This window comes from Streptomyces sp. SCSIO ZS0520, assembly GCF_025643355.1.
In the GTDB taxonomy this organism is placed as follows: domain Bacteria; phylum Actinomycetota; class Actinomycetes; order Streptomycetales; family Streptomycetaceae; genus Streptomyces; species Streptomyces physcomitrii.
Genome location: NZ_CP092644.1, coordinates 4,640,497 through 4,871,182, shown reverse-complemented (window position 1 = coordinate 4,871,182; position 230,686 = coordinate 4,640,497). Strand labels below are relative to the sequence as shown.

The following is a 230,686-nucleotide window of genomic DNA, read 5'->3' as shown; positions in this document are numbered from 1 at the left end:
CGGGCCAGGGCGATCGCGGTGCCGAGGACCTCCTCGGCGGGGGCGGCCGCCTCGACGATGCCCGCGGTGAGGGCGTCCTGGCCGCCGTAGCGGCGGCCGGTGGTCATCGCCTCGTGGGCGGTCGCGGGGCTGAGGCGGGCGCGGATCAGGTCGGACATGCCGCGCTGGAAGGGCAGGCCGAGGTCCACCTCGGGCAGGCAGAAGTAGCCCCGGTCGGCGCGCATCACCCGCAGGTCGTGGGCGAGGGCGAACATCGCCCCGGCGGCGAAGGTGTGGCCGTTGAGGGCGGCGACGGTGACCACCGGGGAGACGAGGGTGCGCGAGAGCAGGGCGTGCACGCGGTCGAGGTAGGCGGTGGCCTGATCGCCGTGGGCGCCCATCCAGTCCAGGTCGAGGCCGTTGGACCAGAACTTGCCGCTGCCCGCCGTGACCAGCGCCTTCGGCCCCTCGGCGGCCTCCACCTCGTCGAGCGCCGACTCCACCTCGGCCAGCCAGTCGGGGTGGAAGCGGTTCTCGTCGTCGGGGGTGAGGTGGAGGACGTAGACCTCGCCGTCCCGCTCCAGTTTCGGCATCGTGTGTGCTCCTTGTGAGTTGCGGCTCCGGGCCTCGTGCAGGGGGCGCGCCGTCAGGCCCCCGGAGTCAGTGTCAGGCCTTCGAGCTCGCCCTGCTCGTATGCCTGCACGATCGCCCGGCGCTGGAGCTTTCCGCTGCTGGTGCGCGGGAGTTGGCCGGGGCGCAGATAGTGGACGTGGGCGGCCTCGACGGTGACGCCGACCGTGTGCACCAGGTGCTCGACGATCTGCGCCCGGCTGCCCTCGATGTCCTCGCGTGCCTCGCGGTCCACCTCGGTGAGGACGATGATGTCCGGGCCGATCTGGGCGACCGCGCTGCGGCCCTCGCGGACGAACGGCAGCTGTTCCACGGCCTGTTCGAAGTCGGCGGCGAAGTAGCTCTGCCCGCCGACCTTGATCCGGTCGCTGATCCGGCCGGTGACGAAGAGTTCGCCGTCGTCGAGGAAGCCGATGTCCCCGGTGGCGTAGAAGCCGTCCGCGTCGCCGAGCGGTTCCCCGCGGTCGAAGTAGCCCGCCGCGAGGCTGCCGCCGGACAGCTCGATCTCGCCCAACTCCCCCTCCGCGCACGGCCGTCCGTCCTCGTCCCGCAGCCGTACGGTGAACTCCGGCATCGGGCGGCCCACCGAGATCGACGGGAGGCCGGAGGGGGACGGCACGGTGCGGATCTCGCTGCCGACCGGGCGGCTGGCGACGAGCAGCACCGCCTCGGCCATGCCGTAGCAGGGCATGAAGACGTCCCGGCGCAGGCCCGCCGGGGCCATCAGGTCGAGGAAGGCCCCCAGATTGGGCAGGTTGATGGGTTCGCTGCCGAGGTAGATCGAGCGGACGGTGGACAGGTCCATGTCCGCGAGGTCCTCGGGGTCGAGGTCCTGCATCAGCTTCAGCGAGTAGTCGACCGCGAAGTTCGGGATCACCGTGCCGATGGCGCGCTCCTGGCCCATGTGCTCCCACCAGCCGCGCGCGTCGAAGAGGAAGGTGATCGGCTCGGCGAGCAGCAGGTCGCAGCCGATGGAGAAGCAGGAGAGCATGCCGCCGACCAGGCCCATGTCGTGGTAGAGCGGCAGCCAGCTGCTGACCCGCTCCTCGGGCGTGCGGCCGTCGGTGCGGGTGATCATCTCCAGGTTGGCGCGCAGGGCGCCCTGGCGGACCGGGACCCCCTTGGGGAAGCTGGTCGAGCCGGAGGAGAACTGGACGAAGGCCAGCTCCTCGTCGCCGGGCGTACGCAGCCGGGCGCCGGGCTTGCGCAGCCCCGCGGGCGGCAGCGGGAGCCCCTGCGCGGGCAGGTCCAGCGGGGCCAGGCTCGGCACCTGCAGGACCCGCTCGGCGGCGAAGTCGCGGGCGACCCGGCCGAGGAACTCCTGGTACGCCTCCCGGGGGGTGTTCATCACCAGCGGCTTCACGGACAGCGGCAGCGCGCCGATCTCCATCAGGCCGAGGAAGGCGAGGATGACCGGGGTGGAGGTCTCGAAGGGGAAGAGCACCCGGGTGCCGGGGCCGACGCCCTGCTCGCGGAAGAAGTCGGCCGAGGCGGCGACCTGTTCGGGGAAGTCGCGGTAGGCGAGGAACTCCGGCGGGTCGCTGTACTTCTCGTACAGGTAGAGGCCGCGCTCGGGCGGACACTGCTGGTTGCGCTGGATGTGTTCGAGCACCGGGCCCCTCCGGTAGGTGTGTGCCGCTGGACGCGGGTGCGGCGGTGGGTGTGTGCCGCGGGGATGGGTGCGTGCCGCGCGGTGGCCGGCGGCAGCGGTTTCAGTGCGCGGCGGCGGCCGCGAGGAAGTCCTGCAGGGAGACCAGGGAGCGCTGCCGCGCGTCCAGGAAGGCCACGGTGACCAGGGCGTCGACCGCCGGGTCCGGGGCGCCGGGCAGGTGGACGCGCTGCCGGAAGCGGGCCCGGAAGGTGATGCTGTCCTCGTCGTACTCTTCGGCGTCCGGGGAGTCGAGGACGGTACGGACCTCGACCCGGCCGCGCGGGATCTCCGCCCGGTAGTCGATCTCGGTGCGGGCGACGACCGAGATGAGGCGGTCGCCGTGCACCAGGTCGTGCTGGGCGAGCCAGTCCCAGCGGCCGGCTTCGAGGTATTCGAGCGCGACGGCGTTGTTCACATGGCCGAGGGCGTCGAGGTCATTGGGGCGCACCGGAAGTGTGAGCCGGGTTTCGCTGAAGTACACGTCCAACCGCCCGTGAGAGGGAGCCGATGAGGGTGCCGAGAGGGGTGTCGCCGCCGGGAGGCCGGGCCGTGACGAGGACCACGGCGGAGACGAAGCCGCCGCTGTGCGAGAGGGAGACAGCCACCCGCAGCCGGTGCCGGTCCAGGTGGGCGGCGAGGGTGCCGTGGGCGCGGAAGCGGGGTGCGCCGCGGGGGTCGTGGACCAGTTCGGCCTCGGTCCAGAACCAGGTGGTCTCCGCCGGGGGGAGAGCCTTGAACAGGGCCTCCTTGGCGGCGAATCCACCGGCCAGGCTCTCCAGGGGCGAGACGGCCGCCGCGAAGCGGGCGAGTTCGCCGGGGGTGAAGAAGACGCCGGGCTCGCGCAGGGCCGGGGCGACCTCCAGTTCGCTGATCAACTGGAGGTCGTGGCCCAGCCCGGTCAGCTCCCGACCAGGTCCATCCAAGTGTCCTCGACCTCTTCCCTCGAGTTCACCTCGATGCCCGTGATCTTCTTCAGGGCGCCGCAGATCAGCTGCTCCTTCTTCTCCAGCGCCTCGGGGCGGAAGTCGCCCTCGCCGGTCTCCAGGTGGTCCCACCAGTTGACGTGGGTGCCGCGCTCCTCGACCTTCTCGCGGGCGCTGCCGCCGAGTTCGCCGTCCTCGCGCAGGAAGAGGTGGCCCACCGCGAAGGCGTCCTTGGCGTGGTACTCACCGCTGTCCACCAGCGCCTTGGCGAAGGCGACGAAGTAGTTGCGGTGCTGGATCTCGTCGGCGGCGACCTGCTTGAAGATGCGGCGCAGGCCGGGGTCCTGGATGACGTGCTGGCAGGCGCCGTAGTTCACCGCCGCGGTGATCTCCGAGAAGGCGAGCAGCACCAGGGTGCGCAGCATGTCGTCGTCGGGGAAGACCTGGCGGAAGTCGATGAAGGTCTCGTCGGCGACGGTCTCCATGCCGGTGACCTCGGCGAGGCGCAGGAAGACGGTCTCGTGGTGCGCCTCCTCCTCGTTCCAGTACCGGCTCCAGGTGCCGCAGGCCTCCATGATGTTGGCGACCACCGGGTTCTTGTCCCGCCAGCGGTCGACCTCGTTGCGGGACTGGCGCTCCAGGCGGTCGGCGCCCGGCTTGGTGGTCAGCTCGGCGCGGCCCGCGTTCCAGACCAGGTTGCGGTCGGTCGGGGTCAGCGCGTCCAGGTCCACGGCGGAGAGCATGTCCACGACGCTCCAGCGGCGGGACTCGTGCAGCCGCTGCTGCTCCCAGGTCACCTGGACCAGCGACATGTTCCGCTGGGCGAAGGCGTCGTAGAGGTCGGTGATGATCGCGGGCGCCCCGGCGGGTACGGCGGAGCGGCGGGTGGTCGTCTCGGCGTCGGTGACGCTCATCCGGTTGCCTCTTTCTGCCGTTCGAATTCCTCGAGGAAGGTCTTCAGCACGGTGGACGTGGGCGTGTCCAGCGGCAGGGCGGGCAGGCGGACCCGCACGCCGTAGTCCTTGCGGAGCGCGTTGGCCGTCTTGGCGAACGCCTCCATCAGGTCGATGCTGTTGGTCATTTTCGGGCTGCGGCTGATCACCGCGGCCAATGTCACGTCGTCGGCGAACAGTTGCTCGTCACTCAGACCTGCATGCTCGGCGAATTTCTGCCGGATGTAGGAATCCACCCCAGGCGTCGTCATGGGCGGGATCGTACAAGCCGTGGACACCCGGGGCCAAGTGACCATTGCCACAGGGGAAGTTGTCAGGCGGACAAGGCCCGGGCGGGTCCCCGGAAAGGACGCACAGCGGAAAGACGAAAACAGGTCCCGCCGGGTTAACTCTGTGGAGAAACGGGCCCGGTCGCGTTAACCGCGTGTGAAACCGTACGGGCCCGGGCCCACCCCGGGACGGCCCGCGCGGCGCCCGGCCGACCGGCTCAACTCCCCTGCTGGCGACGGGTGTTAGGCCCCGCGCGACCAGGACCGGAGGGCTCGTACGGCAGCCTCCGACCAGGCACGGAATGATCCCCCGCCGCCCGGGCCCCGCGCGTACGGCCCTCCGGCCAAACGGAGTTGGATATTCCCTTCGGGCAAGCGGAACGACATATTCCTTATGTGGGGCGGAAGACGCACCGGAACGCGCCCCGGCATCCGAATGCGGGGCGGGCCGGTATGTCGGACGAATTCACGGCCGGGGCACACAGGGGAGAGGTGGCCGATCGACGATCGATCATTTTCCGCGTACCGCGGTGCACTCCGGCACCACATTTCCCGGTGGTGCCGGAGTGGGTGCCGGAAGTGGGTGCCGGAGTTCTCCGCGGGCGCCGTTCTCAGGGGGCCGCGGAGGCCTCCGTACGCCGGATGGTGAGGGCGGCGAGCACCGCGACCGAGGCGGCGAAGCTGATCGACAGCCACCAGGTGTTGCGCGCCCCGCCGAGCGGGTCCCCGGCCGAGGAGGTCACGATCGACACCGCGAGGGCGGTGCCGAGGACCGCGCCCAGCTGCCGGAAGGCGGAGTTGGCGGCGCTCGCGGTGGCGAGCCGGGCGGGCTCGACCCCGGCCAGGGCGACCCCGCCGAGCACCGGCCAGACCAGGCCCGCGCCGGTGCCCATGACCGCGGCGCCGGGCAGCCAGTGCCGCACGAAGTCCGGGTCCTTGCCGCCGCCCCAGAACAGCAGCAGGGTGCCGCCGATGTAGATCAGGCAGCCCGCGACGACGACCGGCAGATCGCCGAACTTCTCGGCGAGGCGGGCGGCGGGCCGGGCCACCACGGCGGTGGCCAGCGGCGGCGGGGTGGTGGCGAGGCCCGCGGTGATCAGGGACCAGTGCCAGTACGTGGTCAGGAAGAGGATGTTGTTGAGGATGACCGCGAAGAAGGTGACCGAGAAGAGCATCGAACCGAGGTTGCCGCCGAGCGCGTTGCGCGAGCGCAGCAGGTCGAGCTCGATGACCGGCGCCGGGTGGCGCGCGCTGCGCAGGGCCACCGCCACCAGGAGCAGCGCGCCCGCCGCGAGCGCGCCGAGGGTGCGTGCGCTCTCCCACTCCCAGTCCGGGCCCTTGACCAGGCCGAGCGCGATCAGTCCGAGCGAGGCGGCGAGCAGCACCACGCCCAGGATGTCGGGGGTGGGGCCGCTGCGGTCGCGCTGTTCGGTCAGGCGGCGGGAGGCCCACAGGGCGAGGACGCCGATCGGGATGTTGACCAGGAACACCGCCCGCCAGGTCCAGTGCTCGGCGAGGATGCCGCCGAGGCCGGGGCCGATCCCGGCGGCCAGCGCCGCCGCCGCGCTCCACAGGGTGATGGCGACCAGGCGCCGCGCCATCGGGAACATCGGCATCAGCAGGGCGAGCGAGGTCGGGATCAGGATGGCGGCGCCGACGGCCTGCACCACCCGTGCCCCGATGAGGAGTTCGGCCGAGTTGGCGGCCCCGCAGACCGCGGAGGCGAGGGTGAAGAGCACGAGCCCGCCCGCGAAGGAGCGGCGGCAGCCGAGCCGGTCGGCGGCGCGGCCCGCGGGCAGCAGGAGGGCGGCGATCACCACGTTGTAGCCGTTGAGCACCCAGGACAGGGTCGGCAGGTCCGAGTCGTCGAAGGTCTCGGCGATGTTCGGGAAGGCCACGTTCACGATGGTGCTGTCCAGGAAGGCCATGAAGGCGCCGAGGCAGCACAGCAGGACCAGGGCGGCGGGCGGCTTGGCGCCCGCCTCGGCGCCCGGGGCGCCACGGGCGTCCCCGCGAGCGACCGGTGTCTTCGCCATGGACGCGTCTCCCAACTTGGCGCGCGGCAAGCCGCGTTGGGCGGCCCGGACCCGCCGGGGGTGGGCGGATGCGGGGGATCACCCTGCTGCTTGTTACCCGCCAGTGTCAATACCAGGCCCGACCTGCGGCACCCACCCGCGCAGATGATCATTGACCCTCCCGCAATGTTGCTGCAACACTGCGGCCCTTGCGTCAAGTGCGGGGGAGGCACGGGGGGTTGGAGGCTTCACTGGAGCGCGGAGCGGAGAGCTTCGCGCAGTTGCTGCGGGAGCGGGCCGGGCAGACGCCCGAGGCCCTGGCCTACCGCTTCGTCGCCGAGGACGAGTCGGCCGAGGAGATCAGCTACGCCGAACTCGACCGCCGGGCACGGGCGGTGGCCGCCCGGATCCTGGAGACCACCGGCGGCCGGCCGGTCCCGGCGCTGCTGCTCTTCGCGCCGGGCCCGGACTACCTGGCCGGTCTCTTCGGCTGCTTCTACGCGGGCGTGCCCGCGGTCCCGGCCTTCCCGCCGGACCCGACCCGGCTGGCCCGTACGCTGCCCCGGCTCGCCGCCATCATCGAGGACGCCGGCACCGACCTCGTCCTCACCACCTCGGACATCGCGCCGCTGATGGCGGACTGGCTCGCCACCGCGCTGGACGGCCGCGCCCCGCGGCTGCTCACCACCGACGACGCGGTCGGCGGCGGCGAGGACCTCGTGCCGCGGCCGCAGGCGCTCGCGCTGCTCCAGTACACCTCCGGCTCGACCGCGCTGCCCCGCGGCGTGATGCTCAGCCACGCCCAACTGCGCGACAACTGCCGGGACATCACCCGCGGCTTCGGCATGCACTCCGGCAGCGTGGGCGGCCTGTGGCTGCCGCCGTACCACGACATGGGGCTCATCGGCGGCATCCTCACCCCGCTGGCCGTCGGCATCGAGGTGTCCCTGATGTCGCCGGTGAGCTTCCTGCGCCGCCCGCTGTCCTGGCTGCGCATGGTCTCCCGCTACGGCGCGACCATCACCGGCGGCCCCAACTTCGCCTTCGACCTGTGCGTACGCCGCGCCAAGGACGCCGACCTCGACGGGCTCGACCTGTCCGCGGTCGAGGTGGCCTTCACCGGCGCCGAACCGGTCCGCGCCGAGACCATGGCCCGCTTCGCCGAGCGCTTCGCCCCCTGCGGCTTCCGGGCCGCGTCCTTCTACCCCTGCTACGGCCTCGCCGAGGCCACCCTCTTCGTCACCGGCGGCGCCCCGCTCGGCGGCTGGCGCGCGGTGGACGTGGCCCGCGAGCCGCTGGAGCGGGACAACACCGTACGGGCGGCCGAGCCGGGCGAAGCCGCGCGCTCCCTGGTGAGTTGCGGCCCGCCGGGACCCCGTACCCGGATCCGGATCGCCGACCCGGAGACCGGCGCGGAGCTGCCCGAGGACACCGTCGGCGAGATCTGGATCGACTCGCCCGGCGTGGCCGAGGGCTACTGGCGCCGCCCCGAGGAGAGCGCGGCGGCCTTCGGGGTGAAGACCGCGGACGGCGAGGGGCCCTTCCTGCGCTCCGGCGACCTCGGCTTCCTGCGCGGGGGCGAGCTGTTCGTGGCGGGCCGGATGAAGGACCTCGTGGTCGTCAACGGCCGCAACCACCACCCGGTCGACATCGAGCGGGTCTGCGAGGCCGCCGTCCCGGGCGTCCGCCGCAACTGCGGTGCCGCCTTCGCCGTCGAGGACGCCTCGGGCGCCACCGAACGCCTGGTCCTCGTCTACGAGGCCGACCCCGCCGCGGAGACGGACCCCGAACACGCCGCGGAGCACTACCGGGAGGTCCTCGAAGCGCTGCGCCGTGCGGTCTCCCTGGAGCTGAGCATCCCGCCCGGCGCCCTGGTCCTGATCCGGCCCCGCACCATCCCCAAGACGTCCAGCGGCAAGGTCCAGCGCTGGCTCACCCGCAAGCAGTACCTCGGCGGAGAGCTCGACGAGCTCGCCCGCTGGCAGGCCCCCGCGCGGTAGCGGCACCGTGCCCCGGCACGGGCACACCACCGCGCGGGGAAGCACGACCTGGCATCCACGAAGCGACGAAGGGTCCTGGCGATGATCGTCAAGGTCAGGGGCGTCCTGCTCCGGTTCACCAACTACGAGAACGACATCGAGGTCGGCGGCGAGACCGTGCGCGCCGGCCTGAACGAACTGACCGAGCGCTACCCGAACCTCAGCGAGGTCCTCCTCGACCGGGAGGGCGCGGTGCGCGCCACCCATCTGATCGCCCTCAACGGCGAGCAGCTCTCCCCCGCCGAGCTGGACCGCGAGGCCACCGAGGACGACCGGGTGGACATCATCACCGCGGTGTCGGGAGGTTAGTCCCCGTGCCCCGCAGCTCCACCTACGAAGTCGTCCTGGACGCAGGCCTGTTCACCCCCACCCAGCTGCAGCCCACCGCCGTGGGGCGGCTCGCCTTCCAGGCCGGCACCCGCTGGCTGCGCGACCATCTGCACAGCCACCGCAGGCTGGTCACCGAGCACCGGGTGGGCCTCGTCCTGTGGGCCTGGCAGCTGGAGTACGAGCAGCCGCTGCGCTTCGAGGACGCCGACGAGGCCGAGGTCGACGTCCGGATGCGGGTGCGCGGACCGCGCGCCTCCCAGCTGGAGGCGGAGCTGACCGTCACCGGTCCGGCCGGGGTCGCGGTCCGCGCCCGCGCCGCCTCGGTGCCGCTCGCGCTCAGCGGCGACCTCGCCCTCTCCGGGGCGCCGACCACCCTGCCCGAGGCCGTGGTGGCCGCCTTCCGGGAGGACGAGATCGAGCGCACGCCCTACCTCTCGCAGGTGCGGGCGCTGCGGGGCTCCTTCGACCGCGAGGGCGAGGAGATCGCCTCGGACACCACCACCTTCCGGGTCCACCGGCACCACTGCGAGGTGGCCGACCAGTGGTACTGGGCCGAGTCGCTCGGCTTCGCGGGCGGCGCCCGGGAGGAGTTCGTGATGCGGCACGGCAGGAAGGCGCCCGAGCTGCGCCGTTCGCTCAGCGAGGGGGTGCGGCGCCTGGACGTGACCTGGCTGCGCGCGGGCCAGCTCTGGGACCTCCTCCAGGTGCGCACCACGGCCTACCGCCACGGCGGCGGCCTCGCCTTCGTCCATGAACTGGGGCTCGCCGAGGACGACGACGGCGGCGGCCCGTACGCGATCGTCGTGGAGCGGATATGACCGGGCCGACCGCCCCACCGGAGGCCGCACCCGGGACCGGGCCCGCCGCCGCAGCCGAGGACGGGCTCCCCTCCTTCGCCCCGGCCGCCCGCCTGGAACAGGAACTCGGCTGCCCCTTCGACCCGGACACCGGGATGTCGCTCGCCCGCGGCGTCCGCGCGGACGACCGGGAGGCCGAGCCCACCGAGGCCTACGAGGCGGCCTGGGCGGCCGGGCTGCACGCCCGGTTGGTGCCCGCCGAGGAGGGCGGGAGCCTGACCTCCTTCGAGTCGCTGCTCGCCCTGGTGCGCGCCGCCTCGCGCCGGGACGCGGCGGTCTCCGTCGGCCTCGGCTCGACGCTGCTCGCCACCCTCCCGGTGTGGATCTGGGGCGAGGAGGCCCAGCGCCGCCGGGTCGCCGAGCTGGCCCTCGGCCGGGCCTGGGGCACCGCGGGCATCAGCGAGGAGGCGGCCGGCAGCGATCTGCTCGCCACCGGCACCCGGGCCGTCCCGGTCGACGGCGGCTACCTCCTGAACGGCGAGAAGTGGCTGGTCGGCAACGGCCGCCGGTCCTCCTTCGCCACCGTGCTCGCCGCCTCCGAACCCTCCTTCGGTCTCTTCCTCCTCGACTTCGAGGACCCGGCCGTCACCGGCGTACGGCGGCTCGCCAAGGTGCCCACCCACGGGCTGCGCGGCCACGATCTGAGCGGCTTCGCGCTGAGCGGCTGCCGGGTCGGCGAGGAGGCGGTGATCGGGCGCCGGGGCCGCGGTATCGAAATGGTCTCCGGGATGCTGCAGTTCACCCGGACCCTGGTCGGCGGCAGCGCCCTCGGCTCGGCGGACACGGCCCTGCGGATCGCCCTCAGGCACGCCCGCGGCCGGATCCTGTACGGGGCGCCCGCCACCCACCTCGCGCCGGTGCGCGGGCTGCTCGCGCGCGGCTTCGCCGACCTCCTGGTCGCCGAGTGCACCGCCCTCGCCGCCGCCCGCGGACTCGACGTGGCCCGGCAGCGGATGCCGCTCTGGTCGGCGGTGGCCAAGTACGTGGTCCCGCAGTTCGCGGTGGACTCCGTCGCCGCCTGCGGTGAGGTGCTCAGCGCCCGCGCCTATCTGCGCGAGGGCGCCGGGGCCGGAGCCTTCCAGAAGATCGTGCGCGACCTGGCGATCACCCCGGTCTTCGAGGGCACCCAGCTGGTCCAGCTCGACACCGTGCGCGCCCAGCTCGCCAGCGCCGCCCGCAGAAGGAGCCCCGCCCGCGCCGAACTGCCGCTGCCGCTGCTCTTCGGCTTCGGCGAGGAGCCGGCCTCGCCCAGCCTGCGCGCCCAGCGCCCCGCCCTCACCCACGGCGGCGCCGACGAGGTGACCGGCTGCCTCGACGAAGCCGTGGACGCCCTGCACGAGGAGCCTCGACTCGCCGCCCTGGCACACACCTTGCGCACCGTACGGGACCAGGTCCGCGCCGAGTTCGCCGCGCTCGGCACCGACCGCGGCGCCCCGGCCTACGAGGCGGCCCGCCGCCACTGCCTGGTGCACGCCGGTGCCTGCTGCCTGCACACCTGGCTCCAGCGCCGCCGGGCACTCGGCCCGCTCGCGGCCGATCCCGCCTGGCTCTCGGTGGCCCTGCGGCGGGTCCTCGAACGGCTCGGCCGGCCCGCCGGGGCCGACCTCGAAGCCGAGGACCGCCTGGTGCGCCACCTCACCGAACTCGACGACGACGACCGGGCCCTGTCCCTGATCCCGCTGCGGCTCGCCCCGCAGCACCGGGAGGCCGGGCCCGTACGAACCAAGGAGCGCCCATGACCGCCACCTCCCCCGACAGCACAGGACAGGCCGCCACCGCCGCCTGGCTCGCCGACCTCATCGCCGAACTGCTCGGCCTCGCCGCGGAGGACATCCCCGGGGACCGGCCGGTCGGCGAGATCGGCATCGACTCGCTCACCGCCGCACAGCTCTCCGTCGAGGTCGAGGAGCGCACCGGCGCCACCATCCCGCTGGAACGCTTCCTCGGCACCGAGACCCTCGACGAGCTGGTGCGCGAGGCCGAGGAGCAGGGCACGGAGGCCGGGGCGTGACGGCCCGCGCGCACGCCGCCGATGTCATGAACCGGGCGGTCGCCCCCGGCCACCGCACCCTGGACGCGGAGGTCGAGCAGGTCCGCCGCGAGGCCCGCCGCCGGTTCGCCTCCTTCGTCCTGGACCGGGCCAACCCGGGCGCGCACTTCCGCAACCAGGCCTCCCGGCCGCTGGACAACAGCGTCTTCGAGAGGGCCGGCGACCTCGGCCTGATGCGGTTCTCGCTGCCCGCCTCGATCGGCGGCGAGGGCCGCGACAAGCTGGCCTGGGGCGTGGTGGTCGAGGAGATCGCCCGCCTCTCCCGCGACCCCGGCTTCGCCGTCCTGCTCGACATCAGCGTCGAGATCTGCGAGCTGATCCTCTCCAGCGGCCGGCCCGAACTCATCGAGCGGTACGTCCCCGACCTGGTCGCAGGCCGCCGCTTCGGCGTCCAGGGCGCCTACGAGAGCCTGGACCCCTACGACTACCGGTCCACCGCCCGCCTGGAGGACGGCGAGTGGGTCCTCAACGGCGCCAAGCGCTTCCTCGCGGGCGCCCGCTTCGCCGACCTCTTCCTGCTCTTCGTGCGCGACGAGGCCTCCAACGACATGCTGGCCTTCCTGGTCGAGAAGGACGACCCGGGCGTCACGCCGATCCATATGGACACCATGGGCATGCACACCATGGGCCTCGGCCAGGTCGTCCTGGACCGGGTGCGGCTGCCCGAATGGCGCCTGGTCTGGCGCGCCGACGCGCTGAGCGAGCTGAACACCTACGCCCGCATCCGCCGCACCATGAGCGCCTGCGGGGTGCTCGGCGCCCTGGACGGCGTCATCGAGAACTGCGTGGAGGCGCTCGCCACCCGGCGCCGCGCGGGCCGCCGCGTCCTCGACTACGCCAATGTCGAGCGCACCGTCGGCGAGATGCGCGCCCTGCTCATGCAGGCCAGGGCCAGCGTCTACCGGGCGCTCGACGGCACCCGGGACACGGATCGCGACCCGCACTTCGACGAGTTCGCCACCGTCGCCAAGCACCACGCCTCCGAATGCGCCCTGCGCATCGGCCAGTTGGTGATGGGCCTGATGGGCGGCGAGGCCTATATGTCGGCGTTCCCCTGGGAGCGCTTCATGCGCGACATCCTCGGCCTCATCTCCGGACAGGGCTCGCAGGAGACCCTGCTCATGCAGCTCGGCCAGCGCACCATCGTCGGCATCGAGGGCACCCGGGTCCGCGAGGAGGCCGCCGAGCGCACCGTCGCCAAGCTCGCCGACTCCTGGTGGGCGCTGCACGCCGCCGAGGCCGCCGCGGACGGCGCTCCCGGGCAACTCGCCGACGCGGTGGCCGAGATGGCGACCGCGGCCAAGCTCGACCCCGTCCCCGCCGCGCAGCGGGCCGAACTGACCGCCTTCCTCGACGGGGCCCACGCCGCCCTGGCCGCCGCCCGCTCGGGACAGCCGCCCGGCGCGCTGCCCGAGGTCCCCGGCGGCTTCGCCGGACGGCTCGCCGAACGCGCCGCCGGTGCCCGCTCCTTCCTCGCCTGCGCCCTCGCCCGGGAGAGCGGGCTCCTCGCCCGCCTCCTCGAACCCTGCACCCCGAAGGAGGCGGCGGCCGCAGTCGAGGGCCTGGACGAGGACACCACCGCGCGGCTCCTGGAGACCCTGGTGTCCGCCTCCCTGGTACGCCGCGACGCCGAGGGCCGCCTCGCCGCCGAGGAAGGCCTCGAACGCGTCCTCGTCGGCGGCCCCCGCACCACCGCCTTCGCGGCCCGCCTCCGCCGCCTGGTGACCGGTGCCGGGCGGCTGCGCACCGGCGAACAGGCCGCCGGGCGGGCGGAGTTCACCGGCTGCGGCGCCGAGTCGGCCCCGCTCGCGGACGCGCTGGTCAACGAACTGCTCGGCAGGCTGGAAGGGCTGCCCGAGCGCCTGGACCGGCCCGGGGCCAAGGTGGGCTGCGCGGCCGGCGACGGCGGGGCGAGCGCCGCCGAACTGGCCCGCCACATCCCCTTCGTACCGGTGCTCGCCCTGGAGCCGGAGGCCGCGGCCGACACGGCGCGGGCCGCGCGGGACCCGCACACCCCGGCCGGGGAGAGCCTGGTCGAGGTCCGCACCGGCGGCCCGGACTCCTTCACCGCCGAGGACCGCCTCGCGCTCGCCTGGCTGCCGACTGCCGGACGCAGCACGCAGGAGATCCGGCGCGCGGCCGGCTCCGCCGCCGGTGCCCTGCTCCCCGGCGGCTGGCTCCTCCTGGTGGCCCCGCTGCCCCCGAAGCGCCCGGCGGGCGCCGCCGCCCTGCGCCTCGAACTCGCCCTGACCGGGGCCCCGGCCCCCGCCGAGGGCGCCCTGGAGGAGGTGCTGACCGAGGCGGGCCTCACCCACCTCAGGACCGCCTGGGAGGACCCCGCCCTCGGCATCCGCCTGCTCGCGGCCCGGCGGCCGTAGCACCGGGCCCGCTCGGCACGGGAGTCGGCCACCGGCGTGCGACTGGTGACCGGCTCCTGTGTCCAGTCGGGGACTTGGGGCTGGCGATACTGAACTCAGGTCTGGCGGTACGGGACTTGAGGCTGATGTCACTGAACTCAGAACTGCCAGTACGGCACTTGGAGCTGGCAGCGCGGAACTCCCCAGTGCCGCTAGGGGACTTGCGCCGTCCGTACGGGAATCGGCCGCGCCCTGCCGCGTGTGCTCAGCCCGCCTCGCGGTAGGCGAGACCGGTGGCGTTGGGTGTGGTCCCGTCGTAGAGGCCGGTCGGTGCGGTCCCGGTGGAGAGCGTGAACCAGGCGTACCGCTCCACGAACGGCAGTTGCCCCAGCATCTCGGCGGAGCCCCGCGCGAAGTCGGTCTGCTCCTGCTCGCTCGGGTAGCGGGGCGTGGGTCCGGAGAAGTCGGTCAGGGCGTACTCGGTGAGCCAGACGGGCTTGTGGTAGCGGTCGTACACCGCCTGCAGATAGCCGCGCAGCTGGTCGACGGCGGCCGGGCCGAAGTCGCCGCCGTACCAGTGCAGCGGGATGAAGTCGACGCGCAGCCCGCGTTCGGCGGCGCCGGTCATGAAGCGGTCGAGCCAGCCGCCCGGGGTGTCCCCGCCGAAGGCGACGGCGGGCGCGCCGAGCCGCAGCCCGGTGTCCTGGAGCCGGGGCCACAGATCGAGCGCCTGCTCCACCGGCATGTCCGCCTGGCCCGCCATGTCCGGCTCGTTGAAGCCGAGCAGTTGCTGCCCCTCCTCCTTGGCGCGGGCCAGATCGGCGTCGTTGACCGCGCCCGCGCCCCAGATCATCGGCACGAACTCGGCGCCCTCGGGCCGCGCGATCTCACCGGTGGACGGGGACCAGTCGTAGTACCAGGACGCCCCGACATCGGCCAGCGCCGCACCGGCCCCATCGACCGGCGTCACGCTGACTCCCTTGCCTCCGGCGGCAGTTGGGCCCGCCGCCGGGGAGGCATCCGGTACGGGGGCGGTGGCGCCGGTGGCGCAGAGCACGGCGAGGGCCGCGGCGAACAGGGGCAGCAGCCACCGCGGACGGCGCCGTGCACGGCGGTTCCGCCAAGAGGGCACGGTCATCTCGATCTCCCGGTCTGTGTGGGGGCCAGTAGGAGCAGCGGGTCTCGACTCTGTGCGGGTGCCAGTAGGGGGCGGGGGTCTCGACGCGGCGCTGTGCGCCCCGTGTTGACGTCCTCAGCCGAGGCCGAGGGCGAAGACATGCAGCTTGTCGTTCTCGGGCAGGGTGACGCTCTTCAGGTGCTTGCCCGCCGGGACCCGGAAGGGCTCGGTGGCGTAGACGAAGGCCGAAGGCCCTTGCCCCGAGGCCTGGTTGCGGTAGGCGGTGTGCGCCACCACGGTGTTGCCGAAGACCGGGTCCCGGCCGCCGCCCGGCTCGGTCCAGTCGCCGAAGGAGAGGTCCGCCTTCGCGGTGCTGCCGTCGGTGAATGTCACGGTGGCGGTGCCCCGCTGGTCGCCGTGGGTCGCGGAGCCGACGAAGAGCAGCCGCCCGGCGTCCGCCGCCTCCTCGCCGAGGCCGAGGGTCTGCCCCTTGGCGCGCGCGTGGTCGGGGCGGCCCTGCGGCGCGTCCGGCCAGGTGAAGCGGGTTCCCGAGGCCTCGACGCGGGCCCCGCCCCGCAGCCCCTCGGCCGCGAGCGCCTGCCGGGAGTAGCTGTTGCCGTCCCCGTCGTAGTCGCCCTGCCCCCGGTCGCCGTCGTCGGAGGCCCCGGTGCCCTCGTAGGCGGCGGCGAGTCCGCCTTCCCGGGCGACCAGGACGATCGCCGCCCCGCGCACCGGCTTCCCCGAAGCCCCGCGCACACTCACCGGGATCTCGTAGTACCCCTCGGGCGTCCCGGCCGCCGCGCTGACCTCAAGTTCCGTACTCCCGCTGCCGGTTGCCGGATCGAGCCGCAGACTCCCGCCGCCCGGAGCCACCTTGAGCCCCGCGGGCGCCTCGGCCCGCACCCGCAGCGACCGGTCCTTGCCGCCCAGCCGCTGCCCCCGCACCCGCAACTCCGCCGTCCCGCGCCCCGGTCGGACCTTCACCAGGTTCGGCGTCACCGAGGCGAGGAAGGGCTTCTCCCCGGTGCGGTACGAGGGCGGCGCGGCCTGCGCCGAGGTGGCCCAGCTCCGGTCGGGCTCGCCGCCCAGGTCGAAGTCGAGCCGCCCGCCGCGGTCGAGGATCCCGCGCGGCAGCGACGTACGCTCCCAGTCCCGGCCGTCGATCCGCAGCCCGTGCACATACGGCGTCTTCGCGGAGGCCTTCGGCGCCCGGATGTCCAACTCCCCCGCCCTGCCCGGCAGATCGAGCACCGCACGCTCGAACAGCGGGCCGTGCAGGGTCAGATCGCTGGTGCCGGGCGTCGAGGGATACAGGCCGAGCGCGGCCCAGACGTACCAGGAGGACTGGGCACCGAGGTCGTCGTTGCCGGGCTCCCCGTCCGGTGTCGGGCTGAACAGCGTGGTGGCGATCTCCCGTACCCGCTGCTGCGTCTTCCAGGGCTGCCCGAGGTGGTTGTAGACCCAGGGCACCGAGAAGTCGACCTCGTTGCCGGCCCACATGTACGGCTCGTTGGGGCCCGCGTTGAGCTTGCCGAAGAAGGTGTCGAGGCGTTCGGCGGCGGCCTCGCGCCCGCCCATCGCGGCGGTCAGCCCGGCGGTGTTCTGCGGAACCAGCCAGTTGTACTGCGCCGCGTTGCCCTCGTCGTAGCCGTCCTGCCCGAACTTCCCCGGGGGCGGCGGCTGGAAGGGCGGCCCGTCGGGGAAGCGCCCGTCCTGGCCGCGCGGCTGGAGGTAGCCGGTGGCCGGGTTCAGGAGGTGCTGCCAGTTCTGCCCGCGCCGGGTGAAGTCCCGGGCGGTCTCCTTCTGCCCTGCCGCTGCGGCGAGTCGGGCGATCGCGAAGTCGTCGATCGCCCACTCCAGGGTGACCGAGCCGCCGACCCGCTGGTGATCGCCGCGCGAGGCGTCGTTGTTGGGCATGTAGCCGCGCTCGACATAGCTGCGCACCCCGGGCCGCTCCTGATAGGCGCCCGGCCGCTCGTCCACCGAAGTGGCGCCCTTCACCAGGTACTCGAGGGCGATGGGCAGATCGAAGTCCCGGGCGCCGAAGGCGTACAGATTGGCGATCAGCGGCACCGAGTTGTCGCCGGTCATCTGCCCCGTGTAGTCGTTGGCCAGCGGCCAGCGCGGCCACCACCCGCCCTGCACCGCGTCGTTGACCAGCGACTGCGCCATGTCGCTCGCCCGCTCGGGCCACAGCATCGCCTGCAGCGGGGCCAGGCTGCGGTAGGTGTCCCAGTCGGAGAAGTTGGCGTACTGGGTGCGGCCCTCGGGCAGGGTGCGCACCTTGTCGTCGAAGCCCGGGTAGCGGCCGTCGGCGTCGTTGAAGGTGTTGGGGTGCATCAGCGCGTGGTAGAGCGCCGTGTAGAAGGTCCGCAGCTCGCCCTCCTCGCGGCCCGCGACCCGGATCCTGCCGAGCGCCTCGGACCACTCGGCGCGCGTCTTCTCCCGCAGCGCCTCCAGGTCCCAACCACCCGCCTCCGCCGCCATATTGGCCTTCGCCCCGGCCACCGAGACATACGACATGGACACCTTGGCCCGCACCGTGCGCGCCCCGCCGAAGGTCAGATAGGCGCCCGCCTTCGGCGCGTCCACCGCGTCGGCGCCCTCGGACACCGAGGAGCCGTCCCAGGTGCCGTGCGCGGTGAACGGCCGGTCGAAGGTGAGCGCGTAGTGGACCGTGTACTCATTGCCCTTGCCGCAGAAGTTCCCGGTCGTCGCGGAGCCGGTGACCGTGCGGTCCCCCTCGATCCGCAGCGCCGCCCGCTTGTTCCCGGCCAGGCTGGCCCCGCCCTTCACCAGGACCTGCGCCGCCCGCTCGCCCTCCGGGAAGGTGAACCGGGCCAGTCCGGTGCGCGTGGTGGCCGCGAGCTCGGCCCGCACCTTCGCGTCCCCGAGGGTCACCGCGTAGTACCCGGGCTCCGCCTTCTCCCCGTCGTGCGAGAACCGCTCGGTCCGCTCCCAGGGCTTCGCGCCGATCTCCCCGGCCACCGGCAGGATCGGCACGTCCCCGAAGGCCGTGCAGCCGACCGAGGCGTGATCGAGGCTGAACCCCCGGATCCGCTCGCTGTGGTACTGGTACCCCGCGTACGAGCCCTCGGTGTCCGGCGAGAACTGCATCATCCCGAACGGCGCCGCGGGCCCCGGGAAGTTGTTGATCTCCCCGACGGACTCCCCGCCGCGTCCGGTGCCGATCAGCGGGTCCACATAGTCGGCCGGATCCTCCACCAACTGCGCCGCCGCACGCGGACCTTGCCCGCCTGACATCGTTGTCGACCCCTGCGCCGACCCGGCCGGATCCCCCGAGGCCACCGAGGACGCCGCCAGCAGCATCCCACTGGCCAGCACACCGACGAGGACACTGCGGCCCCTGCGACTTCTCACACTTGCCTCCGCGAAACGGGGAGCGACCCGGCCACCACACAGTCAGGGAGATGACCGCCCACGGTCAAGAGGGCCGCAGGCACCGCCTCCTCCGGCCAAAGGCATCCCGCCCCAACAACCGCACCGCCACCGGGACTTGCCAGCCTCCCGCACACAGCACACGCCCACTCAGAGCCCCACTCCGAGCTCAAGGGAATGCACCAGCAGAGGACCGCTTCCCGGGGCACGTAAGACCCCAAACCCAACCAACAGCCGCAACCGACGAAGAAGGCCGACCGACAACAGCAACCCAAGCCCGAAAGCCAACCGCCAGCCGAAACCCGCCCCGATGGGGGTGCGGGTGGCGAAGCCCCCGCCCCGCGCGGCGAAAGCCCGCGCAAAAACAACGAAAGCGACCCGATCCACGCTTTCCGTGGATACAGATCGCCATCGCTTTCGTGGACCTGAGGGGATTCGAACCCCTGACCCCCTCGATGCGAACGAGGTGCGCTACCGGACTGCGCCACAGGCCCTTGCAACGAGGAAGACTCTAGCACCCCGGCCGCGGTGCTCGGAAATCCGTTACCGGCGGCCTGACGGGCTGGTCAGGGGCCGGGTGCGGGGCCCGTGGTGGCGGGCCCTGCACCGGCTACTCGTTCGCCGCCCGGGGGCGGCCGTCCTCGTCGAACTGGTCGAAGAGGGGGGTACGGCCGCGTTCCCGGGCCCGGCGGGCCGAGGCGGCGCGGCGGGCGTCGCTGCGCTCACCGGAGGCCTCGGCTGCACCGGCGGCGTCCGTGCCGTCCGCCTCGCCCTCCGCGGCACCGGCCGGGGTGGATCCGGCGCGCCCGCCCTTCTCGCCCGGCTCGGCCGCGCTGGAGCGGGCCGCGCTCCAGGTGTCCGGGGCGCCGAGGTCGGTGCTGCCGGTGGCGCGGGGGGCGACGGGGGCGGTGACATAGGTGGGCAGCGGGACCGGGACGGGGTCCCAGCTCTCGCCCCGGGCCGGGCCGCCGCGGCGCTCGCGCTGCTGGTCGACCCACTCCGCGTGGTCGGTCTGCTCGACCAGGGCGCGGCGGTCCGCGGCCAGGTCGGGCAGCTCGGGACCGGTGGACTCGCCCGCGCCGGGCGGCAGTTCACCGCCGCGCCGCTCGCCCGTGCCGCGCCGGGAGGCCTGCCGTTCGCGCAGGCGCTGCGCCGCCTCCTCCGCCCTGCGGCGGTCCATGACGTACGCGAACCGGCGCCGCTCCTGGACGCGCAGGTACACGATGTACACGCTCAGCAGCAGGGCGGGGGCCACCGGTGCCCAGAGGAAGGCGAGACCGCCGATCGCGGCCACCACCGCACCGGCGGTGAAGAGCACGAAGAGCAGCACGGTGGTGCGCCGACGGCGCGCGAGGACCTGGGTGCGCCGGGCGCGGGCAGCCTCCTGCGCGCTCCGCGGGCGCCGCTCCACCGCGCGCCCCGCCGGGGCACTCTCGCGGGCGGCCTCGCGTTTCTCGTACTCGGGTTCGCGCGGGGCGGCGTCCCGGGCCTCCTCGCGCGCCGCCGACCGCCGGTTCTCCGCGCGGGAGACCTCGGCCGCCTCGGCGCGGGAGGACTGCTTCGGGGGCACGGCGAAGGCCCGGACGTCCACCGAGTCGGTGACATCGCCCGGGAGGGCGGGCGGTTCGGGGTTCTCCTCCGACCGCGCCTTCAGGTCCTTGGCGTACCGGCGTTCCATTCCCGCCCGGCCGGACAGAAGCCTTATGGCGGTGCTGAAACGTTCTGTTGGACGGGCCTCGTTGAGCTCGTCCTGCCTACGGAGCCACATCGGCACCAGGTAGGCGGCCCAGGCCCCGACAATGACTGCGTAGATGAGGCCGCTGCTGCTCACCCGCTACACGGTAGAGGGGATTGCGTGAGGCCATCTGCCAATTCGGCCGGTGTGTCGCACGATCTGGCTGATATTTTCAAGTTTTCTTCCGAACGATGTGATCAACAGCCGTCGACGGAAGGGAAGGAAAGCCCCGAGCGGGACCTTTCCGGGCCATGTATTCGAACACCTATTCCCTTTTCGGGGAACTGCCCTTTCGGGCAGGGGAAGTTGCCCGGGGCATGCTCACCGGCTCCGCGGCGCCCCGGAGTGCGTTCCGGCCATGGAGAACCGTTCCGGCAGGAGGGGTACGAGGCGTGGGGCGGCCCGTTCAGCCGCTGTCCTCGGGGCCGTTCCAGGGGCCGCGGACCGGACCGCGGCCCGGCTCCGTCCAGGTGTCCCGGTGCGTGCCGGGGCGCGGGGCCTCGCGGTGCGAGCCGGTGTGCGGGGGCTCGTGCGGGGCGCGCGGCGCGAGACCGGGCGCGGTGGGGCGCTGGCCCGGGGCGGCGCCGCGGGTGCGGTGCCAGCGGTTGAGGAGCCCCTCGGCGGCCTCCTCGGCGGTGAGCGCGAAGACCAGGTGGTCGCGCCAGTCCCCGTCGATGTGCAGGAAGCGGGGGCGCAGGCCCTCCTCGCGGAAGCCGAGCTTCTCCACCACCCGGCGGCTCGGCAGGTTCTCGGGGCGGATGCACACCTCGATGCGGTGCAGGCCGAGGGTGCGGAAGCAGTGGTCCACGGCGAGGGCGACCGCGGTCGGCATCACGCCGCGGCCCGCCACCGACTGGTCCACCCAGTAGCCGACGTGGCCCGAGCACATCGACCCCCAGGAGATCCCGGCGACCGTCAACTGCCCGGCGAGCGCGCCCCGGTACTCGATCACGAAGGGCAGCATCCGCCCGGCGTTCGCCTCGGCGCGCAGGTGCCGGACCATCTGCCGGTAGGTGGGCCGGTGGGCGACGGGCCCGGTCGGGGTGGGCGGCGGGACGGTGGCCTCCCAGGGGCGCAGCCATTCGCGGTTGCGCCGGTTGACCTCCCGCCAGGCGCGCTGGTCCCGCAGTCTTATCGGCCGCAGGGTGATGTCGCCGTCGACCAGCTCGACGGGCCAGGCGAGGCTGTTCAGCGTGACCTCCCCGCCCCGCCCTCGTCCGCGACCGGGGCCGCGGGCCCGGTGGACGGGGCGTGGTCGCCGCCGCGCAGCTGGTCGACGGCGTGCCGCAGCAGGGGTTCCAGGACGGCGAGCCCGTCGCGTACGCCGCCGGTGGAGCCCGGCAGGTTCACGATCAGGGTGCGCCGGGCCACGCCCGCGAGGCCCCGCGAGAGCGCGGCGGTGGGCACCTTGCGGTTGCCGTGGGCGCGGATCGCCTCGGGGATGCCGGGGATCTCGCAGCCGTGGGCGCCGAGGACCTTCCGGGTGGCCTCGGGGGTGCGGTCGGTGGGCGAGATGCCGGTGCCGCCGGTGGTGAGGACGACGTCGTAGCCGGTGTCGACCGCGGCGCGCAGGGCGGTCTCGACCGGGTCGCCGTCCGGGACCACCTGCGGGCCGTCCACCGCGAAGCCGAGCGCGCGCAGCGCCTCGGCGATCACCGGGCCGCCGCGGTCCTCGTACACCCCGGAGGCCGCCCGGTTCGAGGCGGTGACCACCAGGGCGCGGTAGGGCGGACCGGCCGGACGGGCGTCGGCGGACCGCACGGCGTGCGGATCGGCGGACTGCGCGGCGTGCGGGCCGGTGGCGTGCGGGGTGCGGTCGCCCTCCGGCGGAGTGAGGTCGCTCACCGGCGGCGTGGGGTCGCCCGTCTGCGGGGTGGGGTCGGTCACCGGGGCTCCTCCGGGCGGTTCCAGTCGCCGGACTTGCCGCCGGTCTTCTCCTCCACCCGTACGTCGGTGATGACGGCGCCCTTGTCGACGGCCTTGACCATGTCGACGACGGTGAGCGCGGCGACCGAGACCGCGGTCAGCGCCTCCATCTCGACGCCGGTGCGGTCGGTGGTCCTGACCTCGGCGCGGATCTCCACGGCCGCCTCGGTGACCGCGAGGTCGAGGCGGACCTTGGACAGGGCGAGCGGATGGCAGAGCGGGATGAGCTCGGGGGTGCGTTTGGCGCCCATGATCCCGGCGATGCGGGCGGTGGCGAGCGCGTCGCCCTTCGGGACGCCCTCGCCCCGCAGCAGGGCCACCACGGCGGGGGCGACCAGGACCCGGCCGCTGGCCCGGGCGGTGCGCGCGGTGACGTCCTTCTCCGAGACGTCGACCATGTGCGCGGCGCCCGCCTCGTCGAGATGGGTGAGGCGGTGCTGCTCGGGGCCGCTGCCCCGGTCCGTCGCTGTCATGTGCCCTGGCGCTCCCGGTCCGGGCCGCGCCGCCGCCGGTGGCTGACCGCCGCGTGCGGGCCCTGTGTGCGCGACACCGTACCGCGCGCGGCACGGCCCGCACCGCGCGGGCGGTTCAGCCGAGCAGCAGCACCTCGACCTCGGCGCCCGGCTTCAGCCCGGTCGTCTCCTCCGGGACCACGATCAGGGCGTCGGCCTTGGCGAGCGCGGCCACCAGATGCGAACCGGAGCCGCCGACGGGCGTGACCTCGCCGCGCCGCGCGTCGTAGCGGCCGCGCAGGAACTGCCGCCTGCCCTCCGGCGAACCGAGCGGCTTCTTGCTGCGCAGCACGGCCCGGGTGGACTCCCGGTGGATGTCCTGCACGCCCATCAGGGTGCGGATCGCGGGTCTGGCGAAGAGTTCGAAGGAGACGTACGAGGAGACCGGGTTGCCCGGCAGGGCGAGCAGCGGGGTGTGGTCGGGGCCGATGGAGCCGAAGCCCTGCGGTTTGCCGGGCTGCATGGCGAGCCGGCGGAACTCGACGCCGCTGCCGTCCTCCTCGGCGTCCCGGGTGAAGGAGAGCGCCTCCTTGACCACGTCGTAGGCGCCGACGCTGACCCCGCCGGTGGTGACCAGGAGATCGGCGCGGATGAGCTGGTCCTCGATGGTGGCGCGCAGGGTCTCGGGGTCGTCGGCGACCGCGCCGACCCGGTAGGCGATCGCGCCCGCCTCCCGGGCGGCGGCGGTCAGGGCGTAGGAGTTGGAGTCGTAGATCTGGCCGGGGCCGAGCGGGACGCCGGGCTGGACCAGTTCGCTTCCGGTGGAGAGCACCACGACGCGCGGGCGGGGGCGGACCCGGACGGTCTTCGTGCCGATCGCGGCGAGCAGGGCGATCTGCGGGGCGCCGAGCACGCTGCCGGCGCGCAGCGCCCGCTCCCCGGCGCGCACATCGCTGCCCGCCCTGCGGACGTGGGCGCCCGCGGGGGCCGGGCGGAAGACGCGGACCTCGCCGTCCGCGCCCCCGGCGGCCGGGCCGCTCGGCATCGAGTCGACGGGGCCCTCGCCGAGCCCGCCGTCGGTCCACTCGACGGGGACCACGGTCTCGGCGCCGGGCGGCAGCGGGGCCCCGGTCATGATCCGGGCGGCCTGCCCGGGGCCCACGGTCAGCTCCGCGTCCTGCCCCGCCGCGACGTCGCCGATCACCTCCAGGGCGGCCGGGTACTCCCGGCCCGCCTCCGAGATGTCGGTGACCCGTACCGCGTACCCGTCCATCGCGCTGTTGTCGAAGGGGGGCAGCGAGACGTCGACCTGGACGTCCTCGACCAGGACGCAGCCCTGGGCGTCGAGCAGCTGGAGGTCGATGGGCTCCAGCGGACGGACGGTGGCGAGGATGTCGTCCAGGTGCTCGCCGACCGACCAGAGGTGGTCGGGGCCCGCGAGGCGCGTCGTGGTGCTGCTCAAGTGGTTACATCTCCTCGGTGACGTACCTGCGTAGCCAGGTCCTGAAGTCCGGTCCCAGGTCCTCACGTTCGCACGCGAGGCGGACAATGGCACGCAGGTAGTCTCCCCGGTCGCCGGTGTCATAGCGGCGGCCCTTGAAGACCACGCCGTGCACCGGGCCGCCGACCTTCTCGTCCTCGGCGAGCTGCTGGAGGGCGTCGGTGAGCTGGATCTCGCCGCCGCGGCCGGGCTCGGTCTTGCGCAGTATGTCGAAGACGGCGGGGTCGAGGACATAGCGGCCGATGATGGCGAAGTTGGACGGCGCGTCCGCCGGGTCGGGCTTCTCGACCAGGCCGGTCACCTTGACCACGTCGGACTCCTCGGTGGCCTCGACCGCCGCGCAGCCGTACATGTGGATCTGCTGGGGGTCGACCTCCATCAGGGCGACGACGGTGCCGCCGCGCTGCTCCTGGATGTCGGTCATCCGGGCGAGCAGCGGGTCGCGCGGGTCGATCAGGTCGTCGCCGAGCAGGACGGCGAAGGGTTCGTGGCCGACGTGGGGGGCGGCGCACAGGACGGCATGACCGAGTCCGCGGGGGTCGCCCTGGCGTACGTAGTGCATCGTGGCGAGATCGCTGGATTCCTGGACCCTGCTGAGCCGGGTCTGGTCGCCCTTCTTTGTCAGGGCTTCTTCCAGTTCGTAATTGCGGTCGAAATGGTCCTCCAGAGGGCGCTTGTTGCGTCCGGTGACCATGAGAACGTCGTCGAGGCCGGCGGCAACGGCCTCCTCCACCACGTACTGAATAGCCGGCTTGTCCACAACCGGCAGCATTTCCTTGGGAGTTGCCTTGGTCGCGGGCAGGAACCTGGTGCCCAGTCCCGCCGCCGGAATGACAGCCTTGGTGATCCTGGTGTGGGGGTGCTCAGTCATGTCCGCCACCTTAACCGCTGCCCTGACACAGAATGTGAGGGTCCGGTTAATTCAGCTGCGTATGCCCACCTTCGGAAAGGTTTGTGAGCAATCCATGAATGCAGCCCCGCGCGGGACCGACTCTGGCAAGCGAATGTTGCGGCGAGAGTTCCTGTCCGTGAGAAACCGGTTGACGGAAGATGACGTACAGGAAAAGGCCGCGCAGTTCGCCGCCCGGGCGGCGGACCTTCCCGCGCTCTGCCAGGTTTCCACCGTGGCCGCCTACGTGTCCATGGGTACGGAGCCGGGCACCGGCGCGCTGCTCGACCTGCTGCACCGGCGCGGTACGCGGGTGCTGCTGCCGGTGCTGCTCGCCGACGACGACCTGTCCTGGGGCGAGTACACCGGCCCCGGCTCGCTGGCCACGGTGCGGCGCCCGGGCCGGATGGCGCTGCGCGAACCGGCCGGGCCCCCGCTCGGCACCGAGGCGGTGCTCGCCGCGGACACCGTCCTGCTGCCGGGCCTGGCCGTGGACCGCACCGGCGTCCGCCTGGGCCGCGGCGGCGGCAGCTACGACCGGGTCCTCGCCCGGCTCGCCCGTGCGGGCGCGGACCCCGCCCTGGTGGTCCTGCTCTACGAGGGCGAGGTCGTCGAGGCGCTGCCCCACGAGCCGCACGACCGGCCGGTGCACGCCGCCCTGACCCCGGCGGCGGTGCACCGCTTCGCTACCTGAACTCCCCCGGCCCCGGCGGGTGTTGCCCCTCAGGGTTTGAGGACGAGGGTGTCCTGGGTCGCCTTCTTCACCGCGCGCTCCGAGAACTCCCAGGTGAACAGCTCGCCCTTGGCCCAGGCGTCGGTCTGGTCCGTGTAGTGGTCGCTGTAGGCGTGCCCGGAGGCACCGGTGAGGTTGATCCACTTCGACTTGTCGAGGTCGTCGAGGTTGACCACCATCCGCATCGAGGGCACCCAGACCACGCCGTAGCCGTTCGCGGCGTTCCAGCCGGTGGCGTTGACCGCGGCCTCGCCGCCGCCGAGGTCCCAAGGGCCGCGGTTCAGCAGGAACTTGACCAGGCCGGGGCCCTCCTTGCCGAGGGTCTGGTTCTTCAGCTCCAGCTTGTGCAGGCGGCCCCAGCTCCAGGTGTCGACGTCCTTGCCGAGCTTGGCCGTCAGGTCCCAGCGGGCGTCCTCCATGGCCCGGGCGAAGAGCTGGTCGCGGGTCTCGGTGGCCTTGTCGGTACGGCTGGCGGGCGTCTTCCACCAGTCGTTCTTCTCGTCGTCGAACAGCCGCCGCACCACCTCGGACCAGCGGTCGCCGCCGTCCGGCTGGGCGGAGGTGTCGTCCCGCTCGCCGCACTCGCGCACCAGGCGGTCCTCGTCGGCGGGACCGGTGTTGTCCGCGGGCTCCACGCTCAGGCACTGGCCCTCGACGCGGACCTCCTTCGGGAGCTTGTTGCCGAAGGCGAGCTTGAGGATGTTGCGCCAGACCGCGTTGAAGTAGGCGGCCGCGCCCGAGTCCGGGTCCTGGGTGTAGTCCCAGCCCTCCAGGAGCTTCTGCGCCTGGCGGACATAGGAGTCGGAGATGTCGATCTTCAGCAGCTCGGGGGTGAGCAGCTTGGCGATCTCGCTGCTGTTGTCCGTCTGCATGAGGCGCATGTCCTCGGTGGAGATCTTGCCGCCGTTCCTGGTCTTCTGCCGGATCAGGTCGTCGATGCGCTGGCTGCGGGTGCCGTAGCCCCAGTCGGTGGTCAGCGTGTACGGGTACTTCTCGTCGACGACGGCCTGGTTGGCGGCCACGATGTAGCCGCGCTCGGGGTTGAACTCCCAGGGCAGCTCGTCCTGTTGGATCCAGCGGTCCCAGCGGTAGTCCGGATCCCAGCCGGGCGCGGGCAGCGAGCCGTCGCCCTTGGCGCGCACCGGGATGCGGCCGGGCGCCTGGTAGCCGATGTTGCCCTCGGTGTCGGCGTAGACGAGGTTCTGCGAGGGCACCTCGAAGAGCTTGGCCGCGCTGCGGAACTCCTGCCAGCTCTGCGCCTTGTCGAAGGCGAAGACGGCGTCCATGGTGCGGCCGGGGCTGAGCGCGGTCCACTTCAGGGAGATGCCGTAGCCCGCGCCGCGGTCGGGGGCGGCCGCGTCCACATCGGCCTTTCTGCCGACCTCGCGCAGCTCGTCGCTGCGGTCGGAGATCAGCGGGCCGTTGTCGGTCTCGCGCACCGTGATGGTCTTGTCGGGGCCGTCGGCGACCTCGATGGTCTCCTTGCGGGTGGTGAACGGGCGCGTCTTGCCGTCGTAGGTGTAGCCGTCGCCGCTGAACTTCTCCAGGTACAGGTCGCTGACATCGGCGCCGAGATTGGTCACGCCCCAGGAGATCTTCTGGTTGTGGCCGACGACCACGCCGGGCATGCCCGCGAAGGTGTAGCCGGAGACGTCGTACTGGCAGTTCTCGGAGATGCCCCGGCAGTGCAGCCCCATCTGGTACCAGACCGAGGGCAGGGTGGGCGCCAGGTGCGGGTCGTTGGCGAGCAGCGGCTTGCCGGTGATGGTGTGCTTGCCGCCCACCACCCAGGAGTTGGAGCCGATGCCGTTGCCGTTCGGGCCGAAGACCGCGGGGACCTCGTCGAGGGCGTCGGACAGCCGCGAGAGCTGGCCGGTGAGTCCGCCGGGTGCCGTGGTGCCGCCCGCGAGCCCGCTGCCCGCGGCGCCGCCGGTCCCGCCGGAGCCGCCGGAGGACGCGGGCTCGCGGGGCTCGTAGCTCTTGGTGAGCTCGTGGTAACCGCCCTCGCGGACGACGGGCTTGTGCTCCTTGTACGGGTAGGGCGGGTAGAGGTCCTTGATCTGGCCGGGGCCGAGGCGGCTGGTCATCAGGGCGCGGTCGATCTCGTCCTGCATATTGGCCCGCAGGTCCCAGGCCATCGCCTTCAGCCAGGCGACCGAGTCCACCGGGGTCCACTTCTTCGGGGTGTACTCGTGGGCGAAGCCCAAGGCGGCGTACTCCAGGGAGAGTTCCTTGCCGCCCTTGCCGTCGAGGTAGGCGTTGACGCCCTTCGCGTAGGCCTGGAGGTACTTCTTGGTGGAGGCCGAGAGCTTGGTGTCGTACTCCTGCTGCGCGATGCGGTGCCAGCCGAGGGTGCGCAGGAACTCGTCGGTCTTGACCTGGCCCTTGCCGAACATCTCCGAGAGGCGGCCGGAGGTGGTGTGCCGGCGCACGTCCATCTCCCAGAAGCGGTCCTGGGCCTGGACGAAGCCCTGGGCCATGAACAGGTCCTCGTCGGAGGAGGCGTAGACCTGCGGGATGCCGTGCCCGTCGCGCCGTACGTCCACCGGGCCCGCCAGGCCCTTGAGTTGGAGGGAGCCCTTGGTCTGGGGCAGCGAGGCACGCACGGCGTCCACGCTCCAGTAGGCCCCGTAGCCGATGCCCGCGACCAGGGCCAGGACCAGGACGATCACGAGGAGCCGCGCGCGGCGCCCCTTCTTCTTGCCGGACTGGCGACCGGAAGAGGCGTTGGTGTGTGCAGGCATCGCTGTCCTTGCTGTCCTTCGCGAAGCGGCGAGCTGTCGAGACGGCCGGCTCGCACAACCGAGGGGGCTCGGTTCGCGGCGGCCTGAAGAGCGCTGGAGCAACCATAGGCGCACAGTTGAAGAGCCCAGGACGCGGTATCTGCCAGCGGATCGCGCCCGGTTGTTCGCTCAGAGCCGAAGCCCGTCAAGAAAGCGTCAATGATTAGGTAAGGTAACGAAGTAACAGGCCCCCGCTGCCGGGCACATGTCCGGACAAGACAACAGAAAGGGACCGGCCCCTGACTGTCCACGAGCTCAACGAAATCCTGCTCGTCTGCTCCCTGGTGCTGCTCTTCGCCGTCACGGCGGTACGGCTCTCCTCCCGCAGCGGGCTGCCCAGCCTGCTCGTCTACCTCGGCATCGGCGTGCTGATGGGGCAGGACGGCATCGGCAACATCGACTTCAACAACGCCGAGTTGACCCAAGTCATCGGATATGCCGCCCTTGTGGTGATCCTGGCCGAGGGCGGTCTCGGCACCAAATGGCGTGAAATCAAGCCCGCGTTGCCCGCCGCCGTGATGCTTTCGCTCGCGGGAGTCGCCGTGAGCGTGGGTGTCACGGCGGCAGGAGCGCACTATCTGGTCGGCCTGGAATGGCGCCCGGCGCTGATCATCGGCGCCGTGGTCTCCTCCACCGACGCGGCGGCCGTCTTCTCCGTGCTGCGCAAGGTCCCGCTGCCCTCCCGGATCACCGGCATCCTGGAGGCCGAGTCCGGCTTCAACGACGCCCCCGTGGTCATCCTCGTCGTCGCCTTCTCGCACTCGGGACCGATAGAGCACTGGTACACCCTGCTCGGCGAGATCACCCTGGAGCTGGCGATCGGCGCCGCGATCGGCCTCGCCGTCGGCTGGCTCGGCGCCTACGGCCTGCGCCATGTCGCCCTGCCCGCCTCCGGCCTCTACCCCATCGCCGTGATGGCCATCGCGGTGACCGCCTACGCGGCCGGGGCGCTCGCCCACGGCAGCGGCTTCCTCGCGGTCTACCTGGCCTCGGTGATCCTCGGCAACGCCCGCCTGCCGCACTTCCCGGCCACCCGCGGCTTCGCCGAGGGCCTCGGCTGGATCGCCCAGATCGGCATGTTCGTCCTGCTCGGCCTGCTCGTCACCCCGCACGAGATGGCGGACGACATCTGGCCCGCGCTCGTCATCGGGCTGATCCTGACCATGATCGCCCGCCCGGTCGAAGTGATGCTGAGCCTGCTGCCGTTCAAGATGCCCTGGCAGGAGAAAGCACTGCTCTCCTGGGCCGGACTGCGCGGCGCCGTCCCCATCATCCTGGCCACCATCCCGATGGTCGGCGGCGTCGAGGACAGCACCCGCATCTTCAACATCGTCTTCGTCCTGGTCGTCGTCTACACCCTCATCCAGGGCCCGACCCTGCCCTGGGTCGCCCGCCGCCTCGGCCTCGGCACCCAGGACGCCGCCTCCGACCTCGGCATCGAATCCGCCCCGCTGGAGCGGCTGCGCGGCCACCTGCTGTCCGTGGCGGTGCCCGAGAGCTCCCGGATGCACGGCGTGGAGATCGGCGAACTGCGGCTGCCCGCCGGGGCCGCGGTCACCCTGGTCGTCCGCGACGGCAGCTCCTTCGTGCCCACCCCGACGACCATGCTGCGCCACGGCGACGAACTCCTCGTCGTCGCCACCGACCCGGTCCGCGACGCCGCCGAACGCCGGCTGCGCGCGGTCGGCCGCGGCGGCAAGCTCGCCGGATGGCTCGGCACGGACGGCGGCGACAGCAAGGACCCCGGCGGCCGGTGAACCGGGGCCCCGCCGCCGGGCCCGGGAGAAACCGGCCGCCACCGTCGTCTTCGTCACCTTCGCCGCTCGGCGGGTAAAACCCCTGTGAACCGCTTGTAAGATGGACGCGCACTTGATCGTCACCACCTCTGCCTGACGCAGAGCTGGCGCGACCGTATGGCGGCCGCGGCGTCCTGGGCGGTGTCCGGCACCCCCGAGCGGACCCCGGTAACTACCGCAGATCCGCGCAAGAGGACAGCTCTCGGCGCGCACCGGCGCGCTACCAGGCGGCAGAAAGGCACGGCCGTGGCAACCACGGTCACCTCCGCCCGTCCCGGATACGGGCCCCTGCTGCGCACCCCCGGCGCCTGGACATTCCTGCTCCCCGGCTTCGCCGCCCGCCAGCCCTTCGCGATGCTGACCCTCTCGATCGTCCTGCTGGTGCGGCACACCACCGGCTCCTACGGGACCGCGGGCGCCGTGGCCGCCGTCACCGGGGTCGCGATGGCCCTGTGCGCCCCGCTCGGCGGGCGGCTCGCCGACCGGCTCGGCCAGCGCCGCGTCCTGCTGCCCGGGGTGGCCCTGCACACCGCCTCCGCCCTCGCGCTCACTCTGCTCGCGCTCGCCCACGCCCCCGCCTGGGCCCTGTTCGCCGCGGCGGTGCCCACCGGCGCCTCGGTCCCGCAGATCGGCCCCATGGTGCGCGCCCGCTGGGCCCGGACCCTGCGCGACTCCCCGCTGCTGCCGACCGCGACCGCCTTCGAATCGGTCACCGACGAACTCACCTTCGTCCTCGGCCCCTTGCTCGCCACCGCCCTGTGCACCGCGGTCGACCCGGCCGCCGGACTGCTCGCCGAGGCGGGCCTGACCCTCCTCGGCGGCCTGCTCTTCGCCGCCCAGCGCGGCACCGAGCCCCGCCCCGCCGGGGACCGCGCGAAGACCGCCCAGGAACCCCAGGACCGGCACGTCTCGGCGCTGCGGACCCCCGGGGTACGCGCCCTGGTGGCCGCCTTCCTCGGCATCGGCACCGTCTTCGGCGGTATGCAGGTCTCCCTCGCCGCCTTCACCGAGTCGATCGGCGAACCCGGCCTGAACGGCGTCCTCTACGGGATCTTCGCCGCGGGCAACATGCTCTCCGGACTGGCCTGCGGGGCGATCGCCTGGAAGCGGGCGCCCCGGCACCGGCTGCTCACCGGCTACGCGGCGCTCGCCCTCGCCGCCTCCGGACTGTGGGCCGCGCACTCGGCGCCGGTCCTCGCCGGGCTCGGCCTCCTCGTCGGGGTATGCATCGCGCCCTCGATCATCACCGGCTACACCCTGGTCGAGCGGCTCGTCCCCGGCGCCGCCCGCACCGAGGCTTTCACCTGGCTGACCGGGGCGGTCGCCCTCGGCCAGGCCGCCGCGGTGACGGTGGCCGGACTCCTGGAGGACCGCCTCGGCCAGGGCACCGGCTTCCTGGTCCCGCTCGGCGGCACCCTGCTCGCCCTGAGCGTGCTGCTCGGCCTGCGCGCACACCTGGTCCCGCTCCCGGCCGCGCGCACCGCCGCGCGTGGGATCCCTCACCCCGTGCCCGTGGCAGTGGACTGATCCCTCGGAATACGTCACTATGGACTGTCGTTAGCACTCATTGAGTGAGAGTGCCAGGAGGAAGCACGTGCCGACCTACCAGTACCAGTGCACCGAGTGCGGCGAGGGCCTCGAGGCGGTGCAGAAGTTCACCGACGACGCCCTCACCGAGTGCCCGAGCTGCCAGGGACGCCTGAAGAAGGTGTTCTCCGCGGTCGGCATCGTCTTCAAGGGCTCCGGTTTCTACCGGAACGACAGCCGCGGCTCCTCGTCGAGCAGTTCCCCGGCGTCGAAGCCCGCCGCGGAGAGCGGCGCCAAGTCCTCGGACTCCGCCGCGTCGAGCGGTTCCTCCTCGTCGGGCTCCTCGGGCGGTTCCTCGGGCAGCGGCTCCACGAGCACCTCGGGCGCGAGCTCCAGCAGCAGCACCTCCACCGCGGGCGCCGCCTGACCCCGTCGCCCCTCCGCGGCGGCACCGCCCGGCCCTGCTGAACCGCGGCCGGCCCCGCTAATCTGCGGGGCATGGCGAACAAGGCGAACACAGACGCGACGACCTCGGCCCCCTCCTCCCCTGCCGCCCGGCAGCCGGAGCGGGCCGAGATCGGCGTCATCGGCGGCTCCGGCTTCTACTCCTTCCTCGAGGACGTGACCGAGGTCCAGGTGGACACCCCCTACGGTCCGCCCAGCGACTCCCTCTTCCTCGGCGAGATCTCCGGTCGCCGGGTCGCCTTCCTGCCCCGCCACGGCCGCGGCCACCACCTCCCCCCGCACCGCATCAACTACCGCGCCAACCTCTGGGCCCTGCGCAGCCTCGGGGTGCGCCAGGTCCTCGGCCCCTGCGCGGTGGGCGGCCTCCGCCCGGAGTACGGCGTGGGGACGCTGCTCGTACCGGACCAGTTCGTGGACCGTACGAAGGCGCGGGCGCAGTCCTACTTCGACGGCGTCCCGCGCGCCGACGGGAGCACCCCCAACGTGGTGCACGTCTCGCTCGCCGACCCCTACTGCCCCGACGGCCGCAAGGCCGCGCTGGTGGCCGCGCAGGGCCGCGGCTGGGAGGCGGTGGACGGCGGCACCCTGGTCGTCGTGGAGGGCCCGCGCTTCTCCACCCGCGCCGAGTCCCGGTGGCATGCCGCCCAGGGCTGGTCCGTGGTCGGCATGACCGGCCACCCCGAAGCCGCCCTCGCCCGCGAACTGGAGCTCTGCTACACCTCGTTGACCCTGGTCACCGACCTGGACGCGGGCGCCGAGACCGGCGAGGGCGTCTCCCACGCCGAGGTCATGCGCGTCTTCGCCGCCAATGTCGACCGCCTCCGCGAGGTCCTCTTCGACGCCGTGGCCGCCCTGCCCGCCACCGAGGACCGCGCCTGCCTGTGCGCGGGGGCGCTCGGAGGGTGGGAGACGGGGATCGCGTTGCCTTGAGGGGACGTGGGGCCCTTGAGGCCTTGAAGCCCTGAGGCCCTGAAGCCCTGAAGCCCTGAGGGGAGGGTGGCGGAACTGCCCCTTCGGGTGAGGGAGTTGTCCACATCCGCGGGGTTGTCCACAGGCCTCAGCGGGTTCGGACGATCTGCCGCAAGGTGGGGACCCAGGCAATCCCTTCCGGCGAGCGGCGGTTCCCCATGTCCCAGTTCTTCCCTTCTTCTGCTCCCTCCCCTGCTTCCTCTCCCTCTTCTCCTTCCTCCCTCTCTTCTCCTTCGTCCGGTTCCTTCTCCCCTTCCTCTTCTTCCTCTTCCTCGGACATCGCGCGCTCTTCGACGCGCTCGTCGGCGTACGGCAGCACGCCCGCGTCCGGCGCCGTGCCGCCCACCAGTGCCGTGCCGCCGTTCGCTCCGCTGCGGGTTCGCGGCGGGAGGCTCCGGGTCCCCGGTCCGGTGCGGCAGAAGCGCAGAGCGGCACTGGCGGCGGGGCTCGCCCTGGCCGCGGCGGCGCTGGTGGCCAACAGCTGCTCCTCGCAGGGGAGTTCGGGGGGAGGTTCCGGCGGGGCTCGGGGCGGTCCGGTGAGCGGGGGTGAAGGCGGCGCGGCCCCGCGTGCGGGCACGGGCGGCGGGCCTGGGCGGGGGCGCGGGCAGCCGCCTGGGCGTGGCCATCCGGGCGGTGCGTACGTCCGCGTGCCGGTGCGCCTGGGCGATCCGGAGACGGTGCGGCTGCTGCGGCGCGGCGACCGGGTCGATGTCATCGCCGCGGACCGGGAGGGCGAGGCGCGGGTACTGGTCTCCGGGGCCCGGGTCTGGCGGGACCCGGACGGCGCGTCCGGTGGCGGCGCGGCGGGCGTCGAGGAGCCCGGGGGCGCCCTGGTGGTGCTGTCTGTGCCGCGGCAAACGGCGGCCGAGCTGGCGGGCGCCGGGACTCGTTCGGAACTGGCCGTGACTCTGTGGTGACACGTGTCAACCATGTGAGAGGAAGTTTGCCGCAAAGCCACCCTCTCGTGTTATCCAGAGGTGCACATTGGTCCGGTTGGCGGAGCGCCCGCGTAAGTTGCCGTTCCGCTTGTCCCCACCCGGACACAGCAGATTCGTACTCAGCAGAAGCGCACACAGCAGAAGAAGGGCCCCGAAGTGAGTCAGAACAACGGGCCGGGCATCTGGGAGGGCTTCAAGGCCTTCCTGATGCGCGGGAATGTCATCGATCTCGCGGTGGCGGTCGTCATCGGCGCCGCGTTCACGAACATCGTGAACGCCGTGGTGAAGGGTGTCATCAACCCGCTGGTCGGTGCCTTCGGCACCTCGGACCTGGAGAAGTACAGCTCCTGCCTGAAGGGCTCCTGCGAGACCCGCAAGGACGGGACGGTCGACGGCATCCAGATCCTCTGGGGCTCCGTCCTCAGCTCCACGCTGAGCTTCGTGATCACCGCGGCCGTCGTCTACTTCCTGATGGTCATGCCGATGGCGAAGTACCTGGCCCGGCAGGCGGCCCGCAAGGCGGAGAAGGAAGGCGTCCAGGAGACCCTGGAGGTCAGCGAGCTGGAGGTGCTCAAGGAGATCCGCGACGCACTGGTCGCCCAGCGCGGCGAGGGCGGCACGGCTCCCGGTTCCACTCCGCCCGGCCCGAACCCGGGGCCCGGTACCGACCCGGTCTGACGCTCACCTCCCCGGCGCGAAGCCCCGCGCCCCTCGGGAGGGGTGCCCCCTCAGAGGTGGTGCGGCGGCTTCTCGTCGAGGAAGCGGGCCAGATCGGCGGCGCTGCTGCCGCCGCCCGAGGGCCGCTCGCCCCACCCCTGGTCCGTATCGTCCGAGGACTGCCGGGTCAGCGGATCGTCGAAGACCAGCGCGTCCTGCGGATCACGCGGTTCGGGGGCGGGGGCGGCACTCATGCCTCCAGGGTACGTCCGGTCCGCCCCCGCACGGCCATCAGCGCCCTGCCGCCGCCGGCCCGCGTGATACCCATGCCCCATGACAGGAGCCCCCCAGCCCTCCGACCCCCGGCACCCCGGCCCCCGCGCCACCCCGCCCCGCCCCGCCGACGCCCTGACCGACGTGCCGGGCCTGCGCGTGGGCCACGCGACCCTGCGCGGCGCCTCGGCTCTCACCGGCACCACGGTCGTCCTCGCTCCCCACGGCGGAATGACCGCGGCGGTCGACGTCCGCGGCGGCGGCCCCGGCACCAAGGAGACCGACGCCCTCGACCCCCGCAATGTCGTGCAGCGCATCGACGCCGTGGTCCTCACCGGCGGCAGCGCGTACGGCCTCGACGCGGCGAGCGGCGTGATGGCCTGGCTGGAGGAGCAGCACCGGGGCGTCCGGGTGGGCCCCGATCCGGCGCACGTCGTTCCCGTGGTCCCGGCGGCCTGTGTCTTCGACCTGGGCCGGGGCGGCGACTTCCGGGCCCGTCCGGACGCCGCGACCGGCCGGGCCGCGGTGGAGGCGGCCGCGGCCTCCGCGCCGGGCGCACCGGTGGCGGCGGGTGCGGTGGGCGCGGGTACCGGCGCGGTGGTGGGACAGCTCAAGGGCGGTGTCGGTACGGCCAGTTGCGTACTGCCGAGCGGGGTCACGGTGGCGGCGCTGGTGGTGGCGAACGCCGCGGGCTCGGCACTCGATCCGGAAACCGGTGTGCTGTACGGGGAGTTCTTCCAGGGCCGGGTGAGCCCGCCGCCCGGCGAGGTGCACGAGGCGGCGCGGCGGAGGCTGGCCGAGGCCGCCGCCCGGAACAGCAGTCCCCCGCTGAACACCACGCTCGCCGTGGTCGCCACGGATGCCCGGCTGAGCCGCGCGCAGGCGCAGAAGGCGGCCGGCACCGCGCATGACGGCATCGCGCGCGCCGTGCGTCCCGTGCATCTGCTCAACGACGGCGACACGGTCTTCGCCCTCGCGACGGGCGCGCGGCCGCTGCCGGACGAGGATCCGCTGGCGCTCAACGAAGTCCTCGCCGCGGGAGCGGACATGGTGACGCGCGCGCTCGTGCACGCCCTGCGCACCGCCGAGTCGGTCGAGACCTCCGCGGGAACCTACCTCTCCTACGGCGAGTTGTACGGCGCCGACCGCTGACTCCCCCTCCCCCACGACGAGAAGCCGCGGATCTCCCGACCGCCCAGCCCCGCACCCGACCCGCGCCCGAACTCCTCGCCGCCGCGGGCCCGCACCCACCGCCGACCGCGCCTGAACCCGCTGCCGCCCCGAGCCCGAACCCGCCCCCGCTCCCGCCCCGTCACGTGCTCGCGACACCTGTCACAGGGCTGTGACGTACGGGTCGATTCCGGGCGGAACCTTTCGGCCGTCTTCGGGCTCCTATCGAACAGAAGGCTGGGCAGCGAAGCCACACGGGGGAATGCGCGAGCGCGCGGACCCGCAGCGGAGCGACTCGGACAGCAGACACGCGTACAACTCACAGGGACGCCGAAGGCGCGTACCCGGCTGGGAGCACGCGCCACATGAACCACAGGGAGCCACCCGTGATCACGCCGGACAGCAGCGGTCGACCGCAGACCCCGACCCCCCTGGACCGCGGTGCGCGCGCCGCCGGGGCCGGACGCCGGGGGCGTGCCGCGCGCCGCTCCATGGCGGCCTGCGCCGTGCTCGCGGCCGGGGCCCTCGCGCTGACCGCCTGCGAGGGCGGTGCGAAGGGCGACAACGGCAAGGGCGGCGAGGAGTCCGGGCACGCGCGGATCACCATCTCGGCGAAGGACGGTTCGACCGGCGCCTCCATCAACGCGACCGGGGTCGAGGTCGAGGCCGGCAAGCTGACCGAGGTCACCATGACCGAGGTGGCCGGGGGTACCGAGGTGCCGGGCAGGATCACCGGGGACGGCGCCGCCTGGAAGCCCGCCGAGCAGTTGGAGCGGGGCACCAAGTACAAGATCTCCGCGAACGCGAAGGGCTCCGACGGCGAACCCGCCGCCGCCAACGCGATCTTCACCACGGTGTCCTCGGCGAACAGCTTCATCGGCAGCTACACCCCGGACGGCGGGGCGAAGGTCGGCGTCGGCATGCCGGTCTCCTTCACCTTCGACAAGGCGATCACCGAACGCGAGGACGTCCAGAAGCACATCAGGGTCACCGCCAGCAGCGGGCAGAAGGTGGTGGGCCACTGGTTCGGCGCCCAGCGCCTCGACTTCCGCCCCGAGAAGTTCTGGAAGTCGGGCTCCGAGGTGACGATGCGCATCAGCCTGGACGGCGTGAAGGGCGCGAACGGCCTGTACGGCGTGCAGGACAAGACGGTCACCTTCACCATCGGGCGCTCGCAGGTCTCCACGGTCGACGTGAGGACCCAGACCATGACGGTGGTGCGGGACGGCCAGGTCCTGAAGAAGGTGCCGATCTCCTCGGGCAGCGCCCAGAACCCCACGTACAACGGCCAGATGGTGATATCGGAGAAGTTCGAGAAGACGCGGATGGACGGCTCCTCGGTGGGCTTCGGCGGGGAGTACGACATCCCGGATGTGCCGCACGCGATGCGCCTGTCGACGAGCGGCACCTTCATCCACGGCAACTACTGGTACAACCAGGGCAATCCGCCGTTCGGCAGCCAGGGCACCAGCCACGGCTGCGTGGGGCTGCGGGACGCGCGGGGCGGCGGCGCGGCGACGGACGGCAAGTGGTTCTTCGACCAGTCGCTCGTCGGCGACGTGGTGACGGTGCGGAACTCCCCGGACAAGACCGTGGCCCCCGAAAACGGCCTCAACGGCTGGAACATGAGCTGGAGCGAGTGGGTGGCGGGCAGCGCCACCGACTGAGCCGCCTCGGCGAACCGCCTGTTCAGGAAGGTGCGCCCGCCCCGTCCGGCCCGCTCAGGCGGGGCGGGCGGGGCGGCGGTTTTTCGCCGGTGGCTGTTCTTTTCCCACAGCCCTGGCACGGCGCCTTTCGAGGGGCTACGGTATGCACCCACGAGGTGACATGCAGCAACGCCGGGAGAGACCTTGAGCGTTCCGTACGGGCCCGATGAGGCAGCGGACGAACCACCCCAGGCGCCCAGTCCCTGCACTCCGCAGGAGCAGTTGGCGCGACTGCTCGCGCGCGCCCTGAACTCCTTCGAACTGCCCGAGGAGACAGTGCGCAGCGTCGAGGGTGCGCTCGCCCACGACAGCGCGCTGCAGTCCGCGTACCACAGCGCGAGCCTGCACCACGAGACCTACCGGCACACCTGGCTGCTCGCCGACGGCGGCACCCTGACCCTGTGGGAGCTGAGCCACCACACCCTGCCGCCGGGCGTCCTCGGCGGGTCCGCGCACTGCGAGCTGTACACCGATCCCGAGGAGTGGCGGACGGCCCAGGCCCGGCTGGCACCGACTCCGGGCATGCCGTACTTCGAACTGCCGCAGCCCGAGGGCGCCTTGCCCGCGATCCCGGGGCCCCGGCCGACGTACGCGCTGGACAACTCCCCCGACCACGCGCGCCGCTTACTGCGCCGCGCGGAGAACCAGGACCGCCCCGGTCCCGCCACCGCCCGGCTGCTGAGCATGGCCTGCGGCCACCGGATCACCCAGAGCTTCGGCCGGTCCCTGCCCGCCAACGAGAAGGCGGGGCGCAGCTTCTCGCTCTACGAGCACGCCTTCCTGCTGTGCGACGGCAGCGAGGTCAGCCTCTGGGAGGTCGAGCACACCGCGACCGAGGACGGCCGCCATATGTGCGAGGTCTACCTCAGCGCCCGCGCCGCGGCCGAGGCCATGCGGCGCCGGGCCTCCCGGGTGCGCTGAACTCCCGGCCGCCCCGGCAGGCCGGGGCAGGAGGGAGCCCCGACGCCCGGGGGGGGGGAGTAGGCGCCGGGGCTCGTCTGTGGTGGCGGCCGCCGGGGGCGGTCAGGCCGCCGCGTCGAAGCCGGTGTCGCGCGCCAGCTTCTTGAGTTCGAGCAGTGCGTGCTTCTCGATCTGGCGGATGCGCTCCCGGGTGAGGCCGTGCTGCTTGCCGACCTCGGTGAGGGTGCGCTCGCGGCCGTCCTCGATTCCGTACCGCATCTTGATGATGGACGCCGTGCGCTGGTCGAGCCGGCCGATGAGGTCGTCCAGCTCCTCGCTGCGCAGCAGGGTCATCACGGAGGTCTCCGGGGAGACCGCGGAGGTGTCCTCCAGGAGGTCGCCGAACTGGGTCTCGCCGTCGTCGTCCACGGACATGTTGAGCGAGACCGGGTCGCGCGCCCAGTCGAGCACATCGGTGACGCGCTCGGGCGTGGAGCCCAGCTCCGCCGCGATCTCCGCGGGCTCCGGCTCCCGGCCCTGCTCGCGGTTGAACTCCCGCTGCACCCTGCGGATCCGGCCCAGCTCCTCCACCAGGTGGACGGGCAGCCGGATGGTCCGCGACTGGTCCGCGATGGAGCGGGTGATGGCCTGGCGGATCCACCAGGTCGCGTACGTGGAGAACTTGAAGCCCTTGCGGTAGTCGAACTTCTCGACGGCGCGCACCAGGCCGGCGTTGCCCTCCTGGATCAGGTCGAGCAGGGGCAGGCCGCTGCGCGGATAGCGCCGGGCGACGGCGACGACCAGGCGGAGGTTGGAGCGGATGAAGACGTCCTTGGCCCGCTCGCCCTCGGCGACGAGCGCCTCGAGCTCCTCGTGGGAGGCGGACTTCTTGCCCCGGCCCGCGCTCTTGGCGTCGACCTCGCCGTCGAGTATCTGCTGTGCGAAGACACCCGCCTCGATGATCTGGGACAGCTCGACCTCTCTGGCGGCGTCGAGCAGCGGGGTCCGCGCGATCTCGTCGAGGTACATGCCGACCAGGTCGCGGTCGGCGATCTCGCCGCCTGCGGCGCGAACACTGTGTGCCGTGTCGGCCTCTGCCCGGGACGAGGTCCCGGCAGCGGACTGACGACGGGCGACGGCACGGGTTGCCATGCGTGCTCCCTTGCTCTGGTGTGGTCAGCTGTCTGATGGAAACAACGACTGGAATCAGGACAGAATTCCCCAGACACCCCCTCGATTTGATGATCTTGCAGTACCCTGTCCGGCCGAAAGGGAGGGCAGATGGCACTCAACCCCTCACAGGTGCAGGTCAGAGCGGGAGTCGAGGCCGATCTGCCGACGCTCACCGACATCTACAACCACTACGTACGGGAGACCGCCGTCACCTTCGACACCCGGGTCTTCACCCCTGGTGAGCGGCGCGACTGGCTGCTCTCCCACCCGCAGGACGGCCCGCACCGCCTCCTGGTCGCCCAGGAGCCCGGCCCGGCACCCCTGTCCGGCGCACCGGTCGCCTGCCCCGAAGAGGCGCCGCGCATTCTCGGTTACGCCACATCGAGTGCCTACCGCTCCCGGCCCGCCTACGCGACCTCGGTGGAGGTGAGCGTCTACCTGGCCCCCGGGGCGGGCGGCCGCGGCCTCGGAAGCCGCCTGTACGAGGCGCTGTTCGCCGCCCTGGAGGGTGAGGACGTACACCGCGCGTACGCGGCGGTCGCCTCCGCGTCACGGCCCGCCGGAGGCGAGGGCAGCAACACCGCCTCGCTGCGCCTGCACCGGCGCTTCGGCTTCCGCCACCTCGGCACCTATCGCGAGGTGGGCCGCAAATTCGGCGCCTGGTGGGACGTGGACTGGTACGAGAAGGAGCTGGGCGGCGCCTGACCGGCAGCCGCCACGCACCGCGCGCCGCTACCCGCCGCTCACTGCGCGCCGCTACCCGAACTGCACCGACCGCTTGGCGAGCCCCAGCCAGAATCCGTCGATCACGCTGCGCTGGGAGCCGAGTTCACCGAAGGCCTCCGCCGCGCCCAGCGTCACGAACAGCGGCGCGAAGTGCTCGGTACGCGGATGCGCGAGCTGCCCGGCGGGGGCGGTGTGCCGGAAGTCGAGGAGCGCGTCCACGTCAGCCGCCGCGAGCGCGCGGTGGCCCCAGTCGTCGAACTCCGTGGACCAGGAAGGGGTCCCCCGGTGCCGCAGCGCGGCGAGGTTGTGGGTGAAGAAGCCGCTGCCGACCAGCAGGACGCCCTCCTCGCGCAGCGGGGCGAGCCGCCGGCCGATCTCCATCAGCCGCCCCGGCTCCAGGGTGGGCAGCGAGATCTGGAGCACGGGGATGTCGGCGTCCGGATACATCTCGACCAGCGGGACATAGGCGCCGTGGTCGAGGCCGCGCTCCGGCACGTCCTGTACGGGGGTGCCTCTTCCGCCGAGCAAGGCCCGTACCGAGGCAGCGAGTCGAGGCGCACCCGGTGCCTCGTAGCGGACCCGGTAGTAGTGCGGGGCGAAGCCGGTGAAGTCGTAGACGAGCGGGCGGGCCTCGGTGGTGCCGAGGGCGAGCGGGGACTCCTCCCAGTGCGCCGAGACCATCAGGATCGCCTTCGGGCGCGGCAGCCGCGCCGCCCAGTCGGCGAGCTGGCCGGGCCACAGCGGATCGTCGGCGAGCGGCGGCGCGCCATGGCTGAGGTAGAGCGCCGGCATCCGCTCCGCCGTACCGGCCGGACTTCCCACTGCCACCATGGCGCACCCTCCGCAGTCTTCGGCCTCGATCGCCGCACTCGGCCATCACACCCGGCCCGACACGTTGATAGTTTAACTCTCAAGCAATGACTTTCCTGCGGTACGCACATTCAGTACAAAGTTCAATAAACCATTTCGTACAGTGGTGCCCATGGACCCCGCATCCGCACCGGCACCCGCACCCGGACCCGAGCCGCGCTGGCTCGACGACTCCGAACGGCACCTCTGGCTCACGTATCTGCAGGCCACGACCCTCCTGGAGGACCATCTCGACCGGCAGCTCCAACGCGACGCCGGGATGCCGCACCTCTACTACGCGATACTCGTGCACCTCTCCCAGGCCCCCCGGCGGCGGCTGCGGATGACCCAGCTGGCGAAGAATCTCAAGATCACCCGTTCCCGGCTCTCGCACGCCGCGGCCCGGCTGGAGCAGCGCGGCTGGATGGTCCGGGAGGACTGCCCCTCCGACAAGCGCGGGCAGTTCGCGGTGCTGAGCGAGGACGGCCAGGAGGTGCTGCGCCGGTCCGCCCCCGGGCATGTGGGCGCCGTACGGCAGGCGCTCTTCGACCGGCTCAGCCCCGAACAGCAGAAGTCCCTCGGCGAGATCATGGAGATCATCGCCGAGGGACTCCAGCCGGACGAGGCGGACGCGGACCTGCCCTGGCTCCGCTGACCCGCGCCGCACACCGCGCGAGGGACCTACCGCGCGAGGGCGCCGCTCAGTGCGCGACCACGGGGATCTTCACCTCGTCCTCGACGCCGTCCCCGGTGGTCGTGGAGGCCTGCGGGACACCGGCGTTGACGAAGGTCGCCGCGATCAGCGAGGCCGCGAGCAGGATGCCCACCGCGACCCAGATCGCCGTGGTGTAGCCGCTGACCAGTCCGTCCAGCTGCATCAGCTCCTGGGCGGGCCGGTTCCGCGGCGTCGAGGCGAGGTGGTCCTTGACGTACGAGGTGGTCGCGGAGGCGGCGATGGTGTTCAGGAGCGCGGTGCCGATGGCGCCGCCCACCTGCTGCGAGGTGTTGACCATCGCGGAGGCGACACCGGAGTCACGCGGCTCCACCCCGTGCGTGGCCAGCGACATCGCGGGCATGAAGGCGGTGCCCATGCCGAGGCCGAGCAGCAGCTGACCGGGCAGCAGCAGCGAGGCGTAGGAGGAACCGACCTCCAGCTGCGTCAGGAGCAGCATGCCGAGGGCGGCGACCAGGAACCCGGGGCCCATCAGCAGGCGCGGCGGGATCCGGGTCATCAGGCGGGCGCCGATCTGCGTGGAGCCCGTGATCATGCCGGCGATCATCGGCAGGAAGGCAAAGCCGGTCTTGACCGGCGAGTACCCCTTCACGACCTGCAGGTAGTAGGTGAGGAAGAGGAACAGGCCGAACATGCCGATGATGGCGAGGCCCAGCGAGAGGTAGATCCCGCCGCGGTTGCGCTCGGTCAGGACGCGCAGCGGCAGCAGCGGGGCCTTGACCCGGGACTCGACCAGGATGAACAGGGCGAGCAGCGCCGCCGAGGCGACGAACAGGCCGAGGGTGACCGAGTCGGTCCAGCCGTCGGACTCGGCGCGGGTGAAGCCGTAGACGAGCGAGACCAGGCCGAGGGTGGACAGGACCACGCCGGGCACGTCGAGCGGCGAGCGGTTGCGGCTGCCCGCGGGGTCGCTGATGACGAAGTACGCGCCGATCGCGGCGACCACCGCGAACGGGATGTTCACGAAGAAGGTCCAGCGCCAGTCCAGGTACTCGGTGAGGAAGCCGCCGAGGATCAGGCCGACGGCGCCACCGCCACCGGCGATCGCACCGTAGATGCCGAAGGCCTTGGCGCGCTCCTTGGCGTCGGTGAACATCACCGCGAGCAGCGAGAGCGCGGCCGGGGCGAGCAGCGCGCCGAAGACGCCCTGCAGGGCGCGGGCGCCGAGCATCATCGCCTCGCTCTGCGCCGCACCGCCGATCGCGGAGGCGGCGGCGAAGCCGATCAGTCCGGTGACGAAGGTGCGCTTGCGGCCCCAGAGGTCGGCGATACGGCCGCCGAAGAGGAGCAGTCCGCCGAAGGCCAGCGCGTACGCCGTGATGACCCACTGGCGGTTGCCGTCGGAGATGCCGAGGTCCTGCTGGGCCGAGGGCAGCGCGATGTTCACGATGGTCGCGTCGAGGACCACCATCAGCTGCGCGAGGGCGATGAAGACGAGCGCCTTCCAGCGCTTCGGATCGGGAAGGGGTCCGGGGGCCGAGCCCGCGGAGGCCGGGGAGGCGTGGGTTTGGGACATGACGGAATCCACCTGTTGGTACGAGTCGGTACGGAATTGCGGTCGGAAAACTGGCAGGACGGGCCCACGACACCGGGTCGGACGGGCTCGGCCGGGCCGGATCAGGGCGTCAGAGGCCCCGGTCACGGCGCGCGAAGGCAGAAAGGAAGGAGAGAAGGAGAGAGGGGGAGGCTCGGGTTCGTTCGCTGGTGCGTATCGGTACGGGAGTTCGGAGTCGGTCGAAAGGGGTGGCTCGGGGAGGACGGTCGGGGTCGAGGTTCGGCAGAGGGGGAGCCGGGGCGCGGCGGCGGATCGTTCCGCTCAGGCGCCCGGGGGTGCCCCCAGGGAGGCGGGCGCACCGGGGAGTTCCGAGTGCCCGGGCGCCCTGAGGCCGTCGAGGAAGATCTCCAGGTGGCGGCGGAAGTACGCGTCGAGGTCCAGGCAGACGGTGCCGGGCAGCGGCCTGGAGAGATGGGCGAGGGCGACCAGGAGATCCCCGACGGTGACGTCGGTGCGCAGCTGCCCCGCCGCGCGCGCCCGCTCCATGAGTGCTTCCACATCGGCGTTGATGCGGGCACGGGCGGCCACGAGATCCGGATGGTTCTGGTCGAAGTCCGTGAAGCGCAGGGAGCAGAGCGCCCCGATCCGCTCACCGGCGGCACCGTGCGCGAATCGCCGGAGCGCCCCGAAGGCATCCGCCCCGCCGGGGGCCTCGTCGGTCCCGTTCCGCGCGGCGGTCGCGGCGGCGTCGTCGGTCTCGGCGAGCAGCTGCCGCGCGAGTCCCTCGACGTTGCCCATGACCTCCAGGAACACGGCGTGCATCAGCGCCGAACGGTCCGGGAAATGCCGATAGATCGTAGCATTGCCGAGGCCTGCCCGCCGCGCGACCTCGTCGAGGGCGACCTCGGCGCCGAGTTCGACGAACATCTCGCGGGCGGCCGTGACGATCCGCTCCCGGTTGCGCAGGGCATCCGCCCTCGGCCGGGTCCCCCGGCGCTGCGTCTGGGCTGCGGTGCTCACGGCGTGCTCCTCACTTCTCGGTCGCTCTCCTGCGGTGGTCCGCGATCCGGGGATTGAGTCCCCGCTTCCTCCGGACACCCTGCTAAACGGGGAACGACCCCCCGGTAATTCCCCGCCTCCTGTGACCTGCCTCACTCCGGCCCTCGCCCCGGTCCTCGCCCGGGTCCTCGCCCCGGACCGGCCCGGCCCCGACCCGCCTCCTCCCGGCCCGAGCGCGCCCGCCCACCGCCCACCACACCCCGTACCGCCCCGCATCCCGGACCGGCGGAAACCCACGATCGGCGGCACTCAGCGCGCGCCCCGGCCCCGCTCCGAAACAGGCTGAGCACAGGGCGCAGCCGGGCCGCGGGCTGCCGCGGAGCGGAAGGCGCACGCATGAGCAGCAGCCGGATACGCGGCGCCCGCCGCACCTCCGTCCTCGCCGCCCTCAGCGCATTCGTCCTCGCGGCGACCACCTCCGCCAGCGCGGGCCGGCTCCTCGCGGACTCGGCCACCGCCGCGGGCCCGGTGGCCCAGGCCAGGGGCGCCGCCCTCGGCCCCTGCATGATCAAGGGCTCCAGCGGGGTCCAGATGTCCGAGGGCATCCCGACCGGCCCCGGCTACGCCCGCGCCACCGGCACCGTGCACGCCCTGAACCTGATGGTCGACTTCCCCGACGCCCGCGGCGAGGGCAGCGCCCTGGACCGCCTCGCCGAGTTCTTCCCGCAGACCCAGGAGTGGTTCCGCACCAGCTCCTACGGCCGCCTCGACTACCGCCCGGCCGCCCCCGTACCGCGCTGGCTGCGCATGCCCAAGCCCTTCAAGCAGTACGGGATAGAGCGGGGCGCGCCCTTCGACCCGGGCTACCGCGGCCTCGTCGACGACATCGTGAAGGCCGCCGACCCCGATGTGGACTTCCGCGACTACGACATCGTCAACATCATCGCGACGCCCAACGCGGGCCCCTCCGCCCTGGACACCGTCCTGTCGGTCACCTTCGCGGGCAACCGGGAGGCACCGGTCGCCGACGGCATACCGCTCTCCAACACCTCGTTCGTCTACAGCCGCCAGGACGACGGCTCCGGCTCCTACGCGGAGACCGGCTACCGGGTGCTGCCGCACGAGAACAGCCACACCTTCGGCTTGCCCGACCTCTACACCCAGGACGGCGGCGGGGCGGCCGGCCACTGGGACATCATGAGCGAGGACTGGGGCGCCGACAACGACCTCCTCGGCTGGCACAAGTGGAAGCTCGGCTGGCTCGACGACAAGCAGGTCGACTGCGCCGCCTCCCCCGGCACCAGCGACCACACCCTGGGCCCGCTCTCCCGCTCCGGCGGCAAGAAGATGGTCTTCGTCCCCGTCAGCGGCACGGCGGGCTACGCCGCCGAGGTCCACGTCCGCGGCGGCAACGACGCCTCCGTCTGCCGCCCCGGCGTCCTCGTCTACCGCGTCGACGCCGACGTGGACACCGGCCACGGCCCGATCGCCGTCTCCGACGCCACCGAGGACAGCGGCGGCTGCACCCGCAGCCCCAACGTCCACGCCGAACTCTCCGACGCCGCCTACACCCCCGGCCAGACCTTCACCGACCCGAGCACCGGCGTCCGCATCTCGGTGAGCAAGGGGGGAGGGGACGGGGAGTACCGGGTGCGGGTGAGCAGGCGGGGGTGAGGCGGGCCTGTTCGGGTCCGTCACCGGTATCGGAATCGCCGTCTCAGCGGATCATTTGTCTGGAACCCAGGCAGGATTCGCACCTGCGACAATCCTCTTCAGGAGTTCCACGACCTGAGCTCCTCAACTGGATTTCGCACCTACGTACCATGTCCGGCAGGAACTTGAGACTGATCCATGTGCCGACGTCGCCGTCAAAGCACGCCGTCACACCTGTTTACGCCGAGGCACTCCGAGGTGTGGCGGCTGCCTCTGGGCCGATGGACTCACCACGTGGAGCGCAGCCCTAATCGCTGATCGGGACCGCCTCCAAGAGGCTGGGTACACCGCAGGCGCTTGCGAGCAGGTCAGCATAGGTTGTGAGCATGCGGCGGGTTTCCTTGAGAACATCGCGGAGCTCGTCACTCTGAGACCAGAGCTGTTCATGGTCACGGCGCGAGCGGTCAGCGGGGCGACGACTTTCCCAGTCCTCTAGCAATGGATGCCAACTGGCAAGCAGAGGCCGCACACCGAAATTGAGCATTGCGACAGCCAGGTAGCCGAAATTGTACTGCCCACTGCGCTTTGGTTCGGCCACCTCCGGGCCATGCTGACGCAGAACCTCACGAGTCGTAGCGAAAAGGGAGTACATGCTGCTGAGCGCCTCTCGAAGAAGCCCTTCCTCGGCTCGAAGCGGCACCACTGCTACGCGGGTGACCAGTTCCACATAGACTTGCCAAGCCGCACGACGCTCAGCATCATTCGGCTCCCAGGTGCCAGAAATCTCCAGCACGTGCAGATTCAGTTTCACGTCCACAGTCTTCGGTGCTCGAACCACCAGCAGTACCTCCGCTCTTACTGAGGCGCGGGTTGGGGTTGTGCCACTCGATGAGTGCACTACCGCTACGCCATCGGCCAGCAGGCCATTCAGTCGGGAATGAAAGCCTTGTTGCCGATGAGAATCCTCTAGCAACCAGCCAATAGACGACCATGTCGGACATGGGTCCGACCGTGCCCCCAAGCGCCAGCGCTTGCAGCGTATACGGCCACCCCTCCACTGGACGTGGCCGCACGGCCCACTACAGGAGAGCAGTCGTCCAGTTCTTCGATGCCGATCAGGCCGATACGGTGATGCTCCTCGCCTGAGCGTACCGAGGCCACTCATGGTCAACCAGAGCCGGGCGATGATGGGTTACGCAAGCAGCGCCGCAGTGATCGCTCGAAGGAGAAACGGAGTCCAGAGCGCCCTCGGAGATGGCGTCTGCGGGAGCACAGAGAGCGCCGGAATCTGAACGGCGCGTCGCTCGGGTCACGGCCGAGGCGGACTTGCACTGCTCGGTCTGCTGCTGCGCGGTGCCGCATAACGGACGGCACCGCCGGTGAAGTCGAAGTGCCGAGTCGGCCTTACTTCACGCGGGCGCAGACTTCTGGTGACGGTGAGGTCGTTCAATCACGTCCATTACGGCATCAACAATGGTGTACGGCGACAGCGATGTGGACTTTCGGGCCGTTGGCGTTGCGGGACGCAGCAGGCCATGAAAAGAGGCAGAGCGCCACATGGCGCCGGGTCGTGTTCACGCTACGGGTTTCCGCTTCATATCCCACAACGGCTGCTGTCCGCCGCCAAGGCGACCTCTCGGACTGTGGCGTTCTGCGCCACAGATGAGACCCAGTTGCTCCGCCCGATCGACCAGGACTTCCGTCATGGTGTCGATCGTGCTGGCCTTGTTCGGCCGCCCCACCCTCACCCCGGGAAGCTCGGCCATCAGCAGGGTTAGAGCGTCAGGGTGGTGAGGCGTGCGCCTGTCGTGCACCATATGAGCTGTCATGTTCGACTCATCCGTCTCCTGGGGTTGGGTCGTGTGCTGACCACTTCGCGGCTACCTGGCTGGCGGGCTCGGGTGGCTCCGATGAGCGTGGCACGCACGGACGTTGACCCAGCGCTGAGGGACATGAACACGGGGACCGCGATGGGTGATGCCGTGAAAGAGGCTGAGGCGCGAGCTGCGACGCAGGACGGTACGAAGCGACGCGACGCTTTCATCTCATACAGCCAGAAAAAGAATGCTCCGCTCGCCAAACAGCTCCAGCGAGGCCTGGAACGGCTGGCCGTCCCGCGCTTCCGCCCCATGCAGATGAGCGTGTTCCGCGACGTCACAAGCCTCCCCGCCAACCACGACCTATGGCAGTCGATCCAGCGCGAGTTGGCCCGCTCTCACTACTTCATTCTGCTCGCCTCCCCAGAGGCCGCCGTCTCCCCCTGGGTGGCCAAGGAAGTCGAGTACTGGCTGCGCGAGCGGGACACGGAACACCTGCTCATCGCCGTCGCAAGCGGTGAGATCGAGTGGGACGACGATGCCGGCGACTTCGACTGGCAGAAGACCACGGCGCTGCCCCGGAACCTGATGGGCCACTTCACCACGGCGCCACTCTGGGTGGACCTCCGGGAAATCAAGGAACATGCCCATGGTTCCCTGCGTTACCCACCGTTCCGCGCCGCGGTTGCCACCCTGGCCGCACCGTTGCACGGCCGGCCCAAGGAGGAGCTGGAGCACGACGACTTCAGGCAGCTCCGGTTCGTCAAACGGCTTGGCTGGTCGGGCGTCGCCCTGCTCGTGGCACTGCTCGTACTCGCGGTCTACGCATTCTTCGACGCCAGCAGACAACGCGACGAGGCCGTGGCGCAGACCCGCATCTCTGCCTCACAAGCCTTAGCTGCCCGCTCCGGGCAGTTGATCGGGACAAACCCCAACCAAGCGGCACAGTACGCCCTTTACGCCGAGGAGACCCGGTCCACTCCCGAGTCCCGGCGTGCCCTTGCCCAGGCTGTGGCCGCTGCGCCGTACGCCAAGCGGCGGCTGCGCGCTGATGCCGACTCCGTAACGGGACAGGAAGGCGCGGGCAGACCGGCCTTCACAGACGTGGTCCTCAGCGCGGACGGTACGACCGCCGCGTACCACTCAGACTTCGACCGCGCGCCGGGCGTACGCCTCTACGACGTACGCTCCGCCCGGCAGTCGCGCGTGCTCCGCGCCGAAGGCGCGCCCCGAGAGCTGAGTCGTGACGGCCGCATCCTGGCCACGGAGGTATACCTCAACCAGGTCAAGCTGTGGGACACCCGGACCGGCAAGCTCCTGCGCACGATGGCCACGGGGCACACAAAGGGCCTACCCAGAGCCGGGCACGGGCTCGGGACCGTTGTCCTTTCGTCCGACGCCCGGTGGGTGGCGGCCTCGCACTATACGCCCGAGGGTGACGCGTTCGTGGTCGTGTGGAATGCGTCCAACGGGCGTGAGATCACACGGCTACGGGTGAGTGACACCCGTGTCGGGCTCGGCTTCTCCGCGGACGGCTCCCGGATGACGCTGGTCGACAGCGGGCGCCAGGAGGTCCGCGAGTTCCTGCCGAAGTCGGCGCGCTGGGAGGCGGCCCACTCCCTGCCGGGCATGACCGGTGCCCCTGCGGAAGCGTTGAAGCACAGCGAGATCCTGCTATTTGACGGAGCGCGCAAAGCCCTGACCCGAACGCCGAAGCATGCCGAGGTGTGGGACCTGAAACAGCACCGCCGTATCGCCAAACGGTCCTTGGGTGCGTACGAAAACATGACAATCGCCGATGCCAAAGGCACCCTCGTAGTGGGCGGGCAGGACGGCACGGTCCGGCTATACGACAGCACACTGCGAACCGGCACAGTGCTGGGCCGCTTGGTCCGTCCGGCCAGCACGCTCGCCTCGTCGGCCGACGGTGCCCACGTGGCCGTCGCCTCATACGGCGGCGAATTCAACCTCTTCACGACCGGAGCCCGGCGGGGGGAGCAAGTTGCCCTCGGTCAAGGGGAGTTCAGCTACGGGGATCTGACTCCCGATGGGCGGATGGCGGTGCGCCGGACTGAGGGGCACACCGAGTTCTGGGATCCGCGCACCGATCGTCGGCTCGGCGGGATCCCGTACGCCAACCTGTCCGTGAACCTGGAGGACACCGCTTACGCCCTCAGCGGGGACAAGCGGTACGTCGGCATGCAAAGTATTGAATTCCGCAAGGGCGAAAACAAGGGGCGGTTCGACATTTGGGACCTCCGCGCAGGTGAGCGGACGGACTGCGGTTTCACTGTCGAAAGCGGCTACTACGGGCGGGTCCGCCCTGCCGTCTTCTTCCTCCCAGGTGACCGGTATGTCGTCGGCATTTGGAACGGCGACGTAGAAGTACTCGACAGGCAGACCTGCACCCGCAGGACGGTGATGCCCAAACCGGAGTCCGGCTTACTCGCCCTCGCCCTGAGCGGGGACAGCAGGACTCTGGTCGTCCTCGGACAGGGCAGCAACGACGTCGACACCTGGCGCTGGGACGACGACCACGAGTTCGAGCACATCGCTCACACCACTTTGCCCCCCGAGGCCGAGCCGGACAGCATGGGCGTCGACCACGCGGGGGCGCAGGCCGCCTTCTCGGATGTAGAGAGCCATGTGTACGTCGTACGTCTCGACTCCGGTGGGCATCTGCGCGCCACCGGATACCTACCGAGAGAAATGCATGACGTGGCGTTCAGCCGGGACGGCAAGCTGCTGTTCCAGGGCATCGGCAGTAAGAGCACCCACGGTATGCGCATCCTGGACGCCGACAGCGGAGATCAGCTCGACGTCTGGGCAGCAGACCCCCCGGCCTCCTCCGCGAAGTCCGATGCCGACATGCAGATCGTCCCCGGCCCCGCCAACGACATCCTCACCCTCGGCCCCGACCTCAAAGTCGTCAGTCATACGGTCGGCGTGGAGGCGTGGCACGACCTGCTGTGCGACCTGGTGAGCCAACCCCTTCCCACCCAGGAATGGGACCGCTACCTGAAAGGCCTGGACGTAGAGGCACCCTGCGACTGAACAGGCGAGAACTCAAAGGCCCCGAACCACGAGCGGTTCGGGGCCTTCACACAGTGCCCCCGGCAGGATTCGAACCTGCGACACCCGCTTTAGGAGAGCGGTGCTCTATCCCCTGAGCTACGAAGGCGGGGTCTGTCGGGAAGGTCTCCGAGGTCGCCCGGAGGTGGGCGGATCGACGGTCAGTTCCCGGCAGTCTTGCGGTGCTCGCGGACGGTGAGGTCTGCGCCACCGCGGACAGTGTAGCGGGTGGTGATCAGGGCGTGGCGGGATGGGCGGCTTGGCGGGGCCGCCCGCGGGGGCGGGGGTCGGCGGCCGCCCCGAGGCGAGGGCGGCGGCCTCCCCGGAGTGGGGTGGCGGCCTCGCCGGAGTGGGGATGGCAGCCTCGCCGGAGTGGGAGTGGCGGCCCCCGGAGCAGTTCGACGGGCTTTTCGCATATGCCCGGGGGTTGTCCCGTTGCTGGTCGAGCGGGTGCTGTCCACAGTTCGAGATGGCTTTTCAAAACTAGAGATAGTTCGCAAAGCGGTCAATCCGGACCTGCTGCAGTATCGAATCAAGGTCATGACGTCCGACCGCGGCGAGATCCGAGCGTGCGAGGGACGGCATCGGCCTTCCTTCGGGCCGAGCCGCCCCCGCGCCCGGCGCACCGTCCACCTCACGAGTCGCCCGCACGGGTCGGTACCGGAGGAGCGCAGAGGCCCGGCCAACGCCTCGCACCCGGCACGAAGCGCCGGAACTGTTCAGGGAGCGCACATGAGGGGAAAGCCAGTCGAAGTGCTGCCCGCCGACCGGGAGGAACCCTCCTCGGCCGGCAGCGGCCCCACCACTTCGCAGGCATCGGTCGAAGACGCCCAGCCGAGACAGCGGACAGAGCAGATCCGGCAGACGCGTCAGCAGCAGACACAGCAGCGCCAGCCGCAACAGCAACAGCAACAGCAACAGCAAATACAAGCGGAGGGCGACGGGCAGTACGTACGAGCTGAGGACGAGGCCGCGGGCGTACGAGACGAAGCCCCGGACGTAGGAGCCGAGGACGAAACCCGGTACGCGCGGACGGACGGCGGCCTCCCGCACCCGACGGACGACGGCGCCCAGCACCCCACGGCGGAGACGGAGTTCGCCGCAGTGCTCGCCGAGGTGCTGCACGTGGACGAAGTCGCGGGGGACAGCAACTTCTTCGAGGAACTGGGTGCGGACTCCCTGGTGATGGCGCACTTCTGCGCACGGGTCCGGAAGCGGGGCGACCTGCCGCAGGTGTCTATGCGGGACGTCTACGAGTACCCCACGGTCGGCGCACTCGCCGACGCTCTCGCCGCTCCCGCACCCGCCCCCGCGCCGCAGACCGCCAGGAGCAGTGCGACCACCGAGCTCACGGAAGCCAGTGGAATCGCCGAGACCACCGCGACCACCCGGATCACCGAGCCCATCGAGCCGACCAAGACGACAAAGACCACCGAGCCTCCCGCGAACAACACCCCCACAGCAGCACCCGCAAGAGCAACAACGGCGACGACAGCAACCGCCGCCGACACCTCAGCACCCCCGGCGAAACCCGACCCCCCGCCCCGCACACCCCTCACCGGCACCCCCCACTACCTCTTCTGCGGTGCCCTTCAACTCCTCGCCTTTCTCGGCTACTCCTGTGTGGTCGCAATCGTGGCCGTCCAGGGGTACGAGTGGATCTCGGCGGGAGCCGGGGCCGTCGAGGCCTATCTGCGGGCGGTGGTCGTCGGCACCGGGGCCTTCCTCGCCCTGTGCGGGCTGCCGATCGCCGTGAAGTGGCTGCTGGTGGGGCGGTGGAAGCCGCGGGAGATCCGGGTCTGGAGCCTGGACTATGTGCGCTTCTGGACCGTGAAGACCCTGGTGAGATCCAACCCGCTGGTGCTCTTCGTGGGTTCACCGCTCTATGTGCTCTACCTCCGGGCGCTCGGTGCCCGCGTCGGCAAGGGCGTCAGCGTCTTCACCCGGAACCTGCCGGTCTGCACCGATCTGCTCACCGTGGGCGCCGGCACGGTCATCCGCAAGGACTCCTTCCTCAGCTGCTACCGGGCCCAGGACGGTGTGATCCAGACCGGTGCCGTCGTCCTCGGCCGGGACGCGGTGGTCAGCGAGGCGACCGTCCTCGACATCGGGACCGCGATGGGCGACCGCGCCCAGCTCGGCCACGCCTCCTCGCTGCACCGCGGGCAGGCGGTCCCCGACGGCGAGCACTGGCACGGCTCCCCGGCCCAGCGCGGCGAGGCCGACTTCCTGCCGCTGGGCCCGGCGGAGTGCGGCACCCGGCGCAGGGCGCTGCACAGCCTGCTGCAACTGCTCGCCGCCCTGCTGGTGTACGTCCCCCTCGCGGTCGGCGGCGCGGGCATCCTGCTCGCCCAGGTCCCGCAGCTGGACGCGGCCCTCGAACCGGGGGCGACCGCGCTCACCGGCTGGGTCTTCTACGGCGAGGCGCTCGCCGCCTCCCTGCTGCTCTTCTTCGGCACCACCCTGCTCGGCGTGCTCCTGGTGGCCACGCTCCCCCGGCTGCTCGGCCGCACGGTCCGCCCCGGCCGGGTCTATCCGCTCTACGGCTACCACTACGCGGCGCACCGCCTGGTCATGCTCGCCACCAACCGGCGCTTTCTGACCCGGCTGTTCGGCGACAGCTCCGGCATCGTGCACTATCTGCGCTACCTCGGATACGACCTCTCCCGCGTCCAGCAGACCGGCTCCAACTTCGGCACCGACGTCCGCCACGAGACGCCGTATCTGAGCACCGTGGGGACCGGCACGATGGTGGCCGACGGGCTCTCGATCGCCAACGCCGACTTCTCCAGCAGCTCCTTCCGGGTGGCGCCGGTGGCCATCGGGCCCCGCAACTTCCTCGGCAACCGGATCACCTACCCGACGCGGGGCAGGACCGGCGAGAACTGCCTGCTGGCGACGAAGGTCATGGTCCCGGTGGACGGGCCCGTACGGGAGGGGGTCGGGCTGCTCGGCTCGCCCGCCTTCGAGATACCGCGGTCCGTCCAGCGGGACAGCAGCTTCGACCGGCTGAAGAGCGGCGAGGAGCTGGACCGCCTGCTGCCCGCCAAGAACCGGCACAACGCGGCCACCATGGCGCTGTACCTGCTGGTGCGGTGGCTGCACTTCTTCGGGATCACGCTGCTCGTCTCGGGCGCCGCGGAGCTGTACACCGCCTTCGGCGCACTCGCGATCGCGCTGGGCAACGTCCTGGTGGTGCTCTTCACCGCCGTGTACTACGTCCTCGTCGAGCGGATCGTGACCGCGCGGCACGCGCTGCGCCCGCTGTTCTGCTCGATCTACGACATCCGCTTCTGGCGCCGCGAGCGCTACTGGAAGGTGCCCTCGGAGACCTATCTGCGGCTCTTCAACGGCACCCCGTACAAGAACCTCGTGTGGCGCATGCTCGGGGTCCGGATCGGGCGGCGGGTCTTCGACGACGGCTGCTCGCTGACCGAGCGGACGATGGTCGGCATCGGCGACGGGTGCACGCTCAACGCCGGAAGCGTCGTCCAGTGCCACTCGCAGGAGGACGGCACCTTCAAGTCCGACCGCGTGGCGATCGGTTCCGGCTGCACCCTCGGGGTCGGCGCCTTCGCGCACTACGGCATCGCGCTCGGTGACGGCGCGGAACTGGCACCCGACTCCTTCCTGATGAAGGGCGAGTCGGTACCGCGGCACGCCCTGTGGGGCGGCAACCCGGCCCGGCCCTTCCCGCAGGACGCCGACGGCGAGCGGAGGCAGCAGCCATGACGGCCACCATTCCCCGCTGGACCCGCGCCCCCGCCCCCGGGACCGCGCACCTGGACGCACCACTGCCCGGCGAACTCATCACTTCCGTACGGGAGTTGGCCGAGACGGAGGGGACGACCCCCGGTGCGGTGCTGCTCGCCGCCCATGCCAAGGTGCTCGCCGCGCTCACCGGCGAACGCGAGGTGACGACCTGCTGCGTCGACCACCCGGGAGGCCCGCCGGTACCCCTTCACCTGACCGTGGCGGACGGCTCCTGGCGGTCGCTGATCCGGGAGGCGGCACGGGTCATGGAGGCGGGAGGGGCCACGGCCGCCTCGGATCACCGCCATCGGGACCGGGACGACCAGGGGCAAGACCGCCAACAGGAGCAAGACCCCCAACAGGAGGGTGAGTACGACCAGTTGGCGCCCACCCCGGAGACCGTCCTCGACCCGGCGGGCATCTTCCCGGCGGACAGCAGCCCCGCAAGCAACAACCCGGCAGGCAACAGCCCCGCAGGCGACAGCCCGGCGACCGAGGACCGCGAGCCCCCTCTCGCCCCGACCACCGTCCTCTCCCTCACTCTCCTCCGGCCGCCCCACCAACCCCACCCGCCCCAACTCGGCGCCCCCGCCTGGACCTTGCGCCTGCGCTACCGGACCGACGTACTGGACGAGGAAGCCGCCACACGGATCGCCGGGTACCACCGCACCGCGCTCGCCCTCCTCACCGCCGATCCGGAGGCGGCACACGAGCGCCAAAGCCTGCTGTCCGCCGAGGAGTTGGAATTCCAGCTGTACGGACTCGCCGGGCCGGAGCGGGAGTTGCCGGACCAGCGGTTCCACGAGCTGTTCGAGGAGCGGGTACGGGAGCGCCCGGAGGACGTCGTCGCGGTGTGCGGCGCCCGGGAGTTGACGTACCGGGAGCTGAACCGGCGGGCCAACCGGCTGGCGCACGCGCTGCTCGACGCGGGCCTGCGGCGGCAGGAGGTCGTCGCGGTGGTCGCCGAGCGCACACCGGACTGGATGGCCGCGGTCCTCGCGGTGTTCAAGGCCGGTGGTGCCTATCTGCCCGTCGAGCCGCACTTCCCGGCCGAGCGCGTGGCCACCATGCTCGGCCGCGCCTCCTGCCGTCTCGTGCTGAGCGGACCCGGCGCCACCGCCGCCCTGGCGCGCGCCCGGGAGACGGTGCCCGGGCTCCGGGTGCTGTCCCTCGGGGAGGCGGACGAGGACAGCCACAAGGACAGCGACCCCGGCATCCGGGTGGCCCCGGACGATCTCGCCTACCTCTACTTCACCTCCGGTTCGACCGGCGAGCCCAAGGGCGCCATGTGCGAGCACGCGGGCATGCTCAACCATCTCCTCGCCAAGACAGGGGACTTGGGGATCGGCGAGGGCGATGTCGTCGCGCAGACCGCGCCGCAGTGCTTCGACATCTCGCTGTGGCAGCTGCTCGCCGGGCCGCTGGCGGGTGGCCGGACGCTGCTCGTACCGCAGCAAGCGGTCCTGGACGTGGAGGAGTTCCTCGACACGCTCGTCCGGGGACGGGTCAACGTGCTCCAGGTGGTGCCCTCCTATCTGGAGGTCGTGCTGTCCGCCCTGGAGCGGAATCCGCGCCGACTCCCCGATCTGCGCTGTGTGTCGGTGACCGGCGAGGCGCTGCGGAAGGAACTCGTCGAGCGGTGGTTCGCCGCCCGGCCCGGGGTCCGGCTGGTCAACGCCTACGGGCTGACCGAGACCTCCGACGACACCAACCACGAGATCATGGACCGGGTGCCGGAGGGCGAGCGCGTGCCCATCGGGCGGCCGGTGCGCAATGCCCGGGTCTATGTCGTCGACGAGCAGCTGGCCCCCGTGCCGCTCGGCGCCCCCGGTGCCCTGGTGTTCTCCGGGGTCTGCGTGGGCCGCGGGTACGTGGGCGACCCGGAGCGCACCGCGGCGGCGTACACCGGCGACCCGTACCGCGCGGGCGAACGGCTGTACCAGGGCGGCGACTTCGGGCGCTGGCGGCCGGGCGGCACGCTGGAGTTCCTCGGCCGCCGGGACAGCCAGGTCAAGATCCGGGGCTTCCGGATCGAGATCGGCGAGATCGAGAGCGCGCTGCTGCGGACGCCGGGGGTCCGGGACACCGCGGTGGTGGTCTCGCCCCCGGCCGGGCAGGGGCAGCGCCTGATCGCCTTCTGCGCCGGGCCGCACCCGCTCGCCCCGGAGGCACTGCGGGCCCGCCTCGCCGAGACGCTGCCCGCATACCTGGTGCCCGCCGCCTTCCCCTGGCTGGACGCCCTGCCGCTGACCGCCAACGGCAAGACCGACCGCACGGCACTCACGGCCCGCGCCGAGCGCCTCGACCCCGTACCCGCATCCGAATCCGAGGCCGAATCCGAGCCCGAATCCGAAGCCGGTCCGGGTAAGGGTCCGGGTCCGGGTTCCGGCCCGGTTGCCACCGGCTCCCCTACCGAGGAGCGGCTGGCCGCCGCCTGGGCCGAGGTGCTCGGCATCCCGCGGGCGCGGATCGGACGGCGGGACGACTTCTTCGGGCTCGGCGGCACCTCGCTCACCGGCGTACGGCTGGCGATCTCCCTCGACCGGGAGGTCTCGCTGCGGGACCTCACCGAGTACCCGGTCCTCGCCGACCTGGCCGCACTCGTCGACGCACGCGGCCGGCGGCGAGAACCACGGCCACCGCCATCCCCGCCACAGCCGCAGCCGCAGCCACAGCCACAGCCGGATCAGCAGTCGCAACCGCAGCCGCAGCCGGATCAACCGGCCCCCGGAACCGGAACCCCCGGGACGGAAAGGAGCACATGATGTCGTCCTCACTCCCCGCCGCGCTCCTCGAACGGGAGCACCCCGGCGAACCACCCCTGGTGTACGCCGACTCCGGTGCGGACGCGGCGCGTTGGGTGGCCGGGCAGCGGGACGAGCTGCTGGCCGCGGTCGTCGCGCACGGCGCCGTCACGGTGCGCGGACTCGCCCTCGGCGGGCCCGAGGAGGCCGCCGCGGTCCTCGGCGCCCTGGACGCCGCCCCGGTGGCCGAGCGGGAGGCCTTCGCCCCCCGGCAGAGGTACCGCGAGGGCGTCTACTCCTCCGCGAAGTGGCCGCCGAACCAGCCGATGTGCATGCACCACGAGCTGAGCTACACCCTGGAGTTCCCCGGGCTGCTGCTCTTCGCCTGCCTCAGCGCCCCCGAGACGGGCGGCGCGACCGGGGTGGCCGACGCGGCCGGGGTGCTCGACGCGCTGCCCGCCGCGCTGACCGAGCGCTTCGCGCGCGAGGGCTGGCTGCTCACCCGCAGCTACAACAACGAGATCGGCGCCTCCCTGACCGAGGCCTTCGGCACCGAGGACCCCGCGGCCATCGAGCGCTACTGCCGCGCCCAGGCCGTCGACTGCGCCTGGCAGCCGGACGGCTCGCTCCGCACCCGCCAGCACCGCAGCGCCGTCGTGCACCATCCGGTCAGCGGCCGGGCCTGCTGGTTCAACCAGATCGCCTTCCTCAACGAGTGGACGATGGCCCCCGAGGTGCGCGAGTACCTGATCGAGGAGTACGGCCCCGAGGGGCTGCCCTTCAACACCCGCCACGGAAACGGCGATCCGATCGACGAGGACACCGTGGACACGCTCAACCAGGTCTACGCCGCGCACACCCTGCGCCGCCCCTGGCAGCGCGGCGACCTGCTGCTCGTCGACAACATCCGCGCCGCGCACAGCCGGGAGCCCTACGAAGGACCGCGGGACGTGGTCGTGGCCATGGGCGACCCGGTGCGTCTGGCCGACTGCGCGCCCACAGCCGAGGTGAGGTTCCCATGACCACTGCCCGCACCACTGCCCGCACCGGCGCCCCCGTCACCGCGCCCGCCGCGGCCGAGGAGCTGCCCGACGTCCCCAGCTTCGCCGTCATCCCCGGCGCCCAGGTCCACGAGGCGCTGCGGGGCCGCGAGGCGGAGATCGTGGCCGTGGTCGAGGAGACCTACCGGCTGCACGCCGCCGGAGCCTCGGTGAACCCGCCGTCCTCCTTCCTGCGGTTCCCCGACCGCCGCTCCTCGCGGATCATCGCGCTGCCCGCCTCGATCGGCGGCGAGGTGGACGGGGTGAAGTGGATCTCCAGCTTCCCGGGGAACGTACGCGCCGGGATCCCGCGCGCCTCGGCCGTGCTGATCCTCAACGACCAGGCCACCGGCTACCCCTTCGCCTGCCTGGAGAGCTCCATCATCAGCGCGACCAGGACCGCCGCCTCGGCGGCGTCCGCGGCCGACCGGCTCAGCCGCGGGCGGCCCCGGCCGGTGCGGATCGGCTTCGTGGGGGCGGGCCTGATCGCCCGCTACATCCACACCTTCCTGGCCGGCACCGGCTGGTCCTTCGAGGAACTCGGCGTCCACGACCTGTCCGCGGGCAGCGCCGCCGGATTCCGCACGTACCTGGAGCAGTCCGGTGCCACCGGCCGGGTCACCGTGCACGAGAGCGCCGAGGAGCTGATCCGCTGCAGCGACCTGGTGGTCTTCGCCACGGTCGCCGCCGAGCCGCATGTCACCGAGCCCGGCTGGTTCGCGCACCACCCGGTGGTCCTGCACGTCTCGCTGCGGGATCTGGCCCCCGAGGTGCTGCTCGCCTCGACCAACATCGTCGACGACATCGAGCACTGCCAGCGGGCCGCCACCTCGACCCAGCTGACCGAGGAGCGCACCGGCAACCGGGACTTCCTCACCGGCACCCTCGACGACGTCATCGCCGGGCGGGTGCGGGTGCCCGCGGACCGGCCCGCGGTGTTCTCGCCGTTCGGGCTCGGGGTGCTCGACCTCGCGGTCGGCAAGTACGTCTACGAGCAGGTGGCCCGCTCCGGGGAGCTCCAGGTCATCGACAGCTTCTTCCACGAACTGCGCAGACACGGCTGAGGACTCGGGGGACCGACCGGAAGCCGGGAAGCGAGAGGAGGCAGGCCGTGCCCGACCACCACCCGTAGCCCATCCCGCCCGTACCGCCGGGACCGGCCGGACCTCCGTCCGCCGGCGCCGGACGGACGAACCGAAGGCGCTCTGCCCCTGGAGGAGACCATCGTGCCTGTCATTTCCGTTCCCCAAGCCTTCAACGAGGAAGACCTCTACGTCGATCTGCGGTCCCTGTGCGCCCATCCGCTGTTCCTGAAGTGCGAGGGCTTCAACTTCTCCGGCTCGATCAAGCTGAAGGCCGCGAACGCGATGGTGGAGGCCGCCGAACGGGACGGAGTGCTGACACCGGAGTCGATCCTGGTCGAGTCCTCCTCGGGCAACCTCGGCGTCGCGCTGAGCATGATCGCCGCCAGCAAGGGCTACCGCTTCCTGTGCGTGACGGACCCCCGCTGCAACCTGACCACCCGGCTGCTGATGAAGGCCCTCGGCAGCCAGGTGCACCTGGTCTCCGGCGGCGAGTCGGGCAGCGGCTACCTCGGGGCGCGCCTCGACTTCATCCGCGACCTCTGCGCCTCCGACGAGCGCTGCGTCTGGCTCAGCCAGTACACCAACCCGGCCAACTGGCAGGCCCACTACGCCCGTACGGCACCGGCCATCGCGCACGAGTTCCCCGACCTCGACGTGCTCTTCGTCGGCGCGGGCACCACCGGCACCCTGATGGGCTGCGCCCGCTGGTTCCGCGAGGCGGAGCGGCCGGTGCGGATCGTGGCGGTGGACAGCGTCGGCTCGGTCAGCTTCGGGGGGCCGCCCGGGCGCCGGATGATCCCGGGCCTCGGGATGAGCGTGCGCCCGCCGCTGCTCGACGAGTCCCTGGTCGACGAGGCCGTACGCGTCGAGGAGGCGGAGACCATCCGCACCTGCCACCGCCTGGCCCGGCGCGGCTTCCTCTTCGGCGGCTCCACCGGCACCGTGGTCAGCGGCGCCATGGACTGGCTGGAGCGGCACCGGGCCGAGGACCTCACCGCGGTGGCCATCGCCCCCGACCTCGGCGAGCGCTACCTCGACACCGTCTACCAGGCCAACTGGGTGGAGGGCCTGTACGGCAGCGGGGCCCTCGACGAGGACGAGGAGGCGGACTCCGGCTACCGGGCACCCGGCACCGGCGGGACGCCCGGCGCCGGGGAACCTGCCCCGCCGCGCTCCTTCCTCGGCCAGTAGCATCCGGGGCATGTCAGCCAACGATGCGAACGAGGCCCGGGACGCGCACACCGCGGACGAGACGGGCACCGCCCGACCGGGCGTCCACGACGTGGAGATCGGCGCGCTGCGCGGGGGCGCCGCCGACCTCGGGCAGTACCGGGGCCGGGCCGTACTGATCGTGAACGTGGCCTCCCGCTGCGGACTCACCCCCCAGTACGAGGGCCTGGAGCGGCTCCACGAGCGCTACGCCCCCCACGGGTTCACCGTGCTCGGGGTGCCCTGCAACCAGTTCATGGGACAGGAGCCGGGCAGCGCCGAGGAGATCGCCGAATTCTGCTCCGCGACCTACGGGGTCACCTTCCCGCTGACCGAGAAGATCGAGGTCAACGGCGAGGGGCGGCACCCGCTCTACACGCGCCTGGTGGACACCGCCGACGCCGACGGCCACCGCGGCGACATCCGCTGGAACTTCGAGAAGTTCCTGATCGCCCCCGACGGCACGGTCAGCGCCCGCTTCGCCCCGCAGACCGAACCGGAGTCCGCCGAGATCCGCTCGGCGGTGGAGAAGGTGCTGCCCGGCGCCTGAGGCTCCGGGGCTCAGCGGGAGCCGCCCGCCGGGCGCGGGCCGCTCCCGGCCGGGGCGGCTTCCCGGTCCGGGGGCTCAGCGCAGTTCCTCCGAGGCTCAGCGCAGTTCCTCCGGGCAGGGCGTCCCGCGCGGCAACTGGTACGGGGCGGCGAGGCGGTAGACGCCGGGGCCGGGGGCGAGGAGTTCGGTCCACTTGTCGCCGGCCGCGTCCTCCTCGGCCTCCATCAGGCAGCCGTTGGTGTTCCGGTACTCCTTGGGCTCGCCGTCCGCGCGGTTCTTGGAGGCCGGGGTCTCCTGCGGCGCCTTGAGGCTCTTGCCGTTCTCGTTGACCAGCCCCAGCCAGGGCGAGTACGGGATGCGGATCAGCACCCGGCCCGCCCGCTCGACCTCGACGGTCAGCTCGCCCTGGTCGGCGCGGGTGACGCTGGCCGGGGGCTCGGCGAGCGGCGCCGGGTCGGTGACCTCGTACAGCTGCCAGTTCTTGTCGCCCCACAGCAGCTTCAGATAGGGCTGGCCGCGCAGGATCAGCTCGCGTTCGCGCGGGCCGCTGGTGCCGTCCAGGGAGTCCTTGGGCAGCACGATGAAGTGCACGGCCCAGCGCTGGAGCCACTCGTGGTAGTTGGCCGAGTTGAGGGTGTCGTCGTAGAAGAGCGGGTTGCGCTCCATGTCCGCCTGGCGGTTCCAGCCGCGGGCGAGGTTCACATACGGCGCGAGCGCGGAGGCCTCGCGGTGGCTGCGGGTCGGCACCACCTCGACGCGGCCCTTGTCGGCGCCCTCCTCCTCCAGGTGGTGCACGAGCGGGGCCAGCTCGCGGGCCCAGGAGGCGGCGGGCGTGGTGTGGATGATGTCGATGATCGTCTTGATGGCGATCCAGACCACGAAGCCGAAGACGCCGAAGCCGACGATGTACCAGCGGCGGGTACGGGGCTCGATGAACGGCAGCGCGGCCAGCAGCACCGCCCCGCCGAAGACCATCCCGAGCCGGGTCACATTGGAGCCGATCTGCGAGCTGATCACCCAGGTCAGCAGCACCGCGAGGGCGTAGACCCAGGCCGTGACCCGTACCGTCTTCCAGTCCTTGGGCACGCCCCACGCCACGATCAGCGAGCACAGCAGCGGCGGCCCCGCGGCGATCACGTCCATCGGCTGGGTGCCCGAGAAGGGGAACAGCCAGGCGGACAGGCCCACCACGACGGTGGGCGCGATCCCCAGCGCCCAGGCGCCCGGCCGCCGCTTCTGCAGGAACAGGGCGACCGCGACCAGGCCCACGAAGAGCCCCGCGACCGGCGAGGCCGCGGTGGCGATGCCCGCGAGCGGGGCGGCGAGCAGCGCCTTGGCCCAGCGGCGGCGGCGCCAGCGGTGCGGCCAGCAGAAGACCACCGCGACGGCGGCGAGGGCGAACAGGGTGCCGAGTCCGTAGGTCACCCGGCCCGAGATGGCGTTGCAGACCAGTCCGAAGACGCCGAGGAAGGCGGGCGGCAGCACCCGGGAGACCACCCGGCTGCGCACCAGGACGAGGGTGAGGAGGGTCGCCGAGAGGGTGCCCGCGACCATCATCGTGGTGCGCACGCCGAACACCGACATCAGATACGGCGAGACCACGCTGTACGAGACCGGGTGCATCCCGCCGTACCAGGCGAGGTTGTACGCGGAGTCCGGGTGGCGGCCCACGAACTCGGCCCAGGCGTCCTGGGCGGCGAGGTCGCCGCCGCTGTTGGCGAAGACGAAGAACCACACGAGGTGCAGCACACCGGCGACCAGGGTGACGTACAGGATCGGCCGGGCGCACAGCCACTCCAGCCAGACCGGTCTGCTGCGGGACCGGCCGTCCTTCTCGCTGTCCCGCTGGGCGGGTAGCACTATTCGCGCGCCGGCATCCGGTTCCTTGTCCGGATCGGCGCCGTCGGCCCGCGTCGGCTCCGCAGTGGCCACTGGAGGAACTCCCCGTAATCAGTCTCGGCGGGGCCGCCTGGGCCCTCGATGTGGTCGCCCCACCACACCGCGCCCGGGAGCACCCCGGTCTGCTGCCCCCGGTCTCGCGACGCTAGCACGGGCCGCCCCGGCGGAACCGGGCGGTCGGCCTGCCCTCGGGGGCGGTCCGCAGGCCCGGCGGGCTCCCGGGCCGGGCCCCCGCACCTGGTGGGACGGTACGGGGGCGGTGTCGCCCGATCGGGTGAGGGCCTGCCCCGCCCTCGTCCGGGGGCGGGGCCTGCGGCCCCCGCTCGACGGCGGCCCTCAGCTGATTCTGGTCAGCTTCGCGCCGAAGCCGGGTTCGGCGAGGTCCTCCTGGAGGGCGACCGGCACCTCCACGGCGCCCGCGGTGCCGTCCCCGACCCGCAGCACGCCGACCTCGGTGCCCTTGTCCGCGGTGTGCGGCACCGTCTTGCCGTCGTCGGCGATCTTCAGCTCGACCGTCAGTCCCGGCCAGCCCACCGCGCTGACGTCGCGGGTGGCGACGACCGGGGTGGTCCCGCCGAGTCCGTCGTCCACCGCGCCGACGACATCGCCCTTGCGGACCACCGTCTTCGCCTCCAGGACCCCGCGGGCGGCCTGCATGAGCGCGTCGCCCGCCTTGAGGGCACCGGTGAGGATCGAGTTGTCGCTGCTGTCCGCGGGCTGCGCGAGCACCGCCCCGATGACGGTCTGGCGGGTGCCGCCGACCTCCTTCGTGGCGGCGAAGAGCAGATTGCCGCCCGCCTTGGTGGTCGTCCCGGTCTTGATGCCCATGACGCCGTTCACCGGCACCAGCCGGTTCCAGTTGTCCTGCTTCTTGCCGTTCACGTCCTTGTACGAGGACATGCTGACGACCTCGCGGAAGAGCGGGTTCTCCATCGCCTTCCTGCCCAGCTTCACCTGGTCCTGGGCCGTGCTCACGGTGCTCGCGGTCAGGCCCGAGGGGTCGGTGTAGGTGGTGTTCCTCATGCCGAGGTCCTCGGCGGCGGCGTTCATCTTCTTGACGAAGGCCTTCTCCGAGCCGCCGGAGTCCCAGCGGGCCAGCTGCCGGGCGATGTTGTTCGCGGAAGCGATCATGATCGCCTGGATCGCCTCCCGCTCGGTGATCCGCTGCCCCTCGTGCACGTCCACCGTGGACTCGCCCTCGGAGGACTTCGCGGCGTCGTCCTCGGCCTGCTTGTCCATGGTGATCAGCGGGCCGTCGGTGCCCTTCTCGACCGGGTGGTCGCGCAGGATGACGTACGCGGTCATCACCTTGGCCACACTGGCGATCGGCACCGGCTTCTGCGCGCCGGAGGCACCGAAGTCCCCGATCCCGTCGACCTCCATCGCGGCCTGGCCCTCGCTGGGCCAGGGCAGGTCCGGCTTCTCCCCGCCGAAGGCGAAGGTGTCCTCGGCGGTGAGCGCGAGCGTCGGCTCGGGCAGCGGCCGCAGATACTGTGCGACCGCGAACGCGACGAGCAGCAGGAGCACCAGCGGCGTCCAGATCTTCACCCTGCGCACCGCGGTACGCATCGGCGTCTCGGGCGGCGGCGGGGTGTTCGTCAGCTCGGCCAGCAGATCCAGCGGCGGCCTCGGCGGCAGCGGCTGCTGCCGGGTACGGCCCACCAGACCGTCGGGGTCGGGGTGGGCCCCGGGGTCGGCCGGGCGGGACGCCGACTGCTGGGCTCCCGTCCGGTCCGCCCCCGACTGGGGAGCGGTGGGCGGCAGCGCCGCACCCGCGGCGGGGCGGCGGGGCGCGTCGACGTCCTTGAGCGCGACGAACTTGCTGGTGCGCTCGGGGTCGGCGGGGGGCTCGGGGGTCTTCGCCCGCGCGGAATCACCGGTCCGCTCGGGGGCCTTCGCTCCCTTCGGGTCCTCGGCCTGCTTCGATCCCTCGGCCTGCTTCGGGTCCTCGGTCTGCTTCGGGTCCTCGGTCTGCTTCGGGTCCTTGAGCACGCGGAGCATGGCGGTTCGCTCAGAGTCGGCGGGGGCGGTCGGCTTCGCGGTTTCCGGGGCGGTCGACTTCGCGCCTTCGGGGGCTTCCGGGGCGGACTCCGCCTTTCGACCTTCCCTTTCCTCCGGTTCCTCCGATTCCTCCGGCTTCGTCTTCTTTTCCTGCGTTGCCTTCTTTTCCTGCGTTGCCTGCCTCTTCTGCTCCGCCTTGTCCGACTTGTCCGACTGGTCGGCTTCTTGCGGCTGTTCGGCCCGTTGCGGCTGGTCGGCCTGTTCCGTTTTTTCGTCTTGCTTCGGCTCAGACGTCTCGGTTCCGGCCGCCTTCGCAGCTCCGGTCGCCTTCGCGGTTCCGGCGGCCTTCGCAGCCCCGGTCGCCTTCGCCGTCTCGGCTACGGGCTCGGCGGGCGCGGCGGGCTCGTCCTCCGCCTCCGGCTTCGCGGCTCCCCGCTCCTCCGCGGGCGCGGCGGCCTCGGCGGACGCGCCGCCCTCCGCGGATGCGGCGCCCTCCGCGGACGTGGCGGCCTCCTGCTCGTCCTCCCCTGCACGCTCCTGCCCCGCGGCGCCCGAAGCCGCCTCCGGCGCCTCAGCGGGCTCCTGTGCGGACGCGGCGGCGGCATCCTCGCCCCCCGCACTGGATATGGCCGCGGCATCCTGCTCCTCGCCGCCACGGGCCGCGGGCACCGACGCTTCCGCCCCGGCGGACGGCTTCGCCGCAGAGGCCGCGTCCGCCCCGGACGAGGCGTCGGCACCGGACGAGGCGTCCACCCCGGACGAGGCCTCGGCCTCCGCGGAGGCATCCGCCTCAGCGGCAGACCCCGCCCCCGCGGGCAGATCGGCGCGCTTCAACGTCGTCGTGGCCTGGTCGACAGGCCGCTTCGGCAGCTTGAAGACGGCCGTGGCCTGATCGGGCTCCCGCCGACCGGGCTCCACCGCCCCGCCCTCACCGGACGCCTCCGACACCCCGGCCGCCTCGGACCCACCCGACACGGTGGACCCCTCGCGCACCCCGCCAGACCCCCCGGTCACCTCGGACACCCCGTCCCGTTCTGCCACGTCACCCTCGTCCGCCTTGCCGACAACTTCCGTACCGTCCGCGGTTTCCGCCCCGTCGGCGGCCTCCGCTCCACCACCGGACACCCAGGCCGCGACGGCGTTCCGGAGCCGGGCGTCGCCCTTCGCGCCGGGCTCGCCGCCCTCGGAATCAGCCACCGCTCCGGCGCCCCCGGAGCCATCGGGCTCCCCCGGGCCACCGGTGCCCCTGGGACCACCGACCTCGGAGCCGCCGGCCTCCCCGGACCCGCCCGACCGCTCAGATCCAGCCGAACCCGCGCCCAGGGCAACCGACTCCGCACCGCCCGGCGTCTCACCGGAAGAACGGTCCGTCGCCGACGACGGCTCCGGGCCCCCATCCGGCCCGGCGGCGCTCGCAGCGGACGGACCGGCACCGGCAGCATCCGTACCGGCCGCGCCGTCCGCGCTCCTCCCCGCGGCGGACGGGCGTCCGGCGGCGGCCTCCTCGCGGCCGAGGGCGAGGCGGGGGTCACGTCGGCGCGGGACCGCGGAGGCCGACTCGGCCGGGTTCCCCGAGGAATTCTGCCGCTTCGATCTGTCGGGGGACTCGCCCGCCACCGATTCCTCCTTCATGCGCCGCGCCCCAGCCGGTGCGCTTGGGTGTCCAAACCGTGTACCAGTGTCCCGTGTGCGGGGTTCAACTCTCCGACAGACGAGAACGACATACCTTCCGGTTCCAGGATCAACCGGACAGGTGCTCTCGACAGACCAATGTGAGAGGGGTCACCCTGTCATTCATCCACGCGGGGAGGCATGGATGGGCAGGAGCCGCAGAACAATTCCGGAGGAGCTTCTGCTGCTCGCTCTGGACCCGACCACGGGTACCACAGCGCAGCCGCAGTCGCTCGACCTCGGTCTGGCCGGAGCGCAGCTAGTGGAGCTGGCGCTGGCCGGACGGATAGCCCCTGATGGGGATCGTATCGCCGTGGTCGTGCCACGGCCGACAGGAGATCCGACGCTGGACTCCGCACTGGAGCTGCTGCGAAGGCGTGGCGCACCGGTACGCGCGGTCCACTGGATAGGCGGGCCCCGTCTCGGGCTGCGCCAGACGTATCTCTCGCATCTGGAGAGGTGCGGCATGGTCCATGCCGTGGCCGGCCAGATGTGCGGGGTGCTGCCGACGACTCGCTACCAGGCGACGGACACGGCGATCAGCCGGGAGATCAGGGCCCGGCTGGACTCAGCGATCCGTACCGGTGTACCGCCGGACCCACGGACCGCGGCGCTCGCCGCGCTGGCCCACGCGGTCGGACTCGGCAAGCACCTCTACCCGGGGAACGAGGGGCGCTCCTCGCGCTCCCGGCTGCGGGATCTGATCAGGCACGACCCGATGGGCGGTCTCGTCGCGCACGCGGTGATGGACGTCCAGAACGGCGTGGCGGCACAGCCGCGCCGGGCACCCGCGCCAGTGGCGGTGCCCGGGCGCCGCGGGCCGATGGCGCGCGCCGCGAGCTGAGGCCGCGGTCCGCAGCTCCACGCGCAGTGCGGTCCGCAGCTCCACGCGCAGTACGGCACACGGCCCTCTCCGGCGCCCGCGCCCCCTCGGGTGCGGCGCCGGAGAGTGCCGGTGGGATCACGCAGGGAGAGGCCAACCCGGCCATTTCCCAGCGCAGTGTGCCCGGTTGGTGGCAATCTGCTCAGCAGCAGATACGCAAAGTCCTCGAGTACGAGGGTTCTTGAGGCCGCAGCCGGAGGTGCGCGTACGTGGCGTCCAATGTCAATCCCACTGTCAGGCGTAGGCGGTTGGGCCAGGAGCTGCGCAGGCTCCGCGAGCTCAAGGGCATGACGGCCGAGGAAGTCGCGGAGCGCCTGCTGGTCTCGCAGTCGAAGATCAGCCGGCTGGAGAACGGCCGCCGCAGCATCAGCCAGCGCGACGTACGCGATCTGTGCGGGGTGTACGAGGTCGAGGACGTCCGGATCGTCGACTCGCTGATGCAGATGGCCAAGGACTCGCGCCAGCAGGGCTGGTGGCACTCCTTCGGCGACATCCCGTACAGCGTCTACATCGGCCTGGAGACCGACGCCGCGTCGCTGCGCGTCTACGACCCCCAGGTCGTCCCCGGCCTCCTTCAGACCCGCCCCTACGCCGAGGCGCTGATCGCCGGGGCGCTCCCGGAGACCGCGCCCACCGACATCGACAAGCGGGTCCAGGTGCGGCTGCGCCGCCAGGAGCGGATCACCTCGCCGGAGGCCCCGCTGCGGCTGTGGACCGTGCTCGACGAGGCGGCGCTGCGCCGGGTGGTCGGCGACCGGGCCGTGATGCGCGAGCAGTTGGAGCACCTGGTCGAGCAGTCCCGGCTGCCGCACGTCACCGTGCAGGTGATCCCCTTCCACCTGGGCGCGCACCCGGGGCTCAACGGCCAGTACGCCATCCTGGAGTTCCCCGACGCCTCGGACTCCAGCGTCGTCTACATCGAGGGCGTGACCAGCGACCTCTACCTGGAGAAGGCGAACGACGTCCACAAGTACAGCGTGATGTACGAGCACCTGCGGGCCCAGGCGCTCAACGTCGACCAGTCGCGGCAGTTCATCTCCGACATCGCCAAGGAGTACGCGCCCTGACGGTGGGGCGCGGCACGGTACACCGCCATACCGGCAGGGCGGAAGTCACCTCTGGAATATGCCATCCGGTCGAGTGAACGGCTCCGGCGTCCCCGAGGGCGGACGAGTAGCGTCGATCACGCCATCACGCAGAGGAGTTGGCCGGTCACACCGTTGCTGCCGACTCTGCGCGGTGACACCACATCACCGACTGGCCGAACCGGAGCAGACATGGCAATCCAACAAGGCGCCACCCACAGCTGGACCAAGTCCTCGTACTCCACGGGAAACGGCGCCTGCGTCGAAGTGAAGTCCCCCGTGGCACATGCCGTCGCGGTACGGGACTCGAAAGTGCCCGGGGGGCCGGCGCTCGGCTTCGCCCCCGGCTCCTGGAGCGCTTTCGTGACCGAAGTGAGCCACGGGGCCCTCGGCCACCGCGGCTGAGCCCCCGCGGCCCAACCGGCCGCACAGCGCGACAGACCGCACAGCGCGACAGACCGCTGCACCGCGAACAGACCGCTGCACCGCAGCAGGAAGAGCCCTCTCGACTGGTCCGCCGTCCCGGCCGAGGGGGCTCGGCGCTGCCCCGCCCCTCCTGCCGGGCGGCACTCCCGTGCTGCCAGGCGGCACTCCCACCGGTCAGGGCCGGGACGGCCCCGCCTCAACCCCGCGGATACCGCGCGAGCCAGGACGGTGAGGAGACCCCCGGGCCGTGCAGGGCGGGCCCCTGGGTCATCTCCATCGCGTAGTCGTCGGCGAGTTCGAGCAGGGTGGCCCGGCCCTCCAGACCCGCGACCCAGGCCGGCGGCAGCGCCGTCTCCCCGTGCAGCGCGCCGAGCAGGGCCCCGGTCAGCGCCCCGGTCGCCGAGGAGTCGCCGCCGTGGTTGACCGCCAGGCAGAGCCCGTGCCGGATGTCCTCGCCGACCAGGGCGCAGTAGACCGCGGCGGACAGCATGCCGTCGGCGGCGCCGTCCCCGACGAGTTCCTCGACCCGCGCCGCGGTCGGCATGCCCTGCCGTACCGCGCCGAGCGCGTGCTGGAGGGCGTCGGTGACCGGCAGATGGCCGGGCCGGGCGGCGAGCAGGGCGAGGGCGCGCTGCACGGCGGCGTCCAGGCTCTCGCCGCGGGCCAGGGCGTGCACGATCACCGCGTGCGCCCCCGCCGAGAGGTACGCCGTCGGATGCCCGTGGGTCTGCACCGCGCACTCGACCGCGAGTTGCAGGACGAGCTGCGGCTCCCAGCCGACGAGCAGGCCGAAGGGGGCCGAACGCACCGCCGCGTCGGGCGAGTCGTCCCCCGGGTTCTTCGGGGACTCCAGGGTGCCCATGGACTCGTCGCCGAGTCCGATCAGGCAGGCGCGGGCGGGCGAGCGCCGGGCGTACAGCCACTCCTCGCGGGCCAGCCAGCCGTCCTCGCCGCGGCGTTCGTCGGGGCCCCAGTCGTGCTGGGTGGCCGACCAGCGGCGGTAGGCGCGGTGCAGGTCGGTCGGCGGATGCCAGGCGCCGGTGTCGCGGCGCACCTGGGCGCGGATCAGCCCGTCGACGGTGAACAGGGTGAGCTGGGTGGCCGCCGTGACGGCCCCGCGTCTGCCGTAGGCGGGGGCGGGGCCGGTCAGCCCCTCGGCCCCGTACTCCTCGCGGATCTGCTCGGGGCCGAGGCCTTCGAGGGGGGCGCCGAGGGCGTCGCCGAGGGCGAGACCGAGGAGGGATCCGCGCACCCGGCTGCGGAAGTCCTGCTGCTCGGCGCGGCCCCAGACGGCGGTGGCTCCTGCGCTCACCGGACCTCCTTCCCTGCCCCCGTCGTCGCACGGTGGAAGGACCCGCTGGGCCCGTCCCGGCAGCACTGTAATCGACCGGCAACGACCGGTTGTGGGCCACAGCGGAATGCGGAGACTGGGCTTTCCGCGCGGTTTTGTGCGGTGTTCGGACGATCGCCGGCTCAGGTCGCGGGCAGCACCGGGAGCAGCCGGGGCAGCTGCCCGTCGCGCGCCGCCGCGGCCGCCCTGCGCTCCTCGGGGACCTCCCCGTACAGGGTGGTGCGCGGCCGGGCCGGGCGGCCCGCGGACTCCGCGATGGCGACCAGGTCGGCCACCGAGCGGTAGGAGCCGTAACCGGAGCCCGCCATCCGGGAGATGGTCTCCTCCATCAGGGTGCCGCCGAGGTCGTCGGCGCCGGAGCGGAGCATCTCGGCGGCGCCCTCGGCCCCGAGCTTGACCCAACTGGTCTGGATGTGCGGGATGTACGGGTGCAGCAGCAGCCGGGCCATCGCCGTCACCGCGCGGTTGTCGCGGTCGGTGGGTCCCGGCCGGGCGATGCCCGCCAGATAGACCGGGGCGTTGGTGTGGATGAAGGGCAGCGTCACGAACTCGGTGAAGCCCGCGACGCCCTTCTCCAGGGCCGCCCGCTGGATCCGGGCCAGGGTGCGCAGGTGGCCGAGCCAGTGCCGGGGCTGGTCCACATGCCCGTACATCATGGTCGAGGAGGAGCGGATGCCCAGTTCGTGCGCGGTGGTGATGACCTCCTCCCAGGTGGCGGCGGGGAGTTTGCCCTTGGTGAGGACCCAGCGGACCTCGTCGTCGAGGATCTCGGCGGCCGTCCCCGGGATCGAGTCGAGCCCGGCCTCGCGCGCGGCGGTCAGCCAGTCCCGTACCGACATGCCGGTGCGGGTGGCGCCGTTGACCACCTCCATCGGGGAGAAGGCGTGCACATGCATGCCGGGGACGCGCTCCTTGACCGCGCGGGCGATGTCGAAGTAGGCGGTGCCCGGCAGGTCGGGGTGGATGCCGCCCTGCATGCAGACCTCCACGGCGCCGACCTCCCAGGCCTGCTGCGCGCGGTCGGCGACCTGGTCCAGGGAGAGGGTGTAGGCGTCCGCGTCGGTGCGGCGCTGCGCGAAGGCGCAGAAGCGGCAGCCGGTGTAGCAGACATTGGTGAAGTTGATGTTGCGGGTGACGATGTACGTGACGTCCTCGCCCACCACCTCGCGGCGCAGCTCGTCCGCGATCCGGCAGAGGGCGTCCAGGGCGGGCCCCTCCGCGTGCAGCAGGGCGAGGGCCTGGTCGTCGGTGAGGCGGGTGGGGTCCTCGGCGGCGGTGCCGAGCGCGGCGCGGACATCGGCGTCCACCCGCTCGGGGGCCATGGTGGGCGCGGCCTGTTCGCGCAGGGCGCCCCAGTCGCCGTACACCTCGTCGAAGTCGCCGCGGCGGTCGGCGGTGCGGCCCTCGGTGTCGATGGTGCGGTGCAGTTCGGTGCGGCCGCCCGCGGCGAAGACCTCGTCGGGCTCCTGCCAGGGCAGCCCCTCGGGGAGCACCCCCTCGCGGGCGAGACCGGTCTCCGGGTCCGCGAGCGCCCGTACGTGCGGCAGCAGCCGGGGGTCGAGCCAGGGCTCGCCGCGGCGCAGGAACTCCGGGTAGATGGTGAGGCGTTCGCGCAGGGTGAAGCCCGACTCGGCGGTGCGGGCGGCCAGTTCCTCGATCTGCGGCCAGGGGCGCTCGGGGTTGACGTGGTCGGGGGTGAGCGGGGAGACGCCGCCCCAGTCGTCGATGCCCGCCGAGATCAGCAGCGCGTACTCCTCGTCCACCAGGTTCGGCGGCGCCTGCACCCGGGCCGAGGGGCCGAGGAGGTGGCGGGTCACCGCGACGCAGGCGGCGAGTTCCGCGAGGTCGGCGTCGGGCATCGCGCGCATCGCCGTGTCCGGCTTGGCGCGGAAGTTCTGCACGATCACCTCCTGCACCCCGTGGTAGGCCCGCTGGATCCGCCGCAGCTCGAACAGCGCCTCGGCGCGCTCCTGGTAGGTCTCGCCGATGCCGATCAGGACGCCCGTGGTGAAGGGGACGTTGCTGCGGCCCGCGTCCTCCAGGACCCGCAGCCGCACGGCCGGTTCCTTGTCGGGCGAGCCGTGGTGCGGGCCGCCGGGCTCCGACCACAGGCGGGTCGCGGTGGTCTCCAGCATCATCCCCATCGAGGGCGCCACCGGCTTGAGCCGCTGGAGGTCGGTCCAGGAGAGCACCCCGGGGTTGAGGTGCGGCAGCAGCCCGGTCTCCTCCAGGACCCGGATCGCCATGGCGCGCACATAGGCGAGGGTGTCGTCGTAGCCGTGCGCGTCCAGCCACTCGCGCGCCTCGGGCCAGCGGTCCTCGGGCCGGTCCCCGAGCGTGAACAGCGCCTCCTTGCAGCCCATCCGGGCGCCCTGCCGGGCGATGTCGAGGACCTCGTCCGGCGAGAGGTACATCCCGTGGCCCGCCCCGCGCAGCTTGCCCGGCACCGTCACGAAGGTGCAGTAGTGGCACCGGTCCCGGCACAGCCGGGTGAGCGGGATGAAGACCTTGCGCGAGTACGTGAGCACCCCGGGGCGCCCTGCCGCCTCCAGGCCCGCGTCCCGCACCCGCCCCGCCGAGGCCGCGAGGTCCCGCAGATCCTCCCCGCGGGCCTGGAGCAGTACGGCCGCCTCGGCGGTGTCCAGCGCGACACCGTCCCGCGCCCTGCGCAGGGCGCGGCGCATCGCGTTGGCCGTGGGGGCCCCGGGCGGAACCGAGAGGTGATCAGTCATGTGCCCGAGCATACGAGCGGAATGTGTCGACTGCCCGGGCCTGATCCCGCCGCACTGCGGCGCCGGGAAAGCCGCCCGGCCGAAAGCTGTCGATTCCCTTCCCTTCCCGGGGAGTTCATGGCCCGATACCAGGGTGTCGTCCGGCACCGGGACCACGGCCCGGCGGCACCGATCCGCAGCCATCCGGCCTCTCCAGGGGAGTCAGCATGTGCGAGGACCACGTCAAGGGCCAGGGCGGGAGCCACCGGGCGGGCCACGGCGATCCGGGCGGCCCGGCGGACGGGGGCGGGCGTCTCACCCGGCGCACGATGTTCGTCTCCTCGGCCGCCGCCGCCCTCACCTTGGGCACCGTGACCTTCGCCGAGGCCGACGGGGAGCGGGCCCCCGCCCCGGGCACCGAGCAGCGCCGCACGGTCGAGGGGACCCTGCCGCCGGGCTCCCCCGACTTCGTCTACCTGCCCGTCGAAGTGCCGCACGGGGTACGCGAGATCCACGTGGCCTATACGTACGAGAAGCCGGAGGTCCCGCCCGGCACCCAGGGCAACGCCCTCGACATCGGCCTCTTCGACGAGGGCGGCACCGCGCTCGGCGGCCGCGGCTTCCGGGGCTGGTCCGGCGGCGCCCGCACCGAGTTCTTCGTCCGCGCCGACGAGGCGACCCCCGGCTATCTGCCGGGCCCGATCCGCCCCGGCACCTGGCACATCGCGCTCGGCCCCTACACCGTGGCGCCCGAGGGCCTGCCCTACCAGGTCACCGTCACCCTCACCCACGGTGCTCCGGGCCGGACTCCCCGGCCCCGCTACCCCGCCGAGCGCGCCAAGGGGCGGGGCCGCGCCTGGTACCGCGGCGACTGCCATCTGCACTCCTGGCACTCCGACGGCCGCCGCACCCCCGAGGAGATCGCCGCGCTCGCCCGGGCCGCGGGGCTCGACTTCCTCAACTCCTCGGACCACAACACCCATTCCGCCCACCGCGCCTGGTCCGCGGCGGCCGGGGACGACCTGCTCGTCCTCCTCGGCGAGGAGATCACCACCCGCAACGGCCATGTGGTCGCCCTCGGCACCGACCCCGGCACCTTCGTGGACTGGCGCTACCGGGCCCGGGACAACCGCTTCGGGAAGTACGCCCGGCAGATCCGCGCCGCGGGCGGCCTCGTGGTGCCCGCGCACCCGCACGCCACCTGCGTCGGCTGCAACTGGAAGTTCGGCTTCAACGAGGCCGACGCGGTGGAGGTGTGGAACGGCGCCTACACGCCCGACGACGAGGTCACCCTCGCCGAGTGGGACAACATGCTGGTCTCCTCGGTGCGTTCGGGCCGCGGCTGGCTGCCCGCCATGGGCAGCAGCGACGCGCACCGCGACCCGGACGCCGTCGGCATGCCGCAGACCGTCGTCCTGGCCGAGGAGTTGAGCCGCCGGGCGATCCAGGCGGGCATCCGCGCGGGCCGCAGCTACGTCGCCGAATCGGCCGAGGTCGAGCTGGCGTTCAGCGCCTCGGGCAGCCGGGGCGAGCACGCGGGCATCGGCGAGCGGCTGCGGGTGGCGCCCGAGGCCCCGGTCACCGTCCGCCTGGAGGTCAAGGGCGCTCCCGGTGCCACCCCGAGCATCGTCACCGACCAGGGCACCCTGTTCACCGGTGCCGCCCTGCCGGCCTCCGGCGCGGGCAGCGTGGAGTGGCGGACGACCGCCGAGTACGCCGCCTATGTCCGCGCCGAGGTCCGCCACGCCCCGGCGGTGCCGGGGCTGCCGGGGGCGCTGGTGGGGTTCACCAATCCGGTGTTCCTGGGAGCGTGAGCAAGCGCCCGGGGCACCGCGGCCGCGCGGGCGCGCGCGGGGAGGACCAGGGGTGCGCGGGGGCGCGGGCCCGCCCGCCGCACCCCTGCGGGACTCCTCACCCTCTGCACGCAATCTGCCCGTAGGTGATGATTTCCAGCCGGATTTCGTCACGATCGCAAGCGGAGGCCGCGGGCCGGGGGCATGAGCGGAGGGTGTGAATCCGCGTACGGCGGCGGCCCGTTCGCCGACTCCCGTACCGGCGGCGGCACGTGGCCGGACACCGCGAACCCGCTGCCGGAATGTGTTCTTCCGCACAGTGCCCCGGGGCCGCCCGCACGCCCTTGCCCTGGCACTTCGGGGGCGGCGGCCCTCCGCCCGGACCGCGGGGGCCGCCGCCGCCCGGCCCCGCCGCGCCGTGCTCCGCACCGGAACTCCCGGGGATTTCGCCACCGCCCCGGGGACCGCGCCTCCCTGACGCAGAGTCAACCTCGGGCACCCCGGGTGCGACCCGGACGCTTCCGGCCACCCGGGGGGACCTTGTGAGAGGTCGCCCCCGCGGCTGACGTGCACCGGCTCGACAAGGCAAACTGGCGGAGGCGACGCCCGGGCGCCCGCTCAGCGGGACGGGCTCACGGGCGGCATCGCAAAGAGCAGGGGCAGGCGTCCGGGCGGGCGGCGCCTCGCAGACGGGGCGGGGCCCCGGCGGACGCACGGCGACGGACGCCCGGCGAAGGCCTCGCGGCCGAGGCGGGCGTCACCGACACGACAGCAGGCACGACCACCGAGCACGACCACCGAGCACGACGGCAGACACGGGCACGACAGCGAGCACAGGTACGGCAGCAGAAGCGCGCACGGCAGCAAGCACAGGCACACGGGCACACACACAGACAACAGACAGACACAGACAGACACACCGGAACCACACGGCAGAAGGTGACGGCGCGGAGCCCCCGGGCAGCCGCAGAGTCACCGGCACGGCAGACGTCACGGGTAGGGCAGGGGGAAGCAATGGACCGCGAGCGCGTACCTCGGCAGCGGCACCCGGCCACGGGCCCCGGGCCGGCGGCCCCGGCGCTGCGGTTCAGCGTGCTCGGACCGGTCCGCGCCTGGCGCGGCGAGGAGCCCCTGCCGACCGGCTCGCCCCAGCAGCGCGCCCTGCTCGCCGCCCTTCTGCTGCGCGAGGGCCGCACCGCCACCGCCTCCGAACTCATCGACGCCCTCTGGGGCGAGGAGCCGCCGTCCCAGGCGCTGGCCGCGCTGCGCACGTACGCCTCCCGGCTGCGCAAGGTCCTCGGCGCGGAGGTCCTGGTCAGCGAGGCCGGGGGCTACGCCGTCCGCGTCTCCTCGGACCGGCTCGACCTGTCGGTCGCCGAGGGCCTGCGTACCGAGGCCGAGAAGGCGCGTACCGCCGGTGACCTCTCGCACGCCCGGGCCCTCATCAACCGGGCCCTCGGCACCTGGGACGGCGAACCGCTGGCCAATCTGCCGGGCCCCTTCGCCGAGACCCAGCGCACCCGCCTGGAGGAGTGGCGCCTCCAACTCCTCGAATCCCGGCTCGACATGGACCTGGACGAGGGCGCGCACGCCGAGACCGTGGCCGAGCTGACCGCGCTCACCGCGGCCCACCCGCTGCGCGAGCGCCTGCGCGAGCTGCTGATGCTCGCCCTCTACCGCAGCGGACGCCAGGCCGAGGCCCTCGCCGTCTACGCGGACACCCGGCGCCTGCTCGCCGAGGAGCTGGGCGTCGACCCCCGCCCCGGCCTGAAGGAGCTCCAGCAGCGCATCCTGCAGGCCGACCCGGGGCTCGCCCAGTCCGGGACCCGCACCGCCACGCCCCCGCCCGCCGCCGTCCGCCCCGCCCAACTCCCCGCCACCGTGCCGGACTTCACCGGCCGCGAGCACCTGGTCGCGGAGCTGGGCGAGGTGCTCTCGGCCGCCGACGGCAAGGTGATGGCGGTCTCCGCGCTGGCCGGTATCGGCGGCGTCGGCAAGACCACCCTCGCCGTGCACGTCGCGCACGCCGCCCGCGCCTCCTTCCCGGACGGGCAGTTGTACGTCGATCTGCAGGGCGCCGGTTCCCGCCCCGCCGACCCGGAGACCGTGCTCGGCTCCTTCCTGCGCGCGCTCGGCACCCCGGAGTCCGCCGTCCCCGACTCGCTGGAGGAGCGCGCCGCCCTCTACCGCTCCAGCCTGGACACCCGCCGCGTCCTCGTGCTGCTCGACAACGCCAAGGACGCCGCCCAGGTACGCCCGCTGCTGCCCGGCGCCGAGGGCTGCGCCGCCCTGATCACCGGCCGGGTGCGGATGGTCGACCTGGCCGGGGCGCACCTCGTCGACCTGGACGTGATGTCCCCCGAGGAGGCCCTGCAGCTGTTCACCCGGATCGTCGGCGCCGAGCGCGTGGCCTCCGAGCGGGAGGCGGCCCTCGACGTCGTCTCGGCCTGCGGCTTCCTCCCGCTGGCCATCCGGATCGCCGCCTCCCGGCTCGCCGCCCGCCGCACCTGGACGGTCTCCGTCCTCGCCGCCAAGCTCGGCGACGAACGCCGCCGGCTCGACGAGCTCCAGGCCGGCGACCTCGCCGTCAAGGCCACCTTCGAACTCGGCTACGGCCAGCTGGAACCCGCCCAGGCCCGCGCCTTCCGCCTGCTCGGCCTCGCGGACGGCGCGGACATGTCCCTCGCCGCCGCGGCCGCCCTGCTCGACCTGCCGGTCGAGGACGCCGAGGACCTGCTCGAAGCCCTCGTCGACACCTCGCTCCTGGAATCCGCCGCCCCCGGCCGCTACCGCTTCCACGACCTGGTCCGGCTCTACGCGCGTGCCTGCGCCGAACGCGACGAGCACCCCCCGGGCGAACGCGCGGCGGCCACCTCGCGGCTGCTCGACTTCTATCTGGCCTCCGCCCGCCGGGTCTACGAGATCGACCGCCCCGGCGACCGCCTGGTGGACAGCCTGGAGCCGAGCCGCCACCCCGGCCTCGCCTTCACCGAGCGCCCGGCCGCCCAGGACTGGCTGTACGCCGAGGCCATCCCGCTGCTCGCCTGCGTACGCCAGTCCACCGGATCCGGCACCCTGCGGCGCGCCATCGACCTGATGTGGGCCGCCGTCGACCTCGCGGAGTCCGGCGCCAACGCCCGGGAGTACGAGGCCGCGGCCACCTCCCTCGTCGAGGCCGCCCGCGCCTGCGCGGACAGCCGCTCGGAGGGCCGCGCCTCCATCGTGCTCGGCAACGCCCACCTCCTGATGGGCCGCTTCGACCAGGCCGACGAGGAGGGCCTGCGCGCGCTGCGCCTCTCCGAGGCGGCCGGGGACGGCCTCACCGAGTGCTGGGCCGCCAACATGGTCGGCGCCATAGCCTTCTACCAGAACCGCTTCGAGGTCGCGGAAGGGTACTTCCAGCGCGCCTACGAGGGCTTCCACGCCCGCGGCGACGGCCCCGGCGCCGCCAGCGCCCTGTGCAACGTCTCCCGTACGCATCTGGGCACCGGCCGGGCGGCGAGCGCGGTACGCCTCGCCCAGCAGGGCACCGACATGTACGACTCGATGGGCCACTCCCTCAAGGGCGCCAACGGCCGCTACGCGCTCGGCATGGCCCTCAGCGCCAGCGGCCGCCACCGCGAGGCCGCCGAGCGCTTCACCGAGGCCCTCGACGTCTTCCGCAGCAGCAGGCAGCGCCTGTGGGAGGGCATGACCCTGCTCAGGCTCGCCGAACTCGACCTGGCCGTACGGAAACCGGCCCAGGCGGCGACCCACGCCGACGCCGCCCTGACCGTGCTGCGCGGCATCGGCGGCGAGTGGCGCCGCGGCAACGTCCTGACCGTGCTCGGCCGCGCCCTCAACCAGATCGGCCAGTCCGGCCGCGCCCAGGTCTGCTGGCGCGAGGCCCTCGCCATCTACGAGGAACTCGGCTCGGACGAGGCGGAGGAGGTCCGCGGGCTGCTCGCGCCCGTGGCGGTGGCGTAGCCCGTGTTACGAAACACGCGCGCGAGCCGGAGCCGCCTCCCCCGCCCCCCGTCGGCCCCCGGACCCGCTCCGGCCTGGGATGCGGGCGGCGCGCCCGGGGGTGCGGCCCAACTCGACTGGCCCCGGGCCGGGTTGCTTGCACTGTCGGCCCGTTACATTCGGCGGGGCGGTTGCTGCGAGATGCGGTCAGGACGTTAATCGTTCGTTTATCGCCAACCGGCAGTCTTGTTCCCGTCGATCCGCCGCACCGGTGGATCGACGGACCGCCGGTTAGGTTGCCGTATCCGCTCATCAGGGTGGGCGACCGTGGTGGCCTCATCCGGACGTCCTCGGGGGAATGTCCGGCGGGGCCGCACCTCACCCCATTCAGCCAGTCACAGAGGTGAATTCAGTGGCCACTTCCCACGACAACGACGACACGACCGTGCACCCGGACAACATCCACGTCACGGACGCCCCGGAGAAGACCGAGGCCAAGGACAAGCCCCGCGCCAAGAAGGGCAAGGGCGAGGGCGACGTCAGCACGGACAACATCCACGTGACCACCGAGCCCGCTCACTGAGGTCACGTCACCGCACCATCGCACCGCACCGGGCCGCGACAGCAGGAGGGGGGCTGTCGCGGCCCCGCTGTGTGCGGGGCCCTGCCCCGCCGCCACCGGCTCGGGCGCGCGTTCCCCTCGGCTCCCGTCCCCTCAACTACCGTCCCGCGCACCGACATACGCGACCTGGCAGCTCCGGATCCGGGCGAGCTCGCCGCCGTCCTCGGGCGCGATCTCGACGCTCTGCTCGCCGCCGGCCGGCACGTGCACGCTGCCCTCGCCCCGGGTCAGCACGGCACCGGAGGCGTCCCGGAAGGTGAGGCGGACGCGGTAGGCGACCGCGAAGCCCCTGGTGTGCCGGACCACCACCTCCGCGCGCCCGTTGCCGCCCGGCGCCCCCTTGTCCCCGGCGCACCGGACCACGGTGGCGACGGCCGTCCCGCTGGGGCTGCCGCTCTCCCTCGGGTAGGGGTCCTCGTAGCCGCCGCTCCCGCCGCCGTAGTCGTCATCGTCATCGTCGTCGTCATCGTCGTGGTCCCGGTACGAGGAACCGCCGCCGTGGTTCTGGTGGGAGCTGCTGCAGCCCCCGCCGCCGGAACCGTGGCCGCCATGACCGCCGTGGCCGCCCCGCGCGGAGAATCCCGTGAGCAACAGGACCACGACGGCGAGTACGGCGGTGAGGCGCAGCTGAGCGCGCATGCGTTCATCCCCTGGAGAGTGGGTGGGAGCGCGTCACCCTAACAACGGTCAACTCCCCTGCCTCCAGGGGTGGTTCCGGACCGTTACCGCTTCGGCGCAGGCCTGTGGCGGACCGCACGGGGCGCGGACGGGACGGGGGGTACGGAGCCTCGCGCCCGGACGCTCCCGGCGCCCCGGAGCGGTGCCGCCGTCCCCGCCGCCGTCCCCGCTCGCCCGCATGCGGGGCCCGGTCACCGGGCGTAGCGTCGGAGGCGAGAGCCCTCGAAGGAGGAATGCGATGCCTCGCAACATCCTCGGGTCGTTTCTTGCTCTCCTCGGAGCGACGGCCGCCGTCTGGAGCCCCTTCCGTGCCTGGTACGACGGCCGTCCCGGACGGGATTTCCGCCTCGAAGACCTCTTCACGAGTACGGGTGTCTCCGGGGCGGAAGCCGTACTGCTCGGCTCGCTCTTCCTGCCGTTCGCCGTCGCGGCGGTGGTCGCCCTGCTCGGGGTGGTCCTGCGCTCACGGCTCCTGGTCGCCCTGGCCGGGGTGCTCGTGCTCGGCTTCACCGCGCTGTGGATGGTCCGCCAGGCCCAGGACCAGGGCAGCCTGACCGTCGCCGGTGACGGAACCGGCCTCGACCACGGCGCCGGTATGGCCCTCGGCGGCAGCGTCCTCCTCTTCCTGGGAGCGGCGCTGATGCGCGGCCGCCGGGCGTCCCGCGCACCCCGGTACGCCCCGGCTGCCGAGCCCCGGTACGCCCCCGCGCCCGGACCCGGGTACGCCCAACCCGCCACCGGCGCCGAGCAGTTCGCCCCGTACGACCGGACCCCGCCGCAGGAGTGGGGAAGCCCCTACGCACCGGCCGGGCCCGACGACACCTACCCCGGCGCCCCCGACCACCCCACGGCGACCTACCCGGCGGCCCAGCAGCCCGCCTACGAGGAGCCCGCGCCGACCGAGCCGGGGCCCTACCCGCCGGGGACCGAGGGCACCGGCCCGCCCACCCGGATCACCTGGGGTTCCTCCGCGGAGCACCCGCCCCAGGGCGCCGGACACCGGCATCGGCACCGGCGTTCCCACCAGCACCACTGACGAGGGCACCCGGCCGGGAGCTGACGGCCGCCGACGGCGCACCGCGCTGACGGCGGCCGCCGCGCCCTCCCCGGGTCGCCGCCGCGCCAACCCCGGGCCGCCGACGGGCTACCCCCGGGTCCCCGTCCCCTTCTCCGCGTCCAGCGCGTACACGCACCGGTCCTTGCTGCAGGCGTAGACGACTCCGGCCTCCACGACCGGTGCCCCGGTGATCTCGCCGCCGGTGGCCAGCTTCCAGCGCAGGCGGCCGTCGTCGGCCTTCAGGGTGTAGAGCAGGTGGTCCGTGGAGCCGAAGTGGATCCGGCCCTCCGCGACCACGGGCGTGCCGACCACCTCGCCGCCCGCCTGGAAGCGCCACTTGGGGGTGCCGGTGACCGCGTCCAGGGTGTAGAGGCCCTTGCCGCTGCCCACGTGGACATGGCCGCCCGCGACCAGCACCGGCTCCACCGAGGAGCGGGACTCGGTGGCGATGCGCCAGCGGTCGCGGCCGTCGGTGGCGTCCAGGGCGTAGACCGTGCCGAGGTAGTCGGCGAGGTAGACGCCGCCGCCGGTGACCGCGGGCCCGGGGGCGAAGGCGGGCGGGCTGAGGAAGACCGCGGGTGCCTCGAAGTGCCAGCGGACGTGGCCCTGGGCGATGTCGAGGGCGAGGGCCCGGGTACCGGCGGCGACGTAGACATAGCCGTCCGGGGCGTGGTTCAGGCGGACCGGGACGCCGCCGCAGGAGGCGGCGTCGCCGATGGGGTACGACCAGCGCTCGTCACCGGTGCGGGCGTCCAGGGCGCGCAGCCGGGCGTCCTGCCAGACGTAGACCGTGCCGTCGTGGACGGCGGGACCGGCCTCGGGGGTCTCGAAGTCGGTCTGCGCCCCGGTGATCTCCCAGAGCTTCTGGCCGTTGGAGGCCTCCCAGGCCTGGATTCCGCCGCCCCGGGTGCCGGTGACCACGGTGCCGCGGTCCGCCTGGAGGGAGTAGACCCAGGCGTCCGTGGTCAGCCGCCAGAGCTCGGAGCCCTCGCGGGCGTCCAGGGCGTAGAGGGTGGGACCGTCCGAGGCGTGGATCCGGCCGCCCGCGACCGCCATGGACCAGGCGACGTCGCGGGTCTTGAAGCGGCGGCGGCCGGTGCCGACGTCGAGGGCGTGCACCTCGAAGGAGGTGACGTAGACGAGGTCGCCGGCGACGGCGGGGGTGCCCCAGACGTCGTTGGACATCCGGAAGCGCCAGGGCCGCCAGGCGCCGCCCGCGTCCACGGCGGGGGCGGGGCTGGGCACCGCGGGCTCGGCGCCCTGGGCCTGGCCCGCCTGGCCGCGCGACCAGGAACCGGCGAGACCCGCCTCGACGGGCGGCGCCCCGACGGCGGCGGCCCGGGCCTCGGCCGCCCGCGGCCCGGGGCCGATGGGCACCCGGGCGCCCGCGAGGTGCACGGGGGCGGCGTCCGGGGAGTGCCCGGGAGCGTGGACGGGTGCCGGGGCGTAGGCGGGCGCCTGCGCGTGCACGGACTCGTGGGCGCGCGCGGGCACCGGCGGGGCGTGCGAGGGCGGCGGAGGCGGGGGCGCCGTGACCGGGCTCGCCTTGCCGCCGTGGCCGTGCGCCGCCGCGGGCTTGACCGCGGGGCGGCCCCCGCGGCGGGACTCGATGAGGGCCACCGCCTGCTCCGGCAGCCAGGCGGAGGCGGTGCCGCTGTCGTCGGAACCGGAGGCGAAGAGGTGCGGGGCCAGCTGGGCCTGGAGGTCGGCCGGGCTCGGGCGGTCGGCGGCCTCCATGCCCATGCAGGCGTCCATCAGCGGCCGCAGTTCGTCCGGCAGGCCCTTCAAGTCCGGGCCCTCGCGCAGCAGCATGAACACGGTCTCGACCGGGTTGGCCCCGTGGTAGGGGGCGTGCCCGGTGGCCGCGAAGACCAGGGTGGAGCCGAGCGAGAACACATCGCTGGCCCCGGTCACGCTGCGGGAGTCCTTGGCCTGCTCCGGCGACATGTAGGCGGGGGTGCCGACGGCGACGTTCGTCATGGTCAGGCGCGTGTTCGAGACACCCGAGGCGATGCCGAAGTCGATCACGCGGGGGCCGTCCTCGACGACGAGGACGTTCGAGGGTTTCAGGTCCCGGTGGACCAGACCGGCGCCGTGGATCGACTGGAGCGCCTCGGCGATACCGGCGGCCAGCCACCGTACGGCCTGGGCCGGGAGCGGCCCGCACTCGTTCACTATTTCCTCTAGCGAGGGCGCGGGTACGTAGGCGGTGGCGAGCCAGGGGACGGCGGCGCGGGGGTCGGCGTCGACGACGGCGGCGGTGTAGAAGCCGGAGACGGCGCGGGCGGCCTCGACCTCGCGGGTGAAGCGGACCCGGAAGAGCTGGTCCTCGGCGAGCTCGGTCCTGACCGTCTTGATCGCCACCCGGCGGCCGGAAGCCGAGCGCGCGAGATAGACCAGCCCCATGCCGCCGGCTCCGAGCCGCCCAAGGACCTCGAACGGACCGATCCGTCTCGGATCCTGCTGCGTCAGCTGATCGACCACTTGCCTGCCACCTCCCCGTTCGGGTCGCTTCCTCTAGTTGCAACCCGTGCAGCGTCTCACCACCGAAGCCCGCGGCGGAACGCACCCCGATTCTTCCTGTCCGGCCCCCGTCTTGCGAACCCGGGTCAGGACCGGGGTGTCTCGGGACAAAATACGCGCCGCCGCCCGCGAAATTCCGCGTTTTTGCAGGTACGGGGTCTTTCAGACGCGCCAGCCGCACCCCCCTCCCGCCACCGGGGCCGCGGCACCTCGTCCCAGATTGCCCCCGGAATCCCGCCACGGACGTGCAGATCCGATGGAGAAGCGGCGACGGAATGCCGGGGTCCGGGCCGGAATAACGGAGTCCGGACCCTCTTCCGGCGGATTGCCCCCGTTGCTCCGCCCCGGATCCGGGCCCCCGCCGCCGCCGTCCGGCCCCTCACAACTCCTGCAGGACCGCGAACTCCGCCCCCTGGTCGTCGGCGAACACCGCCATCCGCCCGTACGGCGGGACATCGACCGGCGCGGAGCGGATCCGCCCGCCGAGGCGGACCACCGAGGCGGCGGTCGCGTCGCAGTCCTCGACGCGGAAGTAGACGAGGAAGTGGGCGGGCATCTCGGCGGGCACCGTGTCGCCCACCAAGGCCCGGCCCGCGACAGCGGTCTCGGGGCCCGGCTCCCGCCCCGCCGGTGACCACATACGGAAGTCGGAGCCGTCGCCCTCGGGGACATCGGCGGCTACGTAGCCGAAGACCTCCTCGTAGAAGGGGTCCACCGCGGCGGCCTCGCGGGAGCAGACCTCGGCCCAGCAGTAGGAGCCGGGCTCCTGGTGCAGGGCGAAGCCGGGGTAGGCGGCGGCCTGCCACAGCCCGAAGACGGCGCCCTCCGGGTCGGCGGCGAGCGCCATGGTGCCGAAGCTCCCGACCGGCAGCGGCTCCCGTACGACGCGGCCGCCCGCGCGCAGCACCCGCGCGGTGAGCGCGCCCGCGTCCGGGGTGGCGAGGTAGACCGTCCACACCGTGGGCATCCGGCCGTCCCGCTTGGGGGCGAGCGCGGCGACGTTCTTGCCGTCCCGGTACGCCTGGGTGCGGTAGCCGTACTCCTTGCCGGTGGCCTCGCCGAAGGACCAGCCGAAGACCTCGCCGTAGAAGCGCCTGCCCGCCGCCACGTCCGGGAGCATCGCGTCGACCCAGCAGGGGACGCCTTCGGCGAATGCGGCCATGGGGAGGGTCCTTCCCGTACGCATGAGCACGGCGAATGTTCCGATATGGGCGAGAGCGCCCGTTACGCGGGGCCCGTCAGGCACAAGCTAACGCGGGCCCGCGGGCGGGGCGAGCGCGCGGGAGGCACTTGTCCACAGCCTGTTGACGGACGCGGAGCCGCCGCCCGGGGGCCCCAACCCCATTTGCAGTCGGCCGAATCGCGCGCCGAACACCCCTCGGTAAGCTGACGGCATGACAGGACAGGTGAGAACCGTCGACGGCCGCGTTGCCGGACGGCGTGGTCAGGCGACGCGTCAGAAGCTGCTCGACTGCCTCAGCGAGATGCTCAGCTCCTCGCCCTACCGGGACGTCAAGGTCATCGACGTGGCGCGCAAGGCGGGCACCTCCCCGGCGACGTTCTACCAGTATTTCCCGGATGTCGAGGGCGCGGTCCTGGAGCTCGCCGAGGGCATGGCCGCGGAGGGCTCGGGTCTCACCTCGCTCGTCGAGGGGCGGTCCTGGACCGGCAAGAGCGGCTGGCAGAGCGCGCAGGAACTCGTCGACGGATTCCTCGACTTCTGGCGGCGCAACGAGGCGATCCTGCGGGTGGTCGACCTCGGCGCCGCGGAGGGGGACAAACGGTTCTACAAGATCCGTATGAAGGTCCTGAACTCCGTGACCCGTTCGCTCACCGAGGCCGTCACCGAGCTCCAGTCCAAGGGCAAGGTCGACAAGGACGTCAGCCCCGCCGCGGTGGCCGGTTCGCTGGTCGCGATGCTCGCCGCGGTGGCCTCGCACCAGAAGGGCTTCCAGACCTGGGGCGTCAAGCAGGCCGAGCTGAAGCCGAACCTGGCGCTCCTCGTCCACCTCGGCGTGACCGGCCGCAAGCCGACGAAGTAGCCGCCACCGCGGACCGCCGGGCCCCCCGCCCCGAGGCCCCGCACCACCGGGACCGGACACCCTTCCTGTCAGCAGTCCGCGTCCGCGGACCCCGTCCGCGGACCCCGTCCGCCGCGCCGCCGCGCCCCACCGCCCCGGTCACCCCGCAGCGCCCCCGCCGCGCGACAATCAGCCCATGACCGAGCCGTCGGAACCCCCCTCGCCCGCCGCCACCAGCCAGGCGGACTTCGACCGCCTGCTCCGCTCCCTGCCCGTCTGGCACCCGGCCCGTACGACGCTGCCCGCCTTCGACACCGAGGGCGCCCCCGGCAGCCCCCTCCCCCTCTTCCGCACCTGGTTCGCCGAGGCCGCCGAGGCCGGTCAGGCGGAGCCGCAGACGGTGTCCCTCGCCACCACGGACGCCGAGGGCCGCGCGGACGTACGGACCGTGATGCTGCACGGGGCCGACGACCGCGGCTGGTGGTTCGCCTCGCACGAGGGCAGCCGCAAGGGGCGGCAGCTGCACGCCAGGCCGTTCGCGGCGCTGGGCTTCTACTGGCCGGTCCTGGGCCGCCAGGTACGGGTCCGCGGCACCGTCACCCCGCTGCCCGGAGCCGCCGCCCAGGCCGATCTGCACGCGCGCTCCACCGGGGCGCTCGCCTCCGCCCTCGTGGGCCGGCAGAGCGAAGTCCTCGGCTCCTACGGGGAGTTGGTCCGCGCTTCGGAGGCCGCCTGGAACCGGGCGAGCCGGGAGCCGCGGGCCGAGGCGCCGAGCTGGACCCTGTATCTGCTCCGCCCCGAGGAGGCCGAGTTCTTCCAGGGCGACAGCCACCGGCGGCATGTACGGCTCCGCTACCGGCTGGCCGGGCCCACCGCGGCGGACGGCCCGGAAGCCCCGGACGCGCCGGACGGCCCGGAGCGTGAGGAGCGGACCGCCCCGTCCTCACAGGCCGCGGGACCGGCCCCCTGGGTACGGGAACTCCTCTGGCCCTGAAGCGCAGTTGCTGCCGCCCGACCCTTAACTGCCCGCGCTGTCACCGCCGTTGACACCGTTGACACCGTTGACGCCGTCCCGCTCCGCCGCGTGGTCGGAGGCGAGCCGGGCGTGCAGATGCACATCGCGGAAGGCGTCATGGCGTCCGGCGGCGAACATCGCTCCGCGCAGCACGCCCTCGGCCGGGTAGCCGCACTGCTCGGCGATCCGGCAGGACGCCAAGTGGCCCATGGCGTGGCCGAGTTCGACGCGGTGCAGGCCGAGCCGGGTGAAGGCCCAGTCCCCCGCCAGGCGCAGCGCGCGAGCGGCGACCCGGTGGCCGCGCGCCTCGGGGAGCACCCAGTACCCGACCCGGGCGGAGCGGCTGACGGGGTCCACCGGCTGGAAGGCGAGGTGGCCGAGGACGGTGCCGTCGGCGGCGTCGGTGACGCAGAAGGAGACCGCCGAACCGGCCCGCCCCTCCTCTGCCCTTCTGCGCAGGCTCTCCCGGGCGCCGATGCGGTCGGTGATCGGCTTCAGCGGGGTGTTCCAGCGCAGGAACTCCTCGTCCAGGACCCCCCGCAGCCAGGCGTCCACATCCTCCTCCGCCTCCGGCTGCCAGGGCCTCAACCGCAGCCCCTCGCCGGTGAGTTCGGCCTCGGGCAGCGGGGCGGCGGGCGAGTCGGGCCGCGGGGCGGCGGCACCGGGGGCGGCGATCGGCCGGGGCGGCGGTACGGGGTCGGGCATCCGCCCATTGAAGTACGCGTACCGGTACCCCGCCCACCCCCGCGACCGCCCCGGCGGCACCCCGCCCGAGGGGGCCGCGCCCAACCTCCCACCCCCGCCCGGGTGTTGACTGCGCCACCTCGTGACCCATTCGCAACTTATTTCCTCCTTGACCGAGACCCATCAACTCAAGAGGTGATTACGCTCGCGTACATGCCCCACGCGACTCCCCCCGCCCCAGCCCCCCGACGCACCGCCGACCGGCCGGTCTACGTCATCGGCGCAGGTCCCGGCGGGCTCGCCGCGGCGCGGTCGCTGCGCGCCGCCGGGATACGCGCCGTGGTCCTGGAGCGGAGCACGGACATCGCCGCCTCCTGGCGGCGGCACTACGAGCGGTTGCGGCTGCACAGCCCGCGGCGGCTCGCCGCGCTGCCCGGGCTCAGGATGCCGCGCCGGTCGGGGCGCCGGGTCTCGCCCGGGGACATGGTCCGCTACCTGGAGAAGTACGCGGACCACCACGACCTGGAGATCGTCACCGGCGTCGAGGTCGACCGCGTCGACCGCGCCCCGGAGGACTCCGGCTGGCTGCTGCACGCCACCGGCGGCCGGGTACTGGCGGCCAGCGCCGTGGTGGTGGCGACCGGCCGCCACCGCACGCCGCGGCTGCCCGGCTGGGAGGGCCAGGAGGACTTCCACGGCGAGCTGCTGCACTCCAGCGGGTACCGCGAGGCCGCCCCGTACCGCGACCGGGAGGTCCTGGTGGTCGGCGCGGGCAGCAGCGGCGCCGGGATCGCGGTGGACCTCGCCGCGGCCGGGGCGGACAAGGTCCGGCTCGCGGTGCGCACCCCGCCGCATCTGCTGCGGCGTTCGCTGCTCGGCGTCCCCGTCCAGCGCGCGGGCGTGCTCTGCCGCCGGCTGCCGGTGCCGCTGGTCGACCGGCTGGCGGCGGTGCTCGTGCGGCTGAGCGTGCCGAACCTCGCCGAGTACGGCCTCGGGCGCCCGGAGCGGGGGCTCGCCACCCGGGCCCGGCAGGGCGCGGCGCCCGTACTGGACCCGGGGCTGATCCGCGCCGTACGCAAGCGGAGGGTGGAGCCGGTCGCCGCGGTGGAGTCCTTCGACGGCGGCAAGGTGCTCCTGGCCGACGGGACGCTGCTCGCGCCGGAGGTGCTGATCGCGGCGACCGGCTACCGGCCCGGACTGGAGGAGCTGCTCGGCCATCTCGACGTCCTGGACGCGCACGGACTGCCCACGGCACGCCCCGGACGCAGCCCCGCGAACGCGCCCGGCCTCTTCTTCACCGGCTACACCGCGCCGCTCGGCGGAACCCTGCGCGAGATCGGCCGCGAAACCCGGAAGATCGCCAAGGCCATCCGCCGCCACCTCTGAGGCCGGCCATCGCCCCTTCAGGGGGCCCTTGTAGAGGACCGCTTCAGAGGACCGCCCGGTCGCGGCACGGGGCGGCCTCGCCACCGCCTGGCGCCCCGCGGCCCCGGGCGCGCACCGGAACTCATTTGCCGCCCCCGCCGCCCGCCGCCCACAATGCGCCGCATGGGACATCTTGAGGCCGCGCACGTCGAGTACCACCTCCCGGACGGGCGGACCCTGCTCGGGGACGTGTCCTTCCGGGTCCCGGAGGGCAGCGCGCTGGCCCTGGTCGGGCCGAACGGCGCGGGCAAGACCACCCTGCTCCGCCTCCTCGCGGGCGAGCTGCGCCCGCACGGCGGCTCGGTGAGCGTCACCGGCGGACTCGGGGTGATGCCGCAGTTCGTGGGCAGCGTCCGGGACGAGCGGACGGTACGGGACCTGCTGGTCTCGGTGGCCCCGCCGCGGATCAGGACCGCCGCGCGGGCGGTGGACGCCGCCGAGGAGGCCGTGATGACGGTCGACGACGAGGCCGCGCAGATGCGGTACGCGCAGGCCCTCTCGGACTGGGCCGAGGTGCAGGGCTACGAGTCCGAGACGCTCTGGGACATGTGCACCATGGCGGCCCTCGGCGTCCCGTACGAGAAGGCGCAGTGGCGCCAGGTGCGCACCCTCTCCGGCGGCGAGCAGAAGCGCCTCGTACTGGAGTCGCTGCTGCGCGGGCCGGACGAGGTGCTGCTCCTGGACGAGCCGGACAACTACCTCGACGTGCCCGGGAAGCGGTGGCTGGAGGAGCAGTTGCGGGCCACCCGCAAGACGGTGCTCTTCGTCTCCCACGACCGGGAGCTGCTCGCCCGGGCCGCCGAGAAGATCGTGAGCGTGGAGCCCGGGCCCGCGGGGGCGGACGTCTGGGTGCACGGCGGCGGCTTCGGCACCTACCACGAGGCGCGCAAGGAGCGGTTCGCGCGCTTCGAGGAGCTGCGGCGGCGGTGGGACGAGAAGCACGCGCAGCTGAAGAAGCTGGTGCTCAGCCTCAGGGAGGCGGCCTCGGTCAGCCATGAGCTGGCCTCCCGGTACTCCGCCGCCCAGACCAGGCTGCGCAAGTTCGAGGAGGCGGGCCCGCCGCCGGAGCCGCCGCGGGAGCAGGACATCCGGATGCGGCTGCGCGGCGGCCGTACCGGGGTGCGCGCGCTGACCTGCGCCGGACTCGAACTCACCGGTCTGATGCGCCCGTTCGACCTGGAGGTCTTCTACGGCGAGCGGGTGGCGGTGCTCGGCTCCAACGGCTCGGGCAAATCGCACTTCCTGCGGCTGCTCGCGGGCGAGGAGGTCGCGCACACCGGCGACTGGAAGCTCGGCGCCCGGGTGGTCCCCGGCCACTTCGCCCAGACCCACGCCCACCCCGAACTCCTCGGCCGGACCCTGCTCGACATCCTCTGGCTGGACCACGCCCGCGACCGCGGCGCCGCGATGTCCCTGCTGCGCCGCTACGAACTGACCGCGCAGGCCGAGCAGTCCTTCGACCGCCTCTCCGGCGGCCAGCAGGCCCGCTTCCAGATCCTGCTGCTCGAACTCGCCGGTACCACCGCCCTGTTGCTGGACGAGCCGACCGACAACCTGGACCTGGAGAGCGCCGAGGCCCTCCAGGACGCGCTGGAGGCCTACGAGGGCACCGTGCTCGCGGTGACCCACGACCGGTGGTTCGCCCGCTCCTTCGACCGGTACCTGGTCTTCGGCTCGGACGGCCGCCTGCGGGAGGCCCCCGAACCGGTCTGGGACGAGGGCCGGGTGGCGCGGGCGCGGTGAGCTCCCGGGCCGGCCCGGCAGGGACCGGCGGGCCTCGCGGCCGGGCGCCGCGGTGATCCGATTGCTCCGCGCGACGGTGGGGTAACCATCGGTAAGGCAGCGTGGCGATCACCGCAGGGGCACGGCTCCCGAGGAGGCCTGATGCGCAATCAGTGACCCGTGACCAGCGGCCCCTTGCCCGTCAGCCGACCGCAACTGCCGTCCACAGGAGCGGGGTTACCCATGCTCGGATCGACCCACGGCACCCTCACCACCGGCGGACACCGCGCCCTCGCGGGCGGCGAGTCCCGCGCCCCCGCACCACCCGGGCAGCCCGCGTCCGCCGCCCCGGAGACGGACGTCAGCGGCCGCCCCCTGCACCCTCAAGTCCCGGACCTGAACGGCCTGTTGCGCCCCCGCTCGATCGTGGTGCTGGACGCCTGGGACGCCGAAGGCGAACCCCGCACGGAGGCGATCCGGCGGCTGACCACCTGGGCCGAACACCTCGGCGCCCGGCTGTACTTCGCCTCGCCCGCCGCTACCGGCCTTCCCCGCACGGGAGTTGCCGGTACGGACCGCCCCGCACCCGGACGCAGGACCTCGCCCACCGAACTGCCGGAGCGGCCCGGCATCACCGCCACCGAGCCACCGGAACGGCCCGACCTCGCCGTCACGGAACTGCCGGGGCGGCCCGCCCTCACCACCGCCGAACTGCCGGAACGGCCCGACCTCGCCGCCACCGAACTGCCGGAACGGCCCGACCTCACCATCGCCGAACTGCCCGAGCGACCCGACCTCGCCGTACTCCTGGGTCCCGCTCCCCCGTCGCTGCTCGCCGAACTGGCCGAGGCCGAGGTGCCGTTGGCCGTCGTCGCCGCCGCCGATCTCGCCCTGCCGCGCGGCGGCGCCCGGAGCGCCCGCCCGCGGCTCCTGGGCCCCGGCACCGGACTCGACGCCTTCGGGGTGTCCGCGGGCCCCGAGCGCCACGGCGGCTCCACCGGCCGGACCGGGCCGGGCACCCGGGGCATCGCCCTGCTCAGCCGCTCGGGCGCGCAGGGGCTGCCGGTGGCCGGGCTCCGGGAGGTCGGCGTACGGCTCGCCCACTGGGTGGTGTCGGGAGGGGAGGCGGATCTCGGGACGGCCGAGCTGCTCTGCTCCCTCGCCGAGCAGCCGGACGTCTCCGTGCTCGCCTGCTTCCTGGCGGAGCCGCGCGAGGGCCGCGCCCTCCTGCTGGCCGCCGACCGCGCGGCCCGCCGCGGCATCCCGCTGGTCGCGGTGACGGCGGGCGCGCCCGGCGGCTCACCGCGGGCGGGGGCCGTCGCCGAGGCGGCGCTGCGGCAGTTCGGGGTGATCCAGGTCGGCGGCACCGATGAACTCCAGGACACCGCCGCCCTGTTGGCGAAGGCGGGGCCGCCGGTGGCCGAGGGGGTGGGCGTCTACGCCCCGTCCGGCGACCTGGGCGAGGAGGTCCGCCGCCGCGCCGAGGCGGCCGGGCTGCGGGTGCGCGCGCTCGCGGACGCCGGTGCGATGCCGGAGGGCGGGGAACGGCCGCTCCTCGACGCGCTGCTCGACGATCCGGGGCTCGGCGTGGTGATCTGCCCGCTCCCCGCCGCGAGCCCGGCCGCCACCGAGCGGCTGGCGCGGGACCTCGCCGAGGCCGCCGAGCGGACCGGCACGCTCCTCTGCGCGGTGTGGAGTTCACCGGACGGCACGGCGGCGGCGTACCGGGACACCCTGCTCGGCTCCGGCCGGGTCGCCACCTTCCGTACGCTCGCCACCTGCCTCGGCGCGGTCGGCGCCCACCTCGCCCACCACCGCTTCACCACCGGCTACCGCTCCCCCTTCGACGAGGCGCCCCGCACCCCCTCCCCCAGCCTGCGTACGGCCGAGGCCCTGCTCGTGCCCGGCGAGCGGCTCAGCGAGCACGCGGCGAAGCGGCTGCTGCGGGCGTACGGGATCCGGGTGCCGCGCGAGAAGCTGGTGACGAGCGCGGCCGCGGCGGTACGGGCCGCGGCCCAGGTGGGGTACCCGGTGGTGATGAAGGCCTCCGGCGCCCGGCTCGCCCACAAGAGCGAACGCGGCCTGCTGCGCACCGGGCTGACCTCGGCCAGCCAAGTCAGGGAGACCTACCGGGAGTTGACCGCGCAGGCGCAGTACGAGGGGGTCGCCCTCGACGGGGTGCTGGTCTGCCAGATGGTGCCGGAGGGGGCGGAGTGGGTGGTCGGGGTGGCCCAGGACCCGGTCTTCGGCCCCACGGTCACCGTCGGACACGGCGGCGAGCTGCGCGAGGTGCTGCCCGAACTCGCCTACGGGGTAACGCCGTTCGGGACCGAGCGGGCGCACGCGATGCTCCGGGAGCTGCGCGGTCACGCCCTGCTCGACGGGGTGCGCGGACGCCCGCCGCTCGATGCGGACGCCCTGGCCGAGGTGCTGCTGCGGGTGCAGCGCCTGGCCCTGGAACTCGACGGCGGACTGACCGGCCTCGACATCGACCCGCTGCGGGTGCTGCCCCGGGGCCAGGGGGCCGTGGCCCTCAACGTACGGGCGGTCTGCGGCTGAACAGCCCATAGCCGACGGTGACTTGAGCGGAGGCGCCGCCATCGATGACCTGAGCGCGGGCGCCGTGGGCGGAGGCGCCGCCCGGGCGACCGGCGCCCGGCGGACTGGCGCTCGGGCGCAACGGCCCCGGCGGAGGTACGCGCTCAGGCCACCCCCGGCTTCCGTACCGGCACCGGGGCCGCTCCTCCTCCCCGGATCACCAGCACCATCAGCGCGGCGGCGGCGCAGAGCGCACCGGAGGCGTACCAGACCACGTTGTAGGAGCCGAAGACATCGCGGGCGAGGCCGCCGAGACCGGCGACGACGGCGGCGCCGACCTGGTGCGAGGCGAGGACCCAGCCGAAGACGATGGCGCTGTCCTCGCCGTAGTGGGCGCGGCACAGGGCGATCGTGGGCGGGACGGTGGCGACCCAGTCCAGGCCGTAGAAGACGATGAAGAAGACCATCGGCGGGCGGACGTCCGGGGCGAGCAGCATCGGCAGGAAGAGCAGCGAGATGCCGCGCAGCGCGTAGTAGACGGCGAGCAGGCGGCGGGCCTCGAAGCGGTCGGTGAACCAGCCGGAGGCGATGGTGCCGACCACGTCGAAGACGCCGATCACCGCGAGCAGGGAGGCGGCGGCCGTGATCGGCATGCCGTGGTCGTGCGCGGCGGGCACGAAGTGGGTCTGGATGAGGCCGTTGGTCGAGGCGCCGCAGATCGCGAAGGAGCCGGCGAGCAGCCAGAAGGTGCCGGTACGGGAGGCGGAGCGCAGCACGCGCAGGGTGCGGCGGGCGGCGCCGGGCACGGGCGGCGGCTTCGGCTGGAACTCCTCGGCGCCGTACGCGCGCAGGCCCACGTCGGCGGGGTGGTCGCGCAGCAGCAGCCAGACGAAGGGCACCACGGCGAGCGCGGCGAGGGCGACGGTCACCGCGGCGGGCCGCCAGCCGTGCGCCTCGACCAGCCAGGACAGCACCGGCAGGAAGATCAGCTGGCCGGAGGCGGAGGCCGCGGTGAGGATGCCGGTGACCAGTCCGCGGCGCCGGGTGAACCAGCGGTTGGTGACCGTGGCCGCGAAGGCGAGCGCCATCGAGCCGGTGCCGAGGCCCACCAGCAGGCCCCAGCAGAGCAGCAGTTGCCAGGGCGCCGTCATCCACACGGTGAGCCCGGAGCCGAGGGCGATCACCGCGAGGGCGGCGGCCACCACGCGGCGGATGCCGAAGCGGTCCATCAGCGCGGCGGCGAAGGGGGCGGTGAGCCCGTACAGGGCGAGGTTGACCGAGACGGCGGCGCCGATGGTGCCGCGGGACCAGCCGAACTCCTCGTTCAGCGGGTCGAAGAGCAGCCCCGGCAGCGAGCGGAAGGCCGCCGCCCCGATGATCGTCACGAAGGCGACGGCCGCCACCAGCCAGGCGCGGTGCGGTCCGCGGCGGCGCGCGGGGGCGGTGCCGCGGGGGGTCTCAGCGGTGGCGGGTCCGGTGGAGGCGGTGGCGGGTCCGGTGGCCGGGGCCTTCGCAGCTCTCCGCCGAGCGGCGGCGGTGTCGGAGGTCTGTGTCACGGCTTCAGCATCCGCGAAGGCCCGGGGGCGAGCGAGTGGCCCGAGGGACAGCATTCGTTAGGATCGGGCCATGCCTCCCTCCGCACCGGCGTCCCCACCGGCCTCCTCGACGACCTCCGCGAAGGCTGCGATCACCGCGAAGGCTGCGGCACCCGCGGCCACCGCGAAGACGGCGACGCCGCCCACGTCACCGACAGCACCGACAGCACCGACAGCACCGACAGCACCGACAGCAGCAGCGGAGTCTTCGATGCCCGCGGCCTCCGCGACGCCGCGGGCCGCCCGTCCCCACCGCGTGGTCGTGCTCGCCCTGCCCGGACTGCTCCCCTTCGAACTGGGCATCCCGCAGCGGATCTTCGGGCGTGCCAAGGACGGCCGCGGCGCCCCGCTCTACGAGATCCTGACCTGCGCGCTGCGCCCGGGCCCGGTGGCCACCGACGCCGACTTCGCCGTTCTGGTGGAGAACGGCCCCGAACTCCTGGCGAGCGCCGACACCGTGGTGGTGCCCGCCTCCTACGAGCTGGGCCCGGTGTACGAGGAGGGCAGGCTGACCCCCGAACTGGCCGCGGCGCTCGGGCACATCAGGCCCCGCACCCGGCTGGTGGCGATCTGCACCGGCGGCTTCGTGCTCGCCGCGGCGGGCTTTCTCGACGGGCGCCCCGCGACCACGCACTGGGCCTCGGCCGAGCACTTCCAGCGGCTCTTCCCGCGGGTCGAGGTGGACGCCGATGTGCTCTTCATCGACGACGGCGACGTGCTGACCTCGGCCGGGGTCGCCGCGGGCATCGACCTGTGCCTGCACCTGGTGCGGCGCGACCACGGCACCGCGGTCGCCAACGACGTGGCGCGGCGCACCGTGGTCCCGCCGCACCGGGACGGCGGGCAGGCCCAGTACATCCAACGCCCGGTGCCCGAACCGCAGTGGGCGACCACCACCCGGGCGCGGGCCTGGGCCCTCGCGCGCCTGCACGAGCCGATCCAGCTGCGGGACATGGCGGCGCAGGAGTCGATGTCGGTACGCACCTTCACCCGGCGGTTCCGGGAGGAGGCCGGGGTCAGCCCCGGCCAGTGGCTCACCCTGCAACGGGTCGAGCGGGCACGGCAGTTGCTGGAGTCGAGCGATCTGCCGGTGGACCAGGTGGCGCAGGACGCCGGTTTCGGCACCGCCCAGTCGATGCGCCAGCACCTGCAGTCCGCCCTCGGCGTCACCCCGACCGCGTACCGCCGCACCTTCCGCACGGCCGCGGGAGCCCGCTGAGCCCGGCCTCGGGAGACCGGGCTCGGCGGGCCGGGCTCAGCGGGCCGGCTCAGCGAATCGGACTCAGCGGGTCGGACTCAGCGGGTCGGACTCAGCGGGTCGGACTCAGGCGGCCGGGTGCCGGGGCGACTCGGGCGCTCGGCCCCCGGACCGGCTCAGGCGAGGCCGAAGGCGAAGCCGCCGAGGGAGGGGGCGGCGGGGCGGGCGGCGGCGCGGGGCGCGGCCGGGGCGGGGCGCTGGTCGATCTCGCACCAGATGCGCTTGCCCTCGCCCTCGCGGCTCCAGCCCCAGCGGTCGGCGAGCCCCTCGACGAGTTCGAGGCCCCGGCCGCCGGTCTCGCAGTCCCCGGCGCGGCGCGGGCACGGCGGCCGGGCGCTGCGGTCGGCGACCTCCACGCGGACGGTGCCGGAGGCGGCGAGCGGGGTGTGCGGCAGCCGGATCCGCAGGACGGCCGGACAGCCGGTGTGCACCACGGCGTTGGTGACGAGTTCGGAGATGAGCAGCACCAGCGTCTGGGCGAGGGGTTCGTCAGCCGCTATTCCGGAACCGGCCAGCCGGGAGCGTGCCCACCTGCGGGCCCTGCCCACCTCCGCGGGATCGGCCCCGACCTCCAGCTGCATCTGACGCTCCTGCACCGCTCACACCATCCGAACCGGCGGACACTTCGCCTCGCGTCTCCCCGGGATCACGGAACGTGAACCCCGGTGGGAACCCCTGCGAGCACAGCATGGTTGACGTACAGTCACCTCAACAAGCGCTTCGGGCATATCCCCGCGCGAAGGAGTACAACTCCGGCATACTGTGCGACGCCTTTCGGCGGCAGTCGAACAGCGCGCCCGGCCGAGACGGCCGAATTGCCCGGAAACCCGTACCACAGAGGCCTGTTCTGCGAGGTCGCGGCGCGGCAGCACGCGGACCCGGGACGCCGTTCGGGCGGCACGGGGGCGGCTGGGGCCGGACACCACTCGCATCTGGCACAAGCTACCGGAGCCGGGCGCCGACTCCATGCCGTGACGAGTCACACCTGGGACACAAAGCGGTATCGGCACCCGGCAGCAGCCGTTTAGTCACTCTCGGTGAGCTTATGGCGTACGGGAGTTGATCCGGAAAGCCGTGCGGACCGGCACCCGCCGGCCCGCACCCGTACCCGTACTTATCCCCGCGGCTGTCCCGGCGCCGCGGAACTCCCGTCAGTCCGAGCCCGTACCGGCGGCTTCGGCGGAGTCGGAGGTGGTGTAGTACGCGGCGAAGGCGGCGAGGGTCTCCTCCTCGGAGATCCGGCCGTCGTGCTCGGAGTCGAGGGCGGCGGCGGCCTGGGCGGCCTGCTCGGCGGGGACGCCGAGGGTGCGCAGGACGCGTTCGGCGCCCTGGAGGGTCACGCCGTTGCCGTCCTCGTCGGCGAGGGCGAGCACCGCGCGCAGGAAGGGCCGGGCGATCTCGGCGAAGCGCTGCGGGTTGTCGGCCAGGCGCTTGACCGCGCCGGTGACGAACTCCTCGCGGCTGACGCGCTGGTCGCCGTCCACGTCCGCGATCCCGGCCATGCCCTGCCAGAAGGCCTCGGCCCCGCTGTAGAGGGCCTGGCCCTTGTCGGAGCGGGCCGTGGCGCCGAACTCGGCGAGCAGGGCACGGGCCGCGCCGCTGAAGTCCTCACGGTCGATGTAGCCGTTGCCGTCCTGGTCGAACCCGGCGAACCGGGAGGCAATCCTGCGCTCGTACTCGCTGCTGGCCATGACTTGTGCGACCCACCTCGGTGTCGATCCCGCCGCGCCGCCGCGCGGCGGTGTTGCTGTGTCGCAGGGAGCGTACGTGCTCGGGGGCCCCGGGGGTACTCCAACGGGACGCTCGCAGCGCGGTGTTCGAAAACGGGGCGCGCGCCGCCGCGGACCGCGGGCGCGGGGGGGGGGAGCTGCGGAGGTCCGGCTAGGCGGAGAGCGGCTGGCGCTCCTCGTCGACCGCGGCGGCGACGTCCGGGTAGACGTCGAAGAGGCGGCGGACGCCGAGGGCGGCGAGGACGCGGTTCACATGGGAGCCGTCGACGGCACCGTGGGCGGGGAGGATCACGCGCAGGCGGCCCCGGCAGGAGCGGATCAGCCGCCGGGTGGCGATGAGCACACCGACGCCGCTGGAGTCGCAGAAGAGCACCTCGGAGAGGTCCAGCACGATGGAGCGGCGACCCTCGGCCACCGCCTCGTGCACGCCCTGCCGCAGCACGGGGGACGTCACCAGGTCCATCTCGCCGGACACCCGCAGGACGACCCAGCCGCCCTGCCTGCCTTCGGTCACCTTGAGCGTCACGCCATGCCTCTCGCTCTGCCGGTCCGGACCCTTCTCCGCTCGATCCGGAAGCTCTGCTTTCGCTTCCCCTGCGCGGCTGCCCGCCCGCCCTCACATGAAACACCGCGGAAAGCTCTTCCGTATCCCCAAGCAAAGGCTTGGCTTCGCAGTGGCCGGAATTCGACGGTCGGCGGCCCGCGGAAGGGGGCAGAAGGCGGCCCGCGGCTCCGGGCCCGCTCGGGTTCCGGGAGCACGCGGCCGCCCGGAACCCCTCCACCCTCGCACGCTCCCCGCGAAAGCCCCACCCGGAAGTGGCGTGGCTCACGATCCGGACCCTGCCAAATGACCACGTCGGGTAGCCAATTGATCGCCCCGCGTACCGACCGCGAAGGGGCCGCGCCCGGCATCGCGGAAGACCACCCTTGGGCAAAGAGAGGCGCACCGACGGTTGTCCGGACTACATTCGGAGACGGTACGAAATGGACAGCCCGGAGCGCGGGGGCGCGCTCGCGGACGGATTCCCGCACACTGGCCGGGGAACCGGCAGAGGTACAGACCTCAGGCGGCAGGGGCCTCGGGGCGGGACGGACGGGCACGGCAGGCAGGGGGACCGGATGGCGACGGACGCATCGCCCCGCTGGGACCGCAAGGTGCAGCAGCGGCTCGCACGCGGGGAGGCGGCCGCCCTGGGCGAGGTCTACGACCGCCACGCACTGCTCGTCCACGCCCTCGCGCACCGCGTGCTGGGCGACGAGGAGGCCGCCGGCGCCCTGACCCAGGAGGTCTTCACCCGGCTCTGGGAGCACCCCGAGTCCTATGATCCGGCCCACGGCGGCCTGCGCTCCTGGGTGGCCGCGCTCGCCCACCGGCTCGCCGTCGCGCGGCTGCGCCAGCGGGAGGCCGCCGCCCTGGTCGGCGGCGGCGAGGGCACCAGCGAGGACCTCGACCGCCGGGTGCGCCGCGCCTCGGTGGCGGCCCGGGCCGACTACATCGCCACCTCGATGCCCGCCCCGCTGCGCGCCGTGCTCGAACTCGCCTATTTCCAGCGGCGCGACTACCGGCAGGCCGCCGCCGACCTCGGCATCAGCGAGGAGGAGGCACGACGGCGCCTGCGCCTCGGACTGCAACTGCTCGCCACCGCCCACGACAGCGGCGCGCGCGGCAACGGCGGGTACGGGGGCGGCCCGGGGACGTACGGCGGCGGGTACGGCGGCGGGCCCGGCTCGTACGGCGGCGGCCCCGGCGGCTACGGGCGTGCCTCGTGAGCGGCGACCCGGGCCGCTCCGGCCCCCGCCCGGAGGACGCGCCGCAGGGCGCCCCGCGCATACCGGGGCAGCGGTACCCGCTGGAGAACGGCGAGGAGTCGCTGCCGCAACCGCCCGCGCCCGTACCGCCGGATTCGGTACCGCCCGGCTCGGCACCGCAGTCGTCCGTACCGCCGTCCGCCCCACTGCCGTCCGCACCGCAGCCGTCCGCGTCCCAGGACCCGCCGCCGCTGCCGCACCAGATGCTCAAGTCGCTGCTCGGTGCCTGGGCGCTCGCCGCCTGTTCGCCGCGGGAAAGTCTGAGCGTGGAGGAGCACCTCGGCCACTGCGGTTCCTGCGCCGAGGAGGCGCTGCGGCTGCGGCAGGCGGTGGAGTTGCTGCACCCCGCCGAGAGCCTGGACCTGGACCCCGCGCTGCGCCGCCGGGTCCTCGGCAAGGCGATGGAGGGCCGCCCGGCGCGGATCCCGGTACCGCGGTGGGCCGAGGCCTACGACGCGGAGACCGCGCGCCTGGACGCCCTCCTGAAGGACTTCGGCACCGCGGAGTGGCACGCCGGGGTGGGCCTGCGGTGGTACCGGCACGACGCGCAGGTGCGGCGGAAGACCACGGTGGGCGGGGTGCTCGGCCATCTGACCGCGGTGGACGGGGTGGTGGCCCGTGCGCTCGGGCTGCCGGACCCGCTGGGCGGGGACGCCGCGGCGGAGGCGGGGAGCGCGGAGGGGACGCCCCGGGAGCGTACCGAGGAGTTCTGGCGGGCCGCCGCCGCGCCGATGGGCCGTGAACTGCGCGGCCCCTGGCGGGACCAGAGCCATGAACTGGTGCGCACGCTCGCCTTCGCCGGACGCGGCTCGGGCCTGCTGCCCGTCTCCTACGGGGGCTGCGCGCTGCCGATGCGGGACGCCCTGGTCGACCGCGCCTTCGCCTGCTGGGTGCACGCCGGGGACATCGCCGAGGCCGTCCACTACCCCTACGCTCCCCCGGCGCCGGGCCACCTGCACCACATGATCGACCTCGCGGCGCGGCTGCTGCCGACCGCCCTCGCCGCCCGCCGCCGGGACGGGCTCGGCGCTGCCGTCCCGCCGAGGGGCCCCGGTTCGGCGGGCCGGGCGCTGCGCATGGAGGTGGAGGGCGCGGGCGGCGGCGAGTGGCTGATCCCGCTCGATCCGCCGCCCTCCGGACCCGGCGGCGCGGGGCCCGCTGCAGGAACCGCGGCCTCGGCACAGCAGGTGGCGGGACCGCAGGCACCGGGACAGGCGCCGCCGGGCCGGCAGGCGGCGGGAGGCGAGGCGGCAGCGGAGGCACCGCCCGCGGACGAGGTGGCCCACATCGCCCTGGACGGCATCGAGTTCTGCCGACTGGCCGCCGGGCACCTGCCGCCGCCCGAGGCGGCGGCAGGCCAGCACGGCGACCGCGAGGCGATCCGCGAGGTCCTCTTCGCCGCGGCGGCACTGAGCCGGATGTGATCCCGGCCCGGCCCTGCGGGTCGATCGGCCGGGTGAGCCCGGTCCAGGCCTGCGGGTCGATCGGCCCGGATGCGAACTCGGCCCGGGCCCCGCGGATCGATGGGCCCGGATGCGAGCCCGGCCCGGGCCCCGCGGGTCCCTCGACCCGGATGCGAACCCGGCCCGGGCCGTGCGGCTCCCTCGGTCCTAGCTGCTCGGTGTCACCCGCAGCAGGACCGTGCCGTGGGCCGGGACCGTGGCGGAGAGGGTGCCGTCGCCGGTGTCGGTGCGGTGCTCCCACAGGTCGCGCACCTCGTAGGAGGAGGCCTCGGGCAGGCCCGCGTCCTGGGCGGTGGTCCCGATCTGCTGCTCCTCACCGGTCTCGTTGAAGAGGGCGACGGTGCGGCTGCCGTCCGCCATCTCCTTGACGACGACCCAGCGCCCGTCCTCGGAGGAGAGCACGGTGCCCTGCTTGCCCAGCTCGTCCTGGTCGACGGCGATGACCTCCTTGTTGCCGAGGATCTCGTACGTCTCCTCGCCCGCCTTGCGCAGATCGGCGCCGATGAGCAGCGGGGCGGCCATCACCGACCAGAGGGAGAAGTGGCTGCGGTACTCGGTGTCCGTCATGCCGCCGTTGCCGACTTCGAGCATGTCGGGGTCGTTCCAGTGGCCCGGGCCCGCGTGCTCGGCGAGCGGGAGGTTCTGCTTGAGGATGGAGAGCATCGAGTCCCAGTTGTCGCTGATGTCCCCGGTGGTGCGCCAGGATTCACCGACGCCCTCGGCCCACTCCCAGGGCTTGTTCTCGCCCCATTCGCAGATGCTGTAGAGGATCGGGCGGCCGGTCGCCTTCAGCGCGTCGCGCATCGTCGTGTACCGCTGCTTCGCGTCCACGCCCTGGTTGTTGCAGTTGTCGTACTTGAGGTAGTCGACGCCCCAGTCCGCGAACTGCCGGGCGTCGCTGTACTCGTGGTCCAGGCCGCCGGGGAAGCCGATGTCGCTGCAGGTCTTCGTACCGGCGCTGGTGTAGATGCCGAACTTCAGGCCCTTGTCGTGGACGTAGTCGGCGACCGCCTTGATGCCGTTCGGGAAGCGCTCCGGGTCCGGCACCAGCTTGCCGTCCGCGTCGCGCTCGGGCAGGGCCCAGCAGTCGTCGAGGTTGACGTACTCGTACCCGGCGTCCTTGAGGCCCTTCTCGACGAAGAGGTCGGCGATCGACTTCACCATCTCCTCGTTGAAATCGGCCCGGCAGTGGGTGGAGTTCCAGTTGTTGAAGCCCATCGGCGGGGTGGCCGCGAGCCCGTCGCCCGGGGTCCGCGGGGCGGGCGCCTCGGGGGCCTGGGCCAGGGCCGGGGTGGCGGCGCCGACACCGCAGAGCAGGGCCGCGGCGGCGAGGGCGAGGCCCTGGCGCGGGAACCGGCGGGCCGGGGCGGCGGACGAACGGCGGCCCGAAGTGGCGCGCGCTGACGGACGGTTCATGGAGTGCATGGACACAGTCCTCCAAAACGTGGGGGGAGCGGACATGCGAGGCGGCACCGACAAGCGCCTCCACACGTGCGATTACGTTAGGAGCTGTTGGACTCTGTTGAAAGACTCTCGACAAAGCTCGGCGAAATACGGGGAGTTGACCCGTTTCCGGAATCCGGACGGCGACCGAAAGCGACCGAAGGGGACAGGGTTCAGCGACCCCGTCCGGCAGGGCGTTGGATTGTGTGCGCTTTGGCCTGACGGGGGCCGGGAACCGTCGGACGGGCCCTGGGGGGTGTCTTCACCGCCCCTAGGAGAAGACCACCGTCCGGCGGCCGTTGAGCAGGATGCGGTGCTCCGCGTGCCACTTCACCGCACGGGCGAGGGCCTGGCACTCCACGTCCCGGCCGAGGGCGACGAGCTGTTCGGGGGTCACGCCGTGCGCGACGCGCTCCACCTCCTGCTCGATGATCGGGCCCTCGTCGAGGTCGGCGGTGACGTAGTGGGCGGTCGCGCCGATGAGCTTCACGCCCCGGGTGTGGGCCTGGTGGTAGGGCTTGGCGCCCTTGAAGCTCGGCAGGAAGCTGTGGTGGATGTTGATGATCCGGCCGCTGAGCTGCTTGCACAGCTCGTCCGAGAGGACCTGCATATAGCGGGCGAGCACCACCAGCTCGACGTCCGACTCCCGTACCAGCGCGAGGAGTTCGGCCTCCGCCTCGGCCTTGGTGTCCTTGGTGACCGGGATGTGCCGGAAGGGGACGCCGTACGAGGCGACCAGCTCGGCGAAGTCGGTGTGGTTGGAGACCACGGCGGCGATCTCGACCGGCAGCGCGCCGGTGCGGGCGCGGAAGAGCAGGTCGTTCAGGCAGTGGCCGAAGCGGGACACCATCAGGACCACGCGCATCTTCGCGGCGGCGCGGTGCAGCTGCCAGTCCATCTGGAAGGAGTCGCCGACCGCGGCGAAGCTCGCGCGCAGCTTGTCCAGGCTGACCGGGGCCTCGGCGGAGAAGAGCACCCGCATGAAGAACAGGCCGGTGTCGTGGTCGCCGAACTGCTGGCTGTCCTCGATGTTGCAGCCGGTCATGAAGAGGTAGCTGGAGACCGCGTGCACGATGCCCTGCCGGTCGGGGCAGGAGAGGGTGAGGACGTAGTGCCCGGAGGTGTCCCCGGCGCCCGTACCGCCCGCCGGGCCGGGGGACGGGGCGGCGGCTGCGGGCTGCTCGTTCACTGGACGTTCCTCATGCACTGGGTGATCCTCGCGGCTGTGGCTTCGCACGGCGGCGGGCCTCCCCGCCGCGCGGCCCGGACCGGGCCACCGGAGGGCGGGCGCTGCCGGGTGCCGCCGCCAGGATTCCACAGTCGGGCGCCCGCGAGGGCCACCCCGCCGACAGGTGAGACGGGCCGCCCCGGGCCGCGGGACCCCTCAGGCCGTGCGCGTGACGAGGCGCAGCGCCTCCAGGGTGCGCGGCGCGGTGTCGGGATCGTCGCCGTCGCTGGTGGCGAGCCTCACATGGGCGTCCCGGGCCGCGCGCACCGCCTCCGGCCAGGCATGGTGCTCCAGATAGGCGGCGACCTGGGCGTCCGGGCCGACCTGGTGCATGATCCGCAGCACCCGCAGCACGGCGACATCGACGAGGGCCGCCTCCTGGGAGTCCCGGAAGATCGTGCCGACGTACTTCTCGGCGGACCAGTTGTCGAGCCAGGTGTCCTCGACCAGGCGGTACACGGCGTCGGTGACGTCCCCGTACCCGGTGTGTCCCGCGAGCCAGCACTCACGCTGGAAGACGGGGTCGGAAAGCATGTGCAGCGCCGAACGCACATTGCTGCGCCAGCGCCACCACGGCATGTCGTTCAGCGGCATGACGCCCATGGTGGCCGAGCGACTGCCGCGACGGGAAGAGTTCTCCGGTGCTTGCACGAGGACCGATCGTACGTTCCCCGCCCGGCGCGCCCCACCGGCCCCCACCGGCGCCCGCTGTTCACCTGCGCGACACCGCCGATTCCCCGAAGGTGACGGGAAGGTTCTCGGGGCGCCGGAATCGTGGCTGGACATGACCGAAAGGCCTCGCACGCGCATCTTGCCCGCCCTGTTCCCCGCCGCCTCCGCTCCCGCCGTCCGGCCCGCCGGGGCGAAACGCGGGTGCCGCCGGGCGGCCGCGGCGGCGGTCTGCGCGGCGCTGCTGCTCTCCGGCTGCGGGGTGCTCGGCGACTCCGCGGACGAGGCGCCCCTGACCGTCATGACCTGGGCCCCGGAGAACACCAGGGCGACCAACAAGCCCGGCATGACGGCCATGGCGCGGGCCTACGCGCGCTGGATCAACGCCCAGGGCGGCCTCGGCCACCGCAAGCTGCGGGTGCTCACCTGCAACGACCACAACGACGCGGTGGGCGCCGCGGCCTGCGCGCGCCGGGCGGTCCGCGAGGACGTGGTGGCCGTGGTCGGCTCCTACAGCCAGCACGGCCGCTCCTTCCTGGGTCCGCTGGAGGCCGCCGGGATCCCGTACATCGGCGGGTACGGCGTCACCGAGGACGAGTTCACCAGCCCGCTGTCCTACCCGGTCAACGGCGGCCAGCCCGCGGTGCTCGCCGGGGTCGGCCAGGAGCTCGCCGAGCGCTGCGGCCGGGTCGCCCTGGTGCGCCCGGACACCGTCGCCGGGGACAACCTGCCGGTGCTGCTGAATGCGGGTCTGGCCAAGGCGGGACTGCGGGTCAGGGATGTGCGCGCGGCCGAGGACGACACCTCCTACAGCGAGGTGGCGCGGCAGGCCCTGGAGTACGCGACCGGGGACCCGGGCGAGCAGGGCTGTGTGACGGCGGCGCTCGGCGAGCGCACCGACACCTTCTTCGACTCCTTCCGCCGCACCGAGGACGGCTACCCGGCCGTGCGGGTCGCCTCCGTCCTCGGCAGCGTGGACCAGTCGGTGATCGACCGCACGGGCGGGGCCACGGGTCCCTACGAGGGCGCGTACGTCACCGGCTGGTACCCGGTGGCCTCGGACCCGCGCTGGCAGGAGCTGCGCGCGGTCATCGACCGGCAGGCCTTCGGCGACAACCGGGTCGACGCGGCGGACGCGGGCGTGCAGACCACCTGGATCGCCTATACGGTGCTGCGCCGCGCGGTGGAGTCCCTCGGCGGCGGCGAGGTCAGCGCGCGCACCCTGCGCCGCACCTTCGACGACGGCCTCCAGGTCGGCACCGGCGGCCTCACCCCGAAGCTGAGCTGGCGCTTCGAGGACATGATCGCGGTACGGGACTTCCCGCGCCTGGTCAACGCGGACGTGACCTTCCAGGTGGTACGCGACGGCCGCCTGGTGGCCGAGCGGCGCGGGGCGGTGGACATGTCCCGGACGCTGGAGAGCGCGCCGGACTGAGCGGGCGGACTGAGCGGGGCGGAGCGATCGAGCCGGTCGGGAGGGCGGCCCGGTGCGGGATCCCCGCGCTTCGGGGCGACCCGGTCGAGGGCGCTCGGCTCGGTTCGAGGGCGGCTCGGTTCGGGACAGCCGAGGCAGCTCGGTACGGGAAGGGTGCGCTTCGGGGCGGCCCGTCGAGGCCGCCCGGCGCCCGCGGCCCGCTAGGCCCGCCGCCCCGACTCCCGCCTCACAGCTCGGACTTGTCGCGGGCGGTGAGGCCGTACTTCTTGGCGATGGTGTTCCACAGGCCCGCCGCCTCCTGCTTGGCCTTGGTCGCCTCGCCGCTGGAGCGGTTGGCCGCGACGGTGTGCGCGGTGCCGCGCGCCTTGCCCTTGGGGCAGAACTTCTTGCCGCCCTTGCCGACCTGGTCGGCCCAGGCCGCGTAGTGGTTGTCGGCGGCGGCGGAGGCCTGCCAGGCCTTGGTGAGCGCGGCCGTCAGGCGGGCGTGGTCCGGGAGCTTGTCCACCGAGAGCTTGCCGAGCCGGGTGACCAGCCCGCTGCGCTGCCGGCCCGCCTCGCGGAGGCTGCGCGCGGACTCGCCGAGCTTGTCGCAGCTCTTCACATGGCCGACCGAGGAGATGACCGCGCTGCGGCTGTTGTTGCTGTCGGCGAGCAGCTTGTCCAGGGCCACCGCCTGCTCCTCGACCGGGTCGACCGAGGGGGACGGCTCCGCGGACTCCTCCGGGGCGGTCGCGGAGACGGGCGCGCTCTTGTCGTCCTTGCCGCCGTCGTCCCCGGAGCTGCTCAGCAGCGCACCGGCGCCCACGCCGATCACCGCGATGCCGACGCCGACGGCCGCGAGCAGCGGCACCTTCGACCCGGTACGCCGCTGCCGCTCGCCCTGCTCCCGCCGCTCGGCCCGGCCGCCCGGCTCGCCGCCGCCCGGCGGGGGGTACGGGGCGCCGCCGCCCGGCGCACCGGGGCCCGCGGGGGCGCCCGCGTTGAACTGCACGCCCCGTGCGCGCCGCGCGTCGTAGCGGGGCATCTGCTGGGTGGCGGCCGGCGCGTCACCGGGCTCGGTACGGAAGAGGCTGTCGAACTCGGCCGGGGGCTGCCGCTCCCCCGGCTCCTGCCCGCCACCGGGGGCCTGGCCGGGACGGGGCGCCTGACCGCCGGGGTTCCGGCCGCCGGGGTTCTGGCCGCCGTGCGCCGGGCCCGCGCCGTGGCCGGGTCCCTGGCCCGCGCCCGGCTGCTGCTGCCCGGCGGCCTCGGCGGGCGTGCCGGGGCGGATGCCGTAGGGGGCGCCGGGCGGCGGGGCGGGGACCGGGGCGATGTACTGGGTCGGCTCCGCGTCCGGGTTCGGGGCGGGGGGCTGCGCGCCGCCGTACGGAGACGGGTCACCGGCGTCGGCGGCGGGCTGCTGCGGGATGCTGCCGAGGAACCGGGTCGACTCGGCGCGGGGCGCCCCGCCGCCGTGCGGTGCGGGACCGGCGGGCATCTCGGGCGGCAGGGCACCCGGAGCCACCGGCGGAATGTACTGTGTGGGCCCTTCGTCCGGTATGTACCGCCCGGCCTCCGGGCCGAACTGCCCGGCGCCCGGCGCGAATTGCGGGCTCCCGGGTGCGTACTGCGGCGCCCCCTGCGCGTACTGCGCCCCCTCAGGACCGTACGAGGGGTCCCCGGCGCCGTACGAGGAACTCCCGGGCCCGTAGGAGGAGTTCTCCGGCGCGTACGCCTGGCTCTCCGGTGCCGCGTGCCGACCGGGGGGCTGCGCGGGCGGCAGTGCCCCGGGAGCGGCGGCGGGCGGGAGGGCGTGGCCGACCGCTCCGGGGGCGCCCCAGCCACCGGACTGCTGCCCGTGGCCCTGGTCCTGGTGCCCGCCCTGCTGCTGGCCCTGCTGGTACTGGCCCTGCTGGTGCCGATCGGCGCCCTGGTCGAGCGCGTACCCCTGGCCGTCGGTGCCGTAGCGCGCGTCCACCTCGTACGGACCGGAGCCGTAGCCCTGCTGACCGCCGGGGCCGTACCCCGGGGCGGACTGCTCCGCGGCGGCGGACTCGGCGCCCCAGGCGTTGCCGGGGGCGGCGGGCGGCGGGGACTGCGGGCCCCAGGGCTGACCCCAGGCCTGGCCGCCCGCGGGGGCTCCGCGCTCGGGGCCGGGGGGCACCGGGCGCTCGGCGGGGGCGCCGGGGAGCAGCGGCTCGCCCCCGTCGGAGGGCAGCACGATGCCTTCATGTGCGTGCCGCTCCGGGGGGAGGGGCGCGTCCTCGCCCTGTCCGCTCTGCGTCACCGGGACTCCTGACAGTGGTGGGCTTCTCGCTCGACGGCTCACGCTACCGGTTGTCCCAACTCCCGTGCCACGCAGGCGGGCCCGCTCCCACCCAAGCCCGCGCAGCCCTCGCATCCAGGGCCTGTCCGACAATTCCCGCCTGCCGCGCGACGCCGTGCACGCGCTCCCGCCGCACCGCCGGAGGGCCCGCTTCCGGGCCCCTTCCGGCTCCCTCCCCGGTCAGGCCGCCCGCAGCTCCGCCCGCGCCCCGAAGTCCCGTACGACCGGCTCGTCGCGGTAGGGGGCGAGGCGCTCTTTGAAGTCCTCCAGGTACTCGGCGCCGCGCTGGGAGCGGAGTCCGGCGAGGAGTTCCACCGCGTGCAGGGCGGTGTCGCAGGACTGCTCCAGCTGGCGCTGCTCCAACTGCGCGGTGGCGAGCAGGACCAAGCCGATGGCGCGCCGCCTGGCCCGGGACGCGGGGTGGCCGGCGAGCGACTCCTGGGCGGTGCGGGCGGCGGCGGCCCACTGGCCCAGATCGCGGTGGCAGTGGGCGAGTTCGTCGGCGAGGTAGGAGTGGTCGAAGTGGGCGATCCAGACCGGGTCGTCGCCGTCGACCCCCTGGGTGCGCTCCATCGCGTCCAGCGCCTTGGCGATCCCGGACTCGGCGGCGCTCCGGTCGCCGAGCAGGGCGTGCCCGCGCGCCTCCGCCGCGTGGAACATCGCCTCCGCACGCGGGGTCACGCGCCCGCGCGCGCCCTCCTGTGCGGCGCGCGCCAGCTGGGAGATCTCCCGCGGATTGCCGAGCTGGGCGGCGAGATGGCTCATCGAGGCGGCCAGTACGTAGCCGCCGTAGCCGCGGTCGCCCGCCGCCTGGGCGAGGCGCAGTGCCTGGATGTAGTACCGCTGGGCGAGACCGGGCTGACCGGTGTCGACCGCCATGTACCCGGCGAGTTCGGTGAGCCGGGAGACCGCGGCGAAGAGGTCCCGCCCGACGGACTCGCGGTACGAGCCCGAGAGCAGCCCGGAGACCACGCTGTTGAGGTAGTGCACCAGCACCGGGCGCACATGCCCGCTGCCGTACTGGTGGTCCAGGGTGACCAGCGCCTCGGTCATCGCCCGTACCGCCGCCACGTCCGAGGCGCCGACCCGGGCGCCCGCGGAACGGGCCACCTGGCCGTCGGGGGCGGAGATCAGCCAGTCCCGGCTGGGCTCCACCAGGGCGGAGGCGGCGACCGTGGAGCCGGAGAGGAAGTCCCGGCGGCCGACATCGCTCCGCCACAACTCGCTGACCTGCTCGATGGCGCCGGGGACGGTGACCGAGAACTGCAGGCCCACCCCGGTGGCGAGATTGCTCCCGCCGGACATGCCGATCTCCTCGACGCTGACCCCGCGGCCCAGCTTGCGGCCGAGCGCCTCCGCGATCACGGCGGGCGCCCGGCCCCGGGGCTGCTGGCCGCGCAGCCAGCGGGCCACCGAGGTCTTGTCGTACCGCAGGTCGAGTCCCTGCTCCGCGCCGCACATGTTCACCCGGCGGGCGAGACCGGCGTTGGAGCAGCCCGCCTCCTGGATGAGCGCCTGCAGGCGCTCGTTGGGCTGCCGTGCGACGAGAGGCCTTGCGGCCATGGCGTACCCCCTGGCTCCCGGTGCCGTCCTGCGCACCACGACGTGTTTTCTCGGCTTGATCAATGCCCCACGGACAAACGGAAGATGCGGGACATTGCGAGCTTTACCCGTGGCGGCAGGACGGGCCGCCCCTCGCGGGCTACCCACCCCGGCGGGCCTTGTGCCCGCGCGCCCCCGGCGGTGCATCAGTGCGCCCCCACCGGTCGTATCGTGACCGGATGACGGAAACGGGACAGGGGAAGGCAGCACAGACGGCCCCGGCGGTGCGGGTGCGCGGGCTGTGGAAGCGGTTCGGCGAGCAGACCGCGGTGGCCGGAATCGATCTGGAGCTGCCCGCGGGCAGATTCATCGGCCTGGTCGGACCGAACGGCGCGGGCAAGACCACCACCCTGTCGATGGTGACCGGTCTGCTCCGCCCCGACGAGGGCAGCGTCGAGGTGGCCGGGCACGACGTCTGGCGCGATCCGGCCGCGGTGAAGGCGCGGATCGGGGTGCTCCCCGAGGGCCTGCGGATGTTCGAGCGGCTCTCCGGGCGCGAACTCCTCGGCTACACCGGCCGGTTGCGCGGCATCCCCGGACCGGAGACCGACCGGCGCGCGGACCGCCTGCTCGATGTACTGGGCCTCGCCGACGCCCAGCACAAGCTCGTCGTCGACTACTCGACCGGCATGCGCAAGAAGACCGGCCTCGCCGCCGCCCTGCTGCACAATCCCGAAGTCCTCTTCCTGGACGAGCCGTTCGAGGGCGTGGACCCGGTCTCCGCCCAGACCATCCGCGCCGTCCTGGAGCGGTACACCGCCTCCGGCGCCACCGTGGTCTTCTCCAGCCATGTGATGGAACTCGTCGAATCGCTCTGCGACTGGGTGGCGGTGCTGGCCGGGGGCACCATCCGCGCGCACGGCACCCTCGACGAGGTGCGCGGCGGCGCCCCGTCCCTCCAGGAGGCCTTCCTCCAACTGGTGGGCGCCGAGGGCCGGTTGGACGACTCGCACCTGGACTGGCTGGGCGGCGGGGCCCGATGAGCGCGGCGGCACCCGAACCCGGTGCGCGGCTGGGCGCGGCGGCGCTCACCCCCGTCTTCGTCCGGCTGCGGCTCTCGCTGCTGCGGGGCGGGCTGCGGCAGTCGGCGGGGCGGCGCGCGGCCTACCTCGCCTCCTCCGCGTTCACCCTGCTCGCCGCCTTCTTCCTCTCCCTCGGCCTGGTCCTGCTGCACGGCAACGCGCACGCCGACGCGGTCACGGTGCCGCTCGCCGCGCTGCTCGCGCTCGGCTGGGCGGTGATGCCGCTGTTCTTCCCGAGCGGCGACGAGACCCTCGACCCGAGCCGCCTGGTGATGCTGCCGCTGCGCCCGGCCCCGCTGGTGCGGTCCCTCCTGGTGGCCTCCCTGGTGGGCGTCGGACCGCTGTTCTCGCTCTGCGTCCTCGCCGCCTCGGCGGTGGCGCTCGCCCGTACGCCGGGGGCCTGGGCCCTCGCCGTCCCCGCGGTGCCGCTGGCCCTGCTCGTCTGCGTCAGCCTGGCCCGCGCGGTCGCCGCCGCGAACGTACGGCTGCTGACCTCCCGGCGCGGCCGGGACCTCGCGGTGCTCAGCGGACTGGTCATCGCGGTCGGCGCGCAGCTGGTCAACTTCGGTGTGCAGCAGCTGGGTTCGGCCGGTCTGGAGCGGCTGGAGCCGGTGGCCGAGGCGGTGCGCTGGGTGCCGCCCGCCGCCGCGCTCGGCGCCGTGGCGTCCGCGGGCGAGGGCTCGTACGGCAGCGCGCTGGCCCAACTCGCCCTCTGCGCCCTCGCGTTGGCGGGCCTCCTGCACCTGTGGCGGCGCAGCCTGGAGCGGCTGATGACCGCGCCGGACGGCTCCACCCTGCAGAGCGCGGCCCCGGACGCCGTACGCGGCCGGGGGCGGGACCCGCTCGCCCGGCTGCTGCCCGCCGGGCGCACCGGGACCGTGATGGAGCGCAGCCTGCGCTATGTGTGGCGGGATCCGAAGACCAAGGCGGCCTGGGTGACCTCGCTCGCCATCGGCCTGATCGTGCCGGTCTTCAACGCCCTCCAGGGCACCGGCTCGGTGTACTTCGCCTGCTTCGCGGCGGGCATGCTCGGCATCCAGATGTACAACCAGTTCGGCCAGGACACCTCGGCCTTCTGGATGGTCGCGATGACGATCTCCTCGCCCCGGGACGCCTATGTGGAACTGCGCGGGCGCGCCCTCGCCCTCCTGGTGATCACCCTGCCGTACGCCACCCTGGTCACCGTCCTGACCACCGCGCTGATCGGCGACTGGGCGGTCCTGCCGGAGGTGGTCGGGCTCTCCTTCGCGCTGCTCGGGGCGATGCTGGCGACCGGCGCCTGGTCCTCGGCCCGCTTCGCGTACTCGATCCCGCAGGAGGGCCACAAGAACGTCGCCGCGGGGCAGGCCGGGCTCGCCTGGATCTCCGTCTTCGGCGGGATGGCGGCCGCGGCCGCGCTCTGCGCTCCGGTACTCGCCCTCGACATCTGGCTGCACCTGGCGGACCGGGCCTCGGCCGCCTGGCTGCTGCTGCCCGCCGGTACGGCCTACGGGATCGGGATCACCCTGCTCGGGCTGCGCCTGGCCGCCCCGCGGACGGCGCGGCGGCTGCCGGAGATCCTGGCGGCGGTGAGCAAGGGCTGAGCGGAGCACGGGGGCCCGGGGCGGGCGCCCGGGAACGCAGACGACCCGCGGGCCTTGGTCCCTCCGGGGAGGGAGCCGGCCGGACGTACCGGCGGCCCGCGGGTCGGGTGACTGCGTGGAATGGAGCCAGCGCTAGGAGCGTGGACCCTCAGCCACCTCACGCGTCCGGTATGCATACATCTGCCGAACCACCTCCCTTCTCGTGTGCCCCACACAGTAGGAACCGTCCCGGCGGTGTTCAAGCCCTTTTCTCCCGGCCGCTCGGCGGGGCCCGGCCCCGGCCCGCCCGACGGACCCGGCCCGGTCCGCACAGCGGCGCCCGCTCCGGCCCCGGCTTCGCCCGGGTGTTTCGCGCACGCAACGATTTCCGTGAACCCGGTGTGCGGTGCGTCACCTTCGAGTTGAATGATCCTCCGTGCAGTTGACCGCGCAGGAGCACACGGCAGGGGGTGCCAGGTGACTGCTTCCCGGCGCAGTGGATCCACCGGCGAACTCGGCGAGCCCGGCCGGGGCACGGGCCGGGACGGCGGCGACGCGGGCGGCGGCCGCGGTGGCGGCCGGGGCGGCGGATCCGGCCCCGGCGACCCCGGCGAGGAGACCGGGCGCCCCGGCTCCGATCTGCTCGCGGCCCTCCTCGACGGCATGGACGCCGCCCTCTGCGCGCTCGACGCCGAGGGCACCGTCACGCACTGGAACCGCGAGGCCGAGCGGATCCTCGGCTGGAGCGCGGAGGAGGCCGTCGGGCGCCGCGGCTTCAGCGGCTGGGCGGTGCGCGAGGCGGACGCGGCGCAGGTGGCGGACCGGCTGCTCGCGGCGATGGACGCCCCGGGCCGCCAGGTCCACGAGTTCGCGCTGCTGACCAAGGACGGCGGCCGCGTCCTGGTGCGCACCCAGTCCGCCGCGGTCCGCGGGGCCGACGGCAGCCCGGCCGGTGTCTACTGCGCCTTCAGCGAGGTGCACGCCCAGATCGACCTGGAGCGCTCCCTCGCGCTCAGCGAGGCGCTCTTCGAGGACGCCTCCTGGGGCGTGGTCCTCGTCGACGCCGATCTGCGGCCCGCCGTGGTCAACGCGCACGCCGCCCGGGCCTTCGGCTCCGGCCGCTCGGCGCTGCTCGGCCGCCCGCTCGGCGAACTGCTCGCCCAGGGCGCCGAGGAGCTGGAGAGCGCGCTGACCCATGTCCTCGCCGCGGGCGCGCCGCCCGCCCCCGCCGAGATGTGGCTGACCCTGCGCACCGCCGAGGGCGAGCGGCGCCGCTGCTGGCGCAACGGCTTCCTGCGCCTGTCCTCCCCGCTCGCGGAGGAACCCGTACCGCTCGGTGTGGGCTGGCTCTTCCAGGACGTGACCGCCTCCCGGCGGACCGAGCAGGAGTCGGCGCGGCTGCGCTTCCGGGGCCGGCAGCTGCACCGGGCGGCGCTCGCCGCGGCCGAGTGCGAGGACCCCGGCGAGGCCGCCGTCACCCAGCTCGACTTCGCGCTGGCCGGTTTCGCCGACCACGCCCTGCTGGACGCGGCCTTCGACGGCGAGCCGGCGCGCCTGGTCCGGTTCGCCTCGGCGCCCGCGGGCGGCCATGTCCCGGGCGCGCTTTCGGGGCAGGCCCGCATCCCGGTGGGCTACGAGGAGGGCCACCCGGCGCTGCTGTGCGTCCAGCGCGCCGGTTCGGTACGGGCGGACGCGGGCGGCAGCGGCCCCGGCGAAGGCGGTGAGGCCGCCGGTCCGGTGGATCCGGAGGCGGCGCGGCGCTGGGCGGCCCGGCGGCAGTGGCCCGAGGACGCGGTGCACGCCCTGTGCGTGGTGCTGCGCAGCCGGGCGCGGACCCTGGGCGCGGTGACCTTCCTGCGCGGCGGCCACCGCCCCGCCTTCGCCCGCGAGGACGCCCCGTACGCCGAGAGCGTCGCCGCCCGCCTCGCCACCGCCCTGGACCTGGCGGGCGTGGGCGGGGCGGACTGAGGCGGGCGGAGCGGGAGGGCGCCGCGGCTACCGGTAGAAGATCCGGTCCCCGTACGTGGCGAAGACCCGCTCGTTCCACTCGATGCCGCCGTCGACGTTGCCGGAGCGCAGCAGCGGCACCTCGGCGCCGCGCCGGGCCAGCTCCCCCGCGGCGGCGGCGAAGACGGCGTGCAGCAGGGCGCTGGTCACCGGGGTGGAGACGGGCGCGAAGGGCGCGTCGATGCCCTCGGCGGTCAACTGGGCGTCGCCCACCGGCACCCCGGTGTCGAGCACCGCGTCGCAGTGGTCGACGAGCCGGGTGCCCGAGGCGTGCCGGGCGGTGGTGGCCGCCACGTAGGCGAGCGAGGTGACGCCGAGGGTCCGCAGGCCCCGGGCGCGGGCCTCCATCGCCATCTCCACCGGCAGGGTGTTGCGCCCGGAGAGCGAGATCACCAGGAGCAGATCGCCCTCGGTGACCGGGGAGGTGTCCAGGACGGCGGTGGCCAGGCCCTCGACGTGCTCCAGGGCCGAGCCGAGGGTCGCCGGGGACTCCACGCCGCGCGCCCCCGGCACCGGGAGCAGATTGACCAGGGCGAGGCCGCCCGCGCGGTAGACCAGGTCCTGGGCGAGCAGCGAGGAGTGCCCGGCGCCGAAGGCGAAGAGCCTGCCGCCCGCGGCCACGGTGTCCGCGATCAGCGCCGCCGCGGTGCCGATGCGCCCGGACTCCGCCTCCTGCTCGCGCTGCCGGGCGAGCAGGTGGAGCGTGGCGTCGAGGTAGGCCTCCGCGAGGCCGCCGCCCGGCGCCGGTGCGGCCCGCTCCCCGCGCGCGTCCCCGTCCGTACCGACTGCGCTCACCCGCGCACCTTCCTTCCCCGCCCCGCCCGGGGCGCCGTACGGCCGCCTGCCGGGCGCCTGTTGTACGGATCACATTCTGCCGCCGCTCACCGTGCGGGGAGTGCGGGCCCGGTGTCAACACGGAGGAGCTGGGGTCGAGAATCTTCGGCATGCGTCAGAATTGACGTGAGGCTGCATCACGGCGGCGAGCACCCGCACCGGCACGGCAAGATTCGAGGGGCACGTATGTCCGCACTGATCGACACCACGGAGATGTATCTCCGCACCATCCTGGAGCTCGAAGAGGAAGGTGTGGTCCCGATGCGTGCCCGCATCGCGGAGCGGCTCGACCAGAGCGGCCCGACGGTCAGCCAGACCGTGGCACGGATGGAGCGCGACGGCCTGGTCGCCGTCGCCAGCGACCGCCACCTGGAGCTGACCGAGGAGGGCCGCAGGCTCGCGACCCGGGTGATGCGCAAGCACCGCCTCGCCGAGTGCCTCCTCGTCGACGTCATCGGCCTGGAGTGGGAGCAGGTGCACGCGGAGGCCTGCCGCTGGGAGCACGTGATGAGCGAGGCGGTGGAGCGGCGTGTCCTGGAGCTGCTGCGCCACCCCACCGAGTCGCCCTACGGCAACCCGATCCCCGGCCTGGAGGAACTCGGCGAGAAGGACGGCGCCGACCCCTTCCTCAACGACTCCCTGGTCTCCCTCTCCGACCTGGAGACCGGCGAGGAGGGCAAGACCGTCGTGGTGCGCCGCATCGGCGAACCCATCCAGAACGACGCCCAGTTGATGTACACGCTGCGCCGGGCCGGGCTCCAGCCGGGCGCCGTGGTCAGCGTGACCCAGTCGCCGGGCGGGGTGCTGGTCGGCAGCGGCGGCGAGGCCGCGGAGCTGGACCCGGAGATCGCCTCGCACGTCTTCGTCGCCAAGCGCTGAGCCCGCCCCGGAGGCGCTGGGACGCGGCCCCGGGCGGCGGACCGATCAGGTCGCGCCGTTTTCGGAATTCACAGCTCCGGGCCGCAGCGCTGAGCGGGATTTCCTGCAAGGCTGTGACCGGCATATGACTCACGGGAGTCCCGAGGATGTCGGAGGAGCCCTGAGGATGAGCGTCGGCGAACGGACTCAGGACCCCGGCACCTCGCGGCGCCGGGGCCCCGCCTCCCCTGTCCCGACCCGGAGCCCCGAGCTCCCAGGGTCGTACCCGTCGGACCGGTTTCCCCGAGCGGCCCGCCTCCCGCTCCGAATCTCCCCAGCGCCGCGAACGGCAATCCCGCCGCGCCGTCACTCGTACGAGGGGTCCTTGCCGCACAGCACATGTTTTCGAATAGGGGTTCGATAGCGTGATCGGCGGCCGCCCCGCGGAGCAGCGAACGGCGCGGCCGGGAGCAACCACCGTCTAGGGGATCGAGGGGGGTGCCAGGTCAGTGGAGCGGCACATCGAGCTGAGCGGCGCGGACGGAGTGCGCCTGGCCGCCCGTGAGTTCACGGGCGTACCGGGCTCCGACGGGGCCCCGGCGGACAGCGGCGTCTTACTGCTGCACGGCCTGATGGGCTGCGCAGGGCACTGGACGGGCACCGCCGGGTGGCTGGCCGCCCGCCACCGCACCGTCGCCCTCGACCAGCGCGGCCACGGCCGCAGCGAGAAGCCCGGCGCCGGCCCCTGGACCAGGGAGGCCTATGTCGAGGACCTGGCCGCCGTCCTGGAACAGCTGGAGCTGGGCCCCGCCGTGCTCGTCGGCCACTCCATGGGCGCCCTGAACGCCTGGCAGCTGGCCGCCCAGCGCCCCGACCTGGTGCGCGCGCTGATCATCTGCGATATGCGGGCCTCCGCGCTCGGCCTCGCCAGCCAGCGCGTCTGGGAGGACTGGTACGACGCCTGGCCGCTGCCCTTCGGCTCGCTCGCGGAGGTCCGAAGATGGTTCGGCGAGACGGACCCCTGGCTGGAGCGGCCGAATCCGAGCCGCGCCGAGTTCTACGCGGCGGTGATGGCCGAGACCGAGGACGGCTGGCGCCCGGTCTTCGACCCCGCGCACATGCTCAAGTCCCGGGAGCACTGGGTCTACGACGCGCACTGGGAGGAGCTGGCCGCGGTGGACTGCCCCACCCTGGTGGTCCGCGGCCTCGACGGCGAACTCGGCCGCGCGGAGGCCCAGGAGATGGTCCGCGTCCTGCCCCGCGGCCGGTACGCGGAGGTGCCCGAGGCGGGCCACCTCGTCCACCTCGACCGCCCCGGCGAGTGGCGCGCCGTGGTGGAACCCTTCCTGGAGGGCGTGCTCACCTCCTGAGCCTCCCCGCCCGCGCTCCCCGATCCCCCTCAACGGCCGCCAGAGGCCCGGCAGTTCACGGACTGAGCCGCTCCACCCGCCAGCCCGCGGCCCCGCCCTCGCGACCGCCCTCCCCTGCGCGCCCGGCCTCGCCGCCCTCCCGTACGTACCGCAGCCGGTCGTGCAGCCGGTTGCGGCGGCCCTGCCAGAACTCGACGGCGGCCGGGGTGACCCGGAAGCCGCCCCAGTGCGGCGGTACGGGGACCTCGGTGCCCACCGGGTAGCGGGCGTTCAACTCCGCCCAGCGGCGGTCGAGTTCACCGCGCGAGGCGATGACCTCGGACTGCGCGCTGGCCCAGGCGCCGAGCTGCGAGCCGTGCGGGCGGGAGCGGAAGTAGGCGGCGGTCTCCTCGGCGGAGGTGCGGGCCGCGGTGCCGGTCACCAGGACCTGACGGGCCATCGGATGCCAGGGGAAGAGCAGCGAGAGGTGCGGGTTGGCGGCCAGCTCGCGGGCCTTGCGGGAGCCGTAGTTGGTGAAGAAGACGAAGCCGCGGGCGTCGTACTGCTTCATCAGTACGGTGCGGGCGCTCGGGCGGCCCTCGGCGTCGGCGGTGGAGACGATCATGGCGTTGGGCTCGTAGAGGCCGCCGAGCATGGCCGATTCGGCGGCCTCCCGGAACCAGTGGCCGAACTGCGTCATCGGATCGGCGGCCAGCGTGCGCGCGTCCAGGCCCTCGGTGCGGTACTGCTCGCGCATCCCGGCGGGGTCGAGGGCGGTTTCCGGAGCGGCGGGGCGCGGCCGGTCGGCGGCGGCATCGGCGGCATCGGCGGCGAGGGCGTCGGCGGCCTCGGCGGTGGGGTCGGTCACCCGGCCATCCTGCCGCATCCGGCACCCGTCTCCCGGCGGCTCCCGGCGCCCGGCCCGGGCGGATCCCCGTACCGCCCCGGCCGGATCTGCGTACCGCCCCGGCCGGATCCCGTGCCTGCCCCGGCCGGATCCCGTACCCGCCCCGACCGGGATCCCGTGTCCGCACCATCGACGCGCGGACCCTCTCGATGGCACAGTGGCACTCAGTGCCGCACACTCACCCTAGGAGTGGCACGCCGGGCCGTCGCCCCCGAGCCGCGGGGCGCACCGCGCAGAGCCGCCGACCACCGTCGCACCCAAGGAGCCGCCCGATGTCCGACTTCGTACCCGGACTTGAAGGAGTCGTCGCGTTCGAGACGGAGATCGCCGAACCCGACAAGGAAGGCGGCGCCCTGCGGTACCGGGGCGTCGACATCGAGGACCTGGTCGGCAACGTCTCCTTCGGCAATGTCTGGGGGCTGCTCGTCGACGGGGCCTTCAACCCGGGCCTGCCGGCCGCCGAGCCCTTCCCGATCCCGGTGCACTCCGGGGACATCCGGGTGGACGTGCAGTCCGCCCTCGCCATGCTCGCCCCGGTGTGGGGGCTGCGCCCGCTGCTGGACATCGATGCCGAGCAGGCCCGCGAGGACCTCGCCCGCGCCGCCGTGATGGCGCTCTCCTACGTCGCCCAGTCGGCGCGCGGCCAGGGCCTGCCGATGGTGCCGCAGCGCGAGATCGACCGGGCGCAGTCGGTGGTCGAGCGGTTCATGATCCGCTGGCGCGGGGAGCCGGACCCCAAGCATGTCGCCGCCGTGGACGCCTACTGGACCTCGGCCGCCGAGCACGGCATGAACGCCTCCACCTTCACCGCCCGGGTCATCGCCTCCACCGGCGCCGATGTGGCCGCCGCCCTGTCCGGCGCGGTGGGCGCGATGTCCGGCCCGCTGCACGGCGGCGCCCCCTCCCGGGTGCTGCACATGATCGAGGAGATCGAGCGCACCGGGGACGCCGAGGCCTATGTGAAGGGCGCCCTCGACAAGGGCGAGCGCCTGATGGGCTTCGGGCACCGCGTCTACCGCGCCGAGGACCCGCGCGCCCGGGTGCTGCGCCGCACCGCCCGCGAGCTGGGCGCCCCGCGCTTCGAGGTCGCCGAGGCCCTGGAGAAGGCGGCCCTCGCGGAGCTGCACGCCCGCCGCCCGGACCGGGTGCTCGCCACCAATGTGGAGTTCTGGGCGGCCATCGTCCTTGACTTCGCCGAGGTCCCGGCGCACATGTTCACCTCGATGTTCACCTGCGCCCGTACCGCGGGCTGGTCGGCGCACATCCTGGAGCAGAAGCGCACCGGCCGCCTGGTGCGCCCCTCGGCCCGCTACGTGGGCCCGGGCACCCGCCCGCCGCAGTCCATCGAGGGCTTCGACGGCATCGGCGGCCGACGGAGCTGAGCCCCGGCGGCGGCGCGGGCGTCACGGCCCGGCGCCGCCCCGGCCCGCCCGGCACCGGGAGGACGACCCGGCGCCGGGCGCCTCGGCTCCGGTCCCGGGCCCGGCCCCAGGACCGGTCTCGGGCCCGGTCCCGGCCTCAGGACCGGTCCCGACCCCGGCCTCAGGCCCGGTCCCAGCCTCAGCCGAGGGCGCCGTCGAGGATGCGCGCCCACTCCGCGACCACCCGGGCGCGGCGGCCCGCGTCGTCGGTGAGCAGATTGGCGAGGCCGAGGCCGCGGGCCATGTCGAGGAAGCCCTGCACGGTCTCCCGGGCGCCGGGGCGGGACTCGTCCACGGCGAGCATCTCCACGGCGATCCGATGGGTCTCGCGGCCCACCCGTGCCTCCAACTCGGCGACCCTGGTGCCGAGTTGCTCCTCGTTGGCGGCGGCCACCCACAGTTGCAGAGCGGCCCGGAAGAGCGGGCCTGTGAAGAGGTCCACCAGGGCGGTGACGACCTCCCGGCGGTCCGCGCCGCCCTCCGGGAAGAGCTGGCGCAGCGCGGTGGACCGCTCCTCGGCGACGTACTCGACGGCGGCGGTGAACAGGTCCTCGCGGGTGGGGAAGTGGTGCTGGGCGGCGCCGCGGGAGACCCCGGCGCGTTCGGCGACGACCGAGACCGTCGAGCCCGACCAGCCGCGTTCGGCCAGGCAGGACACGGCGGCTTCGAGCAGCCGCTGCCGGGTGACCCGGCTGCGGTCCTGCTTCGGTGACGTCACCACACCCATGCGGCATCCCGTCGTTCGAGGAAGGCGGTCGTCCCCTCGCGCGCCTCGTCGGTCGTGAACAGCCGCGCCGACAGCGCGATCAGCTCTCCGGCCTGCTCGTCGAAGGTGTCAAGCACCTTAACCGTCAGAAGTCTCTTCGTTTCGGCCAGGGCCCCGGGGGCGGCCCTGCGCAGCCCGTCGAGGAGGGGGGCGAGCACCGCGTCCACCTCCGGACCGGCCGCGGTGACCAGGCCCGCCGCGGCGGCCTCGGCGGCGCCGAACTTCTCCCCGGTGAGGTACCAGCGGGCCGCCGCGCGCGGGTCCAGGCGCGGCAGCAGCGGCATCGAGATCACCGCCGGGGCCACCCCGATCCGCACCTCGGTGAAGGCGAAGGTGGAGCCCTCCCCCGCCGCCGCCAGGTCGCAGGCGCCGAGCAGGCCCAGGCCGCCGGCCCGGACATGCCCGGCCACCCGGGCCACCACCGGCTTCGGCAGCGCGACGATCCCCCGCAGCAGGGCGACGAAGGCCTCCGGGTCCGGGGGCTCGCGCAGATCGGCCCCCGCGCAGAAGGTGTTGCCGCTGTGGGTGAGGACCACGGCGCGTACGCCGGGGTCGGCACCCGCCTCCGCGAGCGCCTCGGCGAGGTCCTCGACGAGCGTCGCGGAGAGCGCGTTGCGGCGCTCGGGGGCGTCCAGGCTCAGGGTGAGGAATCCGCCCTGCCTGCTGCGGCCGATGGTCATGGGGTGCGCTGCCTGCCTTCCACGGTTGCGGTGGACTCCGGCCCCTGGGCGGCCTGTTCGTGCCGGGTGCGCAGCTCCCGCCGCAGGATCTTCCCGCTGGCGGCGCGCGGCACCTGCTCGACGAACTCCACCCGCCGGATCTTCTTGTACGGGGCGACGCGGGCGGCCGCCCACTCCATGACCTGCTCCGCGCCGAGGTCCGCGCCGCCGGGTGCGCGGACCACGTACGCCTTGGGGATCTCGTTGCCGTCCGCGTCGCCCACGCCGATGACGGCGGCGTCCGCGATGCCCTCGTGGGTGAGGAGCAGGGCCTCCAGTTCGGCGGGGGCCACCTGGAAGCCCTTGTACTTGATGAGCTCCTTGACCCGGTCGACGACGAAGAGCCAGCCGTCCTCGTCGACGTAGCCGATGTCCCCGGTGTGCAGCCAGCCGTCCGCGTCGATCATCGCGGCGGTCGCCTCGGCCCGCCCGAGGTAGCCCTTCATGACCTGCGGGCCGCGGAAGACGATCTCGCCGTGCTCCCCGGGCCCGAGGTCGCCGCCCGAGGCGCCGCCCTCCTCGCCGTCCAGGGCGGCGATCCGCAGCTCGGTGCCGGGCACCAGCTTGCCGACGGTCCCCGGCGGTACGTGTGCCGCGCCGCGCGGCACCACATGGGTGGCGGGCGAGAGTTCGGTCATCCCGTAGCCCTGGCCGATCGGGCCGAGGCCGAGGCGGGCCCCGCAGGCGCGGGCGAGTTCGGCGTCCAGCGGGGCGGCGGAGCTGAGGATGTGCCGCACCGAGGAGAGGTCGTAGTCGTCCACCGCGGGGTGCTTGGCCAGGGCGAGGGCGATCGGCGGGGCCACGAAGAGGCTGCTGATGCGGTGCTCCTGGACGGCCGCGAGGAAGGTCTCCAGGGTGAAGCGGGGCAGCACGACGACGGTGGCGCCCTGCTGCAGCGGATGGTTGAGCAGCGCGGTGAGCCCGTAGATGTGGAAGAACGGCAGCACCGCGAGCAGGCGTTCGCCCTCGGTCATCGGCAGCAGGGCCTGCAACTGGGCGAGGTTGGTGCCGATGGAGCGGTGGGTGAGCATGACGCCCTTGGGGACGCCGGTGGTGCCCGAGGAGTACGGCAGGGCGGCGATGTCGGTGGCCGGGTCGATGGCGACCTCCGGCTCGGGCGCCTCGCACTCGGGCACGGCCAGCATCCCGAAGAGCGAGCGGTGGCCCTCCGCCTGGTCGCAGACGAAGATCTCCCGGATGCCGCCGTGCAGTTCGGCCGCCTCGCGCGCGGTGCCGAGCAGCGCGGAGACGGTGACGATCCAGCGCGCCCCGCTGTCCCGCAGCTGCTTGGCGAACTCCTCGGGCGTGGACAGCGGGTGCACGGTGGTGACCGAGGCGCCGGCCCGGGTGGCGCCGTAGAAGGCGACCGGGAAGGCGAGGGTGTTGGGGCTGTGCAGGGCGAGCACATCGCCCTTGACCAGGCCCGCGGCGGCGAACCCCGCGGCGACCCGGCGGTGGGAGGCGTCGAGCTGGGCGTAGCTGAGCACGGTGCCGCTCACGCCATCGATCAGCGCGGGCCGCTCACCGCGGGCGGCGGCTCCGCGGAGCACCACCTCGTGGATGGGCTCCTCCACGGGCTCGACCGCCGGGTACTCGCTGTGGAACACCATGCTCACTCCCACCTGTCGGGACCGGCCGCGGCGTTCGCCGGGCGGTTCTCGGTTCAGTAGACCCGTCCTCAGTACGACTTGGGGAGACCCAGGGTCTGGTGGGAGACGAAGTTGAGGATCATCTCGCGGCTGACGGGGGCGATCCTGGCCACCCGCGCCCCGGTGATGAGCGAGGCCAGGCCGAACTCGCGGGTGAGGCCGTTGCCGCCGAGGGTGTGCACGGCCTGGTCGACGGCCTTCACACAGGCCTCGGCGGCGGCGTACTTGGCCATGTTGGCGGCCTCGCCCGCGCCGAGGTCGTCGCCCGCGTCGTTGAGCCGGGCCGCCTTCTGCATCATCAGCTGGGCGAGGTCCAGCTCGATCCGGGCGACCGCGAGCGGGTGCGCGATGGCCTGGTGGGCGCCGATCGGCTGCTTCCAGACGGTGCGCTCCTTGGCGTACTCGACGGCCTTGCCCAGGGCGTAGCGGCCCATGCCGAGGGCGAAGGCGGCGGTCATGATGCGCTCCGGGTTCAGCCCCGCGAAGAGCTGGAGCAGGCCCGCGTCCTCGTCGCCGACGAGCGACTCGGCGGGCAGCCGCACGTCGTCCAGGACCAGCTCGAACTGCCGTTCCGCGGCGTGCAGTTCCATGTCGATGGGGTTGCGGGAGAAGCCGGGGGCGTCGCGCGGGACGATGAACAGGCAGGGCTTGAGCTTGCCGGTGCGGGCGTCCTCGGTGCGGCCGACGATGAGGGTGGCGTCCGCGATGTCGACGCCGGAGACGAAGACCTTGCGGCCGGTGAGCAGCCAGTCGTCGCCGTCGCGGCGGGCGGTGGTGGTGATGCGGTGCGAGTTGGAGCCCGCGTCGGGTTCGGTGATGCCGAAGGCCATGATCCGGCTGCCGTCGGCGAGTCCGGGCAGCCACTCGCGCTTCTGCGCCTCGGTGCCGAAGCGGGAGATGACCGTGCCGGTGATGGCGGGCGAGACGATCATCATCAGCAGGGGTGCGCCCGCGGCGCCCAACTCCTCCAGGACCAGGGAGGATTCGTAGATCCCGGCGCCCCCGCCGCCGTACTCCTCGGGCAGGCTGACGCCGACGTAGCCGAGCTTCGCGGCCTCCTCGTGCAGCTCGCGCGGGTACTCGCCCGCGGTGGCCTTGGCCATCATGTAGTCGCGGCCGAAGCGCTTGCCGAAGGAGGCGACGGCCTCGCGCAGGGCCTGCTGCTCCTCGGTCTCCAGGACGGTGGTCACGGGGTCTCCTCCACGGTGGCTGCGGTGTCGGCGGGCGGTGCGGCCGCGTCCGGGGCCTGCGCCTCGGTGACGACGGCGAGTACGGCGCCGACCTCGACCTGGTGGCCGACGGCGGCGTGCAGTGCGGTGAGCGTGCCGGAGGCGGGAGCGGTGATGCGGTGCTCCATCTTCATCGCCTCCAGCCAGACCAGCGGGGTCCCGGCCTCGACGCGGGCGCCCACGGCGAGCCCCTCGGCGAGCCGGATCACGGTGCCGGGCATCGGGGCGAGCAGGGAACCCGGGGCCTGCTGCCCGCCGCTGTCCGGGAAGCGCGGCAGCGCGGTCAGTGCCCAGGCACCGGTGGCGGTGTCGGCGTACACCTGCTCCCCGTACCGGGCGAGGCCGAACTCCCTTCGTACGCCGTCCACTTCGAGTACGACGGTGTCCGGGGCGGTGGCGAGGACCCGCACCCCGGGCAGCTCCTCCGGTTCGACAAGGCCGCGCAACACCCGGTAGCGGACCTCCAGTTCACCCTCCCGCCCCCGGTAGCGGCGGGACTGCGGCACCGAGGGGAGATTGCGCCAGGCGCCGAAGGTGCGGGTGCCGGGCTGGGCGCCGCCCGGGCGGGTGCCGCCGGCCGGGGCCGCGGTGGGCGCGGTGCGGGCGGCGGAGTCCGCGAGGGCGGCGGCGAGGGCGGCGATCTGCTCGTCCCGGTGGTCGAACTGCCCGTCGGCGCCGCTGAGTTCGGCGCCGTGGCGCTCGTAGAAGCCGGTGTCGAGGCCGGTGAGGTCGCCGCCGGTGCCGGTGAAGTCGGGGTGCCGGAGGGAGCGGACCAGGAGCTCGCGGTTGGTGACCGGGCCGTGCAGGACGGCGCGTTCCAGGGCACCGGCGAGCGTGCGCACCGCCTCGGCCCGGGTGGGCGCCCAGGCGATGACCTTGGCGAGCATGGCGTCGTAGTGCACCCCGACCGCGTCGCCGCTGCGGTAGCCCGCGTCCAGGCGCACCCCGCTCTCGGCGGCCGGGGCCCCGGGGCGGTGCGCGGCGTCCGCGGCGGGCACCTCGAAGCGGTGCAGGGTGCCGGTCTGGGGCAGCCAGCCCTGGGCCGGGTCCTCGGCGTAGAGGCGGGCCTCGACGGCGTGGCCGCGCGGGGCGGGCGGCTCGGGGTCCAGGGCCCCGCCCTCCGCGATCCGCAGCTGGAGCGCGACCAGGTCGAGCCCGAACACCGCCTCGGTGACGGGGTGTTCGACCTGGAGGCGGGTGTTCATCTCCAGGAAGTACGCGGACTCGCCCTGGACCAGGAACTCCACGGTCCCGGCGCCGGTGTAGCCGATCGCCCGGGCCGCCGCGGCGGCCGACTCGTGCAGGGTGGTGCGCAGCTTCTCGTCGAGGCCGGGCGCGGGCGCCTCCTCGACGACCTTCTGGTGGCGGCGCTGGAGGGAGCAGTCGCGGGTGCCGAGCGCCCAGACGGTGCCGTGGCCGTCGGCGAGGATCTGCACCTCGACATGGCGGCCGCGCTCCACATAGGGCTCGACGAAGACCTCGCCGTCCCCGAAGGCGCTCGCCGCCTCGGCCTGGGCAGCGGCCAACTCCTCGGGCAGCGCGGCCAGTTCACGCACCACGCGCATGCCGCGGCCGCCGCCGCCGGAGGCCGCCTTGACCAGGACCGGCAGCTGCTCCTCGGTGATCCCGCCCGGGTCCAGGGGCGCGAGCAGCGGGACCCCGGCGGCGGCCATGAGCTCCTTGGCGCGGGTCTTGGAGGCCATCGAGGCGATCGCCTCCGGCGGCGGTCCGACCCAGATGAGGCCCGCGTCGAGGACGGCGCGCGCGAAGTCGGCGTTCTCGGAGAGGAATCCGTAGCCGGGGTGGACCGCGTCCGCGCCCGCGGCCTGCGCCGCCTTCACCAGGAGGTCGCCGCGGAGGTAGGTCTCGGCGGGGGTGGCGCCCGGCAGCCGTACCGCGCTCTCGGCCTCGCGGGTGTGCGGGGCGCCGGAGTCCGGGTCGGAGTGCACGGCGACGGTGGCGATGCCGAGGGCGCGGCAGGTGCCGAAGATCCGGCAGGCGATCTCGCCGCGGTTGGCGACGAGGAGGGAAGAGATCATCAACTGCCTCACATCCGGAAGACGCCGAAGCCGCCACGCGCGCCCTCGACGGGAGCGGTGTGGATCGCGGAGAGGGACATACCGAGGACGGTGCGGGTGTCGCGCGGGTCGATGACGCCGTCGTCGTAGAGCCGCCCGGAGAGGAACATCGGCAGCGACTCGGACTCGATCTGCTGCTCCACCATGGCGCGCAGCGCCGCGTCCTGCTCCTCGTCGAACGGCTGCCCCTTGGCGGCGGCCGACTCCCGCATCACGATCGACATCACCCCGGCGAGCTGCTGGGGCCCCATCACCGCCGACTTGGCGCTCGGCCAGGCGAAGAGGAAGCGGGGCTCGTAGGCGCGCCCGCACATGCCGTAGTGCCCGGCGCCGTAGGAGGCGCCCATCAGGACCGAGAGGTGCGGCACCTTGGAGTTGGAGACCGCGTTGATCATCATCGCGCCGTGCTTGATGATGCCGCCCTGCTCGTACTGGCTGCCGACCATGTAGCCGGTGGTGTTGTGCAGGAAGACCAGCGGGATGTCGCGCTGGTTGGCCAACTGGATGAACTGGGCCGCCTTCTGGGACTCCGCGCTGAAGAGCACGCCCTGGGCGTTGGCGAGCACCCCGATCGGATAGCCGTGCAGCCGCGCCCAGCCGGTGACCAGGCTCGGCCCGTACAGCGGCTTGAACTCGTCGAAGTCGGAGCCGTCGACCAGGCGGGCGACGACCTCGCGCGGGTCGAAGGGGGTCTTCAGATCGCCCGGGACGATGCCGAGCAGCTCCTCCGGGTCGTACGCGGGCGGCTCGGCCGGGGCCGGATCCGCGTACGCCTTGCGGTGGTTGAGGCGGGCCACCACCCGGCGGGCCTGACGCAGGGCGTCCGGCTCGTCGAGGGCGAAGTAGTCGGCGAGGCCGGAGGTGCGGGCGTGCATCTCGGCGCCGCCGAGGGACTCGTCGTCGCTCTCCTCGCCGGTGGCCATCTTCACCAGCGGGGGCCCGCCGAGGAAGACCTTGGAGCGCTCCTTGACCATGATGACGTGGTCCGACATGCCGGGGACGTAGGCGCCGCCCGCCGTGGAGTTGCCGAAGACGACCGCGATGGTGGGGATCCCGGCGGCGGAGAGCCGGGTGAGGTCGCGGAAGATGGCGCCGCCCGGGATGAAGATCTCCTTCTGCGAGGGCAGATCGGCGCCGCCGGACTCGACCAGGCTGATGCAGGGCAGCCGGTTGGCGAAGGCGATCTCGTTCGCCCGCAGCGCCTTCTTCAGGCTCCAGGGGTTGCTGGCGCCGCCGCGCACCGTCGGGTCGTTCGCGGTGATCAGGCACTCCACGCCCTCCACCGTGCCGATGCCGGTGACCAGCGAGGCGCCGACCGCGAAGTCGCTGCCCCAGGCGGCCAGCGGGGAGAGTTCGAGGAAGGGGGTGTCCGGGTCGAGGAGCAGCTCGATGCGCTCCCGGGCGAGCAGCTTGCCGCGCCCCCGGTGCCGGTCGAGGTACTTCTGGCCGCCGCCGAGCAGGGCCTTGTCCTGCTCGGCGGTCAGTTCGCCGAGCTTGCCGAGCATGTTCTCGCGGTTCGCGGCGTACTCGGGGGCGCTCGCGTCGAGCGCGGTGGGCAGCACGGTCACGGGGCGCTCCCTTCCTGTCGGGCGGGCTGTCGGGCGGTCCTGGTCCGGCACCGGGCGGGGGTCATGACGGCAGCAGCCGGACGGGGATGTCGAGGTGGCGGGCGCGCAGCCACTCGCCGAGCCCCTTGGCCTGCGGATCGAAGCGCGCCTGCGAGGCCACCCCCTCGCCGAGCAGGCCCTCGACGGTGAAGTTCAGCGCCCGCAGATTGGGCAGCACATGCCGGGTCACCGGCAACTCGGCGCATTCGGGCAGCAGTTCACGCAGCTTCGGCACGGTGAGGGTGGCCGCGAGCCAGGCCCAGGCCGCCTCCTCGCGCACCCACACCCCGATGTTGGCGCTGCCGCCCTTGTCGCCGCTGCGCGCCCCCGCGAGCAGGCCGAGCGGGGCGCGGCGGGTCTCCCGCAGCCCGGCGGGCAACGGCGGCAGCGCGGGCTCGGCCACCTCCTCCAGCGCCAACGTCCTTGCCGGTACGCCGACTTGGTGCCGGGAGCCGTCCGGAAGCACCGCGAGGTGCGCCACCGTCTCCTGACCGGTGTACGCGGCCTCGAAGACCCCGTAGGGCGTGCCCTTGGCGGGCGGGGCGGTGAGGTGGAAGCCCGGGTAGCTGGCGAGGGCGAGTTCGACGGCGGCGGCGCTCAGCGGGCGCCCCACCACGCTCTGGTCCGGGTCGCGCACCACGAGCCGGAGCAGCGCGCTCGCCGTCTCCTGGGTCGGCGCGTCCGGCCGGTCGGTGCGCACCAGCTCCCAACGCACCTCGGCGGGCGGCGACTTGACGAAGGCCTCGGCCATCTGGGCCTTGACGAACTCCGCCTTGGCCTCGATGTCGAGACCGGTGAGGACGAAGACGACCTCGTTGCGGTGGCCGCCGAGCCGGTTCAGGCCCACCTTGAGCGTGGGCGGCGGCGCCTCACCGCGCACCCCCTCGACGCGCACCCGGTCGGCGCCCTCCTCGGTCAGCCGCACCGTGTCCAGGCGGGCGGTGACATCGGGACCCGCGTACCGCGCCCCGGCGGTCTCGTAGAGGAGCTGGGCGGTGACGGTGCCGACGTCGACGCGGCCGCCGGTCCCCTGATGCTTGGTGATCACCGAGGTGCCGTCCTCGTGGATCTCCGCGAGCGGGAAGCCCGGGCGCCGCAGCAGGCCGAACCCGCCCTCCCTGGCGGTCAGTTCACCGAAGAAGGCGTAGTTGCCGCCGGTGGCCTGGGTGCCGCACTCCAGGATGTGCCCGGCGACCACGGCACCGGCGAGCCGGTCGTGGTCCTCGGGGCCCCAGCCGAAGTGCGCGGCGGCGGCGCCGCTCACCAGCGCGGCGTCGGTGACCCGCCCGGTGACCACCACATCGGCACCGGCCCGCAGGCAGGCGGCGATGCCCTCGCCGCCGAGGTAGGCGTTGGCGGTGAGCACCCCCTCGCCCCAGCCGCCCCGGCCGAGCAGATCGTCGCCCTCGACATGCGCCACCCGTACGTCCAGGCCCAGGCGTTCGGCGAGTTCGCGGATCTCCTCGGCCAGCGCGGCGGGCGCGAGGCCGCCTGCGTTGCTGACCAGTTTCACCCCGCGCTCGCGCGCGATCCCGAGGCACTCCTCCAACTGCCGCAGATAGGTCTTGGCATAGCCGAGCGCGCTGTCCCGCAGCCGGTCCCGGCCGAGGATCAGCATGGTCAGCTCGGCGAGGTAGTCCCCGGTCAGCACGTCCAGCGGACCGCCGGTGAGCATCTCGCGCATCGCCTCGAAGCGGTCCCCGTAGAAGCCGGAGGCATTGCCGATACGCAGCACCTCCCGGCTCATCCCCGCTCACCCCCGCCCGCGCGCTCCCCCTGCGGCGGACGCCCGCCGCCCGGCGGCCCCGCGAAGGCCTGGACGATGCCGAGCCACCGGTCGGCCTCCGGCCCCTCGGCGGTGAGCCGCACATCCTCGCGGTGCACCCGCTGGGTGGCGAGCAGGCAGAACTCATGGGCGCTCCCGCGCACCCGCTGCGCCGCGTCCTCGGGACCATAGGTCCACAACTCCCCCGAAGGCGCGGTGAGTTCGATACGGAAGGGCTCGGCGGGCACCGGCAGCTCGTGGACCTGGAAGGCGAAGTCACGGGTGCGCACGGCGATGTGCACCACGTTCTTCAGCCGGTCGGTCGGCGCGCGCCGCACCCCGAGGGCGTCCGCCACGTCCTGGCCGTGCGCCCAGGTCTCCATCAGCCGCCCGGTGGCCACCGAGGCGGCCGACATCGGCGGCCCGAACCAGGGGAACTTCACCTTGGGCTCGGCGGCAAGCAGCGCCTTGTGCAGCGCCGCGCGCCCGGTGCGCCAGTCGGCGAGCAGCTCGGCGGGCGGCAGCGCGGCACCGCGCGCGGCGGTGTCGTCCACGAAGGTGTCCGGAGCCGCGAGGGCCTTCTCCACCTCGGCGCCGAAGCCCTGGGGGTCGGTCAGGGCGAGCAGCGCGACCCGGTCGGTCCAGGCGAGATGGGCGATCTGGTGGCCGACGGTCCACCCCTCGGCGGGCGTGGCGAGGGCCCACTGCTCGGGGGTCAACTCCCCCACCAGCGCGTCGAGTTCCTCACCCTCGGCACGCAGGTCCTCGAAGACCGGCAACGGCTCGGACACAGAGCACTCCCCTCGACACGGCGCGTAGGGCGAGCATGGCATCGGAGCAAGAAACAAGCAAGCGTGCTTGTATTGTTTTTACGGGCCGCCGGAACAGGGGCGAGCGTCCGGGGCGGCGGACGCCGGACGGCCAGGACCCGCCGCCCCGGACCGGGCCGAGGGATGAGGAATGAGGGATGACCCTCAGGGACCGGACTCAGGGGCAGGACCCAGGGACCGGAAGGCAGGACTCAAGGACCGGGCTCAGGGACCGACCGAGGCGGTACGGGCGGTACGGGCGGCGGAGGGCGCCGCGGAACGGCGCAGGTCCCCCGTGGTGGCGCCCACCAGGGCCACGGCGGCGAGGCAGAGCAGGCCGCCGCCGACCAGGGCCGCCGCTCCCGAGGTGGCGTCCGCGACCAGGCCGCCGCGCATATTGCCGAGGTCGGGCCCGGCCTGCCCGACGATCTGCTCCGCCGCACCGACGCGGCCGAGCAGCTCCGGGGGCGTGTGCGCCTGCACGACGGTGCTCCGGCAGACGACGGAGACGGTGTCCGCGGCACCGGCCAGGACGAGCAGGGCCAGGCCCGCCCACCGCTGGGGCGCCATGCCGAACAGCGTCAGCGCCGCGCCCCAGGCCGCGGAACCGCCGAGCATCAGCAGGCCGGGGCGGGGGAAGCGGGTGAAGGTCCCCGAGAGGAGCGAGGCCGCGAGGCCGCCGAGAGCGATGGCGGTGAGGAACAGGCCGAGGGTGCGCGGGTCGCCGCCGAAGCGTTCGGCGTTGATCAGGGGAAACAGGCTGAGGGGCATCGACAGCACGGTGGTGGCCAGATCGGTGAGCAGGGCCCCGCGGACGACGGGGGTGCGGCCGAGGAAGGCGAGGCCGTCGAGCACCCCGCGCAGACCGGGCCGCGCGGGCTCGTCCCCGGGGCTCATCCGCGGCAGGCCGAAGGCACCGCAGAACGCGGCGAGGAACGTCAGGGCGTCGATCAGATAGCAGGCGCCGACTCCGAGCCCGCCCGCGGTCAAGCCGCCGAGCGCGGGACCGAGCAGCAGGGCGCCCTGGAAGGCGATGCGCCTCAGCGCCAGCCCCGCGGCCAGCTGCTCCCCCGGCAGCAGCTGCGGCAGGAAGGCGCGCGAGGCCGGACCGCCGCCCGCGACGAAGCAGGACTGGAGGGCGACGAGCCCGAGCACCCCGGCGGCGGGAAGGTGCCCGAGGAAGCCCTGCGCGGCGAGGAGGAGCGCGCACCCGGCCTGCCCGCCGGTCATGAGCAGATAGAACTTCCGGCGGTCCACCCGGTCCACGAGCGATCCGGCGAACAGTCCGAGCGCGAGGAGCGGAACCGCCTGGGCCAGCCCGACGGCCCCCGTCCACAGGGTGCTCCCCGTCATCTGCCAGATCTGGAACATGACGGCGACGAGCGTCATCTGCCCGCCGAACCCGGACAGCGTCTGCCCGATCCACAACCGCCGGAACGGAGGCGAGGACCGCAACGGCGCCACATCGATCAGCGCCCGCCTCACCCTGATACGGGTCACTCCCCTACGGGTCACTCCCATGCGGGGTCGTCCGCCAGCCTCTCGGCGATCCGGTCGTGGAAGCTCTTGCGCTCCAGCGCCCGCTCGATGTCCGTGACGACCCGGGAGAGCGGGTAGGGAAGCTCGGCCTCCAGATCGGCGACCGCCGCCTCGGTGGCCCGCCACTCCGCCGCCAGACGGTCCACGACACGGCGGGCCTTGCCGGTGAGCGCCACCTTCCGGGTACGCGCGTCCTCACCCACGACGGTCTCGACCCAGCCGGCCGCCCGCATCGCGGCGACCTTCTGGCTGAGCGCCGAATGCGTGCGCTGAACCGACTCGGCCAGCTCCGCGATGGTCATCGGCCCCTGGGCGTGCAGCCGGAGCAGTTCCATGACGAAGCTGGGCTTGAGCCCCTCGATCTGCCGCTCGGCGTAGATCCGGACGATGTCGGCGTCCATGGCCGCCTGCAGCAGACGCAGGGGCCGCCAGAGGCTCTGCTGCGTCGGGTCGTCGGGCGCGGGGGTGTCGGTCATGCCCTCCACCGTAACAGCACTTATATAAGCACTGTTACATCTCCTGGCACGCCACTCAAGTCACGCGCCCCCGCCCCGAGTTCGGGGTCACTCCACTCCTACGCGGCCCCGCTCACCCGCGCCTAGGTGGCCCCCGCTCCTACGTGGCCTTCGCCCGTCCGCGCCGCCACCGACGCCCTTCCCCGTCTTCCCCGTCTTCTCCGGCTTCCCCGCCGCCTTCCCCGTCCCGGCGTCCGCCGCCCGACGCCGTCTTCGTATGGCTGCGTACCGCGCCCATGCTCGCCGCGATGACGAGGCCGATGGCGAGCGTCTCGGAGAGGCTGAGCGCCTGGCCGAGGACGAGGAGTCCCGCGAGGGCGGCGATCGCCGGTTCGAGGCTCATCAGGATCGCGAAGGAGGCGGCCGGGAGGGTACGCAGGGCGAGCAGTTCGAGGGTGTAGGGGAGTACGGAGGAGAGCACCGCCACGGCCGCCGCGAGCCCCAGCGTCGCCGGCACCGCGAGCCGGGAGCCCGCGTCCGCGAGCCCGACCGGGAGCATGAGCAGCGCGGCGACCACCATGGCCAGCGCGAGCCCGTCGGCCTGCGGGAAGCGGCGGCCGGTACGGGCGCTGAAGACGATGTACGCCGCCCACATGGCACCGGCGCCCAGCGCGAAGGCGGCCCCGGCCGGGTCGAGGCGGTCGAAGCCTCCGCCGCCGAGGAGGAAGACCCCGGCGAGGGCGAGCAGCGCCCACAGCAGATTGAGCAGCCGCCGCGAGCTGAGGACGGAGAGGGTGAGCGGGCCGAGCACCTCCAGGGTGACCGCCGGGCCGATCGGCATCCGCGCGAGGGACTGGTAGAAGAGCGCGTTCATCGCGGCCATCACCGCGCCGAAGACGAGCACGGTGCCCCAGTCCGCCCGGGAGTGCCCGCGCAGCGCCGGACGGCAGACCACCATCAGCACCAGCGCCGCGAAGCCCAGCCGCAGCGAGACCACACCGAGCGCCCCCGCCCGCGGCATCAGCGTCACCGCGAGCGCCCCACCGAACTGCACCGAGATCCCCCCGGCCAGCACCAGCCCGACCGGCGCGAGCGCCACCCGACCCGCCGCCTGCCCCGGGGACACCGCCGCGGCCGACTCCGGCTGCCCCACGGTCGCCTCCGCGAGCACCGGGGCCTCGGCCGGGCTGGCGGGGGACGGCTGCCGGTCGGCGGAGGCGTTCACGGGCGGAAACCTTTCCAGGCAATGACAGGGGTGGCGGTGGCGGTGATGGCGTACAGGAGCAAGGGGAAAGGTTACACATGACCAGTCCATCATGCTGAACTTAATAGTTCATGACAGTGGACGATCTTGGGGGCCCGGAGTGACGGGGCGGACCCCGAAATCCGCTGGACACCCCTCCCCCGCCCTCAGATAGTGCGCCCCATGACCTCTCTCATACGCCATGTCACCGTCGACTGCTCCGACGCCTACCGCCTGGCCCAGTTCTGGGTCGCCGCCCTCGGCGGCACCCTCGCGGAGGACGACTTCCCGGGGGATCCGGAGGCCTCGGTCACCGCGCCGGGGGCCTCGCTGCTCTTCGTCACCTCGCCGGACGCCAAGACCGTGAAGAACCGCGTCCACTTCGACCTCCAGCCCCAGGACCGCACCCGCGACGAGGAGGTCGCCCACCTGCTCGGCCTCGGCGCCACCCTGGTCGCCGACCACCGCAGACCCGACGGCACCGGCTGGGCCACCCTCGCCGACCCGGAGGGCAACGAGTTCTGCGTGGAACGGAGCGCGGCGGAGCGGGCGGGGTGAGGGAGCGGGGGTGACGGGGTGGGTAGGCCGACTCGGGCGGGGCTGCCGTACGTCGGACGGTCGTCCCGTCCGCCGGGCCGAGCCTCATCACGGCGCGGTCAGATCGTGAAGCGCCATGCCTCGTCCGGGGACAGCAGGTGACTGCCTTCCGGCGACAGTTCCGCGCGCATCGTGTGGAGAGAGAACCTGTTTTTCTCCTCCCACTTGCGGCGGACGCGTTCCAGGTCATCCCAGAGGCGGCGAGGGCCACCTTGATGCACCATCGGGGACGCTCCGTCCTCGGCGCGCGCCCATGAGCCGTCCGGGCCGAGCAGCCACACCACGCGCCGTCCGTCGTCCGGGTAGGCAGCCGCGCGGGTCTCGACACCGGGCGTGTCCAGCTCGTACAGCCACCGAAGCGGCCATTCCTGCCACAAGTCGGGAATGGCCCCCACGGGGGGACGTACGTCCTCGCCCTCCCGTACACGAGCCCGCACGAACACGTCGTTCAGCTTCGCCGGGTAGTCCGCTTCCTGCCGGGTCTCCATGAACGTGGCCGGGTCCGGCTGGACCGTGCCCCGCGCGATGCCGTCCGTTCCCATGTCCGCCGTGATCAGGAGCGCGGTGTGGGCAATCGTCGTGACCAGGCGTCCGCCGGGACGCAGCGCGCGGAGCCATGACGCGGGGACGGGCCGAACGGAAACGGTCGCCATGATGCGGTCGTACTCCGTATCGGGCAGATCGCCCGTGGCGTCGACGGCCTCCATCCGCGGAGTGCGCCCGAACTCGGCGAGACGGATCCGCGCCGCCTCGACCAGGTACGGGTCCACGTCCACGCTCGTCACACTGTCGTCCCCGAAGCGACGCGCGAACAGACCAGCGGAGTACCCGGAGCCCGTACCCACGTCCAGCACCTTGTGGCCGGGCTTCACATCGAGCCGGTGCGCCATCGACACGATGAGCCCCGGCAGCGTGCTGGACGACGTGGGGTCGCCCTTGCCGTGTTCGCCGGGGGTGGCGTGGTCGGCGTGCGTGGGGCCGACGCGGGTGACAAGCGTCTCGTCCGAGTACGCCGCGTGCAGCCGTTCCGGGGTGTCCTCGGGGAGGTCCACCAACGCCCATTCCTGCGCCGGGCTGTCCGGGATGCGCTGCCACCAGCGCGGGACGAGCCGGTGCCGGGGGGTGTTGCTCACGGCGTCATGCCATGCGGGAGCGTCGGCGGTCACCGTGTCGGCAAGCGCTTCGGCGGCTTCGGCCCATGCGGACGCTTCGGTCATGCTGTGTCTCCTTGCAGAGCATCGGCCATAGCTTCCACCAGCGGCACACCGGCCCGGACAGCGAGCCAGTGCCATTGACCGTTGGGGTTCACCTCGAAGAACACCCACCGTCCGTCCGGCATGACGGCAAAGTCCAGCGCGCCGAAGAACAAGCCGAGCTGGTCCATGAGTTGACGTACCCCCCTTTCCACCTCCGGGGGCATGTCCACCACTTCGTACCGGTGGGACTGGTAGTCCGTCCGCCAGTCGAGCCGCGCGGCTTCGCTGTCGGTGTGGATGGCGACGGGAAACATGCGCTCCCCGATCACGGTCAAGCGCACTTCGTACGCCTTGTCCACGCGCTCTTGGAACAGGTGGGCGGTGCCGCTCACTCCGTCGTCCACCTGGTCCGCGGAGACGAGCGCCACGGGAAGGAAGTGCCGCTTCCCCTCGGGACCGAGCACGCCCCCGCCGAGTCCTTTGTAGACCACCGCGTCGTCCCCCATGAACGTACGGGCGTGCGCGGGGTCCGACGTGATCACGGAGCGGGGCACGTTCAGCCCGCAGCGGGCGGCAATGGCGAGTTGAACGGGCTTGTAATTCGCGGCGGCGTCCTTGCTCGGGTGGTTGACCCACCGCACGGGCAGGGAGCCGAGCACGCCGAGCAGCCCGGAGCGTGCTTCCGAGACCGCGAGGGCGCGAGCACATCCAGGCCAGTCGTCCGGAGTGCGGAACTCGTTGGGGCGCCGCCACCACACCGACTTGACGGATTCCAGACGGACCGTACGGGAGCCGGCGAGACATCCCGTCCAGCCGTCCCCGGTGAGAGAGACGGCCAGACGGGAAGCGGTCGGGAAGTCGGCAGTATCGAACCTGACGACCTGCTCACCGCGATTCACCAGCTCCTCGACCACTGCATCGGCCGTGAGATCGTCCCGGCCGGTCAGAATGAGGATGGAGTGCATGTCAGTACAGATCGGTTCCGGAGTCGGAACCGGGGGCCGAGCCGTCCCCGTTGCTGGTCTCGGTCTGCGTCTCGGGCATCTCGGCCGTGATCGCGTGCCACGGGTTGCCCTCGGCCGAGACGTTGAGCTGGAGCCCCTCGCTGTAGGTGATGACGGGCGCTTCGTCCGTCGCCGGGGGCGGGGACAGCAGGTGCCGGACTCCGAACGGGACGGCCGTTGTGGTGCTCATGCTGGATACCTCCTGCGTTGTCGGTTCGTCTGTGCGTGGTGCTGGTGGTGCTCCTGCAACCGGTCGGCTGCTGACCGTCACGAAGAAGGCCGAACGGGGTAGGGCCGCGCTGTATACCTCGCGTCGATCGACGCCATGGTGTCCGTCCGATCACTGACTGTGTCTGCTTGACCTCAGTACAGGGCGACGTCCGGAGTGGAGCCAGCGCACTCATGCCTCATCTCTGCTGCATTCCTGCCGCATACTGGACGCGTCGGGCCCTCTGAGCTGGTAGAACGGCGATTCAAAGAGCGGGAGGCGGAGTGGCGACCAGGCGTGAGAGCTTCGTAAAGCGGCGCAGGGCATTGGGCTTTAGTCAGGAGTCGCTGGCAGACGCCGTAGGGGTTGATCGCTCCACGGTGGGCCGTTGGGAAACCGGAGAGACGGAACCGCAGCCGCTCCACCGACCCGGACTTTGCCGAGAGCTGCGAGTCTCCGCAGCACAACTAGAATCCATGATCGCGATCCCGGCAGAACTCACGCCACCGCATGCCGTTCCCGCTACGCTCAGCAAGTCGGTCCGCTCGGAGTGTGATGACGAAATTGAAGCTTTCGAACTCGCGCGCAGAGTTGTGGCCAGCGATGTCGGGAATGAGACGCTCTCTCGCCTAGAGGGAGTATTTCATGATCTCGCCACGAAATACTCGTCCTCTCCACCGGAAGATCTGATAGAGCGAGTGCGGAGATACTCGGGATACGTCAGGCAACTACTGGATGCAAAGAAGACGCTCGCCGAACACCGACGATTGCTCGTACTTGGGGGATGGTTCTCCCTCCTGGGCGCGACGCTGCATATCGACCTTGATCAAGAGGATGCAGCCGCAGCCAGACTGCGAACAGCAATGACACTTGCCCAGCATGCCGGGCACTCAGAAATCCAGGCTTGGTGCCTTGAAACTGATGCCTGGCGCGTGCTCACGAATGGCGGCTACCTGAGGGCTGCGGAACTGAGCAAGGCGGCCCAAGCGCTTGCACCCAAGGGAAGCTCTGTCGAGATCCAGGCGACAGCGCAGGAGGGGCGAGCATACGCCAGACTTGGGGCACCGAAAGAAACGTATGACGCAATAGGGCGAGTACATGATCTCGTATGCCCCATGCGTTTCCCAGAGCATCCCCAACATCACTACCAGTACGATCCGGCAAAATCAGTCTCATATACTGCTACTACACTTGCATGGGTGGGCGACCCAGCAGCCGAAGGTTACGCACGGGAAGTGATCTCGCGCCTGGCTCCGTCTGGCGATGTCTCAAGGTGGCCACGTCGTGTGGCATCGGCAAATATCGACCTGGCTCTCTCCCTTATCGCTTCAGATCGCTTGGATGAAGCCTGTAGCGCGGCACAGAATGCCATTCTTTCAGGACGAGTTGTCCCCTCAAATCATTGGCGGGCCCTCGAAATCGTGCGAAAGACTGAAGACAGGGGCATCTCGAATGCGCGTGAATTGCGAGAAGCGTACGAGGACATGCGCTCCGCAAGAGGGCCGGCCCAGCGCGTCACGTAAGCGCGATCGAACATTCAAAATGAGGCCCCGTACCCGGCACCTGCGGCGAGAGTCTTCTGCCTCCCCGGCCCTCAACCAGGGCCTCAGGGTCAAAGGTCAAAGCCCTTCACGTACTCCTCGAAGGAAACCGACTCGCTCACCGCGATCCTCTGGTATTCGAGGAACGGTGCGACATCACCGGCCCACACTTCCCGGCTGATCTGCCGGCCATCGGCGTGGTAGTTCATGAGGACCACTTCGGAACGGTCGAACATCCAGAAGTCCTGTGCCCCCTCGAGGGGGTTGGGGCGGTTCGTGACATCGAGAATACGGATCTGCTCGCCGGCCAGGGCGTGAGGCCTGTAGTAGTGATGGAACTCGAACCGCAGATAGTCCGAGAGGGGGCGGGTCAGCACATGGACCCTGCCCTGAATCCGCCCCGCTACGGCTTGCCTGCGCAGCCGGTCCGTGTACTCATTCGACACGGCTGCCGGATCGATGCGAGCACCGTCCCTGAATGACGCGAATTCCTCCGCCTCCTGGGGCATGAGGTACTGCGGCAGGGTCTCCAGGCGCCAGGCTTCCCGCTGGAATCCCGCAAAGCGAGCAGCCCACTCCTCACCAGCCAAGAGCACGAACGGCCTCCCTCAACGTCTCCTCCGGAATCTCCACAAGCCCTTCCCCCTCGGGCACCTTGAAGACATGGGACACGTCACCCTGAACCAGGAATGATCCCGCCGCGGTCCGGTAGACATTCGGGCAGTCGTCCTTGCCGCACGTGCCGTTCCCATTGCCGGTGAGCCGGGTCAGTTCCTCACGAGACATGCTGCGAACCCCCTCGGCGGCCCCCTGCGGGCCGGACGCCATGACGGTACGAGCGGGGCGCCTGAGCCGTCCATGCGAAAGCGCCCATATTCGCGTCATCGCATAAACCGCACCGGTGAGCCGCCCACCCGGCTCAACTCCCCCGCGCCTGGTTACACATGACACCCCCCTCACGAACCCGACGATCCCCCCAGCCCCTCCGCCAGCACTTCCGCGAGATGCCTGCCCTCCACCCCGCCCAGCTGGTCGAGTTGGGTGCGGCAGGAGAAGCCGTCGGCGAGGAGGACGGTGTCGGGGGGTGACTGGCGTACGGAGGGCAGGAGTTGTTCCTCGGCGCAGGCGCGGGAGACGTCCTCGTGGCCGCGTTCGAAGCCGAAGTTTCCGGCGAGGCCGCAGCAGCCGCCGCTCAACTCGCCGGTGAGACCGGCGCGTTCGCGCAGGCGGCGTTCGGCGGCGTCACCGAGGACGGCGTGCTGGTGGCAGTGGGTCTGCCCGGCCACCGGGCGGTCGAGCCGGGGCGGGCGCCAGCCGGGGGCGTACTGCTCCAGGGCCTGGGCGAAGGTGAGGACGGAGTCGGCGAGGGTGCGGGCGCGGGGGTCCTCGCCGAGGAGTTCGACGAGGTCGGTGCGCAGGGCGGCGGCGCAGCTCGGTTCGAGGACGACGACGGGGGCGCCGGTCTCCAGATAGGGCTCCATCCGGTCCAGGGTGCGGCGCAACACGGCGCGGGCGCCGTCGAGTTGGCCGGTGGAGACATAGGTGAGTCCGCAGCAGACCTTCTCCGGGACCAGGCATTCGAGGCCCGCGTCCCGCAGCACCTCCACGGCCGCGCGGCCGACCTGGGGCGAGAGGTGGTCGGTGAAGGTGTCGGGCCACAGGATCACCGTCCGCCCGGCCGGGAGCCGCCGCACCGCCCCGCCCCGGCGCCGGCCCGAGGCCCGCCGCAGCCCGCGCCGCCACCAGCGGCTGAAGGTCTCGGCGGGCAGTACCGGCAGGGCGCGTTCGGCGGAGATGCCGCCGAGGCGTTTGGCGAGGGCGGCGAGCGGGCCCACCGCGGCCAGGGCGTTGACCGGGCGGGTCAGGCGCAGCCCGTGGACCAGGCGCAGCCAGCGCGGCAGCCTGCCGAGGGCGTAGTGCGCGGCGGGGCGGAGGCGGCCCTCGTAGTGGTGGTGCAGGAACTCGGCCTTGTAGGTGGCCATGTCGACGCCGACCGGGCAGTCGGAGCGGCAGCCCTTGCAGGACAGGCAGAGGTCGAGGGCGTCGCGTACCTCGGTGGAGCGCCAGCCGTCGGTGATGACCTCGCCCGCGAGCATCTCGTGCAGCAGCCGGGCCCGGCCGCGGGTGGAGTGCTCCTCCTCGCCGGTGGCCCGGAAGGAGGGGCACATGACCCCCGAATCGGCCGTTTCCGTACGGCACTTGGCGACGCCGACGCAGCGGCGGACGGCGGCCGAGAAGTCGCCGTTGTCGTGCGGATAGCCGAAGGCGACGTCGACCGGGCGGCGCGGCAGCACGTCGAAGCGGAGGTTGCTGTCGAGGGGCGCGGGGCGCACCAGCATCCCCGGGTTGAGCAGATCGGCCGGATCCCAGAGGGACTTGGTGCGCTCGAAGAGGCGTACCAGGTGCGGGCCGTACATGGTGGGGAGGAGTTCGGCGCGGGCCTGGCCGTCGCCGTGCTCGCCGGAGAGCGAACCGCCGTGCGCCACCACGACCTTGGCGAGTTCCTCGGAGAACAGCCGGAAGCTGCGCACTCCCTGATGGCTCATCAGATCGAAGTCGATCCGGACGTGGATGCAGCCGTCGCCGAAGTGCCCGTACGGGGTGCCGCGCAGCCCGTGCTCGGCGAGCAGGGCGCGGAAGTCGCGCAGATAGGCGGCGAGCCGGGCGGGCGGCACCGCGCAGTCCTCCCAGCCGGGCCAGGCCTCCCCGCCGCCCGCGCTCTCCGGCAGCCGGGTGGCGGTGCCGCTGGCGTCCTCCCGGATCCGCCACAGGGCGCGCTGCCCGGCCGGGTCGGAGACCACCAGGGAGTGCGCGGTACCGGCGGCGCGCACCAGCCGTTCGGCGTGGGCGCGGGCCTCGGCCGGGCTCTCGCCGCCGACCTCCACGAAGAGCCAGGCCCCGCCGCGCGGCAGCCCGGTGGCGCCCGGCGGCACCAGGTCGGCGGCCATGCCCTCGACGGTCATCGGCCGGTACGGCAGCAGCGCGGGCGCCGCCTCGGCGGCGTCGGACTCGTCGGGGTAGCCGAGGACGGCGAGCACCCGGGCGGCGGGCGGCCGGACCAGGGCGACCTCGGCCTCGGTGAGGACGCCGAGGGTGCCCTCACTGCCGCAGAAGGCGCGGGCGAGGTCGGTGCCGTTCTCCGGCAGCATGGCGTCCAGGGCGTAGCCGGAGATGCGGCGCGGCAGCTCGGGGAAGCCGGTGCGCAGCAGGGCGAGTTCGCCCTCGACCAGCTCGCGCAGCCCGGCCGGGGCGTCTGTCCAGCCCTGGGCGAGGCGCCTGCTGCGGCCGTCGGAGCCGAGCACGTCGAGGCGGCGCACGCTGTCCGCGGTGGTGCCCCAGGCCACCGAGTGGGAGCCGCAGGAGTTGTTGCCGATCATGCCGCCGAGGGTGCAGCGGGAGTGGGTGGAGGGGTCCGGGCCGAAGCGAAGCCCGTGCGGGGCGGCGGCCTCCTGGAGGCGGTCCAGGACCACCCCGGGCTGGACGAGGGCGGTGCGCGCCTCGGGGTCCACGTCGAGGATCCGGTTCATGTGCCGGGTGAAGTCGAGGACCACACCGGTGCCGGTGGCCTGCCCGGCGATCGAGGTGCCGCCGCCGCGCGGGACGACGGGCACCTGTTCCTCGCGGCAGACCGCGAGGACGGCGGCGACGTCCTCGGCGTCCACGGGGGCGACGACGGCGAGCGGCACCCGCCGGTAGTTGGAGGCGTCCATGGTGTGCAGGGCGCGTGCGGTGGCGTCGAGGGCGACCTCGCCGCGGACCGAGGCGCGCAGCCGGGCGCCGAGCACGTCCCGGCCGGCCGGCTGCCGCGCGCTCTTCGCCTCCGCGTCGTTCGCTCCGCCCGCCGGGGCCTGTCCGCCGAGTGCCTCTACCTCGCGATCGGTCATGCCTTCAGGATGCCCGCTCGCCAAACCTTCTCCCGCCCCCTGGGCCACCCGCGTCCCGTCCGGCACATCCGCGGCCGGACCCCCGGGAGTGTCCGGGCGCCGCCCGGCCGCCGTCTCATCGGGCGGACAGCGCGCTGGACAGGGCCGCCGGAGCGTCTAGGCTCGGCCCGTGGCTGAGATCCGGATTCCCTCTGACATCAAGCCCGCGGACGGTCGATTCGGCGCGGGTCCCTCCAAGGTGCGGACGGAGGCCGTGGACGCGCTCGCCGCGACCGGCACCTCCCTGCTCGGCACCTCGCACCGCCAGCCCCCGGTGAAGAAACTGGTCGGCCGGGTCCGCGAGGGCGTACGCGCGCTCTTCTCGCTGCCCGAGGGGTACGAGGTCGTCCTCGGCAACGGCGGCTCCACCGCCTTCTGGGACATCGCGACCCACGGGCTCATCGAGAACAAGTCGCAGCACCTCACCTTCGGCGAGTTCTCCTCCAAGTTCGCGAAGGCGGCGAAGCTCGCGCCCTGGCTGGCCGAGCCCACCGTGATCGCCGCCGACCCGGGCTCGCACCCGGAGCCCCGGGCCGAGGCGGGCACCGACGTCTACGCCCTCACCCACAACGAGACCTCCACCGGCGTGGCCGCCCCCGTCCAGCGGGTCGCGGGCGCCGACGAGGGCGCGCTCGTGCTGGTCGACGCGACCTCCGGCGCGGGCGGACTGCCGGTGGACATCGCCGAGTCGGACGTCTACTACTTCGCGCCGCAGAAGTCCTTCGCCGCCGACGGCGGGCTGTGGATCGCCGCCTTCTCCCCGGCCGCGCTGGAGCGCGCCGAGCGGGTGCACGCCTCCGGGCGGCATGTGCCGGAGTTCTTCAGCCTGCCCACGGCGATCGACAACTCCCGCAAGGACCAGACGTACAACACCCCGGCGCTCGCCACCCTCTTCCTGCTCGCCGAGCAGCTGGACTGGATCAACGGCCAGGGCGGCCTGGACTGGGCGGTCCGCCGCACCGCCACCAGCTCCCGGACGCTGTACGGCTGGGCCGAGGACAGCAAGCACGCCACCCCCTTCGTCACCGACCCGGCGAAGCGCTCGCAGGTCATCGGCACCATCGACTTCAGCGAGGACGTCGATGCCGCCGCGGTCGCCAAGGTGCTGCGCGCCAACGGCATCGTGGACACCGAGCCGTACCGCAAGCTGGGCCGCAACCAGCTGCGGATCGCGATGTTCCCGGCCGTCGAGCCCGCCGACGTGGAGGCGCTGACCCGCTGCATCGACCACGTCATCGCCCAGCTCTGAGCCGGTGCCGCGCCCCCGCCGAGCGGCGGAGGTGACGGCCGGTACGACGGGGTGCCCGGGATCCTCCGGGCACCCCGTCGGCGCGTTGCGGCCCGGCCGGTCGGTGCGTACGGCTTCCGCTGGGGCGCCCCGGGTGGCCTCATAGGGGCATGAAGAAACCCGCGATCCCGGAACTGGCCCGTTTTGTGCGCCAGTACACCGTGCTGCTCACCACCTACAAGAAGGACGGCACGGGCATCGGCACCCCCGTCAACCTCGCGGTCGACGGCGACCACGCGTACTTCCGTACGTACGGCAGGGCCTGGAAGGTCCGCCGGATGCGGCGCGAGGCGCGGGTGGAGATCGCGCCGTGCACCTTCCGCGGGGCGCCGACCGGGGCCGCGGTGGGCGCCCGGGTGCGGCTGCTCGACCCGGGCGGCGAGGAGGACAGGCACGCGAAGCGGCTCCTCGTGCGCAAGCACCCGGTGGTGCACGGGGTCCTGGTGCCGCTGGTGCACCGCCTGGTCAAGCGGGACCGGACCCTTCAGTACGAGCTGCGGCTGACCGGCCCCGACGAGGCGCACGGCGGCGAGGGACCGCCGGTGAGCGGGGCGCCGGGGGCGGACGGCTGAGCGAGGGCTGAGCGACGGGACGGGGGGTCGTACGGGGGCGGACGGCTGAGGCGCGCGCGCCGGCCCGAGCTCCCCCCTCCGCCCCGGCGGCTACTCCCGCATGACCTCCGGCTCATGGCGCCGCAGCAGGTGGGCGACCAGGCGGCCGAGGAGGAGGCTGAGGACGAGCATCATGCCCATGTCGAGCAGCCAGACCGGGGCCGAGTGGCGCATCAGCGGGTCGGCCGTGATGTCGCCGGGGACGAGCGCGCCCAGGTCGACGGTGCCCGCCATGGCCCCGAGCGCCCACCGGGACGGCGCCAGCCAGGCCACCTGCTCCAGGCCCGGCACCCCGTCGAGGACGAGCAGCGCCCCGCAGAAGACCACCTGCACCAGGGCGAGCAGCACCAGGAGCGGCATGGTGACCTCCTCCTTGCGCACCAGCGCCGAGACCAGCAGCCCGAGCATCATCGAGGTGAAGGCGAGCAGCGCCACCGCGAGGGTGATCTCGAGGAGCGGCGGCAGCAGCACCCCGCTGCCGTCCGGGGCGTTCAGGTCCACGCCGAAGAGCGCCACCATGGTGAGGACCACGGCCTGCACCACGCTGACCGCCCCGAGCACCAGGACCTTGGACATCAGATACGCGGATCGGGACAGGCCGACGGCTCTCTCCCGCTGGTAGATCACCCGTTCCTTGACCAGTTCGCGCACCGCGTTGGCGGCGCCGGTCAGGACCGCGCCCACGCACAGGATCAGCAGGGCGTTCAGCGCCGAGTCCCGGTTCAGGCTGCTGCCCGCGAGGGCGTGCGCCATCGCCCCGGTCACAAAGGGCAGCACGACCATGATCACCAGGAAGGTCCGGTCCGAACTCAGCGCGGCGGCATAGCGCCGGACCAGGGTGCGCAGCTGCCCGCCCCAGCTCTGCGCGGTGGGCGGGGCGACCGGGCCGGGCGGCGGCTGGGCGGGGCGCCGCGGCTGCCGCGACTCCCCGCGTACATAGCGGCGGTGAAGCGGGGAGGCGCGGAAGAGCCCCGCCCAGTCGCGGTCGCGGTCCCGCTCGAAGGCCTCGAAGGCCTCCGGCCAGTCGGCGTGCCCGAAGTAGTCCAGCGCCTCGCCGGGCGGGCCGTAGTAGGCGAGCCGACCGCCGGGGGCGAGTACGAGCAGGCGGTCGCAGAGGTCCAGGCTGAGCACGCTGTGGGTGACCACGACGACGGTGCGGCCGTCGTCGGCGAGGGTGCGCAGGGTCCCCATCACCGAGCGGTCCATACCCGGGTCCAGGCCCGAGGTCGGCTCGTCGAGGAAGAGCAGCGAGGGCTTGGTGAGCAGCTCCAGGGCGACGCTGACCCGCTTGCGCTGGCCGCCGGAGAGCGCGTGGATGTGCTGGTCCACCCGCTCCTGGAGGCCGAGTTGGCGGACCACCTCGTCCACCCGGGCCCGGCGCTCGGCCTTGGCGGTGTCCTCGGGGAAGCGCAGCCGGGCCGCGTAGCCGAGCGCGCGGCCGACGGTGAGCTGGGTGTGCAGGATGTCGTCCTGCGGGACCAGGCCGATGCGCTGGCGCAGTTCGGCGTAGTCGCGGTAGAGGTCGCGGCCGTCGTAGAGGACGGTGCCCCGGTCGGCGGGGCGCAGCCCGGTCAGCGCGTTGAGCAGGGTCGACTTGCCCGCGCCGCTCGGCCCCACCACGGCGAGCAGGGTGCGCTCCCCGACCGGGAAGGACACCGCGTCGAGCAGCGTGCGGCGCCCCTTGTCGACGTATACGGAGAGATCCTGGACGTCCAGCGAGACCTCGCCGGTGTCCACGTACTCCTGGAGTTCCTCGCCGACCAGGACGAAGGCGGAGTGCCCGATGCCGACGAGGTCACCGGGCAGCACCGGGGCGCTGCCGGTGAGCCGCCGCCCGCCCAGATAGGTGCCGTTGTGGCTGCCGAGGTCGGCGATCTCCCAGCCGCCGGGGCCCGCGCGCAGTTCGGCGTGGTGCCGGGAGACGGCGAGGTCGTCGACGCGCAGGTCGTTGTCCGGGGCGCGGCCGATCCGGGTGCGGCGCGCGGTGGGCAGCGGGCGCACCGTGCTCGGCCGCCGGAAGGTGCGGGTGCCGCCCGGGCGGGCCACGGCGGTGGGTTCCCCGGCGCCCTGCGGCGGCGGCAGGCCCCGGAGCACCGCGCAGGGCCCGTCGGCGGGGCTGCCGAAGCGGATCACGCTGCCCGGCCCGACCGGGGTGCGCCGCACCCGACGCCCCTCGGTGTACGTGCCGTTGGTGCTCCGCGCGTCCTCGACCAGCCAGCGGCCCCGGGCGGGACGCAGCACCGCGTGGTGCCAGGACACCCGGGAGTCGTCGAGCACCAGGTCGCTGCGGGGGTCGCGGCCCACCCGGTAGGTGCGCCCCGGGTCCATCACCCGCGCCTCGCCGCCGGACTCGACGAGCAGCTCCGGCGCGGTCGGGGGATCCGGCGGCCCACCCTCCCCGGGCACACCCGGCCCACCTGACATACCTGGCATACGGGGATTTTATGGCCGTACGGGGCGCTCGGCATGTGCGGTGGGTCGGCATGCGCGGTGGGGGCGGGGACGCCGGGCCAAGACGCGGCCCGGGACGTCAACCGGTGCGGGCGCGTACGGGTCGGCGGCTCCGGCGCGCTCAGCGGCGGCTGAAGAGCCGCTTGAGTCCGAACACGGCGGCGAGGGCGACCACCATCACCAGCGCCCCCTTCTTCCAGTCGCCCTCGAAGCCCGCGCCGCTCCCCGCGTCCCCGCCGGTGGCACTGCCGTCCTGGGAGGAGCCCTTGCCGCCGTCCCGGGCCCGCAGCTGCCGCGCGGTGACCTGGCTCCCGTCCCCCTCGCTGCCGTACATCAGCGCCGAGCCGTCGGCGGCGTACGTGAGGGACTCGCCCTGCGGCTGCATCGGCACGCTCAGCCTGCCCTGCCGCTTGGGCCTGCCCTCGTTCCAGGCGAAGCTCGCGCCGCCGAAGTAGCTGCGCAGGGCGAGCCACCTGCCGTCCGGCGAGAAGGCGCCGTCGGTGACCCACATGCCCGTGTCCGCGACCCGCCGGAAGACATTGGTGCCGCCGGTGGAGAGCGTCTTCGGCGCCGCCCAGAGCGAGCCGCCCTCCTCCTTCTTGTCGGCGATGTAGACCCGGCCGGTCTTCGGATGCACCATCAGCGCCTCGGCGTCCCGCGGCCCGTCCGCGTACTTCACCGTGTACTGGGTGGCCCGCACCGTCTGGTCGCGCAGCTCCTTCGGCTCGGGCAGCCGGTAGATCCAGACGTACGGCCAGGTGCCGCCGCGGTTGTCGCCGATGTCGCCCACCCACAGGGTGTTGCCGGGGCCCATCGAGATCGCCTCGACGTCGCGCGGGCTGCCGACGCCCTTCATGGTGACGGTGGCGACGGTCTTGCCGGTGCGCGAGTCCACCGCGTACAGGTAGGGGCCGTCGTCGCTGTCGTTGTGCGTCCAGTAGACGCCCGGGTGGGCCCGGCTGGCGGCCAGACCGCTGGACTCGGTGATCCGCGGGTCGGCAAGGGTGAAGCTCGCCGCGCCGCCGTCCGCACGGGCGGGGGTGACGGCGAACGAGACCGGGACAAGGGCCGCAAGGGCACCGGCTGCCAGCGGCAGCGAACGCACACGCATGCCGCACAGCCTGCCATCCCGGACGCCGGGCACCGCCCCGCGGCCCGGCGCGTGGCCATCGTCACAGGCGGCCCCGGGCCCGCGGGGCCGCGGCGCCCCGTGGTGGGCCTGCTCACAGTCGGCGGGAGGACGGTCCCCGGCGGGCCGTGGTTCCGGGATGATGAGCCGATGCTCAGGTTCATGTTCGTCGGTGACTCGATGACGATCGGCAGCGCGGGCGAGTACACCTGGCGCTACCGCATGTGGCAGCACTTGTGCGCGAGCCTCGGCGGCCCCTTCCAGATCGTCGGCCCCCGCGAGACCCTCTACGACAAGGCCGCGGGCGAGGCCGTCTCCGCCGACTACGCCGACCCGGACTTCCCCGCCCGGCACCGCCGCCACCTCGCGGGCTGGGGCGAGGGCTGGCTGCACATGGCCCCCGTCATCGAGGAGCACGTCGCCGCCGCCCGCGCCGACATCCTGCTCGTCTCCCTCGGCCTGATCGACCTCGGCTTCTACACCAACGCCGAGCAGACCGCCGAGAACGTGCACCGCTTCCTGGCCGGGGCCCGCGCCGCCAACCGCCGCCTGCGCTGCGTCCTGATGCCGGTCATCCCCAACATCCGCGCCGGGCACGACGCCCCCTTCGCCGCCGAGGTCGCCCACTTCAACGTCCTCCTCGCCAAGGCCGTCGCCGACCTCGCGGCCCCGCCGTCCCCCCTCCTCCTCGCCTCCCCACCGGCCGACTACGACCTCCACCTCGACACCTACGACGGCACCCACCCCAGCGCGTCCGGCGAACACAAACTCGCCGCCGCCTTCGCCGAGTCACTGCACCAGGGGTGGGGGATCGGGGAGGAGTACGCGGCGGAGTGGGCCTGACCCGGCGGGGAGGAGCGCCACGATGACCGTCGTGGACAGCGGCAGGATCAGCATGGCCGACAGCGACGACGAGCTGACTCCGGACTCTCGGGCACGCCTCAAGTCCGATGTGCGCGTCGACTACCCGGGCTGCTCAACGGCTTCGCCAGCGACGTCACCGTGCTCGCGAAGGGCGCGGTGAAGACGGCGGCGGGGCGCCGGCGGCACCAGGACATCGAGTTCCCGCGCGACTGACCCCGGGCCGCCCCCGCCCCACTCGCCCGCCCTGCCGCCCTTGCCTAGAGCGCACTCCAGCGCGTTGGCTGGGTTTCCATGAAGTACACGCAGCTTGGACGCACGGGACTCAAGGTCAGCCGCCTCGTTCTCGGCACGATGAACTTCGGGCCGCAGACGGACGAGGCGACCAGTCACACGATCATGGACGCGGCGCACGCCGCGGGGGTCAACTACTTCGACACCGCCAATGTGTACGGCTGGGGCGAGAACAAGGGCCGTACCGAGGAGATCCTCGGGACCTGGTTCGCCCAGGGCGGCGGACGGCGCGACAAGACGGTGCTCGCCACCAAGGTCTACGGGAACATGGGCGCCGGCGGCGAGGTCTGGCCCAACCACGACAAGCTCTCCGCGGTGAACATCCGCCGGGCGGTGGACGCCAGCCTCAAGCGGCTCCAGACCGACTACATCGACGTCTACCAGTTCCACCACGTGGACCGGAAGACGCCCTTCGAGGAGATCTGGCAGGCCGTCGAGGTCCTGATCCAGCAGGGCAAGATCCTCTACGCCGGATCCTCCAACTTCCCCGGCTACAAGATCGCCCAGGCCAACGAGGCCGCCGCCCGCGCCGGGCGCCTCGGCCTGGTCAGCGAGCAGTGCCTCTACAACCTCGCCGAGCGCCGCGCCGAGATGGAGGTCATCCCCGCCGCCGAGGAGTACGGGCTCGGCGTCATCCCCTGGTCCCCGCTGCACGGCGGGCTGCTCGGCGGGGTGATCCGCAAGGAGTCCGAGGGCGGCCGCCGCGCCTCCGGCCGCAGCGCCGACGCGCTCGCCAACACGGCGGTACGCGAGCAGGTGCAGGCCTACGAGGACCTGCTCGCCAAGCACGGCCTGGAACCGGGCGAGGCGGCGCTCGCCTGGCTGCTCACCCGCCCGGGGGTCACCGGCCCCATCGTCGGCCCGCGCACCGCGGACCAGCTCGCCTCCGCCCTGCGCGCGGTCGAGTTGGAGCTCTCGGCGGAGGTCCTCGAAGGCCTGGAGGGGATCTTCCCGGGTCCGGGGCCCTCCCCGGAGGCCTTCGCCTGGTGATCCCGGCGGCCGCCGCCCGGTGAATCGCCCGGTGAGCGCCCGGTGAGGCACTGCCCGGCCGGACCGGCCTCTCGCGGGCCGGTCCGGCGAGGGGCCTGCTCTGCTGCCGCCCGTGCTCAGCGCCCGGCCGCGGCGGCGACCGCCACCACGACGAACATCAGGACGAGCACACCGGCCATGATCTGGTTGCGGGTCTTGGGATTCACCCCCCGAGACTAACCTGCGCCCCTCAGGGGCCAGCCCGCGACCTTCTCGTACCGCGGCGGTCCTGCGCCGTCCGGCCCGCCCCCGAGGGTGCTGCGGACCAAGGCCAGCTCCCCGGCCCGCCACGCGGTGCCCTCGAAGGCGTCGAGCACGGAGACGTACGGGGCCAGGTCGGCGGAGCCGCGGCCGCGGGCCAGGGTCAGATGGGGCCGGTAGGTGCGGTCGGCGTCGGCGGGGCCAGCCTCCCGGGACCGCTCGGCGAGGCGGCCGAGGGCGGTCAGGTCGCCCGCCACCCCGGCCCACAGCGCGCGGGAGCCGAAGCGGCCGCCGCCGCGCAGGGCCAGCGGGAAGTCCGCCTCCCCGGCCGCCGCGAGGGCGAGGCCCGCCGAGAGCGCGGGCAGCTCCTCCTCGGCGGTCTCCCCGTAGAAGGCGAGGGTGAGGTGCCAGCCCTCCCGGGCGGTCCAGCGCAGCGCCTCGGCGCCCGGCAGCGCGCGCAGGCGGGCGACGGCGCGGGCGAGTTCGTCCACCGCGGCGGGCGGCGGGAGGACGGCGGCGAAGAGTCTCATCCGGTGCCGCCCCTCAGGCCACCGCCGCGAGTTCCTCGCGCGGCACGAAGCGCACGTCCGGGTGGCCCCGGTTCCAGCGCACCGACAGGCGCAGCCCGCCCGCCCTGGCGAGGGCGAAGGCGACCGCGGTGGCGGCGAGCACGGCGACGACTCCGCCCGCGGCGAAGCCGAGCCGGGCGCCGTAGGTGTCGGTGACCCAGCCGATGAGCGGGGCACCGAAGGGCGTACCGCCGGTGAAGACCATCATGAACAGGCTCATCACCCGGCCGCGCATGGCGGGGTCGACGGCCATCTGGACCGAGGAGTTCGCGGTGACGTTGACCGTGAGGCCGCACATGCCGACCGGTACGAGCAGCGCCGCGAAGAGCCAGAAGGCGGGCGCGAGCGCGGTCACGATCTCCAGAACGCCGAAGGCCGCGGCGGCGAAGACCAGCAGCCGCAGCCTGCTGGTGCCGCGGCGGGCGGCGAGCAGGGCACCGGCCAGGGAGCCCGCGGCCATCAGGGTGTTGAGCATGCCGTAGGTGCCGGCGCCCGCGTGGAAGACGTCGTCGGCGAAGGCGGAGAGCCAGATCGGGAAGTTGAAGGCGAAGGTGCCGATGAACCCGATGAGGACGATCGGCCAGAGCAGCTCGGGACGTCCCGCGACATAGCGCAGCCCCTCGCGCAGCTGGCCCTTGCCGCGCGGGGTGCGGGCCACCGGGTGCAGCTCGGCGGTGCGTATCAGGAGCAGGGAGGCGATCGGGGCGAGGAAGGAGAGGCCGTTGGCGAGGAAGGCGTACCCCGAGCCGACGGCGGTGATGGTGACGCCCGCGACGGCGGGGCCGATCAGCCGGGCGGACTGGAAGTTGGCCGAGTTCAGGCTGACCGCGTTGGCGAGCTGGCCGGGGCCGACCATCTCCGAGACGAAGGTCTGGCGGGCCGGGTTGTCCAGGACGGTGGCGAGTCCGAGCAGGAAGGCGGTCAGATACACATGCCACACCTGGACATGGCCGCTGAGGGTGAGCACGGCGAGGGCGAGACCGGTCAGGCCCATCGCGGACTGGGTGACGAGCAGCAGCGCGCGCTTGGGCAGCCGGTCGACGAGCACGCCGCCGTACAGGCCGAAGAGCAGCATCGGCAGGAACTGGAGCGCCGTGGTGATGCCCACGGCGGCGGAGGAGCCGGTGAGGCTGAGCACCAGCCAGTCCTGGGCGATGCGCTGCATCCAGGTGCCGGTGTTGGAGATGACCTGCCCGGTGAAGAAGAGCCGGTAGTTGCGGACCTTCAGCGAGCTGAAGGTGTTCTTCTCGCGGGCGGGCGAGGGGTCGTGGGTGGCTGGGACGGGGGCGGAGTCTGCTCCGGATCCCGTACTCAAGGCGGGGCCTCCTGGGCGGTCGGTCGGCGGGCGCGCGGCGCCCTCGGTCACAGGTGGGCGAGCTTCTCCAGTACGGGGGCGGCGGCGCGGATCTTCGCCCAGTCGTCCTCGTCGAGTTCCTCCGCCAGTCCGGCGAGCCAGGCGTTCCGCTTGCGGCGGCTCTGTTCCAGCATGGCCTCGGCCTGCTCGGTCTGCGTGACGAGCTTCTGGCGGCGGTCCTCGGGGTGCGGCTCAAGTCTGACCAGGCCCTTGGCCTCCAGGAGCGCCACGATGCGGGTCATCGAGGGCGGCTGGACGTGCTCCTTGCGCGCCAGCTCGCCGGGGGTGGCCGAGCCGCAGCGGAAGAGGGTGCCGAGGACCGACATCTCGGTCGGGCTCAGCGACTCGTCCACCCGCTGGTGCTTCAGCCGTCGCGACAGCCGCATCACGGCGGAGCGCAGGGCGTTGACCGCGGCGATGTCCTCGGCGGCGTCCGGACGGAAGCCGCCCGCCGCGGTCCCCTCGGGAGAGGGGGAAGCCGCGGGAACAGCGGAACCCGCGGGAGCCCCGCCGGGAGGGGGGTGGCCTGCGCTCGGGCCAGGGGAAAGGTCGGGCATGTTCTTTAGCCTAACTCATTACTCTGTCTAAGTACCACCTCGCTTCCCGTGACCCGGGCCACCCAACCCCCTTCCGGCCCACCGCTCACTCATACGAGTGAGACGGTTGCGGAAAGCGAGGCCCCGCGCGCCGGGGCCCCGGGAGGCTTGTGCCATGGGATCGACGGTGCTCAGCCTGCGGGTGGACAGCGAGCTGCTCGACCGGCTCAAGGGACATGCGGCCAAGCGCGGCATGAGCGTGCAGGACTACGTGGTCCGCACGCTCGTCCGCGACGACTTCGACGAGCGCTTCCACGCGGCCGTCGACGAGACGGAACGTTTCTACGGAAAGGCCGTCTGACGGCGCACGGCAGCGGCGGGCGCCGGGGACGCGGGTTGACCCCGGCTCCGCCGCCCGGCCTCAGGTCAGCCCGAGCGCCGGCATCAGGTAGTAGAAGACGAAGACCGCCGAGACCACGTACATCGCGACCGGCACCTCGCGGGCCCGCCCCGCCACCAGGCGCAGCACCGTGAAGGTGATGAAGCCCATCCCGATGCCGTTGGTGATCGAGTACGTGAACGGCATCATCAGCATCGTCACGAAGGCCGGTACGGCGATGGTCCAGTCCGCCCAGTCGATGTCGCGGATCGAGCCCGAGAGGATCAGGAAGCCGACCGCGAGCAGGGCCGGGGTGGCCGCCTGGGAGGGCACCATCGTGGCGAGCGGGGTGAGGAAGAGCGCCACCGCGAACAGCCCGCCGGTGACGACGTTGGCGAAGCCGGTGCGCGCCCCCTCGCCGACCCCCGCGGTGGACTCCACGAAGCAGGTGGTGGCCGAGGAGGACGAGGCGCCGCCCGCGGCGACCGCGATGCCGTCGACGAAGAGGACCCGGTTCATGCCGGGCATGCCGCCGGTCTTGTCGGTGAGCCCGGCCTCGTCGCCGATGCCCATGATCGTGCCCATCGCGTCGAAGAAGCACGAGAGCAGCACGGTGAAGACGAAGAGCGTGCCGGTGAGCAGGCCGACCTTGCCGAAGCCGCCGAACAGGCTGACCTCGCCGACCAGCCCGAAGTCCGGGGAGGAGACCGGGTTCCCGGGCCACTTCGGGGTCGTCAGGCCCCAGGAGGGCACGTCCGCGGCCGCCTCGATGATCATCGCCACCGCGGTCATCGCGACGATGCTGAGCAGGATCGCCCCGGGCACCTTGCGCACCAGGAGGGCCAGGGTGAGCAGCACCCCGAGCACGAAGACGAGGACCGGCCAGCCGTCCAGGCGCCCGTCGCCGCCGAGCTGGAGCGGCACCGTGGTCTCGGCCACGTCCGGGATCCGCGAGACGAAACCGGCGTCCACCAGGCCGATCAGCATGATGAACAGGCCGATGCCGATGGCGATGCCCTTGCGCAGCCCGAGCGGCACCGCGCTCATCACGCGCTCCCGCAGGCCGGTGGCGACCAGCAGCATCACCACGAAGCCCGCGAGGACGACCATGCCCATCGCGTCCGGCCAGCTCATCCTGGGGGCGAGCTGGAGGGCGACCACGGTGTTCACGCCGAGCCCGGCGGCGAGCGCGATCGGGACGTTGCCGATGACGCCCATCAGGAGGGTGGTGAAGGCGGCGGTCAGCGCGGTGGCGGTGACCAGCTGGCCGTTGTCCAGGTGGTGCCCGTGGATGTCCTTGGCGCCGGACAGGATGATCGGGTTCAGGACGACGATGTACGCCATGGCGAAGAAGGTGGCGAAGCCGCCGCGCACCTCACGGGCGAGGGTCGAGCCCCGTTCGCTGATCTTGAAGAAGCGGTCGAGCGGACCGTGCGGCAGCACGGACGCGCCCTGCGGGGCGTCGACCGGGCCGGGGGCCGGGCTGGGCATGGGGGACCTCGGGAATCGTGCGGCTGCGGCGGGGGCGGCTCGACCCGGCCGCCAGGGGCCGTCGACCGGTCCGGGAGGGTGCGCGGCGCGGGGGCCTTTGGGGGAACCTCCGATGAGAACCGGCCAGGTCGAACGGGATTCAGTATGAATACATGGATACCGCAAGGGAAATCTCCGCGCGTAGACCCGCGTGGGGCCGACGGCGGTACGCGGACAGTCCCCCACTCCGCCGCCCCGGCCGCCCCGACCGCCCCGCCGGTCGTACGGGCCCTCAGCTCAGCCCTTGCTCATGCTCATGCTCCTGCTCCTGCTCCTGCTCCCGCCCAGCCGCTTGCCGCCCCGGCCCTTCGCCCACCCCTTCCCCCTCACCCAGCTCCGCGGACTCCAGCCCCGCCACGGCCAGCCGGAACAGCCGGTCCGCCCGGGCGGCGGGGTCGGGGTGCTCCTCCGTGGCCAGGACGATGCCGACGATCAGGGTGATCAGGTCGGCGACGGTGACCCCTGCCGCCACCGCGCCGTCCCGTACCGCGCGGCGCAGCAGCGGATCCCCCGCCTCCTCCAGCACCGCCGCGCAGCTGTTCTCGCGCACCGGGCCGTCGTAGGCAAGGGCGGACGCCAGCCCCCGGGCGGAGACGGAGTAGGCGAGGACCTCGTCCAGCCACTCCAGGAGCGCGGCCCGGCTGTCGTCCCGGCCGGTCAGGTCCCGGGCGCGGGCGCACAGGGCCTCGATCCGCGTCCGGGAGACCGCCTCCAGGAGTGCGCGGCGGGTGGGGAAGTGCCGGCGCACGGTCGCCGAGCCGACCCCCGCGGTACGGGCGATCTGCTCCAGGGAGGCACCGGCACCCCGCGCGGCCACCTCCTCCTCGGCCACGGCGAGGATGCGCCGGTAGTTGCGCCGGGCGTCCGAACGCTGCCGCTCGGGCACTGCGTCACCTCCGGGATTGCCGACCGCGTCACCGACGGGACCACCGACGGGACCGCTGACCGGGATTGCTAAACGGCGGGGCCCGCCATATCGTACCGGAGCAGAAACGGCGGGGCCCGCCGTTTCTTGCCCACCCACCCCGAGGAGCCCCTATGTCCGCAAGTGCCATGCCCGCGAGCGCACCCGTCCTGGTCACCGGCGCCACCGGCAGGCAGGGCGGGGCCACGGCCCGCGCGCTGCTGGCGGCGGGCGTGCCCGTCCGCGCGCTGGTGCGGGACCCGGCCGGCGAGCGCGCCCGGGCCGTCCGGGCGCTCGGCGCCGAGCTGGTCACCGGCGATCTCCACGACCGCGATTCCGTGGTCCGGGCCGCCGAGGGCGCCCGTGCCGTCTTCTCCGTGCAGATGCCCGCCGCCGGCGCGGACGGCTTCGACTTCGAGGGGGAGGTGGCCCAGGGCGTCAACCTCGTGGAGGGCGCGAAGGCCGCCGGGGTGCCGCAGTTCGTGCACACCTCGGTCACCGGCGCCGGGCAGCACACCGAGGTGCCCGGCTGGGCCGAGGGGCGCTGGGCCGATATGGAACCGACCCTGGGCGCCAAGACCGCGATCCAGGACCGGGTCCGCGCGGCCGGGTTCCCCCACTGGACGCTGCTCAAGCCGGGCTTCTTCATGGAGAACTTCCTGCCGTCCATGGCCTTCCTCTTCCCGCGCGGGGTCGAGGGCGGACTGGTGAGCGTCCTGGACCCCGGGACCCGGCTGTCGCTGGTCGCGGTGGCGGACATCGGTGCGGCGGCCACCGCGGCCTTCACCGAGCCGGAGCGGTTCGACGGGGTCGAGCTGGAGCTGGCGAGCGACCACCTCTCGATGACGGAGATCGCCGAGGTCCTCTCCCGCGTCCTCGGCAGGCCGCTGTCCGCGCCGGACATGACCGAACAGGAGGCGCTCGCCGCCGGGATGCCGGCGATGGGCGCCCGCCACGAGTGGCTGAACACCGCCGCTCAGCCGGGCCGCCCGCGGTACGCGAGGGAGCTGGGCATCCCGCTGACCGGCTTCGAGGAGTGGGCGCGGCGGCACCTGCGCCCCACCGCCTGACAGCCGGGCCCGCGCTCCCGCCCCGGCCCCCCGCCTGGCGCCCGGCCCCGCGCACCCGCCTCGTAAGCTGTCCGCATGACCCGATCCCCTGGCCGCAGCACCCCGCTCCGCGAGGCACCGGAACCCCTGGAGGGACCGGTCGTCGGCACCGTCACGGGCGGCACGGTCATCTGGTTCGTGCTCTTCCTGGTGCAACTCCCCTTCTACGGCTGGTTCGACGACCACGGGCACCTGTGGTGGCTGTGGACCTGCCTGGCCGGCGGCGGGCTCGGCCTCTTCGGCATCTGGTACGTCCGCAGGCGCGAGGCGGCGATCGCCCGCTCCTCGGCGGCGGGCGGCGAGGACGCGGAGGCGAGCGGCTCCTAGCCCGCCCGGCAGCACCCGGCCCACCCAGCGGCGCCCGGCCCGCCCGGCGGCTCCTGGTCCCGTCCCCTACGACCGGGGGTGGACACCCGCACCCCCGGCGGTTCCACCCCGCTACCCCCACGGTTGGGCCCGCCCCGCGAGGCGCTCCTCCCCAGGTCTGATCTTCGGGTGCCCGGGCAGTGGAGCGCGGCGGTTCCCCGTACCGTCGAAACCATGACGCAGCGGGCGCGGACCGGCGCCGACGACCACGGATCCCCGGACCGGCCCGCGGGGAGCGGCGCGGGGACGGACTCCGGGCCGGGCGGGAGCGCACCCGCCGGGGCCCAGGAGCGGGCGCCGGGGCTGAGCAGCGCCGAGGTGGCGCGGCGGGTGGCGCGCGGCGAGGTCAACGACGTGCCGGTGCGCAGCAGCCGCTCGGCCGCCGACATCGTCCGCGGCAACATCTTCACCCGCTTCAACGCGATCATCGGCGTGCTGTGGGTGATCACCCTGGTGGTCGCCCCGGTCCAGGACTCGCTGTTCGGCTTCGTCATCCTCGCCAACACCGGTATCGGCATCGTCCAGGAGCTGCGCGCCAAGCGGACCCTCGACTCGCTCGCCCTGGTCGGCGAGACCCGCCCCGTGGTGCGCAGGGACGGGCGGTCCCAGGAAGTCCAGACCTCCCGGATCGTGCTCGGGGACCTGATCGAGACCGGCCCCGGCGACAAGATCCCGGTGGACGGCGTCTGCGCGGAGGCCGAGGGCCTGGAGATCGACGAGTCGCTGCTCACCGGCGAGGCGGACCCGGTGGTCAAACGCCCCGGGGACCCGCTGATGTCGGGCAGCTTCGTGGTCGCGGGCAGCGGCGCCTTCACCGCCACCAAGGTCGGCCGCGAGGCGTACGCGGCGCAGCTCGCCGAGGAGGCCTCCCGCTTCACCCTGGTCCACTCCGAGCTGCGCAGCGGGGTCTCCACCATCCTCAAGTACGTGACCTGGATGATGGTCCCGACCGCGGCCGCGCTGATCGTCAGCCAGATGTTCCTGGAGCACGACAGCGCCCGGGACGCCGCCGCCCGCACCATCGGCGGCATCGTCCCGATGGTGCCGGAGGGCCTGGTCCTGCTGACCTCGCTGGCCTTCGCGATCGGGGTGATCCGCCTCGGCCGCAAGCAGTGCCTGGTGCAGGAGCTGCCCGCGATCGAGGGCCTGGCCCGAGTCGACGTGGTCTGCCTGGACAAGACCGGCACCCTCACCGAGGGCGGCATGGACGTCACCGAACTGCGCCTGCTGCCGGACGGCTCCTTCGGGGCGGGAGTGCCGGGAGGACCGGCCCCCGACACGGAGGAGACCGTACGGCGGGTCCTCGGCGCCCTCGGGACGAGCGACCCGCGGCCCAACGCCAGCCTCCGGGCGATCGTCGCGGCCTTCCCCGCGGCGCCCGGCTGGCGCTGCACGCTGCCGCTGCCGTTCTCCTCGGCCCGCAAGTACAGCGGCGGCCGGATCGAGGACCCGGACGGCCGCGCCGCCGACTGGCTGCTCGGCGCCCCCGATGTGCTGCTGCCCGCGGGCGACCCGGTCCTCACCGGCATCGAGGAGCTGAACGCCGAGGGCCTGCGGGTCCTGCTGCTCGCCCGCGGCCGCCGCGGACTGGAGCAGCCGGGGGCCGCCCAGGACGCGGAACCGGCCGCGCTCGTCGTCCTGGAGCAGCGGCTGCGCCCCGACGCGGCGGACACCCTCGGCTACTTCGCCGCGCAGGACGTCGAGGTGAAGGTGGTCTCCGGCGACAACGCGGTCTCCGTCGGCGCCGTCGCGGCCAAGCTCCGGCTGCCGGGCGCCGAGGGGACCGTGGACGCGCGCCACCTGCCCGAACAGGAGGAGAAGCGGGCGGAGTTCGCCGAGGCGGTGGACGCGCACGCGGTCTTCGGCCGGGTCAGCCCGCAGCAGAAGCGGTCCATGGTCGGCGCCCTCCGCTCGCGCGGGCACACGGTGGCCATGACCGGGGACGGGGTCAACGACGTACTCGCCCTGAAGGACGCCGACATCGGGGTCGCCATGGGCGCGGGCTCCGAGGCCACCCGGGCCGTCGCGCAGATCGTGCTCCTGAACAACAGCTTCGCCACGCTGCCCTCGGTGGTCGCCGAGGGCCGCCGGGTCATCGGCAACATCACCCGGGTCGCCACCCTCTTCCTGGTGAAGACGGTCTACTCGGTGCTGCTCGCCGTGCTCGTCGCCTGCTGCCAGGTCGAATACCCCTTCCTGCCGCGGCACTTGACCCTGCTGTCCACCCTGGCCATCGGGGTGCCCGCGTTCTTCCTCGCGCTCGCCCCCAACAAGGAACGCGCCAGGCCGCACTTCGTACGCCGGGTGATGCGCTACGCCCTGCCCGCCGGGGTCCTCGCGGGCGCCGCCACCTTCGCCACCTATCTGCTCGCCCGCGCCCACTACACGGGGCCCGGCGCGCTGGACGCCGAGACCAGCGCGGCGACCCTGACCCTCTTCCTGATCTCGCTGTGGGTGCTCGCGATCATCGCCCGCCCCTACACCTGGTGGCGGATCCTGCTGGTGGCCACGATGGGCGCGGGCTTCCTCGTGGTGCTCGTGGTGCCCTGGCTCCAGGAGTTCTTCGCGCTGCGGCTGGTGGGCTCCACGATGCCCTGGACCGCGGTCGGCATCGCCGTGGCGGCCGCGGCGCTGCTCGAACCGGTGTGGGTGTGGGCGGGGCGGAAGTTCCCCGCCGACCAGGCGGCGGTGTCCGGCAGTTAGCCGCCGGGCCCGTCAACTAGGAATTCTCCGGCGGGGGTTCGGCCGCCGCGGTGAGCCGGGCGGCCAAGTCCCGTAGCGCGCAGCGCAGTTCGTCGGGGTGGTGCACGGTGAAGGGCCACTCCAGCGAGGCGAGCAGGCGGGCCGTGCCGTCGAGGCGCTCCGCCCGCGCCCGCAGCAGGACACCCCCGGACGGCAGCGCGGTGAGGGTGACGGCCGTGCCCGGCAGCAGCCGGGCGATCTCGTCCAGGGGGCCGTGGACCGTCACCTCGACCTGCCAGCGGTAGGGCGCCTCGGCGAGCGTCGCGGCCAGCTGGGCGACGGGGTCGAAGTCCTCGGGGACGGTGAAGCCGCGCGGGCGGGGGGTGACGGCGGTGACGCGGTCGATACGGAAGGTGCGCCGGGCCTCGCGGAGATGGTCGTAGCCGAGGACGTACCAGCGGCCGGTGTGGAAGACCACGCCGTAGGGGTCGAGTTCGCGGACGGTCTCCTCCTGCCGCCACGAGCGGTGGCCGATGCCGACGGTGGTGCGGGCGGCGCAGGCCTGGGCCAGCGCCAGCAGGACGCCGCTCTCGGGCGCCTGCCCGCTGACGGCACCGGCGGTGAAGGACAGCGACTCCCGCATGGCGGCGAGCGGTTCCCGCAGCGCCAGCGGCAGCACCCGCTCGATCTTGGCCCGGGCGCCCGCACCGGCCGGCACGGTCGTCCCCATCCCGAGGCGTTCGGCGGCGAGGAGGCCGAGGACGACGGCGAGCGCCTCGTCGCCGGTGAGCATCAGGGGCGGCATCCGGTAGCCGCGGGCCAGCCGGTAGCCGCCGTGGCGGCCGCGCCCGGCCTCGACCGGGATGCCCAGCTCGCGCAGGTGGGCGACGTACCGGCGGACCGTACGGACATCGGTGTCGAGGCGGGCCGCCAGCTCCGTCCCGGTGAGTCCGGCGTGCGACTGGAGCAGTTCGAGCAGGGTCAGCACACGGGTCAGGGGATGCGACACGGAAGACTCGCCGATTCATGAGCCGATGCGGGGCGATACAGGACCGATTCTGTCCTGTATCGACTCTACGCTCCGGGCAGGTGCTCATCTCCGGCCCGCTTCGGATCACTCGGGATCGCTCCGGCTCGATCCGGACCGCCCTGGATCACTCCGGATCGCTTCTGCTCGCTTCGGCCCGCCGCAGACTGCCCCATACCGACCCACACTGACTCGCACCAACTCACACCGACTCACACTGACTACTCACACCGACTACTCACACCGACTACTCACACCTCTTCAAGGAGATCCGATGGCCACCTTCGTACTCGTTCCCGGTGCCTGGCTCGGGGCGTGGGTCTGGGAGGACACCGCCCGCGCTCTTCGGGAGCGCGGCCACACGGCGCTGCCGCTGACCCTGACCGGGCTGGCCGAGCGCGCCGAGGAGGGCGGTCCCCGGACGGACCTGGACACCCACATCGCGGACCTCACCGGCTTCGTCGAGGAGCGCGGCCTCCGGGAGGTCACCCTGGTCGCGCACAGCTACGCGGCGGCCCCCGTCACCGGGGCGGCCGGGCGGCTCGGCGACCGGCTGGAGCGCGTGGCCTACCTGGACAGCGCGCCCTTCGCCCTCGGCATGCGGATGCTGGACCTGGTGCCCTCCGAGGCGGCACAGGAGCTGCGGGAGCGGGTCGCCGCCCGGGGCGACGGCCGGCTGCCGATGCCGCCCTTCGCGGAACTGAGCCGGTCCGGCAGCGTCGACGGCCTCGACGAGGACCAGCGCGCGGCGCTGTACGCGCGGGCCACTCCGCAGCCGTTCGGCACCTACACCCAGCGCCTCGGCGGACCGGTCGAGCCCGCTCCCGGGGTGGACCGCGTCCTGGTCGCCTGCCGGGACTTCCAGGGCCTGCTGGACAGCGGAGTGCCGATGCTGGCCCACCTCAATACGGCACCCTGGCGGCGCTTCGACCTGCCCACCGGGCACTGGCCGATGCTCTCGGCCCCCGCCGCGCTCGCGGACGCGCTGCACACGGCCGTCTCCTGACCGCCCGCGCCCCGCTCGCCGCCGGGCCCGTCCGCGGAGAATGGCAGAGTACGCGGCGGCAGTCCACCGCACGCGCGGCCGACCGAGGGGAACCCGCATGGCAGTCATCCACCGCACCACCCTGACCCCGACCAAACTCGAACTCCTCGCCTCCTGGCTCCCCGCCCAGCCCTGGTACCAGGAGCCGGAAGGCGGCCCGCGCCCCGCCAAGGCGGGCGGCTTCCGCCTGGACGACCCGGCGGGCGAGGTCGGCATCGAGTTCATGGTGGTGACCGAGGGCCCCGAGGCGGAGCCGCGCAGCTATCTGGTGCCGCTCACCTACCGCGCCGCCCCGCTCGAGGAGGCGGCGGACGCCCTCCTCGGCACCGCCGAGCACGGCGTCCTCGGCCGCCGCTGGGTCTACGACGGTGCCCACGACCCGGTGCTCGTACGGGAGTTGGGCGCCCTCTTCCTCGGCAAGTCCGCACCGCAGGCCCAGAGCGAGAGCGACACCCCGGACCCCACCGTCCGGGCCCACTACACCGGCCCGGCGACGGCACCCCTCACCCCCCGGCTGCACCGCGCCCTGACCCCGCTGCCCGACGGCGCCCCCGAGGAGGCGGCGCCCGCCCTGGGCCGCCTCTTCGCGGGGTGGCAACTGCCGGACGGGACGGGCGTACGCGGGGTGTTCGCGGTGGTGGAGGAGGGCTAGCCCCGGCTGCCGGCAACCGGCCTCCGGCGCGGATCACTCGTCCGGGTCGTCGGTGCCGATGCCCTCGCCGGGTTCCGCGGAGGTGAAGCCGCCGGGTGCCGCGGACGACGGGCGGCGCCAGGGCCGCCGCAGGCCGCGGACCTCCCGGCGGAGCCCCGCGTGTTCGGGGGCGACCTCGATCCGGGCCGCCATGACCTCCTCCAGGTCGGTCACCATGAGCAGGGCGCGGGGCAGGTCGAGCGAGGCCCCGTGCCCCTCCAGGCCCCAGCGCACGAGCAGCCGGGCGGCCTCGTCCAGGGCCGCGTCACTGGCCCCGGGCGAGGCCTTGGCCAGCGCGGACCGGGCTATCTCCACGGCGCTGCGTGTCTGCATGCCTTGCTCCTGGGGGCAGTTGGGGACCGGCGGCGGCCCGAAGGCTCGGCGCCGGAAGGCTCAGGGAGTGGTGGCGGGCGGGGTGTGCCGGGCCTCGCAGACCAGGCAGCGTCCGCTGAGCGCGAGGAGCCAGGCCAGCTCGCGGCAGAGGCTCTCCGCGAGCCGCAGCGCCTCCGTGCGGTCCAGATCGGCGAACTCCGCGGTGCACAGGGCGTCGCGTACCACGATCTCCCAGTGGTCCTGCGCCTCCGGCCAGTCGCCGCGGTGGGCGATGCGCACATAGGCGTCCAGGAACTGCTGCTGCTCCGACTTGTGGAAGAGCGCGCCCAACTTCGTGATCAGGGAGGGGAGTCGGCGCCGGTCCGCCCAAGTGCGCTTCTTGAAGAGGTTGTTGGGCGAGATCTCCTTGACGCTGCGGATCCGGGTGGCGATCACATGACCGGCCACGCCACCGATGATCGCGGGGACGAGCAGCCAGCCGATAACCGAGGCGGCCCACGGGAGGCCGTGGACCGGTGACTCGATCAGGGTGAAGACCCGGTACGCGGGGGCCCACCCCCAGGCGAAGCCCGCGGCGACCCACACCGCCGCCACCACGACCAGGATCAGCACGCCCCAGTCGATCACCCACTGGGTCAGCCCCGACAGCGCCTTGCGGGACCGGAAGGCGCGCCGCACCCCGGTCCCGCGCGGGGCGCGCCCGGGCGGGGTGAGGGCGGGCGGAAGCGGGGACGGGAGGCCGCTCGACATCCGTGGTCCTCCTTCGTGCCGTCAGCGGGGCACAGTGAGGGACGACTGGAGATGCGCCCGAGTTCCCGCCCCGAGCGGCCTACCGGCCCGCCGCCGGGGCCCCGCCCCTCAGTCGAACCACCGGTCCCGCGCCAACTCCTCGGTACGGGAGGGGTCTTCGAGCAGCGCGGCCACCTCGAAGCGGCGCGGCCACTGCCCCGCGGCCCAGGCCAGACCAGCGGCGACGCCTTCCACGGTGGCCGCGTGCACGGTGCCGTCGGGGGTGCGCCGCCAGTCGAACTCGACGCCGTCCACGTAAAGTTCCTCGTACTCGGTGTACGTCTCGGGGGTGCCGGGGCCGAGCAGGATGCGTACCGGTCCGGGCACCGGATGCACCACGCCGTCCCCGGTCACCGCGCCCCCGGCGGTCTCGCTGAGGCGGCGTACCTGGAGGAGTTCGGCGAGGGCGGCGGCCCGGTCGGGGCGGACCGGCAGCAGGGGGCGCCCGGCGGCCAGCGGAAGCAGGTCGGGGGTGTCGGCGACCACGGCCGACCCGGCGTCGAGCACCAGGACCTCGCCGTCCCGTACCGCGCGCAGCTCCTCCGGCAGGGTCACCTCCGCCGGGTCCAGCTCGGCCAGCAGGCTGTAGACGGCGTGCAGTTGGGCGGCGGTGACCTCGCGGTCCGGGTCGGCGAGGCGGTCCAGGAGTTCGGCGGCGCCGCCGGGTTCGTCGAGCAGGGCGGTGACCGAGGTGCGTACCCCGAGGGCGCGCAGGACCTGCTCGTCGTCGAAGCCGGTGGCGTCCGCGGAGTCGTAGAGACCGGCGAGCAGCGGGTCCGAGCCGGCCGCGCGCAGACCGGCGGGGCGGCGGCCGTCGAGCACCGGGTGCCCGCGCAGCCACCAGGCCGTGTAGGAGCGCACCGTCCGGGTGCCGCCGTCCGGCAGCAGCACCCGCACCTGCTGGATCAGGGCGTCCCGCAGCGGCGGCCGGGAGAGCTGGGCCAGTGCCTCGGGCCAGCGGTCGTCGTCGACGACCTCCAGGTCGCGTACGGCGAGCAGTTCGGTGGCGACCGGGGGCAGCGGGGTCTCGGGCAGCCGGTCGAGGACGTCCTCGCACCAGACGTCCACCGCGTCCAGCAGTCCGGCGTCGTCGGGTTCGGCGAAGTCGCCTTCCCTGGGGTCGAGTTCGTCCGGGTCGAGCACCACGTCGGTGGCGCGTACCAGGGCGAAGCCGGCGAGCACGCCGACGCCCGCAAGGGGCTGTTCGCCCCAGCGGGCGGCCCAGTCCGCGTCCACCAGGGCGAGTTCGCCCTCGCGCATCACGCGGGCGAAGGGGCTCCCGGGCAGGACGAGTTCGCCCGCCGGGGAGAGTTCGCCGTCCTCGTCGGGCAGCGCCAGCGCGCCGAGCCAGGGCTCCTCGCCCGGTTCCAGACCGGCGGCGCGGACCAACTCCAGGACGAGAGCGGCGAGTTCCTCGGCGCCGAGCGCCTCCTCGCCCTGGGTTTCGGCGAGTTGCCAGCCGTCGTCGTCGAGGGAGGCGGCGACCGCGGCCCGTACCTGAGGGGTGGTCAGGACGGCGCGCGGTGATGCGGGCAGCGCGCCGAGCTTCTCCAGGAGGGGGTGCGCCGCCTCGGGGTGGGCCACCTTGAGCCCGAGCCGGGCCAGCGCCTCGGGGGTGACAGCACCCTCCGCGGTGACCGCCTCCTCGGCCGTGCCCGGCCCGCTCCCGGCCAGGTCGCCGGTGCCCGGCAGCAGGACGTGCCGCGGCCCGAGGGCGGTGCGGCCGGTGCCGCCCGCGAGGGGGACCGGGAGGCCGCTGAGCCGGTCCGGGTCGACCCCGGCGAGGCTGTCGTAGAGCCGCCACCACCAGGAGGCTTCGCGTTCGATGCCGGTGAGCCGGTCGATCGCCTCGGTCAGCGGCACCCGGCGCACCCCGAGGGCGCGCAGCTCGCTGCGGCGCTCCAGGCCCCCGGGCAGCAGATTCGGCAGCACCTCGGCGAGGACCCGGACGGTCTCGGCGCCCGCGCCCTCCACCACCTCGGCGTCCCGCGGCCGCAGCGCCACCGGCGACTCCAGGGCCGAGGGCGCGGCCTCCTGCTCGGCGAGCGCGGCGAGGTCCCAGTCGGGCAGCGCGCCCGCCGGGGCCTCGGTCCTCGCGGACCCGGCGGCTCGCCGGTCCTCCCCCACCGCGGCGCCGCCTTCGAGGGCGGGCGGCAGGAAGGCGGTACGCGGGAGGGCGTCCAGAATTTGCTGCCGGAGCGCCCCGTCGAGGGCGCCCTCGCCGAGCGGGCCCGGCACCAGGCCGATGAGCCCTTCGCCGACCGGGCGCCAGGCGGCGAGGAGCGCGGTGTAGGCCTCGGCCGCCCGCTCGACGAGGAAGTCGGTGAGCGGTCCGGGAGCGGCGTGCCGCCGGCTCGGGTCCAGCGGCAGCGAGGCGATCAACAGGGCGGGTACGCCCAGGGGTTCGTCGCTGGGGGTCGGGGCATGCACCACCGGCGCGGTCCGCGGGCGCAGCGGGGCGCCCTCCTCGTCGAGCGGCACGGCCCAGGTCAACGACCAGTACGGGCGCAGCCGTTCCTCGACCGGACGGTCCGCGAGCAGCTCGGCGGCGAGCGGCCCGCCGTGGCTCACACAGCGCCAGCGGCTCGTACCGTCGCGGGTGTCGGAGAGGGTGACGTCGGTGGGGGAGCCGAGTACGGGGGTGGTCGACTGCCCTGCGGCCGCCGTCGCTTCGGCGTCCCCGGCCCGCAACTGGTCCGTGGAGAAGTCCTGTCGGGCGGCCCCGATGCCCGACTGGCCGACGGATACGGCCGGTTCGGCGAGGGGTGCCGGGACGACCGCGGTGCGGCTGAGGACGCGGACGCCCTCCTCGGTCTCGACGACCACCTCGTCGAGGCCGGGCAGCGTGAGCAGCAGCGCGTCGTCCACACCGTCGAGGAGGCGGGTCACCAGGTCCTCGGCCGCGGCGTCGCGCAGCGGCAGGACGACCACGGTGTCGTACGGCTCGGGGGCGCTGGCCTCGGCCGCGAACGGCAGCCGCAGCAGCGGGAGATGGCCGTCCCGGCGGCGCAGCTCGTCGGCGAGGCCGGGGCTGGACCCGGCGGTCTCCGCGGCGAGGGCGCGGGCCTCGGCGAGGGACCAGCGGACGCCGCCGTGGCGGCCGAGGACGGCGGGCTCGTCGGTGACGGCGAGCACGGCGGCGAAGCCGACGCCGAAGCGGCCCACGGTGTGCCCGGCGGCGTCGCCCTCCTCGCGCTTGGCGGAGGCGCGCAGCGTGGACAGCGACTCGGCGCCCGCGGCGTCCAGCGGGGCACCGGTGTTGGCGGCCGCCAGGACCTTTCCGCGCAGGGTCAGCCGCAGTCTGCCGGGGACCTTCGCGCGGGCGGCGGCGTCCGCCGCGTTCTGCGCCAGCTCGACGACGAGGCGGTCGCGGTAGCCGCCGAGCGCGAGGTCCTCCTCGGCGTTGGCGTCCTCGCGGAAGCGCGCCGGGCTCGCCGCCCAGGCGTCGAGCACCCCGCGCCGCAGCCGGGCGGTCCCGAAGGGATCCGCTCCTTCGGGAGCCGGCCGCACGTAGTCGCTCACGGTGCTCACTCCTTGTCGCCCGTACGCGGCAGACGCCCCGCACAGGGCCGAAGGTACCGCGCCCGCGGCACACCTCCCTCACCCGCCCGGCAGGAGCGGCCCACCGGAGCGGCGAAACCGGAACGGGGCCTGGCCCGGGACATCGGACAGCCACCGGAGGAAGTCGCCGCCGAGGTGACAGCGGACCTCAACTCACTTCGTCACGCCGCCAGTTGCCTTCCGGCTCGGGGCGCGGCAGCTCATCGAGGTCGAGAGTGAAGGTGCGTCCGTCGGCGAGCTCCAGCGGGAGCTTGCCCGTGCCGTACCGTTGCGTGCGCGTGGTGATGTAGCCGGTTCCAGTGGGCTCGGTGTGGACGCGGACCTCCGCGGCGTACGGGTCGACGATCACGTAGACCGGGATGCCGTAGCGGCCGTACTTGGTGGTGCAGTCGTCGTAGTCCTTGCGTGCCGAGGAGACCGACACCACCTCCGCGATCAGCAGCACGTCCTCGAAGCTGTAGCGCGTTCCCTGCCGCTGGGCGTCCTCGCGCAGGATGGCGAAGTCCGGGGCGGAATTCTCGTCGGCCGGGAAGTCGATGTAGACATCGGAAGCGGTCTTCGCGTGGCGCCCGAGAGCGAGCGAGTCGATCTGCATCGACTTGATCGTGCTGGAGCGCTCGAAGCTCTGCGGGGTCATGATCACCTTCCCGTCGGTGCCGAAGAAGACCGTGTATCCGGCGGGGAACTCGGTGTGCATGATCGCATCGACGCTCATCCTGGACTCCTTCCCGTCACCTCACAGAATAGGGCTGCCCACGCCCGGTCTAGGAGTGCCCGAACTCCTCCGCAGGCCCCTCCGTCTGCACCGAGCCCGAGTCCGGGGCGGGCCGCAGCGGCAGCGGGTCGACCCGGGTCTCGTCGAGGACCGGGGGCACCGGCTGGGGCGGTTTGGGCATCACTGCGGCCTCGGAGTGGCCGCCGCAGCCGTAGGAGAGGGAGACCACGCGGCCGTCCGCCGGGGAGAACTCGTTGGCGCAGACGCCGAAGGCCTGGCGCAGCGAGCCCGCGACCGGGACCAGGAAACCGCAGGAGGCACAGGAGGCGGGCGCCGCCTGGGCCATGGTCGTCTTCGGGCCGTAGGACTCCTCCCAGCGGTCGGCCGCGGTGTGCAGCCCGTAGCGGGACAGGACGCGGGCGCGGCCCATGCCCAGTTCCTCGGCGACCTCGGTGATCGCGCCGCGGGAGGTGGCGGGCGCGGTGCGGCCGGTGGGGACCGGGGTGCCGACCCGGGCGGCGGGTCCGGGGGTGACCTCGGCGTCCTCCGCCTCGGCGAGCGCGGCGAGGTCCTCGGAGACCTCGCCGGGGGCCGCGGCGGGAGCGGCCGAGGTGTCCACGCCGGGGACCGCGTCCGGGGCGGCCGCCTCCTCGGCGAGCACGGCGGCCGCGGCGACATCGGCGCCCGCGGCGGCGGACTCGGCCACCGAGGGCTCGGCGACGACCGAGTTGGGCGGCGGATTGTCCTCGTCGGACCAGCCGGGCTCCAGGCGCAGGTCCTCGGCGTCGGTGGGCAGCAGGTCGCCGGGGCCGAGGTCGCCCGGGCGCAGCCGCTCGCTCCAGGGGACCCACTCGGGGGCGAGCAGCGAGTCGGGGCCAGGCAGCAGAACGGTTTCGTCCAGGGTGACCACCTTCGCGCGGGAGGCGCGGGCCACGGTGACGGCCCAGCGCCAGCCCCGGTAGCCGCTCTCCTCGCAGGCGAAGAGGTGGGTGACGACCCGGTCGCCCTCGGAGACGGCGCCCACGTGGTCGCCGACGACGCCGGGCGCCGCGGCCTCCTCGGCCGCCGCCCTCGCCAGGTCGACGGCCTCGGCGCAGAGGCGGTCGGGGGTGCGGCTTCGCGTTGTCGCTGCGCTCACAGGTATCGCTTCTCTCCTACGCCGTCTCACGAGTACGCCCCGGTGGCGGGAGCGCGGACGGAGCGGACCGGTGGGCCGCGTCGACGTCCACACCCGGTGTCCCCGGGCGCACCTGTGCCTTCCATTCTGCAAGAGGGCCATCAGGCGCGCGGCCAGAATCAACCGCCGCGGGCGCTGCTTCGGGTGAGCCCCGCCGGTCGGCGGACTCACTCATCAGGGCACGCTACCCTCTCGGCGCCTTGACGCGCACCGCGACCTCCGGTCACGGGTGCCGCGGGCGCGCCGCGGGGACCCGGCGGCGCGGGCGGCTACGGGTGCGGCGCGGACAGTGCACTATTGCGGGGTGGCAGCTGCCAGGTCGACCCACTCCTTCGACAGAGCCGGACCCGGACAGCCCGGACCCGCGAGCCGGGCGGTCCGGGCTCTCGGGCGTGCCCTGCACCGGCCGTTCACCGGCGCGGCCCGGCAGATCCGCAAGGCGACGCACGCGCACGGCGCGGGCGAGTCGGGCCTCGGCAAGCTGATCGAGCTGCACGCGGTGAACGGCGCCGGGGACGTGATGATCACGGTGGCGCTCGCCTCCACGGTCTTCTTCTCGGTGCCGACGGACGAGGCCCGCGGGCGCGTCGCGCTCTACCTGGCGATCACCATGGCCCCGTTCACCCTGCTCGCCCCGGTGATCGGCCCGCTCCTGGACCGGCTGCCGCACGGCCGCCGCGCGGCGATGGCCGCCTCGATGCTGGCCCGGGCGCTGCTCGCGCTGATGCTCTCCGGGGCGGTGGCGACCGGCAGCCTGGAGCTGTATCCGGCGGCGCTCGGCGTCCTGGTGGCCTCGAAGGCGTACGGGGTGGTGCGCAGCGCGGTCGTCCCGCGGCTGCTGCCGCCGGGCTTCTCGCTGGTGAAGGCGAACTCCCGGGTGACGCTAGGCGGTCTGCTCGCGACGGCCGCGGCGGCGCCGATCGGGGCGGGGCTGCACCAGATCGGCCCGCCCTGGCCGCTGTACGGGGCCTTCGTGCTCTTCGTGGCGGGCATGTTCCTCTCGCTGTCGATGCCGCCCAAGGTGGACTCCGCGAAGGGCGAGCGCCGGGCGCTGCTCGCCGCCGACGAGGAGCATCTGCGCCTGGCCCGGATGCGGGAGCGCCGGGCGGAGCCGGGCAGGGGCAGGTCCCAGGGCGCCGGGTCCGCGGCCGGGGACGGCAAGGACACCAAGGAGGGCAAGGAGGCCAAGGAGGCCAAGGAGCGCAAGCCGGGCCTCAGGACGGTCGGGCCCGCGGTCACCCACGCGCTGGCCGCCAACGCCTCGCTGCGCGGCCTGTCCGGATTCCTCATCTTCTTCCTGGCGTTCCTGCTGCGCCAGGAGCCGCTGGCCGGGCAGAGCGCGGCGGTCTCGCTCGGGATAGTGGGCGTGGCGGCGGGCACCGGCAACGCGCTCGGCACGGCGGTCGGGGCCTGGCTGAAGGCCCGCGGCCCGGAGATCATCATCGTCACGGTGTGCGGGCTCGCCCTCGGGGTGGCGATCTGCGCCGCGGTCTTCTTCGGCGCGGTGGCGGTGGCCGCGCTCGGCGCCACCGCCGGTTTCGGCCAGGCGCTCGCCAAGCTCTCCCTCGACGCGCTGATCCAGCGGGACGTGCCGGAGCTGGTGCGCACCAGCGCCTTCGCCCGCTCCGAGACGCTGCTGCAGATGTCCTGGGTGCTCGGCGGGGCGATCGGGATCTCCCTGCCGCTGGTCGGCTCGCTCGGCCTCTCGGTGGCCGCGGGCATCGTCGCCCTTGGCTGGTTGTCGACGGTACGGGGACTGCTCGCGGCGGCACGCCATCGCGGGGGGCGGCGCGCACGGCTGGCCTGACCGGGCACGATGCGGGCGGCACGCCGCCTTTCAGCACACCGGAGCAGCACGGCCGCGGTTAACCTTTCGGCCATGACCACCCCGCTCGCGGCCGAGCCGCCCGCCCCCGCGACCTCGGCCCGCCGCCGCGCCTTCGCCGTACTCGCCGCCGCCGCGGCCGGTCCCCTGGTCCTGACCGCCTGCGACAAGCCGACCCCGATCGCGACCGTCACCGTGGGCACCGACTCGGTGCACTCCGAGGCCGAGTGCTACAACGAGGGCGACGAGCCGCTGAGCACCGAGCAGGTCAAGTCCTGCCTCACCGCGAGCAAAGGCATCAAGACGATCAAGGTGCACGCGGACGAGACCGTGCGCTTCGGCGTCGAACCGGACATCGCGGACAAGGGCTGGGCCCTGCTCCTGAACGGCCAGCCCATCACCGAGCCCCTGAAGCGGACGTACACCACCGTCCCGGGCAGCGTCTTCTTCAACCAGCAGTACGGGGCGCAGGGCGACTCGACCACCGTCTCCATCGCCAAGGGCGATAATCAGAAGGCCTACGGCCTCTGGTCGTTCAAGCTGACGAAGGAAGACTGACGAAACCGCCGCGCATACTCCTCGCCACCGCGGTCCCGCAGGAACGGGACGCGGTGGCGCGGGCGTTCACCGAAGCCGCGGGGGAACGGCGGCTGCCCGGCGGCACCGTCCTGCACCGGGTGCGGACCGCCGCGCACCCCGGCGCCCCCGTCGCCGACCTGCTCGCGGCGGGCGTGGGCCCGGCCCGGGCCGCCGCCGCCACCGCGAGCGCGCTGACCGCCGCCGCGCTCGCGGGCGAACCGTACGGCCTGGTGGTCAGCGCGGGCATCGGCGGCGGCTTCCTGCCCGCGGCGCCGGTCGGCTCGCTGGTGCTCGCCGAGCTGATCACCGCCGCCGACCTGGGCGCCGAGTCGCCCGAGGGCTTCCTGCCGGTCACCGCGCTCGGCTTCGGCACCGTCACGCACACCCCGCCGCCCGCCCTGGTGCGCCGGGCCGCCGCCGCGCTCGGCTGCCCCGCGGGCGAGGTGCTCACCGTCTCCACGGTCACCGGCAGCGCCGCGCGCGCCGCCCAACTGCGCGCCCGCCATCCGCGGGCCCTCGCCGAGGCGATGGAGGGCTTCGGGGTGGCCGAGGCCGCCGCCGCGCACGGCTGCCCGGTCGCCGAGCTGCGCGCCGTCTCGAACCCGGTGGGCCCCCGCGACCGCGCCGCCTGGAAGATCCCGGAGGCCTTCGCGGCGCTGACCGGGGGAATGCGGAAATTCCTGCCCGTACTGGAGAGTTGGACCGAGGAACAGGTCCCCGACCGAGGATGAGCTGAGCCACGTGACCGAGCCGCTGCGGATCGCCTACTCGCCCTGCCCGAACGACACCTTCGTCTTCGACGCCTGGGCCCACGGACGGCTGCCCGGCGCACCCGGCCTCGACGTCACCTTCGCCGACATCCACCTCACCAACGGCATGGCCGAACGCGGCGAGCTGGACGTCCTGAAGGTCTCCTACGCGGTGCTGCCCTGGGTCCTCGACGAGTACGCGCTGCTGCCCTGCGGCGGCGCGCTCGGCCGCGGCTGCGGTCCGCTGGTGCTCACCCGGGAGCCGGACGCCCCGCTGACCGGCAAGCGGGTCGCGGTGCCGAGCGAGCGCTCGACCGCGTATCTGCTGTTCCGGCTGTGGGCGGCCGAGCAGGTGCCCGGCGGGGTCGGCGAGGTCGTGGTGATGCCCTTCGAGCGGATCATGCCCGCGGTGCGCGACGGCGAGATCGACGCCGGGCTCGTCATCCACGAGGCCCGCTTCACCTACCAGGACTACGGGCTGCACCGGCTGGCCGACCTCGGCGAGCACTGGGAGGACACCACCGGGCTGCCGATCCCGCTCGGCGCGATCATCGCCCGGCGCTCGCTCGGCGCCGAGCGCCTCGAACTGCTCGCCGAGTCCGCCCGCCGCTCGGTCCGCGCGGCCTGGGACGACCCGGCCGCCTCCCGGCCCTATGTCCTCGCGCACGCCCAGGAGATGGACCCGGCCGTCGCGGACCAGCACATCGGCCTGTACGTCAACGAGTTCACCGCCGGTCTCGGCGAGGAGGGCTACGCCGCCGTCCGCGGACTGCTCACCCGGGCGGCGGCCGAGGGACTGGTCCCGGCGCTGCCGCCCGCGGCGCTGGCCTTTCCCTGAAGGCCTCGCGGCTGAGGGGCGGCGGGCGGCGAGGGCTCAGACGTCGAGCTGGTCGGCGACCGCCCGCAGCAGTCCGGCGATCTGCTTGCCGGCCGCCTTGTCGGGGTAGCGGCCCTTCTCCAGCATCGGGGTGATGTTCTCCAGGAGGGTGGTCAAGTCCTGCACGATGGAGGCGAGTTCGTCCGGTTTGCGGCGCTGGGCGGCGGCCACCGAGGGTGCCGGGTCGAGCAGCGTCACCGAGAGCGCCTGGTCCCCGCGCTGGCCCGCGACCACGCCGAACTCGACACGCTGGCCCGGCTTCAGGCCCTCGACGCCTTCGGGGAGTACGGAGGAGTGCACGAAGACGTCGCCGCCGTCGTCGCGGGAGAGGAAGCCGAAGCCCTTCTCGCTGTTGAACCATTTGACCTTGCCGGTGGGCATGAAGTCAGTCCTCGTCTTCGTACTCGGTGTTCGCTGAAGGGCCGTCGGTCGGCCTGCCCGGTACCCGCAGAGCAGCGGGCCGCCTGCCCGGTACCACTGCCATGATCCCCGAGCCGGGCACGCGGCGCCGCCGGTTTCTCGCCTATGCGCTGGGAACTACCCTGCTCGGGTGCGAGACAAAACCACGGACAGCGGCGCCGGACCCGGCGACCGGCTGGTGCGCGCCGGAGCCGCCGTCTTCTTCCTCGGCGCGCTCGCCACCCTGGCCACCCTGGTCCCGCTCCTCCTCGGCACCGCCCCGCTGCCCACCTCCATGTTCCTGCTCAGCATGCTCATGGGCGCCGGCTTCCTGCTCGCCGCGGCCGGCCTGTACCGGTCGGCCGCCGCCCAGCGCCGCGCGGCCCGCACCGCCCGACAGGGCTGACCGCCGACCGGGACGGCACCCGGTCCGCCGCATACCGGACGGCCGTCAGGTACATACCGGCCGTCCGTCTTGTACCGGCCGGTCACCCCGCTTCCCGTCCGACCCGCACCCTCCGCTCCGGACTCGGATATCCCCCCGTCCCCCGGGTCCCGTACGCCTCACCACCGGCGCGTCCGGCCGTCAGAGGCCCGTGTCACCGACACGTCCGGCCGTCAGGGGCCCGCGTCAGCAGTACGTGTCCGTCAGGGGGCCCGCGTCACCGGTACGTACGGCCGTCAGGCGGCCCCCCGCGCGTGCCGACCGAACCACTCGGGGAAGGCGGCGAGGTCGTCGAGGAGGACATCGGCGCCCTCGGCGCGCAGTTCGTCCGCGCTGCAGGGGCCGCTCGGCACCGAGACCGCGAGGGCGCCCGCCGCCCGGGCGCCGCGGACATCGGCCAGGTGGTCGCCGACGTAGACGCCCGCCCCGTGCTCGCGCAGCGCGAGCGCCTTGGCCTCCGCCCACAACCCGCCCACCAGGGCGTCCGGTTCGAGATCCAGATACGAGAGGTGCAGCGCGGCCAGCGGCTGCGACTTCGCGGTCACCACCAGCGTCCGGCCGCCCTGTTCGCGCACCGCGGCCAGCGACTCGCGGGCGCCCGGCAGCGCGCGGCTGGGCTCGATCGCCATCTGCCGGTACAGCTCGCGGTAGCGGACGGCGGTCTCCTCGATCGCCGCCTCGGGGAACCAGTGGGCGAGTTCCTGCTCCAGCGGCGGGCCGAGCCTGCTCACCGCGAGGTCGGCGTCTATCCGGATGCCGGTCTCCTCGGCGAGGGCGCGGTAGGTGGCGTGGATGCCGGGCCGGGTGTCGACCAGGGTCATGTCCAGGTCGAAACCGACGGTGGGTACGGGGCGGTCGGCGGGCGGGGGCACGGTCGCGGGGGAAGCCATGCGGCAATTGTGCCGAGGGGGTACGGGGCACCGGCGGGCCGGGGCGGGTGGCGAAGATCACCGCCGGGCCGCCCCGTGGCGAAGGCCACAGCAGGCGTACTCGGTACCGAGGTTCACCAGCCGGCCGACCCGGTCGCGAAGGTCGCCCCCGGCCCACCCGGTGGCGAAGGTCACCGCAGGCGTGCTCGACACCGAGGTTCGCCGCCAGCCGACCGGTGGCAAGGGCCGCCCCCGGTCCACCCGGTGGCGAAAGTCACCGCAGGCGTGCTCGGCACCGAGGTTCGCCGCCAGCCGACCGGTGGCAAAGGCCGCTCCCGGCCCACCCGGCGGCGAAAGTCACCGCCCGCACACCCGAGGGCGAAGGCCACGCTGGACCCACCCGGCGGCGAAGATCACCGCCCGCGCACCGAGCCCGCGGTCACCGCCCGCACCCGCAGCCCGCCACCGTCCACCCGCCCCGGCTCACCACTCACCGCCCCCGCTGGGAGCGCCACACCACGTACGCCGCCGAGGCGAGGGCGGCCGCGCGCAGTACCCAGGGCCAGGTGTCGGCGATCGCCCCGCTCATCTCGCCGTCGGCGATGGCCTCGCCCCAGCGGCCGCGGGCTCTGCCCCACAGCCAGACGGCGCCGCCGAGCAGCGAGAGGCCGGGCAGGACGAGGACTGCGGTCTTGGACTCGGCGGGGGTCAGCCGCCGGGAGAGGTAGGCGATCAGCCAGCCCACGGCGAGGACGACGGGGTTGCCGAGCACCGCGCCCGCGAGCAGGCTGAGCGCGGCGAGCAGCAGCAGCGGATTGCTCCAGCCGCCCGCCAGCAGCCGCAGCCGCCCGCGGGCGACGGCCTCCTCGGCCGCTTCCTCCTCGGCGTCCTCGGCCTCCTCCGCCGTGCCGGACTTGCCCGCGGGCAGCGGCTTGCTGAGGTCGGCCTTCTGCGGGGGCGGACGCAGTATCTCCGGGATCTCGATGCCGCCGACGAATCCGGGCACGCTCTCGCCGGGCCCGAAGGGCGTCCGGTCGCTGCGCCACCAGTCCGCCCCGGCGCTCTGGTCGCCCAGCTCCACCGCGCTGGCGAGATGCGGCGGCGAGGGCACCTCGGCGGGCGGCGGCTCCTCCTCGGTACGGGGCCGGGGCGCCCGGCGGCGCAGGCTCTTCGGCAGCAGCCGGGGCTGCTCCGCCTCCTCCCCCGGCGCCTTCTGCTCCCCCGGGGTCTCCGGCCGCGCGGGGCGGGACCGCTTGCCGAGCAGTCCCCGGCGGGCGGGCGCGGGGGGCCGCTCGTCCTCCCGCTGGGAGGGGACCGCGGCCGGTGAGGGCGGCGCCGCACCGGCGGCCGGGGCGCCGCCGCCCGCCGCCGTGACCCGCTCCTCGGGGCTGCCCAGGCGGTCGAGCAGGCGCCGCACGGAGGCCGGGGTGTCGTCGGAGGTCCTGGCCCTGCGCTGCTCGATCTCGTTGCGCAGCTCGGACACCAGGCGCATCCGGGCGCCCGACGGCAGCTGCCGCTGCTGGGCCAGGTCGCCGACCCGGCTCAGATAGTCGAAGACGAGCTGATCGCTCTCGATCCCCACGAAGTCCCCTCCGGGGCGCGCGCGTTGATGGTCCCCGCCGACCGACCGTATCGCGATCCGGGGTCCGTCCGCGTGAGCCCCGGCCGTTCCCCGCATCGTCCGCACGCCCCTCGCGCGCCCCCGCCTGTCACCCGCACCCGCTACCGTGGGCCGGATGAGCGCTCACGTACCGGCAGCCGGTCCCACCGCGGCGGGGGACGGGGCAGCGGCCCCCGCAGGCGCGCCCCGTTCGCTCGCCGAGTCGCTGCGGGCGCACGACGACGAGGCGCTCGCGGCACTCCTGCGCGCCCGCCCCGACCTGCTCTCCCCGGTGCCGCACGATGTGGGCCAGCTGGCGACCAGGGCGGGCACCCGGGCCTCCGTGGTCCGCGCCCTGGAGCACCTGGACCGCTTCGCCCTGGAGAGCGCGGAGGCGCTGGCCGTCGCGCCCGACCCCGCCTCGTACGAGGAACTGCTCACCCTCATGGCGGGCGAGGAGCGCGATCCGGCGGTGGCGGCGGCGCTGCCGCGGGCGCTCGGCACCCTGCGCGGGCGGGCCCTGGTCTGGGGCGAGGACGACCGGCTGCGCCTGGTGCGCACCGCCCGGGAGTTGCTCAGCCCCTCCCCGCAGCACCCCTCCCCCACCGGCCTCGGGCCCACCCTGGCGGAGTCCTGCACCGGCATCTCGCCGGGCCGCGTCCAGGAGATCGTGGTGACGGCGGGCCTGGAGACCACCCACGACCCCGTCTCGGCGGTCGGCTCGCTCACCGCGCTCTTCACCGACCGCGCCCGGATGGCGGCGCTGCTCGCCGAGGCGCCCGAGGCGGCCCACGAGGTCCTGGACCGCCTGAAGTGGGGCCCGCCGTACGGGAAGGTGACCGCCGAACCGGCCGCGCACCTGCGCTGGCTGCTCGACCGCGGGCTGCTGCTGCCGACCGCGCCGGGCACCGTGGTGCTCCCGCGCGAGGCGGCGCTGCACCTGCGCGCCGGGCACGCGCACCGCGAGACCCACCCCGAGCCGCCCGCCCTGCTCGCCGCCGCGGAGCACAGCGCCAGGATCGTGGACGCCACCGCCGCCGGTCAGGCGTGGACCGCGCTGAACACCGTCGAGGAGCTCCTGCGCGACTGGGACGAGGGCGGCCCCGCGGTGCTGCGCGCGGGCGGGCTGAGCGTGCGCGACCTCAAGCGCACCGCCGCCGCCCTGGACACCACCGAGCAGCTGGCCGCCTTCTGGCTCGAACTCGCCCACTGCGCGGGCCTGCTCGCCGCCGACGGCGAGGCCGAGGAGCGCTTCGCGGCCACCCCCGCCTACGACCAGTGGCAGGATCTCCCGGACTCCGAGCGCTGGTCCTGGCTGGCCGGCGCCTGGCTCACCGCCACCCGCACCGCGGGCCTGGCCGGCGGCCGGGACGCCAAGGACCGGGCGCTGTCGGCGCTCGGCCCCGGGCTGGACCGCTCCGCGGCGCCCGAGGTGCGCCACCGGGTCCTCACGCTCCTCGCCGAGTTGCCCGAAGGCGCCGCCGCCACCGCCGAGTCCGTGCTCGACCGCCTCGCCTGGGAGCGGCCGCGGCGCGCGCGGACCCGCGAGGAGGGCGAGGGCCAGGAGGACCTGCGCGCCCGCCTCGCCCGCTGGACCCTCGACGAGGCCGAACTCCTCGGCGTCACGGGCCGCGGCGCGCTCTCGGCGCACGGCCGGGCGCTCCTCGGCGAGCCGCAGGCGGCGGAGGGGCACGGCCAGGCCGAGGCCGCCGTCAGCGCCGCCCGGGCCGGGCGGCTGCTCGCCCCGCTGCTGCCGGAGCCGGTGGACGAGGTGCTGCTCCAGGCCGACCTGACCGCGGTGGCGCCGGGCCCGCTGCGCCGCCCCCTCGCCCAGCTGCTCGGGGTGCTCGCCGATGTCGAGTCCAAGGGCGGCGCGACCGTCTACCGCTTCACCCCCGGCTCGGTACGCCGCGCCCTGGACGCCGGGCAGACCGCCGCCGAGCTGCACGCCTTCCTCGCCGCGCACTCCCGCACCCCGGTGCCGCAGCCGCTGGCCTATCTGATCGACGACGTGGCCCGAAGACACGGCCGGCTGCGGATCGGCGCCGCCTCCGCGTACGTCCGCTGCGACGACGAGGCCGTGCTCGGGGAGATCCTGGCCGACCGGCGGGCCCAGCCGCTGCGCCTGCGGCGGCTCGCGCCGACCGTGCTCGCCGCCCAGGCCGACCCGGGCACCCTCCTGGAGACCCTGCGCGCGATCGGCTTCGCCCCGGCCGCCGAGTCCCCCGAGGGCGAGGTCCTCATCACCCGCGCCGACTCCCGCCGCACCGCCCCGCGCAGCGCCCCCGAACCGGTCCCCGAAGGCCCCCCGGCCCCCGGAACCGCCCTGGTCCAGGCGGCGGTACGGGCCATCCGCGCGGGCGACCTCGCCTCCGCCGCCCCCCGCCGCGGGCTCCCCGAACCCGGTCAGGAGGGCGAACTCCCGCGCACCACCGCCGCGGAGACCCTGGCCACCGTGCAGGCCGCGGTGCTCACCAACGAGGCCCTGTGGATCGGGTACGTCAACGCGGAGGGCACCGCGAGCCAGCGGGTGATCGCCCCCATCCGCGTCGAGGGCGGCTTCGTGACGGCCTTCGACCACACGGCGGACGAGGTGCGGACGTATCCGCTGCACCGGATCACCGGGGTGGCGGAGCTGGCGTAGGCGCGTGGCAGGGTGGTGGGGGCCGCCCAGGCCGGGGTGCGCGGGCGGACCGGCCAAGTCGCTTACGCAACCGGGGGGTTGGGGTGGGCCAGGAGCTCTACGCCGAGCGGTCGTGGAATCCGCTCGCGCGGACCGTGAGACTGACCGAGGACGGACTGCGGGCGCACGGCAGGACCATGCCGTGCGCCGAGCTGAACCTCGGCGCGATGGCCGAGGCCTATCGGCGCGGGCACTGGCTCGGCGGCGGCGGGACCGAACGCCCGCTGGAGCTGCTGCCCCAGGGGACCGGGGTCGTCCCGGTCACCCGCGCCACCGGGACGAGCAGGCCGGTCGAGGTGCGGCACGCCGCTGAATTCGCCCGCGCGCTGGGCGAGTTGGCCGTACGGCAGTGCGGCGGGCCCGAGCAGGTCGCCGCCCTCGCGGCCCGGGCCGAGGCCGAGGGGGTGCCGCTGTGGATCGCGCGGCGCCAGGCACCGGGGCCCGCGGGTCCGGTCACCGTGGCGGTCGACCGGCGGCTGGCGCGGGTGGATGTGTGGGGGCCGGGGGCTCCGGTCGTCCGCCTCCGGGCGCCGGAGGGTTTCTCCCGTCTGATCAGTCCGTCCCAGGGCCTGGCGCTGACCGTCGGCGAGGTCCCGGCGGAGTTGAGGCTGCGCAAGAAGCTGCGGAAGGCGAAGAGTTCGGTCCGGGTCGGGCTCGACGCGCGCGCGTGGGTGCTGCGGCGGGAGACCCCCGACAGTTCGTAGCTGCTGAGCGGTGAGCGGCGGGTGGCCTTCCTGACCCGCCCGCCGCGGTGGGCGAAGCCCGAGCGGGACACGCTGCTGCTGCCGCTCGCCCGGGTGCTGCACCAGAACCCGGATCCGCTGGACGCCGTCATGGCGCATCTCTTCGCCGTGGCCTTCGGGCTCGGGGACGCCACCGGCCTCGCGCGGTTCCGCTCCCCGCAGCACCGGGAGCCGGGCCGCAGCGAGCCGGTCGCCCTCGACCTCGACTGGGACCGCCCCTGGTTCAGCAACCTCGGCAGCGGCGGCCAGGACAACGAACCCGGGGGCGGCGACGGTTGGGGCTCGGACGGCGGCGACGGCGGAAGCGGTGACGGCGGCGGCGATGGCGGAGGAGACGGCGGGGGTGACGGCGGCGGAGGTGACGGCGGCGGTGGCGGCGACTGACCCGGGAGCCGGGCGGGCGGCGGGAGGACGCCGGTGGATCAGCCGTCCTCCCGCCGCGGCTCCCCCTCCCACGGCCCGAGCACCGGTCCCGGGCTGAACTCCCCCTGCCGTACGACGGGTTGGCGGGCCGTGGTGTCGTGGTGGAGGCGGAAGACGTCGAAGCGGTTGTAGTGGCCGATGATGTCGTGCATCTGCTTGGGGGCGAGGCAGCGGGCGAGGTCGATCTCGGCGTAGACGATGCCCTCCTCGTCGACCAGGGGCTCGCTCAGCGGGCGGCCGTCGGGGCCGAAGACGCCGGACAGGGCGCTGCGCGGGCGGCGCATGGTCGCGGCGATCCGCGGGTCCTCGCTCGCCGCGATCTCGATCATCTCCTCGGTGACGGTCGAACAGGACACCAGGGAGAAGAGCTTGCCCTCGAAGGAGTGGGCGGCGGTGCGGATGGCGATGGCCTCGGACATGTCGTAGTCGGCGGGCGCCACCGGCAGCGCGATGTAGTTGGCGATGTGCACCAGCTCGCCCTGCGCCAACAGGGCATAGCGGGCAAGGGTGTTGGTGTTCTCCCCGCAGGCGAGCACACCGAGCGGGCCCACCGGGGTGCGGTGCACCCGTACCGAACTGCCGTCCCCGCCGGTCCAGGTGAGCTTCTCCGCCCAGGTCGGCACCAGCTTGCGGTGCACCCCGAGCAGCGAACCGTCGGGGCCGATGACCAGGACGCTGTTGTAGAGGACGCCGAGGCTGTGCGCGCCGCGCTCGTTGACGCCGATGACGACCGTGGTGCGGGTGGCGGCCGCCGCCGCGCGCAGGGCGTCCACCTCGGGGCCGGGCACATCGATCGCCGCCCGGTAGAGCCGTTCGTACCAGGCGGAGCCCTGGACCGGGTTCATCGTCCAGTTCCAGTACGGGTAGCCGGGGACGAACACCTCGGGGAACGCGAGGAGCCGGGCGCCCTGGCCCGCGGCCTCCTCGATGAGGGCGACGGCCTTGCGGACGGTGGCCGCGGCGTCGAGGTAGACCGGCGCGGCCTGCACCGCGGCGGCGGTGAAGCGGGGGAACTCGTCCTGTCCGAAAAGCTGCATCAGTCGGTCCCTTCGGTACGGGGCTCGGCCGCTTCCCCTGGCTCGGGCCGCCAGCGCCGGTGGAGGGCGGGTGCGGTGGCCGGGTGCAGGGTGAGCGCGGGGCGTTCCCGGCCGCCCGAGGGAGGCGGGGTGCTGCCGGGCAGCAGGTGGCGGGGCCAGGGGGCGCCGGGGCCGCGGTAGCCGAGTTCAGCGGCGGCGTGCAGGGTCCAGGCGGGGTCGTACAGCTGGACCCGGCCGAGGGCCACCAGGTCGGCGCGCCCGGCGAGCAGGCTGGAGTTGACGTCGTCGTACGAGGAGTAGCCGCCGACGGCGATGACCGGGACGGCGGCCTCGGCGCGGATCCGGGCGGCGAAGGGGGTCTGGTAGGTGCGGCCGTAGGCGGGGCGCTCCCAGGGGACGACCTCGCCGCTGGAGACCTCGATCGCGTCCGCCCCTGCGGCGTGCAGGGCCGCCGCGATCCGTACCGCCTCCTCGATCCGGGTGCCGCCCTCGGCCCAGTCGCAGGCGGAGATCCGCACCAGCAGGGGCTTGGCGGCGGGCCAGGCCGCGCGCACCCGGGTCAGTACGCGCAGCGGGAAGCGGAGGCGGGCCTCCAGGCTTCCGCCGTAGGCGTCGGTGCGGTGGTTGGTGAGCGGGGAGAGGAAGGAGGAGAGCAGGAAGCCGTGGCCGGCCTGGATCTCCAGTACGTCGAATCCGGCGGCCTCCGCGCGCTCCGCCGCCTGCCCGAACTCCTCGGTGAGGGTGTCGAGTTCGGCCTCGGTGAGTTCCCGGGGCGCGGGGTGGTCCGCCCAGGCGAGCGGGGAGGGGGCGCAGGTCTCCCAGCCACCCTCGGTGAGCGGGGTGCCGAGCGAGCCGCGCTCCGGCACGGCGGTGGAGCCCTTGCGCCCGCTGTGGTTGAGCTGCACGCCGATCGCGGCGCCGCTCTGCCGGTGCACGAGTGCGGTGATCCGGCGCCAGGGCGCGATCTGCGCGTCCTCCCACAGCCCGGGGCAGGCGGGGGTGGTCCGGCCGGTGGGGCTGACCGCGGTCATCCCGGCGAGGACCAGGCCGGGACCGCCGAGCGCGGCACCGCCGAGGTGCAGCAACTCGGCCTCCCCGACCCGGCCTCGGGCATCGGCGGTGTAGGTGGCCACCGGTGCGGCGACCACCCGGTTGCGCAGGTCCAGGCCGCCGAGGCGGCAGGGCTGGAAGAGCGGCGGGGCGGGGCGCTCGGTGCCGGACGGCTCCGCGGGCCGCCCGGTGGGCGGGAGCGAGTCGGCGTACCAGCGCTCCAGGGAGTCGGCGTACCGCGGATCGCGTATCCGCAGGTTGCCGTGGGTGACCCGGCGGCTGCGGCTGAGCAGGTTGAAGGCGAACTGCTCGGGCTCCTGGCCGACCGCGTGCCGTACCGTCTCGAACCACTCCAGGCTTGCCTGCGCGGCCCGTTGGGTGGAGGCGACCACGGGCCTGCGGTCCTGCTCGTAGCACTCCAGAGCGGTGGCGAGGTCCTGGTGCCCGGACTGGAGGGCGGCGGCGAGGGCGAGGGCGTCCTCCATGGCGAGCTTGGTGCCGGAGCCGATGGAGAAGTGCGCGGTGTGCGCGGCGTCGCCGAGGAGCACCGTATTGCCGTACCGCCAGGTGCGGTTGCGCACCGTGGTGAAGCGCACCCAGCGGGAGTTGTTGCCGAGCAGCCGCCTGCCGCCGAGGTGCTCGTCGAGCAGCGCGGCGCAGCGGGCGATGCTCGCCTCGTCGCTCGCACCCGGCGCGGGCTCCCGTGCCGCCAGGGCCTCGAAGCCCGCGGCGCGCCAGGTGGCGGAGTCCATCTCGACGATGAAGGTGGAGCGTTCGCGGCTGTACGGGTAGGCGTGCACCTGCACCGGGCCGTGCGGGGTCTCGACGACGAGGAAGGTGAAGGCCTCCAGGGGGCGGTCGACGGCGAGCCACATATAGCGGCAGTCGCGGGCGTCCAGGGAGGGCTGGAAGACATCGGCGTACTTGGCGCGGATCGCCGAGTGCACCCCGTCGGCGGCGATCACCAGGTCGTTCTCGCGGGCGAGTTGGTCGGCGGGCGGGGCCGCCGCGCCGTACCGCAGCCGCACGCCGAGGTCCCGGCAGCGCTCCTGGAGCAGTTGGAGCAGCCGCTTGCGGGAGAGGGCGGCGAAGCCGTGGCCGCCGGAGGTCACCACCCGGCCGCGGTAGTGGATGTCGATATCGCTCCAGCGGGCGAACTCGCTCTCCATGGCGGCGAATACGCCCGGGTCGGCGGCCGCGATCCCGTCCAGGGTCTCGTCGGAGAAGACCACGCCGAAGCCGAAGGTGTCGTCGGCGGCGTTGCGTTCGTGGACGGTGATCTCGCGGGAGGGGTCCAACTGCTGGGCGAGCGCGGCGAAGTAGAGCCCGGCCGGGCCGCCGCCGACCACCGCGATCCGCATCAGGAGCGCACCTCCTCGGCGGCGGCGAAGGCGGTGCGCACCTCGGCGGGCCAGGGGGTGGCCGCGGGCGCGTCGGGTTCGGCGTGCACCACCACCAGGCGGCCCTCGGCGGCCAGTCCCTCGCGCCCGTGCACCTCGAAGGCGTAGGCGAGCGAGGTGCGGCCGAGGCGCTCCACCCGCAGACGGGTGCTGACCTCCTCGCCGAACCACAGCCGGGCGCGGTAGTCGACCTCGTGGCGGACCCGGGGCGCGCGGCCGAAGAGCCACTCCAGGCCGTGCGCGCGCAGGAGTTGGGCCTCGGCGGCCTCGACCCAGCGCAGGATCGCCGAGTGGTGCTGGTGGCCCGCGGCGTCGGTGTCGACCCACTCCACGCGGCGCTTGAGGGTGACGGCGAGCGGGGCGGGGCCCGGGGCCGCCGCGGGGTCCGGTGCGTTCATCTGGTCCTCCAGTCTCCCGGCGCCCGTGCCTTCGGCACGCGCGGTCCTTCGACACTCCACTCCCGGCCTCTTGACACCCCCGAAGCTATAGCGTGACTATGACGACCGTCAACAGAACGAAACACGGGGGCGGGCAGGACACGAGCGCGGACGACAGCGGACGGCGACGCCGGACGGAGAGGCGCGGAGATGACGTACAGCGACGACGTACTGGGCCGGGCGCGGGTCAGCGACACGGCGGACCTGAAGGCGTACTACGAGCGGCTGGCCGGGCACGAGGCCGGCGCCCTGTGGACCGTGGCCAACGAGATCGAACCCTGGTACCCGCAGCCCAAGTCGGTGCCGGTGCTCTGGTCGTACGAGAAGCTGCGCCCGCTGGTCCTGGAGTCGCTCGCCCTGGTCAAGGGCGACGAGGCGGGGCGCCGGGTGGTGATGCTGGTCAACCCGGGCCGCAAGGACGTCTCCGCGGCCGTGGGCATGCTCTACACCGGGCTCCAGGTCATGGGCCCCGGCGAGTCGATGACCGCCCACCGCCACCAGGCCGCCGCGCTGCGCTTCGTGGTCGAGGGGCAGGGCGCCTGGACCATCGTGGACGGGCAGAAACTCCGGGTCGGCCCCCGCGACTTCGCGATCACCCCGAACTGGACCTGGCACGAGCACGGCAACGAGAGCCCCGAGGACACCGGCGGCCCGGTCATCTGGCAGGACGGCCTGGACATCCCGCTGGTCAACGCGCACGACGCGGGCTTCTACGAGGTCCACCCCGAGCTGTACCAGCAGCCGCGGCCGACCCCCGACTCCTCGCTGCTGACCTACGGTTCGGGCGTACTGCGCCCCTTCGGCTTCGAGGACGGCTGGCACAAGCCCTACTCGCCGCTGTTCGCCTACCCCTGGGAGCGGGCCTACCCGGCGCTGCTCGACGCGGCCAGGGCGAGCGCCGGTTCGCCGTACGACGGGATCATCCTGGAGTACAGCAACCCGCTGACCGGCGGCCCGGTGATGCCGACCATGGGCGCCCATCTCCAACTGCTGCAACCGGGCCAGGCGACCCGGGCGCACCGGCACACCGGCTCGGTGGTCTACAACGTCGCCAAGGGCAGCGGGAGTTCGGTGATCGCCGGGCAGCGCTTCGACTGGCGCGAGGGCGACATCTTCGCGGTGCCCTCCTGGGCCTGGCACGAGCACGCGAACGCCGACGCCTCCGAGGACGCCGTCCTCTTCTCCTTCAACGACTTCCCGGTGATGCGCTCCCTCGGCTTCTGGCGCGAGGAGGCCTACCCCGACAACGACGGCCACCAGCCCCTCGCCTGAGGAGGCGAGGAACCGGGGAGCTGAAGCCGAGGAGCACCACCCGCACGGCAGGACCGCACGGCCCGGCCCACCAGGGCCCGAACGAGAGGGAGTTGGAGTACGCATGCTGCTCGTCAGCTATGTCCGCGAGGACGAGGTGCGCCGCCTCGGCGTCCAGGACCAGGACGCGGTGCTCGACGTCGCCGCGCTGGCGGCCGCGCACGGGGCGCCGCTCCCGGGACTCGGCGAGGCCCCCGCCTCGGTACGGGACGCGATCGGGGCGGGGCCCGAACTCCTCGTACGGCTGCGGGAGTTGCTGGCCGCTCCGGTCCCGGAGGGGGTGCGCCTGCCGCTCTCCGCGGTGCGGCTGCGGGCGCCGCTGCGGCCCGGGAAGGTGGTCGGGGTCGGCCTCAACTACACCGAGCACGTGGCCGAGTCGGCGCGCACCCTGGACACCGACAAGGAACTCCCGCAGCGTCCGGTGCTCTTCAGCAAGCCCGCCACCGCGGTCACCGGGCCCGGTGAACCCATCTGGCACAACGGCGAGTTGACCGCCCAGCTGGACTGGGAGTGCGAACTCGCCGTGGTCATCGGGAAGACGGCCCGCCGGGTGCGCCCCGAGGACGCCCTGGACCATGTCTTCGGCTACAGCATCGTCAACGACATCAGCGCCCGCGACCAGCGCCGCGGCGGGCAGTGGTTCTTCTCCAAGGGCCAGGACTCCTACGCCCCGCTGGGCCCCGCGGTCCGCACCGCCGACACGGTCCCCGACCCGCAGAACCTGGACCTGCTGCTCAAGGTCAACGGCGAGGTCAAGCAGAAGGGCAACACCCGGCACATGCTCTTCCGCATCCCCGAACTCATCGCCGACATCAGCTCCGGCCTGACCCTGGAACCGGGCGATGTCATCGCCACCGGCTCCCCGGCAGGCGTCGGGGCGAGCTTCACCCCGCAGCAGTTCCTCACCCCCGGCGACGTGGTGGAGGCGAGCATCGAGTCGATCGGCACCCTGCGCAACCCGGTGGTGGACGCGCGCGAGGCGGAGCGGGGATGAGCCGCCGACTCGCCTACCGCATCGGGCAGATCGTGCCCAGTTCCAATGTGACCATGGAGACCGAGATACCGGCCCTCTTCCGGGCCAGGGAGCAGGTCGCCCCGGAGCGCTTCACCTTCCACTCCAGCCGGATGCGGATGAAGGAGGTGCGCGCGGAGGAACTGGCCGCCATGGACGCCGACTCCACCCGCTGCGCCGCCGAACTCTCCGACGCCCGCGTCGACGTCCTCGGCTACGCCTGCCTGGTCGCCATCATGAGCATGGGGCGCGGCTACCACCGCGCCAGCGAGGAGAAGCTCACCGCGATCACCCGCGAGAACGGCGCCGAGGCACCGGTGGTGACCAGCGCCGGTGCCCTGGTCGGCGCGCTGCACACGATGGGCGCGCGCACCATCACCCTGGTCGCCCCCTATCTGAAGCCGCTGACCCGCACCGTCGTGGACTACCTGGCCGCCGAGGGCATCGAGACCGCCGACTTCACCGCCCTGGAGATCCCCGACAACCTGCGGGTCGCCGCCCACGACCCGGACGAACTCCTGCCGATCGTACGGCAGTTGGACCACAGCCAGGCCGACGCGGTCGTCCTCTCCGCCTGTGTGCAGCTCCCCTCGCTGACCTCGGTCGAACGCGTCGAGCAGGAGTTGGGCAAGCCGGTGCTGTCGGCCTCCATCGCCACCGCGCACCAGCTGATGCGGGCCCTGGACCTGCCCGCCCTCGCCCCCGGCGCGGGCACTCTGCTCTCCGGCGCCTACGCCGAGTCCCCGCTGCCCTCCTGAGAAGGGCCACTCGCAGAAGGGAGCACCGCCCGTGCAGCTCTCCGAGTCCGCGCACCTCGACACGTTCTGCCGCGACCACCTGCCGCCCCGGAGCCAGTGGCCCGAGCTCCACTTCGACCTGCCGGAGCTCCAGTACCCCGAACGCCTCAACTGCGCCGAGGAGTTGCTGGACAAGACCATCCGCCGCCTCGGCCCCGACCGGCCCTGTCTGCGCACCCCCACCGAGACCTGGACCTACGGCGACCTCCAGCGCGCCACCGACCGCCTGGCCCGGCTGCTCACCGAGGACCACGGCCTGCTGCCGGGCAACCGGGTCCTGCTGCGCGGCCCCAACACCCCGTATCTGGTGGCCTGTTGGCTGGCGGTGGTCAAGGCGGGCGGGGTCGTCGTCACCACCGTGCCGCTGCTGCGCGCCAGGGAACTCGCCGGCCTGATCGAGCTGACCCGCCCCTCGCTCGCCCTGTGCGACCACCGCTTTCTCGGCGAACTCCACCAGGCGGACCGGGAGTTGACGGTGCTGCCGTACGGCGACCCGGCGGCACCCGAGGACGCCGTCGCGCGCAGCGCCGCCAAACCGGCGCGGTTCACCGCGGTCGCCACCGCCGCCGACGACGTGGTGCTGCTCGGCCCCACCTCCGGGACCACCGGCCACCCCAAGGCGACCATGCACTTCCACCGGGACGTCCTGGCCAACGCCGACACCTTCTCCCGGCACATCCTGCGGCCCGGCCCGGACGACGTCTTCACCGGCACGCCCCCGCTCGGCTTCACCTTCGGCCTCGGCGGACTGCTCGTCTTCCCGCTGCACACCGGCGCCAGCACCCTGCTCCTGGAACGGGCCACCCCCGCCGAGCTGGCCGAGGCCTGCGCGGCGCACGGCGTGACGGTCCTGTTCACCGCGCCGACCGCCTACAAGGCCATGCTCGCCGCCGGGCACGCGGGCTCGCTCGGCACCCTGCGGCGCTGCGTCTCGGCGGGCGAGCACCTCTCGCGCACCGTATGGGAGGAGTTCCACCGGCAGACCGGTCTGCGCATCATCGACGGCATCGGCGGTACCGAACTCCTGCACATCTTCATCTCCGCCGCCGACGAGGACATCCGCCCCGGCGCCACCGGCCGCGCGGTCCCCGGCTACCGCGCCGCGGTGCTCGGCCCCGACGGCAGACCGGTCCCGGACGGCACCGCAGGGCGCCTGGCGGTGCAGGGCCCGACCGGCTGCCGCTACCTCTCCGACGAGCGGCAGCGGCTCTTCGTCCAGGACGGCTGGAACATCACCGGCGACACCTATGTCCGCGACGCCGAGGGCTACTTCTGGTTCCGGGCCCGCAGCGACGACATGATCATCTCCTCCGGCTACAACATCGCCGCCCCCGAGGTCGAGGAGGCGCTGCTCGCCCACCCCGACGTCGCCGAGGCGGCCGTGGTCGGCGCCCCGCACGAGGAGCGCGGCACCATCGTCAAGGCCTATGTCGTCCTGCGCGAGGGCACCCCCGCCGACGAGGCCAAGGCCGCCGAACTCCAGTCCTTCGTGAAGTCCGCCATCGCCCCCTACAAGTACCCCCGCGCCCTCACCTTCCTCCCCGAACTCCCGAAGACCCCCAGCGGCAAGATCCAGCGCTTCCGGCTGCGGAGTCCGGCGGGGTGAGGGGGCAGCCAGGGGGACGGGTCGCGGTCGATGGCCGGTCCGGGGGCGGCGGGCGGTCCGTGATCGACGGCCGGTCCGTGGTCGCGGGGAGAGGTCTGCGGGCCGGTCGAGGCGCCCGGCACCGTGGTCCAGGGGACGGCCGGGGAGGCGCCCCCGGCCGCTGGGTACCGTGAGCGGATGACCAGCGCACGCGCGGCAGCCGCCGCCGAGGAGGGACCCGGCGCGCAGGCCCCCGTGACCGCGAGGGCCGGAGCCGGGGCGTCCGGAGTGACCGGGGCATCCGGGGCATCCGGGGCCAAGGCGAGCGGGACCGAGGCGTCCGGCCTCGCCGCCGTCCCGCCGAGGTCCCTGATCGTCACCGTCTACGGCCTGTACTCGCGCAGCCACGGCGGCTGGCTCTCGGTGGCCTCCCTCATCGCGCTGCTCACCCCCCTCGGCGTGGACGAGCAGGCGGTCCGCTCCGCGATCCACCGGCTCAAGCGCCGCGGCGTCCTGGAGGCCAGCAAGCAGGACGGCGCCGCGGGCTACGCCCTCTCCGCGGCGGGCCGCGCCATCCTGCGCGAGGGCGACGCCCGCATCTTCCGCCGCGAACGCGCCACCCTCGCCGACGGCTGGCTGCTCGCCGTCTTCTCGGTCCCCGAGTCCGAGCGCAACAAGCGCCACCAGCTCCGCTCCCAGCTCACCCGCCTCGGCTTCGGCACCATGACCGCGGGCGTCTGGATCGCCCCGGCCCACCTCTACGAGCCCACCGCCGCCGTCCTGCGCCGTCTCGGCCTCAGCGCCTACGCCGACCTGCTGCGCGCCGACCACCTCGCCTTCGGCGACCTCACCGAGAAGGTCCGCACCTGGTGGGACTTCGGCCAACTCGACGCCCTGTACGGCCAGTTCCTCGACACCCACGGCCCGGTACGGGAACGCCTGCGCCGGGGGGAGGGGCGGGGCACCGGGAGCGGACGTGGCGAAGTCTCCGCCGGGCGCGGAGAGATCTCCACCGGGGGCGGAGGGGTCTCCGCCGGGCGTGGAGAGGTCTCCGCCGAGGGTGCCGACGGCTTCCGGGCCTTCGCCGACTACGTGCGCGCGCTCACCGACTGGCGCCGCCTGCCCTACCTCGACCCGGGCCTGCCTGCCGAGCTCCTCCCCGCCGACTGGGTGGGCCTGCGCGCCGCCGACCTCTTCTTCGCCCTCCACACCGACCTGGAGGAACCGGCCCGGGCCCATGTGACCGCGATGCTGGACTGAGCCAGGACGCCCGGCCACCCGGCCGCCGGGCCGCCGGGCCGCCGGGCCACCGACAGCACCCGCCCGGCGCCACGGCCAGGGGGCCCGCCCCCACCCGTACCCCCGCGGAAATCCGCTGCCCCGCCCCCGCACCCTGCTGCGATACTCCCCGCATGACCACGGAAGACCCCGCCGGCGCCCCTTCCCCCGCCGCCCTCACGCTCACCACCGGGGAGAAGGACAAGGCCCTCGACAAGCAGCTCGAAGCGGCCCTGGAAGCCTTCAACGCCGCCGCCACCGGCACACCGGACGAGGACAAGCACCTCACCGTCCGCCTGACCGACGCCTCCGGCGAGCTGGCCGGCGGCCTCTCGGCCTGGATCTGGGGCGGACTGTGCGGCATCGAACTGCTCTGGGTACGCGAGGACCTGCGCTCCGGCGGCTGGGGCGGCAAGCTCCTGCGCACCGCCGAGCAGGAGGCCCGCGACCGCGGCTGCGACCGCGTCATCGTCTCCTCCTTCACCTTCCAGGCCCCCGGCTTCTACCGGCGCCACGGCTATGTGGAGACCGGCCGCTCCCTGGGGATCCCGGGCGGCCACGCGGACGTGCACCTGTTCAAGTCGCTGGAGTGGGAGGCGGCGGCGCCGGGCTGAGCCCGGCTGTTCGTTCCGCCACACCTGCCGGGGACGGCCTCAGCACCACTCCTCCCCTCTCCCTCCATACGGCACACTGGACGTTTGGCCGAGTGACCCGGGTCCCGCGCGGCGGGGCGGGGCGGCCGGTGGGACGAGGAAAGGTGCGCACGTGAACGGTCCGCTGATCGTGCAGAGCGACAAGACCCTGCTGCTCGAGGTGGACCACGAGCAGGCCGACGCCTGCCGTCGCGTCATCGCGCCCTTCGCGGAGCTGGAGCGGGCGCCCGAGCACATCCACACGTACCGGATCACGCCGCTCGGGCTGTGGAACGCGCGGGCCGCGGGGCACGACGCCGAGCAGGTGGTGGACGCGCTGGTGGAGTTCTCGCGCTACCCGGTGCCGCACGCGCTGCTCGTCGACATCGCCGAGACCATGGACCGCTACGGCCGCCTGACGCTGTCCAAGCACCCGGCGCACGGCCTCGTCCTGACCACCACCGACCGTCCGGTCCTGGAGGAGGTGCTGCGCTCCAAACGGATCGCCCCGCTGGTCGGGAACCGGATCGACGCGGACACCGTGGCCGTGCACCCCTCCGAGCGCGGGCAGATCAAGCAGACCCTGCTCAAGCTGGGCTGGCCCGCCGAGGACCTCGCCGGGTACGTGGACGGCGAGGCGCACCCCATCGAGCTGGCCGAGGACGGCTGGGCGCTGCGGCCGTACCAGAAGCAGGCCGTGGAGAACTTCTGGCACGGCGGCTCCGGTGTCGTGGTGCTGCCCTGCGGCGCGGGGAAGACGCTGGTCGGGGCCGGTTCGATGGCCCAGTCGAAGTCGACCACGCTGATCCTGGTCACCAACACCGTCTCGGCCCGCCAGTGGAAGCACGAGCTGGTGAAGCGCACCTCGCTGACCGAGGAGGAGGTCGGCGAGTACTCCGGTACGCGCAAGGAGATCCGCCCGGTCACCATCGCCACCTACCAGGTGCTCACCACCCGGCGGAAGGGCGTCTACCCGCACCTGGAGCTCTTCGACTCCCGGGACTGGGGCCTGGTGATCTACGACGAGGTGCACCTGCTGCCCGCGCCGGTCTTCAAGTTCACCGCGGACCTCCAGGCGCGGCGGCGGCTCGGGCTGACCGCGACCCTGGTGCGGGAGGACGGCCGCGAGTCGGACGTGTTCTCGCTGATCGGCCCGAAGCGCTTCGACGCGCCCTGGAAGGAGATCGAGGCGCAGGGCTACATCGCGCCCGCGGACTGCGTCGAGGTCCGGGTCAACCTCACCGACAGCGAGCGGCTCGCCTACGCCACCGCGGAGGCCGAGGAGAAGTACCGCTTCTGCGCGACCACCGCGACCAAGCGCAAGGTCACCGAGGCGCTGGTACGCAAGCACCGGGGTGAGCAGACCCTGGTGATCGGCCAGTACATCGACCAGCTCGACGAACTCGGCGCCCATCTGGACGCCCCCGTCATCAAGGGCGAGACCACCAACGCCCAGCGCGAGAAGCTCTTCGAGTCCTTCCGGCAGGGCGAGATCTCGGTGCTCGTGGTCTCCAAGGTGGCCAATTTCTCCATCGACCTGCCCGAGGCCACGGTCGCCATCCAGGTCTCCGGCACCTTCGGCTCCCGCCAGGAGGAGGCCCAGCGCCTGGGCCGGGTGCTGCGCCCGAAGGCGGACGGCCACGAGGCCCGGTTCTACTCGGTCGTCGCCCGCGACACCCTCGACCAGGACTTCGCGGCCCACCGCCAGCGCTTCCTGGCCGAGCAGGGCTACGCGTACCGGATCATGGACGCGGACGAGGTGCTGGAGGGCTGAGGCCGGGGAGGGCTGCGGCGGGGCTGAAGCTGAGCCGGGCTGAGGCGGGGCAGGGCTGAGGCGGGGCAGGGCTGAGGTCGGGCTGTAGCCAGGCCGGGCCTCGCTCAGCCGGGTCCGGTGGTCGGGTCGGCTGTAGCCGGTGGCTGACTCGATCCGGCGGTCGGGTCACTGCAACCGGTGGCTGACTCGATCCGGCGGTCGGCTGGATCCCGCGGTCGGCTGGACCCGGGTCGGCCGGATCCGGCGGTCCGCTGGGCCGTCGGTTCAGCGTCGGCGGACCCCGGCCGCCTCCTCCTCGTACTCGCCGAGGACGAGCACGCCGAAGGCGGCGCCGGTGAAGGCCCGGACGGTGCGCAGGGCGCCGCCGAGGCGGTACGGGCGGGTGCCCGCGGCGGCGGTCGCGCCGGAGGGGGCGACGGGGCGCGGGGCCAGGACGGTGGGGTGGAGGCTTGCGCTGCTCATGTCTCCATGGTCGGCTCCGGCCCCCGGCCGGACATCGGCCCGCGGGCGGAACCGCACCCCGACCCGCTCAGCCTCCGGGCCCGCCCGACTCAGCCTTCCGGGTGAGGGCGCCCCCTAGGGACACCCCCGTACGCGCACGCCGCGCAGGCAGCCCCCGGGACCAGGCCCGGCGCCCCCGCCCCGGCCCCGGCGACCGCCCGCTGCACCTCAGCCCCGCCTCGTACGGCAGCCCCGCCTCCTACGGGTCACCCCCTCCTCGTACCGCGGCCGCTCCTCGCACCGCAGCCCACGCCGTACCGGTCCCGGCCCCGCCGCGTACCGCTCCTCAGCCCTCCTGCGCACCGTTGATGTTGACCATCCAGGAGACCCCGAAGGCGTCCGTACACATGCCGAATTCGTCGCCCCACATCTGCTTCTCCAGGGGCACCGCGACCGTGCCGCCGGTGGAGAGCTTCTGCCAGTAGCCGCGCAGTTCGGCGGCGTCCTCGCCGCTCAGGCAGACGGAGAAGCTGCTGCCGGGGGTGTGCGTGGTGCCGGGCGGGGTGTCGGCGCCCATCAGGGTCAGGCCGCCCGGGGTCTGCAGCATGCCGTGCATGATCTGCTCGGCCACCGGTGCGTCGGCGTGGCCGCTCTCGCCGAAGGTGTTCAGCGAGAGCGAGCCGCCGAAGACATCCTGGTAGAACTCCAGCGCCTGGCGGGCGTCGCCGCCGAAGCTGAGATACGGGTTGAGCAGCGTGGCCATGCGGACCTCCGGAAGTGGCGCGGATCACTCGACTTCTCCGCAGGCTAACGGCGGCCACTGACAGCGGCACTCGCGCGCGGCCCGGGCCGGGGACCGGGGACACTCCGGCCCGGATACCCGGTCGCGCCGGAAAACCCATTGGCACCGCGCGCCCCCGCCGTCCTACAATCACCGACTTCCCGCCTCCCCCGCGGAGCGCCGCCGACCGGACGGAAACCGGTCGACAGTCCCCTGGCTGCCGCCCGCCCGCGCGGCCCGCCGGCCCGGGGACCGTATGCGTCCACCCCACGTATCCACGAGCGGACCGCGCCCGGCGTCCCCGGGCCGCGGTCCGCCGTGCCGCGCGAACCCGGAGGCCCCTGCCGTGCCCGGCAACACCACGCACCCGCACGACGACATCCCGCGACCGGCCGACGGCGGGGACCCGCCACCGCCCGCGGACCCCCTCGGCCGGGAGCGCGCGCATCTCGCCTCCTCCCGGGCCGCGCTGCGCGCCATGCGGGAGGACGTCGAGGGGCTCGACCTCAGCGATGTCACCGCGAACTGGGTCAACGCCGAGGTGCTCCGGCGCCAGATGGCGGAGCGCGTCAAGGCGCTCGCCGACCTGGCGCACACCCCGCTCTTCTTCGGCCGCCTCGACCACCGGCACGCACCCGGCGCCGACCCGGCCGGGCCCCGCGCCGCACGGGCGGAAGACCCGGCGGCCGAGGCCGAGCCGAGCCTGTACATCGGGCGGCGCCATGTGCACGACGCGGTGGGCGACCCGATGGTGATCGACTGGCGGGCGCCGGTCTCCCAGCCCTTCTACCGGGCCTCGAAGAAGGACCCGATGGGCGTGGCCCTGCGGCGGCGCTTCGGTTACATCGGCGGGGAGTTGACCGCTTACGAGGACGAGCACCTGCTCGACCCGGCCGAGGAGGAGCGGGCCAGCAGGCTGCTCCAGCAGGAGATCGAACGGCCGCGCGTGGGCCCGATGCGCGACATCGTCGCCACCATCCAGCCCGAGCAGGACGAGATCGTCCGCAGCGGCCTCGGCGGCACGGTCTGCGTCCAGGGCGGCCCCGGCACCGGCAAGACCGCGGTCGGCCTGCACCGGGTCGCCTACCTCCTCTACGCGCACCGCGAGCGGCTCGCCCGCACCGGCACCCTGGTCATCGGGCCGAACCGCTCCTTCCTGCACTACATCGAGCAAGTCCTGCCCGCACTGGGCGAGTTGGAGGTCAAGCAGGCCACCGTGGACGAGCTGGTGGCGCGGGTCGAGGTGCGCGGCACCGACGAGGCGCCCGCCGCGCTCCTCAAGGGCGACGCCCGGATGGCCGAGGTGCTGCGGCGGGCCCTGCGCGCGCACGTCACCCCGCCCACCGAACCGCTGGTCGTGGTCCGCGGCTCGCGCCGCTGGCGCATCCCGGCGTACGAAGTCGAGGAGATCGTGGGCGAGTTGCTGGCCCGGGACATGCGGTACGGGGCCGCCCGCGCCGCCCTGCCGCAGCGGCTCGCGCACGCGGTCCTGGTGCGGATGGAGCAGGGGGGCGAGGCCCCGGACGACCGGGTGCAGGACGCGGTGGCCCGCAACCCCGCGGTGAAGGCGGCGGTCAAGCAGATCTGGCCGCCCGTCGACCCGGCGAAGCTGGTGCTGCGGCTGCTCGGCGAGGCGGAGTTCCTCGCCGCGCACGCGGAGGGGCTGCTCTCCGCCGAGGAGCAGGCCGCGGTGCGCTGGGCCAAGCCGTACCGCAGCGTGAAGTCGGCGAAGTGGTCCGCCGCCGACGCGGTGCTCGTCGACGAGGCCGCCGACCTGGTGGAGCGCACCCACTCGCTCGGGCATGTGGTGCTCGACGAGGCGCAGGACCTCTCCCCGATGCAGTACCGGGCGGTCGGGCGCCGCTGCTCCACCGGTTCCGCCACCGTCCTCGGCGACCTCGCGCAGGGCACCACCCCCTGGGCGACCCGGAGTTGGCGGGATGCGCTGCGCCATCTCGGCCATCAGGACGCCCACGTCGAGGAGTTGACCGCGGGCTTCCGGGTGCCGCGCGAGGTCATCGCCTATGCCTCGCGGCTGCTGCCGTCCATCGCGCCGGGGCTCGCGGAGGTCAACTCGGTGCGCCGGTCGCCCGGTTCGCTCTCGGTGCGCAGGGTGCCGGACGGCGGGGAAGGGTCCGGCGCCCTGGACGCGGCGGTGCTCGGCGCCTGTGCCGAGGCGCTCGGCCACGAGGGCTCCACCGGGCTCATCGCCGCCGACAGCCGGGTGCCCCAGCTCGCCGCGGCCCTCGCGGCGGCCGGCATCGGGTACCTGTCCCCGGGCGAGGAGACCACCCCCGAGGCGCGGCTCACCCTCGTACCGGCCTCGCTGGCCAAGGGACTCGAGTACGACTACGTGGTCCTGGACGAACCCGCCGCGGTGGTCGCGGGCGAGCCCGACGAGCGGACCGGGCTGCGCCGCCTGTATGTGGCGCTCACCCGTGCCGTGTCCGGGCTCGCCGTGCTGCACCGCGCCGAACTCCCGCGCGCCCTCGCGGAGGCGGGGGAGGAGCCGGAACCACCGGCGGGGGCGGAACCACCGGCGGAGGCGGGCGCCCTGCGCTGAACTCGCCTGAAGAGCGCGCGGCCGCGGGCGCGGGCGGCTCCGTCACCCGGCGGCTCCGTCACCCGGTCGCGGGCTCCCCGCCCCGCGCCCCCGGCTCAATTGTCCAGCGTGCGGCGCCACTTGGTGACCTCCTCGGTGCCGACCGGTCCGTTCCAGCCGTGCGGGCGGGCCGCGCCGCCGATGTGGAAACCGTTGATCCCGGCGGCGAGCAGCCGCGGCATATGGTCCAGGCGGAGGCCGCCGCCGACCAGGATCTGCTGTTCGTAGCCCGGTTCGCCCTGCTGCATCGCCTCGGTGACCAGGGCGGAGATGCCGTCGTCGACCCCGGTCGGCGAGCCCGCGGTCAGATAGGTGTCGAGACCGGGCAGCGGGGCGAGCGTGGTGCGCAGCAGATGGCGGTCGCGGGCGCGGTCGATGGCGCGGTGGAAGGTCCAGCGGCAGCCGCCGAGTTCGGCGAGCAGCAGGTCGAGGACCCTCATGTCGGGGGCGCCCAGCTCGTCGAGGAAGCCGAGGACGAACTCGGCGGCGCCCTCCGCCCGCAGCTCCCGGGTGCGGGCGAGCAGGCGGTCCTGGGCGCGGGCGTCCCCGGCGTGGAAGCCGTCCGCGAGGCGCAGCATCACCCGGACCGGGATGCCGACGGCCTCCCGTACCCGGCCGAAGGTCTCGCGGGAGGGGGTCAGGCCGTCGGCGTCCATGTCGGTGACGAGTTCGAGGCGGTCCGCGCCGCCTTGCTCGGCGGCGACGGCATCGTCCGCGTCGAGGGCGATCACCTCGAGGACGGCGCTCCTGCTCATGGCACCCCACTTTTCCCGCGGCTGCCGACGGCCTTCGGCGGCAAGCTGTGCACGGCCACCGGGCGCGCACCGCGGCCGGGGCGCCCGTACGCACCGGAGACCTGGCCGCGTCCGCCGTGACCCGTGGTGCACGTGATCACGGCGGATACAGGTCTAGTCCATTTGGGCGATCCGAAACAAGCACCATTCGGTCAAGGCACCCGCCGGACATAGGTGCGAAAGGGAGCGGCGGGGCGTGTTTCCCCCGCCCGGCCACCCGGGCACGGGCCGCCGCCCCGCCGCATCCCCCGCACCGTCCGCCACCGGGCCCGGCCCTGACCAGCACCTCAGCCGAAGGGGCCGGCCGGAGCCCTCCTGCTCAGCAGCCGCCCTGGCGAAGCGGTACGACCGCTCAACCGCCCAGCCGAAACGGTGCGGCCGCTCAGCCGCTCAGCCGCCCCGCCGACATCGTGCGGCCGCTCAGCCGCCCCGCCGACACCCCGTGGCCGCTCAGCCGAAGAGGTTCAGCTCCTCCTCCCGGGCCCCGGCCAGCTCGTAGCGGGTGCCGGTCAGCGGCCGCCCCGCGTAGAGGCGGATCAGGGCGGGGGCCTGGCCGAGGTAGCGGGCGGGCGGGCGTTCGCCGGTGGGTTCGCCGAGGAGCAGGGGCTCCTCGTACTCGTCCAGGTCGGCGTGGAGGGCCAGATGGCCGCGCTCGCGGCTGAGGCGGCCGAGCAGGGCGAGGGCGGCGGGCAGTCCGGGGCCGCCGTAGGCGCCGGGTTCGCCGAAGGCCTCGCGTACGTCGCCGGCGTGGATCCACTCGCCGAGCGCGATGCCGTCCAGGCGGCCCCCGGACTCCGCGACCACAGGGCCCGCGCCGGTCATGCCCTGCTCCAGCTCGTCCAGGATCCGGGCGAGCGGCCAGTCGGCGCGTTCGGCGATATCGCGGTCGTTGCCCTCGGGCGTGAACACCCCTTCCTCGTAACGGTTTTCGACCACCCTGAGCAGCGCGGCCGAGCAGTGCGCGAGCACCTCGCGGACCGTCCAGCCCGGACAGCAGGTCCGCAGCGCGAAGTCCTCCTCGGGCCGGGCCCGCAGCAGCGGCAGCAGGGCGTCGCGCTCGGTCAGCAGGAGTCGTCCGGGAAGCTCGGGATCACGTTCTTCTTGTACGACGGCAGTAGTCATACGGCCACGCTAGGACCTCTCCCCTGCCGCGCGCCGCGGACCGCCGGGAAGACCGGTTCACCGACCACCGGAAGACCGGTTCGCCGTCCGCCGGAAGACCGGTTGGCGGACCGCCCCGTCCGCACCTCCCGCACACCCGCCCCGTGCGCCACAATGGCCCCATGTCCGCATCCCGGCCGCCCGCGCACCCCGCCCACGAGGAGCTGCGAGAACGCCTCGCCGCCACCCTGCGCGCGGTCGCGCACCCGGCGGCGGACGCGCCCGGCCCCGAGGCGTACGCGGCGGACCTGCTGGCGCGGTGGGCGGAGCCGCAGCGGCGCTACCACACCACGGACCATCTGCTCGCGGTGCTCGGGCACATCGACACGCTCGCCGGGCACGCGGCGGATCCCGAACTCGTCCGGCTGGCCGCCTGGTTCCACGACGCCGTCTACCTCCCGGACCGCGAGCACAACGAGGACCGCAGCGCCCGGCTCGCCGAACGCGCCCTGCCCGAGGCCGGGTTGAGCGCCGGAGACACCGCCGAGGTGGCCCGCCTGGTGCGCCTGACCGTCGGGCACGACCCGGCCGCGGGCGACCGCAACGGCGAGGTCCTCTGCGACGCCGACCTCGCGATCCTCGCCTCCGCCCCGGACGCGTACGCCGTCTACACCGCCGCGGTGCGCGAGGAGTACGCCTTCGTCCCGGCGGACGCCTTCCGCGCGGGCCGCGCCGCGATCCTGGAGCAACTCCTCGCCCTGCCGGGCCTGTTCAGGACTCCGTACGGGATCGCCCACTGGGAGGGCCCGGCCCGCGCCAACCTCCGTACGGAGCTGGACGCGCTGCGCGCCTGAGCGGGCGCCGGGCTGCCGGGCTGCCGGGCTGCCGGGCTGCCGGGCTGCCGGGCTGCCGGACCAAAGGTGACATCGGCCGTCTCGCCGCGGTAAGGACCGACCGGTCCGGGTCGACTCCCTTCCGTCCGCTACGTCCTGAGGTGGGCGCGGCGGCCTCTCCCGCGGAGCTTCGCACGTCAGGCGGGCGGCCGTCCGCGGCCCGCCGTTCGCGCCGGCACACAGTCTTGACGGGTACACGTCCGTCTGCTGGTCTAGTCCATGGGTAGTAAACCCCCCTCCGGTTGCGGGAGACGGCTTCCCGCGCGCTGCCGGAAAGGGGGTTCCTGCCGTGAACCTTCGCGCCTCTTCGCCCCACCCCGGGACCCCGTCAAGGCGCCTGGACCGCCTCGGTGCCAGGCCCGGGAAGACCTGAAGTGAAGGAGTACCGCATGCGTTCCAAGAGGAAGCTCGCCCTGCTCGCCGGTGTCGCGCTGGCCCCGGTCATCGCCGTCAGCCTCCCGGCCGGATCGGCGAGCGCGCACGGCTATATCTCCAACCCGCCCAGCAGGCAGGCCCAGTGTGCCGCCGGCACGGTGCCCTGCGGCGACATCAAGTACGAGCCGCAGAGCGTGGAGGGCCCGAAGGGGCTCACCAGCTGCAGCGGCGGCAACTCCCGGTTCAGCGAACTGGACGACGACGGCAAGGGCTGGGCGGTCACCCCCGTCGGCAAGAACCAGGAGTTCCAGTGGAAGCTGACGGCCCGTCACTCCACCAGCACCTGGCAGTACTTCATCGGCGGGGACAAGATCGCCGAGTTCGACGACGGCGGCGCGCAGCCCGGTGAGACCGTCACCCACAACGTGGACTTCGGCAGCCACACCGGCCAGCAGAAGGTCCTCGCCGTGTGGAACATCGCCGACACCGTGAACGCCTTCTACGCCTGCATCGACGTCAACGTCGGCGGCTGACAACGTTGTTGATCCCGCGGGGCCGCATCCCGGCCCCGGCTGGACCCCGGGCCCGGTCCGGGTCGGGCAGGAGTCGCCCGCCCCGGCCCGCCGGGCCCCCACCGGCCGGTCCTCCGGCCTCCCCCCACCACCGGCCGCCCCAGACGGCGGCCGTCCCTAGGAGTGTGTCCATGCGCGCTCGTTTCCTCGGGCTGCTCGCGGCCTTCACCGCGGCGTCCGCCCTTCTGCTGCTGAGCCTCGCCGGTCCGGCCTCCGCCGAGCGGACCTCCGCGGACCAGCGCCTCGCGGCCGATTTCGTGGTCAGCGAGGGCCAGTTCAACGAGATGTTCCCGAACCGGAACTCCTTCTACACCTACAGCGGCCTGACCGACGCGCTCAGCGCCTACCCCGACTTCGCCAGCGCGGGCGGCGAGACCGTGGCCAAGCAGGAGGCCGCGGCCTTCCTCGCCAACGTCAGCCACGAGACCGGCGGCCTGGTCCACGTCGTCGAGCAGAACACCGACAACTACCCGCACTACTGCGACGATTCACAGCCCTACGGCTGCCCCGCGGGACGTGACAAGTACTACGGCCGCGGCCCCATCCAGCTGAGCTGGAACTTCAACTACAAGGCCGCGGGCGACGCGCTCGGCATCGACCTGCTCAACAACCCCGACCTGGTCCAGAACGACGCGGCCGTCGCCTGGAAGACCGGCCTCTGGTACTGGAACACCCAGACCGGCCCCGGCACCATGACCCCGCACAACGCCATGGTCAACGGCGCGGGCTTCGGCGAGACGATCCGCAGCATCAACGGCAGCCTGGAGTGCAACGGCGGCAACCCCGGCCAGGTGCAGAGCCGGATCGACCTCTACACCCGCTTCACCCAGGTGCTCGGCGTACCGACCGGTGACAACCTGAGCTGCTGACACGGCAGCTGACACCCCGTCAGTCGCACCGCACCCGCACTCCGCCCCCCACGGCACCCCCCACCAGGACTTCCCGCCGTCCGGCCCTATGACGGACGGCGGGAGGTCCGCTGCCGTTCCGGCCCCTGCCCGCTCCCGCACCCGGCCGGACCGCACCCACCGGTCTCGACCACTGGCACCCGGCACCCGCGAGGCCCCGCCCGGCGATCAACTCCTGAACGGAACGCCCTCGGTGCCCGCAACCGGCGTCAACTCCTGAAGGCGCACAGGGGGAATGACGCACCGGCCGAACGGACCGGTCGCGCACCCGGCGTACCCCGACGTACCCGACGCACCCGGTGACCCGCCTACCGGTCTCCGGCCGACCGCTCCTCCACGGACCGCTCGCCCAACGGCCGTTCCCCCAAGGGCCGTTCACCCACGGGCCGTTCACCCAGCGACCGCTCCTCCACCGGCAGACCGCCGCTCCGCTTGCGCCGGCGCAGGCCCGCGCGGGTCAGCAGCCGGACCACCTCGCGGCTGGAGACCTCCACCGCGCCCGCGGCCACCGCCTCCCGGTAGTGGTGCGCGGGGATGTCGTAGTGGTCGCGTTCGAAGGCGCGGGGCGGGGCGCCGATGCGGGCGGCGAAGGCGTGCAGTTCCTCGTACGAGACGTCGCTGACCAGGTGCGACCACAGGCGCCCGTGTCCGGGCCAGGTGGGCGGGTCGATATAGAGGGTCACGCGCTCACGGCCGCCCGGTCCCGAAGCCCGGCAGCGCGCCGAGCGAGCCGACCGCGGCCACCTGGACGCCCGCCTCCGCGCACACCCAGTGCGGATCGGCGCCGAGCGGCGGATCCACGTCGAGGGCGTGCGGATCGCCGGTACGGCAGACGGGGCAGATGGGCCAGCGCCCGTACCGTTCGAGCAGTCCGTCCTGGACGTCCTGGGCGACCAGGCCCGCGACATAGGCGGCGCCCTCCGGCCACTGCTCCACCCACCAGCGGCGCTGGGTGATCGACTCCTCCACCAGGGAGACCACGTCCGCCTCGGCGACGCCGCCCGCCGCGAGGTCCGCGAGGATGAGGGCGCGCGCCGCGTGCAGGGCCTGTTCGAGCGGGGTGGCGGTTCCGGAGGGGCCGGGGGCGCCGCCGGTTCCCTCGCCGGGCGATTCGGGGCCGCTGGAGTCCATGCAGCCATTGTGCGCCCGTGGGCGCGGGTTCCGGAAAACGCGCGGGGTCCGCGCATCCGCGCGCCGGTGCCGGAATCGCAGGGGTCCCGTCCGCCCCTTGACCCTCGACCCCGGACGAAAATATCTTTCATAGGTGACCCAAGACCTGAAGGAAATTTTCGCCGGGGACGCGCCGCCCGCCCCGGCCGCGCTCGCGGCGAAGGTGCGCACCCTCGCGCCCTCGATGACGCGCTCCATGCAGCGCGTCGCCGAGGCGGTGGCCGGCGATCCGGCAGGCTGTGCCGCCCTCACGGTCACCGGTCTCGCCGAGCTGACCGGCACCAGCGAGGCCACCGTCGTCCGCACCGCCCGGCTCCTCGGCTACCCGGGCTACCGCGACCTGCGGCTCGCGCTCGCCGGGCTCGCCGCCCAGCAGCAGTCCGGCCGCGCCCCGGCGGTGACCGCCGACATCGCGGTCGACGACCCGATAGCGGACGTCGTCGCCAAGCTCGCCTACGACGAGCAGCAGACCCTCGCCGACACCGCCGCCGCCCTGGACACCGTCCAGCTCGGCGCCGCGGTCAGCGCGCTCGCGGGCGCCCGGCGCATCGACATCTACGGCATCGGCGCCTCCAACCTGGTGGCCCAGGACCTCGCCCAGAAGCTGCTGCGCATCGGCCTGATCGCGCACGCCCACAGCGACGCCCACCTCGCCATCACCAACGCCGTCCAGCTGCGCGCCAAGGACGTCGCCCTCGCGATCACCCACTCCGGCTCCACCGGCGACGTGATAGAGCCGCTGCGGGTCGCCTTCGAGCACGGCGCCACCACCGTCGCGGTCACCGGGCACCCCGGCGGCCCCGTCTCCCAGTACGCGGACCACATACTGACCACCTCGACCGCCCGCGAGAGCGAGCTGCGCCCGGCGGCGATGTCCTCCCGTACCAGTCAACTCCTCGTCGTGGACTGCCTGTTCGTCGGTGTCGCCCAGCGCACCTACCAGACGGCGGCCCCGGCCCTGTCCGCCTCCTACGAGGCCCTCGCGCACCGGCACCGCCCCCGCAACGTCCAGCGCTGAGGTCCCCGAGGCCCCCAGCCACGTACCGCCGCGGGTCGCCGACACGGACGTCGGCGGCCGACTCCGCACCCCCGCCCCCTCACGGAAAGCACGGAAGCAGCCTCGCCATGACTTCCCCCGCCGACGCCTCCTCCCCCTACCACGAGCTCAAGGCCGAGCTCGCCCACCTCACGACGGAGGAGTTCCGGCCCGAACTCGCCGAGATCGACCAGCTCCCGACCCTTGAGATCACCCGCATCATGAACGGCGAGGACGCGAGCGTCGCGGGCGCGGTCGCCCGGCAGCTCCCGCAGATCGCCGCCGCGATCGACGCCGCCGCGGAGCGCCTGGCGCGCGGCGGGCGGCTCATCTACGCGGGCGCGGGCACCGCCGGCCGGATGGGCATCCTGGACGCCAGCGAGTGCCCGCCCACCTTCAACACCGCGCCCTCCCAGGTGGTCGGCCTGATCGCGGGCGGCCCGGGCGCCATGATCGAGTCGGTCGAGGGCGCCGAGGACTCCAAGCCGCTCGCCGCCTCGGACCTCGCCGCGCTCTCGCTGCGCGCCGAGGACGTGGTCGTCGGCATCTCCGCCTCGGGCCGCACCCCGTACGCGATCGGGGCGGTGGAGTACGCCCGCGAGCAGGGCGCCCTCACCCTCGGCCTGTCCTGCAACGCGGGCAGCCCGCTCGCGGCGGCCGCCGAGCACGGCATCGAGGTCGTGGTCGGCCCCGAACTCCTCACCGGCTCCACCCGGCTCAAGGGCGGCACCGCCCAGAAGCTCGTCCTCAACATGATCTCGACGATCACCATGATCCGGCTCGGCAAGACCTACGGGAACCTGATGGTGGACGTCCGCGCCTCCAACGAGAAGCTGCGCGCCCGCTCCCGCCGCATCGTCTCGCTGGCCACCGGCGCCCCCGACGTGGAGATCGAGCACGCCCTCTCGGCCACCGGCGGCGAGGTCAAGAACGCCATCCTGATGATCCTCGGCGAGGTCGACGGCCCCACCGCCGCCCGGCTCCTGACCGAGAGCAAGGGCCATCTGCGAGAGGCCCTCGCCGGGGCGCACAAGGTCTGATCCGGCGGACGGGGTCTGACCATCGGGCGCCGACGGGCCCGGGCCGCCGAGGCGGTCCCGGGCCCGTCCGCTTCGGGCTCGGCTCGTGAACTCCGCTGACGGGCTCGGCGCATGGGCTTCGCTGACGGGCTCGGCTCATGGACTCTGCTGACGGGCTCGGCCGATGGGCTCAGTCGCCGAGGAGCCCCTTCATCTCCTCGATCTCGGCGCTCTGGGCGGTGATCACGTCCGCCGCCATCTCCTTCGCTGGGCCGTACGCCCCCTTGGCCCGCTCGGCCCTGGCCATCCGCACCGCGCCCTGGTGGTGCTCGACCATCAGCTCCAGGAACGCCGTGTCGAAGGCCTTTCCGGAGGCCGCGGCCAGCTTCTTCAGCTCGGCGCCGGTCATCATGCCGGGCATGCCGCCGCCATCGCCGCGGCCGTCGCCGTGGCCGTGGCCGTGGCCGTGGCCGGAGGAGTCCGAGCCGCCGTGGTCCATGCCGTCGTGGTCCATGCCGTCGTGATCCGAACCGCCGTGGTCCAGGCCGCCCCCGCCGTCTCCCCCGGCGGGCGGCACCGGCTCGTCCCAGGACCGCAGCCACCCGGACATGGTCCTGATCTCCGGTTCCTGCCCCTTCTCGATCCGCTCCGCGAGGCGCTTCACCTGCGGCGAGGCGGCCCGGGTGGCGGCCAGCCGGGACATCTCCAGGGCCTGCCGGTGGTGCGGGATCATCTGCTGCGCGAAGGCGACATCGGCCGCGTTCGGCGCGCCCTCGCTGCTACCGGCCGAGGGCTGCGCGGTACGGGAACCACCGTGCCCGGAGTGGCCTCCGGACCCGTCCTCGCCCCCACCGCAGGCGGCGAGCAGCAGGGCGGCGGCGACGGTGACGGCGACTCCGGCCGTACGGCGGACCACAGGGCCGCGAGCGCCCGTACGGATACGCGTCCGCGGACGGGAACTGGCGGTGCGCTTAAGGGACTTGGCGGTGCTGAAGGCACCGGTAGTGCTGCGAGACGTGCTCATGTACGGGCAACTCCTGGCTGTACCGCGGAGCTTCGACCGAACGGCTCCGCGGGAGTACGGACGTGGGCATGCCGGAGCGCGCGCCTGCGTACGGACGCGGGCGCGGCGCAAGTGCCTCTAGATCCGCAGGAGTTGGAGTTCGGCAAGAGAGGGCGGGGCCCGCCCCGGTGCCGCGACCACCCGCTCGGCGCGCACGGCGAACGGGACCACCACCACCGGCTGCACACCCGCGGGTACGAGCACCGGGCCCGTCGGCGCCTTGCTCGTACCGCTCGCCGCACAGGCCGCATCCGCGTGCCGCGCGTGACCGCCCCCGGGATCCGCACCCTCCGCCTGCGGACAGGGGTTCACCGCACGGGCGACGTGAACCACCCGCGCCACATGAGCGACGTGAACTGCACGAGCCGTGTGAGCCGTGTGAGCCTCATGCGCCGCCTGAGCCGAGTGAGTTGCGCGAGCCGCCTGCCCGGAGGCACCGGAATGCGCGGAGCCCCCCACCCCGTGCGGCGCCAGCCCGTGCATCGCCAGGAGACCGGCGAGGACCAGCAGCACGAGCAGCACGGGACCGCGTCCTCGCGGGGTCGCGGTCGGGTGGTGCGCGGTACTGGTCACCGGGCCATCATACGGGGAGGGGGTATAGGCCGAGCGTCCCGGGGGCGGACCGGTGAACTGCCGCCTCAGTGCGGGAACTTCTCCGTGGGCAGCGTGGCGTGGAAGGGGTCGGGCAGGGTGAGAGGCTGACCGAACGGCACCCCCTGGGCGCGCTTGTACATGCCGTCCTGCGGATCGCTGTACAGGGTGACCATGGGGCCGCGCTCGTCGAAGCGGTCCACGAGCAGATAGAGCGGCACCTGCGCGTGCGCATACGCCCAGAGCTTGCGGGTGCGGTCCGTACGGGCGGTGGTCCCCGAGGTGATCTCGACGAGCAGGCGGGCATCGGCGGCCTCGAAGGGGGCGTTGTCCTCCGCGTCCTCCGCCGCCACCAGCACCCGGGGCAGCACCACGAGGTCGGGGAGGAGCAGCTTCCCCAGCGGGGCGATGTGCACGCCGAGAGCCTGGTAGATGCCCAGCTCCGCGGGGAGTTCGGCATAGAGGCTGTACTGAAGGGCCTCTGCGGTGGCGTGGTGGTGCCGGTGCGGCGGCGGTACCAAGGCGATCTGCCCTTCGTCGATCTCGGCGCGCCAGCCTTCCGGCACATTCAGCCCGCGCCACGTCCGGAGCAGGTACTCCCACTCCCCGTCCCGCGGAGCCCGGCTCCGCTCGGCGGCCCGTACGGCGGTCATCACGGGTCCCCTCCCCGGCCACGGATCCTCTCCGCGGCCGTACGAAGGCGAGGCTAGACCGGCTCGCGGAGAGATCCGCCGCCTTCTCCCGGAACCGCACGATCGAGTGATCATTCCCGCGCCCGGGAACTCCGCCCGCAGCCCTCCCCACCCCACGCCAAAGGCGGCACCCCCGAAGGGATGCCGCCCTGGTCGAGGCCCGGAGGCCTCGCAGACCGCTCGATCGTCGACCGGCCGGAGCCGGTGGCCGATCAGAAGTCCATGTCACCGCCCGGCATGCCGCCCGGAGCGCCCGCCGGGGCGGCCTTCTCCGGCTTGTCGGCGATGACGGCCTCGGTGGTGAGGAAGAGCGCGGCGATCGACGCGGCGTTCTGCAGCGCGGAGCGCGTCACCTTGGCCGGGTCGATGATGCCCTCGGCGACCAGGTCGACGTACTCGCCCGTGGCGGCGTTGAGGCCGTGCCCCGGGGTCAGGTTGCGCACCTTCTCGACCACGACGCCGCCCTCGAGACCGGCGTTGACCGCGATCTGCTTGAGCGGGGCCTCCAGGGCCAGCTTGACGGCGGCGGCACCGGTGGCCTCGTCGCCCTCCAGCTCCAGCTTCTCGAAGACCTGGGAGGCCTGGAGCAGGGCCACGCCACCACCGGCGACGATGCCCTCCTCGACGGCCGCCTTGGCGTTGCGCACGGCGTCCTCGATGCGGTGCTTGCGCTCCTTGAGCTCCACCTCGGTGGCGGCGCCGGCCTTGATGACGGCCACGCCGCCGGCCAGCTTCGCGAGGCGCTCCTGGAGCTTCTCGCGGTCGTAGTCCGAGTCGCTGTTCTCGATCTCGGCACGGATCTGGTTCACGCGGCCCTGGACCTGGTCCGCGGAGCCCGAGCCGTCGACGATGGTGGTCTCGTCCTTGGTGATGACGACCTTGCGGGCGCGGCCGAGGAGCTCCAGACCGGCGTTCTCCAGCTTGAGGCCGACCTCCTCGGAGATGACCTCGCCACCGGTGAGGATGGCGATGTCGCCGAGCATGGCCTTGCGGCGGTCACCGAAGCCCGGGGCCTTGACGGCGACGGACTTGAAGGTGCCGCGAATCTTGTTGACGACCAGGGTCGACAGGGCCTCGCCCTCGACGTCCTCGGCGATGATCAGCAGCGGCTTGCCGGACTGCATGACCTTCTCCAGGAGCGGCAGCAGGTCCTTGACGTTGCCGATCTTGGAGTTGGCGATCAGGATGTACGGGTCGTCCAGGGACGCCTCCATACGCTCCATGTCGGTGGCGAAGTACGCCGAGATGTAGCCCTTGTCGAAGCGCATACCCTCGGTGAGCTCCAGCTCCAGACCGAAGGTCTGGGACTCCTCGACGGTGATGACGCCTTCCTTGCCGACCTTGTCCATGGCCTCGGCGATGAGCTCGCCGATCTGGGTGTCGGCGGCGGAGATGGAGGCGGTGGAGGCGATCTGCTCCTTGGTCTCCACGTCCTTGGCCTGCTCGAGCAGGGCGGCGGAGACGGACTCCACGGCCTTCTCGATGCCGCGCTTCAGCGCCATCGGGTTGGCACCCGCGGCGACGTTGCGCAGGCCCTCGCGGACCAGCGCCTGGGCGAGGACGGTCGCGGTCGTCGTGCCGTCACCGGCGACGTCGTCCGTCTTCTTCGCGACCTCCTTGACCAGCTCGGCGCCGATCTTCTCGTACGGGTCCTCGAGCTCGATCTCCTTGGCGATGGAGACACCATCGTTGGTGATCGTGGGGGCGCCCCACTTCTTCTCGAGGACGACGTTGCGACCCTTGGGGCCGAGGGTCACCTTGACGGCGTCGGCGAGCTGGTTCATGCCGCGCTCGAGGCCGCGCCGTGCCTCCTCGTCGAACGCGATGATCTTGGCCATGTGAAGTGGTCCTCCCGGACGGGGTCTCCCCCGGTCGACCCCCGGGGAAGGGTGGATACTTCGGACCGCGCTGGCGCCCGCGACGGACGGCCCACATCCTGGCGGTTCCTTGCCCCACCCGGCTGCGGGCCTCACCGACCCGGTCCTGCTTTTGTCACTCTCACCTTCAGAGTGCTAACGCCAATGATTAGCACTCTGACCCTCCGAGTGCAAGGCGCACGGCCCCGGCCCGCGGCCGACTCGGCCCCCCGGAAGCACCCCGGCGCGGACGGCGGGCGGGCAACACAGGAGGAGGGCCCGCACCCTGACGGGCGCGGACCCTCCACAGGTCCTACGTGATGTCGCTCGATGTCGCTGTGTCGGCGCCTCAGCCGGCCGCGAGACGGACCATGTCCGCCTGCGGGCCCTTCTGGCCCTGCGAGATCTCGAACTCGACTCGCTGACCCTCTTCCAGGGTGCGGTAGCCGTCCATCTGAATCGCGCTGTAGTGGACGAAAACATCCGCACCACCGTCGACCGCGATGAAGCCGTAGCCCTTCTCCGCGTTGAACCACTTGACGGTGCCCTGAGCCATGCCTAACTCCCCTATTACTGGCCCTTGCGCAAGCCCGCACTTCGCGGACCCGGGTCAGACCTCGCCCCCGAATCCCGGGTGCGTAACGCGCCGACCGCGGCTGAATGTATCCGCCCAACTGCCCTGTGCAACAGGGCAATCGGACGAGAAATATCGGGACCGCCGAACGGAAAAGGAAGGAGAAATGCCCGACTTCAGGGCAAGCCGGGCCTGACAAAAGGGGGCCAACGCGGCAAAGGGCGAGGCCATGTTGACCACTTCTTGCTACCTCACCGGCGAGAACACATATGCACGTGGCACAAACGAGAGACGCGGTTCCCCAACTCTACTCCTTTCAACCCTGCAGAATTGCCCCCTCCGCTTTTGCTCGCGGAGGGGGCAATCGGCAGTAAAGGATCACGCGGGGGCGCTACGGGGGTCCGCGGCGCCCGGCAGGCGGCTCAGCAGCCGCCCGCCACCGCGGGAATGATCGAGACGCCGGCGCCGTCGGGGGTCGCGGTCTCCAGGCCCTGCTCGAAGCGGACGTCGTCGTCGTTCACGTAGACGTTGACGAAGCGGCGCAGCTTGCCCTCGTCGTCCAGGACGCGGGCGGCGATGCCGGCGTGGTTGCGCTCCAGGTCGGCGATGACCTCGGAGAGGGTGGCGCCCTCGGCGGCGACCTCGGCCTGCCCGCCGGTGTAGGTGCGCAGGATGGTGGGGATGCGGACGTTCACGCTCATGGGATCGGGCCTTTCTGCGATGTGCCGTCGGGTCGTCAGTGGGCCAGGCCCGCGTCGCGGAACGCGTCCAGGCTCGGGCGGATGGTGGCCGTGGGCCCGGTGGTCGGCGCGACCGCGTCGAGGGTCTTCAGTCCGTCGCCGGTGTTGAGGACGACGGTGCTGAGGGCGGGGTCGAGCAGCCCCGCCTCGATGAGCTTGCGCGTGACGCCGACGGTGACCCCGCCCGCGGTCTCGGCGAAGATCCCCTCGGTGCGCGCGAGCAGCTTGATGGCGTCGACGATCTGCTCGTCGTCCACGTCCTCCACGGCGCCGCCGGTGCGCCGGGCGATGTCGAGCACGTACGGGCCGTCGGCCGGGTTGCCGATGGCCAGCGACTTGGCGATGGTGTCCGGCTTCTGCGGGCGGACCACGTCGTGGCCGCCCTTGAAGGCCACCGAGACCGGCGAGCAGCCCTCGGCCTGGGCACCGAAGATCTTGTACGGCCGGTCCTCGACGAGCCCGAGCGCGATCAGCTCCTGCAGCCCCTTGTCGATCTTGGTGAGCTGGGAGCCGGAGGCGATCGGCACCACGATCTGGTCGGGCAGCCGCCAGCCGAGCTGCTCGCAGATCTCGTACGCCAGGGTCTTGGAGCCCTCGCCGTAGTACGGGCGCAGATTGACGTTGACGAAGCCCCAGCCCTCGCCGAGCGGGTCGCCGATGAGTTCGGAGCAGAAGCGGTTGACGTCGTCGTAGTTGCCCTCGATGCCGACCAGCTCGCCGCCGTAGACCGCGGCCATGACGACCTTGCCCTGCTCCAGGTCGTGCGGGATGAACACGCAGGAGCGGAAGCCGGCCCGGGCGGCGGCGGCGCCGACGGCCCCCGCGAGGTTGCCGGTGGAGGAGCAGGACAGGGTGGTGAAGCCGAAGGCGCGGGCGGCCTCGACGGCGATGGCGACGACGCGGTCCTTGAAGGAGTGCGTCGGGTTGCCGGAGTCGTCCTTGACGTAGAGGCCGCCGGTGACGCCGAGTTCGCGGGCGAGGTTGTCGGCCTTGACGAGCTTGGTGAAGCCCGGGTTCAGGCTGGGCTTCCCGGCGACGTCCGCGGGGACGGGCAGCAGGGGGGCGTAGCGCCAGATGCTGTTCGGGCCGGCCTCGATGCGGGCGCGCAGGGCCTCGGGGTCCCCGGCGGGCAGGTCGTAGGCGATCTCCAGCGGGCCGAAACAGCTCTCGCAGGCGAAGATCGGCCCGAGCGGGAAGCGTTCCTTGCACTCGCGGCAGGACAGCGCGGCGGCCGGTCCGAGATCGACGGTGGGGGTGGTGGCGACAGTCTGCGCAGCCATGGTGGCGAGGCCCTCTCTCCTCATCTTCCTCGCGACGCGTTTCGCCACGAGACGGAATTGGCACCTTCCCGAGCCGGTGGCCTCGGTCCCGTGCGGTGCACGGAGGCGAGCCGCCGCTTGCGCGGCAGGACCGGCTGGAGGGTTGCCGGGGCTTCAACGGGCCGTATCCCTCTGCCCCTCTGGATGAGCGGTATGGCTCCAGGGGCCGATCGGAACCCGGCCCTGGGCGTTTGTGGACGGTGACCCCCGACATGCGATGGTCATCCGCGTTGTTCAAGACTGTAACCGAAGGCCAGGACAGTTGAGACAGTCGTCCGAACCCCGAGATGAAAGTCACCATGCCCACCCGTCGGCGGCCCAGGGCCGCGGCCGGACGGGCCAGAACGCCGCCCCAGGTGTGTGCGGCACGGCAATGAGGGGGCACGCAACGGTGCTCGATGAGGTCGAGACGTGGCTGGCCAGGCGCTCCTGGTCGGTGTCCGAGCGTCCGCTGTCCCGGCTGACCGCGGCCAAGCGCGCCCCGGGCGCCCGGGTCAGCGTGGTGCTGCCCGCGCTCAACGAGGAGGAGACGGTCGGCGAGATCGTCTCGGTGATCCGGCGGGAGCTGATGCGGCCCGCGGCCCCGCTCGTCGACGAACTCGTGGTGATCGACTCCGGCTCCACCGACGCCACCGGCAAGGTGGCCGCCGAGGCGGGCGCCCGGGTGGTGCACCGCGACGAGATCCTGCCCCGGCTGCCCGCGCTGCCCGGCAAGGGCGAGGTGCTGTGGCGCTCCCTCCTGGTGACCGAGGGCGACATCGTCTGCTTCGTCGACGCCGACCTGCGGGACTTCTCCGCGGACTTCGTCACCGGCATCGTCGGCCCGCTGCTGACCGACCCGGACGTGCAGTTCGTGAAGGCGATGTACGACCGCCCCTTCACCGGCCCGGACGGCGCGGTCGGCACGGACGGCACGGACGGCGGGAGCGCCGCGCCGCAGGGCGGCCGGGTCACCGAGCTGATGGCGCGCCCGCTGCTGAACATGCACTGGCCGCGGCTGGCCGGTTTCGTGCAGCCGCTCGGCGGCGAGTACGCGGTCCGCAGGCCGCTGCTCGAACAGCTGCCCTTCCCGGTCGGGTACGGGGTGGAGCTGGGCCTCCTGGTGGACGCCCTGCACACGGTGGGCCTGGACGCGCTGGCGCAGGTCGACGTCGGGGTGCGCCGCCACCGCCACCAGGACGGGCAGGCCCTCGGCCGGATGGCCGCCGCGATCTACCGCACCGCCCAACTGCGCCTGGCCCGCGGTCAGTTGCTGCGCCCGGAGCTGACCCAGTTCGTCCGCGGCGAGGAGGGCTTCGAGCCGCGTACGTACCAGGTGGACACCGAGGAGCGCCCGCCGATGTGCACGGTGGCGGAGTACGCCGCGCGCCGGGTGGCCTGAACCCGCCGGGCCGGGGCGCGGCGGCCGGGGTGCACGGGGGCGCCCGGTGGTCCGGCGGGGCGCACGGCGGTACTCCGCCTGCCCCCGCCCGACGTTTGCCTGTCACATGGCGCGGCTAGGTTCGGCACATGTCTTCCACCCAGGGTGCCCAGGTCCTCGTCGCCTCCAACCGCGGCCCGGTCTCGTATGTGACGGGGGCGGACGGCTCGCTCACCGCCCGGCGCGGCGGCGGCGGTCTCGTCTCCGGCCTCTCGGCGATCGGACCGGACACCGACGCGGTGTGGGTCTGCGCGGCGCTCTCCGAGGACGACCGGGAGGCGGTGCGGCGCAGCGGCGGGCGCCTGGACCCGGCCGACACCGGTGGACAGAGCGTCCGGATGCTGGACATCGCGCCGCAGGTGCACACCGAGGCGTACAACGGCATCGCCAACTCGGTGCTCTGGTTCGTGCACCACATGCTCTACCAGACCCCGCTGGAGCCGGTCTTCGACGAGGACTTCCGCACCCAGTGGGCCTCCTACGAGGCGTACAACCAGTCCTTCGCCGAGGCGCTCGCCGCCGAGGCGGCCGAGGGCGCGGCGGTGCTGATCCAGGACTACCACCTGACCCTGGCCCCCGGGATGCTCCGCGCGCTCCGCCCCGACCTGCGGATCGGGCACTTCTCGCACACCCCCTGGGCGCCGGTGGACTACTTCCGGATACTGCCCGACGACATCGCCGAGAAGGTGCTGCGCGGGATCCTCGGCGCCGACCGCGCCGCCTTCCTGACCCGGCGCTGGGCGGACGCCTTCGAGGAGTGCGCCGAGCGCGTGCTCGGCGGCACCGGCAACACCCGGATCGGGGTGCACGGGCTCGGCGCCGACGCGGAGTTCCTGCGCGAGCGGGCGCACCGCCCGGACGTGGACGAACGCCTCGCCGCGCTGCGCGAGCAGATCGGCGGCACCGACCGCAGGACCATCGTGCGCGTGGACCGCACCGAGCTGTCCAAGAACATCGTGCGCGGGCTGCTCGCCTACCGGCACCTGCTCACCGCCCGCCCCGAGTGGCGCGAGCGCGTGGTCCACCTCGCCTTCGCCTACCCCTCCCGCCAGGACCTCGCCGTCTACCGCGACTACACCGACGAGGTGGCCAGGGTCGCCGCCGACATCAACGCCGAGTTCGGCACCCCGACCTGGACCCCGGTCGTGCTGCACGTCAAGGACGACTTCTCCCGCTCGCTCGCCGCCTACCGGCTCGCGGACGTCGCCCTGGTCAACCCGGTGCGGGACGGCATGAACCTGGTCGCCAAGGAGGTCCCGGTGCTCGCCGAGCAGGGCTGCGCCCTGGTGCTCTCCCGGGAGGCCGGCGCCTACGAGGAGCTGGGCGAGGACGCGCTCACCGTGAACCCCTACGACGTCATCGCCACCGCCGAGGCCCTGCACGAGGCGCTGAGCCTGCCGGAGGCGGACCGCGTGGCGCGCGCCGAGCGCCTGGCCGCCGCGGCGACGGCGCTGCCGCCCAAGGAGTGGTTCCTGGCACAGCTCGGGGAGTTGCGGGGCTGAGGCGGGCGCGGCGGCGGGCCGCTGGGTCAGCGGCAGCGGGGTCAGCGGCAGCGGGGTCAGCGGCAGCGGGGTCAGCGGCGCCGGGGCCCGCGGGGCGGCGTCAGCGGGTGCCCCAGGCGTAGGTCTGCTTGCGCAGCTTGAGGTAGACGAAGCTCTCGGTGGTGCGGACCCCGGGCAGGGTGCGGATCCGCTTGGTGATCATTTCGAGCAGGTGCTCGTCGTCGTGGCAGATGACCTCGGCGAGCAGGTCGAAGGAGCCCGCGGTGATGACCACGTAGGCGACCTCGTCCAGGGCGCTGAGCGCGTCGGCGACCGGTTCGAGGTCGCCCTCGACGGTGATGCCGACCATCGCCTGCCGCATCAGGCCGACGGTGAGCGGGTCGGTCACGGCGACGATCTGCATGACGCCCTGCTCCTGGAGCTTCTGCACGCGCTGGCGCACCGCCGCCTCGGAGAGCCCCACCGACTTCCCGATGGCCGCGTACGGGCGGCGCCCGTCCTCCTGGAGCTGTTCGATGATCGCCAGGGACAGGGCGTCCAGCGCGGGCGCGCCGCTCGTCCCACTCGTCTTCTTCGGGTCACGTGCCACGCCCGCCACTCTGCCCCAGCCCCCGCCCTCGCGCAAGCACGGACAACTCGATCCGCACCAGCAGGACTTCACGGCGACCGATTCACTTGCCAGTCGGCTGGATGTATACGGAAAGCGCAGCATGGGCGGAGAGGTGTCGGCGGTACGAGGACACCCGCCCCGACCGCCTTCCGGCCAGGAGGAACGCCGCCGGCGACCCGACCGTACCCGGAGCGCCCCCACCCCCACCGGAGACGTCACCCACTCCGACCCCGCCCCCGCGGCGGGAAAATTCCCCCGCCGGGCAAATCGGTCAGCGTACGGTTCCCGCACCCGCGACCGAGGCATCGAGCCCTGGCATGCGGAGGCAGATTCCCGCGCCCGCCTCCGATCGGCAGATCAACTTCCCTGACAGGCAAGCCGATCCAAGGGCATCCGAGCCGAGCGGAGCCCGCCGCCCACAGCCCCGGATACGGATTCAGCACGCTATACGGTCCCGGCCATGTCTCAAGTCGAGGACCGCAGCGGGGGCCGCGAGGGCGGCCGGACCAGGAAGCAGGCGGCGGAGGCCGGGGCCGCCGCCGGGGACGGGCAGACCGCCGCCGGGAACGGGCAGGCCGCCGCCGGGAACGGGCAGGCCTCTGCCCGGGAGACCGCCGCCGGGACCGGGAGTGTCCGGTCCAAGGGGCTCGGCGCCGACTCCGTGGGGCTGGTCGGCAGTACCGTCATCGGCCTGTCGACCGTCGCCCCCGTGTACTGCCTGACCAGCACCCTCGGGCCCACCGTGGGCGAGGTCGGGCCGCAGCTGCCCGCCGTCTTCCTCGCCGGGTTCCTGCCGATGCTGCTCGTCGCCTTCGCCTACCGCGAGCTGAACAGCGCCGTACCGGACTGCGGGACCTCCTTCACCTGGACGGTCAAGGCCTTCGGCCCGCGGGTGGGCTGGATGTGCGGCTGGGGGCTGGTCATCGCCACCGTCATCGTGCTCTCGAACCTGGCGGGTGTCGCCGCCGAGTTCCTCTATCTGCTGCTCACCGAGGTGACCGGCAGCACGGCGGTCGCCGACTTCGGCGCGCGCACCCCCGTGCACGTACTCACCGTGCTGCTCCTCATCGCCGCCGCCACCGCCCTCGGCTACCGGGGCATGACGGCCACCGCCTGGTTCCAGTACGCCCTGGTGGGGCTCCAGTTGGCGGTGCTCGCGCTCTTCGTGGGGCGCGCGCTCGGCCGCGCCGGGGAGGGCGGCGGCCGGGGCGGGGCGGGGCTCGACTTCTCGTGGAGCTGGTTCGACCCCTTCGCGGTCTCGTCCTTCGCCGCCTTCACCGCCGGGCTCTCGCTGTCGATCTTCATCTACTGGGGCTGGGACGCGACGCTCACCCTCAACGAGGAGACCTCCGGCAGCACCCGCACCCCCGGCCGCGCCGCGATGCTCGCCATGGCGATCCTGGTCGGCAGCTACGCGCTGACCGCCGTCGCCGCGATGCGCTTCGCCGGCACCGGCGAGACGGGCCTCGGCCTCGGCAACCCGGCGACCTCCGACAACGTCTTCGCCGCCCTCGCGGAGCCGGTGCTCGGCCCCTACAGCGCGCTGCTCTTCCTGGCCGTCCTCGCCAGCGCCGCCGCCAGCCTGCAGACCACCTTCCTGCCCGCCGCCCGCACCATGCTCGCCATGAGCACCTACCGCGCGATCCCCGCCTCCTTCGCCCGGGTCCACCCGGGCTTCCGCACCCCGGGCCGCGCCACCGTCGCGGCGGGCCTGGCCACCGGCCTCTTCTACGCCGTCATGGCCGTCGTCAGCGAGAACATCCTCGTCGACACCGTCTACGCCCTCGGCCTGATGATCTGCTTCTACTACGCCCTGACCGCCTTCGCCTGCGTCTGGTACTTCCGCCGCGAACTCACCGGCGCCCTGCGGCGGGACGGCACCCCCGGCGGCGTACGGAGACTGCTCCAGCGGGGCGTGCTGCCCCTGCTCGGCGGACTGCTGCTCACCGCGGTCTTCGCCAAGACCCTGCTCGACATGTGGGACCCCGCCTACGGCTCGGGCAGCGCGGTCGCGGGAGTCGGCAGCGTCTTCGTCATCGGCGTCGGCGTCCTGCTGCTCGGCGCCGTCCTGATGGAACTCATGCGGCGGCGCAGCCCCGCCTTCTTCCGCGGCGAGGTCCTGACGCGGGAGACACCGGCGATGGTGGAGGAGGAGTAGACGGTGGTGGAGGAGCAGCGGACGGCCCGCGAGGCCCGGGTAGGGCAAGGGGCCGAGTGCGTACGGGAGTTGGGTCCACCGTGTACGGGAGTTGGGTCCACCCGGTGCCCGGCACGGCGACGGCCGCCGGGTGGACCCGGCGGCCGTCGGGGAGAGGCGGAGCGGCCGGTCAGCCGACCGCCTTCCAGTGGTCGTACTGGTTGACCATGCTGTAGCTGCGGCCCGGGCAGTAGAAGGCGCTGTCCGGCTGGTCGTAGTGGGTGTCGGAGTTGTCCGGGCTTGCCGCGGCCCACTGGCCGTCGGTGCGTACCGAGATGTTGCTGGACTCGAAGGTGAGGCCCGCCATCGCGTGGCAGGAGTAGGCGACGTTCGAGGCGTCCGTGGTCGAGTACAGCTCGTAGATGTCCCAGCCGTCGTTGCGGCCCTGGGTCTGCCCGGACTGGGTGAAGACCTCGTCCCAGGCGCCGGTGGTGTGGTTGTAGAGGGAGGCGGTCCAGGTGTTGGAGCCCGCGTCGGTGCGCACCACCCGGCCGGTGTACGCGGAGGAGCCGTCCGTGTAGGCGGCGAGGAAGGCGTCGTCGATCGGCACCGAGGCCTCGAAGTTGACCGACTTGCACCAGTCCCAGGCGGAGACGGTGGCCCGGCCCTGGGTGTAGACGGTGACCAGCTCGATGCAGGAGCCGCCCGCCGGGTACAGGGTCGGGGTGTAGATCGTGGTGCTGCCCTCGGTGACATCGACCTCGCGGGAGACGGTGTGCGTGGCGCAGGCCCCGTCACGGCCCGCGGCCTCCTTGAAGGCGGTGCCCTGGGCGGGGTGGATGTCCACCTTCAGGCGCGAGCCGTCGCCGGGCGCGCCGACCGGGCCCTTGCCCGGCAACTCGCGTGCCGCGCGGTGCCGTTCGGCCTGGGCGTCGAGCTGCCGGTGCACCTCGGCGCGGGGCAGCGCGCCCGCGACCCGGCGCCCGGAGTCCGCGGCGGCGGAGGTGCAGGGGTTGGCGGCGGCCGACTGCGGGGCGGTGCGTTCGGGGGCGGGGAGGGCGGTGGCGGCGGGGACGCCGAGCCCGCAGGCGAGCAGCAGGGCCGCGCCCGCGCCCAGGACACCGGCCGTGGTTCTGACACGCTTCACGGTGCGTTCCTCTCGGAGTGGGGATCGAGGAGTATGCGGCACCATGCTCATGACAGCGAGCGCGGTCAAGACGTACGGGAATTTCACAGGCCTGTGAACGCGGGTCTGGCCGAGAACGCGTGCCGGGGGCGCGAACTCGCAGGAGTGGTCGGACTGTTGTCCGCGGGTGCCGCGAACTCGCGCGGTGGCGGGGGTGGTTGGCCGCCGGGTCGGGTCGGCGAACCCGGTCGCGCACTGGCGGCGCTGCTCCCCGAACTCGCCTGCGGGTCAAGGCTGTTGTTCACCGGACGGCCCGGCGGCTCCTCACCACGCGGCCCGGCGGCTCCCCACCGCGCCGCCAGGCCGTCGCTCACCGCGCGACCCGGCGGTCCCTCACCACGCGGCCAGGGCCGTCGCTCACCGGCCGTCGCTCACCGGGCGCCGCGGACCTTCCCCGCCAGGGCGTCCAGGAGCGCGACCACCCCTCCGGGGCCGTCCACCGCCAGGTCGGCGCGGTCGGTCAGTTCGCGTACCTCCGCGCTGGCGCTGCACACCAGGAGGCCGGGCAGCCCCTCGCCGCGCAGCCGCTCCACCGCCGCGAAGGCCGCGAGGTCGCCGAGGTCGTCGCCCGCGTAGAGGACCGACTCCGCGCCGCTCTCCCGCAGGCAGTCGGTGAGGGCGACGCCCTTGTCCATCCCGGCGGGCCTCAACTCCAGTACGAGACGGCCGGGTTCGAGGACGAGGCCGTGCCGGGTGGCGAGCGCGGCCAGCGGTGTCCGCAGGGCGGCGAAGAGGGCCTCCGGGTCGGCCGCCCTGCGGGTGTGGACGGCGACCGCCCTGCCCTTCTCCTCGATCCAGCTGCCCCGGTCCTCCCCGGCGTCCAAGTCGGCGAGCAGACCGGGGAGTTCGGCCCGGGCCGCGGTGACGCCCGGGTCCTCGGGCGGCGACTGGACGGCACCGGAGACGGCGTCCCAGCGCTCGGCGCCGTAGTGGCCGAGCACCACCAGGTGTTCGAGCCCCGGCACCCCGCCGAAACCGCCGAGCCGCACCGCCACCTCCGCGGGGCGCCCGGTGATCACGGCGATACGGCCCACCAGGGGGGCCAGCGCGGCGAGGGCGGGCACGGCGCCGGGGTGGGCACGGGCCTGCTCGGGGTCGGGGACGATCGGGGCGAGGGTGCCGTCGAAGTCGAGGGCGATCACCGCCCGCTCCGGACGGTCGAGAAGCGCCGCCAGACCGTCGCGCCCGGCGGCGGTCACGGGCGTCGGCAAGGTGTCCTGGTGGCTGCCCATGCGGGGACCCTATCCACCGACACGGGCCCGCATCCGCATCGGGCGCGCCCTTCTGCTCTTCGGCTTCGCCGCCCCCGGCGCCGCGCCTGCGCCGTCCCGCTTCCCCTCCCCTGCCCGGCGGACCGCGACCGGCCGGAGGCAAGGCCACGGCCCCGGACGCACTGTCAGTACCGACCGCTAGCGTGCGGAGCATGCCGAGGGACCAGCAGACCGGAGAGACCGGAGAGACCGGAGAAGAAGAGACCAGGGACCAGGAGACCGGAGAGAGCGGAGAGGCCACGGAGACCGGAAGGGCCGGGAGGCCGGGGGAGACCGGAAGCACAGCGGCGCAGGACGAGACCGGAGGTCCCGCCGCCCCCGGCGAAGCGACCCCCGCCGAAGGCGCCGCCCCCGCACCCCGTACCGCCCCCCGTACGGAGCTGTCCGCACGGGAGCGGGACGTGCTCGCCATGGAGCGCCGGGGCTGGCCCACGCCCGGCGCCAAGGAGCGTGCCGTACGGGAGGAGCTGGGCCTCGCGCCGGTGCGCTACTACCAGCTGCTCAACGCGCTGCTCGACGACCGGCTGGCCCTGGAGCACGACCCGGTGACCGTCAACCGGCTCCGCCGCATCCGCGCGACCCGCCGCACCGAACGCTGAGCCACCGGGCGGGCGGCGGCGAGCCACGCCCGCACCCGCCCCGTCCTGCCCCGTCCTGCCCCGGCCCGCCCCGTCCTGCCCCGCCCCGGACGCGCGTCCGCATCCCTCCGCATCCACAGGATCTCCACACCCCGCACCTTGCTTCGCCGCGCCGATCCGCGTAACTGGACTAGACCTCTCGGCGGTCCAGGCGCGAGACTGTCCCCGTGAGACATGTCATCGCCCTGGATGTGGGCGGCACCGGGATGAAGGCCGCCCTGGTCACGGCGGACGGCACGCTGCTGCACTCGGCACGCCGGGACACCGGACGCGAGCGCGGTGCGGAGGCGGTGGTCGAGTCGATACTCGCCTTCGCGGCCGAACTGCGGGCGCACGGCGAGGAGAAGTTCGGCGAACCGGCCGCCGCGGCGGGCGTCGCCGTGCCCGGGATCGTCGACGCCGAGCGCGGCATCGCGGTCTACGCCTCCAACCTGGGCTGGCGCGACCTCCCGCTGCGCGCGCTGCTCAGTGCCCGGCTCGGCGAGGTGCCGGTCGCCCTCGGCCACGACGTGCGCACCGGCGGGCTCGCCGAGGGGCGGCTCGGCGCGGGCCGGGGCGCGGACCGGTTCCTCTTCGTACCACTGGGCACCGGCATCGCGGGCGCCATCGGCATCGACGGCCGGATCGAGCCCGGCGCGCACGGGCACGCGGGCGAGATCGGCCATATCGTCGTCCGGCCCGGCGGCCCGCCCTGCGGCTGCGGCCGCCGCGGCTGCCTGGAGCGGCTCGCCTCGGCCTCCGCGGTCAGCGAGGCCTGGGCCGCGGCCTCGGGCACCCCGGACGCGGACGCGGCGGACTGCGCGCGCGCCGTGGACGCGGGCGATCCGCGGGCGCGGGCCGTCTGGCAGGAGGCCGTGGACGCGCTCGCCGACGGCCTCGTCACCGCGCACACCCTGCTCGACCCGCACACCCTGATCATCGGCGGCGGACTGGCGCAGGCGGGCGAGACCCTGTTCGTACCGCTGCGTGCCGCCGTGCGGCAGCGCCTGACCTTCGAGCAGCAGCCCGAGATCGTGCCCGCCGCCCTCGGTGACCGGGCCGGCTGCCTCGGTGCCGGGCTGCTCGCCTGGGACCTGCTCACCGCGTCCGGCCCGGGCGCGCCCACCCACTCCCCGGAGGTAACCGCCTGATGGCCGCCGCACACCTGGTTCTCGCCGGTGCCCACGTCGTCCTGCCCACCGGCACCCTCGCGGGCGGCCGGGTCGTCGTCGAGGGCGGCCGGATCGCGGGCAGCGCGCCCGAGGGCGCCCCGGAGATCGATCTGAGCGGCCACTGGCTGCTCCCCGGCTTCGTCGACATGCACAACCACGGCGGCGGCGGCGCCTCCTTCACCAACGGCACCGTCGAGGACGTCCTCAAGGGCGTGCACACCCACCGGCTGCACGGCACCACGACCACCGTCGCCTCCACCGTCACCGGCGACATGGACGCCCTGCTCCAGCGCGCCGGTCTGCTCTCCGAACTGGCCGAGCAGGGCGAGATCGCGGGCATCCACTTCGAGGGCCCGTTCATCTCGCCCTGCCGCAAGGGCGCCCACTCCGAGTCGCTGCTCCGCGAGCCGGACCCGGCCCTGGTGCGCAAGCTGGTCGACGCGGCGCGCGGGCAGGCCAGGATGCTCACCCTCGCCAGCGAACTGCCGGGCGGACTGGAGTCGGTGCGGCTGCTCGTCGACGCGGGCGTGATCGCCGCGGTCGGGCACACCGACGCCACGTACGAGCAGACCAAGCAGGCCATCGACGCGGGCGCGACCGTGGCCACCCACCTGTTCAACGCGATGCCCCCGCTCGGGCACCGCGCGCCCGGACCGGTCACCGCCCTCCTGGAGGACGAGCGGGTCACCGTCGAGCTGATCAACGACGGCGTCCATCTGCACCCCGCCGCCCTGCGCCTCGCCTTCGGCCACGCGGGCGCGGACCGGGTCGCCTTCATCACCGACGCGATGGACGCGGCCGGTTTCGGCGACGGCGTCTACCGGCTCGGACCGCTGGAGGTCGCGGTCAGGGACGGGGTGGCCCGGCTGGTCGAGGGCGACTCCATCGCCGGTTCCACCCTCACCCTGGACCGCGCCCTCCAGCGCGCGGTGACCGTGGACGGGATCCCGGTCGAGGACGCGGTACGGGCGCTGTCGGCCAACCCGGCGCGGCTGCTCGGCCTCGCCGACCGGGTGGGCTCGCTGGAACCCGGCAAGGACGCCGACCTGCTCGTCCTGGACGCCGACTTCGCGCTGCGCGGGGTGATGCGCAAGGGCACCTGGCTGCGCGAGCCGCAGCCGGCCTGACCATCCGCCCGGGCGGCACCGCCCGGGCCCCGGACGCCCGCGCCCGGCACCCGTCCGCGCCCCTGGGCTGGGCCGGGCGCCCGGACTTTGGCATGATCAAGGGGCCCGCCCGGGCGGGCCCGGCCCGCCGGAGCGGGCGCCGCACGCCAACTCCGACAGGGCCGCCGTCACGCTTTGGGGGAGACCCGGTGATCCTCACGGTCACACCGAACACCGCGCTCGACATCACCTACCACGTGCCGTCGCTGCGGCCGCACGCCTCGCACCGCGTCCGCGAGGTCGTCGAACGCCCCGGCGGCAAGGGCCTGAACGTCGCCCGGGTGCTCGCGGCCCTCGGCCACCGGGTGACCGTCACCGGACTCGTCGGCGGCAGCACCGGCCGGTCGCTGCGCGAACAGCTCGCCGGTACCGAGGGCCTCACCGACGCCCTCTTCCCGGTCTCCGGCGCCACCCGCCGCACCATCGCCGTGGTGGACGCGGCCACCGGCGACACCACCCAGCTCAACGAGCCGGGCCCGCTGGTCACCCCCGCCGAGTGGTCGGACTTCGTCGCCTCCTACGAGCGGCTGCTCCCGTCCTGCTCGGCCGTCGCCCTGTGCGGCAGCCTCCCGCCGGGCGTGCCGGTGGGCGCCTACGCGCACCTCGTACGGGCCGCCCGCGGGGCCGGGGTGCCGGTGCTGCTCGACACCAGCGGTGAGCCGCTGCGGCGCGCGATCGCCGCCCGGCCCGACCTCATCAAGCCCAACGCCGAGGAACTGGCCGAACTCACCGGCTCCCACGAACCGGCCGAGGCCATCCGCGACGCCCGCCGCCGCGGCGCCCACGCGGTCATCGCCTCCCTCGGCGGCGACGGCATGCACGCGGTCACCCCCGAGGGCCACTGGCGCGCGGCCCCGCCGGAGCGGGTCAAGGGCAATCCGACCGGCGCGGGCGACTCGGCGGTGGCCGGACTCCTCTCGGGCCTGGTGGAGGGCCTCGACTGGCCGGAGCGCCTGGTCCGCGCGGTCGCCCTCTCGGCGGCGACCGTACTGGCGCCGGTGGCGGGCGAGTTCGACCGGGAGGCGTACGAGGAGCTGCGGGCGAAGGTGGTGGCGGGGCCGGTGGCACCGGACCCGGAGTGAGCCGGTTCCCCCGCGCGGCGGAACAGCGGCGCGGGCACCGGCCGGACGGGTACAGACGACGAGCGCCCTCCCCGCGCGGGGAGGGCGCTCGCTCGTGTCCGGGGCGGCGGGCGCACCCGGTACCTGTTTCTTGACGTGACCCGCCCTACTTCTTGACGTGCCCCGCCTTCAGCCAGACCTGATCCAGATTGGCGTCGCAGGTGTCGCCCGTCTCGCAGGAGATCACGAAGGTGTTGGTGCCCTTGCTGAGGTGTATCCAGGCGAAGGTCTGGGTCCAGCCCTTGTCCCAGGCGCCTTCCTTGGCCCCCGCGAAGTTGTCCATGTTGAGCTTGCGGTCGGAGGGCTTGCCGTTCACGGTGAGCGTGGTCTCGGCGGCCTTGCCCGGGACGCCGTAGCCGACGAAGAGGGTGTAGTCCCCCTCCTCCGGGATGCCGTCGACCTTCCAGGCGACCCGTGCGCCCGGGGTGTTCAGCCCCGCGACGTACACCCCGCCCTGGGCCCGGGCCCCCTCGATCGTGGAGTCCGTCTTCGTACCCCCCGTCAGCGTCAGCGCCTTGGCGTCCGCCTTCGGCAGGTCCAGGGGCTTGTCCGGCTTGCCGGTGGGCTCCTCGGTGGGGTCCTGGGTCTGGCCCGCGGTGGAGTCGTCGCCGGGCTTGTCGGAGGCCTTGTCGTCGCCGGAGCCGCCGAGGACCGCGATGCCGATGCCGATGACGACCGCGGCGACCACCGCGACGGCGCCGATCAGCAGTCCGCGGGTGTTGGGGCCGCGGCCCCGGCCGCCGCCGTCGTGGTGCTCGTGCCGGGCGGGCGGGGCGCCCCCGCCGCCGGGCAGCGTCTCGGGGGCGCTGTAGTGCGGGTTGGGGCCCTGGTACTGCTGCTGCGGCGCCTGCTGGCCGTACTGCCGGGCGCCGGGGCCCTGCTGCTGGCCCTGGCCGTACTGCTGCTGGCCGTACTGCTGGCCTCCCGCGTACTGCTGCCCCTGGCCGTAGGTCCCCTGCGAGGCGCCCTGGCCGTACTGACGCTCACCGACCGCGCGGACATTGTGGTAGGAGCGGGGGCCGGGGTAGCCGTAACCGCCGCTGGGCGGCGTGGCACCGGAGGCCTGCCCGTCGGCGTACAGGTAGCCGAACGGGTCGTCGTCCTCGGGCGTGCTCGCGCCGTCGTTGCCGGGCGTCATTCCCCGTCTCACTCCCTTGGGGCAGATGTCGGTTGCCGTGCGATGCGGGCGAGCCTACCCGCTCAAGATGACCCGAACGGGTGAGCCGGACGACATCGGGCCCGCGACCTGGGGATCAGCCCGCTCGCCTGTGCTGTTTCGCACGTGACCGCTTTTCGACGTACATGCGCTGGTCCGCCGATTTGAGCACTTCGTCCGCGGTCATTCCGCAGTGCGCCCAGCCGATGCCGATGCTCGCGCCGACCCGGACGGGGCGGCCGTCGACCCGGATCGGCGGGATGATCGCGCTCCGCAGCCGCACCGCGAGGTCCTGGGCGTCCGCGCGGCCGAGGCCGTCGGCGAGGACCACGAACTCGTCGCCGCCGAGCCGGGCCACGGTGTCCCCGTCCCGCACCCCGCTGGTCAGCCTGCGGGCGACCTCGATGAGCACGGCGTCGCCGGTGTGGTGGCCGTAGCGGTCGTTGATCGACTTGAAGCCGTCGAGGTCGCAGAAGAGCACCGCGAGCCCCTTGGCGCCGTCGTCCGCCTCGTCGTCGGGGGCGACGGTGTGCACATGGTGGTCGTGCAGGACGGTGCCCGGCAGATGCTCCTCGGGCAGGTCCAGGCCGTGGAGTTCGGGCCCGGGGAAGCCGGTGCCGAGGGCGGGCCCACCGAACGCGGCGTCCATCGAGGAGTCCTCGCCCGCGCCGAGCTGCGGGCGGCCGCAGAGCCGGGCGCCGAGCCGGGAGCGCAGCTCGGCGGAGTTGGGCAGGCCGGTGAGGGAGTCGTGGGAGGCGCGGTGCGCGAGCTGGAGTTCCCGGCGCTTGCGCTCTTCTATGTCCTCGACGTGGGTGAGCAGGAAGCGCGGCCCGTCGGCGGCGTCCGCGACCACGGAGTTGCGCATCGAGACCCAGAGGTAGGTGTCGTCGCGCCGCTTGAGCCGCAGCTCGGCCCGGCCGCCCTCGGCGGAGGTGCGCAGCAGGATGCCGATGTCCTCGGGGTGGACCAGATCGGAGAAGGAGTAGCGGCGCATCGCGGAGGCGGAGCGGCCGAGCAGCCGGGAGAGCGCGTCGTTGGTCCGCAGGATCCGGCCGTGCTGGTCGCCGCCCATCTCGGCGATGGCCATCCCGGAGGGCGCGTACTCGAAGGCCTGCCGGAAGGACTCCTCGCTGGCGCGCAGGGCCTGCTGCTCGCGCTCCAGGCGGACCAGGGCGCGCTGCATGTTTGCTCGCAGCCGTGCGTTGCTGATCGCAATCGCGGCCTGGAAGGCGTACATCTGCAGCGCCTCGCGGCCCCAGGCGCCGGGACGACGTCCGTTACGCGGTCTGTCGACGGAGATGACGCCGATCAGCTCACCGCCACTGCTACTGGGTGAGTACAGCGGGGCGAAGAGGCGGTCGGAGGGGTGCCACTCGTCCTCGAAGCGCGGCTCGGGACCCTCGGTGTGCCACTGGGGGACCTCGTCGCCGTCGAGTATCCAGCCCTCGGTGTGCGGGATGAAGCGCAGGGCGCCCCAGACCTCGCCCATGTTCAGGCGGCGCTCCCAGGCGGCACGGGGGCCCACCCGGCCGGTGATGAGGGCCTCGGCGGCGGAGCTGCCGGCGAGCGCGGCGACCACGAGGTCCCCGTCGGGGCGTACGAGGTTCACGCACGCCAGCTCGTAGCCCAGGCCGGAGACCACCCCGTCCGCGACGGACTGCAGGGTGTCGGCCAGGCTGCGTGCCGTGTTCATGTCCGCCATCACCTGGTGCAACTGACGCAGGGACGCAAGACGGACGTACGGCTCCGACTCGGCGTCCATGCTCACTCTCCCCGAGACCTCGACAGCAAACTCCAGGGTTGTCATCGGCGTTCGTACAGCAGCGTCCCCGCCACTGAATCACAGCGAGCTGTTCCGTCGGTACACAGGGTCAACAATAATTGGCTCCTGTGACTCAAGTCACAGGAGAGGAAGGGGGGTTGACTGGCTCCGAGCCAGGCATCGCGAGTGTTTCCACTCCGCAAATCCGCTCCGGGCGATCACGACCACTCTGCCCCCTTTGCGACCTCGGACCTAGGTCTCGCCGCCCATCCGGCCGTCCGGGTCCTGGTCCGCCGGGCCGATGCGCGCGGCGGGGGGCCGCCGTAGCGTCGGCCGCATGCTGCGATCGCCGAAGACCCCGAGCGACCCCCGGATCGAGGCCGCGGGCCCGGCCGGCGGGCATGCTGAGGGGGTGACCCACGACGAGTTCCGCGCCGCCATGACCCGACTGGCCGCCGGTGTGGTCCTGGTGACCGCGCACGAGCCGCAACCCGACCCCGAGGGGCCCCGCGGCGAGGACATCGGGATGACGGCGACGTCCTTCCTCTCCGTCTCGCTGGACCCCCCGCTCGTCCTCGTCAGCCTGCGCGAGGGCTCCCGGATGGACGAACTCCTCGAAGAGCGGCCGGTGTGGGCGGTCTCCCTGCTCTCCGAGAGCCAGCGCCACATCGCGGGCCGCTTCGCCATGAAGGGCCGGGTCAGCGACCGCCTCCTCTTCGAGGACATCGCCTTCACCCGGGGCGAGGTCTCCGGCGCCCCGCTGGTCGGCGGCGCCCTGGCCACCCTGGAGTGCCGCACCGAGCAGCGGGTCACCGCGGGCGACCACGTGCTCGTGGTGGGCCGGGTGCTCACCGCCGGGCTGCCCAGCACCGAGGGCGGGCCGCTCACCTACTTCAAGGGGCGCTACCGGCGGTTGGGGTAGCGGGCGCGAGGCGGGCGCGCACCGGCGCGGACGGTCGGCCGCGCAACGGCCCGAGCGCCCCGCGCCTCACCAATCGCGGCCGCTGCGCCCGCGCTTGGTCTGGGAGCGCTGCTTCTTCTCGCGCAGCCGCCGTTCGTTGAGACCGCGCGGGATGCGGCGCGGCTTGCGGGGCTTGGGCGGCGGCGCGGTCGCCTCGGCGAGCAGGGCGGCGAGGCGTACGGCGGCGCTCTCGCGGTTGCGCCACTGCGAGCGGTGCTCCGAGGAGCGCACGCTCACCACCCCGTCGACGAGCCGCCCTTCGAGCCGGGCGAGCGCCCGCTCCTTCCACACCTCGGGCAGCGCCTTGGTCGCCGCGAGGTCGAAGCGCAGCTCCACCTGGGAGTCGCTGGTGTTGACGTGCTGCCCGCCGGGCCCCGAGGACCGCGAGAAACGCCACATCAGCTCGGCCTCCGGCAGGGAGACCGAACCGCGGATGAGGTACCGGCCGGGGGCTGAACCCCCGGCGCCCCCTGCTGGTCTGGACATGCCGACCATGGTCCCGCGCTCCCGCGGCGGCGTCATCCTCTTTTCCTCGGCGGCCCCCGGCTTTCCCCTGGGCGGGCCTCTCGGCGACCCCTCGACGGACTCTCGGGGCGCGCATCCCGGGCGCGTGCGCCGTGCGGCGGGGCGTGCGCCGTCCGGGTGCCGAAAGTCGCGGGTAAAGAAAGTAAAGCGGCTGGAACCTCCTGGTCTCCTCCCGGCGTTCATAGGGGTACCGGTAGCTTCGTCCCCAGTACGGAGCCCGCATCACCCAGAGGAAGGCAGTACCCCATGGCTGTAAGCCTGTCCAAGGGCGGCAACGTCTCGCTCACCAAGGAGGCGCCCGGTCTGACCGCCGTCACGGTGGGCCTCGGCTGGGACGTCCGCACCACCACCGGCACCGACTTCGACCTCGACGCCTCGGCGATCGCCGTGAACCCCGAGGGCAAGGTCTACTCGGACGCGCACTTCGTCTTCTTCAACAACAAGCAGACGCCGGACCAGACGATCGTGCACACCGGTGACAACCGCACCGGCGAGGGCGCGGGCGACGACGAGGCCATCAACGTCAACCTCGCGGGCCTGCCCGCCGACGTCGACAAGATCGTCTTCCCGGTCTCGATCTACGACGCCGAGTCCCGCAGCCAGAACTTCGGCCAGGTGCGCAACGCCTACATCCGCATCGTCAACCAGGCCGGCGGCACCGAGATCGCCCGCTACGACCTCAGCGAGGACGCCGCCACCGAGACCGCCATGGTCTTCGGCGAGCTGTACCGCAACGGCGCCGAGTGGAAGTTCCGCGCCGTCGGCCAGGGCTACGCCTCCGGCCTCGCGGGCATCGCCCAGGACTTCGGCGTCAACGTCTGAGTCGCGCCATGCCTGAGCCGCGCGGTGCCCGAGTCGCGCAATGGCCTGAGTCTCGACGCCTGAGCATCATGCCCATGCGGAGCGCTTGAGCCGGCGGCACGCCTGAGCACGCGGGCCGCCTGAGCACGCGGGCCGAGGGCCCGTGCGGGCGCCGCCGCGGTCGGGAGTCCGGCGGCCCCCGCAGCTGGGGCGCCGGGTCGACGGGGCCGCCCGGGACGCGTTCACCACGCGACCGGGCGGCCCCGCCCGTCGTCCGGGACCCGGCCGCCGTCCCGCCACCGCGGCCGGTCCGCCGCGACCGGTCGCCCTACGCCGCTGCCCGCCGCGAACACCCCGCCGCCTCACGGCAGTTCGGGCTTCCCGCTCCCGTAGAGCCAGTCCTTCCAGACCCGGCGCAGCGCGGACCGGTGCTCCGGGCCGCCGAGCTTCTCCACGTAGGAGGTGAAGTCGCGGGTGTCGGCGTTGCCGTGGCGGTGGGCGGCGGGCCAGCCGGTGAGGAGCTCGCGGAAGAGGCGGTCGCCGAGGACGGTCCTGATCCGGTGCAGGACCATCGCGCCGCCCTCGTAGGAGGGGGCGTCGGAGAGCCGGTCGGGGCCGGGCGGCCGGGCGGGCGGGAAGTTCCAGAGGTTCAGCGCCTCGTCCGGGGTCTCGAAGTAGCTGCCGTCGTGGACCGCCTCGAAGGACTCCTGGGCGCTCGGGCCGCCGTTGTCCTCCTGCCAGAGCCATTCCGCGTACGTGGCGAAGGACTCGTTGAGCCACATGTCCCGCCAGGTCTTCGGGCTGACGCTGTTGCCGTACCACTGGTGCGCCACCTCGTGCACGAGCAGCACCTCGTCGGGCGGCCCGGGGTAGAACGGCCGGGTCTGGGTCTCCAGCGCGTAGTCCGCGTCCCCCTCGCGCTCCACGATGCCCCCGGCCGAGGAGAAGGGGTAGCTGCCGAAGTTCCGCTCGGCCCACTTCATGACCTTGGGCAGCGCCTCCATCGAGGCGCGCCCCGCCTCCCCGGTGACCGGGTCGACCGCGTTCCACACCGGCAGCCCCCCGCCGCCCTTCCCGCCGCGCCCCGGCAGTACGGAGGAGGAGAGCCGGAAGCGCCCCACGGCGACGGTGGCCGCATAGCTCGCCACCGGCTCCCTGCTCCGCCAGCGGAAGGTGGTCCGGTCCCCCACGGTGCGCCGCCCGCGCAGCTCGCCGCTCGCCACCGCGGTCAGCCCCTTCGGCACGGTGACCCGGATGTCGTAGGAGGCCTTGTCCGAGGGGTGGTGGCTACCGGGGAACCAGGTCATCCCGCCGACCGGCTCGCCGAGCGCCACCGCCCCGTCCTCGGTGCGCACCCAGCCCTCCTGTGAGCCGTCCCGCTGGGTGAGGGTCAGCGGGCGGCCCGCGTACCGCACCCGGGTGGTGAACTCCCGCCCCGCGGGCAGCGGCCGGGCCGGGCGGACGAGGAGTTCCTGGCCGCGGCGGCTGCTGCGGGCCCGGGCCCCGTTCACCTCCACCTCGCTCACCCGCAGCCCGCGCAGGTCGAGGTGGAAGGAGCTGAGCGCCTGCTCCGCCCGCGCGGTGAGCACCGCGGTGCCGGTGAGGCGTTCGGTACGGGGCGTGTAGCCGAGCCGGAGCGCGTAGTGGCGCACGTCGAAGCCGCCATTCCCGGCCTGCGGGAAGTACGGGTCCCCCACTCCGGCGGCGCCGGGCCGGGCGGGCGCCTCCTCGCCGTGGCTCCGGCCGCCGCAGCCGCCGAGCACGCCCGCGAGGAGGAGCAGCGCCGCGCTCGCCGCCGTCCGCCGGTGCGGTCGGCGGCCCCGGGGAGGCCGGGGACCGGGCGTGGCCGGGTGG

The 230,686-nt window shown here is 73.5% G+C and carries 187 protein-coding genes, 2 tRNA genes, 3 pseudogenes and 1 riboswitch (2 of these 193 running past the window's edge); of the genes and pseudogenes, 91 read left to right on the top strand and 101 right to left on the bottom strand.

Annotation, left to right across the window (positions count from 1 at the left end; genetic code table 11):
• The 7 genes from MID12_RS19260 to MID12_RS19230 all read right to left on the bottom strand — a co-directional run.
• Window positions 1–572, bottom strand: the 5' portion of a protein-coding gene (locus tag MID12_RS19260) for an enoyl-CoA hydratase-related protein (RefSeq protein WP_263169149.1). 94 nt of this gene lie to the left of the window's left edge; the window shows 572 of its 666 coding nt (coding positions 1–572); its start codon is at window positions 570–572; the stop codon falls past the left edge of the window.
• Window positions 573–625: 53 nt separating this feature from the next.
• Complete coding sequence (locus MID12_RS19255) at window positions 626–2,221, bottom strand: AMP-binding protein (protein WP_052482464.1); 1,596 nt, start codon at window positions 2,219–2,221, stop codon at window positions 626–628.
• Window positions 2,222–2,321: 100 nt separating this feature from the next.
• Window positions 2,322–2,708, bottom strand: coding sequence for an acyl-CoA thioesterase (locus tag MID12_RS19250; RefSeq protein WP_237282847.1), 387 nt, complete (start codon window positions 2,706–2,708; stop codon window positions 2,322–2,324).
• Window positions 2,695–3,183: a holo-ACP synthase gene (locus MID12_RS19245; protein ID WP_159393019.1), complete on the bottom strand. Its 489-nt coding sequence runs from the start codon at window positions 3,181–3,183 to the stop codon at window positions 2,695–2,697. The genes MID12_RS19250 and MID12_RS19245 overlap by 14 nt, the downstream gene beginning before the upstream one ends.
• Window positions 3,159–4,097, bottom strand: coding sequence for an acyl-ACP desaturase (locus MID12_RS19240; protein ID WP_040252436.1), 939 nt, complete (start codon window positions 4,095–4,097; stop codon window positions 3,159–3,161). Before MID12_RS19240 ends, MID12_RS19245 begins: the two co-directional genes overlap by 25 nt.
• Window positions 4,094–4,387 carry a hypothetical protein gene (locus MID12_RS19235; protein WP_040252434.1) on the bottom strand — a complete coding sequence of 98 codons (294 nt, stop codon included), beginning with the start codon at window positions 4,385–4,387 and terminating at the stop codon, window positions 4,094–4,096. Before MID12_RS19235 ends, MID12_RS19240 begins: the two co-directional genes overlap by 4 nt.
• 629 nt (window positions 4,388–5,016) lie before the next feature.
• On the bottom strand, window positions 5,017–6,441 hold the full coding sequence (locus MID12_RS19230) for an MFS transporter (protein ID WP_263169141.1): 1,425 nt from the start codon (window positions 6,439–6,441) through the stop codon (window positions 5,017–5,019).
• Window positions 6,442–6,659: 218 nt separating this feature from the next.
• On the opposite strand from MID12_RS19230, the gene MID12_RS19225 reads away from it, so the two are divergent.
• The 6 genes from MID12_RS19225 to MID12_RS19200 all read left to right on the top strand — a co-directional run bounded on the left by MID12_RS19225 (window position 6,660) and on the right by MID12_RS19200 (window position 14,074).
• Entirely contained in the window at window positions 6,660–8,420 is a 1,761-nt protein-coding gene (locus MID12_RS19225) for a fatty acyl-AMP ligase (RefSeq protein ID WP_263169139.1), read from the top strand.
• A gap of 81 nt (window positions 8,421–8,501) precedes the next feature.
• Entirely contained in the window at window positions 8,502–8,768 is a 267-nt protein-coding gene (locus MID12_RS19220; RefSeq protein ID WP_040252432.1) for a MoaD/ThiS family protein, read from the top strand.
• Between the two features lie 5 nt (window positions 8,769–8,773).
• Complete coding sequence (locus tag MID12_RS19215; RefSeq protein WP_263169138.1) at window positions 8,774–9,607, top strand: acyl-CoA thioesterase; 834 nt, start codon at window positions 8,774–8,776, stop codon at window positions 9,605–9,607.
• Window positions 9,604–11,385: an acyl-CoA dehydrogenase family protein gene (locus MID12_RS19210; RefSeq protein WP_263169135.1), complete on the top strand. Its 1,782-nt coding sequence runs from the start codon at window positions 9,604–9,606 to the stop codon at window positions 11,383–11,385. The genes MID12_RS19215 and MID12_RS19210 overlap by 4 nt, the downstream gene beginning before the upstream one ends.
• On the top strand, window positions 11,382–11,657 hold the full coding sequence (locus tag MID12_RS19205; protein ID WP_040252429.1) for an acyl carrier protein: 276 nt from the start codon (window positions 11,382–11,384) through the stop codon (window positions 11,655–11,657). Before MID12_RS19210 ends, MID12_RS19205 begins: the two co-directional genes overlap by 4 nt.
• Window positions 11,654–14,074: an acyl-CoA dehydrogenase family protein gene (locus tag MID12_RS19200; protein WP_263169132.1), complete on the top strand. Its 2,421-nt coding sequence runs from the start codon at window positions 11,654–11,656 to the stop codon at window positions 14,072–14,074. The genes MID12_RS19205 and MID12_RS19200 overlap by 4 nt, the downstream gene beginning before the upstream one ends.
• A gap of 244 nt (window positions 14,075–14,318) precedes the next feature.
• Here MID12_RS19200 and MID12_RS19195 read toward each other — a convergent pair whose 3' ends face one another.
• The 9 genes and pseudogenes from MID12_RS19195 to galU all read right to left on the bottom strand — a co-directional run bounded on the left by MID12_RS19195 (window position 14,319) and on the right by galU (window position 25,054).
• Complete coding sequence (locus tag MID12_RS19195; RefSeq protein ID WP_052482461.1) at window positions 14,319–15,191, bottom strand: glycoside hydrolase family protein; 873 nt, start codon at window positions 15,189–15,191, stop codon at window positions 14,319–14,321.
• 114 nt (window positions 15,192–15,305) lie between these two features.
• Window positions 15,306–18,434 carry a GH92 family glycosyl hydrolase gene (locus MID12_RS19190; protein ID WP_263169128.1) on the bottom strand — a complete coding sequence of 1,043 codons (3,129 nt, stop codon included), beginning with the start codon at window positions 18,432–18,434 and terminating at the stop codon, window positions 15,306–15,308.
• 555 nt (window positions 18,435–18,989) lie between these two features.
• Window positions 18,990–19,063 (bottom strand) — tRNA-Ala (locus MID12_RS19185).
• 116 nt (window positions 19,064–19,179) lie between these two features.
• Complete coding sequence (gene glpR / locus MID12_RS19180; protein WP_263169125.1) at window positions 19,180–20,400, bottom strand: gephyrin-like molybdotransferase receptor GlpR; 1,221 nt, start codon at window positions 20,398–20,400, stop codon at window positions 19,180–19,182.
• 469 nt (window positions 20,401–20,869) lie between these two features.
• Window positions 20,870–21,496: pseudogene (locus tag MID12_RS19175) on the bottom strand (GNAT family N-acetyltransferase); the annotation flags it as partial.
• Window positions 21,493–22,065 (bottom strand): molybdenum cofactor biosynthesis protein B, encoded by a 573-nt coding sequence (locus MID12_RS19170; RefSeq protein ID WP_263173273.1) that lies wholly within the window; start codon window positions 22,063–22,065, stop codon window positions 21,493–21,495. The gene MID12_RS19170 and the pseudogene MID12_RS19175, both read right to left, overlap by 4 nt.
• A 122-nt stretch (window positions 22,066–22,187) precedes the next feature.
• Entirely contained in the window at window positions 22,188–22,703 is a 516-nt protein-coding gene (gene moaC, locus MID12_RS19165) for a cyclic pyranopterin monophosphate synthase MoaC (RefSeq protein WP_040252417.1), read from the bottom strand.
• 115 nt (window positions 22,704–22,818) lie between these two features.
• The gene (glp, locus tag MID12_RS19160) at window positions 22,819–24,267 is read right to left on the bottom strand and encodes a gephyrin-like molybdotransferase Glp (RefSeq protein ID WP_121791823.1); all 1,449 of its coding nucleotides are present in this window, start codon (window positions 24,265–24,267) and stop codon (window positions 22,819–22,821) included.
• Complete coding sequence (galU, locus tag MID12_RS19155) at window positions 24,149–25,054, bottom strand: UTP--glucose-1-phosphate uridylyltransferase GalU (protein WP_040252413.1); 906 nt, start codon at window positions 25,052–25,054, stop codon at window positions 24,149–24,151. Before galU ends, glp begins: the two co-directional genes overlap by 119 nt.
• Window positions 25,055–25,148: 94 nt before the next feature.
• Between galU and MID12_RS19150 the strand changes: the two genes are divergently transcribed.
• Complete coding sequence (locus tag MID12_RS19150) at window positions 25,149–25,766, top strand: 5-formyltetrahydrofolate cyclo-ligase (RefSeq protein WP_040252411.1); 618 nt, start codon at window positions 25,149–25,151, stop codon at window positions 25,764–25,766.
• Window positions 25,767–25,795: 29 nt separating this feature from the next.
• Here MID12_RS19150 and MID12_RS19145 read toward each other — a convergent pair whose 3' ends face one another.
• Window positions 25,796–28,549: a penicillin acylase family protein gene (locus tag MID12_RS19145; protein WP_263169118.1), complete on the bottom strand. Its 2,754-nt coding sequence runs from the start codon at window positions 28,547–28,549 to the stop codon at window positions 25,796–25,798.
• Window positions 28,550–28,782: 233 nt separating this feature from the next.
• Between MID12_RS19145 and MID12_RS19140 the strand changes: the two genes are divergently transcribed.
• The 4 genes from MID12_RS19140 to MID12_RS19125 all read left to right on the top strand — a co-directional run bounded on the left by MID12_RS19140 (window position 28,783) and on the right by MID12_RS19125 (window position 33,306).
• Window positions 28,783–30,345 (top strand): potassium/proton antiporter, encoded by a 1,563-nt coding sequence (locus tag MID12_RS19140; RefSeq protein WP_040252407.1) that lies wholly within the window; start codon window positions 28,783–28,785, stop codon window positions 30,343–30,345.
• A gap of 285 nt (window positions 30,346–30,630) precedes the next feature.
• Window positions 30,631–31,911 carry an MFS transporter gene (locus MID12_RS19135; RefSeq protein WP_263169116.1) on the top strand — a complete coding sequence of 427 codons (1,281 nt, stop codon included), beginning with the start codon at window positions 30,631–30,633 and terminating at the stop codon, window positions 31,909–31,911.
• A gap of 67 nt (window positions 31,912–31,978) precedes the next feature.
• Complete coding sequence (locus MID12_RS19130; RefSeq protein WP_040252403.1) at window positions 31,979–32,338, top strand: FmdB family zinc ribbon protein; 360 nt, start codon at window positions 31,979–31,981, stop codon at window positions 32,336–32,338.
• 71 nt (window positions 32,339–32,409) lie between these two features.
• Complete coding sequence (locus MID12_RS19125; RefSeq protein ID WP_078845099.1) at window positions 32,410–33,306, top strand: S-methyl-5'-thioadenosine phosphorylase; 897 nt, start codon at window positions 32,410–32,412, stop codon at window positions 33,304–33,306.
• Window positions 33,307–33,433: 127 nt separating this feature from the next.
• On the opposite strand, the gene MID12_RS19120 is transcribed toward MID12_RS19125, so the two are convergent.
• Window positions 33,434–33,823 (bottom strand): hypothetical protein, encoded by a 390-nt coding sequence (locus MID12_RS19120; protein WP_263169109.1) that lies wholly within the window; start codon window positions 33,821–33,823, stop codon window positions 33,434–33,436.
• Between the two features lie 169 nt (window positions 33,824–33,992).
• Between MID12_RS19120 and MID12_RS19115 the strand changes: the two genes are divergently transcribed.
• Both MID12_RS19115 and MID12_RS19110 read left to right on the top strand, forming a co-directional pair.
• Window positions 33,993–34,262 carry a hypothetical protein gene (locus MID12_RS19115; protein WP_263169105.1) on the top strand — a complete coding sequence of 90 codons (270 nt, stop codon included), beginning with the start codon at window positions 33,993–33,995 and terminating at the stop codon, window positions 34,260–34,262.
• A gap of 228 nt (window positions 34,263–34,490) precedes the next feature.
• Window positions 34,491–34,961 carry an MscL family protein gene (locus tag MID12_RS19110; protein WP_411577072.1) on the top strand — a complete coding sequence of 157 codons (471 nt, stop codon included), beginning with the start codon at window positions 34,491–34,493 and terminating at the stop codon, window positions 34,959–34,961.
• A gap of 50 nt (window positions 34,962–35,011) precedes the next feature.
• On the opposite strand, the gene MID12_RS19105 is transcribed toward MID12_RS19110, so the two are convergent.
• The gene (locus MID12_RS19105; protein WP_263169098.1) at window positions 35,012–35,194 is read right to left on the bottom strand and encodes a hypothetical protein; all 183 of its coding nucleotides are present in this window, start codon (window positions 35,192–35,194) and stop codon (window positions 35,012–35,014) included.
• A gap of 79 nt (window positions 35,195–35,273) precedes the next feature.
• On the opposite strand from MID12_RS19105, the gene MID12_RS19100 reads away from it, so the two are divergent.
• The 3 genes from MID12_RS19100 (at window position 35,274) to MID12_RS19090 (ending at window position 39,010) form a co-directional block, all read left to right on the top strand.
• A complete protein-coding gene (locus MID12_RS19100) occupies window positions 35,274–36,365 on the top strand; it encodes a P1 family peptidase (RefSeq protein WP_263169095.1) in 1,092 nt (363 codons plus the stop codon).
• Between the two features lie 509 nt (window positions 36,366–36,874).
• A complete protein-coding gene (locus tag MID12_RS19095) occupies window positions 36,875–38,050 on the top strand; it encodes an Ig-like domain-containing protein (protein WP_263173269.1) in 1,176 nt (391 codons plus the stop codon).
• A gap of 183 nt (window positions 38,051–38,233) precedes the next feature.
• A complete protein-coding gene (locus MID12_RS19090) occupies window positions 38,234–39,010 on the top strand; it encodes a DUF6227 family protein (protein ID WP_040252395.1) in 777 nt (258 codons plus the stop codon).
• Window positions 39,011–39,112: 102 nt separating this feature from the next.
• Here the strand turns inward: MID12_RS19090 and MID12_RS19085 are convergent, their stop codons facing one another.
• Window positions 39,113–40,141, bottom strand: a complete 1,029-nt coding sequence (locus tag MID12_RS19085; RefSeq protein WP_263169090.1) for an RNA polymerase sigma factor RpoD/SigA — start codon at window positions 40,139–40,141, stop codon at window positions 39,113–39,115.
• A gap of 129 nt (window positions 40,142–40,270) precedes the next feature.
• Between MID12_RS19085 and MID12_RS19080 the strand changes: the two genes are divergently transcribed.
• The gene (locus MID12_RS19080) at window positions 40,271–40,867 is read left to right on the top strand and encodes a GNAT family N-acetyltransferase (protein WP_263169087.1); all 597 of its coding nucleotides are present in this window, start codon (window positions 40,271–40,273) and stop codon (window positions 40,865–40,867) included.
• 51 nt (window positions 40,868–40,918) lie between these two features.
• Here the strand turns inward: MID12_RS19080 and MID12_RS19075 are convergent, their stop codons facing one another.
• A complete protein-coding gene (locus MID12_RS19075; protein ID WP_263169084.1) occupies window positions 40,919–41,719 on the bottom strand; it encodes a dioxygenase in 801 nt (266 codons plus the stop codon).
• A 151-nt stretch (window positions 41,720–41,870) separates the two neighbouring features.
• On the opposite strand from MID12_RS19075, the gene MID12_RS19070 reads away from it, so the two are divergent.
• Window positions 41,871–42,392, top strand: coding sequence for a MarR family winged helix-turn-helix transcriptional regulator (locus MID12_RS19070; protein WP_263169080.1), 522 nt, complete (start codon window positions 41,871–41,873; stop codon window positions 42,390–42,392).
• A 46-nt stretch (window positions 42,393–42,438) separates the two neighbouring features.
• Here the strand turns inward: MID12_RS19070 and MID12_RS19065 are convergent, their stop codons facing one another.
• Together MID12_RS19065 and MID12_RS19060 are read right to left on the bottom strand one after the other, a co-directional pair.
• Window positions 42,439–43,986 carry an MFS transporter gene (locus tag MID12_RS19065; protein WP_040252385.1) on the bottom strand — a complete coding sequence of 516 codons (1,548 nt, stop codon included), beginning with the start codon at window positions 43,984–43,986 and terminating at the stop codon, window positions 42,439–42,441.
• A 300-nt stretch (window positions 43,987–44,286) separates the two neighbouring features.
• Window positions 44,287–44,985 (bottom strand): TetR/AcrR family transcriptional regulator, encoded by a 699-nt coding sequence (locus MID12_RS19060; RefSeq protein ID WP_040252384.1) that lies wholly within the window; start codon window positions 44,983–44,985, stop codon window positions 44,287–44,289.
• Window positions 44,986–45,360: 375 nt separating this feature from the next.
• On the opposite strand from MID12_RS19060, the gene MID12_RS19055 reads away from it, so the two are divergent.
• Complete coding sequence (locus tag MID12_RS19055) at window positions 45,361–46,638, top strand: M6 family metalloprotease domain-containing protein (RefSeq protein ID WP_040252382.1); 1,278 nt, start codon at window positions 45,361–45,363, stop codon at window positions 46,636–46,638.
• Window positions 46,639–46,924: 286 nt separating this feature from the next.
• Here MID12_RS19055 and MID12_RS19050 read toward each other — a convergent pair whose 3' ends face one another.
• Window positions 46,925–47,428 (bottom strand): hypothetical protein, encoded by a 504-nt coding sequence (locus tag MID12_RS19050; protein ID WP_263169073.1) that lies wholly within the window; start codon window positions 47,426–47,428, stop codon window positions 46,925–46,927.
• A gap of 1,099 nt (window positions 47,429–48,527) precedes the next feature.
• Between MID12_RS19050 and MID12_RS19045 the strand changes: the two genes are divergently transcribed.
• Window positions 48,528–51,488, top strand: a complete 2,961-nt coding sequence (locus MID12_RS19045) for a toll/interleukin-1 receptor domain-containing protein (protein WP_263169070.1) — start codon at window positions 48,528–48,530, stop codon at window positions 51,486–51,488.
• 54 nt (window positions 51,489–51,542) lie between these two features.
• On the opposite strand, the gene MID12_RS19040 is transcribed toward MID12_RS19045, so the two are convergent.
• A tRNA-Arg gene (locus MID12_RS19040) sits at window positions 51,543–51,615 on the bottom strand.
• 623 nt (window positions 51,616–52,238) lie between these two features.
• Between MID12_RS19040 and MID12_RS19035 the strand changes: the two genes are divergently transcribed.
• From MID12_RS19035 to MID12_RS19010, 6 genes are all read left to right on the top strand, one after another.
• A complete protein-coding gene (locus MID12_RS19035; RefSeq protein WP_263169068.1) occupies window positions 52,239–55,238 on the top strand; it encodes a Pls/PosA family non-ribosomal peptide synthetase in 3,000 nt (999 codons plus the stop codon).
• Window positions 55,235–58,024 carry an amino acid adenylation domain-containing protein gene (locus MID12_RS19030; RefSeq protein ID WP_263169064.1) on the top strand — a complete coding sequence of 930 codons (2,790 nt, stop codon included), beginning with the start codon at window positions 55,235–55,237 and terminating at the stop codon, window positions 58,022–58,024. The genes MID12_RS19035 and MID12_RS19030 overlap by 4 nt, the downstream gene beginning before the upstream one ends.
• The gene (locus MID12_RS19025) at window positions 58,024–59,025 is read left to right on the top strand and encodes a TauD/TfdA family dioxygenase (RefSeq protein WP_263169062.1); all 1,002 of its coding nucleotides are present in this window, start codon (window positions 58,024–58,026) and stop codon (window positions 59,023–59,025) included. Before MID12_RS19030 ends, MID12_RS19025 begins: the two co-directional genes overlap by 1 nt.
• Window positions 59,022–60,107, top strand: a complete 1,086-nt coding sequence (gene sbnB / locus MID12_RS19020) for a 2,3-diaminopropionate biosynthesis protein SbnB (RefSeq protein ID WP_263169059.1) — start codon at window positions 59,022–59,024, stop codon at window positions 60,105–60,107. The genes MID12_RS19025 and sbnB overlap by 4 nt, the downstream gene beginning before the upstream one ends.
• 162 nt (window positions 60,108–60,269) lie before the next feature.
• Complete coding sequence (gene sbnA, locus MID12_RS19015; RefSeq protein WP_263169056.1) at window positions 60,270–61,319, top strand: 2,3-diaminopropionate biosynthesis protein SbnA; 1,050 nt, start codon at window positions 60,270–60,272, stop codon at window positions 61,317–61,319.
• Window positions 61,320–61,329: 10 nt separating this feature from the next.
• Window positions 61,330–61,887 (top strand): glutathione peroxidase, encoded by a 558-nt coding sequence (locus MID12_RS19010; RefSeq protein ID WP_263169053.1) that lies wholly within the window; start codon window positions 61,330–61,332, stop codon window positions 61,885–61,887.
• 96 nt (window positions 61,888–61,983) lie between these two features.
• Here the strand turns inward: MID12_RS19010 and MID12_RS19005 are convergent, their stop codons facing one another.
• Complete coding sequence (locus tag MID12_RS19005) at window positions 61,984–63,819, bottom strand: MFS transporter (protein WP_263169050.1); 1,836 nt, start codon at window positions 63,817–63,819, stop codon at window positions 61,984–61,986.
• A gap of 303 nt (window positions 63,820–64,122) precedes the next feature.
• The gene (locus MID12_RS19000) at window positions 64,123–66,984 is read right to left on the bottom strand and encodes a D-alanyl-D-alanine carboxypeptidase (protein WP_263169047.1); all 2,862 of its coding nucleotides are present in this window, start codon (window positions 66,982–66,984) and stop codon (window positions 64,123–64,125) included.
• A gap of 619 nt (window positions 66,985–67,603) precedes the next feature.
• On the opposite strand from MID12_RS19000, the gene MID12_RS18995 reads away from it, so the two are divergent.
• From MID12_RS18995 to MID12_RS18985, 3 genes are all read left to right on the top strand, one after another.
• Window positions 67,604–68,302, top strand: a complete 699-nt coding sequence (locus MID12_RS18995) for a GOLPH3/VPS74 family protein (RefSeq protein ID WP_040252364.1) — start codon at window positions 67,604–67,606, stop codon at window positions 68,300–68,302.
• 248 nt (window positions 68,303–68,550) lie between these two features.
• The gene (locus tag MID12_RS18990) at window positions 68,551–69,408 is read left to right on the top strand and encodes a helix-turn-helix domain-containing protein (RefSeq protein WP_040252360.1); all 858 of its coding nucleotides are present in this window, start codon (window positions 68,551–68,553) and stop codon (window positions 69,406–69,408) included.
• Between the two features lie 210 nt (window positions 69,409–69,618).
• Complete coding sequence (locus MID12_RS18985) at window positions 69,619–69,831, top strand: DUF397 domain-containing protein (protein ID WP_078845090.1); 213 nt, start codon at window positions 69,619–69,621, stop codon at window positions 69,829–69,831.
• A gap of 217 nt (window positions 69,832–70,048) precedes the next feature.
• On the opposite strand, the gene MID12_RS18980 is transcribed toward MID12_RS18985, so the two are convergent.
• Window positions 70,049–71,164, bottom strand: a complete 1,116-nt coding sequence (locus MID12_RS18980) for an ADP-ribosylglycohydrolase family protein (RefSeq protein WP_263169043.1) — start codon at window positions 71,162–71,164, stop codon at window positions 70,049–70,051.
• Window positions 71,165–71,325: 161 nt separating this feature from the next.
• A complete protein-coding gene (locus MID12_RS18975; RefSeq protein ID WP_040257712.1) occupies window positions 71,326–73,887 on the bottom strand; it encodes a bifunctional FO biosynthesis protein CofGH in 2,562 nt (853 codons plus the stop codon).
• 254 nt (window positions 73,888–74,141) lie between these two features.
• Between MID12_RS18975 and MID12_RS18970 the strand changes: the two genes are divergently transcribed.
• The 3 genes from MID12_RS18970 to MID12_RS18960 all read left to right on the top strand — a co-directional run bounded on the left by MID12_RS18970 (window position 74,142) and on the right by MID12_RS18960 (window position 80,235).
• On the top strand, window positions 74,142–75,728 hold the full coding sequence (locus tag MID12_RS18970; RefSeq protein WP_411576980.1) for a CehA/McbA family metallohydrolase: 1,587 nt from the start codon (window positions 74,142–74,144) through the stop codon (window positions 75,726–75,728).
• 993 nt (window positions 75,729–76,721) lie between these two features.
• Window positions 76,722–79,673, top strand: a complete 2,952-nt coding sequence (locus MID12_RS18965; protein ID WP_263169037.1) for an AfsR/SARP family transcriptional regulator — start codon at window positions 76,722–76,724, stop codon at window positions 79,671–79,673.
• 391 nt (window positions 79,674–80,064) lie between these two features.
• Entirely contained in the window at window positions 80,065–80,235 is a 171-nt protein-coding gene (locus tag MID12_RS18960) for a hypothetical protein (protein ID WP_159393017.1), read from the top strand.
• Window positions 80,236–80,367: 132 nt separating this feature from the next.
• Here MID12_RS18960 and MID12_RS18955 read toward each other — a convergent pair whose 3' ends face one another.
• Window positions 80,368–80,913 (bottom strand): hypothetical protein, encoded by a 546-nt coding sequence (locus MID12_RS18955; RefSeq protein ID WP_263169034.1) that lies wholly within the window; start codon window positions 80,911–80,913, stop codon window positions 80,368–80,370.
• A gap of 277 nt (window positions 80,914–81,190) precedes the next feature.
• Between MID12_RS18955 and MID12_RS18950 the strand changes: the two genes are divergently transcribed.
• Window positions 81,191–81,988 (top strand): hypothetical protein, encoded by a 798-nt coding sequence (locus MID12_RS18950; protein ID WP_263169033.1) that lies wholly within the window; start codon window positions 81,191–81,193, stop codon window positions 81,986–81,988.
• Between the two features lie 108 nt (window positions 81,989–82,096).
• Here MID12_RS18950 and MID12_RS18945 read toward each other — a convergent pair whose 3' ends face one another.
• Window positions 82,097–84,493 (bottom strand): PQQ-binding-like beta-propeller repeat protein, encoded by a 2,397-nt coding sequence (locus tag MID12_RS18945; protein ID WP_040252348.1) that lies wholly within the window; start codon window positions 84,491–84,493, stop codon window positions 82,097–82,099.
• Between the two features lie 418 nt (window positions 84,494–84,911).
• On the bottom strand, window positions 84,912–85,694 hold the full coding sequence (locus MID12_RS18940) for a VOC family protein (RefSeq protein ID WP_263169029.1): 783 nt from the start codon (window positions 85,692–85,694) through the stop codon (window positions 84,912–84,914).
• A 232-nt stretch (window positions 85,695–85,926) separates the two neighbouring features.
• Between MID12_RS18940 and MID12_RS18935 the strand changes: the two genes are divergently transcribed.
• Both MID12_RS18935 and MID12_RS18930 read left to right on the top strand, forming a co-directional pair.
• On the top strand, window positions 85,927–86,574 hold the full coding sequence (locus MID12_RS18935) for a TetR family transcriptional regulator (RefSeq protein ID WP_078845087.1): 648 nt from the start codon (window positions 85,927–85,929) through the stop codon (window positions 86,572–86,574).
• 175 nt (window positions 86,575–86,749) lie between these two features.
• Window positions 86,750–87,547, top strand: coding sequence for a pyridoxal 5'-phosphate synthase (locus MID12_RS18930; RefSeq protein ID WP_263169025.1), 798 nt, complete (start codon window positions 86,750–86,752; stop codon window positions 87,545–87,547).
• 24 nt (window positions 87,548–87,571) lie between these two features.
• Here the strand turns inward: MID12_RS18930 and MID12_RS18925 are convergent, their stop codons facing one another.
• On the bottom strand, window positions 87,572–88,273 hold the full coding sequence (locus MID12_RS18925; protein WP_263169023.1) for a GNAT family N-acetyltransferase: 702 nt from the start codon (window positions 88,271–88,273) through the stop codon (window positions 87,572–87,574).
• Between the two features lie 192 nt (window positions 88,274–88,465).
• On the opposite strand from MID12_RS18925, the gene MID12_RS18920 reads away from it, so the two are divergent.
• From MID12_RS18920 to MID12_RS18910, 3 genes are all read left to right on the top strand, one after another.
• Window positions 88,466–89,638: a flavin-containing monooxygenase gene (locus MID12_RS18920; RefSeq protein WP_040252341.1), complete on the top strand. Its 1,173-nt coding sequence runs from the start codon at window positions 88,466–88,468 to the stop codon at window positions 89,636–89,638.
• A 162-nt stretch (window positions 89,639–89,800) separates the two neighbouring features.
• Window positions 89,801–91,420 carry an ABC-F family ATP-binding cassette domain-containing protein gene (locus MID12_RS18915; protein ID WP_263169018.1) on the top strand — a complete coding sequence of 540 codons (1,620 nt, stop codon included), beginning with the start codon at window positions 89,801–89,803 and terminating at the stop codon, window positions 91,418–91,420.
• A 222-nt stretch (window positions 91,421–91,642) separates the two neighbouring features.
• A complete protein-coding gene (locus MID12_RS18910) occupies window positions 91,643–93,958 on the top strand; it encodes an acetate--CoA ligase family protein (RefSeq protein WP_263169015.1) in 2,316 nt (771 codons plus the stop codon).
• 143 nt (window positions 93,959–94,101) lie between these two features.
• Here the strand turns inward: MID12_RS18910 and MID12_RS18905 are convergent, their stop codons facing one another.
• Both MID12_RS18905 and MID12_RS18900 read right to left on the bottom strand, forming a co-directional pair.
• Window positions 94,102–95,493, bottom strand: a complete 1,392-nt coding sequence (locus MID12_RS18905) for an MFS transporter (protein WP_411576979.1) — start codon at window positions 95,491–95,493, stop codon at window positions 94,102–94,104.
• Window positions 95,494–95,550: 57 nt separating this feature from the next.
• A complete protein-coding gene (locus tag MID12_RS18900) occupies window positions 95,551–95,679 on the bottom strand; it encodes a hypothetical protein (protein ID WP_263169013.1) in 129 nt (42 codons plus the stop codon).
• Window positions 95,680–95,743: 64 nt separating this feature from the next.
• Between MID12_RS18900 and MID12_RS18895 the strand changes: the two genes are divergently transcribed.
• Window positions 95,744–96,751 (top strand): GlxA family transcriptional regulator, encoded by a 1,008-nt coding sequence (locus MID12_RS18895; RefSeq protein WP_263169011.1) that lies wholly within the window; start codon window positions 95,744–95,746, stop codon window positions 96,749–96,751.
• Between the two features lie 155 nt (window positions 96,752–96,906).
• On the opposite strand, the gene MID12_RS18890 is transcribed toward MID12_RS18895, so the two are convergent.
• The 3 genes from MID12_RS18890 to MID12_RS18880 form a co-directional block, all read right to left on the bottom strand.
• Window positions 96,907–97,371: an ATP-binding protein gene (locus tag MID12_RS18890; protein WP_040252335.1), complete on the bottom strand. Its 465-nt coding sequence runs from the start codon at window positions 97,369–97,371 to the stop codon at window positions 96,907–96,909.
• A gap of 570 nt (window positions 97,372–97,941) precedes the next feature.
• The gene (locus MID12_RS18885; RefSeq protein WP_040252333.1) at window positions 97,942–98,481 is read right to left on the bottom strand and encodes an EF-hand domain-containing protein; all 540 of its coding nucleotides are present in this window, start codon (window positions 98,479–98,481) and stop codon (window positions 97,942–97,944) included.
• A gap of 190 nt (window positions 98,482–98,671) precedes the next feature.
• Window positions 98,672–99,046, bottom strand: a complete 375-nt coding sequence (locus tag MID12_RS18880; protein WP_040252331.1) for an STAS domain-containing protein — start codon at window positions 99,044–99,046, stop codon at window positions 98,672–98,674.
• Window positions 99,047–99,639: 593 nt separating this feature from the next.
• Here MID12_RS18880 and MID12_RS18875 point away from each other — a divergent pair.
• Both MID12_RS18875 and MID12_RS18870 read left to right on the top strand, forming a co-directional pair.
• Window positions 99,640–100,290: a sigma-70 family RNA polymerase sigma factor gene (locus MID12_RS18875; RefSeq protein ID WP_078845083.1), complete on the top strand. Its 651-nt coding sequence runs from the start codon at window positions 99,640–99,642 to the stop codon at window positions 100,288–100,290.
• Window positions 100,287–101,753 (top strand): MDMPI N domain containing protein, encoded by a 1,467-nt coding sequence (locus MID12_RS18870; protein WP_411576978.1) that lies wholly within the window; start codon window positions 100,287–100,289, stop codon window positions 101,751–101,753. Before MID12_RS18875 ends, MID12_RS18870 begins: the two co-directional genes overlap by 4 nt.
• A 198-nt stretch (window positions 101,754–101,951) precedes the next feature.
• On the opposite strand, the pseudogene MID12_RS18865 reads toward MID12_RS18870, so the two are convergent.
• The 3 genes and pseudogenes from MID12_RS18865 to MID12_RS18855 all read right to left on the bottom strand — a co-directional run.
• A pseudogene (locus tag MID12_RS18865) lies at window positions 101,952–103,208 on the bottom strand (glycoside hydrolase family 27 protein); the annotation flags it as partial.
• Between the two features lie 298 nt (window positions 103,209–103,506).
• The gene (gene purU / locus MID12_RS18860; protein ID WP_040252329.1) at window positions 103,507–104,424 is read right to left on the bottom strand and encodes a formyltetrahydrofolate deformylase; all 918 of its coding nucleotides are present in this window, start codon (window positions 104,422–104,424) and stop codon (window positions 103,507–103,509) included.
• A gap of 195 nt (window positions 104,425–104,619) precedes the next feature.
• Window positions 104,620–105,066 carry an SCO4402 family protein gene (locus tag MID12_RS18855; protein WP_040252327.1) on the bottom strand — a complete coding sequence of 149 codons (447 nt, stop codon included), beginning with the start codon at window positions 105,064–105,066 and terminating at the stop codon, window positions 104,620–104,622.
• 181 nt (window positions 105,067–105,247) lie between these two features.
• On the opposite strand from MID12_RS18855, the gene MID12_RS18850 reads away from it, so the two are divergent.
• On the top strand, window positions 105,248–106,567 hold the full coding sequence (locus MID12_RS18850; protein WP_263169003.1) for an ABC transporter substrate-binding protein: 1,320 nt from the start codon (window positions 105,248–105,250) through the stop codon (window positions 106,565–106,567).
• 226 nt (window positions 106,568–106,793) lie between these two features.
• On the opposite strand, the gene MID12_RS18845 is transcribed toward MID12_RS18850, so the two are convergent.
• Window positions 106,794–108,833: a hypothetical protein gene (locus MID12_RS18845; RefSeq protein ID WP_263169000.1), complete on the bottom strand. Its 2,040-nt coding sequence runs from the start codon at window positions 108,831–108,833 to the stop codon at window positions 106,794–106,796.
• A gap of 219 nt (window positions 108,834–109,052) precedes the next feature.
• Entirely contained in the window at window positions 109,053–110,435 is a 1,383-nt protein-coding gene (locus MID12_RS18840) for a hypothetical protein (RefSeq protein ID WP_040252321.1), read from the bottom strand.
• A 218-nt stretch (window positions 110,436–110,653) separates the two neighbouring features.
• On the opposite strand from MID12_RS18840, the gene MID12_RS18835 reads away from it, so the two are divergent.
• From MID12_RS18835 to MID12_RS18825, 3 genes are all read left to right on the top strand, one after another.
• Entirely contained in the window at window positions 110,654–111,457 is an 804-nt protein-coding gene (locus MID12_RS18835) for an ABC transporter ATP-binding protein (RefSeq protein WP_052482451.1), read from the top strand.
• Window positions 111,454–113,079 (top strand): transporter, encoded by a 1,626-nt coding sequence (locus MID12_RS18830; protein ID WP_263168996.1) that lies wholly within the window; start codon window positions 111,454–111,456, stop codon window positions 113,077–113,079. The genes MID12_RS18835 and MID12_RS18830 overlap by 4 nt, the downstream gene beginning before the upstream one ends.
• A 456-nt stretch (window positions 113,080–113,535) precedes the next feature.
• Window positions 113,536–115,026, top strand: a complete 1,491-nt coding sequence (locus tag MID12_RS18825; RefSeq protein WP_411576977.1) for a PAS domain-containing protein — start codon at window positions 113,536–113,538, stop codon at window positions 115,024–115,026.
• Window positions 115,027–115,053: 27 nt separating this feature from the next.
• On the opposite strand, the gene MID12_RS18820 is transcribed toward MID12_RS18825, so the two are convergent.
• Window positions 115,054–115,860 carry an SIS domain-containing protein gene (locus tag MID12_RS18820; RefSeq protein WP_263168991.1) on the bottom strand — a complete coding sequence of 269 codons (807 nt, stop codon included), beginning with the start codon at window positions 115,858–115,860 and terminating at the stop codon, window positions 115,054–115,056.
• A gap of 225 nt (window positions 115,861–116,085) precedes the next feature.
• Between MID12_RS18820 and MID12_RS18815 the strand changes: the two genes are divergently transcribed.
• The gene (locus MID12_RS18815) at window positions 116,086–116,778 is read left to right on the top strand and encodes a metal-dependent transcriptional regulator (RefSeq protein WP_040252313.1); all 693 of its coding nucleotides are present in this window, start codon (window positions 116,086–116,088) and stop codon (window positions 116,776–116,778) included.
• Between the two features lie 488 nt (window positions 116,779–117,266).
• A complete protein-coding gene (locus MID12_RS18810) occupies window positions 117,267–118,127 on the top strand; it encodes an alpha/beta fold hydrolase (protein ID WP_040252310.1) in 861 nt (286 codons plus the stop codon).
• Between the two features lie 55 nt (window positions 118,128–118,182).
• On the opposite strand, the gene pdxH is transcribed toward MID12_RS18810, so the two are convergent.
• On the bottom strand, window positions 118,183–118,992 hold the full coding sequence (gene pdxH, locus MID12_RS18805) for a pyridoxamine 5'-phosphate oxidase (RefSeq protein ID WP_411576976.1): 810 nt from the start codon (window positions 118,990–118,992) through the stop codon (window positions 118,183–118,185).
• 293 nt (window positions 118,993–119,285) lie between these two features.
• Here pdxH and MID12_RS18800 point away from each other — a divergent pair, with 293 nt between their 5' ends.
• The gene (locus tag MID12_RS18800) at window positions 119,286–120,395 is read left to right on the top strand and encodes a citrate synthase 2 (RefSeq protein ID WP_040252308.1); all 1,110 of its coding nucleotides are present in this window, start codon (window positions 119,286–119,288) and stop codon (window positions 120,393–120,395) included.
• Window positions 120,396–120,573: 178 nt separating this feature from the next.
• Here the strand turns inward: MID12_RS18800 and MID12_RS18795 are convergent, their stop codons facing one another.
• From MID12_RS18795 to MID12_RS18745, 11 genes are all read right to left on the bottom strand, one after another.
• A complete protein-coding gene (locus MID12_RS18795; protein WP_040252306.1) occupies window positions 120,574–121,161 on the bottom strand; it encodes a TetR/AcrR family transcriptional regulator in 588 nt (195 codons plus the stop codon).
• Window positions 121,149–121,880 carry an enoyl-CoA hydratase family protein gene (locus MID12_RS18790; protein ID WP_040252303.1) on the bottom strand — a complete coding sequence of 244 codons (732 nt, stop codon included), beginning with the start codon at window positions 121,878–121,880 and terminating at the stop codon, window positions 121,149–121,151. The genes MID12_RS18795 and MID12_RS18790 overlap by 13 nt, the downstream gene beginning before the upstream one ends.
• A complete protein-coding gene (locus tag MID12_RS18785) occupies window positions 121,877–123,529 on the bottom strand; it encodes a 4-coumarate--CoA ligase family protein (RefSeq protein WP_186095453.1) in 1,653 nt (550 codons plus the stop codon). Before MID12_RS18785 ends, MID12_RS18790 begins: the two co-directional genes overlap by 4 nt.
• 68 nt (window positions 123,530–123,597) lie before the next feature.
• Window positions 123,598–124,758, bottom strand: a complete 1,161-nt coding sequence (locus MID12_RS18780) for an acyl-CoA dehydrogenase family protein (protein ID WP_040252301.1) — start codon at window positions 124,756–124,758, stop codon at window positions 123,598–123,600.
• Entirely contained in the window at window positions 124,755–126,836 is a 2,082-nt protein-coding gene (locus MID12_RS18775; protein ID WP_263168982.1) for a biotin carboxylase N-terminal domain-containing protein, read from the bottom strand. The genes MID12_RS18780 and MID12_RS18775 overlap by 4 nt, the downstream gene beginning before the upstream one ends.
• An 8-nt stretch (window positions 126,837–126,844) precedes the next feature.
• Complete coding sequence (locus MID12_RS18770) at window positions 126,845–128,443, bottom strand: acyl-CoA carboxylase subunit beta (protein WP_040252297.1); 1,599 nt, start codon at window positions 128,441–128,443, stop codon at window positions 126,845–126,847.
• 61 nt (window positions 128,444–128,504) lie between these two features.
• Entirely contained in the window at window positions 128,505–130,229 is a 1,725-nt protein-coding gene (locus MID12_RS18765; protein WP_263168976.1) for an acyclic terpene utilization AtuA family protein, read from the bottom strand.
• Entirely contained in the window at window positions 130,226–131,038 is an 813-nt protein-coding gene (locus MID12_RS18760) for a TIGR03084 family metal-binding protein (RefSeq protein ID WP_040252293.1), read from the bottom strand. The genes MID12_RS18765 and MID12_RS18760 overlap by 4 nt, the downstream gene beginning before the upstream one ends.
• Window positions 131,039–131,281: 243 nt before the next feature.
• Window positions 131,282–132,547 carry an MFS transporter gene (locus tag MID12_RS18755; RefSeq protein ID WP_263173257.1) on the bottom strand — a complete coding sequence of 422 codons (1,266 nt, stop codon included), beginning with the start codon at window positions 132,545–132,547 and terminating at the stop codon, window positions 131,282–131,284.
• 20 nt (window positions 132,548–132,567) lie between these two features.
• On the bottom strand, window positions 132,568–133,071 hold the full coding sequence (locus MID12_RS18750) for a MarR family winged helix-turn-helix transcriptional regulator (RefSeq protein ID WP_263168971.1): 504 nt from the start codon (window positions 133,069–133,071) through the stop codon (window positions 132,568–132,570).
• 139 nt (window positions 133,072–133,210) lie between these two features.
• On the bottom strand, window positions 133,211–134,203 hold the full coding sequence (locus tag MID12_RS18745) for an EamA family transporter (RefSeq protein WP_263173254.1): 993 nt from the start codon (window positions 134,201–134,203) through the stop codon (window positions 133,211–133,213).
• 273 nt (window positions 134,204–134,476) lie between these two features.
• Here MID12_RS18745 and MID12_RS18740 point away from each other — a divergent pair, with 273 nt between their 5' ends.
• Window positions 134,477–134,851: a VOC family protein gene (locus MID12_RS18740; RefSeq protein ID WP_263168967.1), complete on the top strand. Its 375-nt coding sequence runs from the start codon at window positions 134,477–134,479 to the stop codon at window positions 134,849–134,851.
• Window positions 134,852–134,949: 98 nt separating this feature from the next.
• Here the strand turns inward: MID12_RS18740 and MID12_RS18735 are convergent, their stop codons facing one another.
• From MID12_RS18735 to tgmA, 3 genes are read right to left on the bottom strand one after another with little or no spacing between them, the layout of a single operon-like run.
• Window positions 134,950–136,107: a methyltransferase domain-containing protein gene (locus MID12_RS18735; protein WP_263168966.1), complete on the bottom strand. Its 1,158-nt coding sequence runs from the start codon at window positions 136,105–136,107 to the stop codon at window positions 134,950–134,952.
• Window positions 136,104–137,051, bottom strand: a complete 948-nt coding sequence (gene tgmB, locus MID12_RS18730) for an ATP-grasp ribosomal peptide maturase (protein WP_263168964.1) — start codon at window positions 137,049–137,051, stop codon at window positions 136,104–136,106. The genes MID12_RS18735 and tgmB overlap by 4 nt, the downstream gene beginning before the upstream one ends.
• A 1-nt stretch (window position 137,052) precedes the next feature.
• A complete protein-coding gene (gene tgmA, locus MID12_RS18725; protein ID WP_263168962.1) occupies window positions 137,053–137,280 on the bottom strand; it encodes a putative ATP-grasp-modified RiPP in 228 nt (75 codons plus the stop codon).
• Between the two features lie 302 nt (window positions 137,281–137,582).
• Between tgmA and MID12_RS18720 the strand changes: the two genes are divergently transcribed.
• Window positions 137,583–138,821: a helix-turn-helix domain-containing protein gene (locus MID12_RS18720; protein ID WP_263168960.1), complete on the top strand. Its 1,239-nt coding sequence runs from the start codon at window positions 137,583–137,585 to the stop codon at window positions 138,819–138,821.
• 89 nt (window positions 138,822–138,910) lie between these two features.
• Here the strand turns inward: MID12_RS18720 and MID12_RS18715 are convergent, their stop codons facing one another.
• From MID12_RS18715 to MID12_RS18705, 3 genes are all read right to left on the bottom strand, one after another.
• Window positions 138,911–139,435 (bottom strand): DUF6879 family protein, encoded by a 525-nt coding sequence (locus tag MID12_RS18715; RefSeq protein ID WP_263168958.1) that lies wholly within the window; start codon window positions 139,433–139,435, stop codon window positions 138,911–138,913.
• Window positions 139,419–139,625, bottom strand: a complete 207-nt coding sequence (locus MID12_RS18710; protein WP_040257682.1) for a hypothetical protein — start codon at window positions 139,623–139,625, stop codon at window positions 139,419–139,421. The genes MID12_RS18715 and MID12_RS18710 overlap by 17 nt, the downstream gene beginning before the upstream one ends.
• A gap of 170 nt (window positions 139,626–139,795) precedes the next feature.
• Window positions 139,796–142,723 (bottom strand): FAD-binding and (Fe-S)-binding domain-containing protein, encoded by a 2,928-nt coding sequence (locus MID12_RS18705; RefSeq protein WP_263168954.1) that lies wholly within the window; start codon window positions 142,721–142,723, stop codon window positions 139,796–139,798.
• Between the two features lie 169 nt (window positions 142,724–142,892).
• Between MID12_RS18705 and serC the strand changes: the two genes are divergently transcribed.
• Both serC and MID12_RS18695 read left to right on the top strand, forming a co-directional pair.
• Window positions 142,893–144,011, top strand: coding sequence for a phosphoserine transaminase (gene serC, locus MID12_RS18700; RefSeq protein ID WP_263168952.1), 1,119 nt, complete (start codon window positions 142,893–142,895; stop codon window positions 144,009–144,011).
• 149 nt (window positions 144,012–144,160) lie between these two features.
• Window positions 144,161–144,622 carry a PPOX class F420-dependent oxidoreductase gene (locus tag MID12_RS18695; protein WP_052482449.1) on the top strand — a complete coding sequence of 154 codons (462 nt, stop codon included), beginning with the start codon at window positions 144,161–144,163 and terminating at the stop codon, window positions 144,620–144,622.
• A gap of 90 nt (window positions 144,623–144,712) precedes the next feature.
• Here the strand turns inward: MID12_RS18695 and MID12_RS18690 are convergent, their stop codons facing one another.
• Window positions 144,713–147,094 (bottom strand): FHA domain-containing protein, encoded by a 2,382-nt coding sequence (locus tag MID12_RS18690; protein WP_411576975.1) that lies wholly within the window; start codon window positions 147,092–147,094, stop codon window positions 144,713–144,715.
• Window positions 147,095–147,233: 139 nt separating this feature from the next.
• On the bottom strand, window positions 147,234–148,223 hold the full coding sequence (locus tag MID12_RS18685; protein ID WP_263168948.1) for a YncE family protein: 990 nt from the start codon (window positions 148,221–148,223) through the stop codon (window positions 147,234–147,236).
• Window positions 148,224–148,391: 168 nt separating this feature from the next.
• Here MID12_RS18685 and MID12_RS18680 point away from each other — a divergent pair, with 168 nt between their 5' ends.
• The 3 genes and pseudogenes from MID12_RS18680 to MID12_RS18670 all read left to right on the top strand — a co-directional run bounded on the left by MID12_RS18680 (window position 148,392) and on the right by MID12_RS18670 (window position 150,386).
• A complete protein-coding gene (locus MID12_RS18680) occupies window positions 148,392–149,084 on the top strand; it encodes a GDSL-type esterase/lipase family protein (protein ID WP_040252272.1) in 693 nt (230 codons plus the stop codon).
• A gap of 22 nt (window positions 149,085–149,106) precedes the next feature.
• A pseudogene (locus MID12_RS32495) lies at window positions 149,107–149,306 on the top strand (hypothetical protein); the annotation flags it as partial.
• Window positions 149,307–149,396: 90 nt separating this feature from the next.
• Window positions 149,397–150,386: an aldo/keto reductase gene (locus tag MID12_RS18670; protein WP_040252270.1), complete on the top strand. Its 990-nt coding sequence runs from the start codon at window positions 149,397–149,399 to the stop codon at window positions 150,384–150,386.
• A gap of 215 nt (window positions 150,387–150,601) precedes the next feature.
• Here MID12_RS18670 and thpR read toward each other — a convergent pair whose 3' ends face one another.
• From thpR to MID12_RS18655, 3 genes are read right to left on the bottom strand one after another with little or no spacing between them, the layout of a single operon-like run.
• Window positions 150,602–151,156 (bottom strand): RNA 2',3'-cyclic phosphodiesterase, encoded by a 555-nt coding sequence (gene thpR, locus MID12_RS18665; protein WP_263168943.1) that lies wholly within the window; start codon window positions 151,154–151,156, stop codon window positions 150,602–150,604.
• Window positions 151,157–151,169: 13 nt separating this feature from the next.
• A complete protein-coding gene (locus tag MID12_RS18660) occupies window positions 151,170–152,510 on the bottom strand; it encodes an MFS transporter (RefSeq protein ID WP_040252265.1) in 1,341 nt (446 codons plus the stop codon).
• 47 nt (window positions 152,511–152,557) lie between these two features.
• The gene (locus MID12_RS18655) at window positions 152,558–152,935 is read right to left on the bottom strand and encodes a MarR family winged helix-turn-helix transcriptional regulator (protein ID WP_052482447.1); all 378 of its coding nucleotides are present in this window, start codon (window positions 152,933–152,935) and stop codon (window positions 152,558–152,560) included.
• Between the two features lie 325 nt (window positions 152,936–153,260).
• Between MID12_RS18655 and MID12_RS18650 the strand changes: the two genes are divergently transcribed.
• A complete protein-coding gene (locus MID12_RS18650) occupies window positions 153,261–153,446 on the top strand; it encodes a hypothetical protein (RefSeq protein WP_040252261.1) in 186 nt (61 codons plus the stop codon).
• A 60-nt stretch (window positions 153,447–153,506) separates the two neighbouring features.
• Here the strand turns inward: MID12_RS18650 and MID12_RS18645 are convergent, their stop codons facing one another.
• Together MID12_RS18645 and MID12_RS18640 are read right to left on the bottom strand one after the other, a co-directional pair.
• Window positions 153,507–154,955 (bottom strand): NCS2 family permease, encoded by a 1,449-nt coding sequence (locus MID12_RS18645; RefSeq protein WP_263168940.1) that lies wholly within the window; start codon window positions 154,953–154,955, stop codon window positions 153,507–153,509.
• A gap of 271 nt (window positions 154,956–155,226) precedes the next feature.
• Entirely contained in the window at window positions 155,227–155,880 is a 654-nt protein-coding gene (locus MID12_RS18640; RefSeq protein WP_263168938.1) for a TetR/AcrR family transcriptional regulator, read from the bottom strand.
• Between the two features lie 152 nt (window positions 155,881–156,032).
• Here MID12_RS18640 and MID12_RS18635 point away from each other — a divergent pair, with 152 nt between their 5' ends.
• From MID12_RS18635 to MID12_RS18625, 3 genes are all read left to right on the top strand, one after another.
• Complete coding sequence (locus MID12_RS18635) at window positions 156,033–156,968, top strand: NmrA/HSCARG family protein (RefSeq protein ID WP_411576974.1); 936 nt, start codon at window positions 156,033–156,035, stop codon at window positions 156,966–156,968.
• Window positions 156,969–157,043: 75 nt separating this feature from the next.
• A complete protein-coding gene (locus MID12_RS18630; RefSeq protein WP_040252256.1) occupies window positions 157,044–157,334 on the top strand; it encodes a DUF2530 domain-containing protein in 291 nt (96 codons plus the stop codon).
• A gap of 213 nt (window positions 157,335–157,547) precedes the next feature.
• Window positions 157,548–160,076, top strand: a complete 2,529-nt coding sequence (locus MID12_RS18625) for a cation-translocating P-type ATPase (protein ID WP_263168934.1) — start codon at window positions 157,548–157,550, stop codon at window positions 160,074–160,076.
• A gap of 16 nt (window positions 160,077–160,092) precedes the next feature.
• Here MID12_RS18625 and MID12_RS18620 read toward each other — a convergent pair whose 3' ends face one another.
• Window positions 160,093–161,064 (bottom strand): helix-turn-helix transcriptional regulator, encoded by a 972-nt coding sequence (locus tag MID12_RS18620; protein ID WP_263168932.1) that lies wholly within the window; start codon window positions 161,062–161,064, stop codon window positions 160,093–160,095.
• A gap of 292 nt (window positions 161,065–161,356) precedes the next feature.
• On the opposite strand from MID12_RS18620, the gene MID12_RS18615 reads away from it, so the two are divergent.
• Both MID12_RS18615 and MID12_RS18610 read left to right on the top strand, forming a co-directional pair.
• Window positions 161,357–162,088, top strand: coding sequence for an alpha/beta fold hydrolase (locus MID12_RS18615; protein WP_263168929.1), 732 nt, complete (start codon window positions 161,357–161,359; stop codon window positions 162,086–162,088).
• 97 nt (window positions 162,089–162,185) lie between these two features.
• Window positions 162,186–162,779, top strand: a complete 594-nt coding sequence (locus tag MID12_RS18610; protein ID WP_263168927.1) for a maltokinase N-terminal cap-like domain-containing protein — start codon at window positions 162,186–162,188, stop codon at window positions 162,777–162,779.
• Window positions 162,780–162,812: 33 nt separating this feature from the next.
• Here the strand turns inward: MID12_RS18610 and MID12_RS18605 are convergent, their stop codons facing one another.
• The 5 genes from MID12_RS18605 to MID12_RS18585 all read right to left on the bottom strand — a co-directional run bounded on the left by MID12_RS18605 (window position 162,813) and on the right by MID12_RS18585 (window position 169,354).
• Window positions 162,813–163,151 carry a hypothetical protein gene (locus MID12_RS18605; protein WP_263168924.1) on the bottom strand — a complete coding sequence of 113 codons (339 nt, stop codon included), beginning with the start codon at window positions 163,149–163,151 and terminating at the stop codon, window positions 162,813–162,815.
• Between the two features lie 60 nt (window positions 163,152–163,211).
• Window positions 163,212–163,901: a DUF6313 family protein gene (locus MID12_RS18600; protein WP_222106684.1), complete on the bottom strand. Its 690-nt coding sequence runs from the start codon at window positions 163,899–163,901 to the stop codon at window positions 163,212–163,214.
• Window positions 163,902–164,009: 108 nt separating this feature from the next.
• On the bottom strand, window positions 164,010–167,462 hold the full coding sequence (locus tag MID12_RS18595) for a sacsin N-terminal ATP-binding-like domain-containing protein (protein ID WP_263168922.1): 3,453 nt from the start codon (window positions 167,460–167,462) through the stop codon (window positions 164,010–164,012).
• A gap of 187 nt (window positions 167,463–167,649) precedes the next feature.
• Window positions 167,650–168,216, bottom strand: coding sequence for a Uma2 family endonuclease (locus MID12_RS18590; RefSeq protein WP_263168920.1), 567 nt, complete (start codon window positions 168,214–168,216; stop codon window positions 167,650–167,652).
• Between the two features lie 49 nt (window positions 168,217–168,265).
• Window positions 168,266–169,354 (bottom strand): DUF3027 domain-containing protein, encoded by a 1,089-nt coding sequence (locus tag MID12_RS18585; RefSeq protein WP_263168917.1) that lies wholly within the window; start codon window positions 169,352–169,354, stop codon window positions 168,266–168,268.
• A 343-nt stretch (window positions 169,355–169,697) separates the two neighbouring features.
• Between MID12_RS18585 and MID12_RS18580 the strand changes: the two genes are divergently transcribed.
• The 4 genes from MID12_RS18580 to MID12_RS18565 all read left to right on the top strand — a co-directional run bounded on the left by MID12_RS18580 (window position 169,698) and on the right by MID12_RS18565 (window position 173,384).
• Entirely contained in the window at window positions 169,698–171,200 is a 1,503-nt protein-coding gene (locus MID12_RS18580; protein WP_411576973.1) for an MFS transporter, read from the top strand.
• A gap of 72 nt (window positions 171,201–171,272) precedes the next feature.
• A complete protein-coding gene (locus MID12_RS18575; RefSeq protein ID WP_263168915.1) occupies window positions 171,273–171,776 on the top strand; it encodes a DUF2771 domain-containing protein in 504 nt (167 codons plus the stop codon).
• Window positions 171,746–172,528, top strand: coding sequence for a futalosine hydrolase (locus MID12_RS18570; RefSeq protein WP_263173242.1), 783 nt, complete (start codon window positions 171,746–171,748; stop codon window positions 172,526–172,528). Before MID12_RS18575 ends, MID12_RS18570 begins: the two co-directional genes overlap by 31 nt.
• A 10-nt stretch (window positions 172,529–172,538) precedes the next feature.
• A complete protein-coding gene (locus MID12_RS18565) occupies window positions 172,539–173,384 on the top strand; it encodes a 1,4-dihydroxy-6-naphthoate synthase (protein ID WP_263168912.1) in 846 nt (281 codons plus the stop codon).
• A gap of 36 nt (window positions 173,385–173,420) precedes the next feature.
• On the opposite strand, the gene MID12_RS32295 is transcribed toward MID12_RS18565, so the two are convergent.
• A complete protein-coding gene (locus tag MID12_RS32295) occupies window positions 173,421–173,804 on the bottom strand; it encodes a cold-shock protein (RefSeq protein WP_040252226.1) in 384 nt (127 codons plus the stop codon).
• Window positions 173,805–173,973: 169 nt separating this feature from the next.
• Here MID12_RS32295 and MID12_RS18555 point away from each other — a divergent pair, with 169 nt between their 5' ends.
• Entirely contained in the window at window positions 173,974–174,228 is a 255-nt protein-coding gene (locus MID12_RS18555) for a hypothetical protein (RefSeq protein WP_263168911.1), read from the top strand.
• 275 nt (window positions 174,229–174,503) lie between these two features.
• Here the strand turns inward: MID12_RS18555 and MID12_RS18550 are convergent, their stop codons facing one another.
• Both MID12_RS18550 and MID12_RS18545 read right to left on the bottom strand, forming a co-directional pair.
• A complete protein-coding gene (locus MID12_RS18550) occupies window positions 174,504–175,157 on the bottom strand; it encodes an HAD family hydrolase (protein ID WP_052482445.1) in 654 nt (217 codons plus the stop codon).
• Window positions 175,158–175,626: 469 nt separating this feature from the next.
• Window positions 175,627–176,718, bottom strand: coding sequence for a hypothetical protein (locus MID12_RS18545; RefSeq protein WP_263168909.1), 1,092 nt, complete (start codon window positions 176,716–176,718; stop codon window positions 175,627–175,629).
• 154 nt (window positions 176,719–176,872) lie between these two features.
• Here MID12_RS18545 and MID12_RS18540 point away from each other — a divergent pair, with 154 nt between their 5' ends.
• The 3 genes from MID12_RS18540 (at window position 176,873) to MID12_RS18530 (ending at window position 180,546) form a co-directional block, all read left to right on the top strand.
• Window positions 176,873–179,380: a helicase C-terminal domain-containing protein gene (locus MID12_RS18540; protein ID WP_263168905.1), complete on the top strand. Its 2,508-nt coding sequence runs from the start codon at window positions 176,873–176,875 to the stop codon at window positions 179,378–179,380.
• Window positions 179,381–179,514: 134 nt separating this feature from the next.
• Window positions 179,515–180,123 carry a hypothetical protein gene (locus tag MID12_RS18535; RefSeq protein ID WP_263168904.1) on the top strand — a complete coding sequence of 203 codons (609 nt, stop codon included), beginning with the start codon at window positions 179,515–179,517 and terminating at the stop codon, window positions 180,121–180,123.
• Between the two features lie 21 nt (window positions 180,124–180,144).
• A complete protein-coding gene (locus MID12_RS18530) occupies window positions 180,145–180,546 on the top strand; it encodes a hypothetical protein (RefSeq protein ID WP_263168902.1) in 402 nt (133 codons plus the stop codon).
• Window positions 180,547–180,584: 38 nt separating this feature from the next.
• On the opposite strand, the gene MID12_RS18525 is transcribed toward MID12_RS18530, so the two are convergent.
• From MID12_RS18525 to MID12_RS18515, 3 genes are read right to left on the bottom strand one after another with little or no spacing between them, the layout of a single operon-like run.
• Window positions 180,585–181,622 (bottom strand): carbon-nitrogen hydrolase family protein, encoded by a 1,038-nt coding sequence (locus tag MID12_RS18525; RefSeq protein WP_040252218.1) that lies wholly within the window; start codon window positions 181,620–181,622, stop codon window positions 180,585–180,587.
• Window positions 181,622–184,033, bottom strand: coding sequence for an FAD-dependent monooxygenase (locus tag MID12_RS18520; protein WP_263168898.1), 2,412 nt, complete (start codon window positions 184,031–184,033; stop codon window positions 181,622–181,624). The genes MID12_RS18525 and MID12_RS18520 overlap by 1 nt, the downstream gene beginning before the upstream one ends.
• Window positions 184,033–184,470 carry an acyl-CoA thioesterase gene (locus MID12_RS18515; RefSeq protein WP_052482444.1) on the bottom strand — a complete coding sequence of 146 codons (438 nt, stop codon included), beginning with the start codon at window positions 184,468–184,470 and terminating at the stop codon, window positions 184,033–184,035. The genes MID12_RS18520 and MID12_RS18515 overlap by 1 nt, the downstream gene beginning before the upstream one ends.
• A gap of 189 nt (window positions 184,471–184,659) precedes the next feature.
• Between MID12_RS18515 and MID12_RS18510 the strand changes: the two genes are divergently transcribed.
• The 7 genes from MID12_RS18510 to MID12_RS18480 all read left to right on the top strand — a co-directional run bounded on the left by MID12_RS18510 (window position 184,660) and on the right by MID12_RS18480 (window position 192,898).
• Window positions 184,660–185,781 (top strand): cupin domain-containing protein, encoded by a 1,122-nt coding sequence (locus MID12_RS18510; RefSeq protein ID WP_040252212.1) that lies wholly within the window; start codon window positions 184,660–184,662, stop codon window positions 185,779–185,781.
• 103 nt (window positions 185,782–185,884) lie between these two features.
• Window positions 185,885–186,814, top strand: a complete 930-nt coding sequence (locus tag MID12_RS18505; RefSeq protein ID WP_263168892.1) for a fumarylacetoacetate hydrolase family protein — start codon at window positions 185,885–185,887, stop codon at window positions 186,812–186,814.
• On the top strand, window positions 186,811–187,590 hold the full coding sequence (locus MID12_RS18500) for an Asp/Glu racemase (RefSeq protein WP_040252205.1): 780 nt from the start codon (window positions 186,811–186,813) through the stop codon (window positions 187,588–187,590). The genes MID12_RS18505 and MID12_RS18500 overlap by 4 nt, the downstream gene beginning before the upstream one ends.
• A gap of 31 nt (window positions 187,591–187,621) precedes the next feature.
• Complete coding sequence (locus MID12_RS18495; protein WP_263168889.1) at window positions 187,622–189,235, top strand: AMP-binding protein; 1,614 nt, start codon at window positions 187,622–187,624, stop codon at window positions 189,233–189,235.
• Between the two features lie 177 nt (window positions 189,236–189,412).
• On the top strand, window positions 189,413–190,474 hold the full coding sequence (locus tag MID12_RS18490; RefSeq protein ID WP_263168887.1) for a PaaX family transcriptional regulator C-terminal domain-containing protein: 1,062 nt from the start codon (window positions 189,413–189,415) through the stop codon (window positions 190,472–190,474).
• Window positions 190,475–190,626: 152 nt separating this feature from the next.
• The gene (locus MID12_RS18485; protein ID WP_040252201.1) at window positions 190,627–191,106 is read left to right on the top strand and encodes a GNAT family N-acetyltransferase; all 480 of its coding nucleotides are present in this window, start codon (window positions 190,627–190,629) and stop codon (window positions 191,104–191,106) included.
• A gap of 151 nt (window positions 191,107–191,257) precedes the next feature.
• On the top strand, window positions 191,258–192,898 hold the full coding sequence (locus MID12_RS18480; protein WP_263168881.1) for a DNA repair helicase XPB: 1,641 nt from the start codon (window positions 191,258–191,260) through the stop codon (window positions 192,896–192,898).
• Window positions 192,899–193,162: 264 nt separating this feature from the next.
• Here the strand turns inward: MID12_RS18480 and MID12_RS18475 are convergent, their stop codons facing one another.
• Window positions 193,163–193,360: a hypothetical protein gene (locus tag MID12_RS18475; RefSeq protein WP_263168878.1), complete on the bottom strand. Its 198-nt coding sequence runs from the start codon at window positions 193,358–193,360 to the stop codon at window positions 193,163–193,165.
• Window positions 193,361–193,685: 325 nt separating this feature from the next.
• Entirely contained in the window at window positions 193,686–194,102 is a 417-nt protein-coding gene (locus MID12_RS18470) for a VOC family protein (RefSeq protein ID WP_040252189.1), read from the bottom strand.
• A gap of 274 nt (window positions 194,103–194,376) precedes the next feature.
• Here MID12_RS18470 and MID12_RS18465 point away from each other — a divergent pair, with 274 nt between their 5' ends.
• Window positions 194,377–196,683 (top strand): HelD family protein, encoded by a 2,307-nt coding sequence (locus MID12_RS18465; RefSeq protein ID WP_411576972.1) that lies wholly within the window; start codon window positions 194,377–194,379, stop codon window positions 196,681–196,683.
• 95 nt (window positions 196,684–196,778) lie between these two features.
• Here MID12_RS18465 and MID12_RS18460 read toward each other — a convergent pair whose 3' ends face one another.
• On the bottom strand, window positions 196,779–197,477 hold the full coding sequence (locus MID12_RS18460; RefSeq protein ID WP_263168872.1) for a copper homeostasis protein CutC: 699 nt from the start codon (window positions 197,475–197,477) through the stop codon (window positions 196,779–196,781).
• Window positions 197,478–197,966: 489 nt separating this feature from the next.
• A complete protein-coding gene (locus MID12_RS18455; protein ID WP_040252186.1) occupies window positions 197,967–198,638 on the bottom strand; it encodes a maleylpyruvate isomerase family mycothiol-dependent enzyme in 672 nt (223 codons plus the stop codon).
• A 161-nt stretch (window positions 198,639–198,799) separates the two neighbouring features.
• Here MID12_RS18455 and MID12_RS18450 point away from each other — a divergent pair, with 161 nt between their 5' ends.
• From MID12_RS18450 to MID12_RS18440, 3 genes are all read left to right on the top strand, one after another.
• Window positions 198,800–199,471: an HD domain-containing protein gene (locus tag MID12_RS18450; protein WP_263168866.1), complete on the top strand. Its 672-nt coding sequence runs from the start codon at window positions 198,800–198,802 to the stop codon at window positions 199,469–199,471.
• 428 nt (window positions 199,472–199,899) lie between these two features.
• Entirely contained in the window at window positions 199,900–200,418 is a 519-nt protein-coding gene (locus MID12_RS18445; RefSeq protein WP_040257649.1) for a lytic polysaccharide monooxygenase auxiliary activity family 9 protein, read from the top strand.
• Between the two features lie 170 nt (window positions 200,419–200,588).
• Window positions 200,589–201,326 (top strand): chitinase, encoded by a 738-nt coding sequence (locus tag MID12_RS18440; protein WP_040252183.1) that lies wholly within the window; start codon window positions 200,589–200,591, stop codon window positions 201,324–201,326.
• A gap of 347 nt (window positions 201,327–201,673) precedes the next feature.
• Here the strand turns inward: MID12_RS18440 and MID12_RS18435 are convergent, their stop codons facing one another.
• Window positions 201,674–202,048 (bottom strand): DUF4031 domain-containing protein, encoded by a 375-nt coding sequence (locus tag MID12_RS18435; RefSeq protein ID WP_263168861.1) that lies wholly within the window; start codon window positions 202,046–202,048, stop codon window positions 201,674–201,676.
• 4 nt (window positions 202,049–202,052) lie between these two features.
• Window positions 202,053–202,496, bottom strand: a complete 444-nt coding sequence (locus MID12_RS18430) for a hypothetical protein (protein WP_263168859.1) — start codon at window positions 202,494–202,496, stop codon at window positions 202,053–202,055.
• Between the two features lie 133 nt (window positions 202,497–202,629).
• Between MID12_RS18430 and MID12_RS18425 the strand changes: the two genes are divergently transcribed.
• Window positions 202,630–203,553 (top strand): MurR/RpiR family transcriptional regulator, encoded by a 924-nt coding sequence (locus MID12_RS18425; protein ID WP_168540862.1) that lies wholly within the window; start codon window positions 202,630–202,632, stop codon window positions 203,551–203,553.
• A 107-nt stretch (window positions 203,554–203,660) separates the two neighbouring features.
• Window positions 203,661–204,611 (top strand): N-acetylmuramic acid 6-phosphate etherase, encoded by a 951-nt coding sequence (gene murQ, locus MID12_RS18420; protein WP_040252180.1) that lies wholly within the window; start codon window positions 203,661–203,663, stop codon window positions 204,609–204,611.
• Window positions 204,612–204,780: 169 nt separating this feature from the next.
• Here murQ and MID12_RS18415 read toward each other — a convergent pair whose 3' ends face one another.
• The 7 genes from MID12_RS18415 to thrC form a co-directional block, all read right to left on the bottom strand.
• A complete protein-coding gene (locus MID12_RS18415) occupies window positions 204,781–205,614 on the bottom strand; it encodes a DUF305 domain-containing protein (protein WP_263168852.1) in 834 nt (277 codons plus the stop codon).
• 117 nt (window positions 205,615–205,731) lie between these two features.
• Complete coding sequence (locus MID12_RS18410; RefSeq protein WP_263173236.1) at window positions 205,732–206,136, bottom strand: DUF6153 family protein; 405 nt, start codon at window positions 206,134–206,136, stop codon at window positions 205,732–205,734.
• Window positions 206,137–206,291: 155 nt separating this feature from the next.
• Complete coding sequence (locus MID12_RS18405; protein WP_040252174.1) at window positions 206,292–206,897, bottom strand: Uma2 family endonuclease; 606 nt, start codon at window positions 206,895–206,897, stop codon at window positions 206,292–206,294.
• Window positions 206,898–207,148: 251 nt separating this feature from the next.
• Window positions 207,149–208,774 carry a chaperonin GroEL gene (groL, locus tag MID12_RS18400; protein ID WP_040252170.1) on the bottom strand — a complete coding sequence of 542 codons (1,626 nt, stop codon included), beginning with the start codon at window positions 208,772–208,774 and terminating at the stop codon, window positions 207,149–207,151.
• Between the two features lie 367 nt (window positions 208,775–209,141).
• Window positions 209,142–209,348: a cold-shock protein gene (locus tag MID12_RS18395; RefSeq protein WP_005486335.1), complete on the bottom strand. Its 207-nt coding sequence runs from the start codon at window positions 209,346–209,348 to the stop codon at window positions 209,142–209,144.
• A 440-nt stretch (window positions 209,349–209,788) separates the two neighbouring features.
• Window positions 209,789–210,067: a MoaD/ThiS family protein gene (locus tag MID12_RS18390; protein ID WP_040252161.1), complete on the bottom strand. Its 279-nt coding sequence runs from the start codon at window positions 210,065–210,067 to the stop codon at window positions 209,789–209,791.
• A 35-nt stretch (window positions 210,068–210,102) separates the two neighbouring features.
• A complete protein-coding gene (gene thrC / locus MID12_RS18385; protein WP_040252158.1) occupies window positions 210,103–211,386 on the bottom strand; it encodes a threonine synthase in 1,284 nt (427 codons plus the stop codon).
• A 17-nt stretch (window positions 211,387–211,403) separates the two neighbouring features.
• A riboswitch (SAM riboswitch) is annotated at window positions 211,404–211,576 on the bottom strand.
• A gap of 240 nt (window positions 211,577–211,816) precedes the next feature.
• On the opposite strand from thrC, the gene MID12_RS18380 reads away from it, so the two are divergent.
• Together MID12_RS18380 and MID12_RS18375 are read left to right on the top strand one after the other, a co-directional pair.
• Window positions 211,817–212,806, top strand: a complete 990-nt coding sequence (locus tag MID12_RS18380) for a glucosyl-3-phosphoglycerate synthase (protein WP_263168846.1) — start codon at window positions 211,817–211,819, stop codon at window positions 212,804–212,806.
• A 128-nt stretch (window positions 212,807–212,934) separates the two neighbouring features.
• Entirely contained in the window at window positions 212,935–214,347 is a 1,413-nt protein-coding gene (locus MID12_RS18375; RefSeq protein ID WP_263168843.1) for a trehalose-6-phosphate synthase, read from the top strand.
• A gap of 100 nt (window positions 214,348–214,447) precedes the next feature.
• On the opposite strand, the gene MID12_RS18370 is transcribed toward MID12_RS18375, so the two are convergent.
• The gene (locus MID12_RS18370; RefSeq protein WP_040252147.1) at window positions 214,448–214,936 is read right to left on the bottom strand and encodes an Lrp/AsnC family transcriptional regulator; all 489 of its coding nucleotides are present in this window, start codon (window positions 214,934–214,936) and stop codon (window positions 214,448–214,450) included.
• Between the two features lie 481 nt (window positions 214,937–215,417).
• On the opposite strand from MID12_RS18370, the gene MID12_RS18365 reads away from it, so the two are divergent.
• Window positions 215,418–217,115, top strand: coding sequence for an APC family permease (locus tag MID12_RS18365; protein WP_263168840.1), 1,698 nt, complete (start codon window positions 215,418–215,420; stop codon window positions 217,113–217,115).
• Between the two features lie 169 nt (window positions 217,116–217,284).
• Here MID12_RS18365 and MID12_RS18360 read toward each other — a convergent pair whose 3' ends face one another.
• Together MID12_RS18360 and otsB are read right to left on the bottom strand one after the other, a co-directional pair.
• Window positions 217,285–218,241: a hypothetical protein gene (locus MID12_RS18360; RefSeq protein ID WP_263168838.1), complete on the bottom strand. Its 957-nt coding sequence runs from the start codon at window positions 218,239–218,241 to the stop codon at window positions 217,285–217,287.
• Window positions 218,242–218,651: 410 nt separating this feature from the next.
• Window positions 218,652–219,512: a trehalose-phosphatase gene (otsB, locus tag MID12_RS18355; protein ID WP_263168835.1), complete on the bottom strand. Its 861-nt coding sequence runs from the start codon at window positions 219,510–219,512 to the stop codon at window positions 218,652–218,654.
• Window positions 219,513–219,703: 191 nt separating this feature from the next.
• Here otsB and MID12_RS32490 point away from each other — a divergent pair, with 191 nt between their 5' ends.
• The 4 genes from MID12_RS32490 (at window position 219,704) to MID12_RS18335 (ending at window position 223,588) form a co-directional block, all read left to right on the top strand.
• Window positions 219,704–220,150 (top strand): DUF3263 domain-containing protein, encoded by a 447-nt coding sequence (locus MID12_RS32490; protein WP_411576971.1) that lies wholly within the window; start codon window positions 219,704–219,706, stop codon window positions 220,148–220,150.
• A 206-nt stretch (window positions 220,151–220,356) separates the two neighbouring features.
• Window positions 220,357–221,319, top strand: a complete 963-nt coding sequence (locus MID12_RS18345) for an ROK family protein (RefSeq protein ID WP_040252142.1) — start codon at window positions 220,357–220,359, stop codon at window positions 221,317–221,319.
• Window positions 221,319–222,467 (top strand): N-acetylglucosamine-6-phosphate deacetylase, encoded by a 1,149-nt coding sequence (nagA, locus tag MID12_RS18340; protein ID WP_263168833.1) that lies wholly within the window; start codon window positions 221,319–221,321, stop codon window positions 222,465–222,467. The genes MID12_RS18345 and nagA overlap by 1 nt, the downstream gene beginning before the upstream one ends.
• A gap of 188 nt (window positions 222,468–222,655) precedes the next feature.
• On the top strand, window positions 222,656–223,588 hold the full coding sequence (locus MID12_RS18335) for a 1-phosphofructokinase family hexose kinase (RefSeq protein ID WP_263168830.1): 933 nt from the start codon (window positions 222,656–222,658) through the stop codon (window positions 223,586–223,588).
• A 145-nt stretch (window positions 223,589–223,733) separates the two neighbouring features.
• On the opposite strand, the gene MID12_RS18330 is transcribed toward MID12_RS18335, so the two are convergent.
• Both MID12_RS18330 and cdgB read right to left on the bottom strand, forming a co-directional pair.
• Window positions 223,734–224,765 carry a carbohydrate-binding protein gene (locus tag MID12_RS18330; RefSeq protein ID WP_040252136.1) on the bottom strand — a complete coding sequence of 344 codons (1,032 nt, stop codon included), beginning with the start codon at window positions 224,763–224,765 and terminating at the stop codon, window positions 223,734–223,736.
• A gap of 115 nt (window positions 224,766–224,880) precedes the next feature.
• On the bottom strand, window positions 224,881–226,545 hold the full coding sequence (gene cdgB / locus MID12_RS18325) for a diguanylate cyclase CdgB (RefSeq protein ID WP_263168827.1): 1,665 nt from the start codon (window positions 226,543–226,545) through the stop codon (window positions 224,881–224,883).
• 337 nt (window positions 226,546–226,882) lie between these two features.
• On the opposite strand from cdgB, the gene MID12_RS18320 reads away from it, so the two are divergent.
• Entirely contained in the window at window positions 226,883–227,467 is a 585-nt protein-coding gene (locus MID12_RS18320; RefSeq protein WP_040252133.1) for a flavin reductase family protein, read from the top strand.
• A 66-nt stretch (window positions 227,468–227,533) separates the two neighbouring features.
• Here MID12_RS18320 and arfB read toward each other — a convergent pair whose 3' ends face one another.
• A complete protein-coding gene (gene arfB, locus MID12_RS18315) occupies window positions 227,534–228,001 on the bottom strand; it encodes an alternative ribosome rescue aminoacyl-tRNA hydrolase ArfB (protein ID WP_411577071.1) in 468 nt (155 codons plus the stop codon).
• A gap of 276 nt (window positions 228,002–228,277) precedes the next feature.
• On the opposite strand from arfB, the gene MID12_RS18310 reads away from it, so the two are divergent.
• Window positions 228,278–228,853 (top strand): TerD family protein, encoded by a 576-nt coding sequence (locus MID12_RS18310; RefSeq protein WP_040252131.1) that lies wholly within the window; start codon window positions 228,278–228,280, stop codon window positions 228,851–228,853.
• Between the two features lie 341 nt (window positions 228,854–229,194).
• On the opposite strand, the gene MID12_RS18305 is transcribed toward MID12_RS18310, so the two are convergent.
• Window positions 229,195–230,686: the 3' portion of a M1 family metallopeptidase gene (locus MID12_RS18305; protein WP_317633392.1), read on the bottom strand. The gene runs 11 nt beyond the window's last position; the window shows 1,492 of its 1,503 coding nt (coding positions 12–1,503); its start codon lies off the right edge, out of view; it ends in the stop codon at window positions 229,195–229,197.

Coding starts and splice junctions, on each gene's coding strand:
- MID12_RS19240 (WP_040252436.1), bottom strand. CDS start 4,097: ATGAGCGTCACCGACGCCGAGACGACCACCCGCCGCTCCGCCGTACCC.
- MID12_RS19235 (WP_040252434.1), bottom strand. CDS start 4,387: ATGACGACGCCTGGGGTGGATTCCTACATCCGGCAGAAATTCGCCGAG.
- MID12_RS19230 (WP_263169141.1), bottom strand. CDS start 6,441: ATGGCGAAGACACCGGTCGCTCGCGGGGACGCCCGTGGCGCCCCGGGC.
- MID12_RS19220 (WP_040252432.1), top strand. CDS start 8,502: ATGATCGTCAAGGTCAGGGGCGTCCTGCTCCGGTTCACCAACTACGAG.
- MID12_RS19210 (WP_263169135.1), top strand. CDS start 9,604: ATGACCGGGCCGACCGCCCCACCGGAGGCCGCACCCGGGACCGGGCCC.
- MID12_RS19205 (WP_040252429.1), top strand. CDS start 11,382: ATGACCGCCACCTCCCCCGACAGCACAGGACAGGCCGCCACCGCCGCC.
- MID12_RS19195 (WP_052482461.1), bottom strand. CDS start 15,191: ATGACCGTGCCCTCTTGGCGGAACCGCCGTGCACGGCGCCGTCCGCGG.
- MID12_RS19190 (WP_263169128.1), bottom strand. CDS start 18,434: ATGTCAGGCGGGCAAGGTCCGCGTGCGGCGGCGCAGTTGGTGGAGGAT.
- moaC (WP_040252417.1), bottom strand. CDS start 22,703: ATGACAGCGACGGACCGGGGCAGCGGCCCCGAGCAGCACCGCCTCACC.
- glp (WP_121791823.1), bottom strand. CDS start 24,267: ATGACACCGGCGACCGGGGAGACTACCTGCGTGCCATTGTCCGCCTCG.
- galU (WP_040252413.1), bottom strand. CDS start 25,054: ATGACTGAGCACCCCCACACCAGGATCACCAAGGCTGTCATTCCGGCG.
- MID12_RS19150 (WP_040252411.1), top strand. CDS start 25,149: ATGAATGCAGCCCCGCGCGGGACCGACTCTGGCAAGCGAATGTTGCGG.
- MID12_RS19145 (WP_263169118.1), bottom strand. CDS start 28,549: ATGCCTGCACACACCAACGCCTCTTCCGGTCGCCAGTCCGGCAAGAAG.
- MID12_RS19125 (WP_078845099.1), top strand. CDS start 32,410: ATGGCGAACAAGGCGAACACAGACGCGACGACCTCGGCCCCCTCCTCC.
- MID12_RS19110 (WP_411577072.1), top strand. CDS start 34,491: ATGCGCGGGAATGTCATCGATCTCGCGGTGGCGGTCGTCATCGGCGCC.
- MID12_RS19105 (WP_263169098.1), bottom strand. CDS start 35,194: ATGAGTGCCGCCCCCGCCCCCGAACCGCGTGATCCGCAGGACGCGCTG.
- MID12_RS19100 (WP_263169095.1), top strand. CDS start 35,274: ATGACAGGAGCCCCCCAGCCCTCCGACCCCCGGCACCCCGGCCCCCGC.
- MID12_RS19095 (WP_263173269.1), top strand. CDS start 36,875: ATGGCGGCCTGCGCCGTGCTCGCGGCCGGGGCCCTCGCGCTGACCGCC.
- MID12_RS19085 (WP_263169090.1), bottom strand. CDS start 40,141: ATGGCAACCCGTGCCGTCGCCCGTCGTCAGTCCGCTGCCGGGACCTCG.
- MID12_RS19080 (WP_263169087.1), top strand. CDS start 40,271: ATGGCACTCAACCCCTCACAGGTGCAGGTCAGAGCGGGAGTCGAGGCC.
- MID12_RS19075 (WP_263169084.1), bottom strand. CDS start 41,719: ATGGTGGCAGTGGGAAGTCCGGCCGGTACGGCGGAGCGGATGCCGGCG.
- MID12_RS19070 (WP_263169080.1), top strand. CDS start 41,871: ATGGACCCCGCATCCGCACCGGCACCCGCACCCGGACCCGAGCCGCGC.
- MID12_RS19065 (WP_040252385.1), bottom strand. CDS start 43,986: ATGTCCCAAACCCACGCCTCCCCGGCCTCCGCGGGCTCGGCCCCCGGA.
- MID12_RS19055 (WP_040252382.1), top strand. CDS start 45,361: ATGAGCAGCAGCCGGATACGCGGCGCCCGCCGCACCTCCGTCCTCGCC.
- MID12_RS19045 (WP_263169070.1), top strand. CDS start 48,528: ATGAGCGTGGCACGCACGGACGTTGACCCAGCGCTGAGGGACATGAAC.
- MID12_RS19035 (WP_263169068.1), top strand. CDS start 52,239: ATGAGGGGAAAGCCAGTCGAAGTGCTGCCCGCCGACCGGGAGGAACCC.
- MID12_RS19030 (WP_263169064.1), top strand. CDS start 55,235: ATGACGGCCACCATTCCCCGCTGGACCCGCGCCCCCGCCCCCGGGACC.
- MID12_RS19025 (WP_263169062.1), top strand. CDS start 58,024: ATGTCGTCCTCACTCCCCGCCGCGCTCCTCGAACGGGAGCACCCCGGC.
- sbnB (WP_263169059.1), top strand. CDS start 59,022: ATGACCACTGCCCGCACCACTGCCCGCACCGGCGCCCCCGTCACCGCG.
- MID12_RS19010 (WP_263169053.1), top strand. CDS start 61,330: ATGTCAGCCAACGATGCGAACGAGGCCCGGGACGCGCACACCGCGGAC.
- MID12_RS18995 (WP_040252364.1), top strand. CDS start 67,604: ATGGGCAGGAGCCGCAGAACAATTCCGGAGGAGCTTCTGCTGCTCGCT.
- MID12_RS18985 (WP_078845090.1), top strand. CDS start 69,619: ATGGCAATCCAACAAGGCGCCACCCACAGCTGGACCAAGTCCTCGTAC.
- MID12_RS18975 (WP_040257712.1), bottom strand. CDS start 73,887: ATGCGCCGCGCCCTGCGCAGGGCGCGGGACGGTGTCGCGCTGGACACC.
- MID12_RS18970 (WP_411576980.1), top strand. CDS start 74,142: ATGTGCGAGGACCACGTCAAGGGCCAGGGCGGGAGCCACCGGGCGGGC.
- MID12_RS18965 (WP_263169037.1), top strand. CDS start 76,722: ATGGACCGCGAGCGCGTACCTCGGCAGCGGCACCCGGCCACGGGCCCC.
- MID12_RS18955 (WP_263169034.1), bottom strand. CDS start 80,913: ATGCGCGCTCAGCTGCGCCTCACCGCCGTACTCGCCGTCGTGGTCCTG.
- MID12_RS18950 (WP_263169033.1), top strand. CDS start 81,191: ATGCCTCGCAACATCCTCGGGTCGTTTCTTGCTCTCCTCGGAGCGACG.
- MID12_RS18940 (WP_263169029.1), bottom strand. CDS start 85,694: ATGGCCGCATTCGCCGAAGGCGTCCCCTGCTGGGTCGACGCGATGCTC.
- MID12_RS18935 (WP_078845087.1), top strand. CDS start 85,927: ATGACAGGACAGGTGAGAACCGTCGACGGCCGCGTTGCCGGACGGCGT.
- MID12_RS18930 (WP_263169025.1), top strand. CDS start 86,750: ATGACCGAGCCGTCGGAACCCCCCTCGCCCGCCGCCACCAGCCAGGCG.
- MID12_RS18925 (WP_263169023.1), bottom strand. CDS start 88,273: ATGCCCGACCCCGTACCGCCGCCCCGGCCGATCGCCGCCCCCGGTGCC.
- MID12_RS18920 (WP_040252341.1), top strand. CDS start 88,466: ATGCCCCACGCGACTCCCCCCGCCCCAGCCCCCCGACGCACCGCCGAC.
- MID12_RS18915 (WP_263169018.1), top strand. CDS start 89,801: ATGGGACATCTTGAGGCCGCGCACGTCGAGTACCACCTCCCGGACGGG.
- MID12_RS18910 (WP_263169015.1), top strand. CDS start 91,643: ATGCTCGGATCGACCCACGGCACCCTCACCACCGGCGGACACCGCGCC.
- MID12_RS18895 (WP_263169011.1), top strand. CDS start 95,744: ATGCCCGCGGCCTCCGCGACGCCGCGGGCCGCCCGTCCCCACCGCGTG.
- MID12_RS18890 (WP_040252335.1), bottom strand. CDS start 97,371: ATGCAGCTGGAGGTCGGGGCCGATCCCGCGGAGGTGGGCAGGGCCCGC.
- MID12_RS18885 (WP_040252333.1), bottom strand. CDS start 98,481: ATGGCCAGCAGCGAGTACGAGCGCAGGATTGCCTCCCGGTTCGCCGGG.
- MID12_RS18875 (WP_078845083.1), top strand. CDS start 99,640: ATGGCGACGGACGCATCGCCCCGCTGGGACCGCAAGGTGCAGCAGCGG.
- MID12_RS18855 (WP_040252327.1), bottom strand. CDS start 105,066: ATGGGCGTCATGCCGCTGAACGACATGCCGTGGTGGCGCTGGCGCAGC.
- MID12_RS18850 (WP_263169003.1), top strand. CDS start 105,248: ATGACCGAAAGGCCTCGCACGCGCATCTTGCCCGCCCTGTTCCCCGCC.
- MID12_RS18840 (WP_040252321.1), bottom strand. CDS start 110,435: ATGGCCGCAAGGCCTCTCGTCGCACGGCAGCCCAACGAGCGCCTGCAG.
- MID12_RS18835 (WP_052482451.1), top strand. CDS start 110,654: ATGACGGAAACGGGACAGGGGAAGGCAGCACAGACGGCCCCGGCGGTG.
- MID12_RS18830 (WP_263168996.1), top strand. CDS start 111,454: ATGAGCGCGGCGGCACCCGAACCCGGTGCGCGGCTGGGCGCGGCGGCG.
- MID12_RS18815 (WP_040252313.1), top strand. CDS start 116,086: ATGTCCGCACTGATCGACACCACGGAGATGTATCTCCGCACCATCCTG.
- pdxH (WP_411576976.1), bottom strand. CDS start 118,992: ATGCGGCAGGATGGCCGGGTGACCGACCCCACCGCCGAGGCCGCCGAC.
- MID12_RS18800 (WP_040252308.1), top strand. CDS start 119,286: ATGTCCGACTTCGTACCCGGACTTGAAGGAGTCGTCGCGTTCGAGACG.
- MID12_RS18795 (WP_040252306.1), bottom strand. CDS start 121,161: ATGGGTGTGGTGACGTCACCGAAGCAGGACCGCAGCCGGGTCACCCGG.
- MID12_RS18790 (WP_040252303.1), bottom strand. CDS start 121,880: ATGACCATCGGCCGCAGCAGGCAGGGCGGATTCCTCACCCTGAGCCTG.
- MID12_RS18785 (WP_186095453.1), bottom strand. CDS start 123,529: ATGGTGTTCCACAGCGAGTACCCGGCGGTCGAGCCCGTGGAGGAGCCC.
- MID12_RS18775 (WP_263168982.1), bottom strand. CDS start 126,836: ATGATCTCTTCCCTCCTCGTCGCCAACCGCGGCGAGATCGCCTGCCGG.
- MID12_RS18765 (WP_263168976.1), bottom strand. CDS start 130,229: ATGAGCCGGGAGGTGCTGCGTATCGGCAATGCCTCCGGCTTCTACGGG.
- MID12_RS18750 (WP_263168971.1), bottom strand. CDS start 133,071: ATGACCGACACCCCCGCGCCCGACGACCCGACGCAGCAGAGCCTCTGG.
- MID12_RS18740 (WP_263168967.1), top strand. CDS start 134,477: ATGACCTCTCTCATACGCCATGTCACCGTCGACTGCTCCGACGCCTAC.
- MID12_RS18735 (WP_263168966.1), bottom strand. CDS start 136,107: ATGACCGAAGCGTCCGCATGGGCCGAAGCCGCCGAAGCGCTTGCCGAC.
- tgmB (WP_263168964.1), bottom strand. CDS start 137,051: ATGCACTCCATCCTCATTCTGACCGGCCGGGACGATCTCACGGCCGAT.
- tgmA (WP_263168962.1), bottom strand. CDS start 137,280: ATGAGCACCACAACGGCCGTCCCGTTCGGAGTCCGGCACCTGCTGTCC.
- MID12_RS18710 (WP_040257682.1), bottom strand. CDS start 139,625: ATGTCTCGTGAGGAACTGACCCGGCTCACCGGCAATGGGAACGGCACG.
- MID12_RS18705 (WP_263168954.1), bottom strand. CDS start 142,723: ATGACCGATCGCGAGGTAGAGGCACTCGGCGGACAGGCCCCGGCGGGC.
- MID12_RS18695 (WP_052482449.1), top strand. CDS start 144,161: ATGAAGAAACCCGCGATCCCGGAACTGGCCCGTTTTGTGCGCCAGTAC.
- MID12_RS18690 (WP_411576975.1), bottom strand. CDS start 147,094: ATGCCAGGTATGTCAGGTGGGCCGGGTGTGCCCGGGGAGGGTGGGCCG.
- MID12_RS18685 (WP_263168948.1), bottom strand. CDS start 148,223: ATGCGTGTGCGTTCGCTGCCGCTGGCAGCCGGTGCCCTTGCGGCCCTT.
- MID12_RS18680 (WP_040252272.1), top strand. CDS start 148,392: ATGCTCAGGTTCATGTTCGTCGGTGACTCGATGACGATCGGCAGCGCG.
- MID12_RS18670 (WP_040252270.1), top strand. CDS start 149,397: ATGAAGTACACGCAGCTTGGACGCACGGGACTCAAGGTCAGCCGCCTC.
- thpR (WP_263168943.1), bottom strand. CDS start 151,156: ATGAGACTCTTCGCCGCCGTCCTCCCGCCGCCCGCCGCGGTGGACGAA.
- MID12_RS18655 (WP_052482447.1), bottom strand. CDS start 152,935: ATGCGGCTGTCGCGACGGCTGAAGCACCAGCGGGTGGACGAGTCGCTG.
- MID12_RS18650 (WP_040252261.1), top strand. CDS start 153,261: ATGGGATCGACGGTGCTCAGCCTGCGGGTGGACAGCGAGCTGCTCGAC.
- MID12_RS18645 (WP_263168940.1), bottom strand. CDS start 154,955: ATGCCCAGCCCGGCCCCCGGCCCGGTCGACGCCCCGCAGGGCGCGTCC.
- MID12_RS18635 (WP_411576974.1), top strand. CDS start 156,033: ATGTCCGCAAGTGCCATGCCCGCGAGCGCACCCGTCCTGGTCACCGGC.
- MID12_RS18630 (WP_040252256.1), top strand. CDS start 157,044: ATGACCCGATCCCCTGGCCGCAGCACCCCGCTCCGCGAGGCACCGGAA.
- MID12_RS18625 (WP_263168934.1), top strand. CDS start 157,548: ATGACGCAGCGGGCGCGGACCGGCGCCGACGACCACGGATCCCCGGAC.
- MID12_RS18615 (WP_263168929.1), top strand. CDS start 161,357: ATGGCCACCTTCGTACTCGTTCCCGGTGCCTGGCTCGGGGCGTGGGTC.
- MID12_RS18610 (WP_263168927.1), top strand. CDS start 162,186: ATGGCAGTCATCCACCGCACCACCCTGACCCCGACCAAACTCGAACTC.
- MID12_RS18605 (WP_263168924.1), bottom strand. CDS start 163,151: ATGCAGACACGCAGCGCCGTGGAGATAGCCCGGTCCGCGCTGGCCAAG.
- MID12_RS18600 (WP_222106684.1), bottom strand. CDS start 163,901: ATGTCGAGCGGCCTCCCGTCCCCGCTTCCGCCCGCCCTCACCCCGCCC.
- MID12_RS18590 (WP_263168920.1), bottom strand. CDS start 168,216: ATGAGCGTCGATGCGATCATGCACACCGAGTTCCCCGCCGGATACACG.
- MID12_RS18575 (WP_263168915.1), top strand. CDS start 171,273: ATGACCACCCCGCTCGCGGCCGAGCCGCCCGCCCCCGCGACCTCGGCC.
- MID12_RS32295 (WP_040252226.1), bottom strand. CDS start 173,804: ATGCCCACCGGCAAGGTCAAATGGTTCAACAGCGAGAAGGGCTTCGGC.
- MID12_RS18550 (WP_052482445.1), bottom strand. CDS start 175,157: ATGGCTTCCCCCGCGACCGTGCCCCCGCCCGCCGACCGCCCCGTACCC.
- MID12_RS18540 (WP_263168905.1), top strand. CDS start 176,873: ATGAGCGCTCACGTACCGGCAGCCGGTCCCACCGCGGCGGGGGACGGG.
- MID12_RS18525 (WP_040252218.1), bottom strand. CDS start 181,622: ATGCAGCTTTTCGGACAGGACGAGTTCCCCCGCTTCACCGCCGCCGCG.
- MID12_RS18520 (WP_263168898.1), bottom strand. CDS start 184,033: ATGCGGATCGCGGTGGTCGGCGGCGGCCCGGCCGGGCTCTACTTCGCC.
- MID12_RS18515 (WP_052482444.1), bottom strand. CDS start 184,470: ATGAACGCACCGGACCCCGCGGCGGCCCCGGGCCCCGCCCCGCTCGCC.
- MID12_RS18510 (WP_040252212.1), top strand. CDS start 184,660: ATGACGTACAGCGACGACGTACTGGGCCGGGCGCGGGTCAGCGACACG.
- MID12_RS18505 (WP_263168892.1), top strand. CDS start 185,885: ATGCTGCTCGTCAGCTATGTCCGCGAGGACGAGGTGCGCCGCCTCGGC.
- MID12_RS18500 (WP_040252205.1), top strand. CDS start 186,811: ATGAGCCGCCGACTCGCCTACCGCATCGGGCAGATCGTGCCCAGTTCC.
- MID12_RS18490 (WP_263168887.1), top strand. CDS start 189,413: ATGACCAGCGCACGCGCGGCAGCCGCCGCCGAGGAGGGACCCGGCGCG.
- MID12_RS18485 (WP_040252201.1), top strand. CDS start 190,627: ATGACCACGGAAGACCCCGCCGGCGCCCCTTCCCCCGCCGCCCTCACG.
- MID12_RS18475 (WP_263168878.1), bottom strand. CDS start 193,360: ATGAGCAGCGCAAGCCTCCACCCCACCGTCCTGGCCCCGCGCCCCGTC.
- MID12_RS18470 (WP_040252189.1), bottom strand. CDS start 194,102: ATGGCCACGCTGCTCAACCCGTATCTCAGCTTCGGCGGCGACGCCCGC.
- MID12_RS18465 (WP_411576972.1), top strand. CDS start 194,377: ATGCGTCCACCCCACGTATCCACGAGCGGACCGCGCCCGGCGTCCCCG.
- MID12_RS18460 (WP_263168872.1), bottom strand. CDS start 197,477: ATGAGCAGGAGCGCCGTCCTCGAGGTGATCGCCCTCGACGCGGACGAT.
- MID12_RS18455 (WP_040252186.1), bottom strand. CDS start 198,638: ATGACTACTGCCGTCGTACAAGAAGAACGTGATCCCGAGCTTCCCGGA.
- MID12_RS18450 (WP_263168866.1), top strand. CDS start 198,800: ATGTCCGCATCCCGGCCGCCCGCGCACCCCGCCCACGAGGAGCTGCGA.
- MID12_RS18445 (WP_040257649.1), top strand. CDS start 199,900: ATGCGTTCCAAGAGGAAGCTCGCCCTGCTCGCCGGTGTCGCGCTGGCC.
- MID12_RS18440 (WP_040252183.1), top strand. CDS start 200,589: ATGCGCGCTCGTTTCCTCGGGCTGCTCGCGGCCTTCACCGCGGCGTCC.
- MID12_RS18430 (WP_263168859.1), bottom strand. CDS start 202,496: ATGGACTCCAGCGGCCCCGAATCGCCCGGCGAGGGAACCGGCGGCGCC.
- murQ (WP_040252180.1), top strand. CDS start 203,661: ATGACTTCCCCCGCCGACGCCTCCTCCCCCTACCACGAGCTCAAGGCC.
- MID12_RS18415 (WP_263168852.1), bottom strand. CDS start 205,614: ATGAGCACGTCTCGCAGCACTACCGGTGCCTTCAGCACCGCCAAGTCC.
- MID12_RS18410 (WP_263173236.1), bottom strand. CDS start 206,136: ATGCACGGGCTGGCGCCGCACGGGGTGGGGGGCTCCGCGCATTCCGGT.
- MID12_RS18405 (WP_040252174.1), bottom strand. CDS start 206,897: ATGACCGCCGTACGGGCCGCCGAGCGGAGCCGGGCTCCGCGGGACGGG.
- groL (WP_040252170.1), bottom strand. CDS start 208,774: ATGGCCAAGATCATCGCGTTCGACGAGGAGGCACGGCGCGGCCTCGAG.
- MID12_RS18395 (WP_005486335.1), bottom strand. CDS start 209,348: ATGGCTCAGGGCACCGTCAAGTGGTTCAACGCGGAGAAGGGCTACGGC.
- MID12_RS18390 (WP_040252161.1), bottom strand. CDS start 210,067: ATGAGCGTGAACGTCCGCATCCCCACCATCCTGCGCACCTACACCGGC.
- thrC (WP_040252158.1), bottom strand. CDS start 211,386: ATGGCTGCGCAGACTGTCGCCACCACCCCCACCGTCGATCTCGGACCG.
- MID12_RS18375 (WP_263168843.1), top strand. CDS start 212,935: ATGTCTTCCACCCAGGGTGCCCAGGTCCTCGTCGCCTCCAACCGCGGC.
- MID12_RS18365 (WP_263168840.1), top strand. CDS start 215,418: ATGTCTCAAGTCGAGGACCGCAGCGGGGGCCGCGAGGGCGGCCGGACC.
- otsB (WP_263168835.1), bottom strand. CDS start 219,512: ATGGGCAGCCACCAGGACACCTTGCCGACGCCCGTGACCGCCGCCGGG.
- MID12_RS32490 (WP_411576971.1), top strand. CDS start 219,704: ATGCCGAGGGACCAGCAGACCGGAGAGACCGGAGAGACCGGAGAAGAA.
- nagA (WP_263168833.1), top strand. CDS start 221,319: ATGGCCGCCGCACACCTGGTTCTCGCCGGTGCCCACGTCGTCCTGCCC.
- MID12_RS18330 (WP_040252136.1), bottom strand. CDS start 224,765: ATGACGCCCGGCAACGACGGCGCGAGCACGCCCGAGGACGACGACCCG.
- cdgB (WP_263168827.1), bottom strand. CDS start 226,545: ATGGACGCCGAGTCGGAGCCGTACGTCCGTCTTGCGTCCCTGCGTCAG.
- MID12_RS18320 (WP_040252133.1), top strand. CDS start 226,883: ATGCTGCGATCGCCGAAGACCCCGAGCGACCCCCGGATCGAGGCCGCG.
- arfB (WP_411577071.1), bottom strand. CDS start 228,001: ATGGTCGGCATGTCCAGACCAGCAGGGGGCGCCGGGGGTTCAGCCCCC.
- MID12_RS18310 (WP_040252131.1), top strand. CDS start 228,278: ATGGCTGTAAGCCTGTCCAAGGGCGGCAACGTCTCGCTCACCAAGGAG.